This is a genomic window from Spirosoma gilvum, assembly GCF_054776815.1.
In genome coordinates this window covers 1-230,686 of sequence record NZ_BAAHBH010000006.1, presented here as the reverse complement: position 1 = coordinate 230,686, position 230,686 = coordinate 1, and the positions used below count along the sequence as shown (strand labels likewise).

General features: G+C 47.7%; 187 protein-coding genes (1 of these 187 cut by a window edge). 118 read left to right on the top strand and 69 right to left on the bottom strand.

Annotation, left to right across the window (positions count from 1 at the left end; translation table 11 throughout):
* The 7 genes from rfbH to ACYVFD_RS17400 all read left to right on the top strand — a co-directional run.
* Positions 1-1,000: the 3' portion of a lipopolysaccharide biosynthesis protein RfbH gene (rfbH, locus tag ACYVFD_RS17430; RefSeq protein WP_461091597.1), read on the top strand. It extends 323 nt beyond the left edge of the window; only the last 1,000 of its 1,323 coding nucleotides appear in the window; its start codon lies beyond the left edge, outside the window; the stop codon is at positions 998-1,000.
* 328 nt (positions 1,001-1,328) lie between these two features.
* Positions 1,329-2,684, top strand: a complete 1,356-nt coding sequence (locus ACYVFD_RS17425) for a protoporphyrinogen/coproporphyrinogen oxidase (protein ID WP_461091596.1) — start codon at positions 1,329-1,331, stop codon at positions 2,682-2,684.
* Positions 2,685-2,795: 111 nt separating this feature from the next.
* Entirely contained in the window at positions 2,796-3,698 is a 903-nt protein-coding gene (locus tag ACYVFD_RS17420; RefSeq protein ID WP_461091595.1) for a glycosyltransferase family 2 protein, read from the top strand.
* Between the two features lie 93 nt (positions 3,699-3,791).
* Positions 3,792-5,261 carry a lipopolysaccharide biosynthesis protein gene (locus ACYVFD_RS17415; RefSeq protein WP_461091594.1) on the top strand — a complete coding sequence of 490 codons (1,470 nt, stop codon included), beginning with the start codon at positions 3,792-3,794 and terminating at the stop codon, positions 5,259-5,261.
* A 72-nt stretch (positions 5,262-5,333) separates the two neighbouring features.
* The gene (locus ACYVFD_RS17410; RefSeq protein WP_461091593.1) at positions 5,334-6,323 is read left to right on the top strand and encodes a glycosyltransferase family 2 protein; all 990 of its coding nucleotides are present in this window, start codon (positions 5,334-5,336) and stop codon (positions 6,321-6,323) included.
* Positions 6,324-6,548: 225 nt separating this feature from the next.
* Positions 6,549-7,823 carry a hypothetical protein gene (locus ACYVFD_RS17405; protein ID WP_461091592.1) on the top strand — a complete coding sequence of 425 codons (1,275 nt, stop codon included), beginning with the start codon at positions 6,549-6,551 and terminating at the stop codon, positions 7,821-7,823.
* Between the two features lie 54 nt (positions 7,824-7,877).
* Entirely contained in the window at positions 7,878-8,687 is an 810-nt protein-coding gene (locus tag ACYVFD_RS17400) for a glycosyltransferase (protein WP_461091591.1), read from the top strand.
* A gap of 234 nt (positions 8,688-8,921) precedes the next feature.
* On the opposite strand, the gene ACYVFD_RS17395 is transcribed toward ACYVFD_RS17400, so the two are convergent.
* The 3 genes from ACYVFD_RS17395 to ACYVFD_RS17385 all read right to left on the bottom strand — a co-directional run bounded on the left by ACYVFD_RS17395 (position 8,922) and on the right by ACYVFD_RS17385 (position 10,121).
* Positions 8,922-9,269: a hypothetical protein gene (locus ACYVFD_RS17395; RefSeq protein WP_461091590.1), complete on the bottom strand. Its 348-nt coding sequence runs from the start codon at positions 9,267-9,269 to the stop codon at positions 8,922-8,924.
* Positions 9,270-9,425: 156 nt separating this feature from the next.
* Positions 9,426-9,560 carry a hypothetical protein gene (locus ACYVFD_RS17390; RefSeq protein ID WP_461091589.1) on the bottom strand — a complete coding sequence of 45 codons (135 nt, stop codon included), beginning with the start codon at positions 9,558-9,560 and terminating at the stop codon, positions 9,426-9,428.
* Between the two features lie 51 nt (positions 9,561-9,611).
* Complete coding sequence (locus ACYVFD_RS17385; RefSeq protein WP_461091587.1) at positions 9,612-10,121, bottom strand: COG3415 family protein; 510 nt, start codon at positions 10,119-10,121, stop codon at positions 9,612-9,614.
* Positions 10,122-10,521: 400 nt separating this feature from the next.
* Between ACYVFD_RS17385 and ACYVFD_RS17380 the strand changes: the two genes are divergently transcribed.
* The 5 genes from ACYVFD_RS17380 (at position 10,522) to ACYVFD_RS17360 (ending at position 15,239) form a co-directional block, all read left to right on the top strand.
* Positions 10,522-11,646, top strand: coding sequence for a glycosyltransferase family 4 protein (locus ACYVFD_RS17380; RefSeq protein WP_461091585.1), 1,125 nt, complete (start codon positions 10,522-10,524; stop codon positions 11,644-11,646).
* 57 nt (positions 11,647-11,703) lie between these two features.
* Positions 11,704-12,249 carry an LbetaH domain-containing protein gene (locus tag ACYVFD_RS17375; RefSeq protein WP_461091583.1) on the top strand — a complete coding sequence of 182 codons (546 nt, stop codon included), beginning with the start codon at positions 11,704-11,706 and terminating at the stop codon, positions 12,247-12,249.
* Positions 12,242-12,805, top strand: a complete 564-nt coding sequence (locus tag ACYVFD_RS17370; protein WP_461091581.1) for an LbetaH domain-containing protein — start codon at positions 12,242-12,244, stop codon at positions 12,803-12,805. Before ACYVFD_RS17375 ends, ACYVFD_RS17370 begins: the two co-directional genes overlap by 8 nt.
* A gap of 25 nt (positions 12,806-12,830) precedes the next feature.
* The gene (locus ACYVFD_RS17365; protein WP_461091579.1) at positions 12,831-13,658 is read left to right on the top strand and encodes a glycosyltransferase family 2 protein; all 828 of its coding nucleotides are present in this window, start codon (positions 12,831-12,833) and stop codon (positions 13,656-13,658) included.
* 288 nt (positions 13,659-13,946) lie between these two features.
* Positions 13,947-15,239, top strand: a complete 1,293-nt coding sequence (locus ACYVFD_RS17360) for a WcaI family glycosyltransferase (RefSeq protein ID WP_461091577.1) — start codon at positions 13,947-13,949, stop codon at positions 15,237-15,239.
* Positions 15,240-15,433: 194 nt separating this feature from the next.
* Here the strand turns inward: ACYVFD_RS17360 and ACYVFD_RS17355 are convergent, their stop codons facing one another.
* Positions 15,434-16,195, bottom strand: a complete 762-nt coding sequence (locus tag ACYVFD_RS17355; protein ID WP_461091574.1) for a tyrosine-protein phosphatase — start codon at positions 16,193-16,195, stop codon at positions 15,434-15,436.
* A gap of 740 nt (positions 16,196-16,935) precedes the next feature.
* Here ACYVFD_RS17355 and ACYVFD_RS17350 point away from each other — a divergent pair.
* The 20 genes from ACYVFD_RS17350 to ACYVFD_RS17255 all read left to right on the top strand — a co-directional run bounded on the left by ACYVFD_RS17350 (position 16,936) and on the right by ACYVFD_RS17255 (position 52,048).
* A complete protein-coding gene (locus ACYVFD_RS17350) occupies positions 16,936-18,000 on the top strand; it encodes a hypothetical protein (RefSeq protein ID WP_461091572.1) in 1,065 nt (354 codons plus the stop codon).
* A 128-nt stretch (positions 18,001-18,128) separates the two neighbouring features.
* Entirely contained in the window at positions 18,129-18,971 is an 843-nt protein-coding gene (locus tag ACYVFD_RS17345; protein ID WP_461091570.1) for a YjbH domain-containing protein, read from the top strand.
* A 15-nt stretch (positions 18,972-18,986) separates the two neighbouring features.
* Positions 18,987-20,150: a YjbH domain-containing protein gene (locus ACYVFD_RS17340; protein WP_461091568.1), complete on the top strand. Its 1,164-nt coding sequence runs from the start codon at positions 18,987-18,989 to the stop codon at positions 20,148-20,150.
* 152 nt (positions 20,151-20,302) lie between these two features.
* The gene (locus tag ACYVFD_RS17335; protein ID WP_461091566.1) at positions 20,303-21,451 is read left to right on the top strand and encodes a putative Ig domain-containing protein; all 1,149 of its coding nucleotides are present in this window, start codon (positions 20,303-20,305) and stop codon (positions 21,449-21,451) included.
* Between the two features lie 71 nt (positions 21,452-21,522).
* Positions 21,523-22,581: a T9SS type A sorting domain-containing protein gene (locus ACYVFD_RS17330; RefSeq protein ID WP_461091564.1), complete on the top strand. Its 1,059-nt coding sequence runs from the start codon at positions 21,523-21,525 to the stop codon at positions 22,579-22,581.
* Positions 22,582-22,610: 29 nt separating this feature from the next.
* Positions 22,611-22,754, top strand: a complete 144-nt coding sequence (locus ACYVFD_RS17325; RefSeq protein ID WP_461091562.1) for a hypothetical protein — start codon at positions 22,611-22,613, stop codon at positions 22,752-22,754.
* Between the two features lie 476 nt (positions 22,755-23,230).
* On the top strand, positions 23,231-23,638 hold the full coding sequence (locus ACYVFD_RS17320; RefSeq protein ID WP_461091560.1) for a hypothetical protein: 408 nt from the start codon (positions 23,231-23,233) through the stop codon (positions 23,636-23,638).
* Between the two features lie 125 nt (positions 23,639-23,763).
* Complete coding sequence (locus ACYVFD_RS17315) at positions 23,764-26,358, top strand: DUF5686 and carboxypeptidase-like regulatory domain-containing protein (protein WP_461091558.1); 2,595 nt, start codon at positions 23,764-23,766, stop codon at positions 26,356-26,358.
* A 102-nt stretch (positions 26,359-26,460) separates the two neighbouring features.
* Entirely contained in the window at positions 26,461-28,398 is a 1,938-nt protein-coding gene (locus tag ACYVFD_RS17310; RefSeq protein WP_461091556.1) for a tetratricopeptide repeat-containing sensor histidine kinase, read from the top strand.
* Positions 28,399-28,431: 33 nt separating this feature from the next.
* A complete protein-coding gene (locus ACYVFD_RS17305; RefSeq protein ID WP_461091554.1) occupies positions 28,432-30,360 on the top strand; it encodes a tetratricopeptide repeat-containing sensor histidine kinase in 1,929 nt (642 codons plus the stop codon).
* Between the two features lie 4 nt (positions 30,361-30,364).
* Positions 30,365-32,317, top strand: a complete 1,953-nt coding sequence (locus tag ACYVFD_RS17300; protein WP_461091552.1) for a tetratricopeptide repeat-containing sensor histidine kinase — start codon at positions 30,365-30,367, stop codon at positions 32,315-32,317.
* A gap of 32 nt (positions 32,318-32,349) precedes the next feature.
* Entirely contained in the window at positions 32,350-34,278 is a 1,929-nt protein-coding gene (locus ACYVFD_RS17295; protein WP_461091551.1) for a tetratricopeptide repeat-containing sensor histidine kinase, read from the top strand.
* Positions 34,279-34,391: 113 nt separating this feature from the next.
* Complete coding sequence (locus ACYVFD_RS17290; protein ID WP_461091550.1) at positions 34,392-34,868, top strand: DUF6252 domain-containing protein; 477 nt, start codon at positions 34,392-34,394, stop codon at positions 34,866-34,868.
* 4 nt (positions 34,869-34,872) lie between these two features.
* Positions 34,873-35,499, top strand: coding sequence for a response regulator (locus tag ACYVFD_RS17285; RefSeq protein WP_461091547.1), 627 nt, complete (start codon positions 34,873-34,875; stop codon positions 35,497-35,499).
* Between the two features lie 139 nt (positions 35,500-35,638).
* A complete protein-coding gene (locus ACYVFD_RS17280; RefSeq protein WP_461091545.1) occupies positions 35,639-37,816 on the top strand; it encodes a prolyl oligopeptidase family serine peptidase in 2,178 nt (725 codons plus the stop codon).
* A gap of 272 nt (positions 37,817-38,088) precedes the next feature.
* Positions 38,089-39,783 (top strand): hypothetical protein, encoded by a 1,695-nt coding sequence (locus tag ACYVFD_RS17275; RefSeq protein WP_461091544.1) that lies wholly within the window; start codon positions 38,089-38,091, stop codon positions 39,781-39,783.
* A gap of 91 nt (positions 39,784-39,874) precedes the next feature.
* Positions 39,875-46,639 (top strand): hypothetical protein, encoded by a 6,765-nt coding sequence (locus ACYVFD_RS17270; protein WP_461091541.1) that lies wholly within the window; start codon positions 39,875-39,877, stop codon positions 46,637-46,639.
* On the top strand, positions 46,636-48,756 hold the full coding sequence (locus ACYVFD_RS17265) for a fibronectin type III domain-containing protein (protein ID WP_461091539.1): 2,121 nt from the start codon (positions 46,636-46,638) through the stop codon (positions 48,754-48,756). Before ACYVFD_RS17270 ends, ACYVFD_RS17265 begins: the two co-directional genes overlap by 4 nt.
* Positions 48,757-48,758: 2 nt before the next feature.
* The gene (locus tag ACYVFD_RS17260; RefSeq protein ID WP_461091537.1) at positions 48,759-51,611 is read left to right on the top strand and encodes a fibronectin type III domain-containing protein; all 2,853 of its coding nucleotides are present in this window, start codon (positions 48,759-48,761) and stop codon (positions 51,609-51,611) included.
* Entirely contained in the window at positions 51,608-52,048 is a 441-nt protein-coding gene (locus tag ACYVFD_RS17255; RefSeq protein ID WP_461091535.1) for a hypothetical protein, read from the top strand. The genes ACYVFD_RS17260 and ACYVFD_RS17255 overlap by 4 nt, the downstream gene beginning before the upstream one ends.
* A gap of 28 nt (positions 52,049-52,076) precedes the next feature.
* Here ACYVFD_RS17255 and ACYVFD_RS17250 read toward each other — a convergent pair whose 3' ends face one another.
* The 7 genes from ACYVFD_RS17250 to ACYVFD_RS17220 form a co-directional block, all read right to left on the bottom strand.
* Positions 52,077-52,703: a hypothetical protein gene (locus ACYVFD_RS17250; protein WP_461091533.1), complete on the bottom strand. Its 627-nt coding sequence runs from the start codon at positions 52,701-52,703 to the stop codon at positions 52,077-52,079.
* Entirely contained in the window at positions 52,690-53,328 is a 639-nt protein-coding gene (locus tag ACYVFD_RS17245) for a DUF998 domain-containing protein (RefSeq protein ID WP_461091531.1), read from the bottom strand. The genes ACYVFD_RS17250 and ACYVFD_RS17245 overlap by 14 nt, the downstream gene beginning before the upstream one ends.
* Before the next feature lie 12 nt (positions 53,329-53,340).
* A complete protein-coding gene (locus tag ACYVFD_RS17240) occupies positions 53,341-55,569 on the bottom strand; it encodes a hypothetical protein (RefSeq protein ID WP_461091529.1) in 2,229 nt (742 codons plus the stop codon).
* 203 nt (positions 55,570-55,772) lie between these two features.
* On the bottom strand, positions 55,773-56,201 hold the full coding sequence (locus ACYVFD_RS17235) for a hypothetical protein (RefSeq protein WP_461091527.1): 429 nt from the start codon (positions 56,199-56,201) through the stop codon (positions 55,773-55,775).
* A gap of 12 nt (positions 56,202-56,213) precedes the next feature.
* Positions 56,214-57,203 (bottom strand): 2-hydroxyacid dehydrogenase, encoded by a 990-nt coding sequence (locus ACYVFD_RS17230; protein WP_461091526.1) that lies wholly within the window; start codon positions 57,201-57,203, stop codon positions 56,214-56,216.
* 118 nt (positions 57,204-57,321) lie between these two features.
* Positions 57,322-58,134 carry a universal stress protein gene (locus tag ACYVFD_RS17225; protein WP_461091524.1) on the bottom strand — a complete coding sequence of 271 codons (813 nt, stop codon included), beginning with the start codon at positions 58,132-58,134 and terminating at the stop codon, positions 57,322-57,324.
* A gap of 229 nt (positions 58,135-58,363) precedes the next feature.
* Positions 58,364-60,727, bottom strand: a complete 2,364-nt coding sequence (locus ACYVFD_RS17220) for a phosphoketolase family protein (RefSeq protein WP_461091522.1) — start codon at positions 60,725-60,727, stop codon at positions 58,364-58,366.
* 222 nt (positions 60,728-60,949) lie between these two features.
* On the opposite strand from ACYVFD_RS17220, the gene ACYVFD_RS17215 reads away from it, so the two are divergent.
* The gene (locus ACYVFD_RS17215) at positions 60,950-63,466 is read left to right on the top strand and encodes a cation-translocating P-type ATPase (protein WP_461091520.1); all 2,517 of its coding nucleotides are present in this window, start codon (positions 60,950-60,952) and stop codon (positions 63,464-63,466) included.
* Here ACYVFD_RS17215 and ACYVFD_RS17210 read toward each other — a convergent pair.
* A complete protein-coding gene (locus ACYVFD_RS17210) occupies positions 63,455-63,871 on the bottom strand; it encodes a thioredoxin domain-containing protein (RefSeq protein ID WP_461091518.1) in 417 nt (138 codons plus the stop codon). The two genes, ACYVFD_RS17215 and ACYVFD_RS17210, sit on opposite strands and share 12 nt — an antisense overlap.
* A 207-nt stretch (positions 63,872-64,078) precedes the next feature.
* Here ACYVFD_RS17210 and ACYVFD_RS17205 point away from each other — a divergent pair, with 207 nt between their 5' ends.
* The 5 genes from ACYVFD_RS17205 (at position 64,079) to ACYVFD_RS17185 (ending at position 68,718) form a co-directional block, all read left to right on the top strand.
* Positions 64,079-65,683 (top strand): sensor histidine kinase, encoded by a 1,605-nt coding sequence (locus ACYVFD_RS17205; RefSeq protein WP_461091516.1) that lies wholly within the window; start codon positions 64,079-64,081, stop codon positions 65,681-65,683.
* Complete coding sequence (locus ACYVFD_RS17200) at positions 65,661-66,707, top strand: response regulator (protein WP_461091514.1); 1,047 nt, start codon at positions 65,661-65,663, stop codon at positions 66,705-66,707. The genes ACYVFD_RS17205 and ACYVFD_RS17200 overlap by 23 nt, the downstream gene beginning before the upstream one ends.
* 92 nt (positions 66,708-66,799) lie before the next feature.
* Positions 66,800-67,483 (top strand): hypothetical protein, encoded by a 684-nt coding sequence (locus ACYVFD_RS17195; RefSeq protein ID WP_461091512.1) that lies wholly within the window; start codon positions 66,800-66,802, stop codon positions 67,481-67,483.
* 137 nt (positions 67,484-67,620) lie between these two features.
* Positions 67,621-68,325 (top strand): hypothetical protein, encoded by a 705-nt coding sequence (locus ACYVFD_RS17190; RefSeq protein WP_461091510.1) that lies wholly within the window; start codon positions 67,621-67,623, stop codon positions 68,323-68,325.
* A gap of 12 nt (positions 68,326-68,337) precedes the next feature.
* A complete protein-coding gene (locus ACYVFD_RS17185; protein WP_461091508.1) occupies positions 68,338-68,718 on the top strand; it encodes a spore germination protein GerW family protein in 381 nt (126 codons plus the stop codon).
* Between the two features lie 86 nt (positions 68,719-68,804).
* Here the strand turns inward: ACYVFD_RS17185 and ACYVFD_RS17180 are convergent, their stop codons facing one another.
* The gene (locus ACYVFD_RS17180) at positions 68,805-69,998 is read right to left on the bottom strand and encodes an acetate/propionate family kinase (RefSeq protein ID WP_461091506.1); all 1,194 of its coding nucleotides are present in this window, start codon (positions 69,996-69,998) and stop codon (positions 68,805-68,807) included.
* Between the two features lie 200 nt (positions 69,999-70,198).
* Here ACYVFD_RS17180 and glgP point away from each other — a divergent pair, with 200 nt between their 5' ends.
* Together glgP and ACYVFD_RS17170 are read left to right on the top strand one after the other, a co-directional pair.
* Complete coding sequence (glgP, locus tag ACYVFD_RS17175) at positions 70,199-71,875, top strand: alpha-glucan family phosphorylase (RefSeq protein ID WP_461091504.1); 1,677 nt, start codon at positions 70,199-70,201, stop codon at positions 71,873-71,875.
* Positions 71,876-72,121: 246 nt separating this feature from the next.
* A complete protein-coding gene (locus tag ACYVFD_RS17170; RefSeq protein ID WP_461091502.1) occupies positions 72,122-72,685 on the top strand; it encodes a hypothetical protein in 564 nt (187 codons plus the stop codon).
* An 18-nt stretch (positions 72,686-72,703) separates the two neighbouring features.
* Here ACYVFD_RS17170 and ACYVFD_RS17165 read toward each other — a convergent pair whose 3' ends face one another.
* Entirely contained in the window at positions 72,704-75,439 is a 2,736-nt protein-coding gene (locus tag ACYVFD_RS17165) for a family 78 glycoside hydrolase catalytic domain (RefSeq protein WP_461091501.1), read from the bottom strand.
* Positions 75,440-76,075: 636 nt separating this feature from the next.
* On the opposite strand from ACYVFD_RS17165, the gene ACYVFD_RS17160 reads away from it, so the two are divergent.
* Positions 76,076-76,786 (top strand): YciE/YciF ferroxidase family protein, encoded by a 711-nt coding sequence (locus ACYVFD_RS17160; RefSeq protein WP_461091500.1) that lies wholly within the window; start codon positions 76,076-76,078, stop codon positions 76,784-76,786.
* Between the two features lie 80 nt (positions 76,787-76,866).
* On the opposite strand, the gene ACYVFD_RS17155 is transcribed toward ACYVFD_RS17160, so the two are convergent.
* Positions 76,867-77,550: a DUF1963 domain-containing protein gene (locus ACYVFD_RS17155; protein ID WP_461091499.1), complete on the bottom strand. Its 684-nt coding sequence runs from the start codon at positions 77,548-77,550 to the stop codon at positions 76,867-76,869.
* 9 nt (positions 77,551-77,559) lie between these two features.
* Positions 77,560-78,579: an ankyrin repeat domain-containing protein gene (locus ACYVFD_RS17150; protein WP_461091498.1), complete on the bottom strand. Its 1,020-nt coding sequence runs from the start codon at positions 78,577-78,579 to the stop codon at positions 77,560-77,562.
* A 367-nt stretch (positions 78,580-78,946) separates the two neighbouring features.
* Between ACYVFD_RS17150 and ACYVFD_RS17145 the strand changes: the two genes are divergently transcribed.
* From ACYVFD_RS17145 to ACYVFD_RS17120, 6 genes are all read left to right on the top strand, one after another.
* Entirely contained in the window at positions 78,947-80,545 is a 1,599-nt protein-coding gene (locus ACYVFD_RS17145) for a glycoside hydrolase family 32 protein (RefSeq protein WP_461091497.1), read from the top strand.
* Positions 80,546-80,705: 160 nt separating this feature from the next.
* A complete protein-coding gene (locus tag ACYVFD_RS17140; RefSeq protein ID WP_461091496.1) occupies positions 80,706-81,131 on the top strand; it encodes a LytTR family transcriptional regulator DNA-binding domain-containing protein in 426 nt (141 codons plus the stop codon).
* Between the two features lie 149 nt (positions 81,132-81,280).
* On the top strand, positions 81,281-81,616 hold the full coding sequence (locus tag ACYVFD_RS17135) for a hypothetical protein (RefSeq protein WP_461091495.1): 336 nt from the start codon (positions 81,281-81,283) through the stop codon (positions 81,614-81,616).
* Positions 81,617-81,838: 222 nt separating this feature from the next.
* Positions 81,839-86,329 carry a CusA/CzcA family heavy metal efflux RND transporter gene (locus ACYVFD_RS17130; protein ID WP_461091494.1) on the top strand — a complete coding sequence of 1,497 codons (4,491 nt, stop codon included), beginning with the start codon at positions 81,839-81,841 and terminating at the stop codon, positions 86,327-86,329.
* 65 nt (positions 86,330-86,394) lie between these two features.
* The gene (locus tag ACYVFD_RS17125; protein ID WP_461091493.1) at positions 86,395-87,615 is read left to right on the top strand and encodes an efflux RND transporter periplasmic adaptor subunit; all 1,221 of its coding nucleotides are present in this window, start codon (positions 86,395-86,397) and stop codon (positions 87,613-87,615) included.
* A gap of 1 nt (position 87,616) precedes the next feature.
* Positions 87,617-88,318 carry a VIT1/CCC1 transporter family protein gene (locus ACYVFD_RS17120; protein ID WP_461091492.1) on the top strand — a complete coding sequence of 234 codons (702 nt, stop codon included), beginning with the start codon at positions 87,617-87,619 and terminating at the stop codon, positions 88,316-88,318.
* Between the two features lie 46 nt (positions 88,319-88,364).
* On the opposite strand, the gene ACYVFD_RS17115 is transcribed toward ACYVFD_RS17120, so the two are convergent.
* The 3 genes from ACYVFD_RS17115 to ACYVFD_RS17105 form a co-directional block, all read right to left on the bottom strand.
* On the bottom strand, positions 88,365-89,627 hold the full coding sequence (locus tag ACYVFD_RS17115; RefSeq protein ID WP_461091491.1) for a nucleotide sugar dehydrogenase: 1,263 nt from the start codon (positions 89,625-89,627) through the stop codon (positions 88,365-88,367).
* A gap of 42 nt (positions 89,628-89,669) precedes the next feature.
* Positions 89,670-90,428, bottom strand: a complete 759-nt coding sequence (locus ACYVFD_RS17110; protein WP_461091490.1) for a hypothetical protein — start codon at positions 90,426-90,428, stop codon at positions 89,670-89,672.
* Positions 90,429-90,576: 148 nt separating this feature from the next.
* Positions 90,577-91,353 carry a M48 family metallopeptidase gene (locus ACYVFD_RS17105; RefSeq protein ID WP_461091489.1) on the bottom strand — a complete coding sequence of 259 codons (777 nt, stop codon included), beginning with the start codon at positions 91,351-91,353 and terminating at the stop codon, positions 90,577-90,579.
* A gap of 185 nt (positions 91,354-91,538) precedes the next feature.
* Here ACYVFD_RS17105 and ACYVFD_RS17100 point away from each other — a divergent pair, with 185 nt between their 5' ends.
* Positions 91,539-91,940, top strand: a complete 402-nt coding sequence (locus tag ACYVFD_RS17100; RefSeq protein ID WP_461091487.1) for a Dabb family protein — start codon at positions 91,539-91,541, stop codon at positions 91,938-91,940.
* Between the two features lie 84 nt (positions 91,941-92,024).
* Here ACYVFD_RS17100 and ACYVFD_RS17095 read toward each other — a convergent pair whose 3' ends face one another.
* On the bottom strand, positions 92,025-93,473 hold the full coding sequence (locus tag ACYVFD_RS17095; protein ID WP_461091486.1) for an MFS transporter: 1,449 nt from the start codon (positions 93,471-93,473) through the stop codon (positions 92,025-92,027).
* Between the two features lie 163 nt (positions 93,474-93,636).
* Between ACYVFD_RS17095 and ACYVFD_RS17090 the strand changes: the two genes are divergently transcribed.
* Positions 93,637-94,776, top strand: a complete 1,140-nt coding sequence (locus tag ACYVFD_RS17090) for an acetamidase/formamidase family protein (protein WP_461091485.1) — start codon at positions 93,637-93,639, stop codon at positions 94,774-94,776.
* A gap of 55 nt (positions 94,777-94,831) precedes the next feature.
* A complete protein-coding gene (locus ACYVFD_RS17085) occupies positions 94,832-95,170 on the top strand; it encodes a YrdB family protein (RefSeq protein WP_461091484.1) in 339 nt (112 codons plus the stop codon).
* Positions 95,171-95,222: 52 nt separating this feature from the next.
* Here the strand turns inward: ACYVFD_RS17085 and ACYVFD_RS17080 are convergent, their stop codons facing one another.
* Both ACYVFD_RS17080 and ACYVFD_RS17075 read right to left on the bottom strand, forming a co-directional pair.
* Positions 95,223-95,606 (bottom strand): hypothetical protein, encoded by a 384-nt coding sequence (locus ACYVFD_RS17080; RefSeq protein WP_461091483.1) that lies wholly within the window; start codon positions 95,604-95,606, stop codon positions 95,223-95,225.
* Between the two features lie 166 nt (positions 95,607-95,772).
* Entirely contained in the window at positions 95,773-97,437 is a 1,665-nt protein-coding gene (locus ACYVFD_RS17075; protein WP_461091482.1) for an ArnT family glycosyltransferase, read from the bottom strand.
* Between the two features lie 219 nt (positions 97,438-97,656).
* On the opposite strand from ACYVFD_RS17075, the gene pgi reads away from it, so the two are divergent.
* The 5 genes from pgi (at position 97,657) to ACYVFD_RS17050 (ending at position 102,203) form a co-directional block, all read left to right on the top strand.
* Entirely contained in the window at positions 97,657-99,315 is a 1,659-nt protein-coding gene (gene pgi / locus ACYVFD_RS17070) for a glucose-6-phosphate isomerase (protein WP_461091946.1), read from the top strand.
* Between the two features lie 153 nt (positions 99,316-99,468).
* Positions 99,469-100,419, top strand: coding sequence for a porin family protein (locus ACYVFD_RS17065; RefSeq protein WP_461091481.1), 951 nt, complete (start codon positions 99,469-99,471; stop codon positions 100,417-100,419).
* Positions 100,420-100,511: 92 nt separating this feature from the next.
* Positions 100,512-101,078 (top strand): precorrin-2 dehydrogenase/sirohydrochlorin ferrochelatase family protein, encoded by a 567-nt coding sequence (locus tag ACYVFD_RS17060; RefSeq protein WP_461091480.1) that lies wholly within the window; start codon positions 100,512-100,514, stop codon positions 101,076-101,078.
* Between the two features lie 15 nt (positions 101,079-101,093).
* On the top strand, positions 101,094-101,642 hold the full coding sequence (locus ACYVFD_RS17055) for an NADPH-dependent FMN reductase (protein WP_461091479.1): 549 nt from the start codon (positions 101,094-101,096) through the stop codon (positions 101,640-101,642).
* A gap of 15 nt (positions 101,643-101,657) precedes the next feature.
* The gene (locus tag ACYVFD_RS17050) at positions 101,658-102,203 is read left to right on the top strand and encodes an HD domain-containing protein (protein ID WP_461091478.1); all 546 of its coding nucleotides are present in this window, start codon (positions 101,658-101,660) and stop codon (positions 102,201-102,203) included.
* Positions 102,204-102,221: 18 nt separating this feature from the next.
* On the opposite strand, the gene ACYVFD_RS17045 is transcribed toward ACYVFD_RS17050, so the two are convergent.
* From ACYVFD_RS17045 to dtd, 5 genes are all read right to left on the bottom strand, one after another.
* Positions 102,222-102,554, bottom strand: a complete 333-nt coding sequence (locus tag ACYVFD_RS17045; RefSeq protein WP_461091477.1) for an MGMT family protein — start codon at positions 102,552-102,554, stop codon at positions 102,222-102,224.
* 87 nt (positions 102,555-102,641) lie between these two features.
* Positions 102,642-103,211 (bottom strand): DUF3109 family protein, encoded by a 570-nt coding sequence (locus ACYVFD_RS17040; RefSeq protein WP_461091476.1) that lies wholly within the window; start codon positions 103,209-103,211, stop codon positions 102,642-102,644.
* An 84-nt stretch (positions 103,212-103,295) separates the two neighbouring features.
* The gene (locus tag ACYVFD_RS17035; RefSeq protein ID WP_461091475.1) at positions 103,296-105,668 is read right to left on the bottom strand and encodes a lytic transglycosylase domain-containing protein; all 2,373 of its coding nucleotides are present in this window, start codon (positions 105,666-105,668) and stop codon (positions 103,296-103,298) included.
* 39 nt (positions 105,669-105,707) lie between these two features.
* The gene (locus ACYVFD_RS17030; RefSeq protein ID WP_461091474.1) at positions 105,708-106,349 is read right to left on the bottom strand and encodes an O-methyltransferase; all 642 of its coding nucleotides are present in this window, start codon (positions 106,347-106,349) and stop codon (positions 105,708-105,710) included.
* 94 nt (positions 106,350-106,443) lie between these two features.
* Positions 106,444-106,896, bottom strand: coding sequence for a D-aminoacyl-tRNA deacylase (gene dtd, locus ACYVFD_RS17025; RefSeq protein ID WP_461091473.1), 453 nt, complete (start codon positions 106,894-106,896; stop codon positions 106,444-106,446).
* A 1,010-nt stretch (positions 106,897-107,906) separates the two neighbouring features.
* Here dtd and ACYVFD_RS17020 point away from each other — a divergent pair.
* The 4 genes from ACYVFD_RS17020 to ACYVFD_RS17005 all read left to right on the top strand — a co-directional run bounded on the left by ACYVFD_RS17020 (position 107,907) and on the right by ACYVFD_RS17005 (position 112,097).
* Positions 107,907-108,674: a collagen-like triple helix repeat-containing protein gene (locus tag ACYVFD_RS17020; protein WP_461091472.1), complete on the top strand. Its 768-nt coding sequence runs from the start codon at positions 107,907-107,909 to the stop codon at positions 108,672-108,674.
* Positions 108,675-108,862: 188 nt separating this feature from the next.
* Positions 108,863-109,639, top strand: a complete 777-nt coding sequence (locus ACYVFD_RS17015) for a hypothetical protein (protein WP_461091471.1) — start codon at positions 108,863-108,865, stop codon at positions 109,637-109,639.
* 217 nt (positions 109,640-109,856) lie between these two features.
* The gene (locus ACYVFD_RS17010) at positions 109,857-111,239 is read left to right on the top strand and encodes a glycoside hydrolase family 88/105 protein (protein WP_461091470.1); all 1,383 of its coding nucleotides are present in this window, start codon (positions 109,857-109,859) and stop codon (positions 111,237-111,239) included.
* 66 nt (positions 111,240-111,305) lie between these two features.
* Entirely contained in the window at positions 111,306-112,097 is a 792-nt protein-coding gene (locus ACYVFD_RS17005) for a rhamnogalacturonan acetylesterase (RefSeq protein ID WP_461091469.1), read from the top strand.
* 213 nt (positions 112,098-112,310) lie between these two features.
* Here ACYVFD_RS17005 and ACYVFD_RS17000 read toward each other — a convergent pair whose 3' ends face one another.
* The 6 genes from ACYVFD_RS17000 to ACYVFD_RS16975 form a co-directional block, all read right to left on the bottom strand.
* Positions 112,311-112,742, bottom strand: coding sequence for a nuclear transport factor 2 family protein (locus tag ACYVFD_RS17000; protein WP_461091468.1), 432 nt, complete (start codon positions 112,740-112,742; stop codon positions 112,311-112,313).
* A 178-nt stretch (positions 112,743-112,920) separates the two neighbouring features.
* Positions 112,921-115,338 (bottom strand): TonB-dependent receptor, encoded by a 2,418-nt coding sequence (locus ACYVFD_RS16995; protein ID WP_461091467.1) that lies wholly within the window; start codon positions 115,336-115,338, stop codon positions 112,921-112,923.
* Positions 115,339-115,498: 160 nt separating this feature from the next.
* Entirely contained in the window at positions 115,499-118,366 is a 2,868-nt protein-coding gene (locus ACYVFD_RS16990; RefSeq protein WP_461091466.1) for a glycosyl hydrolase, read from the bottom strand.
* Positions 118,367-118,486: 120 nt separating this feature from the next.
* Positions 118,487-119,071, bottom strand: a complete 585-nt coding sequence (locus ACYVFD_RS16985; protein WP_461091465.1) for a LutC/YkgG family protein — start codon at positions 119,069-119,071, stop codon at positions 118,487-118,489.
* On the bottom strand, positions 119,068-120,444 hold the full coding sequence (locus tag ACYVFD_RS16980) for a lactate utilization protein B (protein WP_461091464.1): 1,377 nt from the start codon (positions 120,442-120,444) through the stop codon (positions 119,068-119,070). Before ACYVFD_RS16980 ends, ACYVFD_RS16985 begins: the two co-directional genes overlap by 4 nt.
* Before the next feature lie 107 nt (positions 120,445-120,551).
* Positions 120,552-121,286, bottom strand: a complete 735-nt coding sequence (locus tag ACYVFD_RS16975) for a (Fe-S)-binding protein (protein WP_461091463.1) — start codon at positions 121,284-121,286, stop codon at positions 120,552-120,554.
* Between the two features lie 515 nt (positions 121,287-121,801).
* Here ACYVFD_RS16975 and ACYVFD_RS16970 point away from each other — a divergent pair.
* A complete protein-coding gene (locus tag ACYVFD_RS16970; RefSeq protein WP_461091461.1) occupies positions 121,802-122,899 on the top strand; it encodes a GntR family transcriptional regulator in 1,098 nt (365 codons plus the stop codon).
* 59 nt (positions 122,900-122,958) lie between these two features.
* Here ACYVFD_RS16970 and ACYVFD_RS16965 read toward each other — a convergent pair whose 3' ends face one another.
* Entirely contained in the window at positions 122,959-123,888 is a 930-nt protein-coding gene (locus tag ACYVFD_RS16965; RefSeq protein ID WP_461091460.1) for an alpha/beta fold hydrolase, read from the bottom strand.
* Between the two features lie 107 nt (positions 123,889-123,995).
* On the opposite strand from ACYVFD_RS16965, the gene ACYVFD_RS16960 reads away from it, so the two are divergent.
* Positions 123,996-124,400 carry a nuclear transport factor 2 family protein gene (locus tag ACYVFD_RS16960; RefSeq protein WP_461091459.1) on the top strand — a complete coding sequence of 135 codons (405 nt, stop codon included), beginning with the start codon at positions 123,996-123,998 and terminating at the stop codon, positions 124,398-124,400.
* A gap of 121 nt (positions 124,401-124,521) precedes the next feature.
* Here ACYVFD_RS16960 and ACYVFD_RS16955 read toward each other — a convergent pair whose 3' ends face one another.
* From ACYVFD_RS16955 to ACYVFD_RS16940, 4 genes are all read right to left on the bottom strand, one after another.
* Positions 124,522-125,304 carry an NIPSNAP family protein gene (locus ACYVFD_RS16955; RefSeq protein ID WP_461091458.1) on the bottom strand — a complete coding sequence of 261 codons (783 nt, stop codon included), beginning with the start codon at positions 125,302-125,304 and terminating at the stop codon, positions 124,522-124,524.
* 79 nt (positions 125,305-125,383) lie between these two features.
* Complete coding sequence (locus tag ACYVFD_RS16950; RefSeq protein WP_461091457.1) at positions 125,384-125,704, bottom strand: 2Fe-2S iron-sulfur cluster-binding protein; 321 nt, start codon at positions 125,702-125,704, stop codon at positions 125,384-125,386.
* Positions 125,705-125,727: 23 nt separating this feature from the next.
* Positions 125,728-126,732 (bottom strand): NAD(P)/FAD-dependent oxidoreductase, encoded by a 1,005-nt coding sequence (locus ACYVFD_RS16945; protein ID WP_461091456.1) that lies wholly within the window; start codon positions 126,730-126,732, stop codon positions 125,728-125,730.
* Positions 126,733-126,963: 231 nt separating this feature from the next.
* Entirely contained in the window at positions 126,964-128,238 is a 1,275-nt protein-coding gene (locus tag ACYVFD_RS16940) for a M20/M25/M40 family metallo-hydrolase (RefSeq protein ID WP_461091455.1), read from the bottom strand.
* Positions 128,239-128,602: 364 nt separating this feature from the next.
* Between ACYVFD_RS16940 and ACYVFD_RS16935 the strand changes: the two genes are divergently transcribed.
* The 11 genes from ACYVFD_RS16935 to ACYVFD_RS16885 all read left to right on the top strand — a co-directional run bounded on the left by ACYVFD_RS16935 (position 128,603) and on the right by ACYVFD_RS16885 (position 137,616).
* The gene (locus ACYVFD_RS16935; protein WP_461091453.1) at positions 128,603-130,144 is read left to right on the top strand and encodes a S10 family peptidase; all 1,542 of its coding nucleotides are present in this window, start codon (positions 128,603-128,605) and stop codon (positions 130,142-130,144) included.
* A 35-nt stretch (positions 130,145-130,179) separates the two neighbouring features.
* Positions 130,180-130,383 (top strand): hypothetical protein, encoded by a 204-nt coding sequence (locus ACYVFD_RS16930; RefSeq protein WP_461091452.1) that lies wholly within the window; start codon positions 130,180-130,182, stop codon positions 130,381-130,383.
* A 31-nt stretch (positions 130,384-130,414) separates the two neighbouring features.
* On the top strand, positions 130,415-131,557 hold the full coding sequence (locus tag ACYVFD_RS16925; protein ID WP_461091451.1) for an amidohydrolase: 1,143 nt from the start codon (positions 130,415-130,417) through the stop codon (positions 131,555-131,557).
* 186 nt (positions 131,558-131,743) lie between these two features.
* On the top strand, positions 131,744-131,932 hold the full coding sequence (locus ACYVFD_RS16920; protein WP_461091450.1) for a hypothetical protein: 189 nt from the start codon (positions 131,744-131,746) through the stop codon (positions 131,930-131,932).
* Between the two features lie 15 nt (positions 131,933-131,947).
* Entirely contained in the window at positions 131,948-132,502 is a 555-nt protein-coding gene (locus ACYVFD_RS16915) for an RNA polymerase sigma factor (RefSeq protein ID WP_461091449.1), read from the top strand.
* Positions 132,503-132,601: 99 nt separating this feature from the next.
* Positions 132,602-133,708 carry a serine hydrolase domain-containing protein gene (locus ACYVFD_RS16910; protein WP_461091448.1) on the top strand — a complete coding sequence of 369 codons (1,107 nt, stop codon included), beginning with the start codon at positions 132,602-132,604 and terminating at the stop codon, positions 133,706-133,708.
* Between the two features lie 106 nt (positions 133,709-133,814).
* The gene (locus tag ACYVFD_RS16905; protein ID WP_461091447.1) at positions 133,815-134,009 is read left to right on the top strand and encodes a hypothetical protein; all 195 of its coding nucleotides are present in this window, start codon (positions 133,815-133,817) and stop codon (positions 134,007-134,009) included.
* Positions 134,010-134,052: 43 nt separating this feature from the next.
* A complete protein-coding gene (locus tag ACYVFD_RS16900; RefSeq protein ID WP_461091446.1) occupies positions 134,053-134,679 on the top strand; it encodes a pyridoxamine 5'-phosphate oxidase family protein in 627 nt (208 codons plus the stop codon).
* Positions 134,680-134,753: 74 nt separating this feature from the next.
* Positions 134,754-135,665: a helix-turn-helix domain-containing protein gene (locus tag ACYVFD_RS16895; RefSeq protein WP_461091445.1), complete on the top strand. Its 912-nt coding sequence runs from the start codon at positions 134,754-134,756 to the stop codon at positions 135,663-135,665.
* A 189-nt stretch (positions 135,666-135,854) separates the two neighbouring features.
* Positions 135,855-136,742 (top strand): SDR family oxidoreductase, encoded by an 888-nt coding sequence (locus tag ACYVFD_RS16890; protein ID WP_461091444.1) that lies wholly within the window; start codon positions 135,855-135,857, stop codon positions 136,740-136,742.
* 88 nt (positions 136,743-136,830) lie between these two features.
* Positions 136,831-137,616: a helix-turn-helix domain-containing protein gene (locus tag ACYVFD_RS16885; RefSeq protein WP_461091442.1), complete on the top strand. Its 786-nt coding sequence runs from the start codon at positions 136,831-136,833 to the stop codon at positions 137,614-137,616.
* 153 nt (positions 137,617-137,769) lie between these two features.
* Here ACYVFD_RS16885 and ACYVFD_RS16880 read toward each other — a convergent pair whose 3' ends face one another.
* Both ACYVFD_RS16880 and ACYVFD_RS16875 read right to left on the bottom strand, forming a co-directional pair.
* Positions 137,770-138,171: a DUF1801 domain-containing protein gene (locus ACYVFD_RS16880; protein ID WP_461091441.1), complete on the bottom strand. Its 402-nt coding sequence runs from the start codon at positions 138,169-138,171 to the stop codon at positions 137,770-137,772.
* A 9-nt stretch (positions 138,172-138,180) separates the two neighbouring features.
* Entirely contained in the window at positions 138,181-140,634 is a 2,454-nt protein-coding gene (locus ACYVFD_RS16875; protein WP_461091440.1) for a TonB-dependent receptor, read from the bottom strand.
* A gap of 255 nt (positions 140,635-140,889) precedes the next feature.
* Between ACYVFD_RS16875 and ACYVFD_RS16870 the strand changes: the two genes are divergently transcribed.
* From ACYVFD_RS16870 to ACYVFD_RS16850, 5 genes are all read left to right on the top strand, one after another.
* Positions 140,890-141,348 carry a 5-fold beta-flower protein gene (locus ACYVFD_RS16870; RefSeq protein WP_461091439.1) on the top strand — a complete coding sequence of 153 codons (459 nt, stop codon included), beginning with the start codon at positions 140,890-140,892 and terminating at the stop codon, positions 141,346-141,348.
* A gap of 229 nt (positions 141,349-141,577) precedes the next feature.
* Positions 141,578-143,461, top strand: a complete 1,884-nt coding sequence (locus ACYVFD_RS16865; RefSeq protein WP_461091438.1) for a CocE/NonD family hydrolase — start codon at positions 141,578-141,580, stop codon at positions 143,459-143,461.
* 137 nt (positions 143,462-143,598) lie between these two features.
* Positions 143,599-144,654, top strand: coding sequence for a purine nucleoside permease (locus ACYVFD_RS16860; protein ID WP_461091436.1), 1,056 nt, complete (start codon positions 143,599-143,601; stop codon positions 144,652-144,654).
* 116 nt (positions 144,655-144,770) lie between these two features.
* Positions 144,771-145,517 carry a subclass B1 metallo-beta-lactamase gene (gene bla / locus ACYVFD_RS16855; RefSeq protein ID WP_461091435.1) on the top strand — a complete coding sequence of 249 codons (747 nt, stop codon included), beginning with the start codon at positions 144,771-144,773 and terminating at the stop codon, positions 145,515-145,517.
* Complete coding sequence (locus ACYVFD_RS16850) at positions 145,517-146,446, top strand: nucleoside hydrolase (RefSeq protein WP_461091434.1); 930 nt, start codon at positions 145,517-145,519, stop codon at positions 146,444-146,446. Before bla ends, ACYVFD_RS16850 begins: the two co-directional genes overlap by 1 nt.
* A 265-nt stretch (positions 146,447-146,711) precedes the next feature.
* Here the strand turns inward: ACYVFD_RS16850 and ACYVFD_RS16845 are convergent, their stop codons facing one another.
* Together ACYVFD_RS16845 and ACYVFD_RS16840 are read right to left on the bottom strand one after the other, a co-directional pair.
* Entirely contained in the window at positions 146,712-147,089 is a 378-nt protein-coding gene (locus ACYVFD_RS16845; RefSeq protein ID WP_461091433.1) for a VOC family protein, read from the bottom strand.
* 31 nt (positions 147,090-147,120) lie between these two features.
* Entirely contained in the window at positions 147,121-148,104 is a 984-nt protein-coding gene (locus ACYVFD_RS16840) for a GlxA family transcriptional regulator (RefSeq protein ID WP_461091432.1), read from the bottom strand.
* A 119-nt stretch (positions 148,105-148,223) separates the two neighbouring features.
* On the opposite strand from ACYVFD_RS16840, the gene ACYVFD_RS16835 reads away from it, so the two are divergent.
* A complete protein-coding gene (locus tag ACYVFD_RS16835; protein ID WP_461091431.1) occupies positions 148,224-148,808 on the top strand; it encodes a dihydrofolate reductase family protein in 585 nt (194 codons plus the stop codon).
* Positions 148,809-148,890: 82 nt separating this feature from the next.
* Positions 148,891-149,298 carry a VOC family protein gene (locus ACYVFD_RS16830; RefSeq protein WP_461091430.1) on the top strand — a complete coding sequence of 136 codons (408 nt, stop codon included), beginning with the start codon at positions 148,891-148,893 and terminating at the stop codon, positions 149,296-149,298.
* Positions 149,299-149,567: 269 nt separating this feature from the next.
* Here ACYVFD_RS16830 and ACYVFD_RS16825 read toward each other — a convergent pair whose 3' ends face one another.
* From ACYVFD_RS16825 to ACYVFD_RS16815, 3 genes are all read right to left on the bottom strand, one after another.
* Entirely contained in the window at positions 149,568-151,703 is a 2,136-nt protein-coding gene (locus ACYVFD_RS16825) for a S9 family peptidase (RefSeq protein WP_461091429.1), read from the bottom strand.
* 254 nt (positions 151,704-151,957) lie between these two features.
* Complete coding sequence (locus ACYVFD_RS16820) at positions 151,958-156,886, bottom strand: SdrD B-like domain-containing protein (RefSeq protein WP_461091428.1); 4,929 nt, start codon at positions 156,884-156,886, stop codon at positions 151,958-151,960.
* Between the two features lie 633 nt (positions 156,887-157,519).
* The gene (locus ACYVFD_RS16815; protein ID WP_461091427.1) at positions 157,520-159,439 is read right to left on the bottom strand and encodes a M14 family metallopeptidase; all 1,920 of its coding nucleotides are present in this window, start codon (positions 159,437-159,439) and stop codon (positions 157,520-157,522) included.
* 247 nt (positions 159,440-159,686) lie between these two features.
* On the opposite strand from ACYVFD_RS16815, the gene ACYVFD_RS16810 reads away from it, so the two are divergent.
* The 3 genes from ACYVFD_RS16810 to ACYVFD_RS16800 all read left to right on the top strand — a co-directional run bounded on the left by ACYVFD_RS16810 (position 159,687) and on the right by ACYVFD_RS16800 (position 162,953).
* On the top strand, positions 159,687-160,604 hold the full coding sequence (locus tag ACYVFD_RS16810; protein ID WP_461091426.1) for a hypothetical protein: 918 nt from the start codon (positions 159,687-159,689) through the stop codon (positions 160,602-160,604).
* A gap of 95 nt (positions 160,605-160,699) precedes the next feature.
* Positions 160,700-161,911: a parallel beta-helix domain-containing protein gene (locus ACYVFD_RS16805; protein WP_461091425.1), complete on the top strand. Its 1,212-nt coding sequence runs from the start codon at positions 160,700-160,702 to the stop codon at positions 161,909-161,911.
* A 4-nt stretch (positions 161,912-161,915) separates the two neighbouring features.
* Complete coding sequence (locus tag ACYVFD_RS16800; protein ID WP_461091424.1) at positions 161,916-162,953, top strand: SO2930 family diheme c-type cytochrome; 1,038 nt, start codon at positions 161,916-161,918, stop codon at positions 162,951-162,953.
* Positions 162,954-163,103: 150 nt separating this feature from the next.
* Here ACYVFD_RS16800 and ACYVFD_RS16795 read toward each other — a convergent pair whose 3' ends face one another.
* A complete protein-coding gene (locus ACYVFD_RS16795; RefSeq protein WP_461091423.1) occupies positions 163,104-164,237 on the bottom strand; it encodes an acyltransferase family protein in 1,134 nt (377 codons plus the stop codon).
* A gap of 312 nt (positions 164,238-164,549) precedes the next feature.
* Between ACYVFD_RS16795 and ACYVFD_RS16790 the strand changes: the two genes are divergently transcribed.
* The 5 genes from ACYVFD_RS16790 to ACYVFD_RS16770 all read left to right on the top strand — a co-directional run bounded on the left by ACYVFD_RS16790 (position 164,550) and on the right by ACYVFD_RS16770 (position 170,160).
* Entirely contained in the window at positions 164,550-166,373 is a 1,824-nt protein-coding gene (locus tag ACYVFD_RS16790; RefSeq protein WP_461091422.1) for an alpha-amylase family glycosyl hydrolase, read from the top strand.
* Positions 166,374-166,576: 203 nt separating this feature from the next.
* Positions 166,577-168,130 carry a serine hydrolase domain-containing protein gene (locus ACYVFD_RS16785; protein ID WP_461091421.1) on the top strand — a complete coding sequence of 518 codons (1,554 nt, stop codon included), beginning with the start codon at positions 166,577-166,579 and terminating at the stop codon, positions 168,128-168,130.
* A 108-nt stretch (positions 168,131-168,238) separates the two neighbouring features.
* A complete protein-coding gene (locus ACYVFD_RS16780) occupies positions 168,239-168,751 on the top strand; it encodes a GNAT family N-acetyltransferase (RefSeq protein WP_461091420.1) in 513 nt (170 codons plus the stop codon).
* 176 nt (positions 168,752-168,927) lie between these two features.
* A complete protein-coding gene (locus ACYVFD_RS16775; protein WP_461091419.1) occupies positions 168,928-169,308 on the top strand; it encodes a response regulator in 381 nt (126 codons plus the stop codon).
* Positions 169,309-169,398: 90 nt separating this feature from the next.
* Positions 169,399-170,160 (top strand): MBL fold metallo-hydrolase, encoded by a 762-nt coding sequence (locus tag ACYVFD_RS16770; RefSeq protein WP_461091417.1) that lies wholly within the window; start codon positions 169,399-169,401, stop codon positions 170,158-170,160.
* 14 nt (positions 170,161-170,174) lie between these two features.
* On the opposite strand, the gene ACYVFD_RS16765 is transcribed toward ACYVFD_RS16770, so the two are convergent.
* Positions 170,175-171,437 (bottom strand): hypothetical protein, encoded by a 1,263-nt coding sequence (locus tag ACYVFD_RS16765; RefSeq protein WP_461091416.1) that lies wholly within the window; start codon positions 171,435-171,437, stop codon positions 170,175-170,177.
* Between the two features lie 260 nt (positions 171,438-171,697).
* Here ACYVFD_RS16765 and ACYVFD_RS16760 point away from each other — a divergent pair, with 260 nt between their 5' ends.
* The 14 genes from ACYVFD_RS16760 to ACYVFD_RS16695 all read left to right on the top strand — a co-directional run bounded on the left by ACYVFD_RS16760 (position 171,698) and on the right by ACYVFD_RS16695 (position 183,013).
* On the top strand, positions 171,698-172,741 hold the full coding sequence (locus ACYVFD_RS16760) for an oxygenase MpaB family protein (protein ID WP_461091415.1): 1,044 nt from the start codon (positions 171,698-171,700) through the stop codon (positions 172,739-172,741).
* Positions 172,742-172,821: 80 nt separating this feature from the next.
* Positions 172,822-174,204 carry a tRNA uridine-5-carboxymethylaminomethyl(34) synthesis GTPase MnmE gene (gene mnmE, locus ACYVFD_RS16755; RefSeq protein ID WP_461091414.1) on the top strand — a complete coding sequence of 461 codons (1,383 nt, stop codon included), beginning with the start codon at positions 172,822-172,824 and terminating at the stop codon, positions 174,202-174,204.
* A 194-nt stretch (positions 174,205-174,398) separates the two neighbouring features.
* The gene (locus ACYVFD_RS16750; RefSeq protein ID WP_461091413.1) at positions 174,399-175,520 is read left to right on the top strand and encodes a phage integrase SAM-like domain-containing protein; all 1,122 of its coding nucleotides are present in this window, start codon (positions 174,399-174,401) and stop codon (positions 175,518-175,520) included.
* 337 nt (positions 175,521-175,857) lie between these two features.
* The gene (locus tag ACYVFD_RS16745) at positions 175,858-176,199 is read left to right on the top strand and encodes a helix-turn-helix domain-containing protein (protein WP_461091412.1); all 342 of its coding nucleotides are present in this window, start codon (positions 175,858-175,860) and stop codon (positions 176,197-176,199) included.
* A gap of 12 nt (positions 176,200-176,211) precedes the next feature.
* Positions 176,212-177,546: an AAA family ATPase gene (locus ACYVFD_RS16740; RefSeq protein ID WP_461091411.1), complete on the top strand. Its 1,335-nt coding sequence runs from the start codon at positions 176,212-176,214 to the stop codon at positions 177,544-177,546.
* A gap of 137 nt (positions 177,547-177,683) precedes the next feature.
* A complete protein-coding gene (locus ACYVFD_RS16735; protein WP_461091410.1) occupies positions 177,684-178,997 on the top strand; it encodes a DUF6371 domain-containing protein in 1,314 nt (437 codons plus the stop codon).
* Between the two features lie 53 nt (positions 178,998-179,050).
* Positions 179,051-179,728 carry a hypothetical protein gene (locus tag ACYVFD_RS16730; protein ID WP_461091409.1) on the top strand — a complete coding sequence of 226 codons (678 nt, stop codon included), beginning with the start codon at positions 179,051-179,053 and terminating at the stop codon, positions 179,726-179,728.
* Positions 179,729-179,824: 96 nt separating this feature from the next.
* Positions 179,825-180,019: a hypothetical protein gene (locus ACYVFD_RS16725; RefSeq protein ID WP_461091408.1), complete on the top strand. Its 195-nt coding sequence runs from the start codon at positions 179,825-179,827 to the stop codon at positions 180,017-180,019.
* A 274-nt stretch (positions 180,020-180,293) separates the two neighbouring features.
* Complete coding sequence (locus ACYVFD_RS16720; protein WP_461091407.1) at positions 180,294-180,533, top strand: hypothetical protein; 240 nt, start codon at positions 180,294-180,296, stop codon at positions 180,531-180,533.
* Between the two features lie 300 nt (positions 180,534-180,833).
* A complete protein-coding gene (locus ACYVFD_RS16715; RefSeq protein WP_461091406.1) occupies positions 180,834-181,145 on the top strand; it encodes a type II toxin-antitoxin system HigB family toxin in 312 nt (103 codons plus the stop codon).
* Positions 181,129-181,488 carry a helix-turn-helix domain-containing protein gene (locus ACYVFD_RS16710; protein WP_461091405.1) on the top strand — a complete coding sequence of 120 codons (360 nt, stop codon included), beginning with the start codon at positions 181,129-181,131 and terminating at the stop codon, positions 181,486-181,488. Before ACYVFD_RS16715 ends, ACYVFD_RS16710 begins: the two co-directional genes overlap by 17 nt.
* Before the next feature lie 131 nt (positions 181,489-181,619).
* Positions 181,620-182,078 (top strand): hypothetical protein, encoded by a 459-nt coding sequence (locus ACYVFD_RS16705; protein WP_461091404.1) that lies wholly within the window; start codon positions 181,620-181,622, stop codon positions 182,076-182,078.
* A 2-nt stretch (positions 182,079-182,080) separates the two neighbouring features.
* Entirely contained in the window at positions 182,081-182,449 is a 369-nt protein-coding gene (locus ACYVFD_RS16700) for a hypothetical protein (protein WP_461091402.1), read from the top strand.
* Positions 182,450-182,572: 123 nt separating this feature from the next.
* Entirely contained in the window at positions 182,573-183,013 is a 441-nt protein-coding gene (locus ACYVFD_RS16695; protein ID WP_461091400.1) for a ParA family protein, read from the top strand.
* A 34-nt stretch (positions 183,014-183,047) separates the two neighbouring features.
* Here ACYVFD_RS16695 and ACYVFD_RS16690 read toward each other — a convergent pair whose 3' ends face one another.
* The 6 genes from ACYVFD_RS16690 to ACYVFD_RS16665 form a co-directional block, all read right to left on the bottom strand.
* Positions 183,048-184,982, bottom strand: a complete 1,935-nt coding sequence (locus tag ACYVFD_RS16690; protein WP_461091399.1) for a hypothetical protein — start codon at positions 184,980-184,982, stop codon at positions 183,048-183,050.
* 379 nt (positions 184,983-185,361) lie between these two features.
* Positions 185,362-185,490 carry a hypothetical protein gene (locus tag ACYVFD_RS16685; RefSeq protein WP_461091397.1) on the bottom strand — a complete coding sequence of 43 codons (129 nt, stop codon included), beginning with the start codon at positions 185,488-185,490 and terminating at the stop codon, positions 185,362-185,364.
* A 78-nt stretch (positions 185,491-185,568) separates the two neighbouring features.
* The gene (locus ACYVFD_RS16680) at positions 185,569-185,829 is read right to left on the bottom strand and encodes a hypothetical protein (protein WP_461091395.1); all 261 of its coding nucleotides are present in this window, start codon (positions 185,827-185,829) and stop codon (positions 185,569-185,571) included.
* A 1,512-nt stretch (positions 185,830-187,341) separates the two neighbouring features.
* Positions 187,342-187,911, bottom strand: coding sequence for a methyltransferase family protein (locus ACYVFD_RS16675; protein WP_461091393.1), 570 nt, complete (start codon positions 187,909-187,911; stop codon positions 187,342-187,344).
* A gap of 188 nt (positions 187,912-188,099) precedes the next feature.
* Positions 188,100-188,396, bottom strand: a complete 297-nt coding sequence (locus ACYVFD_RS16670) for a hypothetical protein (protein WP_461091391.1) — start codon at positions 188,394-188,396, stop codon at positions 188,100-188,102.
* A 145-nt stretch (positions 188,397-188,541) separates the two neighbouring features.
* Entirely contained in the window at positions 188,542-188,973 is a 432-nt protein-coding gene (locus ACYVFD_RS16665) for a hypothetical protein (RefSeq protein ID WP_461091389.1), read from the bottom strand.
* A gap of 540 nt (positions 188,974-189,513) precedes the next feature.
* Between ACYVFD_RS16665 and ACYVFD_RS16660 the strand changes: the two genes are divergently transcribed.
* The 3 genes from ACYVFD_RS16660 (at position 189,514) to ACYVFD_RS16650 (ending at position 193,023) form a co-directional block, all read left to right on the top strand.
* On the top strand, positions 189,514-191,886 hold the full coding sequence (locus tag ACYVFD_RS16660) for an ABC transporter permease (protein ID WP_461091387.1): 2,373 nt from the start codon (positions 189,514-189,516) through the stop codon (positions 191,884-191,886).
* A gap of 237 nt (positions 191,887-192,123) precedes the next feature.
* Positions 192,124-192,552, top strand: coding sequence for an antitoxin Xre/MbcA/ParS toxin-binding domain-containing protein (locus ACYVFD_RS16655; RefSeq protein WP_461091385.1), 429 nt, complete (start codon positions 192,124-192,126; stop codon positions 192,550-192,552).
* A gap of 3 nt (positions 192,553-192,555) precedes the next feature.
* Positions 192,556-193,023 (top strand): RES family NAD+ phosphorylase, encoded by a 468-nt coding sequence (locus ACYVFD_RS16650; RefSeq protein ID WP_461091384.1) that lies wholly within the window; start codon positions 192,556-192,558, stop codon positions 193,021-193,023.
* Positions 193,024-193,534: 511 nt separating this feature from the next.
* Here the strand turns inward: ACYVFD_RS16650 and ACYVFD_RS16645 are convergent.
* The 3 genes from ACYVFD_RS16645 to ACYVFD_RS16635 all read right to left on the bottom strand — a co-directional run bounded on the left by ACYVFD_RS16645 (position 193,535) and on the right by ACYVFD_RS16635 (position 205,922).
* The gene (locus ACYVFD_RS16645) at positions 193,535-196,669 is read right to left on the bottom strand and encodes an RICIN domain-containing protein (protein ID WP_461091382.1); all 3,135 of its coding nucleotides are present in this window, start codon (positions 196,667-196,669) and stop codon (positions 193,535-193,537) included.
* 105 nt (positions 196,670-196,774) lie between these two features.
* Positions 196,775-201,316, bottom strand: coding sequence for a beta strand repeat-containing protein (locus tag ACYVFD_RS16640; RefSeq protein WP_461091381.1), 4,542 nt, complete (start codon positions 201,314-201,316; stop codon positions 196,775-196,777).
* A 463-nt stretch (positions 201,317-201,779) separates the two neighbouring features.
* On the bottom strand, positions 201,780-205,922 hold the full coding sequence (locus ACYVFD_RS16635; protein ID WP_461091380.1) for a hybrid sensor histidine kinase/response regulator transcription factor: 4,143 nt from the start codon (positions 205,920-205,922) through the stop codon (positions 201,780-201,782).
* Between the two features lie 130 nt (positions 205,923-206,052).
* Here ACYVFD_RS16635 and ACYVFD_RS16630 point away from each other — a divergent pair, with 130 nt between their 5' ends.
* Together ACYVFD_RS16630 and ACYVFD_RS16625 are read left to right on the top strand one after the other, a co-directional pair.
* Positions 206,053-206,235 carry a hypothetical protein gene (locus ACYVFD_RS16630; protein WP_461091379.1) on the top strand — a complete coding sequence of 61 codons (183 nt, stop codon included), beginning with the start codon at positions 206,053-206,055 and terminating at the stop codon, positions 206,233-206,235.
* A gap of 243 nt (positions 206,236-206,478) precedes the next feature.
* A complete protein-coding gene (locus tag ACYVFD_RS16625) occupies positions 206,479-206,733 on the top strand; it encodes a GlsB/YeaQ/YmgE family stress response membrane protein (RefSeq protein ID WP_461091378.1) in 255 nt (84 codons plus the stop codon).
* A gap of 614 nt (positions 206,734-207,347) precedes the next feature.
* Here ACYVFD_RS16625 and ACYVFD_RS16620 read toward each other — a convergent pair.
* The gene (locus ACYVFD_RS16620; protein WP_461091377.1) at positions 207,348-208,142 is read right to left on the bottom strand and encodes a slipin family protein; all 795 of its coding nucleotides are present in this window, start codon (positions 208,140-208,142) and stop codon (positions 207,348-207,350) included.
* A 764-nt stretch (positions 208,143-208,906) separates the two neighbouring features.
* Here ACYVFD_RS16620 and ACYVFD_RS16615 point away from each other — a divergent pair.
* From ACYVFD_RS16615 to ACYVFD_RS16600, 4 genes are all read left to right on the top strand, one after another.
* On the top strand, positions 208,907-209,467 hold the full coding sequence (locus ACYVFD_RS16615; protein ID WP_461091376.1) for a cupin domain-containing protein: 561 nt from the start codon (positions 208,907-208,909) through the stop codon (positions 209,465-209,467).
* Between the two features lie 290 nt (positions 209,468-209,757).
* On the top strand, positions 209,758-210,216 hold the full coding sequence (locus tag ACYVFD_RS16610) for a methyltransferase family protein (protein ID WP_461091375.1): 459 nt from the start codon (positions 209,758-209,760) through the stop codon (positions 210,214-210,216).
* 479 nt (positions 210,217-210,695) lie between these two features.
* The gene (locus tag ACYVFD_RS16605) at positions 210,696-211,673 is read left to right on the top strand and encodes a GlxA family transcriptional regulator (RefSeq protein ID WP_461091374.1); all 978 of its coding nucleotides are present in this window, start codon (positions 210,696-210,698) and stop codon (positions 211,671-211,673) included.
* Positions 211,670-212,536 (top strand): DJ-1/PfpI family protein, encoded by an 867-nt coding sequence (locus tag ACYVFD_RS16600; protein ID WP_461091373.1) that lies wholly within the window; start codon positions 211,670-211,672, stop codon positions 212,534-212,536. The genes ACYVFD_RS16605 and ACYVFD_RS16600 overlap by 4 nt, the downstream gene beginning before the upstream one ends.
* 83 nt (positions 212,537-212,619) lie before the next feature.
* Here ACYVFD_RS16600 and ACYVFD_RS16595 read toward each other — a convergent pair whose 3' ends face one another.
* Positions 212,620-213,438: an alpha/beta hydrolase gene (locus ACYVFD_RS16595; protein ID WP_461091372.1), complete on the bottom strand. Its 819-nt coding sequence runs from the start codon at positions 213,436-213,438 to the stop codon at positions 212,620-212,622.
* Positions 213,439-213,853: 415 nt separating this feature from the next.
* Here ACYVFD_RS16595 and ACYVFD_RS16590 point away from each other — a divergent pair, with 415 nt between their 5' ends.
* The gene (locus ACYVFD_RS16590) at positions 213,854-215,773 is read left to right on the top strand and encodes a sensor histidine kinase (RefSeq protein ID WP_461091370.1); all 1,920 of its coding nucleotides are present in this window, start codon (positions 213,854-213,856) and stop codon (positions 215,771-215,773) included.
* Between the two features lie 193 nt (positions 215,774-215,966).
* The gene (locus ACYVFD_RS16585; protein WP_461091369.1) at positions 215,967-216,524 is read left to right on the top strand and encodes a hypothetical protein; all 558 of its coding nucleotides are present in this window, start codon (positions 215,967-215,969) and stop codon (positions 216,522-216,524) included.
* Between the two features lie 216 nt (positions 216,525-216,740).
* On the opposite strand, the gene ACYVFD_RS16580 is transcribed toward ACYVFD_RS16585, so the two are convergent.
* On the bottom strand, positions 216,741-217,166 hold the full coding sequence (locus ACYVFD_RS16580; RefSeq protein WP_461091368.1) for a response regulator: 426 nt from the start codon (positions 217,164-217,166) through the stop codon (positions 216,741-216,743).
* 586 nt (positions 217,167-217,752) lie between these two features.
* Between ACYVFD_RS16580 and ACYVFD_RS16575 the strand changes: the two genes are divergently transcribed.
* The 3 genes from ACYVFD_RS16575 (at position 217,753) to ACYVFD_RS16565 (ending at position 220,218) form a co-directional block, all read left to right on the top strand.
* Positions 217,753-218,178, top strand: a complete 426-nt coding sequence (locus ACYVFD_RS16575) for a response regulator (protein WP_461091367.1) — start codon at positions 217,753-217,755, stop codon at positions 218,176-218,178.
* 438 nt (positions 218,179-218,616) lie between these two features.
* Positions 218,617-219,171, top strand: coding sequence for a response regulator (locus ACYVFD_RS16570; protein ID WP_461091366.1), 555 nt, complete (start codon positions 218,617-218,619; stop codon positions 219,169-219,171).
* A gap of 468 nt (positions 219,172-219,639) precedes the next feature.
* A complete protein-coding gene (locus ACYVFD_RS16565) occupies positions 219,640-220,218 on the top strand; it encodes a hypothetical protein (RefSeq protein ID WP_461091365.1) in 579 nt (192 codons plus the stop codon).
* A gap of 292 nt (positions 220,219-220,510) precedes the next feature.
* Here the strand turns inward: ACYVFD_RS16565 and ACYVFD_RS16560 are convergent, their stop codons facing one another.
* From ACYVFD_RS16560 to ACYVFD_RS16520, 9 genes are all read right to left on the bottom strand, one after another.
* Entirely contained in the window at positions 220,511-221,014 is a 504-nt protein-coding gene (locus ACYVFD_RS16560; protein ID WP_461091364.1) for a hypothetical protein, read from the bottom strand.
* Between the two features lie 272 nt (positions 221,015-221,286).
* Positions 221,287-221,751: a hypothetical protein gene (locus tag ACYVFD_RS16555; protein WP_461091363.1), complete on the bottom strand. Its 465-nt coding sequence runs from the start codon at positions 221,749-221,751 to the stop codon at positions 221,287-221,289.
* Positions 221,752-223,034: 1,283 nt separating this feature from the next.
* Positions 223,035-223,676 carry a hypothetical protein gene (locus tag ACYVFD_RS16550; RefSeq protein ID WP_461091362.1) on the bottom strand — a complete coding sequence of 214 codons (642 nt, stop codon included), beginning with the start codon at positions 223,674-223,676 and terminating at the stop codon, positions 223,035-223,037.
* A 368-nt stretch (positions 223,677-224,044) separates the two neighbouring features.
* Positions 224,045-224,995: a hypothetical protein gene (locus ACYVFD_RS16545; RefSeq protein ID WP_461091361.1), complete on the bottom strand. Its 951-nt coding sequence runs from the start codon at positions 224,993-224,995 to the stop codon at positions 224,045-224,047.
* Positions 224,996-225,440: 445 nt separating this feature from the next.
* On the bottom strand, positions 225,441-225,797 hold the full coding sequence (locus ACYVFD_RS16540; RefSeq protein WP_461091360.1) for a hypothetical protein: 357 nt from the start codon (positions 225,795-225,797) through the stop codon (positions 225,441-225,443).
* The gene (locus tag ACYVFD_RS16535) at positions 225,794-226,183 is read right to left on the bottom strand and encodes a hypothetical protein (protein WP_461091359.1); all 390 of its coding nucleotides are present in this window, start codon (positions 226,181-226,183) and stop codon (positions 225,794-225,796) included. Before ACYVFD_RS16535 ends, ACYVFD_RS16540 begins: the two co-directional genes overlap by 4 nt.
* A gap of 217 nt (positions 226,184-226,400) precedes the next feature.
* On the bottom strand, positions 226,401-226,793 hold the full coding sequence (locus ACYVFD_RS16530) for a hypothetical protein (protein ID WP_461091358.1): 393 nt from the start codon (positions 226,791-226,793) through the stop codon (positions 226,401-226,403).
* Positions 226,783-227,331: a hypothetical protein gene (locus ACYVFD_RS16525; protein WP_461091357.1), complete on the bottom strand. Its 549-nt coding sequence runs from the start codon at positions 227,329-227,331 to the stop codon at positions 226,783-226,785. The genes ACYVFD_RS16530 and ACYVFD_RS16525 overlap by 11 nt, the downstream gene beginning before the upstream one ends.
* Before the next feature lie 220 nt (positions 227,332-227,551).
* Positions 227,552-227,680: a hypothetical protein gene (locus ACYVFD_RS16520; protein WP_461091356.1), complete on the bottom strand. Its 129-nt coding sequence runs from the start codon at positions 227,678-227,680 to the stop codon at positions 227,552-227,554.
* A 125-nt stretch (positions 227,681-227,805) separates the two neighbouring features.
* On the opposite strand from ACYVFD_RS16520, the gene ACYVFD_RS16515 reads away from it, so the two are divergent.
* The 3 genes from ACYVFD_RS16515 to ACYVFD_RS16505 all read left to right on the top strand — a co-directional run bounded on the left by ACYVFD_RS16515 (position 227,806) and on the right by ACYVFD_RS16505 (position 230,591).
* Entirely contained in the window at positions 227,806-228,222 is a 417-nt protein-coding gene (locus ACYVFD_RS16515) for a GIY-YIG nuclease family protein (protein ID WP_461091355.1), read from the top strand.
* A gap of 308 nt (positions 228,223-228,530) precedes the next feature.
* Positions 228,531-229,463 (top strand): DUF4238 domain-containing protein, encoded by a 933-nt coding sequence (locus tag ACYVFD_RS16510; protein ID WP_461091354.1) that lies wholly within the window; start codon positions 228,531-228,533, stop codon positions 229,461-229,463.
* 90 nt (positions 229,464-229,553) lie between these two features.
* Positions 229,554-230,591, top strand: coding sequence for a hypothetical protein (locus tag ACYVFD_RS16505; protein ID WP_461091352.1), 1,038 nt, complete (start codon positions 229,554-229,556; stop codon positions 230,589-230,591).
* Positions 230,592-230,598: 7 nt separating this feature from the next.
* Here ACYVFD_RS16505 and ACYVFD_RS16500 read toward each other — a convergent pair.
* On the bottom strand, positions 230,599-230,686 hold an 88-nt coding region (locus tag ACYVFD_RS16500), incomplete at its 5' end, for an integrase core domain-containing protein (protein ID WP_461091945.1).

The window sequence follows — 230,686 nt, the reverse complement described above, 5'->3', positions numbered from 1 at the left end:
TCGCCAGATTAAACCAGGTGATGAAGTAATAACCGTAGCAGCAGGTTTTCCAACTACCGTAAACCCACTCATTCAATACGGTGCCATACCGGTGTTTATTGACGTAGACATTCCAACCTACAATATAAAAGCAGAACGAATAGAACAGGCAATTTCCCCAAAAACAAAAGCAATCATGATTGCGCATACATTGGGAAATCCGTTCGACTTAGGTACTGTTATAGAAATTGCCAAAAAGTATAATTTATGGCTAATCGAAGACGATTGCGACTCTCTAGGAGCTACCTATAATGGCCGTAAAACAGGAACGTTTGGCGACTTAGCAACTGTATCTTTCTACCCAGCCCATCATATCACTATGGGTGAAGGAGGGGCAGTACTGGTGAACAATATCAAACTGAAAATGATAACCGAAAGCTTCCGCGACTGGGGGCGAGATTGTTACTGTGAAACGGGTAAAGACAATACCTGCCGCAAACGCTTTGATTGGCAACTAGGCGACCTTCCATTTGGCTACGATCATAAATATACTTATTCTCATATCGGTTTTAACCTGAAGGTAACGGATATGCAGGCTGCAATTGGCCTAAGCCAACTACAAAAAGCTGATCAATTTATAGCAAAACGTCGGGAAAATCATGCTTTGCTATATAAAGCCTTAAAACCTTTTGAGGATCATTTTATTCTTCATGAAGCTACCCCAAATAGTGATCCTAGCTGGTTTGGGTTTATGATAACTATTCGGGGGAATAGCCCACTAAATCGAAGTGAGTTTGTACAATATCTGGAAGAAAATAAAATTGGCACACGTCTACTTTTTGCGGGGAATCTTATTCGACAACCTGCCTATAAAGATGTTAATTACCGCTTAGTTGGCGATCTAACTAATACAGATATTATAATGAATCGGTCGTTCTGGCTAGGTGTTTGGCCTGGGTTGAACAAAAATATATATGATTACATTAGTGAAACTATTTCAGCATATATAAAAAAAATTTAAAAATAAAAAAGCTAATTATGAAAAAGAAAAAATGTTAAAAATATTTTTTCAAAACGTATGTTTTATTAAGATGTATATTCAAGACAAATTTTGAGTAAAAATAAATTTGCAGTTAATAAAAGCTGAGTCAAAGTGGAAAATTTGAAAGGAATATAGAAGACATTACGAAAAGAAAAAATAATCCAAATCAAGTTGATGCAAAAAACTGATAAGAATAAAAGTTTAAAAAATGCTAAAACAATATAAAATAGAAATATTGTACTAATAAAATCAGAATGAACAAAAACAAAATTGAAAGCCGATATTGTTTTTAATAAAACTTAATACAATGGATACAATTATACTAGGTGCAGGTCTCGCTGGGTTAAGTGCGGCAAATTTTTTAAATTTCAATAACATAATTTTTGAAAAGAAAAATTATGCTGGAGGGCATATCAATTCTGAAGTAATTGACGGTTTTACTTGGGACGAAGGACCGCATGTTTCATTTACAAAAAATGAAATTGTGAAAGAAGTTTTTGAGTTTAATGCCGATAACAAAATTTTAGAATATGAAGTAAAACCTGGAAATTATTTTGAAGGTAATTGGATTCCTCATCCAGCACAGACAAATTTGTTTGCCGTACCTAATCCATTGAAAGATGCTTGCTTGAAAGACTTACTAGACTCAAGAGTGCAACTATCTAAAGATATTATACCTCAAAATTATGGAGAATGGCTTAATTTATCATTTGGTAAAACTTTTTCAAAAGCTTTTCCTTACGCTTATACAAAAAAATATTGGACAACTGAACCTGAAAATTTGACTACAAATTGGATTGGCGAAAGAGTACACTTTCCAAATATAGAACAAGTAAAAGAAGGGTATTTAGGCCCATTAAAACATGGAACTCACTATATCCAAAGAGTAAGGTACCCAGAATCAGGGGGTTATATTTCATTTGCAAAAAAGATGATTGAAAGCGCCAATATTAAATTAAACCATGATATTTCATTTATTGACTTTGATAAAAATATAATAAATTTCACTAATGGCTATAAAACAAAATATAAAAGGATAATTAGCACAATACCGCTACCATTATTAATAGAAAAAAGTAATGCACCAACTAAAGTTAAAAACAGCTCTAAAAAACTATCATGCACTTCAGTTTTATTGGTGAATGTAGTTGCTAGTCATCCAACTCAAAGGTTTGAAAATTGGATATATGTTTATGATGAAAAAAAATATAGTACAAGAATTAATTGCACAGAATTACTTTCTAAAAATAATGCTCCTGAAGGCAAAACTGGAATTCAAGTAGAGGTGTATTTTTCAAAATATAAGCCACTTGTAGATAATATTAAAAATATAGCAGATAAAGTTTGCGATGAGTTAATAGAAATGAAATTGATTAAAGATAAAGATGCTATTGAAACGATTAACACAAAATGGGTTGACTGGGCAAATATAATTTTTGATAGAGAAAGAGAAGAAGCTCAAAATGAAGTACTAAATTGGCTAGAAAAAACTGGTTTAAAAAGAGAGCCAGATGATCTAGAACCAATGACCAATTGGGGGGATAAATTGAATACTAAATTAGAATTAGGAAATCTTATTTTAGCAGGAAGATATGCTCAATGGAAATATTATTGGACCGATGATTGCGTATTGAGAGGATTATATATATCAAAATGCATTTAATCAACTTAAAAAGCTAAGTGCTCAATTAAAAATTAAAACGTAAATATCATATTAGCAAACAATTAAATAATAAATATTATTTAATTAAATCTAACAAAAAAAATTTAAGAAATGGAATTTACAATTGCAATACCTGTATTAAATGGAGGTAAAACTCTTATGAAAACAATTGAAAGTGCACTAAATCAAGATTATAATTTACCCTATGAAATATTGGTAAGTAATAATGGATCAAAAGATAATACAGCTGATATACTTAATACATATGCTAATGAAATTAATATAATCAGTAGGATTGATACAGTTCCTATGTATGAAAATCATAATATATGTTTATATAATGCTAAAGGTAAATATATACTTTTCTGCCACTCAGACGACATTTTAATGAATAATGCTTTAACAATACTTCAACAAATAATACATAAAAGGGGTAATCCTAGAAAATATGTAATTTGGGGTAGGAGTATGTTTAGAGATTTTTATGAAAATTGGAGGTATGGTAATATACAATTAAATAACATTCTTGCCGGTCAATCAGCAGTAAATCCGTTTATAAAAGGTGGATTAGCACCATCTGGAGTTTGTTACAGTAAGGATGCATTTATTGAAATTGGCGGCTTTTGTAAAGCAAATCTTAAGTTAACTCCGTTTGATATGAGTACAATGTTAAAAATGGCTATAAATAGTTTTGAATTTGAGATGATTGATAGAATAATATTTATAAGGAAATATGCTTCAACAGCAATTAACATAGGTCCTAATGAATTAAAGGATAGTGTTTCAGATGCATTATGCTGTTTAAAAGATGAATTAGATGGAGTAAGTTATAATTACTTAGCGCAATGCATAGTAAATTCAAAAATATATGCTCCTGAAGTTCTACATTTCTTATTAAAAGATCGACTTATAAATAAAAAAGAAACGAGAAAATTAGTCATAAAATCATTAATAAAAAATCCGTCTTCAATTTTCCATATATATTTTTATAAGACAGTTATGCTCCTTGTCTAAATTACAATGTAAAAAAGACAATAATAGATATAGAATTTCATTTATAAATTAAAATAATAAATATTTATTTTAATTTATAATAATAAATAAAAAATGATACTACAGGAAGAAATAAAAAAGGGCGCAATTATTACTTTAATCACAAAATATACAGGAATAGTAATTGGATTAATTATAAACTCAATACTTGCTAGACTATTATCTCCTAATGAATTTGGTATTGTTGGAATAATTACTGTTTTTGTTACATTTTTCAATATCTTGAGTGATGTAGGATTTGGGCCAGGGATAGTTCAAAGTCAAAACATAGAAAAAAAGCAAATATCAAATATATTTAAAATTAGTGTGTTATTAAGTATAATATTAGCAATATTATTTATAGTATTATCATACATTGTTGCATATTACTATCAAAACTCAGACTATAAAAAAATAGGGTCATTGCTATCAATAAGCATATTATTTAATACATTAAGCATAGTTCCTAAAAGCTTAATTATTAAAGCGAAATCATTTAAAATACTTGGCATAATTGATATTTGCACTACAACAATAAGCGGTATAGTAGCCATTGTATTAGTAATTTTTGGTCAAAGCTACTATTCCATTATATGGCGTTCCATTTTAATAAGCATTTTTGCTTTTTTTTGGTATTTTAATTTATCAAGGCTAACAATTACAAGAGGGTTTTCAATTAAATCAATAAGTAAAATTATATCATACTCATTTTTTCAGTTTTCCTTTAATTTCGTAAACTATTTCTCGAGAAATTTAGATAATATATTAATTGGGAAATATATGGGTAACCATAATTTAGCGATTTATAATCAGTCATATCAATTAATGATGTATCCAATAGCACATTTAACTCATGCAATAACACCTGTGCTACATCCTATTTTAGCAACATATTCAGATAAAAAGCAGGTTATATATAATGAATATATTAAGATATTAAATTTATTAGCTCTATTAGGCGTACCAATATCAATATTGCTTTATTTTATATCGGATGAAATTATCCTAATTGTTCTTGGAGAACAATGGAAGGAATCAGTTAAAATATTTAAAATATTAAGTATGTCTATATGGATTCAAATGTTACTTTCAAGTAGTGGTGCAATTTTTCAAGCTACAGGAAAAACGAAATTATTATTTATTTCAGGATTATTTTCGGCCTTTATAATGATTACTTCGATTTTAATGGGCATTTTTTATTTTAAATCATTAGAGATTTTATCATATTTAATAGTAATTGGGTTTTCAATAAATTTCTTCCAAGGGTTCTACATTTTAATAAAAATAATCTTAAAACAATCATTTTTAACTTTTATTAAAGTAATTGTGATTAAGCAAATACCCATTAGTATTATTTTAATAGTAAGTCTATTCTTAATTTCTAAAGTAAATATATTTTATATTAGCTATAGTGCATATATATATAATCTTTTAATAAAACTAAGTACTGTTTTAGTTGTAGTTATCCTTTTTAATAAATCTAAATTAAAAAATGCAACTAAATTTATAAACGATAATGTAATAAAAAGTAAGATTTTTAATTAAAAGTAAATTAGAAATATGATACTTAAATTAGCTAGTAGTTAATCACTTTTCTAAAAATAAATATTATTTATTATGCAACCATTTTTATCAATTGTAATTCCAATCTATAATTCTCAAAATAGCATTGTTGATACTATTAATTCATGCTTAAATCAAACTTATAAACATTTCGAAATAATTATTATTGACGATGGGTCAACTGATCAAACATTAAACATTTTAGCAAAATATAGTAATAATAATATAAAAGTAATAACTAGAGAAGGTTTACCTAAAGGTGGAAACAGCTGTAGAAATATTGGTCTTAATATATCTAAAGGCGAATACATTATATTTTTAGATTCAGACGATTTATTAGAAAAAAATTGTATAAAACAACGAATTAAAGTTATGCAAGAAGATAGTTCATTAGACTTTGCAATATTTAAAGTAAAAGAGTTCCATATATTTCCAGAAGACCTCAATAATTTAGCTATAAATATATCATCTAACGACCATCTAAAAGATTTTGTAAAAATAAAATATCCCTACCCTTGGCATACCTGCAGTCCAATATGGAAAAAGTCATTTTTAGTAAATTTAGGTGGGTTTAACTTAAATTATTCAAGATTACAAGATCCTGAGTTACATACAAGAGCTTTATTAGTTGATGGGGTGAAATATAGGACTTGTTTTGATTATCCTGTCGACTCGTATTATCGAATACCAAAATTCCAAAGTAATATAAAACTACAAAAAGTCTCAAGGTCATTTTTAATCTCTTTAGAAATGTTTCTAACTGATTTTATCCCTAAAATTAAAACATATGATTATAAATATAATAGAAATATTAGTTCCGCTTTAAATGAAACTATTTGGAATATTTTTAAAAATATATCAGTTAGCTTCAATCTTTTACCACTTTTTGTTAATATATTAAAAATTGCTAAAGCCAATAAAATAATAAAAGTTCAAGAAATGCTTTATTTAAGTTCAATATATATCTTAAAGACAATTGGTAGATCTGTGTATAAAATTATTATGATTATTCCAAATAATCATAATAATTACAAGCCTCTCTAAACAAGGTAGTTATATAAAAAAAATTTAGTACAATATCTTATACTATTTATTTAAACATTCAAGGTCAATAAGATTAATCCTGTTAACATGTAATATTATAACATAATATTGTGAGTTTATAATTTTGCATAAATAAAAATGACTTCAAATTTGCAAATGTAAGTCTTTTGCTAATTATCTATTATTTTAAATAAAATTTTAACATAAAGAATTTAGAAAAATAAAATGGAAACTTTAATCCTATTCTCTATATTAATATTTTTTTTTACAAATCTCTTTTTAAAGAAGAAGTTTTATGTTTTGGAACTTCCATCAATTCATTTTCTAGGAATTAATTTGATTTCTCTTATTTCATGCTACTATTTAATATATATAAAAAACATATCAAATTATAATATATCAACTGTCAATTTTTTTTATGGTATATTATTAGTTACTTCAATAATTTCAACTTTTGGAATAACTAAGCAAGCGGAGAATAACAAGCTGGAAATACCTAATATATTATATAAATTTATTAATTATTTTATTATAACAAATTTCATATTATTTATATTTTTCATAGTTAATATTGATATTTCCATACTTGAGAGAAACAATCAATATTTAACATTATCGGATGTAAAAAAACTTGGAATTCAAAGTAATATTTTAATCTTATTCCATAGAAGTTTGACAATAAATGGTATTGCTTGTATGTTTTTTTACGTTCTATTAAATAGTACTAATAGATATCATATTGTAAAATATATATCATTAAGCATAGGCTTTTTTTGCTTACTTTTCCAACTGAGTAATAATTCAAGATCGGCAGGTCTAATTTGTGCTGGTTATTTACTAGGTACTGTTGTTACTCATAAATCTGGTTGGTTAAAAGTATTTAAAATATCTATTATGGCAATTTTAATTATATATAGTTATTCAGCAGTGTTAGCGGGTAGGAATAAGATACATCAAGGCTTTTCAGAAATTTTTTCAAACTTACATGATTCCAATTTAAATGAATTATTAAAAGAAGGTTTTATTCTTGAAAATCTTTTTGGCGGAGCTTGGATATTTTATATTGGACAAAACATGGGCGGTAATTATCCAGATACATATAAAATACTTTCATTCTCCCCAACACCTTCTTCAATTGACAATTTTGATAAATATCTAAAGTTTCAGCATAGGATTAATGTTTTTGTTCCATATAGTTCAAATCTAGAAGTTTATATGTTCGGTATACAATATATAGTTATATATTTTTTAATTATCTATATAACATTGAGATTTTTAAACCTTATGGTGTCTAGAAACAGAAATATAGGATATATTTTATGCATGCCAGCATATTTATTTTTTATAGCTAATCAACAATATCCTTTAAGGAATTATTTTAGATTTTTTTTACTTTCAGGAGTAATGTGTTTTTTATATTTAACTTTATTTAAAAAAAAACAAAAACTTATTAGGCTTAATAAAGCTAATTCCTCAATTAAGCCTACTATAAAACAATAAATAGTTTTGTATTTAATTTCAAATGTTTCAAAAATAACCTAACACTTTATTAAAATGTCATTCCCTCTCATAAGCATAATAATGTCTGTATACAATGCCGATGCCTTTTTAGAAGAATGTTTGCAAAGTATTGCTAATCAAACTTATGAAAATTGGGAACTAGTTATAATTAATGATGGGTCGACTGATAGTAGTGATGATATTATTAAAAGATATATGCTGAAGTTTAATTCTCGAATAAATTATTTAAAATTAAATAAGAATCAAGGATTACCAAATTGCCTGAATAAAGGTGTTGAGCTTTCTAAAGGCGAGTTTATTGTGCGAATTGATGCTGATGATATAATGATAGATACAAGACTAGAAATTCAAGTAAAATTTATGTTAGAAAATCCAGAAGTTGGCTTACTAGGAACTGCTGCGATTATTATTGATGAAAAAGGTAATAATATATCTGCCCTGTCTTTTCCAGAAACTAATGATGAAATAAAAAAAGTATTATTAACCGTAAATCCTTTTTTACATCCAACTGTTATAATAAGAAGAAATTTATTAAGTAACGATATTAATTATAGAGATAAATACCCTAAGGCTGAAGACTATGATTTATGGTTAAGATTATCTAGGTATACTCAATTTCAAAATTTGCCAATACCTTTAATAAAATATAGAGTACATAATGGCCAAATATCACAAAAAAATATAAAATTAACAATAAATGATGCTTTAAGATTGAAAATTGATTTATTAAAAGAGAATAAAGAACTTTTTTTTAACTTTAATTTTTTAATTAAATTATTATTTTATTACTTCTTGCCAAAATCTCTTTTATCATTTTGGCTTATGTATAAAAAAAATAAGTAAAATATATATTAAGTTTAACTTGTTTTTTAATGGCAATCGCGGTTACTTAAGGCCAAAGTTAGATATATTTAAAAACATTAAACTCATTTAGAATTGCAATATATTAATAACGTAATTGACAATTTTTCTACTCTATATATTTAGTGAAAAATTGGTCAAATAAAAATCTGACTTAGTGCTTGTTAATATGTTAAAACGTGCTGTACGACTTAAGTTTATAGCCTTAAAACGACACTAAGTTGTCGACTCAGTTCTTTGAAAGACGGTTAAACGCTGAATACTTTCTGAAGAAAGCATGGGAGCAGCCAGCTCTTTGATCACCTGCTGTCGAGCTAATACGTCCCATTGTTGGCCATCCTTACTCAGCCGCAACTGAACCCAATGATGCCGGTAGGCTACTCCCACACTATACACTTTGCCATAGTGGGTGAGCTGACCATTGACCGTTACCCTTCGGGTGTAGAGCTTACCCTGTAGAAACCCATACACCCGCTCTATACGAAAATCGGTAGGGGTATAGATCCGTCGGCTAATTTCCTGGTCGGGATAAACTTCCAGCCGGTTTTTACCCCAGCTGGACAACCGAATACTGCTGCCATTGAATGAGTATTACCAAATCTAATCGGTCTTGCAACTGAGTTAGGGTGGTAACCTGCTCAATTTCAGCCCAACGTGCGGTGATGTCCTGCATTTTCTCGACCCGGCCATTTTGTTGGGGACAAGCCGCTTAATTCCAGATCATGTCACATCGATGCCAATCAACCACAAGGCTAGTATGGGGGTAAATTGGAGGGTAGGCGAGCCGAAAGGCAGGCCATTGTCCACCCGCATAGCCCCCGGTTTACCCCAGCGAGCAAATACGACCAGTAACACCTTTTGTAAATGGATTAAAGGGACCTGACCAATACGACCGTAGGGAAAAACTCAAGCTGCTAATCCAGCTCCGCTATGCTCGTCGGTGATTGTGAGGTAACACCCTACACTACCATCAGGTAGGGTTAAGTTCTCTTTGGCGTCCACCTGCCAGATGTTGTGTACCGCTTTAGCCGTACCAATCCGAGTTTGTTGGAGTTGGTTAGGGGGCTTGGTTAACTGATGGGTCACAGACCAACGTTGTAGGGTTCGGATCGAGGGAGTCCGTTGCTGACCATAGCGTTGGGTAAGCTTGAGGTGGATCAAGGGGGCTCCCCAGCGTGGGTGATGTTTTTTCAACCACAGGCTAGCGCGTAGCATGAGTGCTTCTGAGGTAGGCTGTTTAGGCCCACAATAGGCGTAGGCTACCCCAAGATGTTGGTGTTGGTGGTAATTGGCCGACAACTTACGAACTGTCCCCACTGGCAAATTGAGCTGTTGAGCAATCTGGACTAGGGTAGCCCCTTGTTGTTTAAGGGCAATAAGTTGGTCTCGTAGACCCATTTCAGTAGCACGTCCCATCTTAACCGTCATGTCAAAGAACAAAAGTAGCTAACTTGATGTCGTTAACAGTTTATAACCTTAAGTCGTACAGCAAATACGACAACATTAACTATTTCCATTGTTTGTAAATATCATAGAGATCTACTGTTTACTAAATGCATCTTATTTAAGCAATTTATCGAGTTATGGTAGGGAAAGCCTTCTAGATCTATACTATTATGGATGAACTATATGAAGAAGTACTTCAAGATTTGCATGCCCAGTACCATTTAGAACTAAAATTTACTTGCCTTATAATATTTTTCATTCGATGAATTTTGAGCATTTTTTTACCTTTTATTACTGATTTATTTTATCTTTCATTTTTTACATAAAAAATGAAAGATAAAAAAGCTCTTCTTTTAACTGTATACCTTTTTTGAATTTAACATTAATTAATATGAGGTTGAGAGTTTTGATTATTGGTCCTATTGCTCCACCAACTAGTGGATGTTCGCTCGCTAACAAAGTGATTTACAACAATCTAAAATTAGACAACAATATTAAAGTAAATATTATTAACACTAATATAAATGGCGATTTAAGTAAAAAGGTCGGAGAGTTTTCTTTAAAAAAGATAATATCATTCCTGTCTATATATACACAAATTTTTAAAATATTGACCTCTGATGTTGTTTATACTACTCCAGGGCAATCTTTTTGGGGAATTTTAAAGTATATTCCTTTTTATTTTTTATCCTTTTTTTTAAAAAAACCTTATATAATACACATTCATGGTAATTATTTAGGACACCAAATGAGTTTATTGAAAAGTTTTAAAAAATTAATTTTTAGTTACTTTATTAAAAGAGCATCTGCTGGTATAGTCTTATCTAATTCATTAAAAGCCAATTTTAATGAATTACTTGACTATAATAAAATTTTTGCAATTGAAAATTTTGCAGAAGATATTTATACATCATCTGGCATTTCATATAAAAATAAAAAAAATCTTAATATACTCTATCTAAGCACCTTAATGCTTGAGAAAGGCATAATAGACTTATTAGACTCATTAATTTTATTAAAAGAATCTAATCTTGAATTCAGTGTTAACATAGCAGGTAGTTTAGAGGATTCAATAAAAGATATTTTTTTTCAAAAATTTGAAGTCTTAGGAGAGTTTGCTAAATATCATGGAGTTGTTGAAGGGGCTAAGAAACAAATGTTATTGCAACAAGCTAATGTCTTTATCTTACCAACATATTATAGAATGGAGGGCCAGCCAATTTCTTTAATTGAAGCTATGTTATCTGGCAATATTATTGTTACAACTAACTTTTCTGGAATTCCAGATATAGTTACAGAAAAAAATGGTTTTTTTGTTAAAGCTAGGGATATTGAAAATATATCTTCAGTATTGCAAAAAATCAACAAAAACCTTCCTTTTTATATAGATACTATAGGAGATTATAATATAAAATATGCAAAGTCAAATTTCTCAGAGTATAATTTTATTAAAAAAATTAAAGATATGCTAAATTGTACACTTTTGAAGAGATAATTATTTAATTGCTTTTGGTCTTTATAACTAAATTCAACTTGCTTGTTATAAAATTTTATGTCAACAAATTATATCAAATATATAGATAATATCCCTTTAAAAGACAAAATACACAGGTTTTTTTGGGGGTTAGTGTACTTTTTTCTATTCAGACCATTCTCATTACCTTTTTTTAATTTATGGCGAGTTACTCTACTTAAATTATTTGGGGCAAAGATTGGTAAAGGTTCGATTATATATGCAAGTGCTTATATTCCAGCTCCTTGGAATTTAGTTGTTGGAGATATTACTTGCATTGGACCTCATGTTCAACTTCATATCGGCAAAACTATAATTGGTTCAAAAGTCACAATTTCTCAAAGAACTTATTTATGTAGCGCTTCTCACACTACTACCTCTTTAAATACTCCCTTTATTTCTGGAACAATTATAATAAAAGATTATGTTTGGGTTGCTGCTGAAGCTTTTATTATGATGGATTTGACTATTGGTGAAGGGGCTATTGTTGGCGCTAGAGCTGCTGTCTTTAAAAATGTCCCAGATTGGGCAATTGTCGGAGGTAATCCAGCAAAATTTTTAAAAAAAAGAATTATATATGAATAATTATGCTCCTATTTTTGATCCTGTTCAGACAACTCCATTTCCATTAAAAGTGAAGTTAAAAAGTCATTTTTGGAAATTGATTAATGTAACACTATTTAGATTATTTCCTGCAAGATTTAAGCTTTACAGGATTAGCCTTTTAAGGCTTTTTGGAGCAAACTTGAGTAAAGATGTTACAATAGACAGTACTGCCAGAATTGATCACCCTTGGAATTTGACTATGAAAAGTTTGGCGAGTCTTGGCGAGAACTCTTGGATTTACTGCCTTGCACCAATTACTATAGGGGAGAAAAGTTGTATAGGTAAAGATGCTTATTTACTGACGGGTAGCCATGACGTGGATGATATTAATTTTAGCTATGTGTTAAAACCAATTGTAATCAATGAAGGATGTTGGGTTGCAACAGGGGCTTATATACTTCCTGGTGTAATTTTAGGGAAATACACCGTAGTTGCAGCGAAATCTGTTGTTACAAAGAACACCGAAGATTTTTCAATTGTAGGAGGTAACCCTGCAAAATTTCTTAAAAGAAGAATATTTAAAGAAAAAGTTTAGGGCTTTTCTGTAATACTAACACTAAATGATATCGATTCTTATACTTACAAAGAACGAAGAGCAAGATTTACCTGGGTGCCTAGCATCAGTTTCTTGGTGTGATGATATTCATGTATATGACTCATATAGCGAAGATCGAACTGTTGAAATAGCTTTAAGCGCTGGTGCTAGAATTACTCAACGAAAGTTTGACAATTGGTCTTCTCATCAAAATTGGGGATTAGCCAATATTCCTTTTAAGTATTCTTGGGTATTTTATATTGATGCAGATGAACGTGTTTCTATCGATTTGCAAAAAGTATTGCTTTCTTTTCAACCTGAACATAACCCAGCCGTAGCGTATGAGGTTCAACGACGTGATTTTGCTTGGGAGGGCACCTGGTTGAAACATGCTCAAATGTCTCCTTATTATCTCCGTCTCTTTCGTCCAGAGAAAATGCGGTACGAACGGCTGGTAAACCCTGTTTCAATACCTGATGGACCAACATCTAAATTAAATGGCTTTCTCGACCATTATCCATTTAGTAAGGGAATACGTTTCTGGATACAACGTCATCTAAGTTATGCAGATATGGAGGCTTTGACTCATTTAGCTAATATAGGTAATTCAACTTCATTCTCTATACGAAAAGCTTTTTTTGGAAAAGATTTTACAGAGCGTCGTTTTCACCAGAAGGGTCTGTTCTATCAGATTCCGGGCCGACCGATAATAAAATGGCTTTATTTAATTATTTGGCGCAAAGCGTTTCTTGACGGTTCTGTAGGAGTTACCTATGCAACTTTGCAATCAATTTATGAGTACTTTATTATACTAAGGACATCCGAATTACTTAAAAATAAAAATTCTTCGTAAGCTAGTTGTAAAAATGAAACCCCAATGGTAAAGGTAGTAAGCTAATATTCTCTACGAGAGAATACTTTACAAATCTATTTTATTTTTGTTTAATTCTTTATAAAGAGGTTTAACTAATATGCTCTCGAATACATTGTATTCATTAACACTTTTCGAGTAGCCGATTTATTAAAGATAATAATTCTCTTTTTCATTATGCAAGTTCCAAAGAAACGCTTTTTCTATAATTTTTTCACTTATAAAACTTCTCTTCAAGAAAGAATTTAACCACATAAGAGTGGTCTTTTTATGCGAATTTTGATTTACGATATTAATTATGCTCCTGAATTAACAGGTGTTGGTAAATATACTGGTGAAATGGGGGCTTGGTTGGCCCGTCAGGGGCATACTGTCCATGTAATTACAGCTATGCCGTATTATCCTGAATGGGAAATTCATAATACCTATAAAAGTAAAGGCTGGTTTACCGAAACGATTGAAGGAGTTACGGTCCATCGTTGTCCCTTTTATGTTCCGAAAAAAGTCACCACTGCTAAGCGTATTCTACATGAACTGTCCTTTGTGCTTAGCAGTCTCCCCTACTGGCTCCTTATACTTTTTGGTAAGCGGTATGATGCGGTTATTTGTATATCCCCTCCCTTTCAGATTGGTATGCTTCCAGCGTTGTACTCACTACTTAAACGGGTACCGCTCTGGTATCACCTACAGGATTTGCAGGTAGATATGGCCAAAGAGCTCGGTATGATTAAAAACCAATCGTTTTTAAATGTATTGTTTTCGATTGAAAAGTTCATTTTGAAACGATCTTCGATCGTTTCAACCATTAGCGAAGGCATGGTTCGAAAGGTCGCTGGTAAAAATGTACTTCAGAATCCTTGTCTGTTATTCCCAAATTGGGTCGATGAGCAGTTGATTCGCCCGCTGTCACGTGAGCAGTCGTTACGAAATGAATTTGGATTGCTACCGGACGATAAAGTTGTGCTTTACTCGGGTAGTGTTGGCGAAAAGCAGGGGCTTGACTTGATTATTGAAGCCGCCCGATCGTTTCAATCGCAGCCGAATGTAAAATTCCTCATTTGCGGCTCAGGCGGTGGTAAAGTCCGACTAGAAAACCTGGCGCATGAATACGGCCTTACTAACGTCAGCTTTCATCCGCTTCAACCGTACGATAAGCTGTCAGCATTGCTGGCAACAGCAGATATCCACCTGGTTCTTCAGAAAAAGTCCGCTTCTGATCTGGTTCTCCCTTCCAAACTGACCAGTATTCTGGCCGCTGGTGGTTGTGCGCTGGTTTCAGCTGTACCGGGTACAACCCTCTATGATGTCATCAAATCCCATCAAATGGGTATTCTCATCGAGCCAGAATCCCTGGAAGCATTACGAGCTGGAATCGATCAGGCATTACGTACTGATCTGTCAACCTACCGAGCCAACGCCCGTCAATATGCTCAACAATATCTAAGCAAAGAGGCCATTCTGCGAACGTTTGAAAAAGAACTGTTGGCAATTCGGTCAAACAAATCCACCCAGGTCGCTACTCAAGCAGAGCCGTCTATCGAACCCGCTTCCGAACGAAGTTAGCATTGACAGTTAGGTTTCTTTACCCTGAAGCTGTTCAAACTTTTCAAATTTCATTAATTTGTCAAGCTGGAACGCCAGCATGACAGAAACGAGGAAAACAGAACTCCCTTTCTTTAAAATCTCAAATTCCAATCAAAAGCCTCATTTCTTCCCTTCTCCTACAACGGAGAGGGGGCAGGGGGTGAGGTAAACCATTACAACCCCGCATTCCGCAACGGTTGCGCCTTCACTAGTTCATACATCGATGAAGAAAATAAAGCCTCCAACGCGGGTAGGTCTTCGGGTCGGTGCATATCACTTCCTATAAAATCAACCCAATTGTTTTTTAGGATCAACTTTGCCTGGTTTCGGACATGCGATCCATAGCGCCCCGTCAGCGACATCCAGTTGACTTGCAGGAGGCACCCCTGATCCCGAAGTCGGCCCAATCCGTCCAGATCGTTTATATAATACGGATAGCGTTCAGGATGAGCTAATACCGGTACATAGCCAGCGGTTTGAATACGGAAAATCATCTCATCCAGTAAAATCGGACGAGCCAGCCAGCCAGTTTCAACCAACAAGTAACGCTCAGCGCCAAAGGTTAACAGAGGCCCAGCATCAAGCCGTTGAAGAAAAAAGTCGTCGAGCATGTATTCGGCGGCTACCTCAATCTGAATCGATAGTCGCTCCTCATCAACCCGCTCCTGTAAAGCCTTCTTACCGGCTTCTATAACGGTTGCATCATTCGGATATCGTTCGTGACTGATGTGCGGTGTCGTGATAACTTTTTGAATTCCCCAGTCGGCCAGTTGCCGAATGCAGGTCATAGCCAGATCCATGGTTTTAACCCCATCATCAATACCCGGTATCAGATGCGAATGGACATCTGTCTGCCAGAAACAGGGCACTGACTGATCTGACGATGATGTACTACTTAACTTATCCTTAAGCCAGGTCCAAACCCGATTTGTCATAATCTTGATAAATTGACTTGTGCTGGCTAAGCTCTGGCTTGGCCACTTAAACGCACGAACAGGGCAAACCTTAGTTTGGTCAAGGCATTTAGTACACTGTCATTTAAATTTTCTGTCATTCCGACGAAGGAGGAATCTTCGGGTGAGGAAGAAAAACTAGACTTATCCGAAGATTTCTCCTTCGTTGGAGTGACAGAAAACTTTTATTACACTGTATTTAGCCTGTTCAAAAAGCGAAAGTAATAGCTTCTGAGTTGAAATATGTCATTTGCTTATGTAACCAGCCGAATCTTTCTATAATTATACAAAAACAAATAAGTTGCTTAGTTAGCATTTGAGCTAGTAAGAAGCTTTCGCCGAATAATAAATACATACAGCTTTATCAATCGCAGGTTTGTTCATAAATCATTAGTTACCAATATATTGCTCCCAAATAACAAACCAACAGGCAGGTAACAGGGAAATGAGGTAAATAAATAGCGAAAAGTTCTATCAGCATATGTCTACCTTTGATAAGTTAATTCTAGTGTAAACGATACTGAATGAGTGATACAAGATTTTTCTGATACTGCTTTTTTGCCAACTTGTTGAACTCATTTGTTATCCGATTGTAGTAATCTAATTCTTTACGCCAACGTTGTAAACCGATTAGCATTCACGGGCAGCAGCTTATGTGGAGGTCATGCAGGGAAGGCAATTAGGCACACCATACGTAAACCATCATAATCATCCAATTGCTCATGAAAACATCTACCAAAAAGACTGTCTGGGCGTTTTACGCACTTTGTCTGGTTTTCTTTGCGTACGCCTGTCGGAACCAGGATGCCGCGCCCCTAACGCCCAAGTACACCATGGAGTCGTTGCGCGATCTGCAACTCCCTGGTTTACGGCAATCAACCCCAGCCCCCGTTACGGTGACCCCCTCTACGATGACACCTTCGGCCCCGGCCGCTCAGGTGAAAAGTGATCTGGGTAGCAATCCATCGTCGCAGGCTGTAACAGATGCGGCTAATGCCATGAACCAGGCGCTTAGTACAGCGGGCATATCTCCTTCTACATTGATTGCCAGCTTTACCCCTTCTGTTATTTCGACGCTAAATGCAGGCGGCAAACTGCCCGATCTGTTGCAGGCCCGAATCAATTCGCTGGTTGGTAATGCAGCGTTACAACCTTATTTGCTGACGTTTACCTATCCAACGGTAAATGGTATCGAAATTACCCCAACTACGCTTTCAATTCCAGGGCCAGGAACGGTAACCATTCCAACGCCATTACTAGTAACCGCTATTAATTATGGGGGTAGTGATCCTTGCTTCAAACAAGCCAATGATCTGTACGATACCAAAATATTTGGGCTTGACAATGATCGTCAATCGCAGGCAGCTACCGTCAACGCAAGCTACAACCAGGCAAAGTCAAGCGCTGAGAGCGATGTACAGGGCTGTGTAAGTGGCAAATTAGCCCAATATCAGTCGCTTATTTCGACAGCTTATTCTAACTTAGGTACTGATCTGGCTCATTTAGATGCCGCATCGGCTACCTTAGGTGGTACTAAGTATGATTTGCTGAAAGCATTCCTGTATACATTGTATGCGCAGCAAATTCAATCCTACTATCAATTGCAACCAGCTGAGTTGAACACCTGCGCCATCACATCGATCGCTAAAATCGCGGCTGCTCAGTTTGCCCGTGATACTGATCTGGCAGCAATTATTACCAATTTCAACGAAACGATTCGCACGGCTTACCGGATTGTGCTTAGTCTGTACGATAGCTGCCACAACCAGGGTACAGTGGCTCCGTAAGTAAACGTTAATTTTAGAATACATTGAACTCCTCAATTGTTGTTCACCTCCTATGTGGACGGCAATTGAGGAGATGTCAAAAGCAAACTCGATACTGTTCCGATTAGCTGTTTACCTATAAAATGAGTTTGCGCTGGACAATAAATTTACTGACAGTCTGCCTATTCATTTCTTCCAGTGGTCTGGCTCAGGTAAATATATCCGGCAAGCCTGGCTTACTGAATATACCAACAGCCAGGATACTAGCCGATGGAACGTTTCAGATTGGGTATCACTACAACCCATCGCATTACAATCCGAGAGTTAATGATCCGAACTTATCGGTCAGTACGAATAACGAGGTAAATAGTAGATCCAGTAATATTTATTATTTGACCTTAGCTCTGTTACCAAGACTTGAGATTAATCTGAATATTTTTCAAGTAAATGGTGAGTTACCATTAAGGGCAAGGGGGATAGGCGACCGTCAGCTAGACATTAAGTATGCGGTTTTAACTGAAAGTAAGCGTCGTCCGTCTGTAGCCCTGATTCTGTCAACGCCTTTTGGGGTTGATAATTCACTCGTAACCTATGCTGTGGCGGCCACCAAAAATTATACGCTCAGCGAATCGATTTCAGCGGAAGTAACAGCAGGTTTTGGAAGTCCCTACTATTTTGATCGAAGCGCTAATAAGGGGAATGATTTTGATATTTTCTCGAATTATAAACTTCACAATAAAAACGAACGACCTAGCCCGTATTTATCAGGCCCATTTGGCGGGATAGCTATTCGATACCACCAAAAGCTGGGCGGGATGATTGAATGGGATTCACAGCACTTGAATCTGGGTGCTTATGCAAAACTATTTGATCGCTGGACGCTCCAGGCTGGTGTCATTAATTTCGATCAGATTACGTTTGGCACCTCATACGCAACCTCGTTAAAGGGCTTACCCAAACGGCTGCGTAAGCGGACCGAACCAGTCAACTAACATGAAAACAGACAAATGGCATTGCCTGTTTTCAGCCAGTATGTACGCATGAAGAGTTCCTATCGAGCAGCCTTAGTTGGTAGTTGGTTATTGGCTTGCTGGTTTGCTCAAGTAGGTTATTGCCAGCAGAATTCCAACCGAACGCTGCTGAATTTTGAAAACATAACCGTTGACAGTACCTCCAATCGGGTTTACTATGAGCAGCGTCTCTACCGAAACCCAATGATCGGTCTACTGGAACTGAGTCAGTCGCTGGCACGGCCTGCAGCAACCGAGTTCGTTCCACTTTTCCAGGGCGTACCGATTGCAGGGTATCAACTGGGCGATAACTGGCAAACCCATTTGTTTTCGCCAGACGAGCGAAAAGCAGCGGCTAAAATCGTTCCCGTAGGTCAGTGGCATTATAAGTTTGACTTTCGGCTACAACCAGAAATAGTAGCAAATTTCGGATTTAAAGAAGATCCGTTCCAGGCTAAAACCAGTCTGTTACTACAGAGCCAGTTGTATTTAACCCGTGGGCTGGCTTTAAATTTTGGGATGTTGTTCCCGATTACGAACAACTACGATACACAACCGATGAATATTCGGCCGGCCCCGATCTACTTAAATCAATTTCTGGCGTTAGGCCGTCAGGATTTTCTAAGTGCATCGGCAGGCTTTTTTTATAGCAATCAGTACGGTGTAAACCTACAATATCGACGGGCTAACCTGACTAAACCCTGGTCGTTCGGACTGGAAGTAAGTGTAACCGGCGATTATTATTACCCGGAGCGGGGCATCTATTATGAATCGATGGATAAGCCGATGATTCTGGCCGATGTGGCTTATCGGATCAGTAAACGGGATGTAACGCTGAAACTTTCGGGTGGGCAGTTTCTCTACCAGGATCAGGGGGTACGACTGGATTTCATACGGCAATTTTATTCGGTAGATATAGGAATTTATGCAACCAAAACGACGAAAGGATCAACAGCCGGTTTCAACTTCGCCGTCCCGATTCCCCCCGGTCGAATTGCCCAGTCAAGGAAAGCCCGGCTACGGACGACGGAAGAGTACCGATTTGAATACTCATACAATGGACAGGGTAGCAACGTGGGACTTCGCTATCGACTCGGTTACCAACTTGATGCGTTGCTACGGCAATACCATACCGATTACCTACGTCGCCAGCAACCCTAAAAGTCCAAATAGATTTTCGCCGGATAATAAATATAAACCACAAAAACAGTTATAAAGGCCCTGTAAACCATATTAATTAAGTTATACGTGTACATAATTTCCTATACCTTTGGTATTAGTCCACTACCCAACTAGATAACCCCTCCACTATTATGCATTTACAATTACCAACTCGCGCCCTACCCGCCCTGGCCCGGTACCTTTGTGTACTGATCGGTCTAAGTGTTGCGGTTCATGTTTCAGCCGCCCCTGTGGTTACCCGAGCGGGCAGTTTCTCCAATCCCTGTGGATTGACTCCACCTACGCTCAGCCCGGCGTCTCAAACGGTTACCGTGGGGAGTGGGCCTGTTAGCGTTACGGCTACCGGGTGCTCTGGTGGCATTATTCAGTACTTTGGTAGTGGTGGTGTTTACACTGTTGCTCCTGGATCGGCGATCACGCTTCCTACCAGCGCTACGGGAACATTTGTGATACCTGCGTTGTGCTCGAAAAGTGGCTGTACCAGTGATATTGCCGAAGCCGTGGTAGTCGTTGTACCAGCGGGTGGTGATCCGAATGTCAACTCGCGTCCTGCGGTCGTTAATCCAATTGGTACGCTGAATGGTACAGTCAATGCCAATTTCACCTTTCAGGTTCCTTCAACCACCTTTAGTGATCCTCAGAACGATCAGCTAACGCTGACAGCTAACGGCTTGCCTCCTGGGCTGACGTTTAACGGACTTGTTATTAACGGCGCTCCTACAGTAGCAGGAAACTATGAGGTCACTATAACCGCAACGGATCCGGGTGGGTTAAGTACGAACACAATCTTCTCGTTCATTGTTGAAGGCGGCCCAGGTGTTCCACCGGATCTGTCTCCAACGATCACCCTCCCAAATTCTAACTTTGGGGCCTCCCCCGATAATTCACGGAATTTCATTGTAGATATCTTTGAAGTTTCGGGTCACCCAACCTCTAGTGGGAACGTCGCTATCACGGTTACAGTACCAGCCGGTTTTACCATCTCGTTTGATAATTCTATTACGAGTATCGCCGTAAGTGGTGGTAGTACTCAAACAGTAAATAATCCAAACTGGACGGTTAGCAGTAACATCAATAATCAGCAACTTTCGCTGCTGATGAACGGCGGACAACTTATTCCAGCCAGTGGAAAATCAACTGTCGGGTTTACCATTACCCGGACCACGGCAAATGCGGGCAGCGTTTCCAATATCAACATCAACGTGAATGATGATATTAATACGACCTACGATGGAAATAACGCCAACAATATATTCTCCCGAATTATACAAGGCCTATAAACTTTCTAGGGTCTCGATGGTTTACTCCTTCGAGACCCTGATGTTTTACATATAATCAGATGCAACTGAATATGATCAAGCGACTTTTACTTTTACTAACGCTGGGTTTATGCGGCAGCTATGCTTCTAATGCCCAGGATCCTAACGCCACCGGCGTTACCATCACCCCCAACCCCCTGCAGGTGGGCCAGTTCAGCAGTGTCACCGTCAGCTTCGGCAACGGTAGCTCCACCGACATCCCTCAGAGCGCTACCGCTACCTATACCATCAACCTGCCACCTAACGTGGGTGTGACAGCTGCGTCGGTAGCCGTTGTCTCTCCCGTAGCTGGTACCACCGCTAACCTGTCGCTCACCCAGGGAGCCTACAGCAGTGGCAGCGGCACCATCGTCACCGTCAAAAGTGATCTGGGTGTAGTGCCAGGTAATGCCATTTACAACCTGCTGCTCACCATCCGGGGCGTATCGGTTACGGGCGGTCTGCCCCCCAGCATCACGGCCAATGCTGTAGCCACCGGGCTGTCGACCAACAACAGTGGTAATGATAATGCCAACACGGCTGTAGCCGTTACCCAGGGTACAGTTCAGCCGGTAGGTCTGGTCTCCTTCACGGCTAAAGCCCAGGAAGATCAAACCGTGGCGCTGGCCTGGACCACCTCCTGGGAAGCCAACAACAAAGGCTTTCTCATCGAGCGCAGCAAAGACCTCAAACACTTCGAAACTGTGGGCGAGGTAACCGAGATCGGCTCCAGCAGCGAATCGCTGAAGAACTATCATCTCACCGACTACACTCCCTTCCGGGGCACCAGCTACTACCGCTTGACCCAGATGGATCTGGACGGTAAGTCGACGGTGCTCAAGGTGGAATCGGTGGTGTTGCGGGAAGGAGCCTATGGCGTGTTCCCCAATCCGGTGGTAGCCAGCCAGCAGTTCCGGGTGAGCCTGGATGAGCCCGAGACGGCGGTGTTGAACCTGTATGGGGCGGATGGCAATTCGGTCTCGGTTCAGAAGAGTGAGGTACAGGGCAGCAATCTGCTGCTGAAGGCCAATGGCCAGCTCACTACGGGGGTGTATGTGCTGACGGTGGAAGAGCGGGGCCAGCTTCGCAAACATCGAATCGTCATCCAGTAGATATCCAACCACATTTAACTCATTGCTCCATGAACTCAAAGGCTAACAATATACATCAACCGTCGCCCAAGAAGGCCTATAAATCACCCAAGCTGCAAGTGCTGGGGAATGTCAAGAAGCTCACCCTGAAGATCGGTTCCAACACCGATGGGTTTGGCGGTACTTTCGTCTAGAAAGAAGTAGGGCCTTTTACAAGGCATTAAATAAGGGCCTGATTCGGTTTAGCAGCGAGTCAGGCCTTTCCTATTTATAAGAAAGCGATCTACCATGCTGAGCTAAACGCTCTCCTAAATCTTCCCCGTTATAATATAGCGATTCCTATTCTTTTTACAGATCTCCCTGGACTATTGTCTAACTTCTTGGCTATATCTACCGGAAATTCGCTTTATACCACCCCTGTCCGCTTTGCAAAGATCGTTATACGGACAGAGTCTCAAGGCCTAACTGGATAATTTCTGCTAATAAAAGCGTACCACTGCAAAGCTTGTGGCCATTATTATTATCTATTCAATTCGATCTCATAAAAAGTCCACACTCTTCCAATTTATTTCTTAATTGCGATTTAGAATGTTGTTTGGGCCAAACTAGTACTTGGCCCATATATACAGCTAATCTCTATTTTGAAGAGTACAAGTAAGCATTAAGTTGTATGCGTTGGTTATACGGTCTGTTCTTAATTGGTGTGGGTCTGATATTATACCTAAGCTGGGAGCCTAACCCGGCCCTCCGTTCAGTTTGGTTCATTCCTAACTGGGTAGCTAAGTGGACAGATACGCACGCTCATGAAAGCTCACGAACTGGCGTGCCATTTATTCTTCTTAGTTTGCTAGTTGGATTGTCCCCTTTACTTACTGCTAAACCAGTTTACAACTGGTTGCTGGCTTTATTGCTTCTTCTCGCTGTGCTAGTTGTTGCCGAAATGGGTCAGCTATTCATATCCACCCGGCATTTTGATTGGTATGATATCGGCTGGGGAGCCATGGGCTCATTAGTAGGGCTACTAAGCGCAGCATTTATACAACTCATTCTTATCAAGCTGAATTGGCAAAAAAAGTAAGCTGTTCCCTTCAGTTCATTCGGCCATTTTAACAATTGGCTGGTCGAATCTTCCTGTTCATGTTTTAACTGCTTTTCTATGCAGGCTCATTGCTGGAGTTTTGCCGGTACAGAGCAGCAAACAACATGAAAACGAATGCATTACATTTCCTTTTACGCTTAACCCAGCTTCAGCGCAACCAGTCCTCATCGACGCAGTCCCGGTATGTTCACCTAACCAGTAGACTCCTGTTCTGGATGCTCCTGACAGGAAGTTTACCGGCTATGGCTCAGCAAACTCCTTCTACTAGTCTGTCAGGACACATAACGGATCAGAGTACAGGACAGGGGATTCCCTTTGCGTCGGTTGCGGTAAAAGGTAAAGCCATAGGTGCACAAGCCGACGCCGAAGGTACTTTCCATTTGTCGCTTCGCCAACCAGCCGATTCACTTATGGTGTCAGCGCTGGGATACCAGACCAGGACCGTAGTTGTCTCAGCCGGAGCGATACAGATTGGTTTGTCCCCTTCGGCAGCCCAGTTGGCCGAAGTGGTGGTGCATGCGGGCGAAAATCCAGCCTTTCGTATCCTTCGGGCGATCCATGCCTATCGGAAGCAGAACGATTTCAGTCAGTTGAGTGGCTATGAGTATGAAGCCTACAGCCAGCTCGCCATCCGCATGAATCAGCTCGATGAACGGTTCCGTAACCGGAAGCCCATACGCGCCATTTTACAGGCCCTGGAGCAGAAACAAGGAGGAAAACAACTACGGGAATTACCCGTATTCTTATCCGAAACGGTTTCGCATATCTACGCCCGTCAGCATCCGCAGCACCTCAAAGAGACGATTCAAAAGACCAACATCAGCAGTGTAGGCATTACGGACGATAGCTACGTTTCCCAGTTTACAGGAGCTGGCTTCAATACGCTCAATTTTTATAAAAATCAGGTAAGCCTGTTCAAGAAAGAATTTCTTTCTCCACTGGCCACGGGTGGGCGCACGGCCTACACGTATTTCCTGGCCGATACAACCCAGATGGGCGACCATACCTGCTATGGTATTGATTTCGACCCGAAGAACGAACGCGATCTGGTGTTTCGGGGTCGGATGTGGATCGATACGGCCAGTTACGCGTTGGTTCAAATCGAAGCGCATATCGGTTCAGTAGCCAATATTAACTTCATCAACCAGATCGATATTGATCAGCTATACGCAACGGTTTCAGACTCCGGTAAGATTTGGTTACCCGAAACGACGCATCTGACGGTTCAGGTGGGTGAGCTAGTCCCTCATACATTCGGTGCTACAGTCGATTACCTCACTACCGTTCGTCGGCCGATGGTCGGGCAACCCAAGTCCGTTGATTTCTTTACGGTTGATGTGGAGCTGGCGAACGATCGCTCGCAGTTTCCGGCCGACTACTGGCCAGCCCAGCGCGAGCCATCGACAGCATCAGCATCGTTCGACCAGACACGGGCTATGCTCGATACTGTCCGTAATTTACCCATCGTTAAAACCTATATGAAGGTCGGGCAATTTCTGCTGAACGGTGGGTACCTGCCTCTCTTTCGCGGTGTCGACCTGGGGTCTGTCTACTCCGTATGGGCGTATAATCCGGTTGAAGGCAATCGGCTGCGGGTGGGTCTGCAAACCAATAATCTTTTCAGTCGCCAGTGGCAATTAGCCGCGTATGGGGCATACGGTACTCGCGATAAGGTCTGGAAAACCGGTCTGGAAGTTAATTTTATTCCATCCCGACAACCGCTAACGCTGATCTCACTGAAACATAGCTACGAACTGGAGCGGTTGGGTTACCGGCAGGAAGATATTGCCGACAACTCCTTCTTCCGCATAACCAGTCGATTTGGCGCATACCGGCAGGCCTATTACCAGCGTGAAACGGCCCTCACAGCCCAACGTGATCTGGGCTCCGACTTTACCCAAACTGTAGGGGTCAGGCTCCGTACCATGAATATGCTATTTCCGTTTGCCATCGCGCAGCCGGGCGAATCCTCATTCCCAACGACTGCTAACCCAGTCATTCAAAGCCGGGAGTTTTTTGTAGAGACCCGCTATGCGCCTGGTCGATTGCCCGCCCGTCGGGTAACGGGTCGTCGGATTCGTCGTCGGCCAACCGAAACGGCTCCAATTGTGACGCTACGGTACACGCTCGGCACTTCAGCTGTTCCGGGGCATCGGATTGGCACTTATCACAAATGGCAATTGCAATGGGATCATGCCCTGCGCTGGGGTCTTTGGGGCAAAACGCAGTATTCGGTCCGGGCGGGTTATAGCCCTTCCCTCCTGCCCTATCCTTTGCTGGAGATGCACCTGGGCAACCAGACACCTTTTTACAACCGCAATGCCTTCAACCTGATGAACTACGCCGAGTTTACCAGTGATCAGTATGTTTCGCTGGCGGTCGAGCACAAATTCGATGGGTTACTGACAAACCGTCTTCCGTTGGTCCGGCGGTGGGGCTGGCGTTCGTTTGTAACGGGTAAGGTGCTGTGGGGGCATCTGAGCAACGAGAATCGGGCGCTGATGGCAACTCATGATGTCAACGGCAAACCGATTTCGCCCATTCGTTCGCTTGGCCAGGCTCCCTATGCGGAAGTAGGTTACGGGGTCGAAAACGTATTCAAATCCCTACGAATCGAAGCCCTGCATCGCCTAACCTATCGGGACCATCCGGGCGTTACACCCTTTGCCGTGAAAGTATCGATGCAGATCAGTCTTTAACCAATAGAACCGCCCGGGCGGTTCTATTTACCTTTTGCTAAAGACATTATAATTTGGGCAATATTTCATTGATATTTATGGGATTATCGATAACTCGTTATCATGACATCCTGCTTCTATCGAATTGCCTTTATCCTTACAGTAACTCTACTGGCAAAGCCATTTGCGATGGCTCAGGTGCCTAATTCGCTCGATTCGGTTCGGGTTTACCTCAAAACCCATACAACCCAGGACACCAATTATGTTATTGCCCTGAATGTAGTAGGTCGTGAGCTTCACTCGGGTGCAAATCCGGACTATGCCGCTGCCGACTCGATTCTGCAAGTTTCCGAACAGCTGGCCAGCAAGCTACACTATGGTCTGGGTTTGGCGAAAGCCTTCACCAATCGGGGGTCCATCTATTACCTGACCGACCGACCTCAATTAGCCCTTACTTATTTCCAGAAAGCCTTAACAACAGCCGAAAGCTACAAGCTTACCCCTCGCTTCCGCCTTGGAGCCGTAACCAATGTAGAGGCTGCCTACGAAAAGCTCGGTCAGTACAGTAAAGCTGTCGATATGGGGCTTCAGGCGCTTCGGGTACAGGAGCAGTCTGCTATTCAGCCGCGTATTCCCACGATTTATGGCGGTATTGGCAATGCCCTGCGAGCCATGAAAAAGTATAGGGAAGCGCTCAGCTACTACCAGCAGGCATTAACCCTAAATCAGGCACAAAAAAATACCCGTGGTATGGCCATCATTGAAAACAATATGGGCATCTGCTATGATAAACTTAAACGATACGATCAGTCAGTACCCGTCTACAAAAAAGCCCTACAGCACGCACGAGAGGTAAAATTCGACCTTCTTCAGGCCGATATTTTGGTCAATATTGGGCTGGTGCTGAATGTAACAGGCCACTCGCAGGAAGCTATTCCTTACGTTGAGCAATCATTGGCCATCTGTCGAAGCCAGAATCATAAAGGAGGCATGGCTACGGCTTACTTCAACCTGGGCCGTATTTATGAAGACCTGAAACAGTATCAGCCTGCCGAAGCTAACATGAAAAAAGCAATGGCGCTGGCTACCGAACGGGGGGATAAAGAACAGATTGCTAACTACACGCAGGCCCTGGCCGATTTATACGGCGGGCAGAAAAATTTCCAGCAAGCTTACGTGTACCAGCTTGAAAAAAATAAACAGATCGACTCGGCCACGGCTGTTCGGACCAGTGCCGAAGTACAACGATTGGTAGCTAGCTACGAGACCGAGAAAAAAGAAGCACAAATCAAACTCCTTCGCCAACAGGCTCAACTCCGGGAGGAAGAGCTAGCCCGCCAGCGATTTCAGCGAAATACACTGTTGTCTGGTGGCCTCCTCCTGCTGTTGTTGGGGGCATCGGTGAGTGCCTGGTTGCTCAATCGCTCCAAACTCAAGCGGCTGGAAGAAGCCCAGGCCTTACGAAAACAGATTGCCCATGACCTGCACGATGAAGTGGGCAGCACGCTGTCCAGCATTTCTTTATTGAGTGGGCATACGAATGAGCTACTGAACCAGAATCGCCCGGAGTCGGCCCAGAAGATGGTACAGAAAATTTATACCGACGCCCGTCAGATCCTCGAATCCATCGATGAGATCATCTGGACCATCAACCCCGGAAACGATTCCTTACAGCGCATTGCCCTGCGGCTTCAGGAGTACGCCCAGCCCCTGATGGAATCCAAACACATCACGTTCAGCTTCGTCGTCGATCCGACACTGGATCAGATCCCGGTACCTATGGAGGTTCGCCGGAATCTGTATCTGATTGGGAAAGAAGCCATCAACAACCTGATTAAGTACTCAGAAGCAACAAAGGCAACCGTCAAGTTTGAGCAGAAAGAAAATCAGCTACAAGTACTGATCGAGGATAACGGGCGTGGATTTGAACCAGGTCAGACGAGTAGTCGAAACGGGCAGGCAACTATGCAGCAGCGGGCACAGGCCATGGGCGGCTCGCTGAATATTCAATCCATTCCTGCACAGGGAACCCGACTTGTGTTAACCGCATCGCTTGCCTGACAGGAGCGCATTCACGACCTATCGACATTCGCCATGAAGCCCTTCCTCCTTTCTGCTATCGTCAGTTGCCTCTGCTTGCTGAATAGCTTTACCACGACCGCACAAATTCCCAATTCGCTGGATTCACTGGAAGTGTTCCTGAAAACCTATACCGCCCGCGACTCGGTTTATGCACGCGCCCTCAACCGGACAACTCGCAAGCTGATCTACGAAAAAGCGGCTTACGAACGAGCCGACTCATTGAGTCAGCGATCAGAGGTACTGTGTCGCCAGATTGGCTGGTGGACGGGTATGATTGCGGTTTATAACTTACGGGCGACACGCTATTTATTGACAAATCAGCCAGCCAACGCCCTGACCAATTTTCAGAAGGCCGTCGACGTGGCCCAAACCCATAACGCCCCAAAGCAGGATGTCTACGACATGATGGCCAATGTTTCGATAGCCTATGGTAAACTGGAACAGTGGCCAAAAGTGATGGAGAACTCGCTGAAAGCCATTCGATTTCAGGAGCAATATGGGCTTATTCCCCGGTCGAATGCCTGGTCGAGTGTGGGCGATGCGCTAAAAAATATGGGGAAGTTCCGGGAAGCTCTCCCCTATTTCCAGCGGGCGCTGGTGATTGCCAAAGCGAGTGACAACCCTAGGAATGAAGCCGTTGCCGAAAACGAATTAGGCAATAGCTATGATGATCTGGCCAAACCAGCTCTGGCCCTCAACCACTATCAGATAGCCCTAAAGCTGGCGGAGAAAATAGGATTTGAGCTCCTGCAAACGGATGTTCTAACCAACATTGCCCGCATGATGAATCAGTCGAAACGCCCGGCCGATGGCCTGCCGCTTGCCCTAAAGGCGCTCCGAATTTCGAAAGAGCAACAAAATAAAGAGTCTATCGTTTCGGCTTCCATGACTCTCGGTCGGCTGTATGAATCGCTTAAGGATACGAAAAAGGCAGAAGCGTACTACAAAGAAGCGCTGACGACAGCCGAAAGCGACAACAAACACGCCGATGCCCAGGAGGTCCGTCAGGCCCTCACTGACTTTTACGCGAAACAGCAGAACTACCAACAGGCGTATGCATTTCAGGTGGAGAAAAATCGCCTGATCGATTCGGCCGCAGATGTGCGTGTCGAAGTGGCTGTTCACCGATTGCTGGCTCAGTACCAGACCGAGAAGAAAGAAGCCCAGATTAAACTACTCCGTCAGCAGGCTCAACTGCATGATAAAGAAGCGGAACGGATACGTCTGCAAAACAATGCCCTGATCCTTGGCAGTTTACTCATCTTATTACTGGCCGGAACAGCCTCGGCCTGGTTGTTGAACCGCTCCAAACTTCGCCGGCTGGAAGACGCCCAGAGACTCCGTAAACAGATTGCTCACGACCTGCACGATGAAGTGGGCAGCACGCTGTCCAGTATTTCCATGCTCAGTGGTCATACCGATACGCTGCTGAGCCAGAATCGCCCCGAGTCAGCCCAGAAAATGGTCCAGAAAATTTATACCGACGCCCGCCAGATCCTCGAAGCCATCGATGAGATTATCTGGACCATCAACCCCGGTAATGATACGTTACATCGGATTGCTCTACGCCTGCAGGAATACGCCCAGCCCCTGATGGAATCCAAACAAATCCGGTTCTTGTTTCAGATTGATCCAGCATTGGAGGGCTTACCGATTTCTATGGAGGTCCGCCGAAGTCTGTATCTGATTGGAAAAGAAGCCATCAACAACCTGGTCAAGTATTCGCAGGCAACTGAAGCTACCGTTCGCTTCGAATACAAAACCAACCAATTGCAGGTTCTGATCGAAGACAATGGCCAGGGTTTTGACACGACTCAGACCGGCAGTCGAACCGGACAAAACAGTATGCGGCAACGGGTGCAGGCCATGGGCGGAACGCTGGCCGTATATTCAGCCCCTAAAAAAGGGACTAGCCTGGTAGTAACAACCTCACTCAGCTAAACGAATGCCTTCTTCAAGCCCTCTTAAGCGTTTGTTCTTTTTTCTAACAGCGATTTTGATCCTGCTATTGGCTGGTAATGGCTCCGCTCTGGCGCAAATCCCCAAATCACTGGATTCACTGGAAACCTACCTTCAAACCCATACACAAACCGATACAAACTATGTGATCGCCTTAAATGAATTGGGTAATCTGACGACCCGCAAAAAAGCCGATTATAACCGAGCTGATTCCATTCTGCGCGTTGCTGAAAAACTAGCCATCCGGCTAAACTTCGGACGAGGTATTTACCGGGCGAATACCAATATGGGCTCCAATTATTACCTGTCGAACCGGCCACAACAAACCCTTGAATCGCTTCGAAAAGCGCTCTCCATCGCCGAGACCTATAAGCTTGATACTCGTACAATAGCCCGAGCCATGACCAATCTGGGAACGGCCTATCGGAATGCTCGTCAATACGAAAAGTCGATTGACGTTTATCTGCGTTCGCTACGCATACAGGAGCAGTACAACCTACAACCTAGAAACGAAGACACCTACAATGGGATTGGCTTAGCGCTGAAAGATATGAAGCGAATCCGCGATGCCATCGGCTATTTCCGACAGGCCCTTGTACTAAACCAAAGCCAGGAAAACGCGTATGGTGTGGCCATCTGCGAGCAAAACATTGGCAAATGCTATGATGATCTGGAACAGGAAACAAAAGCACTGACCTTTTATAAATCAGCCCGTAAGCACGCTCAGCAGGCAGGGTCCGAATTATTACAGGCTGACATTTTAGTCAACACAGGACTAGCTCTACGCAAACTAAAACGGTTTGATGAGGCCAAACAGGCCATTGAACAGGCACTGGCGATTTCCAGAAAGCAGGAAAATCAATCGGCTATGGCTACGGATTATTTCAATCTGGGGCAAGTGTATGAAGAGCTGAAAGACTATAAGCTGGCCGAGCGATACATGAAACAGGCACTTTCCCTAGCCAATGAACTGGACGACAAAACGAAGATTGCCATCTATACGCAAGGCTTAGCCGATTTATACGGCGGACAGAAAGATTTTCAGCAGGCTTACGTCTACCAGCTCGAACGCAATCAGAAGATCGATTCCACCACCACTATTCGAACCAGTGCCGAAGTACAACGATTGGTGGCTAGCTACGAGACCGAGAAAAAAGAAGCACAAATCAAACTCCTTCGCCAACAGGCTCAACTTCGGGAGGAAGAGCTAGCCCGCCAGCGATTTCAGCGAAATACACTGTTGTCTGGTGGCCTCCTCCTGCTGTTGTTGGGGGCATCGGTGAGTGCCTGGTTGCTCAATCGCTCCAAACTCAAGCGGCTGGAAGAAGCCCAGGCCTTACGAAAACAGATTGCCCACGACCTGCACGATGAAGTGGGCAGCACGCTGTCCAGTATTTCCATGCTCAGTGGGCATACGGATACGTTGCTGAGCCAGAACCGCCCCGAGTCGGCCCAGAAAATGGTGCAGAAAATTTATACCGACGCCCGTCAGATTCTCGAATCCATCGACGAAATCATCTGGACCATCAACCCCGGTAATGACTCGTTGCAGCGGATTGCATTGCGCTTGAAGGAATACGCCCATCCCCTAATGGAATCCAAACAGATTCAGTTCACCTTTGTCGTAGACCCTTCGCTGGATCAACTCCCGGTATCCATGGAAGTCCGCCGGAATCTATATTTAATTGGTAAAGAGGCCATTAATAACTTAGTAAAGTATTCACAGGCGAGTCAGGCTAAGGTCCGTTTTGAGCTGAAAGACAAGCAACTACAGGTTGTTGTTGAGGACAATGGTCTAGGGTTTGTGCAGGATGAAAGCAGTAGCCGTAATGGACAGACCAGCATGAAACAACGCGCTGAAGCCATAGGCGGATCGCTGAACGTACAATCCGTTCCTGAACAGGGGACTCGCTTAGTGGTAACTACGTCAATTACCTGATCAATAGCCAATCTAAACCCATACCAAACACCATGAAACATCCTTCCTATTTCCTGCTGATTGCGTTTCAGTTGACAATGCTGTGTCGTGGTGTTTTAAACGCTCAGATTCCTAAATCACTGGATTCGCTGGAAATCTATGTGAAGGCCCACCCTCCTGTTGATACCAATTATATCCAGGCAGCCTGTAGTCTGGCATTCGAATTAGATACCAAGAAAGCAGCTTACCTACGTGCCGATTCGTTGTTGCAGATTGCCGAAAAGGTATCCTTCCAACTCGACTACGGGCGGGGTTTAAATCGTACTTATAACATCATGGGCACTACCTGCTACCTAACTGACCGACCAAAGGAAGCACTAGGGTTTTTCCAGAAAGCATTAAAAATAGCGGAACAGTACAAACTCTCTCCCCGGGCAATAGCGCAATGTTTATCGAATATAGCCATAGCCTATAATAAATTAGGGCAGCCCGATAAGGTGGTAGAAACTGAACTTCAATCCCTGCAACTTCAGAAACAATATCACCAGAAACCACTCCCATCCAGCTATGAAAATATCGGCAACGCGCTTAAGCGGATGCTCAAACCGAGCGAAGCCATTGGGTATTACCAACAAGCCCTGGCGATAAAGAAAACCGATAATAACCTGTTCGGAATGGCCGTCACCGAGCACAATATTGGTCGCTGTTACGATGATTTGAATCAGGAGAAGAAGGCTATAAGCCATTACAAAACAGCGCTTAGCTTTATCCCTGGCACCGACTATGAACTGCTTCGATCAGACATTCTGGGCAATATTGGCTTAGCGCTACGGAAAGACAAACGCTTTCAGGAAGCCAAGCCTTATCTGGAAAAGTCATTGGCGATGGCCATTGAGCAGGGGAATAAAGAAGCAATTGCTCCAGGCTACTTCATGATGGGCCGGTTCTATGAAGAGTTGAAAGATTATAAGCAGGCTGAATACTACATGAAAAAAGCCCTGAGGCTGGCCAACGAACGAGAGGATAAAGAAGGTATTGCAAATTATACCCAGGGGCTGGCCGACCTATACGGTGGCATGAAAGATTTCCAGCAGGCTTACGTCTTCCAGCTCGAACGAAACCAGCGAATGGACTCCTCAACTACGGTCCGCACCAGTACCGAAGTACAACGCATGGTGGCCAAGTACGAGACTGAAAAAAAAGAAGCCCGTATAAAACTGCTTCAGCAGCAAGCCAGGTTTAATCAGCAGGAGGCCGAGCGTACTCGATTCCGTACCAATGCCTTGCTCATTGGAGCAGCTCTGTTGTTATTGCTCAGTGGAGCTGTCAGTGCCTGGCTACTCAACCGGGCCAAACTGCGCCGGCTGGAAGATGCCCACAAACTCCGCAAACAGATTGCCCATGACCTGCATGACGAGGTGGGCAGTACCCTGTCCAGCATCTCCATGCTCAGCGGCCATACCGATACGTTGCTGAGCCAGAACCAACCTGAGTCGGCTCAGAAAATGGTGCAGAAAATCTACGGCGACGCCCGCCAGATTCTGGAAGCCATCGATGAAATCATCTGGACCATCAACCCCGGCAATGACTCCTTACACCGGATCGCGTTGCGCCTACAGGAATACGCCCAGCCCCTGATGGAATCCAAAGGAATCATTTTTCACTTCTCGGTCGACTCCTCACTGGACGATTATCCCGTATCGATGGATGTACGTCGGAACCTGTATCTGATTGGTAAAGAAGCGATTAATAATCTGGTTAAATACTCACAGGCAACCCAGGCGACCTTACGATTTGAGCTTCAGAACGATCAGCTTAGGGTACTGATTGAAGATAATGGACGAGGATTTGACGCGGCTAAAGCCAGTCAGCGAACGGGACAAAGTAGTATGAAACAGCGGGCTCTGGCTATGGGTGGCACATTAGCCGTACACTCAACACCAGGGCAGGGCACCCGTTTACAACTGATTATGAACCCGTGAGAATCATACATTTATCCGATTTCCCAGCATAAACAGACGAACTACTTTTGTTGAGTAAGTAACGGCGGCTAAGGAACCTGTCCGGATTACTTGTCAATGCACAAGCTTATCGTATGAAAACGCACAAATTAGTCTGGATGCTTGCCCTGGTTGTCAGTTCACTAGCTTGTAGTAAGAAGGAAGATGATAGTGTTACACCAGCCAGCAAAGGCGTGGTAACTGCCTCCGTAGACGGCCAATCGTTTACCTCTGAACAAGCCACATCGACGTATAACAAAACGACTAAAGACCTAACACTGGTTGGTTATAATAGTGTGCACATGATGGGTTTTACGCTCGAAAAACTAACCGGCCCCGGTACGATTACACTGGTTGATATTAGCAAAACGGGCAGTACGGGAAGTTATGTAGATGTGAAAACCAATACGACCTATTCCAATAAAGAAGGACGAACCGGTACGGTTACTGTAACAAAATTTGATGGGGCCACAATCGAAGGTACCTTTTCTATGAGGACCTACAATCTCCAGCAAAAAAAAGAAGTTGTACTTACCAATGGTACCTTTAAAGTACCTGTAGAGCCTATTTAACTATATGATTCGAGTTTCTATTTTCGATGATAACGATTCACTGCGGGAAACCCTCGCTTTAATATTCGACGCTACCGACGACCTGATCGTAACGGGCCAATACCCCAATGCGCTTCAGGCCCCGGAGGTCGTCAAGAGCACCCAACCCGACGTCATTCTGATGGACATCGATATGCCGGGCCGCACGGGAATAGAAGCCGTAAAACTGATCCGTGAGCAAACCACCCGACCTAAAATTCTGATGCTCACCGTCTTTGAAGATGTCGAACGGATTTTTGCGGCCATCTCCGCCGGAGCCGTTGGATACCTGCTTAAGAAAACCCCTGCCGACAAAATCATGGACGCCATTCGCGACACCATGAGTGGTGGGGCTGCTATGACACCGTCGATCGCCCTTAAAGTTTTGGAAGCCTTTCAGCAACCCAAAGCAACCGAATTTCTGCTTACCGATAAGGAGAAAGAGGTACTTCAGCGACTGGTAGAGGGCGACAGCTATAAACTCATTGCCCATCATTGCAACATCAGCATGGGTACCGTTCGCACGCATATTGTGAACATTTACGAAAAGCTCCACGTCAACTCCAAATCCGAAGCCGTAGCCAAAGCCCTGAAAACGGGGCTTTTTAAATAAACACCAGCGTAGAACTAGCTGCTGTCGACCCTATGAATTGCCGTTCACTCAAAATGGCGGGTACTATGGTAGTAGTTGCAGCTAACCAGACTATGTTTATTACATACATAACTAACTGGCCTCTAACCAATTATTCACTATGAAGACCTTTTTATACACGATAGCAGCCCTGTTTATCAGTCTGACCATACAGGCGCAGGTATCCATTAATACGAGTCTACCAGCTACGCCCAAAAGACCCGTCACAGACACGTATTTTGGTAAAAAAATCATTGATAACTATCGCTGGCTCGAAGATATGAACAGTCCCGACGTCAAGAACTGGTTTAAGGCCCAGGGCGATTATACCAACGACATGCTAGCTCAGATTCCCGGTCGAGACAAGCTCATCCAGACCTTTGTGGATTACGATAAACGACTTCCCATCCGATACGGTGAAATCAGGAAACGAGGAAACATCTATTTCTATCGTAAAACCCTTCCTAACGAAAACGTCGGTAAGCTATACTGCCGCGAAGGAAAAACCGGGCCCGAAAATTTGCTCTTCGATCCAGCCGCATCGAATCTGGGCAAAACCTACGCCATGAGTGCCTTTACCCCTAGCCCAGACGGAAAGCTTCTGGTCATTGGCCTGCAGGAAGGCGGTGCCGAACTATCGACCTTACGAACCATGGACGTAGCCACCAAAACCTTCCGCCCCGAAAGCATCACCGCTGTTTTTGGCGGTGGCATCGACTGGTTGCCCGACAACAGTGGCTTTCTGTATACTCCTCAAAATTCGAACGATCCCAAAGACCCTAAAGGCAACCTCGATACCAAAGCCCGATTACATAAACTAGGCACTAGCCCCGGCAGCGACCCTGAATTATGGTCACGTGCTAAAAACCCTGATATGGGCATTCGGCCCGACCAATACCCGATTATGTATTTTTCGGGCGATTATACACAGGTGTACGGTATCCTGTCGTCGGTTGATCGGCGGCTTGATGCCTGGATGGCAGCTCCAGCCGATCTTATGCAATCGACTATTGCCTGGAAACGTGTAGCTACCCCCTCCGACAGCATCAACGATTTTTATAAGATTGGCAATCGACTGTATCTGCTGAGTGTCAAAAATGCACCTAATGGGCAAATTCTGGAAACGGATGCGAGCAATCCAAACCCGGCGAAGGCGACCGTACTACTGCCTGAAAGCCAACGGAATATTACCCGGATCATAGCGACAAAAGATTTTCTGTTCGTCACGTTGAGTGATGGCATCAATGAGAAAATCCGGCAGTATAATCCCAGCACGAAACAATGGGCCGATGTACCCATCCCCGGCACAGGCACTACTGGTATTGAACCCTACGATGCTCCAGGTAGCAATGAGGTTTTAGCCTACATAACATCCTGGAATAACCCTGGCACTGCCTACGACTTTGACCCATTCACCCGGAAAATAGCGGTCAGTACCTTCGATGTGCAGCCCAGCTACCCTGGCGTATCTGATCTGGTGGTTGAAGAACTCGAAATTCCAGGGCATGATGGGGTGATGATACCGCTCTCGCTGGTCTATAGGAAAGGACTTAAGCGCGATGGTAGCGCGGTGTGTTTTATGACCGGCTATGGTGCCTACGGTATATCGGCCACGCCTTATTTTAGCAGGCGGAACCTGGCCCTGCTGAATCAGGGAGTCATTCTCGCCGAAACCCATCCACGTGGGGGTTCCGAAAAGGGGCAGAAATGGTATCGGGCAGGTTTTCAGACAACCAAGCCCAACACCTGGAAGGATTTCATTTCGAGTGGCGAATACCTCGTTAAGCATAAGTACACAAGTCCGCAACATCTCATTGGTGAAGGCACGTCGGCAGGGGGCATTCTGATTGGCCGGGCCATCACCGAGCGACCTGATCTGTTTGCCGCTGCCATCAGCAACGTAAGCTGCTCCAATGCACTCCGTATGGAAGAATCACCCAATGGCCCCGTCAATGCACCCGAGTTCGGCACCGTTAAAGACTCCATTCAATGCATGGCGCTCTACGAAATGGATGCCTTCAACCATGTGAAAGAAGGGACCAGATATCCGGCGGTGATGTGCATTGGCGGTATGAACGATCCACGCGTGATTGCCTGGCAGCCGGGTAAGTTTGCCGCTGCGCTACAAAACGCCAGTACATCCGGCAAACCCGTTGTGCTGCAAGTCAATTATGACAACGGCCATTTCACAGAAGACAAAGCTGTAACCTTCCGCAATTTCGCCAACATGTATGCGTTCGCACTCTGGCAAGCGGGTCACCCCGATTTTCAACCGGCCAAGGCATTAGTGAAGAAGTAACGAATTCACAAAGCGTATTAATTTTCTATCCATCCAGCAGCCCGGTCTTCAGATCGGGCTGCTTGTTTATCCCCTCAGCCCATTCAGATATGCGTAAAAATACGCATTAAATGGTTCAGCAAAGCGCAAGATAAAAAGCCAACTGTCTATTTATCAGCAGAATACAAAGAGAACTATTCATAGCGTATTATCCCTATCATACATTTATCCGATTGATTGACGCAGCAGGCGAAAGTAGTTTTGACACAAGTTCTTGACCACCTCGTCAGCTCATGCGTCCAACTTTACTTCTTCTCCTTTTTGGGTTCTGGCTGAGTAGGGCCGCATTGGCACAAACCAGTGAGCCTACGAAGAAATCCCTACCTATAAAAGTATCGGGGGGATTGAATGCCTACGCGGGATTGTATACGGCCAGTGGCATTGCCGCCCGCAACCAAACTTCCCCTTTCGGATTGAGTGGCTCGGTAACCGTTGCGTTGCCCGGTGGTATCTCGCTGCCGTTCTCGGCTGTACTGGGCAACCAGGGGAGTAGTTTCCGGCAGCCCTTCAATCAGTTTGGCGTATCGCCTACGTATAAATGGGCGACCGTTCATGCGGGTTACCGAAATGTAAGTTTCTCACCGTTTACGCTGGCTGGTCATACGTTTCTGGGCGGTGGTGTCGAACTGAATCCGGGCAAGCTGCGGCTGGGAGCCGTCTATGGACGGTTCAACAAAGCCATTTCGACCAACCTGGCCGAACCCGACATTATTCCGGCCTACCAGCGTACCGGTTATGCGTTAAAGGTTGGCTACGGTAAGCCCGGCAATTACGTCGATCTGATCATGCTGCGGGCTAAAGACGATTCCGCTTCTATCCTATCCCCTCCCCAATCGGTCTCTCAAACCGTTACCCCCGCCGAAAATCTGGTCGTTGGCCTGACCACCCGCCTGCTGATTCTGAAACACATCACGGTCGAGCTCGATGGAGCCGTTAGTGCCTACACCCGCGATGTTCGGAGCACTCTGGTCTCAGCCGAAGGGAGTAATGCGGTTACCCGCTTTTTCGGAAAACTCTTTACCCCCCGTCTGTCGACCCAACTGACTCAGGCTACCCAGGCTGCGATCGGCTATCAGGGCAAAACGGCGGGCATCAAGTTACAATACAAGCGCATCGATCCTAACTTCCAGACGATGGGGGCGTATTATTTCCAGAGCGACATCGAGAGTTATGCCATCGCCCCCAGCCTGTCGCTGCTGGAAGGGAAACTCCGGTTGTCGGGCAGTTACGGGGTCCAGTACGACAATCTGGCCAGCAACAAGGCTGCCCGTACTGGTCGCAGCATTGGCTCGCTGATCGTTTCGTACAACCCCGCAACGGCTTTCGGTGTCGATGTACAGCTTTCCAATTATGGCATCAGCCAGCAGGCTGGGCTTCGTCCGGTAATCGATACCCTCCGACTGGCGCAGAACAACCTGTCGGCAACGGTCAATACACGGTACACCCTGCAAACCGAAGATGTCGCGCAGGTCTTTACCTTGACGACCACCTACCAGAAACTGAGCGATCTGAACGCCAACACAGCCAACCAGACCGAAAACAACAACATTAACCTGAACTTGGGCTATTTCTACCAGCAAACCACCACCGGCTGGGGCTTCAACGGGATGCTTTCCTACACGCAAACGCAGTTACCCATAGCCGTCGGCGATACCAATCGCACCGTTCGCTTCTTCGGCCCTACGCTGGGCGCTACCCAGTCGTTTCTGGAGAAAAAGCTGACGACTTCCTTCAACGCCAGCTATCTGGTCAATCAGCAGTCGGGTATAACAGGTAAGGTGCTAACCGCTTCGCTAAACGGCAGCTACCAGATCGCCAAACGACAGTCTGTCAGCATATCACTCAATTACCTGAACTCAAACACAGGCATTCAGGAACAAACTTTCAATGAACTCAGAGGCAACCTTGGCTATGGAATCTCATTTTAATTCTTGTTTTAACACCGAGAAAACAGAGAACGCACAGAGGACACAGAGCATCTTCGTGTCCTCTGTGAAAGCCTCTATTCTCTCGGTGTTTATGTTCCTTTTTGTTCACCTCGCCTATGCCCAAACCTTCCCGTTGCAGGTTCAGGTGAGTGTGATGCCGCCCTACAGTGCTTACCTTCAGGATTATCCCGGAGCAGGTCAGCAGGTGCGGGTGTTTATCATCAATACCAGCCGAAGTACGTACCAGATTCGGCTGACGGGTCAGCTTACCGGCGACAACGGGATTGAGATCAAGACTTCTCCCAACTACCGCCCTCCCCGCCCGGTAACGATTCCTCCCGGCCAGACCTTACTCACCCGAAATGACCTCGAAGGGTTGTTCGATCTGAATCAGGTAGAGGTAACGGGTATCGACAAAAACCTGCTGGCGCGTGGCCTTCCCCTCCCCGACGGCACCTACCAACTCTGTATTCGTGCCTATAACGAAACCGCTACCAGTACAGCCGCAACAGCGTTTGGGCAAGCGTTATCACCCGAGTTCCCATTAGGCTGTTCCGCTCCGATTGTCGTTCGTTCGGTGGAGCCCCCTATCCTGATTTCGCCCCTGTGCGATAGTAACATCCCAGCAACCATACCACAAACCATCGTCTTCACCTGGACGCCACCGGTAGGCGTATCGCCCGCTTCGGTTGAATATACCCTTCGCGTTGTTGAACTGCCTCAGGAGAACGTTGACCCAAACGTCTTCATCGATGCCATTATCTTACCCAAATCGGGAGTGGAAGTGCGAAACCTACGCACCAGTACCTTTCTCTACGGCCCTACGCAGCCACCGTTAGTCGTAGGAAAACGATATGCCTGGCGAGTGCAGGCCATCGACCGCTCCGGCAAGCTGCATTTCCAGAACGAGGGCAAATCGCCCGTTTGCGCCTTTACGTATGGAGGTGATCCTGTACCGAAGCTACCAATTCTGCCTATAGCTTCAACGGACTCGACAAAAGACAAGAAATACGTAGTTAAATCGGGGGAGCTTCCGATCAACTGCTCCTGCAAGATTGAGCTGGGCGACAAAACGGTCGATAACAGCGGTGTTTTGAAAAGCCGGTCGGCCACCATCGCTAATTTTCAGTTGAGTTTTCTGGATAACGTGAAAGAATCGGAGGGTGGATTGCTCAATGGTGACGGGATGATTCCGCTACCGCTCGTTAACAGTCAGTACGCCCGATTACGGGTGCATTTATACAATGTTCAGTGCAATGCTGCCGGACAGGTGATCGGTGGTGTAGTACGGGCGCGCTACAGCGATAAAGCGGACCCATCCCTGAAACCCAACTGGGACAAACCCGATTACACACCACCAACGCTGACGAGCGATCAGATTGGCAACATCAGCAAGACTTTGTCCGACAACAAAGACATGCTGGTATCGTCGCTGAAAAATTCGGCCAACAGTGTCGGCTTTGATGTTCCGTTCGGTATTGACAAATCCTTTGGTCCTATCACGACCAACATTGCCATTACCGACGTCACCTTTACCCCCGAGCAGGCTTATTACCAGGCCAATACCTGGATCGTCCTGAATAGCAAGCCAGGCGGTTTCAGCGGCATACCACTCAGTGGCTACAACCTGTGCATGAGTGCCGATAAACCGTTTTGTGGTGAAGGTATGCTCTATCTGGGCCAGGATATGGAACTGTCGAAATTCCTGTCGCTCAAGGGCGGCCCTGTGTTACCAATGATGAAAGCCGAAGACCTGGCGGCCAAATACACCTACGTGTACTTCGATGTGGAAGGCTTCAAGAAAATGGGGATTCGCGCTGGCCTGAAACCACCGGGTCTTCATCGGGCTGCCGACGGTGCTGACCTGGAGATGCTGGCGTCGTCAGATATAAATACCCCCGATTTTGACGACTGGAATGCTGAGCTAACGTTCGACGATTTTTATGTGGGGAGCCTGAAAGACTATGTGTTTTCGATGACCGACGCCGATGGCAAAGTCAACAAAGGCTTCTATGACCATAGCGATACAAAAAATCCCGATGGTTTTGTCGATGGCTATACCGACATGGGCAACCTGTGGCAGGGTATCTACTTCCCGCTGGTCCAGCTCAAACTGAGTGGTCCCTTCGCTAAGCTCAATAAAAAAGGCCAACCCTTAACGGGCGGAGTCAAAAGCCTTATCTATGACTCACAAAACAGTTTCAGTGGGAAGATCTTTTTACAGAACGTATTAACCCTTGGCGACGGTCAATTGAAAAGCTGGGGTATTTCCATCGACGAAATTTCGGGGACCTTCAAGAAGAGCGAATTTCAGGAAGCCAGCATGCGCGGAGGTATTGGGCTGCCGCTTTTCAAAAAAGACGACGGCACCGCTTCCACCCTATCATACACGGCGGCTATTGTGAATAACCCCAATAGCACAGACATTACGTTCAACGTGCAGCCGACCGATAACATGTACGTCGATGTGTGGCGAGCTGATTTGCAGCTCAACAGCGACTCCCACATTAATCTGGCGTATGTAACAGGCAGCTTTTCGGCCTCCGCCATTTTCAACGGCAAGCTAAGCCTTGACCTGAGTATCGCGAAAGTTACTGCCGCCGAGTTCACTGGTTTAGGGGTCATGACGGAAGCCCCGTATTTCGCCATGAAGAACATTTCCTTCAATTCACCACAGCGGTACATCGGTGCCCCCGGCGATGATGGCTTCCCGCTTACACTGACTCAATTCGCGGTTCAGGAAGCCCCTGGCGCCAAGGTGTCGGCGCCTGCCATTGCCAAAGACCTGGCCTTTACGGGGAATGTAAACCTGACTGAATCGGCCAATTTTTCAGCCTCGGCCACGGCACGGGTACGCTTTACGGTAGGCCCCTCCTGGGAGAACTGGGGCTACAACGACTACTTTATCGACTCGCTCTCGGCATCAGGTACCATCGGCCCGGCCAGCGTATCGGCTACGATTGGCTTCATGCACGACGATCCCACCTGGGGTAATGGATTCTTCGGCCACGCCCTGCTTGATGTGGGTCTGGCGGGGTCAGTAGGTGTACAGGCCCGCTTCGGCCGAACGGTTGGCGATAAAGGGTTTAAATACTACTACGTCAGTGGTGTGGTGCCAATGGGGCCAACGGGCATTCCGCTCGGAACAACAGGATTAGCCATGAAAGCCTTCCGGGGTGGCCTGTACCGGGGTATCGACCAGAAGATTGCTGGCACCAACGTTTCGTACAGCCCCAGTAGTAAAGTCGAACTAGGTATTCAGATCGGGGTCATCATCGGAACCGTGGGTACGAACATGCTGAACATGGATGGTACCTTAACCTTCCAGTTTGGCGCTGATCCGAAGGTGACGATCGATGCGGCTGCCTATGTGCTACACAATGGTTCACCACCTAATTATGAAAGTCCATTGGCGTCGGGCCACGCTCTGCTGAAGGTCGATATTGACAACGGCATTATTTCGGGTACGGCCAGTCTGACCGCTAAACAGGGCTTAAGTGAAGGCATATCAGTGGCTGCTACGGCGGAAGCTAACATCTATTTCGAACCCAAAAACTTCAACTTTTATCTGGCTTTTGGCAACCCGAACGGGCAACGGATCGACCTGAGCTTAATGCTGAATAATAAAGAGCTTATCGGGCTGGATTCGTATTTCCTGATGGGAACCTACATTCCACAGGACGTATTCGGGACACTCCCTCCCCCCATGTCTACTGACATCGTTTCACCGGAGCTGATTAGTCGGCTCAACTACAAACCGAACCCGTTCAAAGGAGGAGGCAAAGGCGTAGCGTTTGGTGCAGGATTTCACATTGGTAAGCCGAACGACCAGGTTGAAGTTGATTTTGGTCCCTTTTATTTCTCGTTTTACCTCGGCGCAGGGTACGACTTTGTCCTACAGGAAGTACAGGCCTGTAAAGGCTACAATCCGCCGGGCTTTAACGGCTGGTATGCGGTCGGGCAGGTGTATGCAGGCTTAGGGTTCAGCCTGGGTCTGAGTGTAGACCTATGGTTCTTTAGTGGGAAAGTCGAAGTAGCCGGGGGCGATGCGGCCGCCCTACTCCAAGGGGGCATGGTCAATCCGGTTTGGCTACAGGGTAGTGTGGCCATTCGGTATCGGGCCTTACGGGGTCTCGTAAAAGGAACGTGCAGTGCGCATGTCGAATACAATACGGATAAGATCTGTATTCCTGATCCACCTCCTGTAAACCCATTTGCCCAACCGCTTATATCCAGCCTGCAACCCAATGGCGAGAAAGAGCTGAACATAATCTCTCCCTTCTACGCGGAGTTCAACTACCCCATTGAAACCAATATCGATGTGGATTCAGTCGATATAAACGGGAATTACCGAGCCACCATCACCTTCCGGGTGGCCTACATTCCGGGTCAGCAATTTGTTGCCCAGCCGGTTGGCAGTATATCCCCCAAATATGCCGCCTGTGTTGGCGATAACAGTGGCCGACTACGGTACGGAAAGAATGAAGATGGTGAAACCAACACAACAGCAACCTTCTATCGAAACGCGGCTATGGCGCCTGAAATCGACCATACCCTGACCCTGGGACTGGTCGCTACCCGTCGGCAGGCTGATGGCAAATTCCATCCGTTCTATTACAAAGGACAGCTTATCGACACCACGGCGGTTGCCAAATTCCACACGGGCAAATGCAATCCGACCATGACTCGCGAAGGCAACGATAAAACCGTCGCGTATTCGTATCCGTTCGAAGGGCAGCGATACTTCATGAAAGGTGAAGTGAACACAGGCTTTGTAGAATTCTTAGCCAAATCGTGTTGCATTGAAGGACTGACCAGCAACGAAGACTTCTCCCTGAAAGTCCGCATCAGTCCAGGCTTCGATGGCGTGTTCGACGACAAAAAAGCCCTGTTTGCCGACCCAACCTACGATGGACTACATGTAAAATACACTATGCCAGCCGGCCTGGTCAACAGCCAGCTCTATAAATTCGAACTGGTCAGAATCCCAACCCAGGCTTACATCGACAAACAGGAAGCGGTACTGGCCGAACTGAAGAAAAAAGCCAAACAGCAGGCCTCCGCAGGCAACTTATATACATCTGTCAGCCAAGTGGCCCATTCCGGCCCGAAACTATCCGCGCCAGGCTCCGGCCTTAGCAGCCAGCAGGCACCCTTGCCCGCAGGCATGAACAACAAGGGCAACAATCCGTCGGGCAGTACACCAGGTGCCGGAAAACAATATACGGCCTCCGCTGGCGCAGTAGGCAGCTATGCCCCTGGCACCGGGGCTGGTTCATTGGCTACGAGCGTGAACAACAAGGCCGATCAAATAGCGACTCAATATGGGAATAAACTATCTCTGGTCGATGACGGCGGCTTAGTGCTGTACGACCCTGACAAGTCGAAAAAGAGCGACAAGCTGGTAAAAACCAGTAAAGCTCAACAGGACTACGAGATTGGTAAACAACTGGAACAGGTACTCTACAGCTACTATTTCCAGACGAGCCGATTCAATACGCTGGCTGAGAAAATCCAGGCCAGTGGATTCAACATTGCCGATCAAAAAAACACAACGAAGGTACTGGGCCTATCACTCCCCGATGCTGTGTTTACAACCCCCATGAGCAATTCGCTGGAGAATTTTGAACAGTATGAGTTACAGGTAGCCGATCTTGGCTACACCAAATACCTGCCTCCGCTGGTGAATTTCCGGGCCAATACGACGATCAATCCCTGGTTTGACACCTACATGAAACCGACGATCCGACTCATGTACCCGGCCAGCTACGCCCTCGACCGGGCCAAGAAACAGCAGCAAAAACAATCGTCGGGTGGCGGCTTGATCAGCAGTGCAGTTGAGCAGGTGTCTGGCCCGGTTTCAGGGGCTCTTTCCGACATGTTTGGCGACAATATCGACGCCAGTGTTGACGCCGATGTTGAACTGCTGGAACGGCAAATGGCCTGGGTGACTGCGCAATTCGATCTACCCGAAAAGCCCATTCAATCATGGGAGGTTGATGGGGCGCTGTATGCGTCGGAAGGATATTACAAAACCGATCAAATAACCGGGGAGGAGGTCAAAGTAGCCTCGGGTACGGCGGCATCCATTCATAAAAATGGAAAACAACGGTATGGTGTCTGCCTGTCGGCGCTGCCCTTTCAGGATATGTATCTCCAACGGTTGGTGCCCTTCGTGGACCAGTACCTGAACATTAATCGGGAAGACTTCCAGGTGAAGGGCTTTCTGCTGGATGTTGCCATACTCGGTACGGCGTTAGTGGTAGCCGATGAATATAACCTGAGCCAGCTCTGGAAAGACAACTTCGCCAAAAATTGCAAACCTGCACTGGCGAAGCTGGATACCAAGCTCCCCATCATAGAACTTGACCAGGCTATCGACAAGATCATCGGCGACGCGCAGAACTACGCCAATGTGTCCACGCCGTTTACGAATACGAGCTATCAGCAGATGTCAGGCGATCAGGGCTATAGCAATGCGGTCAATGGCACGACGCCCCCCCCGCAGAAAAACACGTTTGCAACCCACAGTTTTTATGTGACGGCTACTATAAAAAGTTATTTCGCCTACCTGGCTGCCTATGATGCCATCAGCAATGTCTTTTGGAACGATGCAACCACCAAAGCCCTGAAAGAGGTGAAAGAGGGAAAATACAAGGCACTCGCATCGCAGCATGGCTCGCTTGGGCAGTTCGATGTATGGGCCTTCTCACCCCTTAAAATGGCAGAACTGAGCATTGGAAATTCAGCCGGGATTAGTGATATCCTGTACGACGCCGAACACAAGTGCCCGTCGAAAGTGGCTTATAAGAATATGAGTAAAACCAAACGGTCTGGAATCATCTACATCAAATGATACGTATTGCTTTTCTTCTCCTGCTTACCCTTACGCCCGCGCTGGCGCAACGGAAAAACCGTACCGCACCCGCTTCACCAGGACCTACATCGTCGACCCTGGCCAATCTGGCTATTCCTGATACGACCCGCTACCGCACCATGGTACTGGCAAAAGGCTATGGCGACTCGGTGTTTGTGCGCTGGGCACCGGACAACGCTACCCTCTGGCGAGCGGCCAATGTACGGGGTGGTGGCTACCTACTCACCCGTCGGAGCATCAATACCGAGGGGAAACTGGTGCTGGATTATCAGAAGGCCATTCGTCCCTGGACCATCGACCAGTGGAAACAGCGGTGCGGTCCCCGCGATACGCTGGCAGGCGCCTGCGTACAACTCCTGTATGGCAAACGGGATCTGAGAAACTCCACGGGCGAAATAACCCTGAATAAAGCCCTTCGTCAGCATGAACAGAATCAGTATGAACTAGCCCTGGTCCTGCTGGAAGCCGACGTCAATGCCCGCCATGCCCAAGGGTTGGGGCTAGGTTTTATGGATAAGGATGTGAAGAAAGGGACAACCTATATATATGCGCTCCTGCCTTTAGTGACTGATCAGAAAATGCCCGTTGACCTGGGAAAAACGATGGTCCGTAATGAGGCTCCTGAACCGAGAACACCGTTTATCGAACTTCGGGGCGAATCGGGTGATCGGCAGGTGCGAGTTACCTGGGATCGAAAAATTACCGACATGGCCTATACTGCCTTTCTGGTCGAACGGAGTACGGATGGTGGACGCACATTCCGCCGACTTACCCGACGCCCCTGGATTCAGCCCCCAACGAAAGAGTTGAATCTGGTATATGCCTATACCGACTCAACGGCCCGCAACTATCAGCCTTACCAGTACCGCGTTATTGGCATCACGCCCTTCGGTGAACAGAGCCTGCCATCGCCCGTACTGACGGTACGCAGTGTCGATCAGACCCCACCCTCCCGCGTTGAGAAGATCGACGTTTCCCATCTGGGAGGAAGTCGCGTACGGATAAACTGGACGCATCTGAAACCGCCGGGCGACCTGAGAGGCTACCAGATCAGCAAGGCCGCCAGTATAGATGGTCCCTTTGTATCACTGACCCGGAAACCACTGGCCGCTAATAAACGAACATTTACCGACAGTACCGCGATTCCGTATCAACCCGCTTTTTATCAGGTCATTGCCGTTGATACATCGGGGAATGAGAATCCGTCGTTGCCCATCTACTGCACCTTCAACGATACCAAAGGCCCCGCTAAACCGAAGAATCTTCAGGGCTATATCGATACAACAGGCTTCGTTCGAATCGTATGGGACCCAAATCCTGAAACGGACTTGCTGGGCTACGCGGTCGTTATGGCTAATGATCCCGCACATATCTTCACGGCCCGAACTAGTGGGTATCTGGCACTCAGCCTGTTCAACGACCAGACCGAACTCAATACGCTAAGCAGGCGGCTGTGTTACAGGGTTATTGCTTACGATAAAAATCACAACCCCAGCCAACCGTCCGACATACTGATTCTGACCCGGCCCGATCGGGTACGACCAGAACCCCCTATTTTTACGCGTTACGTTGCCAGCGATACAGCCATGAACCTGGTCTGGGCACGCAGCAGCAGCACCGATGTCCGCGAGCAGTTATTGTTGCGACGTGGAGCACCTACCGAGCGCTGGCACGAAGTGGCCAGATTATCACCTGCTCACACTACCTATGCCGATAAGCTTGTAAAGTCGAATACCGCCTATACATATGCCCTTATGTCGGTCGATTCCGCAGGGTTACGCTCCGATGTATCTCCGGTGCTGGATCTAAAAACATTGACCTTATCCGCTCAGCCAGTCACCAACCTGACCACCCGGTTATCGGCTGATGGCAAACAGGTGATACTTAGCTGGAAATACCCGAATGACCTATGCCGGTTTGTTATCTATCGGGCCAGTATGCCATCCCCTCTTCGTACCTACAACGCCGTCAATCGCGAGCAAACCTTTACGGACAAGGCGATTCAGAAAGGTAAATATGAATACGCGGTCAAAGTAATCTATCAGGATGGTCGTGAATCGGGTCTCTCCAATCGCGTCAAAATTGACATCAACTAGCTATGAACTCATTGATACGCTTTGGGCTGCTGGGACTGGCCATGCTGGCTTCTATACCGCTGCTCGCCCAATCCAATGCCCCAACCAATCTGAAGGCAACCGCCACGACCTATAATCAGGTCGACCTGGCCTGGGACGACAAATCGACCAACGAAACCAAGTTCGAGATCGAACGTATAGGCCTTACCGGTAGTTTCATTAAAATCGGGGAGGCTTCAGCCAATACGCCGTCGTATCAGGATAAAACCGTTACGAGTTTGAATACATACAGCTATCGGGTCCGGGCTGTATTCGTCACGGGTGCTTCGCCTACGTATTCGAACACCCTGACGGTCAGCACACCCCAGGAGCCACCCGGAACACCAACGGGCTTTTCGGTTACCTTGCAGAATGGCAGTGTGCTGGTAAAATGGGACAACGGCTCTGGTGGTACAGCAACGAGCTACCGGGTCGAGCGGTCGGTACAGGGAGGGGCTTATAGTCTCTACCAGACGGTTCAGTACAGCCGAACCCCTAGCCTGACCGACAATGGCGTACAGGGCGGTCAGCAGTATTGCTATCGGGTACAGGCCACCAACGGGGGCGGCTCATCTGGTTATGCTGGCCCCGCCTGCCAAACGATTCCACTGGCGCCAACCAATATCAAAAATTTGATCGCCACCACCCTGAGCAGCAGTTCGATCAAACTGAACTGGACGCCCTACGGCAAAGAATCGGGCATTACCATCGAACGACGTAAAGGCCAATCCGGCAATTTCGACAAGATTAAAGACTGGCTGGCCGACAGTGGTGAGTTTACCGATACGGGGCTGGAATCCAATACCGAATACTGCTACCGCATCGGTGAAAGTGGACACGACTATTCGGCCATCGTATGCAAAACAACCTCTCAAAGCATCCCAACGGCCCCGGCGCGGATGCAGGCGCAAGCCATTGCTTACAACCGAATCGATCTGCAATGGGCCGATTTGAGCAATAATGAAAGCCGATTTGAGATTGAACGAGCTACGGGTGGCTCAACGGCTTCGTACACTAAACTGGCTGACGTAGGCCCGAACACGCAGACGTACAGTGACCAGAGCGTTCAGGCCAATACCCAGTACTGTTACCGGGTGCGAGCGGTCAATGATGTCGGTGCCAGTGGCTATACCGATCCACCGGCCTGTGCAACAACTCCCGCTCCGCCCGCAGGCATTCCACAAAATCTAAAGGCTGTAGCGACCTCAACTACCCAGATCAGTCTGTCGTGGGATGCGGTAGCGGGAGCCAGCGGCTATCAACTCGAACGGAGCCCGAATGGTGCGGATGGCTGGCAGCAGATCGGCCCCTCTCCTGCTACGGCCACTACGTTTGTGGATAATGGCCGAACACCCAACACGCGTTACTACTACCGGGTTCGGGCGCTGAACAGTGCGGGTACACCGGGCGATTACTCAACCGTTGTAAATGCCATTACGCCGGATGTCCCCCCGGCCGACCCCGCCCGGCTCGCCATCACCTCATTTACCTACAACCAGGTGAGTCTACAGTGGGCCGACTTATCCGGTAATGAATCAGGCTTCCAGATTGACCGAAGTCCGGACGGTAACACCTGGACTAAAATTGGCGATGCAGGTCAAAATGCCACCACGTATACAGATCAGAGTGTAGCGCCACAAACACGCTATTTCTATCGGGTTCGGGCCGTGAACGGGGCTGGTTCGTCGGGGCCATCCAACTCGGTCGATGTCACAACGCCCGTCGGCCCGCCCAGTGCGGCTCAGGATTTGAAAGCTACAGCTACCTCCACCACCCAGATCAGCCTGAACTGGAGTACCATACCTAATGCCGTTACTATCGTGATCGAGCGTAGCCCAGATGGTGCTGGCAACTGGAATTCGCTGACAACGGTAGCCGGAACGACAAACACCTACACCGACAACGGCCTGACACCCAATACCCGCTACTACTACCGAATCCGGGCTACCAACGCCAGCGGAACCGGGCCCAATAGTAATGTAGCCGATGCCATTACACCTGATGTGCCGCCCAAGGAACCCGCAGGATTAATCGCCAAAGTGATTTCGACCAGCCAGATCAACCTATCCTGGACTGACCAATCGACGAACGAAAGCGGCTTTGAACTCGAACGGGCTACTGGTACGAGCAATTCATTCCAGAAAATAGCCGACCTACCAGCCAACACCACAAGCTATGAAGACAAGGCATTGGCCGACAACACTCAGTACTGTTATCGGGTTCGGGCTAAAAATGCGGCCGGTCCGTCGGCCTATACAGACCCGGCCTGCGCAACCACTCCGTTAGCGCCACCGGCTACGCCCGCCAATCTGACTGCCGAAGTGGTCGATTACGATCAGGTCAAACTGAACTGGCCCGCCGTGAGTGCTTCGGCCGTGAATGTCCGCATTGAGCGGTCCACGAGTCCGTCGGGGCCTTTTCAGGAAATAAAGACCGTTCCAGCTTCCCAGACTACGTACACAGACGCTGGTTTGCAGGAATTCACCACTTATTATTATCGGATCCAGGCCAGCAACACCGCCGGCAGTTCAGGCTTTTCGAACGTCGCGCAAGCACAGATCAAGGAAATTCTGATTGCGGTGGAAGATGAGTGGCTTTCGCAAACACAGGTGTTCGTCGCCGATCGTACACTGCATATCCAAACCGACTGGTACCAGTCCAGCCAGGCTCAGCTTCAACTCCATAGCCTGAATGGGCGCGTTCATCTGACCGACACCCGACGGGTGGTGCCGGGTGCTGCCTGGACTTATTCACTGAGCCAATTACCAACGGGTGTATACGTCGTTGCCATCCAGGTGGAAGGGCGGCTCTTCACGAAACGAATTCTACTGCCATGAAAAAACTACTAGGTCTCTTTATAGTGCTTATTGGCCTGGCAGGTTGTCAGCCCAAACCCGTCACGCCCATTAGCAGTCTGATTAACAAAGTCTGGAAAGCCAATACCGTAAAAGAAACCGAAGTACTGGTCTTTACGCTGGGCGCTACGTCGAATATCAAGCCAGGCTATACCAACTTCCGGCTCGATCTGAGCCAGCCGGACAAAGTAACCCTGAAAGATGTTGACGGTCGGGTCACAACCGGTACATGGAGCGTATCGACCGATAACAAACGACTCCTGCTGGACAACCTAACGCCCAAACCGACCAACACCAATGGGTTGATTGAATACTATATTCTAAGTGAGCCCGATGGTTCATCTTTATCGCTCGAACGGACCGCCGAAAGCCGCAAAACAGGCAATACCGTCAACCAGTATGCATTAATACCCGAGTAAAACGAATCCGTATCACACCAAAAAGAACTTATCGGACAAACTTACCAACGATAAATCCGAAGGTTAACGATACGTTTTGTAGATCAGAAGGGTTTATAATCGACTGATCGGTATACGAATAAAATGTGTAGGTCAGTCCCGTTCGAAACCTCATCCACCGGGTCAGGTTCAGTTCGCCGTATACTTGCGGAGAAACCACTAGCCCGCTCAACCTGATAGACGGGCTACCGGGATGCAATAGGTTAAAATCCTGGTTATTCCCTGTTAATGAAAAATACCCAAGATTCAGGAGACCTCCCCCATGAATGATAGCCCGGTTGTCCTGCGAAACACCTACTAGCAATCCGGCCTGATTCATATATACGAACAGGGGGGCATTTCCCCGCTCGGTAGCCAGTGTAGACGCAAACGTAGCGCCATAGCCGCCCAGCAGAAAATGATGCTGCATAACAGAACCCATTTCAAGGCCCTGAAACGAAAACGGTTTTCCAAAGAAGTTCTGGTGCTGATGGGTTGCGCCAATATACAGATTGACCGGCTTATCGATAGCAGGCATTGCACCACCCAGATAATGGTACGATGCCTGCTGGGCCAGCGCGGTCTGCCAGCTAAGCAGCATAAGTACCCATACGCTCCGAAAGCTAAGCCCGTTCATACAAATTTGTCAGCTTCAGGGATAAACAGAACGTCCAGATCTGCAAAACGCCAATATTCAGCCGCTCCACTAACCCAAAATAGGCTAGTTTATGCGCATAGAAAAAGGCCGTCAAACCACCAAAGATCAGAATCAGGAACCCCGTCAGAATAGAATACTGCGCAAAGCGATTCCAGGTGGGTTCAGCACGTAATCCAAAGCCAAGAAGGAAGGGAGTAGCCATGGTGAAAGGCACGATCAGGGCCGTAATCACCAGATGCATAACGCCCCGAAACGTAGGAGCAGAGTCGGGCAAATCTTCCGGGAAAAATCCGTACAGGTTCGAGATGAGGTGGAGCAGTACAAAGGTGATGCTTCCCCATAACACGAGCTTACCATGTTTACGACCCTCGGTAAAGGCGACAGCCAACGCAAAAAGGATAGCCAGAAGTCCGTAGCCAGTAGTTAAGCCTAGTAATAGTCCTCTGTTTGGCGCTCCACTGGCCGTCAAATCGCTAATAGGTTGCTGCAACTGGCTGTACGAGGACCATAAAATCCCCCCTAGCACGATATGCAATACATAGAGAACGACAGCAGCCATACCTGACACCAGCAATAGCGATCGCTGTGGTAAGTCGATAGTCATATTCAGAAACAATCACAACCCACTGATAATACGGGCATACACGTTATTGGCTGGGTTACCATCATAGGCTTTGCTGGCGTCGTCGGTCACGTTCACAGTAATGCTTGACACGCTACCCGAATTGGCAGTCGTTCGCACAATCTGAAACCCTACCACCGACTGACCAGCGCCAGTAATTCGTTCACCGGACTTCATCGTCAAGGTGAGTTGCTGCCCCGCTATCTCATTGGAAACCTGCCAGCGTGGATTATCGACAGATACCGGCTCTCCTTCTGCCCCACTCACCTCGATACTGGTTTGGTCGCTATCGAACGAAATCGTATAGCCCGTTGGTACTGTAATCGTGATCGTTGCCTGCCCAACCGCCGTTGGCAAACCGGTCACTTCATAAATATTGACCACAAAATTGCGTACCCGGTCGGCACCTACAGCCCCAAAGTTTGATTGAGGAAGCACCAGGGTTGGACTTAAATCCGTTCCAGCCAGCGCGACACTCGCTGTATTCGTACAGCCTCCCTTAGCTGTTACCGTTACGGAATAGGTTCCCGATGCATTCACGACGGCCTGTCCTGTACCAGTGTCCTGACTTAGAATACCGGGTCCGCTAAACGCATATAAATAGCCACCACTGGCCGTAAGGGTAGCGCTGGTCTGGCTGGTCGTTAGTGGACCATTTTGGGTCAGCGTAGCATTCGGAGCGGCATAGATAGTTACCATCAGCATAGTCCTTGCACTTTCGCAGCCATTAAGCGTTTTGGAAACAAAGTACATCAGCAATGTCGGCTGACTGGTGTTGGGAATTGGAGCTGTAGGCGACCCTGTACCACCGGAAGGGTTTGTGTACCAGAGCAAATTGGGGCCAGTTGCCTGCAAGGGCTCAGCCGTACTATACTGGCATAAATAAAGTGGCTCTGCAACGGGGGCAATAGGCGTACTGTTGATCGTGATGGGATAGGTACTGGTACGAATCTCCGGGTTGGTGCTAACGATAACCAACGAGTACGAATGAGCCCCTGTCCTTATTCCAGCTGGAATAGTACCCGATATAGCTGTTGCCGATGTACTCGTAATGCTGCCTATTGTGGTTGTACTATTAAAGTTGTCAATCAGGTTCAGGTTGAATGTATTGTCCGACGGAAACGATCCGCTGGCCGTAAACGAAACCGAAATGGTAGTCGGCGAGCAAACGGTGGTTGCACTTACACCCGTCAGCTTCAGCATGGGTGTACTGGCCGGAAAAGCAACCTCGGCGGTGTATGCCGAATTGGCACCGTTTCGAAAATAGGCGTTCTGCACATCGTATAAAGGCATCCATTTATAAACGACAGTAGCGTTATACGTCGCTTTGATGAGAAAATTGCTATACCGCATCAACCATGGATAGCCGGTCGAACCAGGCTGGAATGGGTTTGGTGAAAACGTATATGACCCATCCATTTGAGACATAGTGGTCGTCACCGGCGCAGATGCCACCGAATACGAAAACCAATTAACGGGAAACACGTCCAGCTTCACATTGCCCAATGGCTGCCCCAGGTAATCGACCGTTTTAATACCGATAGAACCCGGAAAAGGATCAAGAATCCAGCTATTCCCGACAATAGGGTCACCAGCGGTGGAGTTCAGCAGGTTGGTGGTATATTCGTCCCAGACAATGTTGCCGTAGGGGAAATTCATGATGGAGTTAACCGGCTCAAACGTCTCCCCACTGACAGGATTATTAGACCCTTCCACCCGCATTCCATAAATATCGACCCCACCCCGCGCATGGCCAAACTCGTGGGTTAGCCCATCGGTTGCACCCGACCCAAACGGCCCGCTGTCGAAATTCGAGCTCCAGTCCCATTTGTGGTAAATAACCTGATTATTTCCTAACCAGCCTCCTCCCTGGGAATTACTGGTAAACTTTCCATCGATCACTACAGCATAGGTAAAATGCGGGTGCGGTCGAAAAACTTCCGTCGGAGCATAGCCATCGAACACATAGATCGAGTCGACCCGGAAGTCATAGATGCCATTGAAGTTCGGAGAGCTATTAAAATTGGCGTTCACCGTCGCCATCTGGTCCTTTACAATCTGCTCGATCGACTTCGAGAGCATGTTCTGATAATAGTCGGCAGTTTGTTTTTCAACGGCTACGACAACACTAAAGGTCCAGGTTGGCTTGGCGAATACCGATTGAATACACAGCAGGGCGAAGCTGACGGTGAATAAGAGCAGGGGGTGCAGACGACAGTTCATGTTGCAGGAAGGTTGATTTATTTCGGATTTGAACTATCCAAAATTAGCCTTCCTCATTCGCTCCTTCCCTGACCCTAATCAGCATTACACCTGAAATACATCATGTGTTTATCTGTGTCGAACCTAAACTACAACTAGCTGATCGTCAGGCCACCAGCAACGTGTCACCGCGTTTTTTAAATGTATCTTTTCCTGACAATACACTACCGGCACGACCATACTTCTTCGATATGATCCGGCCCTCCCCGGTAACCAAATCGTAACGTTGTGGCGGTAATTTCGGAGAGCTGGTTGGTTGATGTACCATAGGCATTCCAGGGCCGGCTGGGCAACAAAATTTGTGTGTCAGTACTGGACCAGTTACCCAATACCAAGGGTGAGGTATCCTGACCGACGCACCTTGACCGATCGACCGTGAGCTGACCATCCTGGCCAAACTGGATACGGTAACAGTCGGGCGCGAGTCCGCCAATGGATGAGCCGTGGTAGGTTTGATCAACGGTTACCCAGCCGGTTTTACACCCTGTCAGTAAAGCAGAGGAGGGTGGTATTCGGTGGTCATCACATGACCAGGGCAGGAACGCCAGCAGACTCAGACAGATAGTTTTCGAAAGCCGATATACCGATTTCATACGACATGATGGTTAGCATACTGATACACGGGGAACATGGATAATTCTCTGGTTTTCATAAAAGGAAAACTGATGAAGCAACTGTTGAGCCGTCTGCTGAAGAGCCTCTCCGGTCAGAAATCCCTGGTGCGCCGTTAACAGGACTTTCGGATGATGACGAAGGCGATTCAGCAACGCATCTTCAACATGCCTGTCCGAATAATCGTAATGAAAATAAGGCCGCTCCCGCTCGTAAACATCAGCCCCATAACCAGCCAATTGCTCAGTATCCAGCGCCTTCAGAACGGCTGCCGTGTCGACGATACGCCCACGTGCCGTATTCACTAAAATAGCCGTCGGTTTAAGGGCCGCCAGCGTATAGTCATTAATCAGGTACTCGGTCAGTGGGGTGAGTGTGCAATGCAGCGAGACAATATCAGCCTGCTGTAACAGATCGGACAGCCACACATACTGAATGCCCGTTTCCACAAGAGCAGGGTCCCGATGAAGGTCATAGGCAATTACTTTACACCCGAACCCCTGCATAATTCGGGCAAAGGCCCGGCCAATTCGCCCAACGCCAATGATCCCGACGGTTTTGCCATGCAATTCAGTGCCCACCAGCCCATCAATAGCGAAATTACCCAGTTGAATCCGTTCGTGCGCTTCGGGCAGGTGACGGACAAGCCCGAGCACCAGGGCGGCTGCCTGTTCGGCTACCGCATAGGGAGAAAGACCAGGAATCGTCAGCAAGGTCATGCCCAGTTCGTCCATAGCCTGCTGATCGACATTGTCCAAACCCGCACATCGCATCCCAACGACCGACACACCCAGCTTTTTCAGCAGCAGCAAAACCGGTCGACTCAGGTCATCGTTGACAAACGCGCAAACGGCCTGATGACCTTTTGCTAACGCTACGGTTTCCAGCGTCAGCGGTTTGTCGATGAATGTAATCTGATGACCTGTCCCCGACTCAAACCAGGGTATTTCAAAGGAAAACGCACTGAAAAAAGCAATGTTCATAACCGAGCAACCGATTATAGATTAATCAGTAAAGTTCTTTCCCCGGCCAGGGCCACCCTATGATTTTCGTCAGTCGCTTTACTGATTTTCGTCTGTCGGTACGGTCCGATCGACCCGCTTATACAGCAGCCAATACCGGAACTGCACTCTGACGTGCCACATGCTGCGTATTACTTTCCATCAAAAATGTCTGGAAACAGGTATGTGGCTTAGGCAGCATCATGATCAGGTCGGCTTTATGATCGATACGGAAGTCTTCCAGCACAATACTCAGATCGTTGCCTGGCAAAAAGCTAAAGGTATGCGGCTGATCGGCCAGTAGTTTTCGGATACCTTCGGCAGCTTTCTGGACGTATTCGTCGGGTTCATCGTCCATACAGACAATATCCAGCGTGGCCCCGAAAAGTTGAGCAAATCGCCTGGCATTGGCCAGTGCCAGCGCATCGACCGGCTCCGACAGATCAACCGCCAGAACGATCGTCTGCACAGCCTGATAGCGTGCTCCCGGCGGAACCAGCAGCATCGGCACCTGTGTTTGCGGGATGAGTTTGGTAGCCAGGCTCCCCTCTTTCCGCGCCCGTTCGGGATTTTCGCCCGCCAATCCCATCACCAGCAAATCGGGTTTTAACCGCGTCAATTCAGCATTTATGGCCATTTCAGGATCACCCGGAAACGCCGTAATCGACACATCAATAGCGCCTTTGGTAGCACTGATCATCCGAGTACGCATATGGCTAAGCTGGCTAATGGCCCGAAAACGCTCCTGATCGGTTGTCGAAGCGACAGAACCATGCAGTTGAGCCAGCGTAACGGGTGTATAGGCATGAACAATAGCCAAGTGTGTACGGAGCTGATGAGCCAGTTGACAGGCATAATCAGCCGCCCAAAATTCATGATTCGAAAAATCAGTAGCTAACAGGATAGTTTTCATAAAAACGATTCAGTACAGTATAAACCAAGTTTACTAGCATTAATCCACGGTCTGTGTCCTCACAGACCGTTCGTCCGAAGGCAAACCAGGCTGGCGCACAGACGGTCTGTGAGGACACAGACCATGGAAGAGGTCATCTCCGAAGTTGCTTCCTTCGCCAGCATGACAAAAAATAATCTAATGCACTTTCACTGAGCTACTTATAGCAAAAAAATTAAATGATTAATGGTCAGCTTCTTACTTCAGGCATATCCAGCCCCTCCCGACAGATATAGGCTTTATGCTGCTCCAGCTTGTCGTAACACCAATCCGCTACCTTCTGAACACCAGGCCGTTTGCTGGTATGTTCCAGCGCAGCCAGTACCAGTTGATACCGACTCATGTTGTTTAGCACCAGCATATCGAAGGGGGTTGTCGTGCGTCCCTCCTCCATATAGCCACGTACATGAAACCGGGTCGGATTGGTCCGATGATGCAACAGTTCATGGATGAGTGTGGGATATCCGTGAAAGGCAAAAACAACCGGCCTGCTTTCCGTAAATAGCTGAACGAAAGCGGCTTCAGGGAATCCGTGCGGATGCCGTTCTGGTGCCTGAATCGTCAATAAATCAACCACATTAACCACCCGAACCCGCAATTCGGGCAAGTGTTCGGCTAAAATAGCGGCTGCCGCTACCGTTTCATTCGTCGGCACGTCGCCCGCACAGGCCAGCACGACATCGGGTTGGTGCCCGTTGGCATTGCCAGCCCACTCCCAGTCCGACATACCCCGGCTGCAATGGGCGCGGCCTTCGTCGATGGTCAGCCATTGCGCCTGCTTTGCCTTAGAGGCCACAATCAGATTGATATAGTCACGGCTTCGGAGGCAATGGTCGGCTACCGACAGAAGACAGTTGGCGTCCGGTGGCAGATACACTCGTGCCACGTCGCTTTTCTTTTCGACGACCGAGTTGATAAAACCCGGTGCCTGGTGGGTATAGCCGTTATGATCCTGCCGCCAGACGTGTGAGGTCAGCAGGTAGTTGAGCGACGCCAACGGTTTACGCCAGGGGGTTTCCTTGCTTACCTTCAGCCATTTTGCATACTGGTTCAGCATTGAATCGACCAGGGGGATAAACGCTTCGTAGCATCCGAATAGTCCGTGCCGTCCCGTGAGCAGGTACCCTTCCAGCCAGCCTTCGCAGGTATGTTCGCTCAGAATTTCCATGACCCGGCCATCGGGCGATAGAAACTCGTCTGTTTCGACCATGGGGCCCATCCAGGCTCGCTGCGTCGCCTGAAAAAGGGGTGCCATTCGGTTCGAGGTGGTTTCGTCGGGGCATACAATCCGAAAGTTTCGGGCTGGTTCATTCAGGCAGAAAACATCGCGCAGATACAGTGCCAGCGTATTTGTTCCTTCTGCCATTGCGGCTCCTGGCGACGGCACCGACACGGCATACGACGCATAATCGGGCAGTTGCAGCGGAACTAATTGTTGACCTCCGTTGGCGTGAGGATTCATACCAATACGCCGGTCACCCGTTGGGCATATAGCGACAACATTCGTAAACGGACGACCCATTGTATCGAACAGATCCTGCGGGCGATAGCTTCGAAGCCAACCTTCCAGAACAGGCAGTTGGGCAGGCTGTCCAGCCGGATCGGCAACCGGTAACTGGTGAGCGTGTGATGTATTTTCAATGGGTTTACCGTCAACGGTCAGTGGGCAGGTCCAGCCTTTGGGCGTTTGCAAAATGATCATCGGCCAGGCAGGTACACCCGTCATCAGTCCCATACGTGCCCGTTGCTGTATCGTCTGTATTTCTTCGTAAGCCCAGTTCGTAGCCTGCCACATAGCCGCATGAACCTGCATAGGATCACTACCCCCGACAAACCGAACCTGATAACCGTAGCCTGTAAACAAATTGGTCAACTCAGTCTGGCTCATTCGCCCGTAGATCGTCGGCCCCGACAGTTTATAGCCGTTTACGTGCAGAATAGGCAGTACGGCTCCCGAGGTTGCGGGGTTCAGGTATTTGTTCGAATGCCAGGCGGCTGCCAGTGGTCCGGTTTCGGCTTCGCCATCTCCTACCACACAAGCTACCAGCAGATCAGGATTATCCAGTGCTGCCCCAAATGCGTGCGACAGGCAATATCCCAGTTCGCCCCCTTCCTGAATTTGCCCCGGTGTACCCGGCACCAGATGGCTCGGCAATCCGTACGGCCAGGAAAACTGACGAATCAGCTCACTCATTCCGTCCAGACCAACCGTAAACTCAGGATAAAACTCACCCATTGTGCCTTCCAGATACAGATTTGCCAGAATGGCCGGAGCCCCATGACCGGGCCCAACCACCATGAGTACCTGCGCATCGGTATCCTGAACCAACCGATTCAGGTGCGCGTAGACGAGGTTCAACCCAGGTTGTGTTCCCCAGTGCCCTAACAAACGCGGTTTAATGTCGGACGCTTTCAGCGGACGTTCCAGCAGAAAGTTATCACGCAGGTAGAGCTGAGCGGCACCAAGGTAATTGGTAGCCTGCCAGTAACGATGTACGTTCGCTAATCGCTGCGGACTAGGCTCGACAGTTGGGAGTGAAATTGTCTGGTTCATTGGTATTGGGAAAAAGCAAACACGGACATAGTACCATCAGCAAAGTTGTTGATTGGCCGTCGGTAGTAGTCTGATGGGCATTAGGCATCCTAATGACTTTCATCAGTCTGGCCAGTGCGTCGATCGGGAGTGAGGAGAATCAGTCACTTACCCATCAAATGTCAGTTGATTCAACTACTGACGGAATCAACTTTGATAAACTCAATTTTCAGTCGGTGTACCATGCCCTCCTCAACACTCGAACCCATTGCTAACCTGACCGGATTAACGACCGCCGAAGCCGAAGCATCACGAACTCGTAACGGGGCCAATGCATTACCTGCGCAGGAAAATCGCTGGCAACTTCTGATCGACATTGTCACGGAGCCTATGTTTGGCTTACTGGCTGGGGCCTGTGCCATCTACATTTTTCTGGGCGAATGGCACGAAGGCATTGTGCTTGGTATCGCTATGCTGCTGGTGGCGGGGTTATCGGTGTTTGAATCCATCCGCAGCGATACCGCCCTGAAAGCCCTTCGTCAGCTAACCCAACCCACTGTTCAGGCGATGCGCAATGGCCAGCTTGTCGATCTCCCCACCGAAGAGTTAGTCGTAGATGACATTGTGCTATTGACCGAAGGGCAAACTGTTCCGGCCGATGGGCGTCTGCTGCAGGCCAACGACTGTTCAGTCGATGAATCCATGCTCACTGGCGAATCGATACCGATTGCCAAGATCGAAGCCGGCACCTCGCTATTTAGCGGTACCGTACTCACGTCGGGCCGGGTGTTTCTGTGGATTACAGCGGTCGGGCAACATACCGAAATGGGGCAACTGGGTCATTCGCTCCAATCCATAGTCCTCGAAAAAACACCCTTACAGCAACAAATACACCAGTTTGTCAATCGGATGGCCGTTGTAGGAGTGGTAGCCTTTTTACTGGTTTGTATCATCAACTTCGCCCGTTCCGGCGACTGGGTCACCTCATTGCTCTTTGGCCTGACCATGGCAATGACCATCCTGCCCGAAGAAATTCCTGTAGCCTTCAGCAGTTTCATGGCGCTGGGGGCCGCTCGAATGGCGCGGCTGGGGGTGCTGACCAAACAGCCGCAAACAGTCGAAAGTTTAGGCTCGGCATCGGTCATCTGCGTCGACAAGACGGGGACAATTACCCAGGAAGGGATGACCCTTACTGGCATCTATGCCGCCGGAGAAACCATAACGCTTTCTCCTGATGCGGATATGCACCTGACAACGACGGGCTGGGAAGTACTGGCGTATGCCCGATGGGCCAGTGAACCCGAACCATTCGACCCTATGGAAAAAGCTATCCTGACGGCTTATCTGGACTATCGTTCGCCCGACGATCCAGTTCAGCGGCCAATGGTGCATGAATATCCACTTTCGGGTACGCCACCCATGATGACGCATGTGTATGATCCAGCAACAGGCCGGGAGCAGATAGCCGGGAAAGGAGCCGTTGAACGTATTGTCCGAATTTGTCGGCTAGATCAGGCAGAAGCGGCTACGATTCTGGAAAAAGCCAGTGTTTTATCGAGACAAGGATATCGGGTGCTGGGAATTGCGGGTAGCGACTGGGCAACAACAACTTATCCAGCCAGACAGGACGACTTTTCGTGGTCGTTTAAAGGGTTAATTGCTTTCGAAAATCCGCCCAAGCCTAATGCAGGCTGGGTCATTGAGCAATTCAAACAGGCAGGTATAGCGGTCAAGCTGATTACGGGCGATTCGCCCGAAACGGCGCTTGCCATCGCCCGACAGGTTGGCCTGGCGAACGGGCAGACATGGCTGACCGGACAACAGGTGATGGCCTTGTCGGATGATGACCTTCGCGAAACGGTCAATACCGTCAGCGTATTTGCCCGTATGCTACCCCAGGCAAAGCTTCGAGTCGTAGAAGCGTTAAAGGCCAATAAGGAAGTAGTGGCCATGACTGGCGATGGGGTCAATGACGGCCCGGCGCTAAAAGCCGCTCATATTGGGGTAGCCATGGGTCGGCGCGGAACCGAACTTGCCAAACAGGCGGCTTCACTCATTCTGGCAAACGATGATCTGAGCAGCATGGTCGACGCGATTGCGCTGGGTCGCCGGATTTATCAGAATCTCAAAAACGCCATTTCCTATATCGTCGCCATTCATATTCCCATCATCCTGACAGTTACCCTGCCACTGATCGCCAACTGGACATATATCAACCTGCTGAACCCCATTCACGTTATCCTGCTGGAACTCATCATGGGTCCCACCTGCTCCATTGCCTTCGAACAGGAACCTGCCGAAGATGGGTTGATGAAACGTCCTCCCCGGCCATCAACGGCCAGCTTCCTGACATCTGGAGAAATGAGCCTGAGTATCCTTCAGGGGGTAGCCATTGCGTTTATGACCCTTGGCGTTTATTATCAGGCCATGCACGTGGGCTATCCGGCAGAAACCGTTCGTACGCTGACTTTTACCAATCTGGTCTTAAGCAATATCTGGTTAACACTGGTTCGCCGGTCGAACCGAGAGTCATTTCTGACGGCGTTCCAACGACCAAACCCTGTTTTATGGACGGTTATTGGGCTTACACTGACTATGCTGATCAGCACATTACTGATTCCCGAACTTCGTTCATTGATGCAGTTTGCCCCATTGACGCTCAACCAATGGGGATTATGTGTTCTATGTTCAGCGGCAGCAACAGTATGGGCAGAAGGATACCGCTGGTGGCGGCAACGGCCTGAGCGCTCAGGCCTGTAGCAAATTCCTGGGCAGCAGATTCAGCAAATTGGTATCGGGCAGTCCTTCCTGCCGCCAAAGTTCGGTTCCCTGTAACAGCAGAACAAAAGCGGGCAATCGTTGCAGGCCGAAACTACGAACGATGGCTGGATGAGCGGCTGCTTCTATTTTCAAAACCCTGATTTTACCATCAAGCTGATATTGCAATTCATTAACCATCTCTCTCACCGATGAAAAGGGAGTATCATCGGCAGAAATAAACGTCAGTAAGACTGGTAATGTCGCATTGGGCACTAACCGTTTCGTGCGGCCTGTATTCATAAACTTATCTCGTTTCCCAAATCGGCATAGTCGATTAAAGTTGGTGTGAAGATCAGGACCAATGCGCGGCAAAAAAATGATTCCGATCAGGTAATCAACTAACATTTATAAGACGAAGAAGCGATTCATAAGTTACAGACCCAATTGAGAAGATTTATTATATACCAAACAAAGGCTCCAATACGTAATCATTCCGCGATAATGGGCCTACTTCAATTTTATTGGTCAATAAGTTGCATCAACAAAACTTCATTTGCGTTATTTGTTCTACCATAACGCTTCCTTAACCAGAAACTGCTCTGGGAATTCAATATGTTCAATGGAGTCGATGCTGATGCCCTGCTGAATGTCCTGTTCGAACAGGAGAATGACTTTCTGGGTGTGTATGATTTCCGGCAGAATCACTACGTCCGTATCAATCAGGCAGGGATACAGATGCTGGGGTACCCTTCCGAGCAAGCCCTGGTGGCCCAGTCGCAGCTTTCCTTTCGAAGTCATCCCCTCTCGGACCAGGAGCAGGTCGATGCCAACGCCCGGCTCAGGCAGGAACGGCATTATGAAGAGGAAACCGAGATTCAGCGCTATACAGGTGAAACGTTCTGGGGCCGAATTACCCTCAAACTTTTTTCGGACGAACAAACGGTATTGGTTCGGATTGCCAACCTGGATCGACTGCACCGTACGGAGCGAGAGCTGGACCAAAGCGTCAGACGCTACGAGGCTGTTTTTACCAATGCTACTATTGGGATCATCGTTTCCAACGAAAAAGGAAAAATTGTGTCGACCAACCGCATGGCCGATCATCTGTTTGGCTATGCGCACGACGAGTTGTTTGGCCTGTCGATTGAGCAGCTCGTGCCCCGAAGCGTAAGTCAGTATCACGAGAAACTTCGGCACTCGTTCAATGCCAATCCGCAGGCCAGGCCCATGGGGCACAACCGGGACCTGTATGCCCAGCGGAAAGATGGTTCGCTATTCCCGGTTGAAATCAGCCTGGGTTACTTCCGGCTCGACAATATGATGTATGCAGTAGCCTACATCGTAGACATCACGTTTAAGAAGGAAGCTGAGCGGCAGTTGCTGGAACAGAAGGCCTATGTGGAACGACTCAATACTGAACTCGAACAGAAAGTGGCCGACCGGACCCAGGCACTGATGGACACGCTGGAACAACTGGAACAGTCGAAAGATGAACTGGCACAGGCCCTAAAGACCGAGCGTGAGCTGGGCGAACTGAAATCCCGCTTCGTGTCGATGGCTTCCCACGAATTTCGTACGCCACTCACGGCAGTCCTGAATTCAACCACCCTGATTGAAAAATACCCGAACACCGACCAGCAGGAAAAACGCCAGAAACATCTGCATCGCATCCAGGCATCGGTCAAACACCTGAACGATATCCTGGAAGAGTTTTTATCCGTTGGCAGACTTGAAGAAGGAAAAATTACAGCCCATCCGGCTCTGGTCAACCTTCCTCTGCTTGTCGACGAGGTTGTCCATGACATGAGTAGCCTGCTCAAAACGGGCCAAACCGTTGAAACGGCCATTCAATGCCCTCCCTCCATCTGGCTGGACCCATCGCTGCTGCGTAAAATAATCGTTAACCTCCTCTCAAACGCCATTAAATATTCGGGCGAAGGGTCTTTAATACAGATAATCAGCCATTGTACGGAACAACTCATAACGATAACCGTGATCGATCAGGGCATTGGCATTGCTACCGACGATCAACAGCATCTGTTCGAACAGTTTTTCCGGGCTAAAAACGCAACGAATGTGTCAGGAACAGGCCTTGGCCTACACATTGTTGCCCGGTATGTCGAACTGATGCAGGGCACCATCAGTCTGCACAGTGAATTGAATAAAGGCACTACCATAACCTTCAGCTTACCGTATGAAAACCATTCTCTTGATTGAAGATAACGATGACATTCGCGAAACAACGGCCGAAATCCTTGAACTGGCCAGTTATAAGGTGCTCACTGCTGCGAATGGCAAAATTGGCGTTCAGATAGCCCTGGAAACCAAACCCGATCTGGTCATCTGCGACATCATGATGCCCGTACTCGATGGGTATGGTGTTTTACAGGTTTTCAATAAAAATCCGCAGCTCTCGGGGGTGCCCTTCATTTTTCTGACCGCCAAAACCGAACGGAATGACTTTCGGAAAGGTATGGATCTGGGGGCCGACGATTATCTGACCAAGCCATTCGAAGAAAGTGAGCTGCTCAGTGCCATTGAAGGACGACTAAACCGATTCACGCATCTACGGCCCGATTATGACCTGAAGCAGGATGGGCTCAATCAATTTCTGGACGACGCGAAAAACGTTGGCAATCTGAACAGCCTATCGGTCGACCGGAAACCACACAGTATTCGCAAAAAGCAGTATGTGTATTCGGAAGGCGACGACCCAACCCGGTTGTTCTTTGTCAAATCAGGTAAAGTCAAGACTGTTCGAAACAACACCGACGGCAAGGAATTTATCACGGGTATTTATGCAGCGGGGGAGTTTTTCGGCTATTTTGCCCTCCTGGAAAACCGCGAGTATACCGACTCGGCCATTACGCTGGAAGATTCTGATCTGCTCTATATTCCGAAAGAAGACTTTCTTCAACTTGTGTCGAGCAGCCCTGCCGTCAGTCAGCAGTTTATCAAATTACTGGCCGGACGAGTTGGCGAACGCGAAAAGCAGCTACTCGGCATGGCCTATAGCTCCCTTCGCCGTCGGGTGGCCGACACCGTGCTTCGACTCCACGATCAACAACCTGACGCGCTCATCCAATTCTCTCGCGACGATCTGGCGGCACTGACCGGAACCGCTACCGAATCGCTCATTCGAACCCTCAGCGAATTCAAGCAGGATGGGCTAATTGAAATTAATTCATCAGGCAGTATTCGGGTGGTGCAGCCCGAAAAACTACGCCGGGCCAATTGGTAGGTTGATGGAAATCAGGCTGTAGCCTAAGCGTTCTCATTAGTTGGGCAGAAATTGCCGGGTACTTTTATATCCGTCCAATCGCATTTCTGGCTATGAAGGCTTCTGTTACATTCCTATTCCTAATCGCACTGACGTTTCTGTTGCGTTTTACAACGACGCAGGCTCAGTCGGTGAAGGGTGGAGCCGGATTTATTTATCTGGGTTCCAGTCAATGGCCAGGAGCCAGCGCTGCCATTCATCAGCTTAATCAGGGAGTCAGCCCGAACACGTCGAATCAATACCTGCTCGTTGGTGGCGATCTTTATTGGCGATCCAATCGCTGGCTGGTTGGAGCAGGCATATCGGCGCTAGCCAATAAACATTTTGAACCGTCGACGGGCGGGGCTATGGTGGAATCATCGGCTTCCAATGCGCACATTTGGATGGGCTGGATCGCCTGGCAAAATCACCGTACCAAACTGTATCCAAGCCTGGGCCCCGGCATCAATTCGTTTAACATAAACGTCCAGCCCACTGCCGGGAGCCTCCGAACGTATACACATGATGGGTTTTCGACGGATTTAGCCTTAACGCTCGACTGGCTGATGTCCGGAAAGACCCCCGACAAAACCTTACAGGCCGGTCCTATGCTTAGCCTGAAAATCGGGTACCGGCTAACAACAGCCTCTGCCGAATGGCATAGCGACCTGAGCGACCCTATTATTACTACCCGCTACTCCCCTTCCTGTTTTTATTTGACGTTGGGCTTCGGCGGAGGAGGATTTCGAGTCCATTGATTCCCTGACAATGGGAAATCAACATTGCCTATCGCAGAACCCATCTGAGCAACTTCATCCCATCGCGTGACGCACCTCAGGGAAAACGGAATTGGAGCGATTTACTTTTGACTCCATAAACGTACTGAGTATCAACCATGAAACGACTTTTCCTCTTTTTACTGCTCGTTCTAGCGCTCTTGCTGCTCGTCGAAAGCTCTACCGCGCTGGCCCAGTCGGCCAAACAATATGGCGGTGCCGGTTTTTTCAGAATCGGTTATGCAAATCTCCATCAGATTGGGCGTACCCTGACCCAGATCAGCCCGTCATTGCCATCTACTTCTGGAAACGACTTTGTCTATGTAGGTGGCGAAGGATACGCCCGACTCGACAAGCTCATTCTGGGCGCGGGTGGTTACGGCATGGCCCGACGCAGCTTTGGCAGTTCAACCTATTATGCCGAGCCCTTTTGCGGAGGAGGCTACCTTTATGTGGGTCGTATTGTGGTAGACAAACCCAGCTTCTGGCTTTATCCATTAGCAGGTATCGGTGGTACCGTCGTCGGCATGACACAGCGCCAGCTGCAGGGAACTACGACAACTGAATCATCGGTTATGCTACCAAACATCAATGTGCAACTGGGCGTGGGTGCCGACTGGAAAGTAGCTACGTTTGGCGACTATGACACCTATGGGGGTGTATTGCTGGGGTTACGGGCTGGTTACCAGATGAGCCCTTACTCAACCGGCTGGCAAACCACCGGCGATCTGTTGGGTACCGACCGGCCACGCTATGCTACCAACGGTTTCTTTGTTACGCTTACGGTTGGCATTGGTGCCTTCCATCATACTTCCGACCAATAAACTGATCAGATCATGAGCTTACCACCCCAACAATCATTGTTCCAGCCTGTACTGGATCGCTTGCTAACAGGAGCCACCGTACAGAAAGTATTTGGAGAACCAATTGTAGCCAACGACAAAACCATCATCCCCGTTGCCAGTGTGATCGTTGGCTTTGGGGGCGGATACGGTGCAGGGCAGACAACTCCCAAGACACCCCTAACCGACGGATCTGATCGCCAGGAAGGTCAAGGTGGAGGATTAGGAGGAGGATTGACCGTACGGCCCAAAGGCTTTATTGAAGTTACACCAACATCGAGCCGCTATGTGCCGCTATGGAACACGCGTACCTTGGTGCTGGGCTTTGCGCTTGGGCTTATTGCCAGTGGATTGCTCAGACGACGCAAGGATTAATTAAATGAACAATGCATAATGTAAAATGCATAATGTAAAATGCATAATGGATATTCCCTGCTTATGCATATTACATTATGCATTGTTCATTTACTTGATAGCAGTACCTGTCGAGTATGGCGGGCTATCATCAACTCTTCATCGGTAGGTATCACCCGAACCACGGGCCAATGTCCGTCGGGCGAGATAATAGTTTCGTTGGCCTGGTTTCGATCGGGATCGAGAACAACCCCTAAAAAGCCTAGCCGATTACAGATTCGGGCACGAATAGTTGGCGCATTCTCGCCAATACCTCCTGTAAACACAAGCGTATCGAGCCCATTCAGCACGGTAACCAGCGCTCCCAATTGTTTACAGGCCAGGTAACAGAACAACTCAATCGCTTCGGCTGCCGCCGGTTGGGAAGATTCCTGCTGAAGTAACGTCTGCATATCGGCACTGACGCCCGACACGCCACGCAAACCCGATTCATCGTTCAGCAAACGACTTAATTCCGAACCATTTATCCCCAGATGTTTAACCAGATACAGCAGTACACCGGGGTCCAGATCGCCGGTACGGGTTCCCATCATCAGGCCACCAGTGGGTGTAAACCCCATCGTTGTATCCAGGCTTTTTCCATTAAGAACAGCTGCCATACTGGCTCCATTTCCCAAATGAGCCACCAACACGCGCCCGTTTGCCACTTGCGCTCCAGCTTCCTGATTTAACCGAGTCAGTACATACTCGTACGATAGGCCATGAAATCCATACCGCACTAGTCCTTCCTCGGCCAGCTGACGAGGCAAAGGCAATCGGCGAGCCACGGCAGGTATGGTGTGATGAAAAGCCGTATCGAAGCACACTACTTGCGGCAACTGGGGATACCTTTCGGCCACCGCTTCGATCAGGCTGATTTCAGCAGGTAGATGATCGGGAGCCAGCGGTACCAGCAAACGTAGATCGGCCAGAAGTTGGGGGGTCACCTGTTGCGGTGCCCAATAGTGTTCTCCTCCATGCACGATGCGGTGCCCAACGGCTTCGATTTTCAGGTTTCCCTGCTGATGGAGCCAGTTGAATAACGTGTTCAGCGCAGCAGCGTGATCGGGCAAGGCTAACGGACTAGTTTGGGTATGCAGCAAGCCAGTTCGTTCAAATAGGCCCTGATTCTGCCCAATGCGCGTCAGTTTTCCGGATGCAATTCGGTGCTCATCCAGATTATAAACAGCAAACTTTATACTCGATGAACCACTGTTCAGCACCAGTAGTTGAGACGATATTTTCTGATAGTCAGTATGCATTAATGGCTTCGGTGTAGGCTACGTTCGTTCAGTAAAACTCTACATCGAAAGCGCTGGCCCCTATGACCACACTCAACGCAATAGCTGTTTGTAGTCAATCGTCTGATAAGAATCAGCTTTCCGGCTGTTTGGCTTCAGCCCGCTGCACAGGATGATTACCGACCTTCGGGCTAGAAATGGCGACTCATCAACCTGACTTTATGGATTCTATCCCCTCGACGCCCGCTGAGCGTACACCCTTCGTGGCTTACTTTTCAATGGAATATGCCTTTGCCCAATACCTGAAAACGTATTCGGGTGGTCTGGGCTTTCTGGCCGGTTCGCATATGCGTAGTGCCTATGCACTTCACCAACCGATGGCGGCCGTAGGCATTCTGTGGAAATACGGCTATTACGATCAGGTCCGAAAGGCCGATCAGACGATGGATGTACTGTTCATGGAAAAGCACTACAGCTTTCTTCAGCCGACCAATCTGCGGTTTCAGATCCGGATCAATCAGGCTTCGGTCTGGGTAACGGCTTATTATCTGCCGCCAACCGTATTCGGCACCGTACCAACGTATTTTCTTTCCACCGATCTGCCCGAAAACGATTATCTGGCCCAAACGATCTGCCATCGACTCTACGACCCGAATCCCGAAACCCGTATTGCATCGAGTATTTTGCTCGGTATTGGGGGCGCTAAGCTTCTGGAACAGCTTCAGATCGTACCCGACATGTACCACATGAACGAAAGTCACCCGTTGCCCCTGGCGTTTTATCTCCTCCGGCAATTAGGCACTCCTGAAGCCGTTCGGGAACGATTGGTATTTACGACGCACACGCCCGAAGAAGCCGGAAACCCACGCAGTGATAATCGATTGCTAGACCGAATGGGATTTTTTGACGGACTCCCACTGGAAGATGTCCAGCGGACTACGGGCATTTATGATGAGCAGTTCAACTGGGCGTTAGGCTCCCTCCGACTGGCTGGACGTGCGAATGCCGTATCCAAACGACATCAGGAAGTGAGTCAGCAAATGTGGCAGGCTAATCCAGGCATTTGCCCAATCATTTCCATCACCAATGCCCAAAATCATCAGTTCTGGGGCGATCCGGTACTGGATACGGCCGCCAATGCCAACGATGATACCACCCTGGTTTCCCGAAAACGGTCGAACAAATTGGCCCTGTTCGATCTGATTGCGAATCAAACCGGCGACCTGTTCGATCCGAACGTATTTACCATCGTCTGGGCCCGCCGGTTTGCGGGCTATAAACGAGCCGACCTTCTCCTGACAGACCCTGCCCGCTTCGAACGTTTGCTGAATAACCCGAAATACCCCATACAGATCATTTGGGCCGGTAAGCCATATCCATTCGATTACGCCAGTATCAGCACATTTGATCGGTTGGTGCATCTATCAAAGCAATACCCCAACTGTTCGGTGCTGGTAGGCTATGAAATGCATTTGTCGAAACTGCTCAAACAGGGAGCTGATGTTTGGCTCAATACACCCCGTCTAACCCGTGAAGCATCGGGAACCAGCGGCATGACAGCCGCCATGAACGGAGCCATCAACTGTTCAACCAACGACGGCTGGATTCCTGAATTTGCCCAAAACGGGATAAACAGCTTTGTCCTGCCCGAAGCCAAGCTGGTATGGCCTCCTCATCAACAGGACGACTTCGACGCTGAAAATCTGTATACGCTACTGGAAACGGTTATTTTACCGATGTACTACGAACAACCAGACCAGTGGCTTCTGCTCATGAAAAACAGCCTGCACGACATACTGCCCTATTTCGACGCCGACCGAATGGCAACTGAGTACTACGAGAAGCTCTATTCACTTCCGCAGACTATCCGCTCAGCCACCGAAAACCAACTCGCCTGAACTACTTGCTCAATGTGTAAGTACTCAAGCGTAAATAGTTTAGGGAATGCTACAAGGGGTTTTCTGTCATCCCGACGCCGGAGCGGGGATCTTCGGAGATTACTTTTATGCCGTCTCCGAAGATCCCCGCTCCGGCGTCGGGATGACAGAAAACAACCTAATGTATATCGTAATAGAGTAGCTCAAAACAGTATTGCTGGCCTACGGTTTTACATGATAATCAACTTGGTTTGAAGACCATCATTCATGCATAAGCCGATCTTATTTCCGATGTCGAAAACTTATTCGCGTCTGTTCTATGTACTGTTATCCCTGATAATCAGCCATTCTTTACTTGCTCAACAATCATCTGATATTCGTCAGGTACGCTGGGGCTTCTCACCCAAACAGGTAAAAGAAGCGGAGAAAGAAAAACTGACATCATCAAAAGCTGATAAACTGGTGTATGCCCGAGTACCTCTCATCAACCGAAAAATGGGTCTGGAATATGCGTTCAATGGCGATTCGCTGCTGTCAGCCTCCTACTATTACTACACGACCGCTGGGATCACCGAAGCCGACGTGACAGCCGCATCGAATGAGTTGGAAGGTTTGCTCCGCGAAAAATATGGCCCCGGAAAAACCAAACGGGTAGACGAACTTCAGACCGTCAACTGGCTGACGCCCCGAACCCAGATCACGCTTACGCTGGGCAAGGTGGATAGGGGCTGGTCGATGGAACTCATGTATCTATGCCGGGTCTGCTCGGGCGATCCAGTACCCAAATCCAGCCAGGTATGGAAACCGCTTAAAGAAATACAGGATTTGTAGGCTATAGGCCGTCCTATCTTACTGCACAGTAAACGTATACCGGCCACTGCCAACATTCACAACCTGATAACCGGGCTCATCAGTAAGCAATTTAAGATCAGCGCGATTCTGAATTGGCCGATTGCTTTCTGTAATTTTTTGGTCCTTTTCAGCCGGAATGTAAACTTTAGCCGTACTGCCAACAGGTACCGTGACTGTCATGGTAAAGGACGTCCCTTTTCGCCAGTCAACTCCGGCTTTCCCATACGGTGTTTCGGTAAGGTATTTGGCACTCGTCAGGTCGGCAACGGGCATGGGCTTGACGATAAGCTGCCGGTAACCAGTTTGGGTATCATCAGATCGAAGGCCAGCCAGCCGGGTGTAGAACCAGCTTATTCCACCGCCAAACATCGGGTGATTGTGTGATCCGGTCGTATCCCACTCTTCCCGGGTGGTAGTACTTCCCAGCGCGATCCAGTGCCCAAAACTAGGTTCAGTCGTTTTGTTCATAGCTTCATAGGCAAGGGCTTGTAACCCATTGTCAGCCAGCACCTCAAAGAAGTACCTCGTGCCAAAAATACCCGTATCCAGATGCCCACCCGCTTCGGCAATGTCATTCTTCAATGCCTGAATCACTCTCGGGTATTGGTCTGGCCTTACACCCATTTTCAGCGCAAAGATGTTGGCTCCGTACTTACCAAAAGTGCCATTTTGCTGATCGTAAAAAGTTGTCAGGAAGGTTTCTCTGGTTTTATCAGCTAGCGCTTTGTAGGTTGCTGCTTCGGCGGTTTTACCTAAAACAGCCGCCGTTTTGGCCGTAATATCCGAACAGAGCCAGAAATAAAAGGTGTGGACCAGTTCGTTCGGCGGCATCGTCTTGAGCCCAGCCCATTCACCTAAATTCCACCATTGAAGCGGTTTGCCGTCCTTGCCTGTCCGCTGCGAATGCATGATCCCTTCAGCATTTACCCAGGTTTGCATATACCGGATATAGCCTAACATGCCTTCGTAGCTTCGTTCAAGCATGTCTTTGTCGCCGTATTGCTGGTAAAACTCCCAGGGAATGATTTGCACAGCCGCTCCCCAGGCTACCCCTCCCCCACAACCCGGCTGCCAGGGAGCCCCATTCGGTACGTAACCCGTCGCCGGAATCTGAGCGCTCACAATATCCCGCATCCATTTGGTATAGAACGCCCTGACATCGAAGTTGTGCATCACCGTCTGGCAGGCTACCTGTGCATCGCCCGTATAGGCCGAACGCTCCCGGTGCGGACAGTCGGAAGCAATACCTCCGTGCATATTGTCCAGTTGCGACCGTTTCCAGATTGTATTGATCTGATTGAAAAGTTGATTCGACGTCTCAAAAACAGCCGACTCGGTCACGGCGGTATTGACCGCTTCGGCCTGTATGTTCTCCGCTTTCAGTTCGCCCGGCCAGTTGCTAATCTCTACCCCGCTAAACACAAACCAGTTGAAGCGGGGAGCATAGGATTCACCTTTCTTTCCGCTAAAGGTGTACGTATTTTCGCCCGAATACTGGTTGGCATTAAAGGTCATTTTGATCGTATGCCCCGCCGGACCGGTTACATTTTTCAGCCGCACCCAGCCCGAAATCTCTTCGGGAAACATGACTTTGTAGTTGCCATTGGCCAGTTTTTCAACGCTCACGGGCTGATACACGTTGGTGATTTTATCCACCGGAGCCGTATGCGCCACCAACTCGCCATAGGGAGCTTTTCGATTAACTACCGACTCCCATTTGGAATCATCATACGAAGGCATACACCAGTCGGGTTGTTCCTGTCGGGCATCGTAGATTTCACCGTCGTAGACCAGATCGGAGATAATAGCCGATTTAGCCGCTTTCCAGCTTTTATCCGATACAATGACCGCTTCGGTGCCATCGTCGTACGTCAGGTGGAGTTGGGCAATGAATCGAGGAGAGCCATACGACGCCGTCCAGAATTTGGGATCATTGTAAAATCCATTCCCCAGAATAGCACCGATCATGTTCTTGCCCGCACGGAGTCGGGCAGTAATGTCATATGCCAGATACATGACCTGATACGCCCGAAATTCATCGGGTAGCGAAATCAGAGCTTCGGGTAGTTGAGGCCGCTTGCCATAGTTAGTCTGGTTGGGTACCAGATAATCGTCAGAAGCTTTTTGTCCATTGACGTAAAATTCAAAATATCCCAGCCCCGTTGTGTACACAACTGCCCGCTTAATCTTCTTCGTGGTCGTAAATGCTTTTCGTAACAGAGGAGCGGGTGGTGGCAGAATTTTCGTCCGTTCGGCGGGTCCACCTTTGGGCTTCGGAATCGCTTCTTCGCCCTGCCAGGGAGCACCAATCCACTCCGCTTTCCAATCGCTTTTGGCTAATAAGCCCATGTGCCAGCTAGCCACCTTACTCCAGGACGAGGGTTTATTGTCTTTGTCCCAGACACGTACCTGCCAGTAGCAACTTTGCCGCGACTGGAGCGCCTTCCCTGCATACCAAACCCGGCTGGAGGCATCGCTGGTTAGCTTGCCACTGTCCCACAGGTCAGGGTGTTGTAAACCAGCTGGACTTGTCGCCACTTTTATCTGATAGGCTGTCTGGCCTTGCCCTCGCTGATTGACTGAAGCCGTATTGATCCAGGAAAGCCGAGGCTGTGTCTCATCCACAACGGACGGGTTAACCAGGTATTCGCAGGTGAGATCCTGGACAGAAAGCTGCCCGAAAACCAGATACCCTGGCAACATAAACAGGGTAAAAAACAGGTATTTTATCATAATGATCGTAATCTGAAAGCTCGCCATATAGAGGACTTACGAAAGCCCACAATCTATAAAGACTAAGCTGGTCATACTCTCATCACTCAGTTGCTTAACTAATTACAGTACCTGGCTGATTATTCCGCTCACGCATATAAACCATACCAATCGTCCACTCCTGTTTTGAATTGACCTGGCGGGACTCATTCGTGTCCCCACCAGGCTTGTTGGCGTGCCTGAAAAAACCGACGCTTTGCCGGGCGTACGGATTTAGTGATGAGTTTTTTAAATAGCCGTTTCATTGATTTGTTGTTTATCGGTTCGATTTACCAGAGCAAGTCCTTGAGTGCCCGATCTGGTAATGCAAAATTGAGCTTCGTCGTTGGCTAGACCATGCCGAACCCGGGCAGAATGGCAAAAGGAGGAAGTGAACTAGCGGTAAACCCGTTTCAACCGTAAAACGGTAATGATTTGATAACAGCCATAATCCAAACCAACGGCAAGCGGCTGGTGTGGATATAATCTACTTATTCTGTAGAAAAACAGAAACACTAGTTTTTCTCTAAAAAAGATAACACTCAGACTGTCAGCAGTTGGCCTGAAATTGGCATAAATAGAGGAAAAACAATCGCTAATCACAAAACCATTAGAATCATGGCAACATTTGGAGAAAGCATCGCTAACTTTTTTGGAGGAACGGACACCGACACGCAGGAAGGACTTAAAAGTCTGTTTATTACGGAACTAAAAGACATTTATTATGCCGAGAAGCAAGCTGTCAATGCTCTGGGCGAGCAGGCAGATGCTTCATCAACCGATGAAGTACGGAATGCTTTTCTACAACACCAACAGGAAACCCGCAATCAGGTGGCCCGACTGGAGCAGGTGTTCAGCAGCATAGGCATTGATGCTGACGAAGGCACCTGCGATGCTATTGATGGCCTAGTCGACGATGCCCAGCGCGTTGTTTCCAATACGGATTCAGGTTCATTGACCCGCGATGCCGGATTGATCATTGCCGGTCAGAAGATCGAGCACCACGAAATTGCATCGTATGGCTCGGCCGTAACCTTTGCCCAGGTGCTGGGCTATCATGAAGCGGCTCGTCTGCTCCAGCAAACGTTGGATGAAGAGAAGAATGCCGATAAGAAATTAACCACTTTAGCTGAATCGTTTGTCAACAACCGGGCGGCAGGGGAATCGAACGGGGATTCGTCGGATATGAACTCCTCTATGAATTATTCGGACCGGGACAATACCAGCGACAGCATCGTCAACCCGGATGGCACCCGGTATGCCGATTCGAACCGTGGCATGACTGGTCTATCCAATGAGTCCACGTCGGGTAGCGTTATCGGGTATTAATTTTTGTTTCAGGTTTCGCAGGTAGTGGTAGAGGTTGGCCGATGCGCGAGTAATTCACGCGATGGCCAACCTCTACCGTTTTAAAGACACTGCCACGAAAACGACCAGTCGTCGCTATTTTCCAGGCTTCGGCCAAAATACGCGACTCCATGATCGCCCCATTGCCAATGAGCTTTTTCTACGCTGTCGATCTGAAAGGCAAACTGCGGATTCAACGGCGTACTGACTTCCCAGAAAATTTCGCTTTGGACTAGTGTAGGCCATCCGCCAATCTTAATACCTTCTGCATTGGGAAACCGCTCTGGGTACTCATCTTCATCCAGTCGTGCCGGAATCGGAACTGGGCAGTCGTCCAGCATTGGATAGTCGGCATCAATGACTTCGGGCATCATTTGAAACGGTTTGATACCTGACGAGTCGGCAAGTTGCGGAAGCGGCACCAACTCAGTAAGCGTTTTATAGGTTCTCAGGCACCAGGAGGTGCCATTTTTATCGGCTGGATCAGGAATGTCGTTCGCGTCGATAAACAAGGTTATAAACGCCAGGTCCTGTACCAGCTCTGGCTTAAACGGGAACACCTGTAGGTTAATCTGGCAAAGTGCCCGCATGGGTTTCCCATTTGATACAGGCCATTGCTCATTAGCCCCAGCCAGCAACACCTTCCCAAACCACGATGCCTCCGGTTGATCGACAGGTCGAAACCCACCTACTTTCATCCGAATCGCCTTACGGCCCACAGCCTCCCGAAACGCTTTCTGATTCATTGTCAACGTCTATTTTTTCGTTCTTGCCCGATCGATCACGATCTGTAATGTCTGCTGCATAGCTGTAAACGACTCGTTTTGTGTGCCCATCTGCGTATGGAGCGCGGCCTGATGCGCGACAAACTTGGTAAAGACAAACTGTTGAGGTCCTTCCCGGAAAGGGTCTGCTCCTTTCTCCAGTAGAATCTGGCAAATCTCCCAAAACTCCTGCCGGGCAGCCGCCTGAAGCGCCGTATGCCCCGCCAGCCAGCTACGGGCCTGTGGTGGATACAAACTGTTTAGATCGGCTCCGTAGGTTAGAAGCAATTTTACTTTCTCAGTCGCATTCCCCGTATAGGAAGTCATGGTCGAAAAGAGCATTGGGGCATACTCGTTTTCGGGGTCACGGGCATTGGGGTTCGCACCTTTTTTCAGCAACCACTCCAGCAGGGTTGGGGTGCATCCCCGGCTTATCCGTACATGGGCAGGGGTGTGAAGTGCATCGGTCGTTTCCAGCGTAGCGCCTTTGTCCATCAGGGTCGAAAGAATAGCAATCGAAACGGAGTCGTCCGTATGCGCAGCGGCAGTCATAGCAGCAAAATCCAATAGCGTAACATGATCCGTTCCGGGTTCATTCAGGTTAGTGATCGGCGACTGTAACTGACTGCGTACCTGTTCTACATCGTGGGCTGCAATTGCTTTGGCCAGTTCCTGACGGGGCTTGTCCGTAAAATAGTACGTACCGTTGAATCGTTTTTGAGCTATATCGACCTCTTTACCTGCCGAAAATAACCGCAAACCCAATTGGGGCAATGCACTGATCATTGGCAGGCACAGGATGACAAAAATGGTAATGCGTACCCAGTTGAAAGGCAGGAAATTGGCGAGCAGCAACACAACCAGGATGATCAGTCCGAAGAACGAATACGCTTCGCCCAGTCCTTGCCCGGCCGGGTCAGAACCGAACGACTTCTTACTAATCAGCACATAGGCTAGCAGGAGTATGCCTACGCCAAGTATTGTCCAGTTGAGGTTCGTAATTAGTTTCATGGAGAAGGCGGCTAATTTCCAGTCCGTTAAGATTGAGGCTGTTTAAACGTTTATTATTCGATCAATAAGTGTGTGAATTTGTCATTCCGACCGGAGGGAGGAATCTCAACGTCCCAATAAGGCAACCTTGAGATTCCTCCCTCCGGTCGGAATGACAAATTCACACCTAATTTTTCTGTAAAAGGAAAAGTTTAACGATTGCATTTACAGTACAAGAGTACGCAGTGGAAATCTCCTCGAAAAGCAGGATTGAATAAGGAGTGAGCCTGAGTGTGCTACAGGCAGCTCTCAATCAATAATTAACAGGAACGGTTGGATAAAAGTAGTGCCGCTTATCTTTGCTTATCTCAAACCCCGAACCGTTGACATGACTATCCTGAACGAATTATCTGTACTCCATTATCCAGTCTTCTCAGACGCCTATAACTTCCGCAAGCTTTCCATCCGGTTTTGTATAGTCATTGCGCTCGCACTTTTTGGGCATCAACTCTTCAGTCAGAACCAGTCATCTAAAGCGCCAGAGCTCTATCGGCCTCAATACCACTTCTCACCCAAAGCTCACTGGATGAACGACCCCAACGGGATGGTATACCTCAACGGCACCTATCACCTGTTTTTTCAATACTACCCCAACGACACCAAATGGGGGCCGATGCACTGGGGTCATGCTACCAGCAAAGACATGGTACATTGGCAGGAGAAACCAATTGCCCTCTACCCCGACAAGCTCGGCTATATCTTCTCGGGCAGTGCCGTAGTCGACATCCATAATACCAGTGGATTTGGGAAAAACGGCAAAACTCCGCTGGTTGCCATCTTCACCCACCACAACCCCGATCTGGAAAAGAAAAAGTCAGACAAATTTCAATACCAGAGTATCGCCTATAGTCTTGATGAGGGCAAAACCTGGACGAAATATGCCGGTAATCCGGTCTTACAAAATCCGGGAATTGTCGACTTCAGAGATCCTAAAGTGCGTTGGTACGAGCCGCAGAAGAAATGGATTATGACCCTGGCAACCAAAGATCGGGTTACGTTTTTCTCATCGCCCGACCTCAAAAAATGGTCAAAGGAAAGCGAGTTTGGCAGCAATGTGGGCGCGCACGGGGGTGTTTGGGAATGTCCGGACCTACTCTCACTCGAGCATAAGGGCAAAAAAGTCTGGGTATTGCTGGTGAGCATCAATCCGGGTGGCCCCAACGGCGGATCAGCCACTCAGTATTTTGTGGGCGATTTCGATGGAAAGACATTCAAACCCTATTCGACACAAACGAAATGGATGGATTACGGTACCGACAATTACGCGGGCGTTACGTTCTCCAATACAGCCAATCGCACCATTCTGATGGGTTGGATGAGCAACTGGCAGTATGCCCAGGTGGTGCCCACGTCGGCCTGGCGTAGTGCGACAACGGTTCCGCGTTCGCTTCAATTGAAGGAAGTTAACAAGGAGCTCTACCTTACCTCAACACCCATAAGCGAACTGAATGTCCTGAACGGCCAAAGTTTTACTGAAAAGAATGTCTCCGTTAAAGGCGAATATGACCTGACCAGCAAGGCAAAGAACGCTTCCGGGCTATTCCGACTGAACCTGACGGCTCAGCCTGCGAACGATTTTTCGATTGTGCTGGCAAATGAGCAGGGCAACGAGTTAAGTATTGGCTACGACAAATCAGCAAAGTCGTACTACATCGACCGGAGCCGATCAGGAAAAATTGACTTCGAAAAAGGCTTTGGCAAACGACATACGGCCCCTCGGCTGTCGACGGAGGCTACCTTGTCGCTCACGCTATTGGTCGATGTTGCTTCGGTGGAGCTATTTGCCGATGGTGGCCTGACCGTGATGACCGATATAATTTTTCCCGATAAGCCAATGAACAAACTGACGATAAAATCGGTCAGTGGCCTATCGATTCCGGCCCTAACCTATACCCGACTTGCCCCTTCGGTAGGTACCGGCTTATAACCTGAGTTTATAGATAAAAGCTGATTGGATAAGACAAATTTGAGAAAAGAGATTTTCATCCGTTACATCCTGACTTTTTCTCGTCTTTATATCGATCCATGAAAGGTTGGACTCTTCATCAGCCAGGCCTTTCAGCATTTTCGATATTTACAGACATTGTATGCAGGTGCTTGACAAGGACACACTTCCCACTACTAGCAGAAATAGACATTTTCCCATTACACCGAGAGCGGTGGTCAATCGGTCGAACCAGATTCGCCTGCCCGGCCTACCGCGACCTATAGCCCATAGTTCCATCATTCGCCTGATGGGGTTCGGGAACTACAGTTGGGTTTATTTGACCGAACAAGCAAAACCAATCCTGATCGCCCAGACACTCAAACGGTTTGAAGATCAGCTTACCGATTTTGTCCGGATTCATAAATCCGAGATGATCAATCCACAGTTCGTCCACAAAATCAAACACCCGGACAACATAACACTTGAGGTGAGTTTGATCGATGGATATACAACTCGTATTTCCCGTAGACGGATTCGTCAGGTGCTTGAGAAGTTAGTACCTACTACTATCCTGCGGAATTCATAAGAAGCCTGGATTACTTCTAAATTAGCCCCCTTTCTTGGGGGCATTAAACTTTCTGACCAACTTTACGTTAAACCCCATAAACGGGTTAGGCAGGATTTATGAGGTCGGTGGTTGCTCTTATACTGGCATTGCTGATAACGGGAAGCAGTTTGCTTCCTAGTTTTGGCGTTGATCAGTTTAGCCGATTTGTCGATCTGGCCCAGCATTACCGCGAACATCGGCAACTGCAGCCCGGTTTGAGTTTCCTCGACTTTATGGAAATGCACTACGGGGCCAATTCTGAGCATCAAAAACACCCCAATCACAGCCACCATAATCTTCCGGCGGTTGGCCACACGATTCCGGTCTGCTCCCCAACCCCCTTTCTGTTGTTTGTTATTGCTTCCTTAGCTGTTCTTTTACTGGCCCGGTCGGCTTGTTTTCGGTACGCCAACCTCTATTCGTTTTTGAGCGTTTCGTCGCTAATTAATCCACCTCGACGCTAGGCTTGCGTATCTGTAGGCCGTAGTATGTCCAAACGGGTTACTTCCGGTAGTTCTCTCTCCATTTTGTGGTTCTTCTTACGCTTTTGATCAATCGGTAAAATTGATTCAGGCGGATGTATTCTTGCACGTATTTCCGGGCGAGTCGTTCCCATTGACCAATCCATCTGCGATTGACAACGGCTCCCCAACTGATTATAGCTGGCTTACGATCCTTGAGTAGCAATGCTGAATGCGATTATTCATTTCTCGATCCATAATAAGTTAATTATTGGCCTCTTCACCCTGGCCCTGATCGTCTGGGGAGGCTGGTCGGCAACCCAATTGCCTATCGATGCCGTACCCGACATTACTAACAACCAGGTTCAGATCATCACCAGCAGCCCATCGCTGGCGGCCGAAGATATTGAACGGCTGGTCACGTTTCCGGTCGAAGTCGGGCTATCCAACATTCCGGGCCTGATCGAAATCCGGTCGTTTTCCCGCTTCGGCCTGTCCATCGTTACGGTTGTTTTTACCGATGCTACGGATGTGTACTGGGCCCGTCAGCAAATTGCGGAACGACTGGTAGCGGTAACCACCCAGATTCCCCCGGGTGTTGGTACACCCACGTTAGCACCTGTTACGACAGGGCTGGGTGAAATTTTCCAGTACACCGTCGTCCCGAAAAAAGGCTACGAAAACCGTTATTCGCTCAGCGATCTGCGAACAATCCAGGACTGGATTATCCGCCGTGGACTACTCGGAACGCCGGGAGTAGCCGATGTCAGTGGTTTCGGGGGACTGATGAAACAGTACGAAATCGCCATCGACCCAGACCGTCTCCGTAGTTACGGCATCACGATTAATGATCTGTTTACAGCCCTTCAGCAGAACAATCAGAACACCGGCGGGGCCTATATCGACCAGAAACCCAACGCGTATTTTATCCGGGCCAATGGACTAATCGGGTCGACTGACGACATTGGCAACATCATGGTCAAACTAAATAGTCAGGGGTTGCCCGTTCGGGTGCGTGATATAGCCCAGATTGGTACAGGTTCGGCCGTACGGTACGGGGCTGTCACGCGCAATGGGCAGGGTGAAACGGTTGGGGCTATTGTGATGATGATTAAAGGGGGGAATTCGTCGGAAGTGATCAAAGAGGTGAAAGCCAAAATCGCTGAGATTCAAAAAACCTTACCGGAGGGTGTACAGATCATTCCGTTTCTGGACCGGACCAAGATGGTAAACAGCGCCATCAGTACCGTCGAACGAAACTTACTGGAAGGAGCCATCATCGTTATTATTGTGCTGGTTCTACTCCTGGGCAACTGGCGGGCAGGTGTGGTGGTCGCTTCCGTTATTCCACTAGCCCTGCTGTTTGCCATTTCGATGATGAACCTGTTTAATGTGTCGGGCAACCTGATGAGCCTGGGGGCTATCGACTTCGGCTTGATTGTGGATGGTGCCGTCATTATCGTAGAAGCGACCTTGCACCATTTGGCTAAAAGGAGTGCGGAGCGAGGAGCGAGGAGCGAGGAGTTGCTGAGACAAGAAACGACAGCCCCCTCATTACCTCCTCACTCCTCGCTCCTCACTCCTCGCTCCCAAAAGGAGATGGACGATGAAGTGTTTGGCTCGGCCAGTCGGATACGGTCGTCGGCTGCCTTTGGCGAAATTATTATCCTGATCGTGTACCTACCGATTCTGGCCCTTTCGGGTATCGAAGGCAAGATGTTCCGTCCGATGGCCTTAACGGTCGCCTTTGCCATTCTGGGCGCTTTCATCCTCTCGCTAACCTATGTGCCGATGATTTCGGCTCTGCTGCTCAGCAAGAATGTGGAGCACAAAGAATCGTTCTCCGATAAGCTTATGAAACGGCTGCATCGCTTTTATGAGCCGGTACTGCTGTGGGCGCTTCGGCATCGAATACTCGTTCTGGGGAGTGCTATAGCCATGCTGACGGTTGCGGCTTTTCTGTTTACACGCATGGGTGGTGAATTTATCCCACAACTTGATGAGGGCGATTTTGCGGTCGATACCCGTACACTTACCGGTAGTTCGCTATCTGAAACGGTCGATGCTACCCTGAAAGCCGAACGGATTCTGCTAAAACAGTTTCCTGAGGTGGAACAGGTGGTCGCTAAAATCGGCTCCGGCGAAATTCCCACTGACCCAATGGCCATTGAAGCCGCCGATCAGATGATTATTCTAAAGCCCAAAGACCAATGGACCTCGGCCACCACCCGTGACGAGCTGGCCAATAAAATGGCAGAAGCGCTCTCGGTGATTCCTGGCGTTACGTTTGGCTTTCAGCAACCTGTACAGATGCGTTTCAACGAATTGATGACAGGGGCTCGTCAGGATGTTGGGGTAAAAATTTACGGCGACGATTTAGCTCAACTCGAACGGCTGGCCGGGCAGGTAGGACGTATTATTCGAACCATCAATGGCGCTAAAGACCTGTACGTGGAGCAGGTAGCCGGACTGGCTCAAATCCAGATTCAGCTCGACCGATCCAAACTGGCCCGGTTTGGCCTGAACGTAGTTGATGTGAACCGAACCATCAACACCGCCTTTGCCGGGCAATCGGCCGGGCAGGTATTTGAAGGCGAAAAACGGTTTGATCTGGTAGTCAGGCTGGCCGCCGACAAACGTCAGCGTATCGAAGATGTTCAAAATTTATACGTAGCAACGCCCCCCGGCCCGAACGGAATGACTCAGCAGATTCCCCTTTCACAAGTAGCGCAGGTAAGCATGCAACAGGCTCCTAACCAGATTCAGCGCGATAATACCCACCGCCGGATTACACTGGGTTTCAACGTTCGTGGGCGGGATGTCGAAAGTATCGTGACCGAGCTACAGCAAAAGGTAGGCCGGCAAATCAAGCTTCCACCAGGTTACTCAGTTACGTACGGCGGTCAGTTTGAGAACCTGGTCGATGCCAAGCGTCGACTGGGCATTGCGGTTCCCGTGGCGCTGGGACTCATTTTTGCGTTGCTGTTCTTTACCTTCAACTCGATTCGACAAAGTCTGCTGATTTTTATGGCTATTCCACTGGCCGCTATCGGTGGTGTATTCGCCTTACTGATACGGGATATGCCGTTTAGTATTTCGGCCGGTGTCGGGTTTATCGCGTTATTCGGAGTATCAGTCTTAAACGGCATTGTACTCATTGCAGAATTTAACCGGCTTCGTCACGATGAAGGGCTAACGGATTTGACGGAAATTATCCGGCGGGGTGCCGAAGTTCGGTTACGTCCGGTAGTAATGACAGCCCTAGTGGCGTCCTTTGGCTTTATTCCCATGGCGCTCTCCAACTCAGCAGGAGCCGAAGTACAAAAGCCACTGGCCACCGTTGTTATTGGTGGGTTATTGACAGCCACCCTGCTGACACTCCTGATTATCCCAATCCTGTATTCGTTTTCGGAGAAGAAATCAATTGAACGCGAGAAGAAAGCTGTCGAAAAAGGTGCGAAATCGATTCCGGCAACGAGCATCCTACTGTTCTTGCTGGCAAGTGGCCTTTGCGTTTCCCAAACGGCACGGGCACAGGTTCCACAACTGATAACATTGGAGCAGGCCATTCAGCAGGCTACTACTCGCAACGCGCAGGTTCAGATCGCTGAGTTGAGTATCAATCAGCAGCAGGCCCTTCGACGAACGGCTTACGATCCGGGTCGCCTATCGGCTATGTTGATACTGGGGCAATACAATAGTCGACGGTTTGATAACAACCTGACCCTGACACAGACCATTCCGAACCCAACGCTGATGCAACGGATGGCAAAGCTAAACGACCAGACCGTTTCGGGCAGGCAGGCAACAGCTCAGGTAACGCGCAACGATGTAGTGTTTCAGGTAAAACAAACGTACTATGACCTGCTCTATCTGGCTCAGCGAAACCGGCTCTTTCAGCAGCAGGACACGTTGTTGACCGCTTTCGTTAAGGCCGCAACGGTTCGGTTACGAGTAGGCGAAACCAATACGCTGGAAAAAGCAACGGCCGAAAGTCAACTGGCTGACCAACGAGTGAAACTAGCTCAAAATCAGGCGGCTCAAATTGATGCACAAACTCGTTTTCAAACCCTGTTGCTTCGGCAGGAGCCGGTAAGCTTACCCAATCAACCATTACCTAAGCTTACCCTTACATTGCCAACTGATAGCTCATTATTGGCGCAGAACCCATTGATCCGCCAATTGCAGCAACAAATCCAGATCGCCGAGCAGAGTCGATTGGTTGAACAGGCCCGATTAAAGCCCGATTTTCTGGTTGGTTTTTTCTCCCAGACCTTAACGGGCAACCAGCTTATCGATGGGCAGGAGTTGTATTTTGGGCCGGGGTATCGGTTTCAGGGGGGGCAGGTCGGCCTCACCTTCCCCTTGCTTAGCGGAGCCGGTCGGGCGCGGGTCGAAGCAGCTCGGGTTGGAGAACAACTGGCGCAAAAGGAACTACAGATGCAGCAGACAGCTCTCCAACAGCAGGTAACGAAGGCCGTAGCTCAGTACAACCAATACCGCAATGCCCTGGTCTATTACGAACAAACAGGCTTGGCTCAGGCCCAGCTCATTCAGAATCAGGCGCAACGGGCCTTCAGTGGGGGTGACATTGGCTATGTTGAATATTCGCTGGCTCTCCAGCAAGCTTTGAACATCCGGTTAAGTCACCTTGATATACTTTATCAATACGACCAATCGGTGTTGTACCTGGGCTATCTGGCCGGTATGCCCTAGCGCTGTTTACCTCAGTATCTGGATTTCCTTTTTACCATCACATGGCCATTTCACGATCTCTTTGCATGAATACGCAACGCAATATTTTATCCTATACATTATTACTTCCTGTGTTCCTGACGGGAACACTTCTGGTATTTAGTTGCCAATCCAGCTCAGAAAGCACTACTGACAATCAGTCTCCCCCAGCCGATTCGACACAGTCGGAAGCAACGGGCCCGGTTCAGGTGACCCTAACGCAGGCGCAATACAACATGGCCGAAATTCAGTTGGGCCAACCTGAATCCCGGTCCATGCAGACGAACCTGAAAGTAACAGGTATACTGGAAGTGCCCGCTCAAAATGAAGTATCGGTATCGGTACCGGTCGGTGGATACATCCGAAAAATACAGCTTGAACCCGGTATGCGGATTCGCAAAGGGCAACCGCTGGTCGTACTCGAGAACCCCGAATACGTTCAGCTTCAGCAGGATTATCTGGACACAAAAGCCAAACTTGACTACGCCGATGTAGAATATGCCCGACAACTGGAACTCAGTCGTGAGAATGTAGCCGCGCTGAAAGTGTTCCAGCAAACCAAAGCCAACCGGCAAAGCTTACAGGCTCAGTTGGCAGGCTTGGGGCAGCGGTTAAGTATGCTACACATCAACCCGGCTACTCTGACACCCGAGCAACTCACCCGAACGATTACAATTCCTTCGCCCGTTTCGGGATTTGTGACCGATGTACCCGTCAATAACGGTCGTTTTGTCAACCCTGCCGATATTATTGTGCAATTGACCGACATCAGCCACATGCACCTACAGTTGAGTATTTTCGAGAAAGACCTGAGCCAGATCCACATTGGGCAGCCTGTCCGCTTTGCACTGGGTGGCGATACAAGCCGTCAGGTCAGTTCGTTTCCGCATAAAGGCTCTATTTTCCTGATTGGCAAATCCATTGCCACCAACCGAACCGTTCCTGTGCTGGTTCACCCGAAGGGGCAGTCCAGCGATTTTATCCCCGGCAGTTATGCAACCGCACAGGTGGCTGTCAGCGCGCAACAACTCACGACTTTACCCGAATCGGCCGTGGTTAATTTTGCGGGCAAATCGTATGTCTACGCACTTGAGAAACGGTTAAAAGCTGGTTATGTATTCCAGCAAACAGAAGTAAAAACGGGGATTCGCGAAGGGGGGTATGTAGCCGTGACGCTTCCTGCTGAGATTGACCCACAAAAAAGCCCCTTGGTTTTGAAGGGGGCGTATAATTTGCTGGCAAAGCTTAACAATAGCGAAGAAGAATAGCATGGCCGACTTACATCTCCATCATCAGGAAGAGCACCTGCAAAGCTCTGATTTCATTTCCGATATAGTGATTGGCATGTCGGATGGTCTTACCGTTCCCTTTGCCCTGGCGGCTGGACTAAGTGGAGCCGTGGCGAATTCGTCGCTGGTCGTAACGGCAGGCATTGCCGAAATCGTAGCGGGTTCCATTGCCATGGGCTTAGGCGGGTATCTGGCCGGCCGTACCGAAGCCGACCACTATGCCTCCGAACGTCGGCGGGAAGAGCGCGAAGTGGAAACCGTTCCAGAACGCGAAAAAGAAGAAGTGCGCGAGGTGTTTGCCGAAATGGGGCTCAGTCCTGCTCTTCAGGCCGTCATTGCCGACGAGCTGGCGAAGGACAAAACCAAGTGGATTGACTTTATGATGAAATATGAACTAGGCCTCGACCAACCCGATCCAAACCGGGCTACCAAAAGCGCCTTGACCATTGGCTCAGCTTACATAGCCGGTGGACTGATTCCATTAGCCCCTTATTTTTTCATCAATCCGCCTGCTTTGGCCCTGATCTATTCCTGCGTATCGACCCTGATCTGCCTGTTTATTTTCGGCTATTTCAAGGGCAGTGCAACGGGGCAACCACCGATTGCCGGAGCGTTTAAAGTGACGTTGATCGGAGCCTTAGCGGCAGCCGCTGCGTTTGGCGTCGCCCATTTTTTCAGCTAACAAGGTCAGCATAAACGAACCGGTTTTATTCAGGGATACTGGCCTACTATAGTCGCATATCGGTTAATGATTTATCCAGTACGGATTTAACATCGAAGACAATGGAGGTTTCGTCTTTTTTCAGACGTTGGATGTCCAGCGTCAGAAATTGCCGATGGGCAACTGCGAGGATGATGGCATCGTAGGTTTGCCCGATAGTTGCGATCAGATCAATGCTATACTCCTGGGCCACCTTTTGCGGAGAAGCCCACGGATCATATACGTCGACCGGCACGCCAAAGTCGGTCAGTTCGCGGTATACATCCACCACTTTTGTATTACGAGTATCGGGGCAATTTTCTTTAAATGTAATCCCCAGAATAAGGGCTCTGCTCCTGTGAATCAAGACGCCATTACCAATCAATTTCTTGAGAATCTTTTTGGCGATAAACAAGCCCATGCCATCATTCACGAGCCGCCCGGAAGCAATCACCTGAGGGTAATATCCCAGACTCTGCGCTTTGTGTACCAGATAATACGGATCAACGCCGATGCAGTGTCCTCCCACTAAGCCTGGCCTAAACGGCAGAAAATTCCATTTGGTACGGGCAGCTTCCAATACCTCATTCGTATCGATGCCCATTCGGTCGAAAATGAGCGCCAACTCATTGACAAACGAAATGTTTATATCACGCTGGGCGTTTTCGATCGCTTTAGCGGCTTCGGCGACTTTTATGGAAGGCGCTTTATAGGTTCCGGCGTCTATAATTGAACCGTATAGCTGGTCGACAAAAGTGGCAGCCTCTGGTGTCGAACCCGATGTTAGTTTCCGAATCTTCGTGAGTGTTCGCTCGCTATCACCAGGACTGATTCGTTCGGGCGAATAGCCACAAAAAAAATCCTGATTGTAAACCAGTTGGCTGGTTCGTTCCAAAACGGGTACGCAATCGTCTTCAGTACAGCCCGGATACACGGTCGATTCGTAAATAACGGTGTCGCCCTTCTTCAACAGCTTACCGACAGCGGTCGACGCACTCAGTAAATAGCTTAGATCCGGCTTTTTAAACTCATCGATGGGTGTAGGAACCGTGATGACGAAAACCTTACAGCTCGACAGATCAGCTATTTCGATACTGAAGGTTAGATTTTCAGCGCAGTCTATTTCCTCTTTCTTCAGAGCAAACGTTACGTCATTGCCTTGCTGCAACTGCTGAATACGCTCCCGATCGATATCATAGCCAATGACCGCATAGTTCCGGGCAAAGGCAACAGCCAATGGTAGCCCAACATAGCCTAATCCAATGATCCCGATTTTGTCTGATGTATGCATAATTCGTACGCCAGCCCATTATACAAATTGGGCAGTTTTTTTTCAAACTTTCCATATCCGACCGGCGACCAGATTGATCAGTGCATTGATCACAAAACCGATTTCGAAGGCCACAGCAATTGAAAACTCTCTGAGCAAAAACGCCTGTAGAAACAGAAAAGTGGTGAATCCCAACAAGCCCATTACCAGTCCACGCAAGGTCAGAATAGTGGCCTGACTACCTTGCAACGTATGTGAAAAAATAGCTAGAATGGATGTTAGAATGGGGAAAGGCGTTAAAATACCGCTCCAGGTTGGGCCGAGTAGATTGGCTAAACCAGTAATGACCAGCACAAATAACGTAGCCACCAGCATCCGAATCGGAATGTCGAACGGTAACCGACGGGCCTGAACGGGCTTTGCGGGCGGCTGGGGAAAAGTCCAGAGCGATAAAAATACGGAGCCTATAACCAGACCATACCCAATCCACAAATTCAGATTCAAATACTTGAACAACAAGGCAGTAGCCGTATAAATCAGGTACGAAAGCAACAACGTAGGCAACCAGGTAAGGCTTCGGGATAAGGCTGAATAGCTATAACAAAAAGCGATCAGCGCCATAATTCCCGTCATCGCCCCCTGAATGGAACGAACGCCAAAATCCTTGCCTTGCTCTAGTATAAAAAACAGCAGAATTGGCCCGGCGACCCAGGGCATACTCCCAATTAGTCCTCCCCATTGATTGCCCCATTTTCGGGCTGCCAGCGTAATCAACGCGATTACCGAAGGCATCAGGGTTACTTTCAACAGGAAGACATTCATTGGCAAGCATAGTATAAATGAGCCTGCAAATTAGTCTGAAATGATATATAGAACGAGTTCGACCCCGATACGGCCGAATGTTTATAGCAAGAATAGCTTCTATAGACATTCGACTCCATCGGGGTCGTACCTTTCGATCAACTTACAACTACTTACGCGCCAGACCATCGCGACGGGCGCGATCACGGACACGCTGAGCCCGTGCTTTACTGTCGGGGTGGCTTGATAGGATGGTTGCGACTTTTCCACCCTGCCCTCCCCCGCTCAACTTCGCCAGTTTCTCAAACGAGGTAGCCAACGCCAGCACACTATACCCGTTTCGTTTCAGAAAACTGTAGCTATAATCATCTGCTTCCGTTTCCTGCTTACGGCTAAACGATGCGCCTGCGACGTAATCGGCCACATCGCCCAGTTGCGAACGAAAAATCTTACCGATCATACCCGAATTCGATGAGCCCACATCGCGTATGGCCGACCGTTGCAGCGATTTTTTCATAGCGTCGCGTACATCATGATTGGCTACGTGGCCTATTTCATGGCCCATCACAGCCAATAACTCCGTGTCGGTCATTATATCCATCAGGCCCTGAAACACCCGAACACTGCCATCGGCAGTCGCAAACGCATTAACGTCCTTCACTTTGTACACTTTATAATTGAGCGGTATACCGCTGATTGTATGGTGTCGACTCACAATTCGGTTAAGTCGTACTGTATACGGATCGCTAGGCCCAGCCACTGGGTTTTGTGCATCCATTTGTACTATGGCCTGGCGCGAGTATTCAGCAACCTGAGCATCCGACAAGGTAGCAGACCCAGCGGCTGCCATTAGCGCTTTTACCAGGTTCGAATCCAGTCGGATTTGCGCTTGCGTGACCAACGGAAGGCTAACGAGCCAAAAAATCATTCCTGTTATTCGTTTCATCGTTGAGTGAATTAAGTGTTAAACAACTCTATCAGACGTAGAGCTTATTAAGAGACTAGTTAAAGGACCGAAAGGTTTAGTGAGGCATTCGACCCTGAATTCAGATGCAGATTTGCTGAACCCCAAATCGTTCGTCATTTTTGCGGAAGAATCAACCTGTACCAATCTCATTTACCAGAATACCGATGAGCCAACAATCGCGAAGAAATTTTGTCAGGAATAGTGTTGCCGCCGGGCTGGGGGCCAGTCTACCCGCTGTAGCTCCCGAAGCAGGACAACTGTTCGTACATCATGTACTGTTTTACCTAAAAAATGCCGGTAGTGCGGCCGATAAAGCTAAACTATTGGAAGGTCTGAATAAACTGGCCAAATGCCCGACCATCAAGCTGGTTCACATTGGCACACCCGCAGCCACGAACCGCGACGTTATCGAACGAAAGTATACCTATTCGTGGCTCTGTTTTTTCGATAGTCCCGCCGACGAAGAAGCGTATCAGAAGCACCCCATCCACGACGATTTCCGGAAAAACTATGCTCACCTCTGGGAAAAAGTTGTGATCTACGATTCAATTGGCCCAAAACGGTAATGTAATTAGGTGATATAGTAACGCGGACATCCTGTCCGCATGGGCTTTACTAAAAATATTCCCCATGCGGACAGGATGTCCGCGTTACGCTTCTGACACCGCAACGGGGGCCGATAGCTTTGCAGCTCGGCCACGGCTAAATGAAATAATAGCCCCCGTCAGCACCAGACCCGCCATAATTCGGTAGGCATAATGCATACCAAGCAATTGAGCGTCGACGGTTTCATAGGTTACCTGATGCGCCAGCGCATATCGGTTGCGTGTGCTATACCAGACCGCTGCGGCCAGGGCGATACCGACCACAAATCCTAAATTCCGCATAAAGGCAATCATACTACTGGCAATGCCCCGCTGATTCAGTGGAGCCGCGTTGAGAGCGCTACTACTGTTTGGCGATTGAAACAGGCCAAATCCCATACTGACCAAGGCACTCCGCCAAACCACATCCTTCCAGTCCCAGCTCGTATCCAGAAACGAAAAAGCAAAATACCCACAAGCCGTTATTAACAGCCCAAAACTGGATAACCACCGGGTACTAACACGACTTGAGAGATACCCACCCAATGGCGCTACCAGACTGAGCGTCAGGGGGCCAGCCAGCAATACCAGACCAGCTCGTTCGGGGTTCAGACCAAGCAGTTGCTGCAAAAAGAACGGAATAACAAACAGGTTGCCACCCGATGCAACAAACCCACAAAAAGCGGCCAGGATCGCCGACGTAAACGGCCAGATTCGGAATAGGCTCAACCGAAGCATGGGCTCACTTACCCGCATTTCCCAAACCAGGAACAGCCCCAGCAGCACAACACCGATGGAGAGCAAGGCAATGACCAGTGGGTAGTCCCAGCCGTAACGGGGTTCTGGTCCGAAATCCAGCCCGGTAAGCAACGAAATGACGCCTAGCAGAAATAAGCCTGCTCCGAGCAGATCGAAACGTTGGCCGGTCACTTTTGGGGTTTCAGGTAGGATGGTCCAGGCACGCCAGATCGCGATCAGTCCAATGGGCACATTCACAAAAAAAATACTTGTCCAGCCAAACTTCCCCAGCAACAAACCACCAATCACCGGCCCGGCACTGGAACCCGCTGCCACAACAGACCCCATAAAGCCCAGTGCCTGCCCTCGTTCGTTTGGCGCAAATGCATCGCCGATAATAGCGGGGCCAATGGCATAAATCATGGCGGCTCCCAGTCCCTGCACCACCCGAAATGCAACCAACGACCACAAGCTCCAGGCTAGTCCACACAATAATGATCCCAGCACAAACACACAGAAGCCGGTGATGTAGAGTTGTCGTCGCCCGACCCAGTCCGACAGTTTTCCCATAATCAGCAGGGTACTGGTGGTCGTCAGCAGGTAGCATAGCACGATCCACTCAACACTGTCTCCAGCCGCCAGATCCCGGCGAATCGTCGGTAAGGCAATGTTGACAATGCTGCTATCGAGCGTCGACATGAACGTACCGAACATGACCGTACCCAGAATAATCCATTTATTGGGCGATGATTTGACGGAAGCACTAGATGAGGACACGGGCGATTCAGGTTACTTCGGGAACGTAACCGGTTAGTTAGGTGGGTTGTTTTGAGCAATTTCGACTTAAATCGACAACAAAATGGCTTGAGGTCAATCAACTGAAGGCTGTTTTTTTATCTTAGTACACTCATTTTCTGAGACAAACGAACAGAACAACCTGATGAAAACAACCCGGCGTTCCTTCCTCCAGACAACCCGTAACGGCTTTGCCGCTCTGTCAGCCAGCCAGCTAACGGCCCTGGCTTCTCCCCTACTGCCACCTGAAGTAGCATCAACCGAACAGGCCAATAGTTTACGATTAAAACCAGACCATGTTGTTCGGTCATTGCCCGAAAATATGGTCTGGGGTTATTTTGGGTCCGATGTGCCGCCCGTGGCAAAGGTAGCTGATGGCGATGTTGTTGAAATTCAGACGGTCAATCCATCGGGCGTTAGCCGGACGAATCCCGAAGAGTTTTACACCAAAAATAACCTACCCATCGACCAGCACGCCCAAGAGGTGATTGCCATTCTGAAACATGTAAAACCCGAACCTTCGGGTATCCGTGGGCATATGCTGACGGGCCCCGTGTATATTGAAGGCGCTCAGCCGGGCGATAGTCTCGAAATCCGCATCCTTGATCTGACATTTCCGGCCCCCTTTGGTGTCAACAGTGTCTGGCCGGGTGGTGGCGGCATTCCCGACGAGGTGAAAACCCGCGAAACCTTCGTATATAAGTACGATATGAAGCGGAAAACGGCTACGTTTAAGGAAGGCATCGAGATTCCGTTGAAACCCTTTATGGGCGTTATGGCGTTATCGCCACCTGCCGACATGGGCCATCAGAGTTCGATTCCACCCAATTTTTACGGCGGCAACCTCGACATTAAACACCTCATCAAAGGAACCACGCTGTTCCTGCCCGTATTAGTTCCCGGCGGATTGTTCACGACGGGCGATGGGCACGGAGCCCAAGGCAACGGTGAAGTCAGCGGGGTTGCCATCGAAACGGCTATTAACCTGACGGTGAAGTTTATTGTCCATAAAGGCAAAACGCTGAAAAATCCCCGTGCCGAAACACCTACCCATTTTATTGCTGTCGGGCTGGATAAAGACCTGAACAAAGCGATGAAAAACGCGCTTTCGGAAGCCTGCGCCTTCATTCGCGACGAACTGGGCTTCACCTTTAACGAAGCCTTATCCATTGCCAGCACCGCCGTCGATTTCGAAGTCAGTCAGGTAGTTGATCAGACGCTGGGCGTTCATGCCATGATTCCCAAATCGATCTTCACCAAAAAGAAGTTCACGTTTTGGGCGTAGTTCTTTTGTCCTTCCGACGAAGGAGGAATGACAAAATCCAAACTAATTTTACTCCATGCAACTATTGAAAGGCTTACACCAAACTATTTATTTTTTGCTGGAACTCTGTATGCTAGGGGCTTACGGGTATGCAGGTTTTCATCTGACTCAGCATCCATATGGAAAATACCTGTTAGCGATAGGCTTTCCACTGGCAGCGGCAACGTTATGGGGTATTTTTGCAGCTCCACGCTCGACCCACCAGCTTGGCTTCCCATATCACACCGTATTCGTACTGATTATGTTTGGGCTGGCCTTCTTTCTATTGTACCGAACAGGCTATACCCGTTTGGCGATGACCCTAGCCGGATTAGCCTTGGTTAGCGAGTTGGCAGCCCTATTGCTAAAGGATTGACCGAGGCTGAAACAAACGGACGTATAGCCAGCAGCATGTTACTGATTTTGCGCTACTTCGCCTTCACCTGTACAACATAGGTGCGGATGGGTTGCCCTGCCCCTGACTGATTCAGCGGTTTGGTGGAGAATACAACATTGGCGGTACCCACCGTAACGCCTTTAATCTGGAAGACCGTAGGGCCATCGTTCGGCCGTTTTAAGGTATCTACTGCCGGGGCCAGTTGCTGCCGGGACACTTCGACAATTTCCTGATTATCGGACATACCAATTAATTCGGAATTGCCATCGCCCCGGCTGGGCATGGAAATTTCTTTGATCTGCCCTACTTCGATCGTCAGCTTCTTTTTCGAACCTGTGTTTGGATGACTACAGGCCCAGAAGCCAATAGGGACCAGCAGGAGTAAATACCGAGAATATGCATGTAAAGTAGCCATGCATCCTATAACGAACTGGCCACCTCAACGGTTTTATTCAATTCGTTTAAACACCAAATTGCCAACGGTGATGGCCAGGGTTTTAGATTCAACACAGAGACACAGAGTACACTGAGAAAAAAAATATTCTTCTCAGTGTACTCTGTGTCTCTGTGTTGAATAATACCTACTTCGCTTGCCGACGATAGAAGACGAAGCCATTTTCCTGGCCAGTTTTCTTCACATCGGGCAGTGAGTCGAGGAGGGTGGGTTGCTCCGATGCATGACGGATGAACAACACATCTTTATCGATCTTACCCCGCAACAACCAGTCTTCATTATAGGCATTTGGATTAGTGACCGGCGGTTTCATTGTATAAAAAAATGGTCCGTAGCTATGGTAGCCGTACGTTTTTACGTACACATTCTGCCCCTGTGCCCGTTCAAAAAAGCGCATGGCAGCCGCCTGCGAAATACCTTCAATTCGGCCAATAAATGCCCAAAGAGTCAGGGTTATAAAAACGGCTACTCCGCCAAACAGGACGACGGATGCCTGCGCTGGTTCATGCTGGTTATACCATCGAACTACCAGAACCAGCACAATCAAAAGCCATATGCCAGGAATCAACGTCCAGTAAGGCCAGTCAATTTTAGCGTCCAGATTACCCTGCGAGAAGGCATCCTGATCGGCAAACTGCCGAACAATATCCATCCGATGAGCGATCAGCGGCAAACCCCCAATGGCCACCACGAAAATACCTCCCACAATGATCAGCCCGGCCCGTAGCCAGTTGCTAAACTGAATTTTCCGATCTTCCAGTTGCGACAACGTCAGCGCGGCAAAGTAGGTCAGCGGAAAATAGCAGAGCGACGAATAATGGACGATTTTCGACTGCACAATGCTGAATAGAATCAGTACAACCCAAAACAAAATGAGCATCCACTGCCGGAAATCGCGCTGGTAATTTCGCTCGATGAACAGCGGTCCAAACGCCCGAATGGCAAAGATGGAAGCCGGAAAACAGCCTACCAGTAGAATGATAAAGTGATACCCAGGAAACCCTACGTGTCCGGCATCGGGAGTACTGAGTAGTCGGATACTATAGGCTAGAAACTCCTGTACTAAGGTAGGGCCATGGAGGTAAATATCGAGTCCATACCAAAGCAGTGAGCCGACCGAAGCCGCTACCGAAAAGCCTATGAACTGAAGGGGCGTAATAAACCACCGGAATCGGTTCAGTGCCCAATATGTGACCAATACCAGGAAAATAATCAGGTAGGCCACCGGCCCTTTAGTCAGAATAGCCAGCCCCAGCACAAAACCACCCGTCAGGATATAGGTCCACTCCGGTTTGGGTACGGTCATGGCTCCGCCTAGTCGTTCGCGTTTCCAGGAGGCAAAAACCAGATTGACTAAGGCAATGAAAATAAACAGATTAAAAAATGGGTCGATGATTCCTGAGCGGAAATACAGATGGGGCGTTACCGAACCCAGATAAGCCAGCGACCACAGCAACCCAAACCGGTGTCCGTGTAGCTTCTGACCGAGGTTATAGAGGTACACCAGCGTGATGATCCCACAGATCGCATTCGGTAGCCGGGCCGAAAATTCATGGATGCCAAACAGGTTCATCATCATCGACTGAAGCCAGAAAAACAGCGGAGGTTTCTCGTAAAACGGCTTAAAATCAATATGAACGTGCAGATAATCACCCAGGGCAATCATCTCGCGGGCGCACTCAGCAAAATTAATTTCGTCCCAGTCAAACAACCGTACCCCGCCCAGAAACGGGATAAACAACAAAGCTCCTACTACAGTCAGGACGAGCGAATAAAAAAGTTTTTGATTCATTCAGCAACGTATTCAGCGAAATGTAAGCAGCACAAATGCTACAAAAGAATGGCAAAAATAGCCGAAAAAAGATTGCCGGGATTCACGATATTCGCGCCGTCGAAATGAGTTTCAAGTTTTACGTATCAAGTTTCAGGTTGACTGACGCACGAATTAGTAACGCATTAGCAACCTGAAATCTGAAACTTGCAACATGAAACTTCAAACATGAAACCTCATATGCTTGCCAATCATCGATTTACCGAGCTAGCCGCTTATGCCCAGCTACAGGCACATTACGACCGGTTGAAAGACCGTCATTTACGGGATTTGTTTGCCGAAGATCCGCAGCGATTTGCGACGTTTTCGCGCCAGTTTGAGGACATCCTGCTGGATTTTTCGAAAAACCGGATTACCACTGAAACCCTGGATCTGCTCATTCAACTGGCCAATCAGGCTGAGCTGAAAGATGCCATTGGTAAGCTATTTTCGGGCGATAAGATCAACCGGACCGAAGACCGGGCTGTACTGCACGTAGCCCTTCGCAATCGGTCCAATACGCCGATTCTGGTCGATGGCAAGGATGTGATGCCCGATGTAAACGAGGTGTTAGCCCACATGAAATCGTTTACGGAGCGAATTCGTTCGGGCGAATGGAAAGGCTATACGGGCGAAGCCATCACCGACGTCGTGAACATCGGCATCGGCGGCTCCGATCTGGGGCCAGTGATGGTTACGGAAGCCCTGAAACCTTATGCCGACGATAAAAAATTACGGGTTCATTTCGTTTCGAACGTCGATGGGGTTCATATCTATGAAACGTTGCAAACGGTTCGGCCCGAAACCACGCTGTTTCTGATTGCCTCCAAAACGTTTACCACGCAGGAAACCATGACCAACGCCCAAACGGCACGTCAGTGGTTTCTGGATGCGGCAAAAGACGAAGCAGCTATTGCCAAACATTTTGCGGCTCTGTCGACCAATCAGAAAGACGTCGAAAAATTTGGCATCGATCCTAACAACATGTTTGGTTTCTGGGATTGGGTAGGTGGCCGGTATTCGCTCTGGTCGGCTATCGGGCTATCCATTGCGCTTTATATCGGCTTCGACAAGTTTGAGGAATTACTGGAGGGGGCTCACGCGATGGATAATCACTTCCACAGTACGCCCCTTGACCAGAACCTACCCGTCATTCTGGGCCTGGTGGGTATTTGGTACAACAACTTCTTCGGTGCACAAACAGAAGCCATCCTTCCATACGATCAGTACATGCACCGCTTTGCCGCGTATTTCCAGCAGGGTGATATGGAAAGTAATGGTAAATCGGTTGACCGAGATGGCAATCCAGTCGACTATCAGACCGGGCCGATCATCTGGGGCGAACCCGGCACCAATGGTCAGCACGCTTTTTATCAGTTGATTCACCAGGGTACCAAGCTGATTCCCTGCGATTTTCTGGCTCCAGCCATCAGTCAGCGACCCATTGGCGAACATCACAAAATTTTAATGGCCAATTTTTTCGCTCAGACGGAAGCGCTCATGAACGGCAAAACGGAAGCCGAAGCCGCCGACGAACTGCGGAAGTCAGGCAAAAGTGACGACGAGATCAAAGCGCTAACGCCATTCAAGGTATTCTCGGGCAATCGGCCAACTAATTCGATCCTGTTTAAAAAGCTGACGCCCCGTACGCTGGGTAGCCTGATCGCTATGTACGAGCATAAAATCTTTACGCAGGGCGTTATTTGGGACATTTTTAGCTTCGACCAGTGGGGTGTTGAACTTGGCAAACAACTCGCCAACCGTATCCTGCCCGAACTTCTGAACGAAGCTCCGGTCAGTTCGCACGACAGTTCGACCAATGGCCTGATGAATGCGTTCAAAGCCATGCGCACGGAATAAATACTAACGTCGGTTACTGGCTGATTCTGATGCCTGTAGCAGATTAAAATTCAATCAGAACCGGCGTGAGCCAAAACATTGCTCATAATACGTCTGTTAATGGGGTGTAATTTCGATTACACCCTTTTTTATGCAACTCAACGATAGAACATTATGAAAAAGCAATTCTCACTCCTGGCAATCTGCCTGTGTGGTATAGGACTGGCTAATGCCCAGACGACCACAAACACCTACTCGACTACGACGAGTACCAGCACAACGTCTCCTGCGTATACAACACCGACGACAACAACCGACACCACGAATTCGATGAACAACTCGAATTCGATGAACAACTCGAACTCGATGAACAACAATTCGATGTCGACCAACAGTATGTCGTCGGATAGCTCGTCGGTGAATCAGATGAACAATGCGAATACAACGCCCAATAGCACGTATTCGACCAACAGCATGTCGCCTGCCGACAACACGCAGACGACAACCGTGACCACCACGGAAACAACCAGAACACGCGACTACAAGGCGAAGGATTACAAAAATTTTGTGTTTGGTATTTACGCGGGCCTGAACTCCACCAAGTTCAAAGGTGAAAGTACAAATACGGGTGGTGACCTATCAGGCCGCATAGGCTATCAAGCTGGTTTCTTTGTGCGTGGCGGTGGCCGTCTGTTCGGACAATTGGGTGGTGAATACTTTGCGTCCAGCTCCAACTACTTTACAAGAGGAGATGGACAGAGCGCACAAAACATTCAGGATCAGATCAATATTCAGTACATCCAGATTCCGGTTTACATCGGTTATAAACTTCTTGAATCGGATCGGGGTATTTCAGCTATCCGGTTACAGGCAGGTCTGGAGTATGCCAACCGGATCAGTTCCAGCAGTGGTCGGTTCAATCTGACCAATGCCGAAATCAAAAGCGGTACGTTCAATGCACTGGGCCAGATCGGTTTTGACATCGGCCCATTGCTGATCGATCTGACCTACCACCACGGTCTGAGCAATTCGATCACGAACCCAACCACTGGCAACACTACGACAACGGGTTTCAACGGTTCGCAACGACGGGTTCTGAGCGCCAGCGTCGGCTTTAAGTTTTAAAAAAAGTTGCTAGTCAGTAGTCGTCAGTCGATAGTAGTTTGTTTACGGAGTAGATTTGGCTTCGTAAACCACTATCGACTGACGACTTTTTTATGAATACCCTATTTCCTATATTCGTTAAGGCCGAAAACCTCCACATCCTGATCGTCGGTGGTGGTTATGTTGGTCTGGAGAAGCTGACTGCACTACTCAGCAACTCACCCGATGCCCGCATTACACTCGTTGCCCCCACTATTCGGGAAGAGATCCAGACGCTGGCCAGCCAATACCCCAAGCTACAGCTTATTCAGGAGTCTTATCACTCTATTTACCTGTCAGATAAAGACCTGGTTATTGTTGGTACCAACGACAAAGCCGTTAATCATCAGGTTCAGGCCGATTGCAAGCAACAGCGCATTCTGGTCAACGTGGCCGACACGCCGGATTTATGTGATTTTTACCTGAGTTCGGTCGTTAAGAAAGGGGACCTGAAAATTGCGATTTCGACCAACGGCAAATCGCCAACCTTCGCCAAACGCTTCCGGGAAGTCCTGGAAGACATTCTGCCCGACAGCTTGCAGGAAACGCTCGACAATCTGACAGCCATTCGGAATCAGCTCAAAGGCGACTTTGTCCAGAAAATGGAGAAACTAAACGAGATCACCAGGGTGTTGCGTTGATAAGCCAACAACACCATGAACATTCTCGCCATTTCGGGCAGTCTACGGGCTGCTTCCACCAACACATCGCTCCTTCGCGCAGCCGCAGGCTTAGCTCCGGCTGGCGTAACCATTAGCCTTTACGATGGGCTGGACGATTTACCCCATTTCAGTCCCGAACGTGATGTTGATCCCACACCCGAATCAGTGAGTAAGCTACGGGCTCAACTTCGGCAGGCCGATGCGGTTATGATCTGTACACCCGAATACATTCATGGGATGCCGGGCGTGTTGAAAAATATGCTCGATTGGCTAGCCTCGTCGGGCGAATTTGTTTATAAACCGGTGAGTGTGATTAGTGCAGGACCATCGGCTTCGGGTGGATCGCGGGCACATGCGGCCCTGTTTCATACGATGGAGGTTCTAACCGCCAGCTTACCCGAGGACGCTTCGCTGATTGTATCTTCCGTTAAAATGCGGATGAATGCGGCTGGCGAAATCACCGACCCGGTACTGGCGCAGGAACTTCGAACTGTCATTGATGCGCTGGTCAATGCTGTACAACATACTCCTGCCACTGTTTAGGCCCACCCTACCAAGATGGATACTCAGACAAGCTACCAAAACGCGATTAGGTTTGCGGCTCTCAAACATGCGGAGCAAAATCAGACCATTCCGGGAACGCCCCTTCCCTACGTAGTGCACCTAAGCAATGTGGCGATGGAGATCCTGCTGGCAGCTCAACACTCGGCCAACTTCGACGTCACTTTTGCGGTTCAGGTTGCCCTCTTGCACGATGTACTGGAAGATACACCTACAACAGTTGACGAACTAGCACACGAATTTGGCTCCGATATAGCTGAAGCCGTAAATGCCCTGACCAAAGCCGATGATCTGCCTAAATCCGAAAAAATGATTGATAGCCTGACTCGTATCAACGCGTTACGGCCTGAAGTGGGAGCGGTAAAACTAGCCGACCGAATCACGAACCTGCAAAAACCACCCCATCATTGGAGCAACGCCAAAAAGCAGGAATATCTTCAGGAAGCCACGATCATTCTGGAAACGCTAAAAGGAGCAAATACCTATCTGGAAAATCGGCTGGCTACTAAACTGGTGGGTTACCGGCAATATCTGGATGAGTAAGCAATCAGGCCAATGAATTTACAGAGCCAACTCGACAGTCGGGTCCCAGTATACCGTTTTGAAGTCGACTACTTTGTCATTCTTAACCCGAACGCCTTCGTCTTCCAGTAGTTGTTCCATTATGGTCGGCCCACCGAAGAAATGCTTGCCGGTTAATACACCCAAGCTGTTTACAACCCGATGGGCGGGCACATCCGGGCGATTATGGCACCCATTCATGGCCCAGCCAACCATGCGAGCGCCTGCCCGTAAGCTTAGGTAACGGGCAATGGAGCCATACGTCGTAACGCGGCCTTTCGGCACCAACCGTACCACGTCGTACACCTCTTCAAAATAATCGCGCTGCTCCATAGACTTGTAACACAGAGAATCACGGAGGGAAAAGAGACTCACAGAGTTGTAGTCATTCTCTGCGAATCTCTGCGTTATAATCAAATGTTAAACAGTTTTTTCCTCGACTGCCCTCACTAATCGATTGTACCAATCGTCGCCATAAGCCCGGATGAGTGCTTCACGGACGAATTTATAGATCGGCACATTCAGTTGCTCACCAAAACTACAGGCAGGATTACAGATAGGCCAACGGTCGTAGTTGAGTGCATGAAAGGAATCGTATTTGGTAACCCGAATAGGGTAGAGATGGCAGGAGATCGGTTTTTTCCAATCGACTTTACCGTCGTTATACGCTTCCTCGATGCCACATTTCAGAATACCCCGCTCATCCCAGATTGCATACACGCACTCCCGTCCACCTACGGTAGTTGTCACATGGCCACCATGTCCATCGGGTTCATAACCTCCTTGTTGTTCGATTACCCGGATACCTTCGGGGGATAGGTATGGCTTGACATCGTTATAAATCCGGTCGAGGATGGCCGGTTCGTCATTTTCCAACGGAGCACCCATGTCACCTTCAACGCAACAGGCTCCTTTGCATTTATCTAAGTTACAGACAAAAAACTTTTCAGCTACATCGTCGCTGATACACGTATGGTCAAGCAGAATCATAATCGGTGAACGAGTGAAAGAGCGAAAGAGTGAAAGAGTGAAAACTAGTGCAGCAATCATTCGCTCTTTCGCTCTTTCACTCATTTATTTAAGAATCTTTATCTTTTGCCCTTCGCGCACCGTCACATCCGACAGGTTGTTCCAGGACTGGATCTGTTCAATGGTTACACCATAATTTTTTGAGATCCTAAACATCGTCTCACCTTTGGTCACGGTATGGTACGTGACGGTTGGCTGAGCGGCTTCGGCTGCTGATGATTTAGCTGGAGTTGACGCTTGCACTGCCCGGCTACCAGGAGTTGCTTTCACCGTCAGTTGCTGCCCTACTTCCAGCACATTGTCCCGTGTCAGATTATTCATCGACAGTAGTTCATCGACAGTCAATCCATATTGTTTGGAAATACTGTAATACGTCTGACCAGGTTCGACTGTATGCATAGCCGAACGATTCGTTGAACCGGTCGTAGTCGGACGATTAGTGACTGAGGTTGTTGGCGAAACGGGTTTCGGCTCGACAGCTGTTCCGGTCGAAGCATCCGGGCGGGCATCTGTTTTGGCAACCGTCGAAGCGGCTGGCCGAGGAGGAGCTTTGGTCGGTGGAACCGGAGTCACTGCAGTCAGCGAACCATCGGCCTGCTGTTCGCGTGCGCCCTCGTACTTGCTGGTTTCAGGACGGCCCATATCCATATCCGAAGCCGGTTTTGACTGCGGTGTAGACGTTGGTTTCTGAGTCGATGCAACTGGCTCATCCGCTGGTTTAGCCCGCTCTGGCGTTGTGGCTACAGGAACGGTTTTAGTTGGCTGCGAACTATCGGGGGTCCGTACAATCACGACCCGTTGCGACCCATCCGAAGCACTACCCGACGGAGTACTGCTGGCCGGAACCGACCGGCTAGTAGTAGGCGGTGTTGCTGGGCGAACCGGTTCCGTACGTTGGGGAGCCGCCGGTTCCGACGTACCATCGTTGGGCGTAACGCCACCACCTACCAGCTTTGGCTGATACAGTTTACGTTCGGAGGAATTACGCGGTACGCTCTCCATACCACTTACAGTTCGGTTGCTGCCCGCAATTGGGGTTGTGACCACTGCCTCACCCCGACGAGGGGGCGTTGGTGTAGGATCGTAAACGGGTGGCGTTGGCCCGTTGATCACTTCAACCGGTTTGTTACTGGGTCTACGTTCGCGCAGCCACATCACCCGACCCGTTACGAGTTTCTGTACCCGATCCAACCGGTTGTAGCGCATCAGTTTCTTCAATCGTAACCCGTACCGCTGCGAGATACTGCGGGCCGTTTCGCCTTCCCGAACCGTGTGGAAAGGCACCAGCGCTTTCTTGCGTTTTTTGGCCAGATAATATACGTCGTTGACAATAACCGGGTCACGGTCGGTCATGTCGTTGTAGCGCAGGAAACTCGACAGGCTAATTTTTGCTTTTCGTGCCAGCGACCCAGCATCATCACCCGCCTGCGCCTGAATACCCGGCAAGCCATTGATCTCGTACAATACCGGTTCGTTTTTGCTGCTCAATCCGGTCGTGACCCGACGAAGCACCGGGAAACCCACGTCATTCTGAACAAAATCGGGTGTTTTCTTGCCACTAACCGTCACAATTTTCTGCCGCACATCGTTGATCTGAGTATTCACGACCGGAATAGCCATCACGTAGGGCTTATCGGTTGGAATGGCATCGCCCAATACCCAACGGTTATACTTACGTAATTCAAATTCATCAACGCCCAGCTCTTCAGCAATGCCTTTCATGGTTTTGCCTCCACCATTTGGGTATTCGATCAGGGCGAAGCGATTGCTGGTCTGGTGCGTTTGCAATGCATTTTCAATCGCAATCTTATGGGCAAAGAACCGCAGAATATAGCGATCCGTGCGACCATCCAGGGCTACTTCGCGTGCATAGGACCAATCAGGTGGAATCAGTTTGGCAATACCACCCGCACCGAGGTAATACGAATAAAGCGAGGCTACCCAGTTGTTAAACTGCCCGTTACTCCGTTTCAGGTATTTAGCGGCACCATGCGTAGAGGCTGTAATGCTTTTACGTTCATCGATCTCATCATCAACCCGCAGGCCATGATCAAGAGCCGTTTCACGTTTGAACTGCCAGTAACCTACGGCCGTTGACGACGACACCGCATCGGGCGTGAGGGAGCTTTCCTGAACAGCGAGGAATTTGAAATCGGTCGGCACATCTTCATCAATCAGGATAGCCTCAATCATGGGGAAGTAAAGCACTACCCGATCCAGTTTGGCTGTCCAATATTGCCGATTTGATAAGAGGGCGTTGACATCCTGCTGAACCAGCCGTCGGGCGTCGGGATCAAGCCGGACCGAAATATCGGCGAAGGTCAGTTGCTCAGGTACGACAGGTACACTTACCTGCGCCGATGCCAGAAAGCCTGTCAGCAAAAAAAGAAGGGTTAGGAAATGCATTCGTTTTTTCATACTTGGTACCGCTCCGGCGGTTCATTTTGTCAAACGTAATTATCGTTTTCGGATCATCATCATCCCGTCTCGTACGGGCAACAGCACATTTTCTACCCGAGGGTCGTCCTGAATTTTCTGATTAAAGGCCAGCACGGCCGCCGTATCGAGATCCGATGGTTTCACCGTCTCAACAACCTTGCCACTCCATAAGACATTATCGACCAATAAGAAGCCACCTGGCCTTAGTTTATCAAAAATCAGGTCGAAATAGGTGGAATTAGCTCGTTTATCGGCGTCGATGAATACCAAATCAAACGTTTCGTTGAGGGTTGGCAGTATATCGGCGGCCAATCCAACGCGAAAATCGATTTTATGATGATAGGGTGACTGCTGCCAGTACGACCGGGCAAAATCCTCCAGTTCTTCGTTTTGATCGATGGTGATGAGCTTGCCATCGTCGGCCAACCCCTCGGCCAGGCATAAAGCAGAGTAACCCGTATAGGTACCCAGTTCGAGAATCCGGCGGGGCCGAATCATCCAGGAAATCATAGACAGAAAGCGGCCCTGCAAATGCCCCGAGAGCATCCGGGGGGCCATGATGTGCGCACGGGTATTGCGGTTCAGCCGATGGAGCAGCTCGCTTTCGGGCGAGGTAAGGGCTTCAGCATACGCAGTTATGTTGGCGGGCAAAAAATCCATTCGGCAATTTACCTGTGCGATCAATTGGTCGACAGGTAAGGGCTGGTTTTAGTAAAATTAGTAGATGGCTGGAATAAATTGATAAGTCGGGAAGTTAAATCCGATTTTTCGAGTCAATGACAATGGTAACAGGGCCATCGTTGAGTAAGGAAATTTTCATATCGGCCCCAAACTCTCCGGTCTGAATTGGCCTCCCTAAATCCGTTGTGAGCTGAGCAATCATTGCTTCATAGAGTGGTATAGCGACTTCCGGTCGGGCGGCATCAATAAAACTGGGCCGATTGCCTTTTTTAGTACTGGCATGTAGCGTAAACTGGCTAATAAGCAGAATATTTCCATCGACGGCAGCCAAATCCAGATTCATTTTTCCTTCACTGTCGTTGAAAATTCGCATACCAACAATTTTTCGGCTCAGCCATTCTACATCGTCACGCGTATCGGTATGTGTAATACCTAATAAAACCAGAAAACCGGTTCCAATCTCACCTTTTACCTGGCGGTCAATTGAGACAGAAGCATGCGTAACTCGCTGAATTACAACAATCATATTGGCATCAAATTGGTTATAAAAAACCGTTGCATCAAAACTGATACTTTCTATTTAAAAGAATTACAATTTTCTTTACTTTATGAATTAGTTTTATCACATAAGTTGAAAATTATCCCAAAAAAGGGTGTAAAATTGCGATTGGCAAAAGTTTTGTACAAAAACTAATTAAAACAATTGATTTACATCTGTCCAGATCAGGCATTTGTAACTTTATTTATGGAACTATTTTTCAACAAAATACTAAAAAATTACTCTGTTAAATTAAACTCTGTTACTCAATCGTTATCATACCCTACATGAATGAAGAAAAACCCATTAACACATCCAACTAATTCAAGACAATATGGACAAGCGATTACTTTTAGTGTTAATTCTATCAGCCGCTTTGCTCGCTCCTATCGGATATATTACGTTATTAATCAACTGGTTTAAGAACTATACTAGCGGAGTCTATTCGTACAATTCAACAGAAGTACTTTTTGAGACGGTAGCCGTTCTGATCTACACCTTTTTGGGCATTCGTTTTTTTAACCGGCATGTAAATTCAGCACACTAAGCTCTTTCTTAGTGTGTTTGCGCTCTGGATTCTATGGGCATAGAATCCAGAGACATATCTTCACAGAGCACAGATTTTCTTTACCATACGGTCATTTCATATTCTCTCATTTAGGCCGTACGTTGAGTAGCGAACACAAATCAAACCTACTATAGCTGATTTGTTACAGAACGTTGGGCAATCAGCCGAGCGTGGATTTTAAGCTGTGACACGGTTAATACAAACAGCTGATTATCAACTATGGAATCAGCCGTGCCACAGTTCAGCAGGCAGTCTCATTCAGTCTGGTCTGCTCTACCTCCTTTTCGTTTATTCCTGACCTGGCTACCCGGTGTTACCAAAAACGGGAAATCTCCCCTTACAGCAGGTCATTCTTTAGGCGACCTTTGCCAGTGTAGTGAGTCACTCCTACGCCTAGTTCAATTCTATTCACACTTAATTTTCTAAAATTATGAAAACGCGTTTTTCACTCCTGGAGAACTCCAGTATGACCTTCATTTGCCTGCTTTTCTTTCTCATTAGTTCCTGCAAAGGGCCAGAAGGGCCTCAGGGCCCTCAGGGACCTTCCGGTTCAACCGGCGCTACAGGAGCAACCGGATCAGCCGGCGCAACGGGTGCAACGGGTCCGGCAGGAGCAACCGGACCACAAGGTCCGATGGGCAATGCCAACGTCGTGTATACGGCCTGGAAGCCGGTCGATATCAGTGGTAATTACTATCGCTATCCAGATAATATGGGGGTTGATTTAGGAAACGATCAGAAAACAGCCAATGCGTTATTGACGGCCGATGCGATCGACAAATCCCTTGTCTACATCTATTTCAAATTCGGCCAGTCGGGTTACGACAATACGTCTGGAGAATACAAACTGTTTGAACGGATTCAGGCTGGCTATGCCAATGGCAATGTCAAAATTCCGGGTCGCAGCACCAATAATTACGATGATTACATTTCGTATTACGTAAACCATGACTATCTGGGTGTCAACTACCTACGCTTCAATGTTCATGGCTATACCTCTATGTATAATCAGCAGGGGCAGCAGGTAGCCGTTTCAGACCTGATTGGGAAGAATGCCCAGGCGTTTCGGGATATGTTCAAAGACCTGCCTCAATATCGCATGGTGATTGCCAACGGAAGCACCCCCGCCGGACGAATGGCGGCTATCGATTTCAAAAATTACGCTGCCGTTAAACAAGCTTTTAACCTCCCCGACTGATTCGGTTCTGTGTGTATCACAGCCCTACAAACCCAGTGCTACGTAGGGCAACTCTTCTTCCATTTTAGGTCAGACTACATCTAGTACTACACGCATCAATCGTCGGTCTTCCAGGCTTTCGATCGGAATCCAGCGTGCCAACTAGTTTCGTTTATCAGGCTTCTATTCACATCTAATAAAGCAAATTCATGAAATCGCATAGCTCACACCTCGTTCATATTCCTACTGGATTGATTGTTTTCTTTTTCCTGCTGGCTGTTTCCTGCAAAGGACCGGAAGGGCCACAGGGTCCTCAGGGGCCCGTTGGGCCTTCTGGAACTGTCGGCGCAACGGGAGCCACTGGGGCTACTGGGCCAACAGGAGCCAGTGGTGTAACCGGAGCAGCCGGAGCACAGGGAGCAACCGGCAATGCCAATGTTATGTACACGGCCTGGAAATCGCCCGATTTTAGCACGTATTATTATCGATTTCCCGACAACCTACAGGCCATTATTGGCAATGACGGCAATCAGACCAATGCGCTACTCACAGCGGATGTTATCGACAAATCGATGGTTTACGTCTATTTTAAAACAGGTGCACTTCAGTACGACAATACGACTGCCGACTATAAACTGGTGGAGCGCATCCAGCCATCGAACGGCTATGGTTATGTAAAAATCCCCGGACGCACCACCAGCAACAGTCAGGATTATGTTCAGTACTGGCTCAACAGCGACAACATAGGCGTCAATAACCTGCACATGTATATGTACTTCTTTACCTCTCTATACGATCAGCAGGGAAAACAGACACCCATAGCCGACTTTGTTGGCAAAAATGCCCAATTCTATCGGGACATGGTCAAAACGGCACCCCAATACCGAATTGTTATCGTCAAAGGAACAGTTGCGGGAGGCCGAACGGCCGCTATTGATTTTAAAGACTATACAGACGTTAAGCAGGCATTTAACCTGCCCGATTAAATGCCTTTCACCCCTAACCGATTGGCCTGTTTTCGTTACTCGATGGTAGCGGGCAGTAATCGGTTAGGGGTTTTATTGGATGATACAACAACATACAGGAAGGTGCATAACAGGCAATAAACAGGTTTTTATGAATCTTTGGAGTATTCATCGCATCAATTCACCTATTTAGTAAGGTAGATCCCATTGATTGCCAACCTAATTCCAAATCTGTTTTATGCCTGTTCCCTCCGTAATCACATTCGTTAATACCCGTATTTTGGGGCTTTTTATAATAGGAATAACCGCAGCTACTCCCCTTTATGCACAGCAGCCCAAAGCCAATGATTCAACCACTCCGCTTCACCTGCTGAAGCCCGATTATCCGGTTCCGTACGGTCAACCGAAAATTGAGGAGGTGGCCAGTGTGCTTAACCGGATCTATACCTATCTGGATGCCAATACACCTACGCAGCTTATCGATAAGGAAACGAAAAAAGATATTACTTCGGGAGGAGCCTTCAACCCGAATGCAATTTTCAAACCCGGCGACTTCCGGCTTATCAGCTACGAGTGGGGTGTTACGTACATGGGCATGCTACTCGCCAGCCAGGCTACCGGTGATGCCCGCTATGCGGATTACACCAACAAACGGCTTCAGTTCATTGCCGATCAGGTGCCGTATTTCCGCGCACAGGTAACGGCCGATCCACACGCCAATACGCCCATGCGCTCAGTAATGGCCCCTCATGCGCTGGACGATGCCGGAGCCATGTGTGCCGCCATGATCAAAGCCAGCCGAGCCGGTGGAATAAAAGCCGATCTACGGCCGATGATCGACAATTACATCAATTATATCCAGACTAAAGAATTTCGGCTGACCGATGGCACGCTGGCTCGCAATCGGCCGCAACCAAATACACTTTGGCTCGATGATCTGTTTATGAGCGTACCGGCCCTGGCTCAAATGGGCAAACTAACCGGCGACCGAAAATATTACGATGAGGCTACTAAGCAGGTTCTTCTGTTTTCGAAACGGATGTTCAATACCCAAAAGGGGCTCTACATGCATGGCTGGGTCGAAGGCATGAGTGTTCATCCGGAGTTCCACTGGGGTCGTGCTAATGGCTGGGGAATTTTAACGGCGGTCGAATTGCTGGATGTCCTACCCGAAGATCACCCCAATCGTCCGGCGATTCTGGACCTGCTGAAAGCTCACGCGAAGGGCCTGGCGGCACAACAGTCGGGTTCAGGTTTCTGGCACCAGCTTCTCGACCGCAACGATTCGTATCTGGAAACCTCAGCCACGGCCATATATGTGTACTGCTTTGCCCACGCCATCAATCGGGGCTGGCTCGACCCGCTGGCATACGCACCTGCGACTTTACTGGGCTGGAATGCAGTAGCGACCAAAGTAAACGCAGCAGGGCAGGTTGAAGGGGTTTGTGTTGGTACGGGCATGGGGTTTGATCCTGCCTTTTATTACCACCGACCTATTAACCCCTATGCTGCTCACGGCTACGGCCCTGCGTTGCTAGCAGGTGCCGAAGTGATCAATCTGATCAAAAGCCATACGTTCGAAATCAACGACAGTTCGCTGCAATTGCTGAAAAAGAAATAGATCGTTTTCACTTTTCCAATCCCAAAATGGCTTGAGAATCGTTTGGGATTGTTATACAACTTGACGATGAAATTCATTCAACAACTTTTGGGTTGGAGCCTACTGGTAGGTTGTCTTGCCGCTATTCAACCTCAACGGCCAACCCTCTACATCATCGGTGATTCGACGGTTAGGAATGGTTCGGGCAACGGCTCTAATGGCCAATGGGGTTGGGGAAGTCTCATCCACAACTATTTCGACACGACACGAATTCACATCGAAAACCAGGCCATTGGCGGACGAAGCAGCCGTACCTTCCTGACCGAAGGGCGCTGGGACAAGATCATGGCTACGCTGAAACCGGGCGACTTCGTGATGATGCAGTTTGGCCACAACGACGCCGGAGCCGTCAACGATACTTCCCGCGCCCGTGGAACTCTCAGAGGCATTGGCAACGAAACCGAGGAGATTGACAATATGCTGACCAAAAAGCATGAAATCGTGCATACCTATGGCTGGTACATGCGCAAGTACATTGCCGATACCAAAGCGAAAGGAGCTACCCCCATTGTGTGTTCGCTGGTGCCACGGAATGTCTGGAAAGATGGAAAAATAGAACGGGGCTCGGCTAGTTATGGCAAATGGGCAGCCGAATGCGCGCAATCGGAAGGAGCTTTCTTTATCGACCTCAATGAGATCGTGGCCCGGAAATACGAAGCTGGATTTGACGAAGCGAAGCTTAAAGCCGAATTTTTCCCGGCCGATCATACCCACACGAATCTGGCAGGCGCCAAACTCAACGCCATTTCGGTGATCGAAGGACTTCGTCAATTACGTGATTGTAAACTCAATCAGTTTGTGAAGATGTCTACTAAATAAAGTATCCGCTATCGGCAGGAATACCTCATGAATGGGTCCTGACAATAACGGATACTATCTGAGCTACCGGCTAATACTCTTTTGAGAATCAGGCAGGTGAGTTCAGGAGAGTTAGTCGAAAAATACTGACTTATTTTGAGGAATACGTTTTATCATAGGTTTTGCAGGATAGGCCCACCAGACTTCTGGTGGGCTTATTTTTATGCCTGCGGGCTAAATTTTCACCGCCTGACGGGCTAGCAATTTCCAGCTACCTTTCTGTTTGACCCATACCAGCAAAACTGATAGTTTCACTTGTCCTGGTTTGCCTTTGTCGAGTGTTTCGGCCGACAGTTTATGACGAACCAGAGCCGTGTTGTCTACTACGGTTACGACCTGGTCGGTCAATTCGATGCTGACAAAATCCGACGCACCACTGGTCAGGGCTTCGATAAAAGCGGCTTTATCTTCAATTTTTCCACCCGAATGACCGTAGCTCAACTGATCGGCAGCCAACGCATCCAGCTTGGCTTTATCGGGCGAGATCATCAACACCCGTAGTTGCTCAACAGCCTGACTAACAGCATCCTGGTCTTTAGCAGGCGAAAAACTGGTCAGCATCAACGTAGTACAAAGAGTTACGAAGGCAAGCGCAATTGATTTCATTTACATGCAGAGATTTATTAACAAAAATTGATTGAACAGTAACAGCGAACGGTGGTGTTGCTGTTCAGTCAAAAAACTTTCTTATATCTTTTTTACCGTAAGTAACTTTCAAATTTACTAGAAGGCAATTTGATGCGACTCACGTTAAAACGTTAGAGCAATTGGGCCACAAAACTAGTTAAAAATCAGCCTCATTCGACTCTTTCATTTTCTTTTTCGCCTGACGCAACCGATAGTTGAACGTCAGATTAAATTGCCGCAGTCTCCCCTGCGAACTGGCTTCTGTGTAAAAATTGGCTCCTTCGGTAATAGAGCGATATTTACGCGAGTTAAAGACATCGATTATGTTGAACACCAATGTGCCGTTGTTGTTTAAAATATCCTTGCTAATCGAAAGATCAAGTGTGGCAATGGCCCGCCGACTTCCTTGAGGTGTTTTTTGAGGAGCCTCGTAATTGGCCCGCAATTGGGCATCCGTATTTTTCCAGAACGTAAACCGCGAGGACGTTCGGGCAAACCAGCTATAAGTGTCGCTCTGATAGCTGGCATCCAGGTTACCGCCGTTGGTAATGGCCCGGAAGAAATTAAGGCTACCGTCGAGTTTCCACCATTTATAGAGTGCATATGAGCCCGCAAACTCAGCGCCGTAGGAATGTTCGGTAGCCAGGTTTTCAGGCCGGGTGGTCGAATTCCCCTGCGCATCGACCCGACGGATACGAATAATTTTGCCGGTCGTATATCGGTAATAAACCGACGAGCTAAACGAGCCTTTCTCGACGTATTTGATATGACCAAGTTCAAACGCATCGGTGAATTCAGGGTTCAGATCAGGGTTGCCGCTGAAAAAATTCCGACTATCGCTGAAGGTCATAAACGGGCTGAGATCATTGTACTGAGGGCGACGGACCCGACGACTGTAACTAGCTTGTAGTGCATGCTGATGGGGCAGATCGTAGGTTGCATGCAGGCTCGGAAACAAATTAGCATAGCTACGGGGGTTCACATCGTTGGTTTGTTTGAGCGTAGTGGTTACGGCGGTCCACTCTGCCCGCAAACCTGCCTGATAGGAGAATTTTCGGATCTTATTACCTACAATTCCGTATAGGGCATTAATCTTTTCCTGATACAGAAAATCGTTGGTCAGGTTCGGCAGGGCAAACCAGCTTCCGTCCGAATTCTGCTGCGTCACGGTATAATCGTTCGTCATATTCCGCGTACTGCTCCGAAGCCCACCCTCCAGCTTTCCATCCTTTCGAAACGGACGTACATAATCGATCTGAACCAGAAACTGCTTTTCGGTTTCGTCATTGACCGCTCGCTGCAAAATATTCGGAATGCCCGACGGAGCGCCACCGGGCAGGAACGTTTGCTGGGTAAAATACTGATCTGATTTCTCCCAATTGTCCAGATACCGGACATCAGCCGTCAGTTCGTGCCCTTCTCGTGCAAAGGTCTTTTTATAGCTGACCGTATATTCGGAGTTTGGCTCGGTTTCGGTTTCGTCCTGCGTTCGATTGGTGATGCCTTTCGGGTTAGCCAGATTGGTCACGTAATCCAGATAATGGATGTCCGAAAATCGCTTCCCTTTACTAAGACGCCAGGTATAGGCGGCTGTCAGGATGCTTTTAGGATTGAAATAATAGTCAATACCAGCCCGAGCGTTGTTGTTCTGCCCTTTCAACTGACTGGTCGAATTTTGCTGGGAAATAAACGTTGAATCGTTGCGGTACACCTCCTGATAAATCGAATTACGGCCGGGCGTATTTCGGTACGAAGCCGTATAGTTGATAAAGAAATTCAGGTTTTTGCGTCGATAGTTAACATTAGCGGCTGCACCAAAATTGGCCGGATAACCGGTGATGACGTCGAAGGAGCCGTTGAATCCTTCTTTCCGCTCCTTTTTCAATACGATGTTAATGATACCGCCCATGCCTTCGGCTTCGTACCGGGCCGATGGATTGGTAATCACTTCCACCCGTTCGATCATGCTGCCCTGCAATTGCTGCAAACCGGCTCCACCCTTGATACTGACCAGGCCCGACGGTTTTCCATCGATCAGAATCCGAACGCTATTGCTGCCCCGCAGACTGACATTTCCCTCGCCATCAACCGACACCGATGGGATATTTTTCAGAATATCCGATGCCGTTCCACCCGCGTTTGCCAGATCTTTACCAACATTGAAGATTCGTTTGTCGAGCGATAATTCCATCTGGCTTTTCTCCCCAACAACGACGACTTCTTCCAGCTTTTTCGCGCTCGATTTCAGCACCGATACGCCAAGCTGGATATCCTGTTCGGCTACATGAAGGTCAGCAATAACTTTTTCCTGATACGAAACAGCACTGGCTTTTAAACTGTAATGACCTGGTTTAGCCTGTAAAGCAAATTTTCCGCCCTCATCGGCAACCACCCCCGAAATAGGTGTCGAGCCAGATGTCTGATACAACGCAACCGATGGAAAGGGGACGGGTTTATTGGTTTCATCGACAAAGGTACCCCGAATCCAAACCTGGCGCTCCGTTTTTGGGGCCTGAGCGAAGGCAAGTGAAGAATAAAAGAGAAAGAGAAAAAGACGTAGAGTAGATAAAGGCATAGTTGAGATTTGACACCTTCGCCTACCGAGCCGTCAAAAAGGTCAATAAACGAGGGTATGACAACGAGGATGAATCTGTAAATAATACACAAAGAGACGACAATGGACTATCTACCAATTCTCAACTCAATCTTTCTAACGCCCCCTCCCAACCAATCCACTACTTACTCACAGGTGTCAGGGTCACAGGCCCCAGCAGACCGGAGGGCTTGGGCTGCCATCGTTCGGCGGTAAACAAACCCGCTTCATCGCGGTCTTCGCGGAGCCGGGGCGACATATTGATGTTATAAAAAATCTTCCAGGGCTGTTTGTGCTGATCCATGTCGATGATGCGGTTCGCCATACTATTTGAGACCGTCACCACCAGCGAATTGGCGTCCCGCAGGAGTGAACCCGGAACGAAAACCTGATAGGTAGGCCCAATCAGCGTACCTAAATTCTGCCCATTCAATTGTACACTTGCACTCTCGGCCACCTTACCCAAATCCAGCAACCAGCCGTTGCCCGTACCCGCTGGCTTTGCAAAAGATAGGGTATACGTAGCCGAACCTGAAAATTGCTTAACGCCCTCGTCGTTCAGTTCAGTCCACGATCCCAGTTTGTCCACCTCAACAGGAGCCGGAAGTTTAGGGCCTCCCGATACAAATTGAAGCTTCCATTTACCCGTCAACGGCATCGAATTCCCAGTGGGCTTATAGTAGGCATAGGTTTCGCCCGACATCGTTGTTTCCGACGTTTCAAGCAGGCAGGACTCACCGGGAGTCAGTTGCAGATAGACCTCGCTTGTACCGGTAGCCGATGTCCGAAACTGAGCCATACCCAGTTGCTCCGTCATCGGGTTATAGAGAGCAACCGATTTGGCGATTGTATGCAACGGTACCCAACCGTCCACAGTTTTATCACCCATGTTGGCAATGAAATAATACTGCCCTTTGCGGTTTCCAGTGGTGTAACTTCGACGAATAAACCGCAAACCCTGATCGGCCATTGTTTCCCGTTTCAGTCCGGCACTGGTTAGCAGTCTCTCAACATCCTCACCAACCCACACAGTCCCTTTTCCCACTGTAGCCCGCTGTACACCAGTCGTTGCCGTTGGGGCAAATTTTACGTCTGTCAGCAATTTCTGAAATACTTCCTGACGGCTGTCGAGATTCTCCAGACCAGGCACACCAATGGGTAGCTGACCGCCAAATACAATGGTTGCTCCACGTTCGGCCAGAGCCAGCAATTGCTTAAGGGTAGGCAACGGTAGATACTGCGCGGCTGGTACCATAATAGCCCGATAGGCATTTCCACCCGTCAGAAGTTGATTTCCCATATTGGTTACAGTCAGTAATTGTTTATCAGAGATATAGTCGAAACCGTAGCCTTTTTCCCAAAGCGTTTTGGCCTGTTCCTCAATCGGTAAGCCGTTAAATCCTTTGTCGAGTCCGTCAAAATGTTGAAGCAGTTCTTTGCCCGGTAGTGTGTATGCATCGTAAATGGGCAGGTAAAGCAGGACATCATTGCTGGGCTTACCCATCTGAAGGAACGACTGACAACGGGCTACGTATTGATTGAGTTTACTGAAGTCCGTCCAGAACGAGTTGTTGGGATTGAAATGAACGGCGGCATAAAACAACCAACCCGGCCAGGCAGCACTTTGCGGTGAATAATTGGTGCCGTGATAAAACGTGTGATTTACACCACCTAGCAGAAACAAATCTATGTCGCGTTTAATATCGCTCAGTTTCGACAGGAAATGCTCGTTATCCCAGGTTGCCGACTCCGAAGAGGTTAATTTCTTACCCGTTACGTGCGCAGCCGAAGAGGCAAATTTGATTCGCAGAATCTCCTTTCCTTCAATTTCGGGAATGTCAGTTACAGCATACAAGTCCAGGATGTTGGCCGGTGAGCCGTGGGCCTGATTACGGATCAGGGTTCCCCGGCTATGCGCCCAATCGTGCCAGGTCTGGGTATAATTTTCGAGGAGTAATTCCGAAATGGTTTCACGGTAATCGCTCAGGACACGTCGGGCTTTATCAGTCGGGTTTTTCACCGAACGAGTTGCTCCGAATAAGTCAGGCAGGTGATTACGCAGGTCGTAGCCTCGCCGTTTCTGAAATTCGGCAAACAGGTTCGGCGTCCAGTTGCCTTCGCCCTGTGCATCATCGACCTCGTATGAATCGTTGAAAAACGCCCGGATGCCCTTCACATTTCGGCCTTTAAAGGCTTCGTCGAACCGCTTGAGGTAGTGTTCAGTGGCTGCTTTTGAAAAATGGTCGATCACATCACCCTCGCCACCGGGGCCAGCTCGTTCCACCATCTTACCATGCCAGCCTTCAAATACAGCATAGAGCGTCCAGTCGCCTGCAGGGGCCGTCCAGTTCAACCGCCCCTGTGCATCCACTTTTTCGGTTAACTGAATCGGTTGATGATCGGGTGCATACGCCACCAGCGCCTGTAAAGGCAGCGGTTTTTCAAAGCGTACCTGATCGAAGGCATGCAGTTGCAAATCTGGATTTTTCGCAATCGGGTCGACCAGTTTATCCAGCGTAATGGGCTGTCCGATCGTACGAACAATTGGTTTCTGAACAAACCGAATGGGCTCTTTCAGATTTTCTCCCCCTTTCAGGGCGTAGGTCTGATAAGTCACGTACTTGCAGGCATCCGTCGATGAGACCCACGGCCCACCAAACGGCCAGCCCGATGCCTGCGCCAGATCGACACCCATCCCCAACCGATTGGCCTCGCTCAAGGTATGGGTTAATCGGTCCATCCAGGTGGGCGACAAGAAGTTAATGAATTGGCTCTCCGCTCCTTTTACACCATAAATCGGGGTAATCTCAACTCCACCCAGGCCCGCTTTCTGATACTGTTCGAGTAAGTGAGTCAGGTCTTTAGGATTTACCGCACTTCCCATCCACCACCAGCGCGTCCAGGGTTTGGTTTGCTGCGTAATAGCAGGCCATTTGGGTTGTGCCACCAGACAAGTGGCTTCAGATAGCAGTAATAAGAGTAAAAAGTAGCGAAAAAGGCAGGATTTCATTGAAATAAGGGTTAAGAGTCGCCCTCACCCCCTGCCCCCTCTCCCAAAACAGGAGAGGAGAAGCTACCTAATTTCCCCTCTCCCAAAACAGGAGAGGGGGCAGGGAGTGAGGGAAACCAATCAGGGCAACAGATACACCGTCAGCGAGCGGGCACCATGGGCACCGATCACCAGACTCTGTTCAATATCGGCCGTTTTCGAAGGGCCGCAGATAAACGTACCGAAGCCCGTGGTATCCACTTTCAGCCGCTTATAAGCATCGTGCATGTTGGGTACCATCGTCGATTGCCGGATGACAATCACTAAATATTGCGTGATCATGGGAGCCACGCGTTGCGGCAGTTGCTGCTCATCAACCCAGATGGCGGCATTTTCGGCTACGGCAATTGGCCCTTCTATGATCGCTACATTCAAATCGGCCAGTTCGTGCGGGTCCGATACGGCCATCGTCCGGTCGGCCAGATCAGCCAGTTCCGGGATCGTCGTAGCAACGCTTTTCAGGTCTGGGTACTGACTCTGTAAATCAGCTCTGATAGCAGCATAATCGGGTACGACCATGGCTCTGCCTCCCACAAACGTCAGCACATCGATGAACTGCTGCGTCAGATCGGGGAATGTCGACGTAAACGTAAACTGCTCAGGCAATGGGCGTAACGCAGGTTGATTAGCCTTGATATTCGCCAGAATTTTTTCGCGCGCGGTCATGCTTTCTTGTTATTGATATACCAGTCACGGAAGCTCTCGGCGGGTGGTTCGGGCATCTCACGCTGATTGTACCAGGGATTAAATCGATTTTCGGCCAGTGCGGGGGTAAATCGCAGCACACCACGCCCAATTTTACCCGCCATCCGGTATAGTCGGGGCGACTCCAACACGGTAGCCATGGCTTTCATGGCGGCTGTTTTCCCGCTCGGCCCGTACCCGTCTTTCATGAGCACCTGCCGCCATTTGTAGAGCTGGTCGTGAATATCAATCTTTACCGGACACACGTTGGAACACGACCCGCAGAGTGTGGACGCAAAGGGCAGGTCGGCGTTTAGTTTCATGTCCAGGTTCGGAGCCAGAATGGAACCGATAGGCCCGGCAATGGCGCTGTGGTAGCTATGCCCGCCCGACCGTCGGTAAACCGGACAGGTATTCAGACAGGCCGCGCACCGGATGCACTTGAGGGAATTCCGGAAATCGGGCCGGCCCAGTTGACGACTACGCCCATTATCGACGATCACAATGTGCATCTCTTGACCCGGCCGGGGACGGTGAAAATGACTCGAAAAAGTAGTGATCGGTTGCCCGGTGGCTGAACGCGCCAGCAAGCGCAGGAAAACGCCCAGATGCTCCGCTTGGGGAATGATCTTCTCGAAACCCATCGCAGCAATATGAACGTCGGCCAGATGCGCGCCCATGTCGGCATTCCCTTCGTTGGTACAGACCACAAATCCACCCGTTTCGGCAATGGCAAAGTTGACCCCCGTGAGCGCTACTTTACGCGTCAGGAATGTGTCGCGTAGGTGCTGGCGAGCTGCTTCGGTCAGGTATTGCGGGTCAGTAGCGCCTTTTTCCGTACCCAGATGTTCATGGAATGTTTCGCCCACATCACTCTTTTTCAAGTGAATAGCGGGAAGTACAATATGGGACGGCGGTTCTTTACGCATCTGCACAATTCGCTCACCCAAATCACTGTCGATCACCTCAATACCATGTCGGGTCAGGTAGTCGTTCAGATGGCACTCTTCGGTCAGCATCGACTTCGACTTCACCATCCGCGTAACGCCCGCATCCTGAATCAGCTTATGTATGATCGCATTATGCTCGTCGGCATTTTCGGCCCAGTGAACCGTGATGCCGTTGCGTTTGGCATTTTCCTCAAACTGCGACAACAGATCGTGCATATTCGACAGCACATGATTTTTGATCTGCGAAGCGGCTTCACGCAACTGCTCCCACTCTGGAATCTGAGCCGCAGCCCGGTCACGTTTGGTTCGTACAAACCAAAGCGTTTCATCGTGCCAGTCGACCCGAGGTTCATCTTTATTGAACTCAACAGCAGCACTGGCGTGATCTAAATTTAGTTGGTTCATTTCTTTGAGGTTTACAGTTTACCGTCTTCTGTTTTCAGTTGGCTGACGCAAAGTAACTATCAGGCGTCAGCCAACTGAAAACAGAAGACGGTAAACAGAGGACTACATTAAACCGTTGCCGTTAGAATCTCTGCAATATGTTTAACCTGAACGGCTGAGTTAGCCCGCTTCAGAATACCTTCCAGGTGCATCAGACAGGATACATCGACGCCGGTAATGTAATTGACACCATGCCGGAGGTGGTCGGCGACACGGTCTTTGCCCATCTTGGCCGACACGGCCTCTTCCGTTACGCAGAACGTTCCGCCAAATCCGCAGCATTCATCGCGTCGGTCCAGTTGCACCAGGTCCAGTCCATCAACCAGACTGAGTAGTTGCGCCGGTTTAGAAAACGGAGGAGCCACCAGTTCCGACATTTGCGCTAGATGCAAACCGCGCTGCCCGTGACAACTCTGGTGAAGACCAACCTTATACGGAAACGTTGCTTTCAGGGAAGACACCTTTACTATATCTGTCAGGAACTCCGTCAGTTCATAAATACGGGTACGGATGGCCGACGCTTCTGATTCGTTCGATGCATGCAGGTGGTCCTTGATATGTAACGTACAGCTTCCCGAGGGCGAAACGATATAGTCATAGCCCGAAAAATTCCGTACGAAATTCTCATTGCAACCACCCGTCAGATGCTCATAGCCCGAATTGGCCATTGGCTGGCCACAACAGGTTTGCTGCAGAGGATAATCGACTTCACAACCAACGTTTTGCAGCAGCTTCAGTGTGGCAATGGCTACGTTTGGGTAAAACTGATCGATGTAGCAGGGGATAAATAAGCCAACTTTCATAGACTATCTAAACTGGGGTATCAGTCTATCGTTTGAGAACACAGCAGACTGACTGTATTTGTGTAAAAATACCGGACGTTTCGGTTTTGGCCTTCCTGTACTCTCCTTTTATACATCTTTTTTAATGAAGAAACCAAAGCAGCCTGTTACGAACCTTTTATCCGGCACAAGTTAACGACTACTGCTGAATGTGTGTTAACTTGCCCTTCTTCGTATGAGGTGTTAACAAGCCAGCACAATCGCCTGTCCTTAGTTAAATCCAAATCTATTTGCGTTGATTAACCGCTCTGTTGCTCCACCAATAGCTCTTTCAATTAAACCAAACCCATTTTTTTACAACTAAATATGAAAGATATACTTTTTTGGCAACGTTCCCGACAACGTTTGCATAAAAAAAATCAGGTATTTTCTTCTTTATGTCTATTCTTTTTAAGAAGCTTATCTATGCCTTTCGTGTCTACCTATGGGTTACGAAGTGCCTTATATCATAGAAAAATCCATAAACTCCACTTGTTATGGTAGCGAAGTACTCTCCTTCAACCCAGGCTAGACGGCAAGCCTACGACAGTTTTGTCGATGTGTATCATAACGCATCGGTGCCGCTCTACAAACTACAATTTAACCCCAAAGACAAAACCCCCAAGTACAAGCAGATTGTACAGTCGGTCATTACCGACATCGAACGGGGCGTTTTGAAGAACAACGAGCAGCTACCATCGATCAGCGAATTAAGTGTAGAATACTATCTGGCACGCGATACGGTCGAAAAAGCCTATCGTGAACTCCGTGAACAGGGATACATTACGTCGGTACAGGGAAAGGGGTACTACGTACAGTCACAGGCCACGCCCAAGCTTAAGATACTGCTCATTTTCAATAAGCTAAGCTCCTACAAGAAGATCATTTATTACGCATTCCTGAAAGCCCTGGGCGATAAAGCCACGGTCGATCTGCAGATACACCACTACAGCGCCTATCATTTCAAGGAAATCATTGAGAAGAACCTGGGCAAATACAACTATTATGTCGTGATGCCGCATTTTACACAGGATCTGGATAAGGCGAATTATATGGAAACGCTGGAGTCCATTCCGGCCAGTGAACTGATTTTACTCGATAAGGATGTGCAGGAACTGGCCGAAACCCGGCTGAGCGTTTACCAGAATTTCGACAAGGACATTTGTGAGTCGCTTGAAAAAGCACAGGATCTGCTGATGAAATACAACCGTCTGGTACTCATCCTCCCCAGCGATGGCAACTACCCAACCGAGATTGCGCATGGCTTCCGCTCATTCTGCGTCAATTATGACAAAGAGTTCGGCATTAAAGAGAATGCCATGCAGGAGAGCCTACAGGAAGGTACAGCCTATGTGGTGATCGAAGAAACGGACCTATCGGAACTGGTAAAAAAAGTACGGCAAACCAACTACGAACTGGGCCATGAGATTGGTATTATATCGTTCAACGAAACCACACTCAAGGAGTTGCTGAACATCACCGTGATCACGACCGACTTCGAAGCCATGGGCTATACGGCGGCTTCACTCCTACTCGACCATAAGCGCATTAAGGTCAAAAACCCCTTCTACATGATCCGACGCGGGTCGCTGTAACAAAGAGCGAAAGAGTGAATGAGTGAAAGAGCGAAGCTATCCGGTAGGTTTTCGCTCTTTCACTCTTTCACTCTTTCACTCTTTATCAAAAAGTCACGCAGGACGGTATTGTATTCATCAGCGGCATTCAGGTAGGGGAAATGGCCTTTCTGATGAAAGGTATGCACCTGAGCAGTGGTGTAATACTGCTTTAACTGAGTCCGCAGCTCGGGTAAAATGAGCGGGTCATTATCCGACTCCAGAATCAGCAACGGAATGGCTGTTTGCTTGCCGTCGATGGGCTGAAACTTATCAATCACGCAGTGATAGCGGGCCAGAAACTGAGCTTTCGACATGTGACCGTACGAATTTTCGAGCAGTTGCGCCTTCGCCAGCGGATTATTTTCGGAAGCCGGAATGACCTGGCTTAACAGATTACCCCGTAGAGCATTCATGACCGCCCATTCGGGCAACCAGTTGGCTATGGCCACCTTGGTATGGTTCGCTTCTTCATAGATGTCATTCTTCGGAAAGGTATTACCCAAAACAGCTTTTTCGATCCGTTGTGGATACATTGCCAGCAAATACTGCGTCAGATACCCACCTAGTGAGCTTCCTACCACAATCACGGAGTCGATCTTTTCCTGATCAAGTATAGCTACCACTCCTTTGCCCAGATCCGATAGGGTATTGACCGGGGGATAGGTAAGGCTAACTACTCGATAAGTAGGGCTGAATGCGTTCATCTGCTGCCACCAGAAATCGTAGCCGCCCGTCATGCCATGCAAAAAGAGAATGGTCTTCGGGCCGTTTCCGAGTACCAGATACGTCCAGTCGTACCCCTGTGTGTGAATCGTTTTAGTGGGTTGTTTTCGAAAATCAGCCAGGCCGTTGATAGGCCTTTTATCCGAACCATCGTAGAGTTCAACAGCATCTTTCTTCGAAACAGGAATCAGGTAGGCAATAAGGAGCAGGGCGACCGGGAGCAGCCAGAGTAGACGTTTCTTCATGAGATTTTAGGTTACGTGTAAAAATAAACATGCAACCTAAAACTCCACAGCTTTTCACACATTCAGATGGTTTCTGGATGCGTAATTTTGCGCTTCTTTAAACGACTATGGCAGCAAACATTGATATTCTGGCAATAGCTAAACAACATTTAAACGACATCGCAAACGGCAAGGCGGGTCTGGAGCTGGCGGGCTATTATTCGCAAACGATTCAGCAGATCGAATACCCAAATCGATTGAATGTAAACGGCGGAATTAGTGACTATCAAACGCTAATAGAACGTTCAGAAAAGGGTAAGCACATTGTGATTAGCCAGTCGTACGATATTCAGAACGAATATGTAAGTGGCCATACGGTCATTCTGGAGGTAATCTGGACAGGTGTGTTTGCGATCCCAATTGGGCAGACACCTGCGGGCGGGGAGCTTAAAGCCCACTTCGCTCTGTTTATCGAATTTGAAGAGGGCAAGATTGTCAGGCAGCGGAACTACGATTGCTTTGATGCATTTTAATTTTACCTCACTCCTAGCCTGATACAACTAAGCCAAACCCCTTAGCCAATGATAGAGTGATTGAATGATTGAATAGCTGACGCTTTCTATTCAATCATTCAATCACTCTATCATTCAATCATTAAATTTCCGAATAGGCTGTTGGATGGAGCAGGTATATATCAGCCCGAAGAAAGTTGTGTGCATACTCAGGTTTAGCATTCAGGGATTTCCAGCCGGGGTCGGCGCTAAACGCTTTCCAGTGGGCATCACGCTCAGCTTTGTTCTCAAACGACGTCATGTACATCAGGCTGGGCAATTTACCTCCCGCCTTTACCTGTCCGCAGAATACCGTATTGAATCCCAGCCGTTTGAAGATGTCCAGTTCGCCATTGTTAAACTGAGCAATTTTAGCTTCGTGTAGTTTTTCAGTAGCGGCTTCGTATCGACGCAACTCATAAACACGGTCTGATGGTCCGGCAGTTAAGGTTGGGGCAACCAAACTCGGCATACCAGCAAACGCTTCCATCAAAACCGATTCAAAACCTTTGTAGACCGGGTTATTGTATTCGGCGTTGATATAATCCTGAGCGTCGGCTGCGTATTGTTTGTCTTTGGTGAGCCTTTCAGAAAGGCCCATAAACTGGTCGACGGATTTGTATGGAATAAGTACGTAGATCAGCGAATCGGCATCGGGTTTAAACACGCCCACCTTGCCAATACCTGCCCGATGTAATGCCGGTAGATAGGCCTGTTTGAGGTACGTTTCCAGCCGGTCTTTCTGCGGACTATCTTTCAGATGATAGATTTTCAACTGATAAAATTCGCGTTTGGGTGCAAAACCAAACGTAGATTCCACCTGAACGAAAAGAGCAACCAGTAGCCCTACGAAAAAAGCGGCTCTGGCATGGCAATAACTAAGCATACAACAAATAAAAAAATAGGTTTATGCCTGGTAAAGCAGCAAGTCGGCCAAAACTCATATAAAAAGTTTCATTTATAAGCTACTGGTCCTCTCCCCGGATTGCAAAAATAGCCCCTTCCAACGCTTCATTGACCCGAATCTGGCAGGCCAGCCGGCTATCTGGTTCCGCATTGGGTAACGTATCGAGCATATCCAGTTCGGCATCCTGCGCCGACGGCAATGCATCCAATCCCTCAAGTACCTGCACATGGCAGGTGGCACACAGAGCCATACCGCCACAGGTCGCCAGAATATTGTAGTCCGACGCTTTCAGCACTTCCATCAAACTGAGATTGATCCCTTCTGGAATTTCCAGCGTCTGCCGCGTTCCATCGCGGTCTTCTATTGTGAACTGAATCATGGTATTTGGTGGTCATTGACTAGTTAAAAAGTAGGTACGCCGTTTACGGTCGTGTACTTGAAACTAAGTTTTTGATTCGGGTATACATACTGGAACGCACTCTGACACATGAGCGCGGCTTCGTGGAAACCACAAAGAATCAGTTTGAGCTTACCCGGATAGGTGTTGATGTCGCCGATGGCGTAGATGCGCTCAGCGTTAGTTGAATAATCAACGGTGTTGACACTGATAGCCGATTTGTCGATCTGTAGTCCCCAGTCGGCAATGGGGCCAAGTTTTGGGGTCAGACCAAACAGCGGAATCAGGTGATCCGCAGCCAGGATCGTTACCGACTTATCTTTGCCTGTAACGCTCACCTCTTTCAGATGCCCATTGCCATGTATACTCGTAATGTTCGATTGCAGCATGAGTTTGATACGCCCCTGCCGAGCCAGCTCGACGACTTTCTCAGCCGAATCGGGCGCTCCCCGGAATGAATCGCTGCGGTGAATAAGCGTAACCTCTTGCGCAATATCGGCCAGGAAAACAGTCCAGTCGAGGGCAGAGTCGCCCCCACCAGCCAGCACTACCCGACGGTCGCGGAACAACTCCGGGTTTTTCACCATGTAGGCAACGCCTTTACCTTCAAACTGCTCCAGATTCGTAATCTCAGGTTTACGTGGTTCAAAGCAACCCAGGCCACCCGCAATCACCACAACCTGACAGTGGACAGCCGTTCCTTCGTTAGTCGTAATTACGTACGAACCATCGTCCTGTTTTTCCAGCGATTCCACCCGTTCGCCCAGCGTAAAGCCGGGTTTGAAGGGTGCAATCTGGTCCATCAGGTTATCGACCAGCGTTTGTGCCTTTACTTCCGGGTAACCTGGAATATCGTAGATCGGTTTCTGCGGATAAATTTCCGAAAGCTGTCCACCCACCTGTGGCAAGGCGTCGATCAGGTGGCAGCGCATTTTCAATAAGCCTGCTTCAAAAACGGCGAACAGGCCAACGGGCCCAGCCCCAATGATGCAAATATCTGTCGTTATCATATCACTATATCAGCAAAATAGAACCAGTCTGGTGTAAGGCGGGAGGAAACCCGCTCTAATGGGTTGAAAATAGCGGGTTTCCTCCCGCCTTACACCAGACTGACATCGGGACAAATGTAGGGGTACTGTCCCTGTCCTTTTCATGATAAATAGTGATGGCGATAACAAAACGGAATACAAAACCCCGTGTCTGTACGGGCAAAGACATGGGGTTCAATAGGCATCTTAAATTTACCGGGTCATCCGATAGATCATGACTGCTGCCCGTTGAATCAGTAGCGGTAGCTCCTTGATATTCATCGTTTCCTCGATGCTGTGAGCCCCTTTGCCCGATGCACCCAACCCATCCAGGCAAGGCATGTATTGCGCCACAAAGGAAATATCCCCCGCTCCCCGTGCACCCGGATCGAAAGCCTCAACCGGCCCGATGCCCATATCCCGGCTAATCTTATCGACCTGCTTACGGAGTTCATCATTGGCGGCTGTCGGCTCCATACCCGGAATGCCATCGGTAAAAGAGATCGTCGCTTTCGTCAAGGGCAGGCTTTTGTCGACAATCTCCCGCATTTTCGCCCGAGCTTTTTCTTTCTGTGCTTCGGTCAGAAAGCGTAAGTCGCCTTTCACCAGTGCCGTTCCTGCCACAATGTTCGTTTTGCCATCGACAACCGCTTTGGCTGTTTTTTCGTCGTACTTTACTTCGGCTCCACCTACAATCAGGCCGGGGTTGAAGGTCAGGTATTGCTCCTGTCCCAACGTCCGTCGAAACTCGGTCAGGATACGGGCAGCTTCATAGATAGCGCCATAGCCTAAATCGCTGAAAATACGCGACGAATGGCCCGAACGCGCTTTCACATTCAGTGTCCAGCCGCTGGCTCCCCGACGTCCGGTGGTTACGTAGCGCAAGCCCTGTGCACTTTCGAAACCGAGGGCTACATCACACTTTCGGGCTCGTTCAATAAAATCTCGACGACTTTCGGGACCGCCCGAACTCTCTTCATCGCCCGTGAAATAGATCGTAATGGATGTATCATCGAGCAGTTTCTGTTCGTGCAAGGCTTTCAAAGCGGCAATCACCACCACATCGCCACCTTTCATGTCGTTCACACCCTGACCGGCTATGGTCGAATCGTTGACGCGGGTGTAGGGCTCCATGGGTAAGCTCTTTTCAAAGACCGTATCCAGGTGGCCAATCAGGAAAAGCTTTTTGCCTTTTTTCCCCTGCCGGGTAGCCACCAGATGCCCAGCCCGGTTCAGAGAGTCGGGTAAACTCACCCATTCGGTTTTAAAACCCAGCTTGTCGAATTCGTCGGACATCAGCTTACCAACCTGCCGAACGCCTTCTTTATTGAGTGTACCGCTATTGATGTTGACCACTTTTTCTAGAAACGCTTCCGTTTCGGTCATATTCTTTTTCACGCTGGCAATGATGCTCTGCTCGGGCTTGGAGAGCGATTGGGCCGAAGCCCCGAAACTGGCTAATAGGCAGCACAGGAAGAGTTTTTTCATGGTAGTCTGATTGGCGAAAAGTCCAAAATACAGAAAAATTGAGGCTACTGATCAAACCGGCTTTTTTACTTCATTCTTTTCAAGAATATCAAAATTTTCTATTGCTTTCCACAACGCTTCCAATTGACTGTGTTTGTGCTGTCGGTTACTTTTAACCGACATTGCGAGGTTTCTCAAAACCTACTATATCGTTCGGTTTTGAGAAACCTAACCGTGTCAGATGTTAAGCATCTGACACCACATTAGTCGATTTTAAAAGCAAGGCACATAAGCGTACCCGCAAATTTTAAGGCCATTCTAGCTATATTCGATCAAAAATAACATTCTGCCCAAATTCACTTCATTCGTTATCAATTCCGTACTCATGAAACACATTTTCCTGCTGTTGCTGATTAGTGGTGCCAGCTTGATGAACGCATACGCCCAAAAGCCAGCAACGCCTGAAACGCCTAAACCTAAAGACGATAAACCTGCCTCCCGAACCCTGAACATCGACTCGCAGGTGGTGACCAACGGACAGATAACCATCAAAGGGCAGCGGGTGCCGTACAAAACAACAGCGGGTACTATTCCCGTCTGGGACGAAGAAGGCAAACCAGTTGCGGGGGTATTTTTTACTTACTTCGAACGCTCTGACGTCACCGACCGGGCCAGCCGACCACTGGTGATTTCGTTCAACGGCGGGCCCGGTACAGCTTCGGTCTGGATGATGATAGGCTACACGGGTCCCCGCATCCTGAAAGTAGATGATGAAGGCTACCCGGTCCAGCCCTATGGCATCAAAGACAACCCCAACTCCATTCTGGACGTGGCCGATATTGTGTACGTGGACCCGGTCAACACTGGTTTTTCACGTCCGGTCAACAAAGATGTTCCGGCGGCTAAACTATTCTTTGGTGTCAACGCCGACATCAAATACCTGGCCGACTGGATCAACACCTTCGTGAGCCGATACAATCGCTGGGCTTCGCCTAAATACCTGATTGGTGAAAGCTACGGAACTACGCGTGTTTCGGGACTGGCGCTGGAGTTACAGAATTCCCACTGGATGTATTTGAATGGCGTCATTTTGGTTTCGCCGACGAGCCTGGGCATCGAGCGGGATGGCCCAGCGCAGGGCGTGTTGAAACTACCTTATTTTGCCGCCACAGCCTGGTTCCATAAAGCTTTACCCGCCGATTTGCAAAAGAAAGACCTTACCGACCTGCTACCCGAAGTCGAAACGTTTACTATTCAGGAGTACCTGCCCGCTCTGGCGTTGGGCGGTTCGATCAGTGATCAGAAACGAAAGGAAATCGCGGCTAAAGTGGCCCGCTACTCGGGTTTGTCAGAGACGGCAGTGATGCAGCAGAATCTGGATGTTCCGACGAATTTCTTCTGGAAGGAGCTATTGCGGGGCCGGGGCCAAACCGTCGGGCGACTGGATTCGCGCTACCTGGGTCTCGACAGCAAGGATGCGGGTGTCAGTCCTGAGTACAATTCGGAACTAACGTCCTGGCTGCACTCCTTTACGCCCGCCATCAATATGTTTATGCGTGAAGAGCTGAACTACAAAACCGATCTGAAATATTACATGTTCGGTCCTACGTTTCCCTGGGACAACACTAACAACCACACCGGCGAAAACCTGCGTCAGGCTATGAATCAGAATCCGTATCTGCATCTGCTGGTGCAATCGGGCTATTATGACGGTGCCTGCGATTATTTCAATGCCAAATACAGCATGTGGCAAATCGACGCGAGTGGTAAGCTCAAAGACCGAATGGACTGGGAAGGCTACCGGAGCGGCCATATGATGTACCTCCGCAAAGAAGATCTGGCTAGCAGCAACGAAAACCTGCGAAAATTCATCCAGAAAAGCATTCCAAAAAACAGCGCTCCGGCTAAATATTCAGGCCGCCGGTAATGGATTGGTTTAAATCCCCTCAACATACATGCACAATGGCGAAGTTGAAGAAAGTAGTGGTCAGTATCCTTATGACGATCGTCTGGCTGGTCATGTTTGGCATGGTCATTCCCATGAAAAGCACGAGAGGACAGGTCGTGACCGTACTCATCTGTCTGCTTATTAATACCGTATTGGGTGTTTATTACAGCCTGATCGATAATCGACCTGCCAGCTTTCGAGAGTGGCTGAAACAGTAATTTATCGCGATTGGGTGAAAGCCATTGATCTATGCCTTCAGAGCCTACTAACCTATTTACCCAGTTCCGACGCGAGCTGCATCAGTTTCCTGAAGTATCTGGTCAGGAAATGCAGACGCAACGGCGAATCAAAACATTTGTCAGTCAGTTTCGCCCTGATGCCTTACATGAAGTAGGTGGCACGGGGCTTCTTCTGCAATACGGGATAGACACAACCGGCCCCGTCACGCTTATCCGGGCGGATACCGATGCATTGCCCATTCAGGAGGTGAATACGTTTGCGCATCGGTCCCAGATTACGGGCGTTTCGCACAAATGCGGGCACGATGGCCATACAGCTATCCTGGCACGACTGGCATCGTTAGTATCCGAAAAACCGGTTACCAGCGGTACAGTTTATCTGCTCTTTCAACCGGCTGAAGAAACAGGACAGGGGGCTCAGGCAGTGATCAACGATCCTGTTTTTGCGACCATCCAGCCGGACCAAGTCTTCGCCCTGCACAATCTGCCGGGTTATGAACAGGGCGTTATCGTCTGCAAACCGGGTCCATTCACAGCGTCGGTTCTGAGTATGATCATAACGTTCACTGGCAAAGTTTCCCACTCGGCTGAACCCGAAAAAGGCACCAATCCAGCTTATATGATGGCTGAGTTTATGCTCAAAGCCAAAGCCCTGCAAATCCCCGACCCAGCCTCCGACGATTTCACGCTCATCACGCCCGTTCATACCATCATGGGCGAAAAATCATATGGCATTTCGGCGGGTTACGGCGAAGTGCATCTGACCCTTCGCACACGAACGGCCGGTAGAATGGATTGGTTGACCAACCAGTTAGAAACGCTTTTATCCGAGCTTACGGCCAGTAGTGGCATCGATACCCAAACAGCCTATACCGAAGCGTTTTTTGCCAATGAAAACGACCCGGAAGCTTTTGAGCAAATCAAGGCGAGTGCGCAAAAATTAGGCTATCCATTCCTCGAAAAGCAGGAGCCGTTTAAGTGGGGTGAAGATTTCGGGCTATTTACACAGCGCTTCAAAGGTGCCATGTTTGGCATCGGAGCGGGTACAGCCTCCCCTGCTCTTCACAATGATGACTACGATTTCAACGACGAACTGATCGAACCAGCCGCCCAACTCTTTTTAAACCTGATCGAGACCAGACACATGAGCTAAAAAATATTGACATGTAAAAGGTGATTTATGCCAAATCCGGGAATTAACCTACGTAAACCAAATCGATTACGTATGAAATCCCGACTCAAGTATGTCCTGATTGGCGCAGCCGCCCTAATGACGTTATGTTGTATCTATATGCTTTTCGGCCGAGGGTAATTGATGCTCACTCAACTTATTACGACGATGAACATCTGGAATATTCAGGAATATGAAGGTGACGGAATTAGCTGCCCCATCACACCCATCCACTTACCCTGGTACAAAAAAGTTGGGCTGTTCTTTTTCCGATTCGGCATTTGTCCGATGTGTGTAACAACCAGCGTTGGCTATAGCCTTTATCGAATGATTCGACCCATTTTCAAGCGCCATTAGCTCTAACCGATGACCATGCAAACCAGCCTGACGGACAGCCAGTTACTTGACCTGCTCCGGGCGGGCGACAATCAAAGCGTTGACTTACTCTACCGGCGATATTACCCGTCGGTAGAGTATTTTGTTATTCAGAACAGTGGCGATAAAGATCAGGCCCATGACTTGTTTCAGGAAACGTTGGTCGTCTTACTAACCGCTATTCGTGATCCATCATTTCAGCTTACCTCATCTCTAAAAACCTATGTTTTTTCTATCAGCCGAAACTTATGGCTGAAGCAACTCAAAAAATCAGCTCGATGGACAGGCTTGGAAACGGTTGGTGAAGACCGCAATGTGACGGCTCCGGTAGATGCCGAAGTGCCACCCACTGCGTATCAAACCGTTATGGGCATTATGGTTAAACTGACCCTGCGCTGTATGAAGCTTTTATCGTCTATTTTTTTCGGACAGAAAGACATGACCCAGATCATGAAAGACGATGGCTATAGCAGTCTGCACTCAGCGCAAAACCAGAAATATAAATGCCTGGAGCAAGCCCGAAAAATCGGGAAAACGTTACATAATGACTAATGGAAAATGTACAATGAATAATGATGTGAACTGGACCTTTCATTATACCTTATACATTTTCCATTATTCATTAACTTTATCACAACTTCCTCATATTCTATGCACTATACATCGTCACGCAAGAGCCCCCTTGGCTGGTTATTCGCTTTACTTTTTCTGACTCAGGCCAGTTGGGCGCAAACGGCTGGTTCGGTTTCGGTCGATAGTGTCGATGCGATTGTGCAGCGTCATATGCGGACCAAACACATTCCCGGCGTGTCGATTGCGGTGGTTCGACAAGGTACAGTTGTATTGAGTAAAGGATACGGGCTGGCCAATGTAGAACTGAATGTACCAGCCACTCCCCAAAGCGTTTATGCCATTGCTTCTGTCAGTAAGCAATTTATTGCGTCTGGTATTCTGATGCTGGCGCAGGAAGGCAAACTAACTCTCAACGACGATATTCATAAATACTACCCCCAGGCTCCACAAACCTGGCAGGGCATCACCTTGCGTCATCTGCTGTCGCATACGTCTGGGATCATTCGGGAAGCGCCCGCCTTTGATCCAGCTAAGATTCAACCCGATTCAGTAGTCGTTCAATCGGCTTTTCCGTTGCCGCTACAGTTCCCGATTGGCACCAAATGGCAGTACTGCAACGTCGGTTATTTTGCGCTGGCCGACATTATTCGGAAAGTATCGGGGCAACCCTGGCCAACATTTCTGGAGGAACGGATTTTCAAGCCTGCTGGTATGACCGCTACCCGTACCACAACCTTAAGCGAAGTGGTTCCGAACCGGGTCGATGGCTATGAATGGGAAAAAGATCATCTGCACCGGGCTATTCCGTATCGCGCTTTACGGCCAAGCGGTGCTTTCTTATCGACCGTTCAGGATTTAGCCAGATGGGATGCGGCTCTGGGTACGGCAAAATTCTTGACCGAGGCCAGCCAGAAAGAGATGCAGAAGCCGTTTGTCCTCAAAGATGGCACTCCGTACCCGTATGGCTTAGGTTGGCGAGTCGATGTCCTGATGGGTACACCCTGGATTCATCATGGCGGGTCATTGCCTGGCTTCCGAACCGAATACGCTCGATTCCCACAAGCGGGCTTTTCGGTCATTGTTTTGACAAACAGCGAACAGGCTCAGCCCGAAATGCTTGCCAAAGAAATTGCCACGCTTTACCTCCGCTCCGCTTCCGGGAAAATGGTAATCGGGAAGGAATAGAACGCAGATTTCAGGTAGAAAACTGTCCATGCCAATGCGTTGATTCTCCATTCTTTTCGGCCTTCTGACCACCTACTTTTGTCTCATTACCAAATCGACAAATAGTATGAACCCCTTTAACGAGTTCTTTAATGATGGTCGCCCGTTTGCGTTGGATGCATGTGGTGATACCATGTGGGACGAGGTATTAAATCAGCCTGAGCCTGCACAGAAGCAACACACTACCTTACCGCCAATTACGCTGGAAACGGCCAGTACTAACGATTCGCCGGTTGACGAAACCGATCGTCAGGTTCGATAAACGTAAGACCTTTACTCAGTCACGCGTTTAAACTTCATTATCTATGGCCAAAAATTATGCATCGCTTGCGTTTACCGAGAGCGTGCGAAAACTTCAGGAGAAATACGGTAGCCGGGATGCCTACGCTCGTTTTGAGAAAGCGGTCTACGTCGATGGCCTGACCCGACCGGAAATAAGCTTTATCAGTCAACGGGATAGCTTTTATTTGGCTACTATCGGCGAAAACGGCTATCCGTACGTCCAGCACCGGGGTGGGCCTAAAGGCTTCCTCCATGTACTTGACTCGTACACGCTGGGATTGGTGGATTTTAAGGGAAATAAACAATATATCTCCGTCGGGAATATCCTCACTCATCCGCAGGTGTCACTTTTTTTGATGGACTACCCCAGACAGACCCGCCTAAAAATCTATGCAGAAGCCTCCGTTGTCGAATTAGCCGACCGACCGGATTTGTTCGCCCAGCTAGACCCAGCCCAGTATAAACATACACCCGAACGTATGCTCCTGTTCCGGGTCAATGCCTACGACTGGAATTGTCCGCAACATATTACGCCCCGATATACCGAAGAGGAAATGCTGGATGTTTTTGCCGCCCAACAGACTTACATTGCTCAATTGGAGCAGAAAATCAACACGTTACAAAATACGTTGAACGATCAAAAACAATAAGTTTTTTGCTATTCCGACCGGATTTACAATCCCCGCCGTTGAACAATCTATAAAGTCCTAATTGTTACCATCGCATGTATATCTATGATCGCCACACGATGGTCAACCCGCAGAACGGGAATCTGGCTTTCAGCATTTTCCAATTCGATAATCCCACGCTTTTTGCCTCGGTTCAACGCTTCAACTACTTCAGTCTGATCCTGTGGAAAGGTGGAACGGCTGACCTCACGGCCGATTTTACCCACTATTCGATTTCTGGAAATAGCCTACTGGCGTTTTCGCCGTTCCAGCCCTTCCGGCTTCAGACAACCGAAGCGGCTAGTGGCTGGGTGATTCATTTTCACCCGGAGTTTTTCTGCATTTTCAGGCATCATGCTGAGATTTCGGCCAATGGTTTTCTATTCAACAATAGCTATCAGCCTCCATTCGTGTCATTGACGCAGGAGCAGATAACCCATTTTGAAGGGCTAACCCAGCAAATGGCAGACGAGATTCAGAAAGTTGAATTGGCGCAGCACGAGTTATTGATTTCATACCTTAAGATCATCCTCATTCAGGCAGTCAGGCTGAAACTGGTCCAATACCCAACGCATAAGGAGTCAATATCCATAGCCGAACAACAAGAGCCGTTTGTCCTTCAGAAGCTCAAAGACGCCATCGAACTGCATTACCGCCATAAACATGCCCCCAGCGATTATGCCGATCTGCTGAACATAAGCCCTAAAGCACTGGCTAAAATCACCCGGCATTACTTTCACAAAACCCTTACCGATTTGATCAGTGACCGAATCGTGATTGAAGCCAAGCGGGAATTATACCTGACCCCAAAAACGATCAAGGAAGTCGCGCATGAACTGGGTTTCGAGGATGAGTTTTATTTCAGCCGTTTTTTCAAACGGCACACAACCGTTTCTCCACAGACGTACCGGGAAACGGTTGGTTTTAACCGGGCAGCCAGTTCATCAGTCTTAGAATCCACAGACTAACGGCTGGAGACATGAGCGTTTCAACAAACCAACTTTGAGCGTTTCAACAAAGTTACCCCTTCGTTATTAGCCGAATTTTGTCCTCGTTAACTAACATATGGCTTTGATGTAAAGTCGTGCCACGGTTTGTTTTTATCCACCATAGAACCGTGGCACGACTCTATGCCAAAGCCTTAACAAACAAAGACAATGGCAAAAATTTGGTTTATTACAGGAAGTTCTCGCGGGCTCGGACGGAGCCTGACCGAAGCTGTTCTCGCTCATGGTGACACCGTAGTTGCAACTGCCCGCCAGCCTGAGCAGTTGGCCGACCTGCTCGACAAATACCCCCATCAACTGTATCCGATCCAGTTGGATGTAACGGATAAACAACAGATCAAAACGGCTGTCGAGCAGGCAATTACTCATTTCGGACGCATCGACGTACTGGTCAATAATGCAGGGTTTGGGATCACAGGGGCCGCCGAAGCGTTTACCGATGAACAGGTGCGCAGTCAATTGGAAACAAACCTATATGCGCCTATCGAACTGACACGGGCGGTGCTTCCCTACATGCGAAAACAGCGTTCCGGCCGGATTCTACAGATCAGTTCGATAGGTGGTCGTATCGGCAATCCCGGTTTGTCGATCTATCAGGCCGCTAAATTTGGGTTAAGTGGTTTTACCGAAGCGTTGGCCAAAGAAGTAGCTCCGCTGGGCATCCGTGTCACCTCGGTTGAGCCGGGTGGGTTCCGTACCGACTGGGCAAGTGCTTCCATGAGCTACGCGCCTGAAGTAGACGGTTATGAATCGACCGTGGGCTGGGTGATCAATCACCTGAAAGGCGATAATTTCGTCCCCGTAGGCGATCCAGCTAAAGCGGCAAAGGTCCTGATTGACCTGGTCGATCAGCCTGAGCCCCCTATGCACCTGGTGTTGGGCAGTGAAGCCGTTGGTTTCCTGAAAAAAGCCGATGCCGCTCGTCAGGCGGAGCTGGAAAAATGGCTACCCGTCAGTCTTTCCACCGACCACGACGATGCCGTCAATTTTATGGAAACAGAGACCGGAAAACGATTTGCAGCGATGCAGACAAATTGAATGATAGAATGACTGAATGATTGAATGGTTTTGTAACAGTACTTATTCAATCATTCAGTCATTCTATCATTCAAAATTAAAACTCTCTATGAAACTCACCCCCATTGCCTACTCGTGTTATTACAGCCGAAGCCGGGAGGGCGAACAGTTCGTTCCAGAACATGTTTTCAGCTACCAGATAGCCGGAACGCTTCTTACCAATGACGGGACGAAAGAGTACACATTCCGGGAAGGCGATTTCCGATTGAGCAAACGAAATCACCTTGTCAAATTCACCAAACTGCCGCCCGAAAACGGTGAGTTCAAATCCCTGTCGATTTACCTTACGCAGGATTTGCTCCGTGCGGTAAGCCTGGAATATAGCATCTCGGCATCATCTCATCAGGAAGGCGACGCTATTCTGGAACTGAAGCCCGACCCGCTTTACAAAAGCTACATGGATTCGCTGTATCCGTACCAGCACCTGACACAGCCCGGCCATGAAAGCCTGCTCACGCTCAAACTGAAAGAAGCGGTTCTACTGCTGATCAAGGTAAATCCAGAGGTCAAAAACAGCCTGTTTGATTTTTCGGAACCGGGCAAAATTGATCTGGAAGCGTTTATGAACAGAAACTTCCATTTCAACGTAGAATTGAAACGATTTGCCTATTTGACCGGTCGAAGCCTGGCTACTTTCAAACGGGATTTTGAAAAGATTTTCCATAGCTCGCCGAGCCGCTGGCTACAGCACCGACGTTTGCAGGAAGCACATTATCTGATCAAAGAAAAGGGGAAATCGCCCACGGATGTGTATCTGGATGTAGGCTTCGAAGACCTGTCACACTTTTCGTTTGCCTTCAAAAAAGTGTACGGCATTGCTCCGTCAAAAATCTGATGCCTGAGCAATAAATGAGACGCGCTGGTTCACAGGAAGCAACTCCGGCAAAATCTCCGACTAAGCCGATTTGACGAATCGTTGACGATCCTATCCAATGCCAACCAGATGTTTTCAGAAGCCTGACAGCCCAATTTGTTATGGCTGATTTAGTTACATTGGCCGTTGCCCAGAACGACGAATCAGTTCGTTCAGCGTGTCTATATCTACATCGCTAAGGCGTTTTACATACACGCAGCCTTTTCCGGTTGTATGCTTGCCTAGTTTTTGTAGCAGTTCATCTTTCCCTTCAAAAGAACCCAGATACAGAGTGAGGGCGTTGGCTCGGGGCGAAAACCCGACAAGGGGCGCATCACCCTCGCGGCCACTTTCGTACTTGTAATGATAGGACCCAAAGCCAACGATACTCGGCCCCCATAGTTTGGGTTCAAATCCAATCTGGGCCTGCATAATCTCTACTAACCGAATGCTATCGGTTCGCTTCGGCTCATCAGCTACGGAGTTGATAAAGTCCGTGACGCTTTGGGTAGTTTCGGTCGTCTTATTTTTAGCCATGATTCAACATTAAAATTCCTTTTCGCCGAATTCGTTTGTGGGGAGTTTGGCTTGTTTATTACGCTGACGCAGGGAGTAGCTCACATTAATGAGCAGTATGTCGCGTTCCTGAAGATAATTGGTGGTTGTATAAAAGTCCTGCCCACGCGTGGTTATGCGTTGCTGATTGGTCGGGAGCCAACCCATGCCAATATTCTGCCACTGCAACATGACCGACAGGCGGTTTTGCTGAAAACTTTTCTTGATAGACAGGTTCGGGATCAGAAACCGCGAATCTTCGCCCTGGGCCGTTATCCGTTGCGACAGGTAATTAACATTAGCCTGAATCACCCAGGTTGGCGTAGGCTGAATGGTGGTGTTGGCATTAAGGGAATAGGCCCACGCCTGATTGTTGAATACCACCGAATTCTGGAAAAGTTGCCCGGCTATCATTGATCGGTAAACTGTTCCGCCAACATACAATTTCCAGTGTTTGGTAAGGGTCAGATCCGAAACCAGCTCGATACCCAGCCGCTGCGCCCGGCCTGCATTCGTATAAATCCGGTTCAGAATGGTGTCGGCAAATACATTATTGACCCGATTTACGATGTTTTGAATATTTTGATGATACAGCGTTGCCTGTAACGTACTTCGGCCAATGGTGCGGGTCGCTCCCAATTCGCTCAGATCAACAAATTCGGGAAGCAGGGCCGGATCGCCCTGTTCGAGGGTTTCGGAATGTTCGCGTTCGGGTAGTGGGTTCAGGGCCAGATTGCTCGTTCGCTGTACCCGACGGCTATAACCTAAGCGCAACTGCCAGTCATCTTTCGGGCGATACACCACATTGAGCGACGGGAATAAATTATTAAGCGTCAACGGGTAATCTTGTCCCTGCGGCCGAATTTCGACTTGCCGTTGGGCCGACTCAAAACGCAAACCTGCCGTATATTCCCAGATTTTCGTTTTGCGGCTATACTGCCCATACAGACTATGTATCTGGTTGCTGATGCGTGCCTGACCAGTGAACGCATCGATAACCCGCAGTGGTGTTCCTCCTCCATCCTGCTGAACAAATCGGTAGGCGCCATCGTCCTGCTGGGTTCGGTATTGATAACCCGCTTCGAGTCGCCCTCCGGCCAACGGCCAGCCTGCATCCAGATTAGCACGAGCGTTGCCGATCGGTCGGTCGGTCGTCGTCAACGTATATTGGACGGTATCACGGGTATCGGTCTTAAACAGGTTCAGGTTTCGGGTGAAGCCGTCCAGATAGTCATATTCGTATAACATACTGGCACTGATCGTCGCTTTGTTGGCGAACGTATGCGTGTAGTCGAGATTAGCGGTAAAAAACTGACCTCGCTTCCGCACCAGATTCGCATTGAAATAGTCAAGCTGACTGATTAGCAGGCCCGTTTGCCGGTTGATGGTGCGGTTGTTATAGAACAGATCGGCTGTGCGATCTTCAGTCCGGCGGCCATAATACAGCCCACCACTCCAGACATCCGTTTTGTTAGGAGTAAAATTGACAGCGAGCCGATTGGTAAAGGTGTACCGCTCGAAACTCCGTTCACCCACACTGGGGAAACTCGTAAATCGGTTACCGACCGTCGTATTGGCATCGCCCTCGCGTCGGCCCGACAGGTCATTGCGGAGGTATGCCGTACTGAATGTCCAGTCCCAACGAGTGGAGCGATAGCTTAGTGTAGCATCGGTACCGTACCGAACGGGACTATGCGCGTTGCCAAATGTGTTCAGACTGGGAAGACCAATCTGGCTATTTACCAGTACCGATAGCCCCAACTCGGCACCTGATTTGGTGGTAATGGCAATAATTCCCGCTTTGCCATCGGGATCATAACGAGCCGATGGTGTGGTGATAACTTCGATCGATTCGATGGTATTGGCGGGAATCTGGTTGAGCAAGGTTCCCAGATTGGCCTGTACGGGTTTGCCATTCAGCAACACCAGAAAACCGTTGGCTCCGCGTTGGGTCACTTCCCCTTCGGCATTGATACTGATTCCTGGCAGATTACGCAGCAAATCGGTGGCCGTCCCTCCTACGGCCGAGCCGAATTGAGCCGCCCGATAGGTTTGCCGGTCCGCTTTTACGGTTAGATCTGCTCGTTGGCCCTTTACGACCACTTCGTTCAACTGGTTTTTGGAAGGTTCAATCAGTATTGTTCCTACGTTAAGCACCTCACCACGTTTGAGTGTTACAGCTACCGTCTGTGATTTATAGCCAATAAAAAACGTCTTGAGCTGATACGAACCTGGCATTATTTGAGCCACTCGAAATACCCCCAACGAATCAGCTATTACACCTGTTACGGCTACTGAATCGGCTGGCCGGTACAAGGCAACACTGACATACGGAACAGGTTTAGAATTGACTCCATCCACAACCACCCCAGTTAATTGGGCCTGTCCCGAAGCCAATTGTGCAACAAGAAAAAAGAAGAGAAAAAAAGTGAAATGTTGTTTCATAAAGCCAGCCCTATCCGTAGCCTTCAATTCCTATAACCTTCCTTAAGTTCAGAAAATCCGTTATGAATTTGTAAATTCGATTACACGGTTTCAGACCGAATACAATCCCCTATAAGTCATCCAAAGGACTGACCAGCATCAGTCTACGCCTTCTTTCGATTGATTTCCTTTGTCATGACGTTCAAACCGGTGAGGATCAAAACCAGATAAATTGATACCTAATCGATAACCAGTTTAACATACCGTATATCAATCATGAAAACGATCAAACTTCTCGCAATCCTGCTGGGCTTATCCGCTATATCTCACATAGGTCTGGCCCAGGGTCAAAATTACAAACATATTGCCCAAACGGGAGAGATTACCAATGAACAAGGTCAGAAAATTGGCCTGGTAACTAAAGACCGCATTATCCTGGATAACAAAGGTACGAAATTGGCCTTTGTCGACGGGCAGGGGAATCTGGTCGATGCGAAGACAGGCAAAAAGACGGGACGGGTTGGCAAAGACGGCAAAAGCTACCTTGACGAAAACGGCGAACTGTTATTTACGATAAAAGATAAATCAGACAAAACCTGTGATATTCTGGATGCTAAAGGCAAAATTGTCGGCAACGTTCACGAGAGTATGAAAGGAAATGCCTGCGCCATCCACTGCTTTCAGGCTAAGATGGCCAGCAAACCCGACCATAGCAAAATGAAGCATTCACGATAACCCAGCTCTACTTTACGTTTTAAGCCATCAGGCTAGCATCAGTCTTACTGCTAGTCGGATGGCTTTTTTAATGCCAGTTGTGTCAGACAACATATAATTCTGCAGACTTCAACAACGTAGCACGTAGTCTCCATAAGTAATAAACCAATATCAGGCTGTTTTTACGTACCCCACAGCTACCGGATGCGATTTAACGCTAATTTGTGCCGAAAATGAATTCGTCAACACGGTGAAAATACAACTCGCTTTCCTGGTGCTGATTCCGGTCTTTGCCATTGCGCAATCGAATCCGCCAACGTCTCCCTACCCATTTACGCTCGCTCAGGATTCGGCCTACGTGCGTGAAAATTATATCAAGTCTGAGTTCATGGTTCCCATGCGCGACGGCACGAAACTGTTTACGCAGGTCTACGCCCCTAAAGACCCATCCGTAAAGCATCCGATTATCATGCAGCGGACGCCTTACAGTTGTCAGCCGTACGGAACCGATAAATTCCGTCGTCGGTTAGGCCCTAACGCCTTTATGCTACGCGATAACTACATCGTTGTTTATCAGGACGTTCGGGGCCGATGGGCGTCGGAAGGTACGTTTGTCGAAATGACTCCGCATGTAGATGTGAAGAAGTCGAAGACGGATCATGACGAAGCATCGGATACCTACGACACCATCGACTGGCTACTGAAAAACATTCCGAACCATAACGGCAGCGTGGGTCAATGGGGCATTAGCTATCCGGGATTTTTCACCTCGGCAGGTTCTGTATCGGGCCATCCGGCGTTGAAAGCTTCGTCGCCACAGGCACCGATGGCCGATCTCTGGCGGGATGATGCCTTTCATAATGGAGCGTTTCAGATAGCGGCCAACTTTAGCTTCTACCCGTATTTTCAGGAGCATAAACAACCGACGAAACAAAACCCTCCCCTACTGTTTGAGATCGACGACCCGGACGGCTACCATTTCTACCTAAACATGGGCCCAACGGCCAATTCGGAAAGCAATTATTTCAAAGGCCGAAACAAGTACTACTACGAGAATTTCCAGCATCCTGATTACGATGATCACTGGAAAAAACGAAATATTCTGCCCCATCTGAAAGGCATCAAACATGCCGTAATGGTGGTCGGTGGCTGGTACGATGAGCAGGATTTGTACGGCACCTTTAACACCTACAAGGCGATCAAAAAACAAAACCCCGGTATTCAGAATATCTTCGTGGTGGGCCCCTGGGTGCATGGTGGCTGGTCGGGGCCATCTGGACAAACGCTCAATGATCTGGATTTTGGCTCGGCTACGTCGCCTTATTACCAACAGAACATCGAAGCGAAGTTCTTTAAGCATTATCTGTTCAACGAAACCACGTCATTAGATCTACCCGAAGCGACCGTATTCGAAACCGGTACCAACCGCTGGCGGACCTTCGATACCTATCCGCCGAAGCAAGCCCAACAAAAACAGGTGTATTTACAGGCCGGGGGTAAACTTGGCTTTTCACCGTCATCCACTGGGGCTACTTTTTCCGAGTTCCTGTCCGATCCAGCCCATCCGGTGCCGTTTACCAGCAAAATAAACGATGGTTTTTCAGCCGACTATATGGTCGATGATCAGCGTTTTGCTTCCTCCCGGCCCGACGTGCTCACCTTCCAGACCGAACCACTCACCGAAGATCTGACGCTAGCGGGCCCCATTCTGGCACAACTGACCGTATCGACCACCGGAACTGATGCCGACTGGATGGTGAAGGTTATTGATGTGTATCCACCCGACGCACCCCAGCAAAATCCGCAGAAGAAAGACGTTGTCTATGGCGATTATCAGCAGCTTATTCGCAGCGAAATGTTGCGGGGGAAATACCGCAACAACATCAGCAAACCCGAGCCTTTTGTGCCCAACCAACCATCGCTGGTATCCATTGAGTTACAGGATGTACTCCATACGTTCAAAAAAGGGCATCGGCTCATGGTACAGGTGCAAAGTAGCTGTTTCCCCCTGGCCGATCGGAATCCGCAGACATTCGTGAACATCTTTACGGCAAAGGAATCGGACTATCAGAAAGCCACGCATCGGGTATATCATGAAAATAGCTATCTAAAAATCGGGGTCTTGAATCCCTGAAGTAATGACTATTCCACTTTTTGTCATTTCGACCGTAGGGAGAAATCTCAAGCTGGCTTCATCCATAAATTGAGATTTCTCCCTACGGTCGAAATAACAAAGAGTGTTCTGAAATGTCAGAATGTAATCGTTTACCCATGAAATACCTTATTCTGTCTTTATTGTTAATCGGTAGTATACCGATACTAGCACAGCCCACCAAGCGTATTCCAGTTCGTGTGGTTGTGGTTACCATGTTCGAAATTGGTTCGGATACGGGCGATCGACCGGGCGAATTTCAATACTGGGTCGAGCGGTTGCCTCTTTCTCAAACCATTCCGTTTCCACAGGGCTACCGCGACCTACGCTACAACCCCGATAAACAGGTGCTGGGCATTTGTACCGGCATGGGTACCGCGCGTTCGGCCGCATCCATCATGGCGCTGGGCATGGACTCTCGGTTCGATCTGTCGAAAGCGTACTGGTTAGTAGCCGGTATTTCGGGTATTGACCCAACCGATGGGTCGGCGGGCTCGGCGGTTTGGGCCGAATGGCTGGTCGATGGTGATCTGGCTCATGAAATCGACCCGCGCGAAATTCCCAGCGACTGGTCGACGGGTTATTTGCCGTTGCGACGAGCCAAACCCTACGAAGAACCTGTCCAGGAAAATGACTTTCAGGTAGCTTATCACCTAAATCCAGACCTGGCCAAATGGGCGTACGGACTGACTAAAGACGTAAAGCTCGACGATAGCGAAACTCTCCAGAAAATGCGAGCGGTATACCGCGATTTTCCCGAAGCGCAAAAACCACCTCGGGTCATGATGGGCGACCACATTGCGGCCATGACGTTCTGGCACGGCAAATACCTGAACGATTGGGCAAACCAATGGGTTAGCTACTGGACCGGAGGCAAAGGTAATTTTGTCACCTCCGCTATGGAAGATACGGGTACAGGTCAGTCGTTACAATGGCTGACCAAAGCAGGACGGGCCGACATCAACCGGTATATGGTCCTCCGAACGGCCAGCAATTACACCATGCAACCATCGGGTGTAACGGCCGCTCAGAACTTAACCAACGGTGGCAAAGCCGTAGGTGAACGCTATACGGCTTACATCCCCGCCTTGGAAGCCGCCTACCGAACGGGCGTTCTGGTGGTCGATAAGCTAATCGGCAACTGGAACACCTATCAGACAAGCACACCTCGTTGATCCATTTAATTTGATTTGAGGGTCGCTTATACAAAAGCTTTTCCCAATCCAAAAGCTCCACCCCTCTCCTGAAATCAGGAGAGGGGCAGGGGGTGAGGTAAAACCATCACAAGCCTATGCGCCTACTAACCGCACTATTTATTGCCCTACTTCCTAATTTCTCCTTCGCTCAATCGGTACAGAAACCTAAACTCAAGGTTGTTCCCCTCAACGATAAGGTGTACGTCCATATAACCTATGGCCTTTATCAGAACGAAGCTGTACCCTCCAACGGTCTGATTATTAAGACCAATGACGGTGTAGTTCTAGTCGATACGGGTTGGGACACTGACTCTATCGCTGATAATACCCAGCAACTACTTCAATGGGTAAAGGATAACGTACACCAACCGGTCCGGCTTTGCATTGCTACACACGCACACGGCGACCGCGTGGGCGGTACAGGTGCCCTTCGTAGAGCGGGGGTTCGAGTCATCAGTACGCCACTGACCGCGAAAAATTCGATTAAAGAAGGTTACTCATCACCCGAAGGCATTTTACCTTCCGACACGACATTTACCATCGGTGGCGAACCCATTCGCTGCTTTTTTCCGGGCGAAGGCCATACGAGCGACAACATTGTGGTTTATCTACCCAACCAGCAGATTTTGCATGGCGGCTGTTTAGTGAAAAGTGTCGCTGCTTTTGGCATGGGATTTCTTGGCGATGCCAATCTGGCCGAATGGGGCAACTCGATTCGGAATGTGATGGCCAAATTCGGAAACGCCCGCATCGTCGTACCCGGTCATGATGACTGGAGCGATACCAAAGCGCTGGAACATACCCTCAATCTGCTCGCCAAACACTTAGCCAAGAAGAAGTAATGCCGACACGTCTTCTGATGGACCATGACGGTGCCATCGACGATTTATTATCGCAGTTGCTGGTCCTGACCATGCCCGATGTCGAACTGATCGGTGTTACGGTAACACCTGCCGATTGTTTCATTGAACCCGCTCTCGAATCGGCGTATAAGTTGCTTCAGATCATGGGCAAGGAGTCGGTCCCGCTTGGTCGGGGAGATTATTACGGTATCAATGCCTTTCCGAACGAATGGCGAGCCCGGCCGGAAATTATCAATGCGCTACCGATGCTGATCAATCTGCCCAAATCACCTGATCCGTATGGTTACCTGAGCGCTCCTGACCTGATCATTGACCGACTTACCTCGGCCGATAGCCCTGTGTCCATTCTGATGACGGGCCCTTGCTCCAATCTGGTTCTGGCACTCGAAAAAGCACCGGAGCTAAAAACGAAAATTCATTCGATTGTCTGGATGGCGGGCGCTTTCCGTACAACAGGCAACGTACAAACGTTTCAGCACGACGGCAGCGCCGAATGGAATGTGTTCTGGGACCCGATCAGTTCGCAGAAGCTGGTTTCTTATGAGTTACCCCTCACGCTGATTCCGCTCGACGTTACGAATCATGTACCGGTTACAAAGCAGTTCCTCTCCCGGCTGGCTACCCAGATCGATCATAAGCTCTCGAACCTGACCGGGCAATTGTGGGCGCTAACCCTCGACACTATTCCGAGTTATCATTACACCTATTTCATGTGGGATATTCTGGCGACAAGTTATCTGGCCATTCCTGAATACTTTACGACCGAGACGGTAAAAGCCAACGTGAGCATCCGCCCACCCAACGCCGGGCAAACCTACCTCGACGATAACGGGTATCTCCTGACGATTGCGACCGACGTAAAAACGGCCGAATTCTACGAGTATATTCTGACCCAGTTTAAACAGTGATTTAGTACCTGTTTAAGCTTTCCTTGAAAAGTATTTTTTTGTCATTCTGACCGGGACGCGTAGTCGAAGGAGGAATCTTCGGATGAGGGAGCAAACACTATACTTATCCGAAGATTCCTCCTTCGACTACGCGTCCCGGTCAGAATGACAAAAATGCGTCTTATATTTCTACAAAACGAAAAGCTTAAACAGTGATTCAATAAAAAAACAGCCGCTAAACGGTTTTCGAAAACGTTTAGCGGCTGTTTGAAAATGGGGAAACTAGTTACCCGACGTCTTCCCAAAGCTCGATGCTATTCCCTTCAGGGTCAAGGATATGAACGAACTTCCCATAGTCGTACACAGCTATTTCATCCAGTATCGTTACGCCTTCACTTTTTAACTGCTCAACTAGCTCTTCGAGATTTTCGACCCGGTAATTGATCATAAAGTCCTTTTTGGAGGGCTCAAAGTAAGTAGTGTTTTTATCAAACGCACCCCAAACAGTTGACCCCTCTTTAGTTGGGTCATCAGCATCGCGCCATTTGAACATCGTACCGTAGTCTTCCATAGGTAATCCCAGATGCTGGGCATACCAGTTTTTCATGTTCTGCGGGTCATCGCATTTAAAAAAGATGCCGCCTATTCCGGTTACTTTTTTCATGTATTTGTTGTAAAAATGTGTCGTTATAAAATTAGTTTAATGAAAGTGTTTCCTTATTGTATTTATTCCGATAATCAAGTGGCGATAAACCAGTGATTTTTTTGAATGTTGTTCTGAACGATTTTGTATCCGTATAGCCTACATCAAACATGACTTCAGCCACATTTTTTCGATTTGTTTCGAAGTGTTTTTTTGCAGCTTCGATTTTTACGCGTTGTATATATTCAATTACGGTATTACAGGTCGCTTTTTTGAATCGGCGTTCCAAACTTCTTCGGCTTACCGATACTAAATCAGCTAGTTGATCAATCGTTATTTTTTCCTGAAAATTTGTCTCAATATATTCCTGGGCTTTTTTTACCGATTCATCTTCGTGCGCTTTCTGACCCTGAAAAATGGTGAAGGGCGATTGGCTATCTCGCTCTATCTCAATGGCGAACACTTTTGCCGACAGTACAGCCACCTCGCGACCTACGTATTTTTCAATCAGATAGAGAATCAGATTCAGGTAGGAAAAGGCACCTCCACTCGAATAAATGCCCTGTTCGTCGGTAATAATGCGTTCCGTGACCAGATTTACATCGGGGAAGAGTTGCCGAAATTCGTTGGTTGCCAACCAATGTGTAGCACATTGCCGGCCTTTTAGTAACCCTGTCGATGCCAATAAAAAAGCGCCCAGACAAAGACTCGCCACTTCGGCCCCCCGCTGGTATTGTTTGACAATCCAGGGGATAAATTCACGGTTTATGTCAATAGCTTTTTGTATATCGCCATCCAGCGCTGGAATGATAATTAAATCGGTTTTTTTAACCTCATCAATTAGTCGATCCGCATGAGCGGTAAATGAGCCACCACTCAATTGAATTTCATGCGACAAGCCTACTAATTGTACCTGAAACAACGGCCTGGCCCCTTTTGCTTTTGCAAATTGATTTACCTGCGTCAGAAGCTGTCGAGAGCCCTCAAGACTACCTAATATAGCCCCGTGTGGAACGAGTATGGAGATGTGTTTCATGAGTCAAAAATAGGCAAATTTATTGTCGTAATCAACCCTTTTTTTGCCGCAATTTCACCCTAAAAAATCGTCACAGCCACCCTATCTTTGCCTTGTAAACAACTACCAATTTCACCATAATGAGAAAGTTAATTTTATTCATGCACGTATCGCTCGATGGCTTTGTCTGTGGACCTAACAATGAGCAGGACTGGATGACGATGGACGACCACGAGATGGGTGAATTCATGGCGTCTGACTTCCAGAAAACGGTCGATACCATGCTCGTGGGCCGGGTACTTTACGAAGGTTTCGCCAGTTTCTGGCCGACCGTACCTACCATGCCCAATACCCCTCCCGAATTGGTCGATTTCGCTTACTGGATGATCAATACGCCCAAAATCGTGTTCTCCAAAACGTTGCAGACTGTCGACTGGACAAACTCTCGTTTGGCTCAGCACGATCTGGCCGAAGAGGTGGCGCTGATCAAGCAACAACCGGGTGGCGATATCATCGTATTTGGCGGTGCTTCACTGGTAGCGGCCCTTGCCGAGCAGAACCTGATTGATGAATACCGGATTAAGCTGGAGCCAATTATTCTGGGAGCAGGCAAGCCCTTGTTTGCCCATGTCAACGACCGGATCAAGCTGAAACTTACCCGATCCAAAGCGTTCAGTTCAGGCGTTGTGGGGCTTTACTATGAGGTAAACCGATCAGTTGTTTAAACACGGAGGCACAGAGAACACAGAGGTAAATGGATCGTCTACCTCTGTGCCTCCGTGTTTAAACAGATTCCAACAACATACGATGACACAAATTAACCCTTATCTGAACTTCAACGGCAACTGCCGCGAAGCGATGACCTTCTATAAAGAGTGCTTCGGTTGTGAACTTAATCTGCAAACCATCGGCGAATCGCCCATAGCCGATCAGGCAGCCGACGAGGCAAAAGATCATATTCTGCATGCCGGTCTGACCAAAAAAGGGGCTCTGCTATTGATGGGGTCCGATATGCTGGGCACTAGCCTGATCGTCGGCAATTCCGTTACACTGTCGATCAATTGCAGTAGCGAAGACGATATTAGGTGTTTCTTTTCGAAACTGGCCGTCGGTGGACAAATCAAAGATCCACTGACGGATATGTTCTGGGGCGCCTTATTCGGCTCACTAACCGACAAATTTGGCCTGAACTGGATATTGAACTACAATAAATAGAACACGGATTGTTATGATGATTAAGATCTTGAACCTGAGGCTGTTTAAACTTTTAAGTTTCGGTATAACTGGATCGTTTTTTTGTCATTCCGACCGGAGGGAGGAATCTCAAGCTTGACTAATAAGCGACTTTGAGATTCCTCCCTCCGGTCGGAATGACAAAAAAAGAGTCTTACATTTTCCACAAAAGAAAAAGTTTAAACAGGTTCCTTAATAAATCATAATTATCATAACAATCTGCGTTCTATCTGTTTTATCTATTGTCCGCGTTATTGCCTGACTTTCATGAGCTTTCGTTTGAAATAGTCGGCGGTGGCGTTGCCCATTTTGAGGGCGTTGGTATGTTTCATCCAGTGATGGGTGTCATCGGGAATGATAAGTGTCTCCATCGAAACACCCTGTTTTTCCAGCCGCCGAACGAGGTCGGTGCTTTGGCTGACCCGGACGTTCCGATCGTCGTCGCCATGAATAATGAGCACCGGCGAGGTCCAGTTGCTTATCGATGAGATGGGTGACGATTGGTAGACAAGTTTACTGGCTGGCTCCAGATCGGGAATTCGTTCAAACCGCATCGCGCTGGGTGCTTCTCCCCCACCGGCACCCCGTTGCGAGCTCCAGTCGTGTACGCCATGAATATCGACACCAGCGGCAAAGAGCTTAGAATCGCGGGCAAGTGCCAGCGCCGTCAGGTACCCACCGTACGAACCGCCGTAAATGCCAATACGGGCAGCATCGACCTGCGGTTGTTCGGCCAGCCACTGAGCCCCCGCTTTCACATCCTGATATTCCGATGCGCCCAGGGCTCCCCCATTGGCAGGCTGATGAAATTCGTATCCATACCCAATGCCTAGCCGATAATTTACCGACAATACCACAAACCCCTGACTGGCCAGATACTGGTTGATCGCGTACGAGTTGGCATAATAATCGGAATAGTTCCAGCCAAGCAGCATCTGGCGCGGAGGGCCACCATGTACGTAGATGATCGCGGCTTTCTTGCCCGATCCACCTGCAGGTTCAAACAGTTGCCCATGTACCATCATCCCATCCGGCGCTTTATACACCACCTGTTTAGGCGTTACTAACTGATTCTGTGGAAATGTGCCCGGAATCAGATTCTGCCCCAGCAGTTTAGGCGCTCCTTTCGTGAACGTCATCACGGCCGGAAGCGGAGGACGTTGAGCGGTCGCACTAAACATCGCAATTGTCGAGCCATCGCCTGTAACTACCGGCATCCATTCGAGTCCTGCGCCGGGCGTCAGTACTTCCATAGCAGCCTTATCGACTGGTACGCGAATGGCATGACGCCGGTCAATATCTAACTTGTCGGGGCCAATATTACCGCTGAACAACAACCATTTACCATCATGACTAAGTATAATGTGCTCGGCCATAAACGCACCGGCTGTCAGCAGTAAAGGCGTTCCACCCGTCGAGGGGACTGAATACAGATGCGGCCAGCCATCTTGGTATGATAGAAAAACAATTCGGTCGCCAGCGGCCCAATGCAGGTTATAACCACCATGCGTTGAGGGCACCGACCCGGCCAATGTTTTGGGTGCCTGCCAGAGTTGCGACGCGAGTCCGGTAGCTACGTCAGCCGTCCAGATCGACCAGGGGCGATGCCGACGGGCCATGATAGAATCGGGTGCACCACCTGTACCGGGCGTACGAACAAAAACAATCCGTTTGCCATCGGGCGACCAGCGGGGTGAATCGTCACGAGAAAACGAGGGAGCCATCCAACTGATTGGTGTTTTTTCATCGGTAAATACACCGATAAAGGCATGATCACGACGGTCGCAGACGAACGCCAGTTTCGACCCATCGGGCGACCACTCAAGGGAACTGTTGGTGCCCCGCGCATTGAACATGGCTTTCGCTGCACTCGACCCATCGATGGGTGCTGACCAGATTTGTCCGCCTTTCACAAAGGCGATTCGATCACTCTTGGGCGAAAGCGTTGGTTCATCACCTTCGGCAATGGCTTTGGGATCTCCACCCGCAAACGGTACGGTCCAGATCTGTACCTTAGGGGCAATGGGCGACGCATTGGTGTTCACTGGCAATTCATCATCCCAGTTGGAGCCATGATCGCCCCCACGTACGTATACAACCCATTTCCCATCGTCCGATATGGACAGACTGGTAATTTCCTGCCCATCATCGTCGGTATAATTGGTCAGTTTACGCGGGTTAAAATCGGGTCCTTCGGCAACGTAAACATTACGTTTGCCCTGTTCATCAAATACCCAGGCAATGCGGGAGCCCTGCGCCGAGCTGGTCAGGCCACTCGGAAACGGATAACTTTTAATGGCTTCCAGCGTAACTGATTGTGCGCTGGTCAATAGGGTTTTGAAAAGGAGAAAGCCTGTTAGCAGGCTGAAAAAGTAGTACTTTTTCATGAGGTAGCGAGAAAGAGGAAAAGAATGCGTTGGATGAGTGAGTTCTGGACACTCAAATAACCATTTTATTTTCTAATCTCCTCGATTACACGAATAAAATTCTAATTATCAGCCCTATTATCCCATTTTACTACACTGAATGACTGGCTTATCATTAACGCAAAATACCTTAGATCACTCTACAAGACATCCTTTCAAAGGAGATGGGCGAAGTAATCTAAGGTATCTTCTCGGTTAACGTCAATATATGGGCATTAATGTCCTCTCACAGGACCCTTTGTCTGCCGAATAACCACTGGCACACATACACTGGCCGGGCAGCCACAGACCGTCGGCACCAACAACACCGTCACGTCGGTATAACATCCATTGCTGTTATACACCCGAATGGTATATGATTGACTGACAGTCGGATTTGCCAGATTACCGGCAATAATCCCGTTCGTCGGAATCACTTGTGCTGCCCCCGACAACGACGCTGCGGCATTGAAACTGGAACCCAGCGAGTACTGATATGTATACCCTGCATTAAATTCACTTAAGACTAGCTGTCCGTTGGTCTCGGATACGTTTCCTACACAGGTCGCCGGTACAGCGACAGCCTTAAACGTTGGCAGTGTATCTTCTTCGATAATGAACGGGCAACAACTGAAGTCAGAACATTGACCATTGCCACCATCAACTACCAATGAATACGTACCGGCTGCGGTCACACTCAACACATTGGTTGTAACGCCAACTATCTCAACGCCATCGCGATACCATTTATAACTGGTATGCCCAGGTGCCACAGAAAGCTCGAATTGATAACCACTACCCTGGCAAACCTTAACGGGTATCGACGTACAAACTTTGGCTGTATCGCCGGGAATAGTGGCCACATTGTAGAGAATACCCGCACTGTCGGCTTTGGCCTGAAAGGTCAGCGACAGACTTTGACCCGGTGTAAGCATAGCTACTGTCCACGTACTGATCGGATAACCAGAGGTGAGCGTAGTTCCTGCCGGAGCCGAAGCGGAGTTAGCCACATAGCTCAGACCCGTCGTGGTAGAATCCCGAACCGTAACGTTCGTTGCCGTTGTCGAGCCAACATTGGTTAGCACCAGCGTATAAGTAAGAATATCCCCCTGTTTAGCCTTCGACTTATCGACCACTTTATCCAGGGTCAGTAACGTTGGTAAAGCATAATAACCAGCATCCAGAGTGGGGTTGAACTCACCGGGGGCCAGGGTCACTGACTCAGTCTTACCGGTGATCAGGTCGGCGTTGGAATCCACCGTGCGGCCGGTGCCACTGTAAGGCGTAGTGGCCGTATAGCCAGTTGGGGCCGTGAAGCCCACCACGTAAGAGGTGCTACTACCGGGCGTTAGGCCGGTGAAGGAGTAGAAGCCACTGGCATTGGTTACCGTCGTCGCTGAGGCCACCCCATTGACATAAAGGATAGCTGTTACCCCAGCAATTACGGGCTCACCTGAGTCCTGAATGCCATCCTTGTCTGAATCGAGCCACACAAAGTCGCCTAAGCCAGCTGATGGAATATAGAAGCCCGCGTCTAGTGTTGGATTGAACTCACCGGGCGCTAAGGTCACTGATTCAGTCTTACCGGTGATCAGGTCCGCATTGGAGTCGATGGTCCGGTCGGTGCCACTGTAAGGCGTAGTGGCCGTGTAACCCGTTGGGGTGGTGAAGCCCACCAAATAGCTTGTACTGTTGCTAGGTGTCAGGCCGGTGAAGGAGTAAAAGCCACTGGCATCAGTGACGGTAGTAGCCGAAGCTACTCCGTTTACATACAGCACGGCAGTCACCCCAGCGATACCGGGTTCACCACTGTCCTGAATACCATCTTTATCCGAGTCGAGCCACACAAAGTCGCCTAAGCCAGCTGATGGAATATAGAAGCCTGCGTCCAGATTAGGATTATTTTCGCCCGGTGCCAGCGTCACCGAGCGGGTTTGGCCCGTGCTGACATCCGCATCACTATCAGTGGCATCATTGCCGCCCTGTTGAGCTAGTGTAGCCGTGTAGCCGGTTGGAGCGGTGAAGCCTACCACGTAGGAAGTGCTGCTACCTGGGGTTAAGCCCGTAAAGCTGTAGAAGCCCGTAGCATCAGTTACCGTCGTCGCTGAGGCCACTCCGTTTACATATAGCACGGCAGTCACCCCAGCGATACCAGGCTCACCACTGTCCTGAATGCCATCTTTGTCCGAGTCGAGCCACACGAAGTCGCCCAGGCTAGCAGCATTGGAGGAACAGTTCTGAGAAAGTTGCTGCGTAATCGTACAGCCGTTCAGGCTAACGGTAATGGTAACTGGCTGGCCCGATGGAATGCCACTGAGGATTGACCCCGTGATCGTTCCAGCCGAGGCACTGACCGAAGCGCCTGCCGTAACGGTGAAGCTGACATCATAGGTGGCTAACCCATTACAGCTAACACTGGTTTGTAAGGTGGGCAGCGGATTGACAGTTACGGTCGCTACCGTAGTACTTTCGCATCCGTTGGCATTGGCCACGGTGACGCTGTAAGCGGTGGTACTGGTTGGGCTGACCACCAGCAAACCCGTAGAATTGGTCGTGCCATCCGTGAATCTGTAACTGGTGCCACCCGTAGCCGTTAAGGTAGTGGAAGTCCCTGCACAGATAGTGGCTGAGGTAGCCGACAGAGAGACCGTTGGTAAGGCGTTGACCGTTACCGACACCGTAGCGGTAGTCGAACAGGTAGGGCTGGTGCTCACCGTCACTGTAAAGGTTCGTATACCCGTGGTCAGGGCCGAGCTGGTGGCGGTAGCCGTATTGGCATTGGTCAGGGTGACCCCTGCCGGGGCGCTCCAGGCATACGTATAGCTGCTCGCCGGACTCACCTGAGCTGTCAGACTTACCGAGGAACCCGCGCATACACTCAGGCTGCTGGCCAGCGCCGTCAGCGAGGGAGGTGTACAGGGTACATAGCCCGCATCGTAGGAAAAGTTATTCTGACCGGCAGCTCCCAGGCTGAAGACCACCTTACCAACCGCGTTGGGATCGGTGTCGATGTTGTCGGCGTTGGAGCCGGTAGCCGAATTGGGTTTGCTGCTAAGATAAGCGTTACCGGTAGTAACACTGGTAGGGAAGCTAAGCGTATAGGAGCTGCCTGCGGTCAGGCCGGTTAGGCTATAAACAAAGCCCGTGGCGGCTGAACCGCTGGTATTGGAGAAATAGTATTCACCGTTGGCATTCGTCGTGACGCTGACGGGAGTTGCCAGGCCAGGTCCGCTAAGGGTGACCACCACACCAGCCAGGGGTGTTTCGTTAGCGTCCTGAATGCCGTCGTTATCGGTATCGAGCCAGACCCGGTTGCCAATCTCAATGGGGGCAATATCGCAAAGGATGTCGATATCACCTAACCCTCCTCCTTTGCCAAAGTTTGTTATGTCGGTGTTACCAATAAGCTGATACGCCCTCGTTTTATTGCCAGTCGATGTACTAAGCCATCTAATTCCCAGGGAGTTGAAGGCAAGGGGATCTAAAGCCACATTGGTGACCTCGTTTTTTCCGGGATAGACAGTTGCACTACCCAGGGCCGTTTCATGGTGGGTGGCATCAAAACCGGTGTAATAATCACCATAGAAGAACTCACCGGTGCCATTGACCCCATCCGTAGAGAGGAAGCCAATCGCAGCCGCGTTACCGGTTGGATTGCCAGGATCAGATTCGCCTAATTCGGCCACAAAAGAAGCCCCCTGTTTACCAAAGTAAATGATATCGCCAGCGGATCCACCTGAAATAAGCGTGCGGTTGGCCGAAATAGCTTCGTAATTATTCCACCCGATCTGATGGCTAAAGCGATCCATGATATTGACAACCATCGACCCATTATCTGTAAATTCAATGTCCGACAGTAATGGCTGTGGAGAAGAGATAAAGTTGGAAAACCCGCTATTGATTTCGGCGGCTGTCCAGGTATTATTCCACCGTTGCCACAGACCCGATATAGCAGTTCCGGATGTAAAGTTTTGGTAATACGGCTCCCGATTATAGTTGAGCGGAATGGTAGCGACCGTGGTGAACGTGGTTGGACTGGCCGGGTCAAACGATACGACATAGCCAATCAGGCTGGCGGGTTGCCGAACAGTGCTTTGGGCCGACGCATCGCAGACCAGTCCTAAATACCCCTTGCCATTATATAATTTTAAGCCAAAAGGACGTAGTACGCCATTGGTACAGGATGGTACGTTGAGGATACTGGCAATCGGATATTGCTTTACTAACGAACCGGATAATGTATTTGGATTGGATGTTGTCGGGGTAAGTGTTTTAATGTCTACTGCGATCAACGCTTTTTGATTAAGGTTGACCATCCATAGTGTGTTTCCATCTTCCGATACATCAATATCCCCATAGCCTACCGTACCTACCTTCCCATACGCATCTAAATCAACCGATGGGTTGGTAGTGGCCGCAGGCAATTGAGTATCACCGGCTGACCCCGACGAGATGGTTCCGGTAATGTTTGTTCGGGTAACGCTTCCCAAACTGATAGCGGCTCCGCCGTTGGCTGGAGTTACGCCTTCGAGGTCGAATCCACCTAATAAAGTTGGTGTAGCCGTGCTGTAATCCATTACGTAGACACCATCCATGCCTCTTGGCCCTAAGCCGACGTGACGTTTCAGGAAGGCGCTGGTAAAGATTCGTTTTCTAGTTCGTTGATAAGCTACCCCCCAAACACTTCCCAGCGTTTGTACATTGAAATCCTCCGAGGGCCCAACCGACGAGCCGCTGCTGGTATAGGGAAAAGAGACAAAAGCAGGATTTGTATTCGTTGTACCATTGCCATTTTCATAACAGGGGATAGCTAAATCAGGGTTGCTTTGGCAATAATTGGTTGGATAGTTAGCCCCGAAATTAACTCCACTAGTACCACCCGTAGTAAACTGAACAGAGGTTGCATTGCTGATACCTCTGAAGCTTTCATAGTCCGTAGTGACCAGATTGGTAAACTCCACCCGATATGCGTTGGTATTTCCTACGGTGAGGGTGTATGTACCCAATGAGGACGCTACTGTACTACTTGTTGTAGTAGCCACGGCAATTCCGGCGGCATTGTAGGCTGTAATAGTGACTCCTCCAATGCCAGGTTCGCCATAAGCATAGGTGCCGGAGGCTGGAATACTAGCATAAACCCCATCACTGTTAAAGTCGCGAAACACGGTTCCAGTAATGGTCTGTCCAAAGATTGGCGATGAAATAGCTATTAATGTTATTGTAAGAAGGAATAGCCAACTTCTTTTTTTCGATGCACCGGTAGGCATATACTCGCTGTTTTATAGACGATTTTATACAACGGTTACATACTTGACAATAAATGTGCCTTATCTCTACTTGGAAGACGAAAAAATATATTTATTTGTATTTTAAGCGTTAAAACACGTAAAAATGAACTCAATCGGCTATTCTAAAGCGTCAACCCTGCGCCTTCATCAAACAACGTGCCAATAACAGATAAAATATAACCATATAAGTACATCAATAATAAATATAAGCAACAAAAAATTGTATACTTAAATATGAATATAATATGAAAGTATATTTTTTATGGAAAACCCCAATATAGCTTAACCGCTGTTGCAGGACTTTACTATAAAACGAAACGGTTTATTAGCTCTCGTAAACCTAAATACTGTCCCTTGTAAGCTTGTACTCATTTCTCATACCGACACCAGACCAGGATTGATTACACTTCTATAAGTACATTTTTAGAAGAAAGCCTGTCGCCTAACGATAATCCCCCGAAAGGTTATGATCTTTCGGGGGATTGAGAAGCAAACTTCTGTAACACACAACTACTTGCCAAGCGTAATTTCCTTTTCCTTATATCCACCCCGCGTGGAGAGTAGCTTTACTTTGGCCTTCACAGGTCCTGGCTGATTCAGTTTAACCCGGAAAACCGCTTCTTTTTTCTCGCCAGGTTTTATGTAGCCTGCGTAAACCGTTTTGTCGAATAAGGTCGGTTGGGTAATGATCACCTTGGCCTCTTTGAAACCTTTCAGCAGCGCCTTGTCAAAATCCAGCGAAATCCGATCTTCCTGCACCATTTTTACCCGCTTGGCCTGTTCGAGTGCCACCGGCAATTTGCCGGAGTTGGTCCAGGTAGCTCTCACTTCATACTCGTTATCGGCCAATGGTTTTACGGTTACGTCGGTCAGCTCAATTTGCGGGAGTTCTTTCGCCATGGCCAGGTTAAACAGCGATTCTTTCGAAATCCAGTTTTCCAACTGCCAGGCCGGGCCGTTCTGGGCGAAGAATTTGGGATGAAATCCGCCAATTTCGACGGCCCCCAGCTGCGGATGCGTGAATTTGGTCCACAGTTTAAAGCCCTGCTTTTTATTGGCTTCGTCGTCCCACATCAGGCCATCGTATTCGTCATAATCACCGTCGCCGTCGTAGTCTTTTATGGCTCCTCCATTCCAGAGTTCATCGCCATACCAAACGGCTCCGTACTGAAAATACCCAAAATCAGGACCATGTCCGAAAAGTGGTTCGGGTTTGGATGGATCACCCGTCAGGCGGTTCACTTTGTTGCGGGTATTGTACACCTCATACACATCGCCCGCCCACGGATAATGCGTAAACGAAAGACCCAGACTATCCATATGCTTGTAAATGGCCAGATCGGGCGGAAACATGCTTTCGGCGCTGGACGAGGTGGACGGCGGACGCAGGTGCATCGGTACGCGCGTATCCATCGAGTTCACCACCGTAATGTTCGGATGCCCCATCAACCAGACAAACGTAGCCCGCGTTTCGGGTTCGCTCAGAGGAAACTCGCTGGCCCCTCCCTGCGTATATCCCCGGCCGGTGAAATCTCCTCCCTGATCGGGTCGCCAGTTTTCGGGATAGTTGCGGTGATTGTCCAAACCGCCAATACCGTCTTCGTTGTATTTACCATCGCCGTCATTGTCAATGCCTTCGGTATATACCAGATAATCGCCCTGACCGGCCTGTACCCGCTTCATCAATCGACCGGCTTTGTCTTTTGGATCAATAACGTAGTCGGCTTTTTCCAGCTCTTCTTTTGTTACGGCCTTTTTGCGGATCTGGTAGATGATTCCATCGCCATCGAGGTCGTCTTCCGAATCTTCATCCAGTAGGCCATCCCGATCATCGTCGCGGGGGCGCATCGAACTGCGGTTCCGTTGAGCCGTGTAGAGGTACATAGTGGCTCCATCGGGATTGTTTTCCGGACGCAGGTAGATCGACTTGGTATCCAGCAGTTTAGTAATAGCGGGATCTTTTCCGTAATTGTCGAGCAGGTGTTTGGTCAGCCAGAGCACCGCTTCGCTACTGGTCACTTCGCCACTATGCCGACCTCCTTCAAAATAAGCAGCGGGTTTGTCGGTATGCTTTCCCGCTTTCTTGTTGGTCAGTGTCATCTGTAAAATCGGCCGCCCTTCATAGCTTCTGGCGACTTCGTACAGATCAACCAGATTCGGGTATTGTTCGGCCCATTTCCGGCACCAGCTATACATCACATCGGGTGTGTGGTATGTGTCGAAGGTGAGCGTTAGACCGGGCTCATACTGTACTTCCTTGAACCGATGTTTTTTGAAATAACTGATGCCATGTCGTTCGCCTTTTACGGTGTACACTTTACGGGCGGTATCCTGCTCAGGCCATTTTTCTTCGGTACCATAATAGGATTTCTGGGCGTATGTGGTTCCGCAAACGATTAGACAGAGTAGTAACGTACTGACTTGTTTCATAGAAGAGAGGTTGTGATGAAGCAATATATTGATGATTTTGCGAATGGCGAAAACGAACGAATATTCTATCCATGAATTACCAATCCTCCCAATTAATTTGGTAGCTAAAGTCTATTTTTTAATTATTTCATCCTATATGGCTATAGCTATCTATCCCTTTACCGCTTGCTAAACCCAGATCGGTCCGCTTCCTTTTTGTGGGCTAAATAACGTATTTGCAATCCGATACCTACACTGCCTAAATCCAATGAAGTACCTCCTACCAGTTGCCTTCTCTCTCTTTACCTTACTAAGCTGTTCTGATAAATCCGGTAAAAGCAATTCGACAAACCCATCCGACTCGGCCCGAACCTCTACCGGCCCGTCCCTCTACGAAGATTCAGAAACTGCTTCGTTCCAACTCCTGAAAGAAGACAGTAAATGGGGCTGGCAGTATCGGACGGACGAGACCACCTATAAAGTAGTCAATGTGGCCCTGCAAGGTAAAGATACACAGCACTACATGGCGAAATACCGAACCGTAACCAACGGAGCGACTAGTCTGGAAGGGCAAAAAAGAACCATTCAAATCGAATTAAGATCTCTGGACAATCCGAAGAAAATAGTATTAAAGAAACAGCACGATTGTGATGAAATAATCTTCGATTGGAAATACTACAAAACCATCAAATATGGTTGCTGTGGAAGTTTAGATCAGCTAAAACTCTATGATTATCAAGGGAAACTGCTTATTGAAGGGGTATTACCCATTACAACTGCATCCGTCCCAAATCGTGACTTTAGGTTTTACATATCATTTCAAGCGAATGAAGATCAGGATTCAACAACTATTGGAACTTTACAATTGAGCTACAATAGTTCAGAAATTTACCGAATCCAAATAAAATCCGCTAACCACACGCCTTCTGAAAACTGTGGCCCATATACACTCCCTATTTTAAGACTAAAAACGGGCAGTACCAAAGATGATTATAATGAACAGGATAAAACATATAGTTTGTGGTCATTAGAACATCAGAAGGCTTTGGCCCCCGATCAACTTAACGGCCTGACGATACGCGCCAATTTCGATTGCGACCCGACTATCGGCATCATCGACATTCCCATCATTAACGGTCAGCCGTTTGGCAAAGCCGGTAAAAATCAGGTGTATCAGGTAAAATAGAACCGTAGCGACGGACCGACAGATTTTTATGATCTTTATGATTCAATATGATCTGCGTAAATCATAAAGATCCGTGTACTATACCTCTAAATCCTATGAAACCCTATCTCCTATCCCTACTAATTTGCCTGAGTGCTCAATTTGCGTGGGCACAACCAGCGGTACAGAAACGCTATCAGACCCAATTGATCATGGCCGATAATGGTAGTACCATCGATCTAGATGCGGGTACGTTCACCTTTACGGGCAGCTTGTCGTTGCAGGATAAAAAACGGATTGTGATCCGTGGAAAAGGTATCGACAAAACTATTCTCAGCTTTAAAGGTCAGACTGACGGTGCCGAAGGCTTACGGGTTTCCAATGCCGAAGACATCGTGATCGAAAACCTGACAGTCCAGGACTCCAAAGGCGACGGCATCAAAACCATGAACGTGAAAGGCATCACGTTCCGCAACGTAAAGGTCGAATGGACAGGTACCCCCAAGGCCGAAAACGGTGGTTACGGCCTGTATCCAGTGCAGTGCGACAATGTGGTCATTGACGGATGCACAGCCATTGGCGCTTCCGACGCGGGAATTTATGTCGGACAGTCGCGCGGTATTGTGGTCAAGAACAGCAAAGCCTATCACAACGTAGCCGGTATCGAGATCGAAAACTCGCGCAATGCCGATGTGTTCGACAACGAAGCCTACGAAAACACGGGCGGCATTCTGGTCTTCGACTTACCTGATCTGGTTCAGAAACAAGGGGGTATGATACGAGTCTTTAACAATTACGTTCACGATAATAACTTCCCGAATTTCGCTCCTGCCGGGAATATCGTTGCCAGCGTATCGGACGGTACGGGCCTGATGATTCTGGCAGCGAACAACGTAGAAGTCTTCAATAACCGGTTTATCCGCAACCAGACCCTTGGCACGGGTGTAATCAGCTATTTGCTGACCGAACGTCCGATCACCGACAAAGCCTATTATCCCTTCGCAACGGCCATATCGATTCACGACAATGTGTACGAACGGAATCCCGGTCCCGTCAGTCAGCGCGGTCGGTACAACAAAATTTTCGATAAGGTATTAAAGCCAGGGCAGGATGTTCCACACATCATCTACGATGGTATTGCCGACCCCAGTACGCTGGATAAGGAAGGAAAACTGCTGGCTGATAAGCGTATCTGCATTCGAAATAACAAGAATCAGAGCTTCGTCAATCTGGATGCCGCCCGTGGTTTCCAGAACGTTTCGTTTACCACAACTCCCTTCGATTGCCAGTTGGAGCCGGTAAAGACGACCGTAAGCACCAATCGTTAAGCTCATGCGGATCTATTTCGTTTGGTGTCTATTTTTAGCGTTTGGCTGGCTGCTATTGGGCAGTTGGCAAACCGTAGCTATCCCCGAAAAGCTGTCTGATTACAGCTTTTTCAGGGGCAAACTAGCCGATCAGCAACCAGCCGATGGCGTAGTCCCGTATGCGCTCAACACACCCCTTTTCTCGGATTATGCTGAAAAGCTGCGCTTTGTCAAACTACCTGCTGGTCGGTCGGTGGCCTATAACGACACGGCGGTGCTGGATTTTCCGGTGGGCACAACATTAATCAAAACGTTTTACTATCCAGCCGATTTTCGGAACCCGGCCAAAGGACGTCGACTGATCGAAACGCGATTGCTGATCCATAACCCGGAAGGTTGGAAAGCACTCGATTATGTCTGGAACGATGAGCAAACGGATGCCCTGCTCGAAGTGGCCGGTGATACTAAAACAGTAAGCTACATCGACGCCGAGGGCAAAGCGCAGCAGCATCCTTTCACCATTCCGAACCTGAACCAGTGCAAAGGCTGCCACAACCGGGCCGAAGTGATGACGCCCATCGGGCCATCGGTCCGGCAACTGAACGGCGATCTGGTCTATGGGACGTCCCGTCGCGAAAATCAGCTAGTTCACTGGCAGCGGATGGGGCTGTTAACGGGGATGCCAGCGCTAGAAAAATGCCCGAAAACACCCGTCTGGAATAAGCCCGAAACGGGTGCACTCAACGACCGGGCGCGTGCCTGGCTCGACATAAACTGTGCGCACTGTCACAATCCTAAAGGTCCTGCCATGACCTCAGGATTGAACCTGAGCATTTCGGAGAAAGACCCAACTGCCTTAGGCATTTTGAAAACACCCGTTGCCGCCGGACGCGGTTCGGGCGGGCATGCTTACGACATTGTTCCTGGTAAACCCGACGAATCGATCCTGATCTACCGGATGGCCTCGACCGATCCTGGCGAAATGATGCCTGAACTTGGCCGCAAAACCGTCCATCGCGAAAGCCTGACGTTACTGCGGGAATGGATAAAGTCGTTGAACTAATTTTCAGCTCTACCTAATAGTTTATAAATGAACCTGTTTTAACGTGAACTATACGATTCAATCATTAAACCTGTTTAAACTTTCCTTGAAAAGCCATTTTTGTCATTCCGAGGAACGACAAAAAGAGTCTTACTTGTTCTAGAAAACGACTTATTTCCGTACCTGTAAAAGGCGCTTTGTCAAAAACCGGCGTACTGGTTCATCATATAGTTTCAAGCATACATAAGCTAATACTATGGATCCGATAACAAGCGCTAATGCACCGGGCAACGATTGTTCGAATGTGAGCTTTTCGTTTTTAACCCAGGCATAATACAAATAGATAAAAGGATAGTGGACCATATACAGCGGGTACGAAATATCGCCTAAAAATTTGCATAGCCGGGTTGTCGTTTCGTCTGTTGTTTTTCCAGAAGCCCCCAGATAAACAAGTAATGGAAAGATAACAACGACACAGATTGTGTCATATACACCATTCATCCATAAATTTTCACTACCCCCGATTCGGGGTATTGCCGATACAATAACAATAGCCAGGCTACCTATCCAGAAAGCACCCCGCACATGGATTGGTTTGAATACGCGAGCTAGTAGTAGTCCTGCCGAGAATGAAAATAACAGACGCCAGGAACCACCAATTATATTTTCTTCTGTTAACGAAAATCCAACACATATATCGCCGTAGGGCCCCCAAATGGCAAAGGCTGCCAATCCGCAACCGGCCACTAACACGAATATGGAAAGCGCCTGGGTCGAAAGTTTATGGAGAAAGAATGCATAAAGGATATTACCAATATATTCAAAAAACAACGACCAGCTCGGTCCATTCAGCGGATACATTTCGCCCACGCCCCGAATTTCAATATTGGGAGTTACCGGAATTAGACAAGCATTTATACAGGTAGCGACCAACAGCCTGGTTATCGCTACTTTTGAAACGTCCCAAACCGAGCAGCCCTGAAAGTAGAACATAACAGCTCCGATCACAGCCCCCATCACGACCATCGGATGCAAACGAATAAATCTACGTTTGAGAAAGTCACTTATTGTCATCGTTTTCCATCGATCATCATACGCGTAGCTGACAACAAAGCCGGACAGGATAAAAAAGAAGTCAACAGCCAAATAGCCGTGATTGATTTGCTGGTCGATATGACTGGTTGCAAAGGCTTCAAATACGTGAAAACAGACAACTGTTACTGCCGCTACACCCCGTAATCCATCAAGTATGTTGTAATGCGGTTTGGTGTCTGCAAAGGCAGCAGAGGTTTTGTTTTGGGACATGCTATACAATTAATTAGAACGTAGTTGGGCCTGCTAGAAAGCGCAACTGTCGTTCCATGGTTGCCAGGAGTGGCATTTATTAATTTTTGATAAACTACTGCGAAGAGGGCTCTAGTTAACCAAGAAGGTGTTTAAACTTTTAAAATTTCATTAAAACTGGGTAGCTTTTTTGTCATGCTTCCTGCGACAGCATGACAAAAACACGCATTTTTGAACTTTTAAAGCTCAAACAGGTTCAAGCTTATTTGCGGCTCAATAATAAGCAATCAAGCAAAATAAGTTTAGTTATTTTGGGCTATCTCTCCGAAACCTATGCCCAAAAAACCATCCCCCTCACTCTCCCGACGAGATTTCACGGCTGGCCTGATTGCTACAGGAATTCTCAGTCAAGCCCCTGTTGAAGCAGCCGACAGCTTACTAAGCGTAGCCGCCACTCGCTCCGACAAACTGGTTATCTATCAGATCTTTACAAGACTGTTTGGCAATCAAAAAACCACCAATAAGCCTTGGGGTAGTCGCGACGAGAACGGAGTCGGTAAGTTCAACGACATTACGACCAAAGCGTTACAGGAGCTAAAAAAATTAGGCATTTCGCACGTTTGGTACACGGGTGTAATTGAACATGCCGTCATGACTGACTACTCAGCCGATGGCATTCAGCGCGATAATCCGCTGGTGGTGAAAGGTCGGGCTGGGTCGCCCTATGCCATTAAAGATTATTATGATGTCAATCCCGATCTGGCGGTGAACGTCAACAACCGAATGGGTGAGTTCGAAGCCTTACTCAAACGCTCACATGTGGCTGGCCTGAAGGTCATTATCGATTTCGTACCGAACCACGTAGCGCGTCAGTACCATTCGGATGCCAAGCCAGCAGGTGTTCAGGATTTGGGCCAGGGCGATGATACGTCGAAAGCATTTTTACCCAATAATAATTTTTACTACCTACCCAACGAGCCCTTCCAGATACCCGACGGCGTCCATATTCCTGATGGCCTCTCAATAGGTACTTACACTGAAAATCCGGCCAAAGCGACGGGCAACGATGCTTTTAAAGCTAAACCCAGTATCGACGACTGGTACGAAACTGTAAAGCTCAACTACGGTGTCGATTACGCCAACAACCGCCAGACCCACTTCGATCCTGTTCCATCGACCTGGGTTAAAATGCGCGACATTCTGTTGTTCTGGGCGCAAAAAGGAGTCGATGGATTCCGGTGCGATATGGCCGAGATGGTGCCGGTCGAGTTCTGGGGATGGGCCATTCCGCAAGTAAAAGCCGCTCGGCCTGGGCTCATCTTCATTGCCGAAATTTATAATCCGAAGCAGTATAAAGCCTATATCCAGACCGGCAAATTCGATTACCTCTACGACAAAGTGGGCCTATACGACGCCCTTCGCCGATTGATGGAGGGCAAAGGCACCGCAGAAGACATCACGAACGTCTGGAAAACCGAGTCGGGCGACATATCCAAACACATGCTGCGTTTTTTGGAAAATCACGACGAACAACGCATTGTTTCCCGATTCTTTGCAAGCGATCCGTGGGTGGCGGTTCCGGCGATGACGCTTTCTGCAACCCTGCATACTGGTCCAGCCATGGTCTATTTCGGTCAGGAACTGGGCGTAAATCCAACTCAGGCCGAAGGATTCCAGGGCGACGATGGCCGGACTACTATTTTCGACTACTGGGGTATACCGGAATATCAGGCCTGGGTCAACAAAGGCGCTTTCGACGGGGGAAAATTAACGCCCAGCCAACGAAAGCTCCGGCAGTTTTATCAGCAACTCATTCGCCTGGTCAACACCAGCGACGCCATCCGTACTGGTGGCTTTTACGACTTGCAGACCAGCAATAACAATGGACAAAGTGCGGGCTATGATGGTCAACGGCTCTACAGCTACCTACGCTATTCAGCGAAACAAAAGCTACTGATTATCTGCAACTTCGATAAACAGAAAACCGCCGACACATCGATACAGATTCCGGCCGAAGCTTGGAAAGCTATGCACTTATCAGGCTTGCAAACACACGTATTCCAGGATATTTTCCGAACGAAAACCCGGATCACAGCGAAAAGTAATGTCCCCGTCACACTACCGCCATTGGGTGTATTCGTATTGGAAATCAAGTAATGTTCTGAATTAACGGCAATGGGCGCTAAGGTTGCTAGCCAGTACGACCCCGATGGGGTCGAATGTCTATAGAAATCATTGGTACTATAAACATTCGACCCCATCGGGGTCGTACTTTGTTTTGTTAAAGCACTTTCGGGCGATTGCGTGCTTTGCGATAAACTTTGCGTTCTTTGCGGTTAAACGATTTTCAGCAAACTGAAATGAAAAAACTGCTCCTTTGCCTGCTCACCGCTACATCTGCTCTCGCTCAATCGGCCGCAAACCGTACGGCTGCCCATGTCACGACCTATCAACCGCCCGTTTTCACTGAAATCGACCGACAGAAAAAGCTGGAAGCGGCTTTCCCCATCGTTGAAAAACTGTTTAAAGATGCGGCCGAAAAACGGCACTTTCCGGGTCTGGCATTCGGCATTGTACTGGATGGCAAGCTGGTGTACTCTGGCGGATTCGGTTATACCGATGTGGCAAAGAAAATTCCGGCTACCCCTAAATCCTTATTCCGCATTGCCTCGATGACCAAAAGCCTGACAGGTATGGCTATCCTGAAACTCCGCGACGAAGGTAAACTCCAGCTCGATGACCCCGCCGAACGCTACATTCCTGAACTAAAGTCGCATAAATACCTCACGGCTGATGCCCCAAAAATTACGGTCCGTAACTTACTGACTCACTCAGCCGGTTTCCCCGAAGACAATCCCTGGGGCGACCGCCAACTGGCCGATTCGGATGCGGATCTGCTTAAGCTCATTAAAGATGGTATTTCCAATGCCAACGTCCCGAGTTTTGCCTATGAATACAGCAATCTGGGCTTTGCTATGCTGGGTCATATTATTACGGCCGTATCGGGAAAACCCTACCAGCAGTACATCACCGACAACATCCTGAAGCCGCTGGGAATGAACGACACCCAATGGGAATACACCCGCGTTCCGGCCGAAAAACTAGCGCTTGGCTACCGTTGGCAGGACGATAAATGGCTGGAAGAACCGCTCCTGCACGATGGTTCGTATGGGGCAATGGGTGGGCTGATTACCTCCATCGACGATTTCAGCAAATACGTCGCTCTGCACGAAGCAGCCTGGCCGCCCAAAAATGATGTCGATACCGGCCCCATCAAACGCAGCTCAATTCGCGAAATGCAGCAACCATGGACATTTTCGGGACTTTTCACTCAGGCTCGGAATGCCGCTGGGCAGGTATGCCCCACAGCTAGCGGATACGGCTACGGACTTGGCTGGAGTAAGAATTGCACGGGACAAGTTGGCGTAGGGCATAGCGGTGGACTTCCTGGTTTTGGTAGTCAGTGGCGTATCCTGCCCGATTATGGCATTGGGGTCATTTCTTACGCCAATCTGACGTATGCGGGCATGGGTTCGGTCAACACCGCTGTACTGGATACACTCGTGGCTATTGGTAAATTACATCCCCGACAACTACCCGTGTCAACCATTCTGACACAACGCAAAGCCGAACTCGTTAAACTGCTCCCCGACTGGACCGGTGCTGAGCAAAGCGGTATCTTTGCCGAAAACTTCTTCCCCGACAAATCGGTCGCCATTCGCCGGAAAGTTGTGCAGGATTTGTACGCAAAAGCCGGAAAAATCCTGCGCGTCGGAGAACTGATCCCCGAAAACCAGCTACGTGGCCATTTTGTGATGGAGGGAGAAAAAGCGAATATTGATGTATTTTTCACCCTCACCCCCGAAAATCCTGCCCTCATTCAGCAACTGGATTTCCGGGAAGTAGCCAAATAAAGCCATTCATTGTCATTAGTTATGCGCCATTCTGTTGTCATTTATTGTCATTCCAATAATCCTGACAATGCTAAATGGCGCGTAGCCAATGACTACTAATGACCAAAAATGACCTTAATAATACCCGCCACCGAGCAGGATATTCCTGCGTTAGATAAATTAGTGAACAGTGCCTACCGGGGCGAAAGCTCCAAAAAAGGATGGACCACAGAGGCCGACTTACTCGGTGGTATCCGCACCGATGAGCAAGGATTAAAAGCCATGTTGCAGAACCCGAAGGCCACCATTTTAACGTATTTGGAAGATGGTCAATTAATGGGCTGTGTTTATCTGGAAACGAAAGAGGATGAACTCTACCTCGGCATGCTGACGGTATCGCCCGAAGCCCAGGCCAACGGCATTGGTCGGAAATTACTGGAAGCGGCCGAGCAATATGCCAGGGCTCAACAGTGTCAGGCTGTTACGATGACTGTGATTACCGTCCGGCAGGAATTAATTGCCTGGTACGAACGACGTGGTTACCAATCAACCGGCGAAACGAAACCATTTCCCAATGATCCGAGCTTTGGTTTACCCAAACAGCCATTGGAATTTATGGTTATGAAGAAAGCGATGGACTAAACCGTTTTCGATTCACAGTTTTCGGTAATTTATGCGTTACCAATTCAGGCGGCAGCTCACCGAAAACAATAAACCGAAGCTGAAAACTGAAAACAGTTAGCTTTTCCCGTTTTGCGTTTGCCGAATTAACTCTATAATTTCACCGCAATAATTAGAACCACGATCTCTTTTAGCTTATGTCAGCTTCCAAACGCGTACTGATTGCCGAAGATAGCTCCGTTATCCAGAATCTGGCCCGCAAAATCCTTGAGTTCCAGAACTACGACATTACCGCTGTCAAAAATGGCGAACAGGTTTTGCAAATTCTGGAAAAAGAAGATTTCAGCATCCTCCTGTTAGACATCAACATGCCGCTGATGGATGGTATGGAGTGTGTTCGGCGCGTTCGGGCGTTATCCGATACAGCCAAAGCCAACGTGCCCATTGTGGCGATCACGGGGAATGCCAAAAATTACACAGAAGAAGAATTCAAAACAGCGGGTTTCAACGACGTACTCGTAAAACCCCTCAACTTCGACCGCCTGGTAGAAGTGGTTAATCAACTCACGGATAAATAACGTATGTAGTAGTGAGGAACGAGGAGTGAGAAGGCTGACGCTACTGTTGCGCCAGCACTCCTCACTCCTCGCTCCTCGCTCCTCACTACTATGATTATTACTTTGCTTGGTACGGGAACGTCGTCAGGTGTGCCGTTGATTGGCTGCCAGTGCGATGTATGCCGTTCTGTCGACTTCCGGGATAAACGACTCCGTACCTCCGTCCATGTTGCTGTGAACGGACGCAGTTTCGTCATCGACACCGGCCCCGACTTCCGCCAGCAGGTACTTCGGCTCAATCTTCAACAGCTCGATGCGGTCCTGTTCACCCATGAACACAAAGACCACACCGCCGGCCTCGACGAAATTCGAGCTTATAATTTTCGGTCAGGGCAGGATATGCCCATCTATGGCCGCCCTACAGTTCTGGCTCAACTCCAGCGCGAATTCGCTTACATTTTTGCCGAACACAAATACCCCGGAACGCCCCACGTTCGGCTGCATCCTATTGACAATCAACCTTTCGACTTACTAGGCACCCAGATCATACCGATCGAAGTGATGCACCATAAGCTCCCCGTTTATGGCTTCCGCATTGACGATTTCACGTACCTGACCGATCTGAATTACATATCCGATGAGGAGTTGGAAAAGGTGTACGGCACGCGGATTCTGGTGGTTGACGCTCTTCAACGCCAGGCACATATTTCGCATTTCACGCTCGATCAGGCCATAGCGCTTGCCCGGCGCGTCAACGCCGACCGAACGTACTTTGTACACATCAGCCACAAACTGGGTATGCACAGTGAAGTCGAAAAAGAATTACCCGCCAACATACGGCTGGGATACGACGGCCTGCAGATTAAATTATAAAGCTGATTTAGCGTTTACTTAGATTTCACGGCTTCCAGAACTTTAGCTTTCATCATAGGTGTCGCCGTCATATTCTTCAAAACGAATGTTCGGGCATCAATCGGTAATCGGGCAATCTCCGTCGTCGACACACAATCGTTCGTTTCTTTTAAAACGACTGACAGTTTGTTGAAGTCGATATGGACACTTGTTCGCGTACCGGCTTCATTACCACCTGTATCACCAATAAACCGGAATGTACGAACTAATTCCCCTCCTTCGCTAATCTGGTCCGGGTCATGATTGGTATCGATATACTGAGCGGTCTGGGAGATCTGGCTACTGATTTTTTCAATAGCAAACCCTTCGGGAGCCGTCCAGAGCTGAAAATCTTTCTGCCCCCTGGCCTGTGTTTTATCGCCACACGGTGAATTGCCACACCATTCAGTAGCATCCATAGACACTGTTGCCCAGATTCGTTTGGCATCATGCTGGATCTGGATCGACGCATAACAACTCGGTCCGTGCCCGGCAAAATCCCCATCGCCTTTTATTTTGGGAGGTACGAAATCAATATCGTTCAGATTAGCAATATTCACCGATTTGGAGGCACAAATTTTAGGTCTGGGCTGAATAACGGGGATACTGGATACTTCCCTGTCGCCAAACTGAACCACGATCTCATTGCTGTTTGCAGTAAAAGGCACCCCATTACTACCGACGTTCAACACCCAATGGTAGTGAGACGGCTGGCTCAGATTGCCCGTAACCTCCTGCCTTCCTGTTTTATTGACCAGAAAAACTTTTACATCTTTTTGACGATCCAGATCATACCCGAACAATTCGACCATATTCGGCTTAAGTTCCATAACCACCCCCGACGGGACAACATCGCAAAGAACCGGCTCCAACATAGGAGGATTGCCTCCCAGCAACTTCGCTTTAATCCGTTGTAGATCCTGCTTCAGACGGTTTCGCAGAAAATCAGCATCACAACGAAACTCCGTACCGATCTTAGCTGGAAGCCGATCCACCGTATTGATCACATCGCCTTTGATGGTCTGTAAAATATCATCTTTCGAATCACCTACCAGTTGGGTTACCTGCGCAGCAATATCATTGGCTTCCTGCCGCCAATCGTCAGACTGTGAGCTTAGTCGATCAATTGAGTTATCCAACGCCTGAATCAGCGAATTCGTAACCTCTTTAATCGTACTACTGAGTTTACACTGAATAACCATTGGTACGAATAATGTAACCAGAACGGTTCTTCGTAGAATAGCCAGGAGCGATTTCATAAAAACAGATGGATATGGTTAAACGAATAAGGGCAAATGGCACACGTCAGGCTTTACCTTCACGCCCGGATATCCCGCGAATGAAGCTTACTGTCAAGCCCTTAGCTGAAAGATACGAATCGACACCCTTTCAGGCTTAACTATTTTGAGCGAGCGGAATAAGGCGCATATCACCTATAAAATACGTACAGTCAGCAGCGAACGGGTTATAAACCAATCGGCCCCTCACAACGTTACCTGCTTAGAACACAGCTAGTACGATGCAAACGTTAGTCAAACCCACCCGATCCTTTCCTAATACTGCGCTAAACCAATACCGTCAACAGGGTGACGCGCCAGCCGATGCAGTGATAGCCGCTGTTGTTGCAACCAACGGCCCGGCTGGGTTACGGTCGCTCATGAGTTGGTTGACCGATACAACTGACTTTATAACAGCCAGTCAGCATCCGGCGGTGCAGGATTTTTTTGCCTCAAACAACCAGCTACCTGCCTGGGCCGATTCCACAACGATGAGTCGTGGCATGCGTTTTTTTCAAAAAAATGCCCAACAGATCGGGCTGATACTCGGTTTTTTTTCGCTTCCGTATTCCTATCTCGGCGCCAACGGGGCTCAGGTACTTTGGCTCACCGAACGTATTAAAAATGATACCGTTCGTCGTTTGCGTGAAACCGGAGAATGGGTATTTGCCGTCAACAATGAGAAAGAATGGTCTTCAGGAAAAGCCATTGCCCGAACGGTAAAGATTCGCCTGATTCATGCCGGTGCCCGGTGGTTTTCGTTACACTCAGGCCGGTGGAATATGGACTGGGGATATCCTGTCAATCAGGAAGATATGGCCGGAACCAACCTCGCTTTTTCGTACATTGTTCTTCTTGGGCTGCGCAAAATCGGCATTCAGGCCAGCGAGCAGGACGAGGAGGCTTACCTACATCATAGCAATGTAATCAGCTATCTCAACGGCGTTACGGGAGAACTGCTTCCAAAAAACCTTCGGGAAGCGTTTATCCTTCATCAGGCCATCCTCCGCCGACAGTTTGCTCCTTCCGAAGCAGGTGTGGGCCTGACCCGAGCCCTGTTGAATGCCATGACAGATGTGCTTACCTCGCCTATCAACTTACCAAACAGTCCAATCCAGTTTAGTTCGGCTAAGCAACCGCGTTCGGAAACGATAAGGAACCTCGTAGCCGGTGAAATACGTTTCTTTTTGGGCGATAAATATGCTGATTGGCTTGACGTTCCACAGGTACCCATCGAAAAACGAATGGTTGATCTGCTAAATCGCTTTTCTATTTTTCCTCTGTGAATCCCTGTTTATCTCCATGTATAGCTGCGAAACAGCTAGTAGACAGAGACATACGAAGGTCAACAGAGATTTTCCGAATTATGAGTATTTTCCAATTAGAACCTATTGCAGCCTTAGCCACAGCACCCGGCATCGGAGCCATTGCCGTAATCCGCGTATCGGGCGAAGGTGCCATTGCCATTACTAATCGCATTTTCCGGGGCAAAGACCTTACCCAACAAATAAGTCATACAGCTCATTTTGGCACGCTTCGAAATCCCGACGACACTATTATTGATGAGGTATTGGTTACGGTTTTTCAAACGCCTAAGTCATTTACCAAAGAAGACGTCGTTGAGATTTCATGCCATGGGTCTGAGTTTATCATCCAACAAATTCTTCGTCGGCTCACGCAGGAAGGTGTCCGCCTGGCCCGGCCGGGTGAGTTTACGCAGCGAGCCTTTCTGAATGGCCAGTTCGACCTGGTGCAGGCTGAAGCCGTTGCCGACCTGATTGCGTCTGATTCAGATGCCAGCCATCGGGCAGCGCTGACTCAACTTCGGGGTGGTTTTTCGAAACAACTAAAAGTCCTCCGGCAGCAACTGATTGATTTCGTGGCCTTGGTGGAACTGGAACTGGATTTTGGGGAAGAAGATGTAGAATTTGCCCACCGGGATCGGCTTCGTCAGTTGATGGTCGATATTCGTCGGGTACTTCATCCGCTGATTGACTCGTTCTCAACAGGCAATGCTATCAAAAATGGGGTACCTACCGTGATTGTCGGCAAACCCAATGCAGGCAAATCAACCCTTCTGAATGCGTTACTCAATGAAGAAAAAGCCATCGTTTCCGATATTCCCGGCACTACCCGGGATGTGATCGAAGATGAGCTGTTCATCAATGGTATCCGCTTCCGACTCATCGACACCGCCGGACTACGGCAAGCCACTGATCAGATCGAAGCCATTGGTATTGAACGTACCCAGCAAAAAATGCGGGATGCCGCTCTGGTACTTTATCTGTTCGATGGCATCAACACAACTGCCGATGAGCTAGTCCACACGCTAACCGAACTGCAAGCGGCTGATAAACCCTATTTGCTGGTGGGTAACAAAGCAGACCTCATGACCGATGCGCAACGGGAAAGTATAAACCAGAACCTTGCTACGGAAAGCATAGTATGGATTTCGGCAAAAGATCAGCGCATCGATGAGCTAAAAGCCTCCCTCTCGGCCCGTGCCCGCACCGATGCCGCCATGCAAACCGGTAGTGCCGTTGTAACCAACGCCCGCCATTACGAGCATCTGACCGCCACCGACGATGCCCTTGCCCGTGCCATCACTGGTCTCGATAACCAGGTCACACCCGATTGGCTGGCCATGGACTTACGAGTAGCCTTAAGACATTTAGGTGAATTAACTGGCGAAATAACGACTGATGATTTGTTAGACTCCATTTTCAGTAAGTTCTGTATCGGAAAGTAACGCCAATTGCTAGCAAAAGAAAACAAGTGCAATAAATAGCTAAAAAACGGCAAACATATTACTAAAAATCAGCTATTTAGACAATTATCTTTCTCTAGCTCTTAGTTAGTTTAGTTGCCGTTTCTTTCTTTTACTATCCATATTTTTGTTGCTAATTTGTTACTCAGAAACGCAAATCCTCTACGAGTAACAAGATGGCTGCAAAAAAATCTTCACAGAAAGAATTGGTTCGGCTTCGAGAAAAGGCTCTATCCGATGGTAGTATAAGCCTCTATCTGGATATCTATGTCAATGGCAGGCGCAAGTATGAGTTCTTAAAACTCTACCTGATAAATGCAGCCAATAAAGCGGATAAGGAGAAGAACCGGGAAACGCTTCAGTTAGCCCAGTCTATAAAAGCCAAGCGTCAGATCGAAATCCAGAACCATGAATATGGATTTACCAGCGCCTTTAAGCTGGATACAAACTTTCTGGAATACTTCCGCAAAACGGCTGAGGCTCGAAAAGACAGTCCAGGTAACTACGGTAATTGGGATAGCTGTTTGAAGCATCTGACTATCTATGCTGGGCAATCCATTACGTTTAGAGACATCGATGCAAAATTTGTTGATGGATTTCGGATCTATCTTGAAAAGCAAGCCCGCACCAAGAGTAATGAACCGCTCTCCCAGAACACGCAGTATAGTTATTTCAGTAAGCTTAAATCCTGTTTATCTGCTGCCTTCGACGAGCGTATTACACCCACAAACCTGGCTAAGGGAGCCGTGAGCCCCAAAGCTGGTAATCCGACGCGCAACTACCTGACCTTAGATGAACTCCGAGCCCTTACCAAAGCTGAATGCAAGTACCATGTCCTTAAAAACGCATTTTTATTTAGTTGTCTGACTGGCCTCCGCTGGAGCGATATTCAGCAGCTTACCTGGGCCGATGTACAGGATTTCAATGGCTTTACCAGACTAGTCTTTACCCAGAAGAAAACAGGTGGTATTGAGTACTTGGATATAAACCCCCAGGCGTTGGTCTATATGGGCCAACGAGGGCAGCCTGATGAGCGGGTATTCATCGGACTTCGCTACAGCGTGTGGCACAATATGGAACTTCAGAAGTGGTGTATGCGGGCTGGTATATCAAAAACGATTACGTTCCACTGCGGCCGTCACACCTTCGCGGTACTAATGCTTGATCTAGGTACCGAAATTTTCACCGTCAGCAAGCTATTAGGTCATAAGGAATTGAAAACAACCCAGATCTATGCGAAAATTCTGGATAAGAAAAAGCAGGAAGCTGTCAGTCGAATTCCAGACATAGGTATTTAAACACCTTATCTTAAGATTTTTGCGGTGTAAATAATTTTAAAAAATATTTTCGCCAACGTTTTCTAGAGAAAAACCACTCAGTTTAATACGCTTAATCTGTTATCTATTTACCAGCCCCAACTCCCTCATAACAAGTGATTTACAACACTATTAATTACCAACTTTTTTACCAGCTTTTTTACCAAAAAAATTACCAATTTTCTTACATAACTTATTAATAATCAGTATTTTATTTGTTTTTTATTTCCCTTTTTCTTCTAAAATTTGCTCATGGTTATCAAATTGATAGCCGGGTTTGCGCAAGCCCATCTTTTCAAACATTCATATTTTTTGAAAAATGGGACTCAATTCAAGAAGTGGGGAAGACGTTGCCCTTAAATTGCCAATTCACCAACTGACCGATACGCAGCGGTTGGTCATAGTTGCTTGCTTTAAAACGACATTGACACTTGAAGAGGCCGCTGCTTACGCTGGTCTAAGTGTATCGCATATCTACAAATTGACTTCATCTGGTAAAATCCCTCACTTCAAACCTAGTGGGAAGGTCATCTATTTTGATAGGGCCGAGTTAGATGCCTGGATGAAACGAAACCGGGTTAAAACGACTGAGGAAATCGAACACGAGGCCGCTACCTACATAGCTGTCGGTAACGTTAAGCAAGAACATTCAAAAAAATAATCGGGGTATGCTATGGCCGAACAAAGCAATACCCCAATCGATACAGGATGGGGTAAAGATACACATTCTCAACTGATTGTACCAACTGTCAGTACTTTACCTGGTGACAGAGAACGGCCGTTTGTTCAGGCTCACCCTGAAATGATTCGGGCTGTCACTAAAGAAATGGAAGCGTCCGTAACCCCAGCCAGCGAATTGCCCAGCAGCCAAACCGGTAATGGCTCCCAAAAACCCTCATTATCGCCACCCGATGAGCTACTGACCTTTCTACTAGATAAGGAAAACTCGCTACGAGAAGCAGCTGCCAATGAAGTTATTTTCAGCCCAGCCCTGATTAACCGCTCGGGGACTGGAATCATTGGTCGAGGGACGATTAACGTCATACAGGGCGCTTATGGATCCCATAAGTCACGGCTGGCCGAACTCTTTGCTTCGCTCATGCTCGCTACCAGTTCACGCAATCAACCCCAGTTTCTGGACTTTGAGCGAGTAATGCTGGAGCGGTTCTGTGTCTGCTATATTGATACAGAACGTAACCTGAAGGAAGAATTTCCGTATGCTGTACAGAGCATTAAACGTAAAGCCGGTTTTAGCCTCGATTCCCCCCTTTCAGAGTTTCGTTTCACGTCTATAAAGGATATTGATCGTAAGAACCGGTTAAAAGCCATTGAGACGTACCTGGGCCACGTTCGTCAACAAACTACTCTACACTTATTCGTCCTGTTAGACGTGGTTACCGACTGCGTAAGTAGTTTTAATGATGATGAACAGGCCATGAAGCTATTCGACTTTATCGGTAACCTGTGCGATCGTCACGATGCTACGTTCCTGCTGGTCATCCATCAAAACCCTGGAACCGAAAAAGCCAGAGGGCATACAGGCACCGAAGCCGCTAATAAAGCCAGTACGATGCTCCAGATCGGGTTTGAAAAAACTGAGCGAGGAGATGATACCGAAATCATTAAAGTCCGGTTTCTTAAGCTACGCCGTGGCAAACGGCCCGACCCGATTTATCTTCAGTTCGACAAAGACGCCAATGGTTTGGTTATAGCCGACTCTACCCTTCTGGGTAATTACCTAAGCCAACGAAGACATAAGGCAGACGTTGAGGATTTAGCCGAACGGTTGAGCATACTACTATCAGATGGGCCGCTTCCCAAACATGAGGTTATTCAAAAGTTAACGGTCGAATATTCGGCCAAAGATACCACCATCCGTAACCGGATCAGAGCGATCCAGGAAAGCCTACCTCTGATGTTTAATAACGCGGGGCAATCCGTTCGATTAGGGGACCTTATCGAGGGCCGGGACCACTTTTATCGCTTAGTCCCTGAACCGTCCGAATAGCTTTCGAAAGGTGTCAAGGTGTCAACCCCCCTATATAGGTTTTGACACCTTGACACCTTCAAAAATGGTGTCAAAAGGTGTTTGACACCTTTCAACAATACTTCTACGAATCACTAATATTTCTTAGCCCAACAGGTATGCAACCCCCTTCAATTGATGAGTTAGAAATCGAGTTTGGTACCGCGATCCTGTCGGATCTGACGGGGCAATCGTTAACCCGAAATCGACAACCAGTTCGGCTCTTCGATCAAACCAAACATAGCAGTGAATATTTTTTTCGAGCCGATGAACAGGGTAAACCCTACATCCAGAATTTTCAGGAAGGAAAGCGCTATTACCCCATTACAGCGTATTGTCAAACTTATGGAGTCGACTATACAGCCGCTGTTAGCGAGCTAGGCCAACGCTACTTATATATTGCTGACATAAGCTCAGTCAAACCACGTAGCCGTGTGGACCGCCCGAGCGTCTTGCCTACCCCACCGGTTGATTATCTGTCGAGAGCGCTTTACCAGAAGTGTCAAAGTCGGTTCGAACGAAACGGGTTCTATGTCTACCTGGCTAAATTATTCGATCCATCAATGGCCCATGCACTCTTTGCCATCTACCAGCTAGGCACTTCCAGGCGATGGCTATTTGAAGGAAGTCTGGCTACCTGTTTCCCTCAAGTTGATCTTGAGGGAAATCTTCGGCAGGTAAAAGTTGTTCCCTTTCATCCCCTTACCGGCCGAAGGGCTAAGGCACACCAACCAGCCTACCGTCTGAACACGCGCCTAAATCAGTATGAGCCGGATGAGTCCGAAAAAGTATGGTTTGCGGGGCGAAGTTTTGCGGGCTCCGATACCGCCAATTTACAACAGTGCTATTTCGGCGAACATTTACTAGGTGAACAGCCCGAAAAACCTGTTGCCTTGGTCGAAGGCGAATCAACGGCCGTTGTGTGTTCTGCGATCTGGCCCGATTATATCTGGTTGGCGACAGGCGGCAGTAATGGCGGAAAATGGAATGACCCTAATCGATTCGACGTATTACGTGGTCGAAAAGTTGTCTTATGGCCCGATTCAGGAAAATACGAGGACTGGAGCCAAAAAGCAAAGGACCTTTCGGCCATTACAGCCTCCTTATCGATTAGTCGCTACGTGGAAGAAAACATCCCTGCGGGAACTAGCAATGTCGACCTTAGGGACTTACTCACCTGGCCACGGTATACCCCTCAATCGGGAAAACCAATCTTTGGGGAAGTACTCGCTGTTGAATCATCCGACAGTTACCCCATGGAGTGGGATGATGGATCCCAACCCGCTCAGAAACCTTGTTGTGAACTTCTCAAATTTCCTCAGGCTCCCCTGGCCTGGGATTCTACTCAGCAGCTACGCCGAATACGCTGGTGTGTCATTCCTTCCCACCTATCAGATGAAGTGTATGACGACTGGTTAGTCAATAAGGCCTGACCCTAACATGGTTTAAATCATCTTTTCCCCCAGTAAGCAACCCGCATACTCTTATGAGTCTTATTCACCTACCTCAAATCAGAGAGCTTTACCAGGAAGCCCAGCTTCGGAAGCATCTTGTCGACTCGTACTCCTATACGCCCAAAGCCGAAATGGACACCCTTCTTGACGATGCGATGATGGTTAGTATCTTTCGGATGCACAGTCAGGCCAGGAACTTACTTGACCAGCTCACCAAACTCCATCAGGTCTGCTCAGACTTCGCCAGTGGCAAACTGCAAAACTATTTAACGCAACATCTTGCCGATACGGGCGACAAGGAATCCTTCGATCCCTTTTTCGAATTAGACTATCTGTTTAACGGTGAAACCATTTATGATTTGCCTTCAACTATTGAAAGCTACGAAGAACTATATGCTATGTCGTTGAATTTCGCCAACATTCGACAGGCTGCCGATCGGGCCTTTGAGTTGGCGTTTGAAGGAAAGCTCAACTGGCATTTACCCATTCAGGAAGGGAACCAGACCCGATATGTACCCGAAAACGAATTACCGCAGGATCTGGTCAATAACTTCCGCTACGAACAGCAAATCGCCAACATCCAGATTGAGTACTGTTTAGACCGGTATAACCAGTTCTACAGTAATTGCCTTCGAATTATCCAGCTCCATCGGACTGATGGCACTATTCAGGAATGCGCCCGTGAAATCTTAACGCTAATCAGCGATTAACGCATTCTAGTAAACAATGGATTTAAATTAAATCCTATACATAGCTCTAAATCATCGTTACGGGATTTTCCCTATTCGCTTATACCAATACGGATTATGCACAAAACACCTGCCCAGCTTCAGCGTGAACAGCGAGACAAGACGATTTATACCAAATATGTCAAGCTAATTCAAAAGGGAGCTATGAAAACGGCTGTAATGATTCATTTGAGCAAGAAGCTAAAGGTTTCACCAAAGACCATCTACAACGCCATTCAACGGACCCAACAGAAAACCAGCCGATCATTTTAAAACCCCCATTTTCGGGTGAATTAAACGATTAGGAAGCCCCCCTACCAATCTGTATAAGATCCCTCTCCTTTACTTCATAATCACGGCGTGACATTATGTTACGCCGTTGATACTTAGTTCGTAGCACCTTTAACTACTTCATAATCAACGGAACCGGAAATAACGGTTTCGATAATGGGCTTTTATTCCCCTTAGTTTGAAAATAAAAAGTGAAATCAGCTTCCCAGAATCTATTTAGAAGTATAGAGCCTATTAGTTCTGTATATCTAAATAAATGTCAAACAAGTCACAAGTCGACTTTTACTATTGCGCTGGCAAGGCCGCGTTGAATAGTAAACTGAATCACCAGCTGGTTCAGCAAAAGCGCTTCTGGGCGCTGATCCCTCACACCCTCTTTCAGGGTAAGTTAACAACAACCTGGGTTCCAGCCGGACAGGATCCACCGTCGAAGGATGCTATCTACGTAGGTAGTGGACGCATTGCCGAAACCTGGGTTAGTTGTAGTTTCTGGTAAGCCAAATCAGACCAGCATCCTGGATAATCGATCCAGCCAGGTAGTTTTTATTAACTAGTAAAATTATTACCTGGCTGTATAACTACCTGATTATCAGAACTACCAGAAAGAATGATAATTGAATGAATTAGTGCTCTTAAAGAAATATTGGCCCATTGGAACTATCCAGGCGGCTATATATGTTCCCAATATGGGAGCACTCGACAGCTCCTTGGCATGTTTCCTCCAAGTGAATCCTAAAACTGAAATTTGAGCAAATGAAAACCATCCACTTATTTCCCCACAAACCTCGCAATAGCCATGCGCCTGATTACCCGGAAATATATTATCAGTTCCTATACCCAACATTCAATAGCGAAAACAAGTCTACAGGCCTTTGTAGCTGAGGTTGAGAATGCTGACTGGAGTAAGCCCAGCGATGTGATCGAATCGTTTCCCAGTGCGGATGTGATTACTGGCAAGCGTTTTGTATTCAACATCAAGGGGAATACCTATCGCCTGATTGCTGATATAGAATTTAAGAAAAAACTCTTTTTTGTCGTCTGGTTTGGGACCCATGCCGAGTATGACAAAATCGACGCGTCCACAATAGCACATGCTAAAAATTATTAAGTCAGAAGCCGAATACGATGAAGCGATTCAGCGAATCCATGAGCTCATGCAACTGGATTTAGTGGATGATTCGCCTGAATCGGATGAGTTGGACCTTTTGGCGCTGATCGTAGAAGATTACGAACGCAGGCATTACCCCATTGCTCCGCCTACCCCCCTGGAAGCCATTGCGTTCCGGCTGGAGCAACTGGGCAAGCCAAACAGCGAACTCAGCAAGATCCTGGGAGGTCGCAACCGTCAATCAGAAATCCTTTCCGGAAAGCGAAAGCTGAGCCTGGAAATGATCCGAAAACTACATTCCATGCTGGGTATTCCAGCCGAAAGCCTGATAGCTGCCTATTAGGCTTTTTATTTTAATCATTTCTATAAATATATAATTATATAATTATTGATTACTTTCTTAAAACCTATATGAAATAAACCTTCCTGAATTTGTATAGCTTTGGGTAAAGAGGAATTACTATCCAAGCAGCTATGGAAGAACTAGAATTTATCATTTCATCGAGAACAATCCATTTAGGTGATACAGGTGATCGCGATTTCCTGGCCTTTATCCAAAAGAAAATTGAAGGCATAGAGATCTATGAGATGAAGATTCAACCTGGTGTGATCTACGCCAGTGCCAAGCAATGGAAAGTTGTTGGCAATGTTAATTCACTAGTCAGTATTCTGGCAGCGGCTTTGTCGTTTTATTTGGCTCTCAAACCAGACGCTCCTAAAGAGAAGGATCCTAAACCCCAAATCATTGTGAAGATTGATAATGCGGGGCAAAACAACGTTTACCGAATCGGGACAGATATTAAGAATGAGGAGGAGCTAATCAGCCATCTCAGAGACAGTATAAATTTACTTAAAACACAACTTGAACTACAGCAGACTAAATCAAAACTTGACTCTATTCGTCATTCACCCCATTGGCAACGAATCCACTAATCATGAGTAAACAACAATTAAATGCCGATTTAGAGAAACTTTATAGGTATGTAAGACCAATCGGTGAATTAACATACGGGAAATCTAGCAAAACAAAATATGTGCTCAACGACCTGACCAGGAAGATTAATGAAGCAATTACTTTCTTTCGTGGTGTAGCCCTTCCAGATCAACTTTTAGAAACTCGTGAAATAGCCTTAAGTGAAATGGAGGCTGCTTACGCGGCAATTCAAGAAGAATACAGCCTTCAAAAACCCGATTCGAAAGGTCACGAGTTTGTCACTAGCTCGATTGACAGTCAATCCACAATAATCAGAAATGCGTTGAAACGATTTGATGCCAAAGCATCAGCATGTCTGGATAACTCCTAGTCTACAGTCTGTTTGGGCATAATATTGATGTTTCGCTTGTATATAATTATATAATTGATAGTTTATAGTTTATATAATTCCTCATTTATATAGGTAAGCCCAGGCCTTGACTAATTTGGGGCCATGAAGGTAATCACCATCGCTCATCAAAAAGGAGGAGTCGGTAAAACGACGCTGGCCATTAACCTGGCTTATGCTTTCGCTGAAGAGGCTAAAGTTGGTATCATCGATGCAGACTTACAGGGATCAGTTTCGGACCTTCACGACTTCCTGACTGGAGTTGACATCGTGGATCTGGATAGGTTTCTATCTGGCAAACTCACGGAGTATGACCTAATCGTAATTGACACCCCACCCTATCTATCGAACCGGTTAGAAGAACTGTTTTCTATTTCGGATTACGTACTTGTACCAACGAAAGCCGGGATATTAGATGCCAATGGCCATTCGAGCCAAAGGAGGAGGTTGAACCAAAATTCACAAACAGCTAATGGTAGTTTGAAAAGGCATTCAGGGATCTGGGTGCCTTTTTTATTTCTATTGATTCCTATCTGCTATTTTTAAAACTTACTATCACACCTCAACGATAACTAATTATTTACTTTATCGCTATGATACTATTACTGCTTTTAAATAGGTCTGATAAACGAGCAAAACTGAAGCCGACAAAGAAATAACCTGGTGATTGATTTGCAGGGGATAGCATATGAAGATTTATTCCGTATCCTAAAAATATTTTATTTCTAAATAAGCCAAGTTGTAAGCCAGTGCCAATCTCAACATCTTTTTCTGTGCTGAAGTCCAGATAAGAAACATTTAACCCAATAGATGGCTCCAAGAAATTTGATAACCTATTTCTTCTCCTTAGTATAAACTCATCATGATTCACCTGATTATTTTTTGAGTTACTAGTCTTAGAATTTCGCTCTTTACGAGTAATGTTTAGTCCTCTATCTTCCCGGTTAAAAGTCCACATCAGCACAGCACCACCTGCCCCTTTAAAGTTAGATGGAGACACTGTTGATGGTCCACTATTGATACTAGGTTCATTTGTACGTTTAATTAAAGAAAACATATCGGCTATTTCTACTAGCCATCCAGTTTCTCTTAAATAGTACTTACCAACTGGCAACCTTGGTGAATTGGCAAGACTGTCTCTTTTAGAATCAAGAATCCATGTTAAATAGATATTCATTACTTCTCCACTCTTAGCACCGCTTTTACCGAGATCAATGGTTGCATAAATTAGCTTTTTATAAATCGTTCGTCCGGCTACCGTAGATAAACTGTCAGCAACAGTTTGAAAGTAACTGTCAATAAAATCAAAATAGAGCGCTTTTTTCTTTGTATTTTCACTGAGCGTAGAATCAAAAACCACTTTGGGTGAATAACTTCTTATATTATTTTCAAGAAATTTCAGCAAAATGCGCTCTAAAGTCGTACCATTAAAATTGGATAAATCAGTAAGTAATTTAGTTGAACTTGTAATTAAATTGCTGTTATAAAGCAATATAGAGTCAATCTTAGGATCATCTTCCCTATAACTTATATTTATTTGTGATAATCTTTTTTGGTTATTAATCAAATTAGACTTTAATGATTTGTAGCTAATTAAATCTTTGTTTAATAATAAGAAAAAGGCTTTAGTTGCGTCTTCGCCCGCGTTTTCAAACGAGCCTAAATAATCTAAAACTAAACCTGTACGATCAATATTATATTCCAAAGCACCACCGAATAACTTATTATACCGCTTTCTAGAATTACTATACTCAGTATTATAGGAATTTATCATACCAGAAATGGTTGATCTGAGAGACTGGACATTTCTGGCCAACAAAATAGATCTATCTAGTGTTTCGATTAAATTATATCGAGACTCGTAATTACTATTTATCAATTGATTTGTAGCCAATTTTCTCAGCTCGATAGCATCATTTTTTATATCTTCAAGGTTAGGGTTAGCGTTTCCAAGCTGATTTATAATCGTTTTGTATTTTGAGTCTATGGTTTTCCTTAAATTAAAGTCATCTAAGGTAAACGATAGGTACCCGTTAATAATTTCATACATTTTATCAGCCTCTTTTACCGAGGAAAGCATATTAAGTAACTTCTTAGCTATTTCAGAAGGCGCTTCTGATTTTACGCCAATTGGAATCCTTTGAACGCCTATTTCCGAATAGGGATTAACTTCAATTTTCCTGGTTCCATTTGCGCCAGAAATTTCTGCTTCAAGTGAAACGACGCCTTCAAACTCTTTATTCTGACTTAATCCAGTTTTCGAGAAATCAATTCTAATTTCACCATCTATATCGATCAGGTGAATTTTTTGGTTAGGTACACGTTCTCTGGATTCCCAATTCCATAACGTATCCATCTTATCACGATTCAAAAACTTTTTGTATTGAATTGTAATATATTGCCGAGGATCTATTTGATTAGGCACATCATGTTGATCCGTTATGCTTTGAGCGTATGCTATAATACTGAAGGTGGTAGACAATAAAATTATAAGGACTTTAATGACGCGCTGCATAATATAGTTTATTTATTTTCAGTTTTATTTACTTATTAGTATTCAGCTTTGCCTTTTTGATCGAATTCATAAAGTAGCAGCTAGTCTTTAACAAATGTTGTATTAATTAAAGATGGAGGCAACGGGATTTTTCCCGTTTTTACCTATCAGTTAATATCTTGTCGTGATCTTGCACTGGTTATTCCGAAGTAGTTTTCGAACCTCTCTTTGTAACTCCAACTAACAGGGGACTCTAGGGAGGCTTTATCTTTATGGAGAAGCTTGGGTTTTACGTTATACAACCCATGGGATTCAGATCCTGCTTACCAGGAGCCTGGCTAAGTTGCTAGTGAGCTGGCCAACGCCAATACTGCCTCGCCGTTTTTGGGTATAAAGACATCTAAAACACAAGTTTCGCCACTTTCTGTTTTCTTAACATTTCGGATGCTTGCGCAATCATGTCGCCTGCCATCGAACGCCCAACCAGAATAACCGGTCCTGGTTGGGCGTTATTTTTGTACGTAGTCATTGAGAGTAACTGTCGTAATGGGCGTTTTCCGTCGCTATGAACAGGGAAAGGCTATAATCAAACCACTAAACGCCGAATTTAAAGCAGCTCCTTGATTTCATAGATGAGGTAGTAGAGCTCATTTTTTAGTTTTACGTAGCCTTCCGTTTTTAGTCCAAAGAATTCAGCTAGCGCAATTTTACCATCTAGTTCGTAAATGGCGCTCATCACATCGTATTGATGATAATGCAGGTTTTTGTTTACTAGTATATCGGCTAGGGTCAGTCGATGCCACTCCATCATATAGGCCTGACAATCGAGTGTTGTTTGTCTTTCGGGTTCCTGCGTGAGTAGTTCCATAGCCCAATAAAGATACAGCCTAATGACCGGTAATGGAAGTGAAACAGACTTGGATTTAGAAGCGTCTATTCAGAATGGACGGAACCTCCCGTAAGGGAATGGAAGTGGTATAGACTTGGAGTTGGAGAGATAGTAAAACTCACTACTCCTTGAAGTCTGTATTATTTAGGTCAGGGAAGAAAACGCCAAAAATGTAATGTTTTGTAACGGTCAGACCCCGAAAATGTAAAGTTTTGTCAAGTCCATGGCTGGTAAAACACACATAAATAGCTCCTCAAAAACATCGGATTTTATCGGAAATTATCGGATTTTTCCAGGTAAATAACCAACATAGGGGGTTAAGGATATGCTGTTTCAGCACACCCTTAAGAATCAACTGGAACTTGGATCTAGGTAGGGAAAGCTGGTAAAAAGGTAGGGAATGGTAGGGTATAGTAGGGTTTTTAACCTTTTGGCAGAAAACTCATTTAGCTATTTCCATTACATCCGATGTAAACCGAAAATGTAAACTATTGTAAACTGATAAATAGGTAAGCGAGTTGGGGAGGGTGAAAAATGTAGTGTCTTCCCCAAGTTTAGAAAAAAACCATTTAGCTATCTACAGACATCGAATGTAAAAGAATTGGCAGATGGTCGTAAAATTCCCTACCATCTTTTTGGCCATCTATAGGCATCGAATGTAAACCCGTCGAAATGTAAGCTTTGAGGAGGTCATGCTAGTGATCAAACGGGAGGGCTGACTAGCCAAAAAAGTAAACTATTGTAAATGATTGTAAACTTATAAATAGGTGGGTAGTAGGGTTGATTGAAGAAAATATAGGGTATTGTAGGGTATTGTAGGGTATTGTAGGGTTGTAGTAGCCATTTTGTATTGGCTAATTGATCGCTGGGAAAAGCCCGAAAAGTAAAGTTTATGGTATGTAAGGAAACGTTTCCCCCTCCCTTTTATTATGAAAAGTCTCCAGGAGGGGGAAAGCTGAAAAATGTAACGTTTTGTAACGTTTTTCAGCTCAAAAAGGAATGGTAAGGATGGGTAAGGGATCCGGATCATAAAACCTAGTCCTCATCGGTGCTGATCGATTCAATTCAACCGGCGAAGCCCTCCAAAAACATAAAGTTTTCTAAGGTTTTCTAAAGTCGTTCGGGATGTTAATGGGCAGGAGGGGTTCCTGAAAATGTACGGGAATGTCCAGTTTTTAGCTGGCCGTGACACGACTTATCGGCAAACACAGGTCGGATTTCTTGAAAAAGGTCGGATAAAGTCGGATTTTCAGCATCGATCGGGCATAAACGGGAGCGTTTGCCGTTTCTGACAAAATCCGTCACTTGACTTTATAAACACAATTCAATGTCTCATTTTGAGGAGCCTTTACTGAGATGGTATGTTTTGCGCATAGTTATTATTGGTCTACCCAAAATTTAGCCAATCCGCTCAAAAAAATCTTCTCGTTAGCGTTCTCCAACCGGGGAATTCAGTTGTGGCAATCCCTGTACGTCTCGCCGATTCCAAGCTCAGTAGAGGAACGGAATTAGACGCCAAGTATGCTGACTATAGGCTGAGTAGCCCGGAAGTACTTGCCGTAAGAACTGTTCTTCCCGGCTTATTTTCACCACATAGATTCCACACAAGATCAGTAAGCCCGTCAAGCTTGACGGGCTGGGTTGATACAGGGTCGTACCGAAGGAGGCCGAGAGAAAACCCGTATACATCGGATTACGAACGTACCGATAGGGACCGCTAGTCACTAAGGTCTGGTTTTCGACTTGCTGAATGGCACCACTCCAGTTATCAGCCAGCACCTGGCGGGCCCAGGCCCCCAACATCATGCCCATCAGCATCAACCCCATTCCTACTTGGTGAACCCAGTGAGGCATAACGGAAAAAGGTTTAGTGAACGCCATGGGTAGTGGATTGAGCAACAGGATGAAGGATAGTACGACGAGTGCTACATGGATTAGCCGATACCAACTCGTCTTAGATTGCTGCTGCACTTGAACTCGACGGCGTGTTGTATACCCCCAGATGGCCCAGCCAATCCAAAAAATGCCCCAGGTAATTAGAGCAAAGTAAGTGGTGAACATAGTGACAGATTCATTGCGTACAGCTTAGGTAACTGAGGTAGCGGTCAATTTGTGTTGTAAGCCAACTGTATTAATTCCGTTCGGTGGCGTGATGCGTGAAGCGGTAGGCTATACTAAAAAGCCCAAATCATAGATACGACCTCGTCTCAGGGAGGAGCATTTAGTAAGACTAAGAAAGGCTATCATATTCAACCTTTACCTCTCTGTTTAGTTGAGCGTCCCGTTTTCTTACGGGTTGCGCTTGACTCGGGTAATGGCTTAATCAACTCGCTGCTGGGCCCCCGATTGGAGCTAACAACAAATGAAGCTAGAAAAGCGAGAAACGTGATGAAGGCGATGATGCCGCAGTAGACAGCAATCCAACTAAAAAGATTGGCCCCGGTAAGCTCGCGCTCGCTTAACAAACTCCCCAGTATTCCCGAAATAGCGGCTCCACCCAGAGAATACAGCACTAGTTTGAGAAATAACTTAGCACTCGTTGTCATGAGAAATCATTTTTTCGCCTTGTCGATTTAGTGGCGATTATGAATAACCCGGCCCAATCTATAAAACGAATCTATAGTAATTCTGAAGATGGCTGAACGCACTCTTGTGACGGCCTATCCATACGTTCAGTTGTCACTAGATCGTCTACTCCCCTGATGTTATGTGGATGTTGCTTCGATTTTTTTCCTGCTGCTGGGCTAAAAGCTCCCTGAGTTTGAGCAATAAAACCCAATCCGCTAAGTGAGAGGCTTGATTACTGACCAGATTAATCAGGTGCATTACCTGCTGACTGGTCAACAATTGGCTGACTTGGGTTGTCCGTTGTTGACGCAATTCATCCAGACACATCCGCTCAATATGCTGACGCTCATAGAGTAGATTGACGGAAAGACTATCCCCATCCTTAAGGGTATCTGCTGCCCGAAAGACCTTGATGCGAATGATAGAGGTGTCAGGCTGAAGTAACCCTAAGCGGATTAACTCATCATAGAACTGGTTCCAACTGGTGAATTGCGCGGGCAATTCTCGGTGATAGGTAAGTGTCTGACCAGTTGAAGGAGGCTCTGTTTTCTTCATTCAATAAGATGCTGCATAGCGTATTCGCACCATGCGTGGTTATCGATTAATTGTACAAGTTTGGAAGAGCTACGGTGTAAGCCCTCTAAAATGATACCAAAACAGCTTCCTAGTCGGAATTTCCGGCTGATTATCATTACCATAGACAGCAGTAGGTATGTTGGGTTTAATTCGGTAACTATGCCTGTCGAATTTTTCTTATCGAAAAAGACATCCATAGGTGGGATTCGCAGACTTCAACAATTAGACTGTTGAATTTTCATATGGTCATTAAACCGTTTCGTACTTTAAGGAGAATAGTACGAAACGGTACGCTGTACCTCATTAAACGCCCGAATTATTGATACGCAAATCTCTTTTAGTCTCAGGAGGGAGGGTATTTTGAGACGATATAACTCGGATAGTATCGCCAAACGCGGCACGGCCGTTTGGTACCGCTCCGCGACCCGGCGCCTCTCGTACTAAAAATCCGCCATTTCAGTTATAATTTGTTGGTTTAGTGCTTCTTAGGGCATTGACCATGCGATAAGAACATACGGTATGCTTAAAAACTATTTACGTACTGCCCTCCGCAATCTCTGGAAGCATAAACTCTTTTCGGCTATCAATATTCTGGGCTTAGCCGTAGGTATGACCGTTTCGGTCCTAGCCCTAATCGAGCTTAAATCGGCTTATGATTATGATCTATTTCATCCCTTCCCCCAGAGAACCTACCGAATTCTGACGTATAAAACATTCAAGACCGGTGCCAGACAACTCTCAGGCTTTGCACCCTTCCGCTTAGCCGATGAACTGGGCCGCTACCAATTTATCCAGCAAACGGCGACGGCCTATACCCTATCTTCCGAATTCTATTCAGATCAAGGACCAGCCTTCACTCTACGCTCTTGCTTTGTGAACCCGGGTTTCTTCAATGTGTTTGGCTATAAGATCCTCGCCGGCCATTTAGATCCGGCTCCCTTCAGCATGGTCATTACCCCGGAAACCGCTACCAAATTCTTCGGGAAGCAAAATCCCATTGGCTTGTTTGTCACGGGGCGGGACAGCGTCGCCTATAAAATCACTGGCATTATTCAGAAAGAAACGAAAACCCATCTCAAGTTTGATGCCCTTATCTCCATAGCTACCCTATCCCTCGTTGATCCAACGGCCAACGATCCAGCGGGCTCAAAAGGGGTGGAACAAAGCAGCGTGTATATTCTGCTCAAACCTGGCTTTGATCCCACTCTAGCCCGCAACGCGTTACACGTCCTGGCCCAAAAACCAATCCCTTCCTTCACCACCGATGAGTCGATCAAAACCGTTGAGTATGACTTGCAGCCCCTGGATGAGATCACCCCGGCCTCCGATCAAATCGTTGGTTTCTCAGGGACGGTCTCAGCCACTAAGCTCCTGGGCCAACTCAGTGTCGGACTCGTAGCGCTGTTTCTGGCAGCCTTTAATTATGTTAATCTGACCTTGGCTCGCTCGATTTCCAGGGCCAAAGAGGTGGGCGTTCGTAAGGTGACGGGGGCTTCGAAAGGGCAGTTGTTTGGCCAATTTGTCGTCGAATCAACGATCCTGGCGATTATCGCGGTGTTGCTCAGTGGGTTACTGCTTCAATTACTACGACCAGTTCCTCAAATCAACGCTATTTTAGGGCGCACCGTTTGGGACCTAAAGCTTTACGGGCTGTTAACGGGTTTTACGTTAGTCACCGGGCTACTTTCCGGACTGGCACCAGCCCGCGTCTTGGCATCGACGAATCCCATCCTAGCCATGAAAGGACGCGGAGCCATCCAAGTGTGGAGGGGCTTAAAACTGCAAAAAGCGCTGGTGGTCACGCAACTGACGGTTTCCCTGACCGGTATTATCTTTATGATCGTCATGCTGCGCCAGCAGCAGTATGATGTGGCCAGTGACTTTGGGTTTACTTACGAGAATATCTTAAATATCAAGCTGGGAAGCGTGAATAGCCAACTCGCCAAAGCCGAATTGGTACGCCAGCCGGGCGTTGAACGGGTTAGTGCGGTGTCGCATTGGCTGGGAGCCCGACGGGGGCGTACCAATCAAATAGCCACCCTTGGCGTTAAGCCAACGATTACCTCCGCTGAAATCGTCTCGGCTGATGCCGACCTATTGCCCCTGGCAGGCTTGACCTTACTGGCTGGCACCAATATTCACTCAAGCGGTAGTCAGCCCGCCGTGGCCGATGCCCTCTTAAATGAAATGGCTACCCAGAGCCTTCACTTTACGAGTCCAGCCAACGCCATTGGCCAACTGATCCAACTGGAAGATTCCTCCCTGGTGCGGATTTGCGGCATCGTCAAAAACTTTCGCAACGAACGAATGACGCACGACATCAAGCCGATTTTACTTTATGATCACCCAACGGGCTATAAGCTTCTCCAAGTCAAAGTGGCCGCTGGTGTGGACCACCGCCAAGTCAGGCAAGCACTGGCAACTCGCTGGAAAAGTCTCAATCCTGCTGACCCCTATGAAGCCGAGTGGTACGCTGATCAGCTCTACACTGCCAACTCGCATGGCGATGACATTGCCTTTTTGAGTACGATAATCGTACTGGTGCTGTCGATTGGCTGTTTGGGCTTACTGGGGATGGTGACCTATAGCACGGTAAGCCGAACGAAAGAAGTGGGTATCCGCAAAGTGATGGGCGCTCAAGTACTCCAACTCATTTATCTGCTTTCCCGAGAATTCGCCCTCTTATTAGGGGTTGCTGTCCTGATCTCTTTCCCGATTAGCTATCTCATCAGTCGTGCCTTTTTAGATACGTTAGTTTATCGCATTTCTCTGGGGGCAGGCATTTTTATAGAGGGCTTGGTGGGCGTGGCGTTACTTGGCGGCTTGACGATCGGTCTGCAGACCTGGCGAGCCGCCTTGGCCGATCCGGTGAAGAGCTTGCAAAGCGAATAAAGACTCTGTTGATTGGGTTTGAAGAAAGCACTGAGTTTGCCTCAGTGCTTTTTCTTATATCTTTAAACGCCCATTTTGTGGCACAGATTAGTCAACTTGCGTCGTCATAGAAAAGATACATATCAGTATGGATAATCCACTTACCAGATTAAGCTAAACGCCTTCATTGTCTAAATCAGAATAAGGAACTTGATGAAGTGAACTTTTGTAGTTAACTTAGTCTAAAAATTCATTGCCATGGCCCTTGCATTGCCGATCATAGCTCCCAGTCCATCCCTGCAGCCCCGGCTCTTGACCGAGCAGGAAATCATCACCCGCAGTCGACAAGGCGTGCTGCGCGCAGAAGCCGACCGCGTGGCTGCTTTGATTGGCTTAACCGATAAGGAGTTGGCGGCTGCCCTGGGCTTATCCGCTTCTTACCTGCATCGGCTCAAGGTGGATCAGCGTATCAGTCAGGATGCCTCCGAGCGGCTGTTGTTGCTGGAGAACCTGCTTCTACACGCTTTGGATACCTTCGAGCAACGTAGTAAAACCGTCCTTGGCTGGCTACGCTCCCCCTTACGGGAGTTGGACTACCAAACGCCCTTACAAGCTTTGGACACCGTTACAGGCTATACGTTAGTCGACCGGGTGCTGGGCCGCATTGACCATGGCATCTTCGGATAAGGTATGGCTATTGTTTATCGCGTAGTGCGCCAGAAGTATGCCGACCGTCCCCTGGATGTTACCGGTACGTGGCTCAATGGAGGCCGTTGGAATCCACCGGGTGTTGGCATCCTCTACACGGCCGAGCATCCCGCTTTAGCTTTAGTAGAGATCCTGGTGCACATGCCCCAAGTGCCCTACGATGAGTTACCTACCTACCGGTTGTTGAGTCTGGAGTTACCCCAGGATAGCCAGCGGGTAGTGGACGCGGTTGACCTACCGTCTTACTGGCAGGAAAACACCTACAACCGGAGTCAGCATATTCTAGCCGATTGGCTTGCTAAGCCGGATGTGTTAGCCCTAGGTGTACCCTCCTCCGTGATGCCATCGGGCATTAACTACTTACTCCATCCAGCCCATAGTGACTATGGCTCAATACAGGTAATTGACGAGAAGCCTCTGGTGATTGATCCCCGCTTGTGGTCGAAGTAACCAAGGCAACAGCAATCCCCTTCGTCTCAAGAGGGAGCCATTTTTGAGACAAAGAATCAAAGGTCTATAGCTTTCATCCTTTAACCCCTGTTTGGTTGGCCGCTTATGGATGTGACCCTGTCGCCAATAGCCTGCTGATCCTAAAAGATAATCACAACCTATAATGGGTAGTTTTAAGGATGGTCTGAAAAATACGTCTTTAGAAAGTTTTGTTCAGATCGTTAATAACACTTGGGCTTTCAGGAGCCTGAAAAAGTAAGGCATAATCTCTATGACTCATGCCTTCAATCACAACCAGATCTGCTTATGTACCGGCAGCCTTTATATGAGTTCGCACCGTGCTGCCCAATAAAAGGCCACTGGTTCTACTGACAAGAAAGGTGGGAGAAAAGCCAGAAAGATCTCCATAAATTGGGGATAGATAAGCTGATTTACACGGCAATAACCTGACAAAAAATTGCGTCAGGTTATTGCCGTGTAAATCAGCAAGGAATCCGTTTTAAGCCAAAGCCTATTCCTGAATCAGTAATCGTAATGTAGTTGAAGACTGGCCAGCAGGTGTTACCTGAATCAGGTATAAACCACTGGAAAGCTGGCTGGTATTGAATCGATAGGGTTCCGTAGGGGCAATATCCAAGTGGATTTGTTGGAGCGAGCGGCCCAGCAGATCGTTCACTTGTAGATTGACCGGTTGACCACCTACAGGACTGAGGTCAATCAATACAAAGTCGTGGGCTGGGTTAGGAGATAAGCTGAACGTCTTTTCGGGTTCGACAGCACTAACGCGAGCACTGGCCGGACACGCTGTTTCGATAAGGCTCCATTGCTGGTTCTGTCCCAAACCAGCTGTCTGTTGGATGATCGACGCTCCTTCGGCCGTGCTGACACTCTGCACGGTCAGAACTTTACTGGAATTCCGGTTAATAAAGGTATAGAAGCCATCGATGTTCCGTTGGGCGGACCATTGCTGATGAGAGCCCCCCCAATACGTCCACTGTTCTGTCAATGCATTATCGGCCGTCGATGAGTTAGTTACCTCAATCCCTTTTTGCGTGTGCTGCACCGAAATGCTGTAGTAAGCACCCCCGACAGACGTAAAGCGCCACTTCTGCCAGGGCTGATCGGTGTTCGTGTTCTGTTTCAGTGTGGCCCCATCACTCGGCGCCCCCCCAGGAACGTTTAGGGTGAGCCCACTGCTCCGTGATTGGATGCGGTAACACTTGGCCGGGTCAATGCTGGCGGCCGAGGTAATTGAGCTCGGTGGAGAGGTAGTCGTCGAAGAAGGCGGGCTAGTGGTACAGGAACGCTCTTCGATACTCCACTGCTGGTTCGTACCTCCGCTGGGTGTATTCTGAATGATCATGCCTCCTTCGATCGTATTGCTATTCTGCACTTCAAGCGCCTTGCCCGAATTCCGGTTTGTAATCTGGAAATAGCCGCTGGTAGTTCGCTGGAGAGCAAAGTGCTGGTTGTAGCTCCAGCTTCCGTTGAAGGTCCATTGCTGAATGCCAGCGCCATTATCCTGCGATCCATAGACCACATCCATGGCTTTGTTGCTATGCAAGGCTCCGATTTTGTAGAGGCCACTACCTACCGATTCAAAGCGCCAGCCTTGAGCAAGCTGGTTGGCATCGGTCCGCTGTCGGATGGGCGCCCCATCGTCCAGCGAACTGCCTTCTACCCCCAGCACTTTCCCACTGAGCCGGGACACCACCCGGTAGCACTTGCTGGGATCAACGACCGAAACAGAACCAGGGGGCGTGGTTTGATCCGTGTTCAGCGAGATCGTAAATAGCTGGCTGGCGCTTCGTTGCCCTTTCGTATCGATCACGGTAAGTTGGGCGGTATACGTACTGATGGTACCTGACCCATGCTGGCCTGTTTGTATGGAAAACGTTTTCACCTGATTAGCGCCGTACAAAACGGTACCATCACTAAAGCTCCACTCATAGGCAAGCACGTCGCCGTCGGGATCGTAGGATTGGTTGCCGGTGAAGGTCACGCTCAGGGGTGCAGAACCAGACAGGGAACTCGTTGTCGCCACCGCTATCGGCGGACGGTTGCCGGGTGCAGTGACTTCTACGCCCCCCGACCAGGTACGGTCTTTGCGTGCATAGACCCGGAAAAAGTACTGCACCCCTGGTGTCAGATCGGTCACGGTTACCGATGTGCCACTACCCTGATAGAGGACCTTACCCCCTAAAAAGTCTGACCCATTACCGGTAAAACTAGGATTCGCTGTGTAATATAAGTCCTGAGGTATGCCGTTAGACTGGGAAGCCGCCTTGCCCAGCACCAGTACGTCGTCGAAGGGGAGGGTCGGATTGGTCCAGTTGAGCCGTACACTGGTGCTGCTCAGGGAGGTAGCCGTCAGGCCCGTCACGATCAGCTTAGGCGAGTTGCAGTCCGGGTAAATCTTGACGGAATCCTGCGCTGAAAGACCAGCGATATCCGTCACTTTCAGCGTGAGTACGTAGTAGTAGTCTTCGCCATTGATGCAGCCCGCGGGTTGTACCGTAAGGGTAGGAGTAGCCTCCAAAGCGGTTGTCTGCAATTGGTCTTGACCGTTTTGGCGTAGCTTCATCTGCCAAAAATACGTCAGGTTACCCGGTGATTCGTCTGTAACGGCAGCGGTTGCGGTGTAGGTGGTGGCTTTATCAAGAACGTACTTAGAGAGATTAGCCGGCGTTGTGATCCTGGCCGTTGGGGCCGTATTGCCCAGCGACACATAAAATGTTTGGGCATTACTGATTGCCCCTTTGCTATCCGATACAACGAATTTAACCAGATAGCTTAGCACGGGATTGCCTCCTCTACCCTGGGTTTGGGTAAACACTTTCACCGGGTTGGCCTGGGTAGACGTAGTGCCATCGCCAAAGTCCCATTGGTAGGTAATTGGATCGCCATCGGGATCATAAGATTGACTGCCCGTAAACGTTACGCTCAGGGGCGCTGTACCCGTTAACGACGTAGCCGTAGCCACCGCTACCGGCGACTGATTGGTAGCCGTAGTAGTACAGCTACGTTCTTCGATGCTCCACTGCTGTTGCTGCCCAGTTCCCAGCGTCATCTGGCTGATCTGGGCCCCCTCAGCTACACTGGAATTACGTACGGTAATGGCTTTGCCGGAGTTGTGGTTGACAAAACTGAAGTAGCCTTCCGAATTACGGACCAACCGCCATTGTTGTTGAGCCCCTCCCCAATAGGTCCATTGCTCGATCAGCGCATCATCGACCGTCGAGGAGTTAGTGACCTGCATACCTTTCTGGGTGGATAAAACCGTGATACTATAATAGTCACCGTCGGCAGGTGTAAATCGCCAGCCCTGCGTAAGCTGATTGGTGTTGGTTTGCTGGCGAAGCTGGTTGCCATCGCCCTGACCATTGCCATCCATCCCAATCACTTTGCCGCTGAGCCTAGACACCAGCCGATAGCACTTACTGGCTTCTACTACTGAAACGGAACCTGGTGCCGACAGATGAATGGCTGGCGAAGTGAGCGCAGGCGCTATAGGGGATAAGTTAGCGTTGGTTGAGCCTATTGGCCTCGGCAGCCCGAACACGGCGAGTTGACTTACCCAAAAACAAAGGAGGCTACTAAACAGAATGTGGCCAGCGGCATACCACTTTGGTATGAAGGTAAACATTGAGCGCATATGGGTTAGATGAGTAGAATAGAATTTTAAAAGACAAAAATAACGAGTGGGGCCACTGATTTTGGACCACTAAAACAGTGGCCTCACTCTCATCGCTTAGAGCCCGGAAATAATACGGGCATAGACGTTGTTGAGCCGGTTCACATCATAACTGCCCCCACTGTCATCGGCCACATTCACCGTGATGTTGGACACACTACCCGAATTGGCACTCGTCCTAATAATGGTGAAACCCAGACTCAGTGTCCCATTGGCCACCACCGACTCGCCCCCGTTCAGACTCAGGCTTAGCTGCTGACCCGCTACACTCTGGCTCACCTGCCACTGGCTGTTCTGCACCGCTACCGGGTTAGTCGTGCCCCCCGACACATTGATGCTACTTAAGGTATTGTCAAAGCTCACACTATAGCCCGCCGGAACCGTCAGGGTAATCACGATACTCCCACGCGCCGTTGAGCCATTGACCTCCTGCAACTGCATCAGCAAGTCTTTACTGCTGCCAGCGGGAAAGTTGGCATCGGGCAAGCTCAGGGTCGCCGACAGGTCGGGACCTGCCAGGGCCGTCACGCTCACCAAAGCTGACTGGCTACAGGCTCCCGTCGTTGCCACCACCATAAAGGTTTGCACACCCGCCGTGGTCAAACTCACCGAGACGGCTGAGCCGGTGGCCGGACTCGTCAACAGGGTCGTAGCCGGTACGCTCCACTGGTAGGTGGTGGCTCCGCTAGCCGTCAGGCTCACCACCACCCCCACATTGGCCTGGGGCAAGGAGGAACCAGCCCCTATACTTAGCGCCGTATTACTAAAAATGGAGGTGGTGGCCAGAGCCGTACACCCATTGCTTCCTGTTACGGTCACTGAGTAGGTATTCGCTGTGGTGAGACTACGGATGGCATTGGTCGAGTTGTCCTCCCACTGGTAGGTTGCTCCCCCGGTGGCGGTGACGGAGATGCTGGTGGTGCTACAGGTCAGGGTGGTGCTGGCGGGGGTGAGAATCGTAGCCAGCGGGAGTGGATTGATGGTAACAGGTGTCACCGCACTTCCCGACTGACCGTTGTCGCTCACCAGCAGGGTAAAGCTCTGGAGCCCACTACCGCTGGCCGTCAGGCTCTGACTGTAAGCAGTACTGGTCGTACTACTCGTTAAGGAAATGCTGCCGTTAGTGAGGGTATAGTTGTAGCTGCCCGTCACGTTGCCCACTGTGGCAGTAAACGTGACGGGACTGCCCACGCAGACGGTAGTAGCCGTAGCGGCAAAACCTGTTAGGGTGGCATTGGGCAGGTACTGAATAGTGAACACCGTTGATGCCTGGTTGCCATTGCCAGCCGCATCCTGTGCTACGCTCGCGCTTACACTGACCGAAACAAGGCCCGCTGTTGTGGGTGTCAGGGTGGCGGTGTACGAGGTGCCGGAACCAGCGAAACCGCTCAGCGTCCCGTTGTTGATATTTATATCACCTGCCACCAAACCCGTCACCGATTCAGAAAACGTCACGCTCAGCGGAATCGGGCTGGTGTTGGTCGGATTCGGGGCCGAGCTGCTGATCGTTATAGTCGGTTGGGACGTATCAATGGTGAAGGTGGTCGTGATACTGGTGGGTCCCGTGTTGCCCAGATCATCCGTCGCTCTGGCCCGAACCGTATGCGTTCCGTCCGTTAACGGAGTGCCAGACGTATAGGTCCAGTTCCCCGATCCAGCCGTTAACGCTGTACCACTCACTGAACCATCCACCAACACCGTGACTATGCTGGAAGGCTCGGCTGTTCCGCCATAGGTCGGCGTGTTGTCGTTTAAGATGGTTCCATCCAGAGGGGCCGTAACAACTGGCGCGATGGGTGGGGTGGTATCAACCGTGAAGGAGATGGTGGTACTGTTAGGGCTGTCAAGGCCATCTAGTGTCGCTCGGGCATACACGCTATGCGCGTTATCAGACAGCGGACTAACGGGCGTGAAGGTCCAGTTGCCACCCGCGTTAGTCGTTATTTGGCCCACATTGTTGCCATCAACGAATAGTGTCACCGAGCTTCCAGGAGTAGCCGTGCCCGAGTAGGTCGGGGAGTTGTCGCTCAGCCGACTCCCATTGGCGGGTGTAATGAGTTGTGGGGCAAGGGGAGCCGCAATGGTCGTGAACGATTGCACATCGCCATAGCTGGTACCCACTGCGTTGATGGCATAGGCCCGTACCGAGTAGATGGTATTATTGGTCAGACCCGTAACCGACTGGCTAAAGCTGCCCAGCCCGGAGCCGATGGTGACTTTGGTATCGGTGGTGGTCGGTATACCGGTACCGACAACGTACACTACCCCGCGTTCGGTTACCGAAGCTCCCCCATCGGCGGTTATTGTACCACCCAGTACGGCACTGGTCCCCGACACGTTAGTGGACGGAGCGGTAATCACAGTGGCAGTGGATAAGCTAACGGTGACGCTGGCCGTTGCTGTCTGGCTACACGTGCCCCCGTTACTAACTACTACTGTAAAGGTCTGTACTCCTGTTTGATTGAGCGTGGCTGAGACTACACTCGTCGTAGATGGGCTACTCAGATCGACTCCGGCCGGGGCCGTCCAGCTGTAGCTGCTGCCGCCACTGGTGCTCAGACTAACCACACTACCCAGGGCAGCGATGGTAGAGCTGGGTGTAGCCTGGGCCACAAAGGCATCGCTACCCTGGCCACTGGCGCAGAAGGCATCAAAAGCCGCATCACTGCCCCCACCGGGCAAACGACTGTTGCCAGCGAAGTTCTTAACATTAATACCGCACAAGGCTGACAAGGAAGCTGGCCAACACCCACTCAACTGGTTACCACGCAGATCAAGCCATTGCAGATTAGTCAAGCCCCCCAGACTCGAAGGAATACTGCCACTCAAACGGTTACTATTTAAAAGCAGCCATTGCAAGTTAGTCAAGGCACCCAGACTCGAAGGAATAGTACCACTCAACTGGTTGCTACTTAAATACAGCAATTCCAGATTGGTTAGCGAACCTAAACCCGAAGGAATGGAGCCGATCAACTGGTTACCAATTAGATTGAGAAAGTTCAGGTTGGTCAAGGTACTCAGACTGGCTGGAATAGTGCCGCTCAACTGGTTAAGTTGCAGAATAAGATCGGTGACCCGTCCCCCTTCACAGGTCACACCGTACCAAGGACCACCACCGTTACCCGTGCAGGGGTCACAGCTTTGTAGCCAGCCTGTTGAGTTCCCCCAACCCGGCCCATTGGTGGCGTTGTAGAGATCGACCAAGGGCTGGTAGTCGGGGTGAGCGCCTACGTTCACCGTCGTGCTGGCAAAGCTCGTACTACCGTTATCGTTCACCAGCAAACTGAAGCTCTGGAGCCCGCTACCGCTGGCCGTCAGGCTCTGGCTGAAAGCGGTACTAGGGGTGCTATCCGTCAAGGAACTGCTGCCGTTGGTGAGGGTATAGTTGTAGCTGCTCGTCACGTTGCCCACGGTAGCGGTAAACGTGACGGGACTGCCCACGCAGACGGTAGTAGCCGTGGCCGCAAAGCCAGTAATAATGGGAGCGGTAGAAGCACCCTGTTCATAACGGTCGATGGTGCCGTCGGCACGGCCTATGAGCATATCTAATAACCCATCACCATCAATGTCAGTCACGCACGGCTTGGCATTCGTACCCACATCGATACCATTGAAGCTGCTCGTTATTTGTGTCAAAGAAGAAGTATTCTCTGCACTTTGCTCGAAGCGATACATCTTGCCACCCCCTTCGCCGATCAGCACATCAATCAGCCCGTTGCCATCCAGATCTATGCAGAACGGGAATGTGTTGTTGGTCAGGCTTAGAAAATTAGATTCGACACGGGAAAAGCCTATAGTATTTACCCCGTCCTGTTCGAAATACCCCACAAAATTATCGCCTTTGCCCGTCAGGAACTCCAGCGCACCGTCCCTGTTAAAATCTGTCATACCCACTACGGCATAGGTTGTTGTTGCTACGTCCCCAAAACTGGTCGTTACCTGACTGAAGGTTGTTGCATTCACCGCCGTCTGTTCATACTCATATACAAGGCCGTCTGGCCGACCTAGCAGCACGCTGAATTTACCGTCGCCATTAGCGTCCACGATGCAGACTGATACGCGCCCGCCCATGTTGATCGTCCCAGAAGCCTCACTCAGACTACCTAAGTTAGTAAACGTAGTGGCGTTCGCAGCGGTCTGTTCATAGCGGATCACTGTGCCATCGGACCGACCCACCAGTAGATCAAGCCGACCATCATTATCTAAGTCGCCTATAGCCGGTGCTGCTTGGGTGCTACCACTCACGCCCCCAAAATTGTTGGCTACCAGGCTATACGTAAGATTATTGCTGGCTCGCGTCACGGTGAAGGCAGAGGGTGACAACCCATAGCCATTGGCATTGGTGACGTTGACAGGTTGCTTAGAAGCTCCTCGCGGCACAATGGCCGTAATCTGGGTATTGGAATTAACGGTGAATGAAGCTGATTTCTCACCGAACCGCACACTAGTAGTGCCCGTGAAACCGGTACCATTGATGATAATAGAAGTCCCCATCTCCCCACTCGAAGGAGAGAGACTGCTAATAACAGGGGATTGGGCCTGAGTAGCCTGCATTCCCAATACAAAAAGTAAAAGACAAAGGACGTAGTGATTCTTCATAGAAAAAATGGACGTTAGTTATATGGCAGACGGCATGATGAATGAGCCCGAAACAAGGCTGCCCAAACTGACCAGCAAAGCATCTACTGAGCACATCGGCAGATTATGGCCGTTACAGACGATCGGAACAGTAAACAACCGCCCAGTCAACAGGAGGGCTAAGCACCCCACTCGCACCCGTAAATATCTTAGTGGGTATAAGTAAACCGGATGGCAACAGTTTGCCAGAAGCCTAGGAAGACCGCTCGAGCGGGTAATAGCAACAAAGAGAGATGCAGGTGATAAGGGTTCATAAGCGTAGAGAAAATTAGATAGTTATTTAGCCGTGAGCGTTGGGGTCAAAAGTGACGGAAAACCACCACCCGCTGTTAGCGCATATCCAGCATTCTTTTCCTCATTTCCAGCATGGACAAAAAAAATGGCCCTAAAAAGGCCATTTAGCGTATTTCAGTACGTACTACGATCACGAATCCGAGCGGCTGGCGGGTGTTGCGCCGTACTCCGAGGGTGGTGCCCCATACTGCTCCTGAAACACCTTGGTAAAGTAAGGCAGGCTTTCGAAACCCACCTGGTAGGCCACCTCCGAAACACTGACCGAGCGCGTCGCCAGCCAGTAGGCAGCTCGCTCCAGCCGGTAACGTCGGAGATATTCCACCGTCGTCAGGGTTGTCAGTGCCCGGAGCTTACGCAGCAGCTGCGAAGGGCTCAGGTTCATAGCTGCGCTGAACTCATCCACCCCAAACTGACTATTGCTATAATGAGCTTCGAGCACCTGCCGGGCTTTTTGCAGGAAGATGTCCTCTCGAGAAAGAGCCGGAACAGCAACCTCTATTGGCAGTACGGTTGGCGCCGACACCGATTGATGTCTGAAGTAGGACCGGAGCCGCTCCTGCTTATCAAGCAAATTACGCACCCGGGTCTGTAGCTCCTGCCGGTTGAAGGGTTTGGTCAGGTATTCGTCAGCCCCCAATTCAAAGCCCTCGATCCGGTCTTCAACCGTGGCTTTGGCCGTAAGCATGATGACCGGTATATGGCTGGTCGCTTCCTGGGTTTTCAAGGCCCGGCAAAAGCCAAACCCATCCAGCCGGGGCATCATCAGGTCACAGATAACTACGTTAGGTAACAGGGCAGTGGCTTTCTCGAATCCATCCTGCCCATCCTCAGCGTCAACAATCTGGTAGTCGGTTTCGAAGATGCTGCGCACGTAAGCCCGGATATCCGCATTATCGTCGACAATTAACAGTACGTCTTCTCCGGTTGCCTGCGTGACAACTGCTTTACCAACAATGCGTGTTTCATTGGCGGCTTCTGGCGCTGGTCCAATGGCCCGGCCTTCTGTCCGTACGTCTAAAGGTAGGTTGTTCGTGAACGGCTCAGGCTCAGTGGGGGACACGGGTATCAAAGGAAGCGTAACCTGAAAGCTAGTACCGACCACCTCTGTACTGGCCACGGTAATAGTGCCCCCTAGCACGTTGACCAGCTCATTGACGAGTGCCAGCCCAATACCCGTTCCTTCGTAAGGGCGATTCGTGTTTCCATCAACCTGATAAAAGCGTTCGAAGATATGAGCCAGATGATTGGGAGCAATGCCAATACCCGTATCCTGCACCTTAATAACGACTCGGTCAGGGTCCTCCTGATACTGAGCCGTCATCTGCACCGACTGATGGGTGGGTGTAAACTTAAAGGCGTTCGAGAGCAGGTTGTTGATAATCTTTTCGAGCTTGTCGCGATCGAACGACGCCCAGTATACGGATTTATCCTGCGAGAAAGCAAACTGGATAGCCAAGCTCTTAGCCAGCGACTCGAACGAACTGGTCACTGTTCGCAGAAACGCGGCCAGGTCTCCATTCGTCGGCTCGGGGGTCAATTGGTTGGCTTCCAGCTTGCTCAGATCGAGGAGTTGATTGATCAGGCTCAGTAGGCGGCTGGCATTTCGCTCCATCATACTCAGTACGGATTCTGACGGAAAGCGCTGTTTCAGATCGGCCAGTGGCCCCAGAATCAAGGTCAGTGGCGTGCGAAACTCATGGGAAATATTGGCAAAAAACTGCGTCTTCATAGCGTCCAGCTCGGCCAGTCGCAGCGACTGAGCCTGCTCAAAGACTACCTTCTGTTGCAAGATGGCCCGCTGCCACTGAAACCGGTATAGCTGCCATCCCACTACGGCTACCACCAGCAGATAGAATAGATACGCCCACCAGGTCCGGTAGAAAGGTGGATGCACGCATATGTGCAACGTAACGGGCTTACTCCAGACATCTCCATTGGCTGAACCCATCATCTGCAGGGTGTAGGTTCCGTCGGGTAGCTGGGCGTAGTTGGCAAAGCGGTTGGTGCCCGCATTGACCCAGTCCTGGTCAATTCCTTCCATCTTGTAGCGGTAGCGGTTACCAGCCGGATTGGCAAAATCCATCACCCCAAACTCCAGCGTGACCAGGTTCTGGTCGTAGGCCAGGTCGAGCTGTTGGGTTTGTTCGATGGGTGCGTCCAGAAGTCCATCTTCTTCGCCCACCGCCACCGGTTTGTTGTTAATCCGCAGACTGATAATATGCGCTACGGGCCGGGTGGTGTTCGATTGCCGGAAATCCGCCGGTCTGAAAACGGTCAGCCCATTCACTCCCCCAAAGAGTAATCTTCCTGCCGAGCCGATCACAAAGGAGTTGGTATTGAACTCGTCGTCCTGAAGGCCGTCTGTTTTCGTGAACGGTCTGAACATGCGGTTTTTAGGGTTAAACTGCGCGATCCCCCGGTTGGTGCTCAGCCAGAGGTTGCCCAGACTATCGGGCAAAAGACCATAGACCACCTTGTTGGGTAAACCCTCGCGCTCGCCAACGTGATCAAACTGCGCAGAGTTGTCGGTCAGGGTTTGGCGGTTTAGCCGGTTTAGGCCGCCACCTTTGGTGCCAACCCAGAGGAAGCGGTTGGGTTCATTGGGATCGTCTGCAAGGGTAGACACATAATTATCACTGAGGCTATTTCGATCGTTTACATCATTCCGATAGATGGCACATGCGGGCTTGCCGTTGGGGTTTTTCACCCGGATCAGGCCCTGTTGCGTGCCAATCCAGATGTTATCGGCACGGTCCTGAAACAACGCATAGGTTTCAACATCGCTCCCCTGTTTATGTAGCAGATAATCGTAAGTCAGCACTCGAAACGTACCGGTTCGCGGCTCAAACCGAAGTAATTTGCCGTTGATGGTGCCAATCCAGATGTTCCCGGCACGATCTTCGAGCGTGCGGTTGCTGGCAAATCCCAGCTCACCGTTTGGTGGTAGGGGGTAGGTCTGGAGTAGCTGCCAGTCTTCCGAGAACTTCAGCAATTGATGCTTCTGCAGTCGGGCATTACTCAATGTGAGCCAGAACACACCCTGGCGATCCTGGATTAAGTTGCGAAGACTCAAGGCATCGATCAGTGGGGGCAGGAATCGCCGAAGTTGCCCGGTAGTCGGGTCAAGTTCACGTATATGATCCACGTAGCGCACGTAAATACGCCCTCGCCGATCCTGCAACAGGTTGGAAAGCGATACGGAGGGCAGGCTCGACTCGAATCGTTTCACCTGTGGGTTGAACCAACGGACACCATACCCGGCCGTACCCAGCCATAGTAGCCCCGTTTTGTCGCGCAGCAGGGTGGTTACCCCATACAGGTCGGAAGACATACGGGCATAGGCATTTTGGGCCGACAGACGATCCTGCCGCTCTAATTCATCCGGCGACAACAGCCACAGGTAGTTCGCGTTGCCGATGGCCACCGTGTTGGCGTCGAGCCAGCTAAGTGTAAGAAAGCCTGGGTTTTCCGGAGGGAGCGAAATGAGTTTAGTCTGCCCCCTATGCCAGCAGACAATCCGATTCTGGTTTGTGGTGATCCAGTAACCCCTTGGGGCAACCACCAGCATACTGGCCAGATCGAGGGGCAGAATTGGGTGCTCGGCTAGCTGCGTTACTCGGTTCGGCTGGCGATGGTTCAGCGCAAACAGGCCGTAAAAGGTACTAAACCAGGCGGTGCCATCGGGGGCAAAACTCAGGGCCATTGGGCGTGCTCTGGGCCGGTCTCTTAGCACGGGTAGGTGCTGAACCTGCACCTGGGCGGTTAGATCGGGGGAGTTAGCACGTTTTGGCTCAAAATTGGGCAGTAAGGTGATTCGGAACGCCTGATTTTTGTGCGCACATACCCAGATGGCCCCGTCGGGGGCCTCGGTTAGGCTCGTTATTTCCGGGTTGTTGATCGAAGCCTCTGCACCATCCGAAAGCGTGATGTGATAAAACCGCTCCGTTCGGCCATCGAACAGGTTGAGCCCTTGTTTCTCGGTGCCGATCCAAAGCCGCTGCTGCCGGTCAATGAGCAGAGCCGTACAGACATTGTCGCTTAGGCTGAAGGGATTGTAAGGGTCATGCGTAAAAATCCAGACGTTATGTCCGTCGTAGCGGTTGAGGCCGTCTTTGGTGGCAATCCATACAAAGCCGTTATGATCTTGTTTAATGTCAAAGACCATACCCTGCGAGAGGCCCTGGGATATGGTTAGTTCCTGCCAACCTTTATTGGCGCGGTTGGCAGGCTGTGCTAGTAACGCAAAAGGAAGGAGAAGGCAAAATAGCAACATATACCCCTACATGTATCAGGGCTTAAAGATACATAAGCAGGCGATAAAAATCTGAGTAGTTCATTCATAGCTTATTGTCACCAAAGGGGTATTTCATTTTACCAGCGTTTTTTTGAGATGAATTCTCCAAATGGCTACCTTGAATTGTACCCTATCCAATCTAGCCGCTTACGATCCGAAAGGAGGCAACATGGGTCATATAACCGCCCACGCAGGTTATCATCGCCTTGCCAATCCTAAAATCCGGTTGTCAATCAACTCGTTAAGCTGTTTCAGTAGGCTGCTGTCGGGTATCCAGCCAACGATTCGTTAATCAAACCCATTAGTGGGGGATTTATGCCGCATAATTGGGAATAGTTGCCTCATGTTTGCGGACTTGATAAGTGTCCACATTTTGAAAACACCCTGTCTATCAATCAATTAGCTACCATTGAGCCCTATGGCACATTGTTGGTTAATTGATGAGTAGGCAAAAGCCATAAGGGGACAGGGATCTTCTCCAGAAGTAGCCCTACCCATGAATCATTTAAACATCATTTAACGCTAGATAGACACTATGCAACTCTTAATCACACTGTTGGTCGGTGCCGTTGCCGGTTGGCTGGCCGACCTGGTCTTTAAGCGCTTTTCGCTCTCGCTACTGGTCGAGATCATTCTGGGTATCGTAGGGGCCTTCGTGGGAGGCTGGCTCTTTGGGACTGCCCTGGGAGCCGATACCGGTATTCTAGGTCGTATTCTAACCGCCTTTGTGGGGGCCTGTATTGTATTGGGTATTGCCGCCTTGATCAAGGGATCGCGACGGACGATTTAAGACACATTAGGGAATAAAATCGTAAGGAGGGTCGGCTATGAGATAGCCGACCCTCCTTAGTATAGAACCACTGAACGAATCCTGCCTGTTGATGAACGGTAGTCCGGCTTAAGGGGGAGCGGTCTATAAGAATTTCCTAATAATGGCTGTGTACCATTTTTGCTTTTGTCCAGTGGTACTCCGCAGGCGGTGTGTGGCATTTCGACTGACCACCGCGGCTCAATCAGTAGAACTTCCTCCTGTTCCGAAGGGAGCACCGCCAGTAGAATTTTTGAAAAACATCCTGAAAAGAGCGGAGGAACTAAGTAGCGTTTGGAGGCCCCAATTTTAAACAGATTATTTAGAGATTTCTAGGGTGGTCTGTCTGGCAAACCTAACGGGCGGCCCCGCCGTTTTGCTGTTAAGACCCAGTTTAACGCTTCGGGCTATGAAAGCTACCTGCTTCATTTTTACATTTCGACTTTCTCATGCCATCGAGAAGCCAGTCTTGGTTCATTCAGACCAACTTCGAACCCATACGGTCGCTACGAAAAAAGAAGCGACTTCGTCACACCGATAGCCTCAACGGATTGGCCACTACCTGGGAGTAAACCCGCTCCACCAGTCTAGTCCCACTAGGTGATTGACCCATCCCCAGGAACAGCTTTGTCAGCGATAGGCTGACGCTCCACCCATTGGGTCAAACTTTTGGCCGCATTGCTAAAGTCGGACGGCACCAGCACGATGGTTGTCGTATTATTGTCAATACCGATTTCGGATAACATCTGCATCCGCCGTAACTCAAGTGCAATCGGGCTTCTTTCCATTTCCTTTGCCCCCTGGGTCAATTTGATGGAGGCTTCCAACTCGGCTTCGGCTTTCACCATCCGGGCCCGTTTTTCCCGGATGGCTTCCGCTTCCCGAGCCATGGCCCGTTGCATAGCGGCTGGAATCTCTACATCTTTCATCTCCACCATCTCAATTTTAATGCCCCAGGGTTCAGTCGTGGCGTCAACGATGCTTTGCAGCGTTCGGTTAATTTGCTCCCGCTCCCGCAATACTTCGTCTAACGAGTGCTGACCAATGATATTCCGCAAGGCCGTGACCGAGAATTGATAAACGGCCTTATTGTAATCGGCCACTTCAATAATTGCCTCTTTAGGATCGGTGATTCGAAACCAGAGCACGGCATTGACTTTAATCGTTACGCTATCTTTGGTAATGGTTTCCTGCTGCTCCAGGTCAACCGTTTTGGTACGGATATCGACGCGTTGTTGACGCTCCACCCATGGGATTAGCCAATACAGACCAGGGCCTTTGACGGCCTGGAAACGCCCCAGTCTGAAGACCACCGCCCGCTGATATTCCTGAGCGATACGAAAACCAGTGAGTAAGAGGACGAAGCCGAATGCAAGCAGGGGAAGTACCATTTTAGTAAGGGGAACAAGTGGTCCGTTTAATCCAGCGATTTCAAATGGGGTTGTTTATCGCCTTTCAATACCCGAGTCAGTTGCAAATGAATGTGCGATAAAGAGTAACACAAGGTACTGATAAACAGATTTATTAGTTATCCATGGCAGCTGGAACCTAGTCCTGTTTTGAGTGAGTGGTCTTTTTTCGAGTAAACTAATCACTGGAGGCTACCGCGCTAACTTAACGACCACAAACGTTTCCCGTTTTCGATTCTCGTTAGCGCTGATGGGTTAAACTAGGCCGTACGATCACGGTTACTGTAGTGTCCCGGTTAACTAGTAAGTCGACTTGACGCCAAACTCAGGCCCTCATCAGGACGAGCTCCCAGCAATCAACTTCTCCCTGGGCGTCGAGGTTTATTTCATCGGAAAAGCTGGAAAGTCGGAGAGCCACATCCTTCTCATGCCCACAATGCCACCTAAAAGGACAAGCGCAAAACCTATTTTTATGGTGTATATCGTCAAGCGAAGAAAATTCTCTTTACCTAATCTCAGTGGCTGGTGCACTAGTCAATTCATTGGCCGAAAGGGTTTAGCGGCCAATCCAGGGTCTAAAAGCGCTCAAGGGCAGGGACGACTAACGAGACGACAGGATGGTTACTACAGGCTTGCTCTTCCGCTTACTAAAAGTTTCAACAAGCCCATTAGACTCCTTGGTAACTTACCTGGGTAAGCCACTAAACCAGGACCGGCTGGTTCAGCCAGGCTCCCAATTCTCTGCTATGAAGCGTCGAACCTTTCTCCAGGCAACGTTACTCACCCCTCCCTTCGTGGCCTCCACGACCCTGCAGGCCGCCGCTGATCGAGCACCCAACGGGTTCATCGTCAAAGCCGGTGAGGGGCGATTTCACGGGCATATCAAACTCAAAGGCGTCAATGAAAACATCCTGGATTTGAAAGTGTCCGGTAAAGATACCAATGGGGATCTGGCCGTCTTTGAGCAAAACTCCCTCTCCCCCAGACGAGGCACGCCCCTACACATCCATCCCCACCAGGATGAGCTGTTTCATGTTCTGGATGGTGAATACCTGTTTGTAGTTGGTCAGGATAAATTCCAGCTTAAGGCGGGCGATCATATTTTTCTACCTCGCAACGTACCCCATGCCTGGACCCAGCTCAGCGAGCGAGGCCACATGACGTTGATTTTTCAACCGGCGGGTAAGATGGAGGAATTCTTTGTCAGGATGGCGGGGTTGGCCAAAGAGCCCTCTCAGGAAGAAATCGCTCAACTCTTTGCCGAACATGACATGCAGGTAGTGGGCCCTCCGCTGAAGGTTGATTGAGGCAGGATGTAGGTTGCCGCGGAGCTATTTTCAAGGGGCAAATCGAGTTTTGCAACCGCCCCTCCGATTCTGTTATAAGAAGAAAGCAAGCCAATCAACCAGTGCAGGAGTTTTAGTACCTACGATGTATTCAAGAATAGCCAACAGAAATAGGCCACCTGAAGGGATTCATACGCTCCGCCTTTGTTGGCTGGAAAAACAAGGGACCGCCAAAGCCGTTCGATCTTCATGTCCATTTATGCAAAAAACGTCTCTTCACTTTCAGCATATGACCTTAAACCCTTCTGGATATGAACATGTCTATGCCCCGTATTCCACCACCCGTTTTTATGGTACTAGCCGTTCTAGTGATGATACTCCTTAACTATTACGCTCCAATTGGACGGTGGTTAGATTATCCCTGGAGGTACCTTGGCCTTGCTTTGATTATTCTGGGATTCAGCTTAGGGCTGGGAAGTGGCCTATTCTTCAGAAAATTAGGAACGAATCCAAAACCTGGCGCTAAAGCAACTTTACTAGTAACAAAGGGACCTTTTAAATATACAAGAAACCCCATGTATCTTGGTCTTATGACCCTTACAATTGGCGTTGCCATTCTGCTTGGCACCTTCTCACCCCTGGTTTTAATTCCCGTTCTGTTTATCATACTCCACACACAATTTGTGCTTCGAGAAGAAAAATTAATGGAAGACTGGTTCGGCGAATCGTATTTAAGCTATAAGCGCAAGACTCCTCGATGGCTATTATGATACTGGCTACCCATTGCACTGGCGATTATGGCGGTCAATGGCTATAGTCTCCTCTTTTAGTTGGCTAGTCCGCTAATGAGCGTTTATAGCTTTAATCAGCAGCGGTACCAACTTGTGACGTTGAACGGTTTTATAATCTCTGCTCTGATAGCCAACGCACGAAATTTCAGGCTAAGTATTCTTCAAGAATACACCCCAATTGCAGATAGTCAAATCTCTCCTCGTCTCATTAAGGAGCGTTATTTTGAGACTGGTTGTAGATAACAGAAGTGTAGAAACCAGCCAGAAATTCATAGTTTTAGGAAGATTGGCCCCGCAATTACCATCCGCTATCAGTCAACGCCTTGCTCAATCGAGTGGTTTTCGCTTTGGTAGTCAAATCTCGAGCAAAGCAGCTTTGGTTTGGCCCAAAATGTCCGATGTTTGGCTCGAATCAACGGTGAGTATCCCCTACTTTTACGGCCTCACTCAACTAGACTATGGCCCTCACTCAACAGGTCATCTTTGTTGTACCGCCTTTTGTCCACGTGTTGGATCTGACCGGACCCGTTCAGGTCTTTTACGAAGCTATTGAGTATGGGGCTCCCTATCAATTACGGTACTGCTCGTTCCAACATCAGCTTATCAGCTCAGCAGGCCTGGCTTTGGGGCCGGTCCTACCTTTTACCCAGGTGATCCCTCAACCCGGCGATCTGATCGTTATCCCCGGTATGGAGATGGCCTATATCCGGTCCCAAGAATTTAAAGCAGAGTACGATTTTCTAAACTGGCTCCGTGAGCAGCACCGGCAGGGCGTTATCATATGTTCGGTCTGTACGGGCGCATTTTTAGTAGCTCAGACGGGCCTGCTGGATGGCCGAAAATGCACCACTCATTGGAAGCGCGTGGAAGAACTGCAAACAACCTACCCAAGGGTCATTACCCTGCACGATCAATTATTCGTCCAGGAGGGTGGTCTCTATTCCAGTGCCGGGATAACAGCCGGTATTGACCTGGCGCTGGCGATTCTGGAAGAGCAGCAAGGGCCCCTGTTTGCGGCCAAGATAGCCCGCGAGTTGGTCGTGTATCTACGTCGCGGCCCACACCATTCCCAGAAAAGCATTTACCTCGATTACCGCAATCACATAAATGTGGCCATTCATCACTTGCAGGACTGGCTGATTGCTAATCTGAAAACCAGGGTTACCTTGGAAGCACTAGCCGAGGTGGCCGGAATGAGTAGTCGCAACCTAACCCGGACGTTTCGAAAAGAGACGGGGATCTCCATTCATGACTATACGACGCAGCTCCGGCTAGAACGAGCCCGTACCCTACGACACAATCCGGGAATGACGATGGAGGCCATTGCCGAGCAGTGTGGCTTTCAAGATGCCCGCCAGTTGCGCCGAATCTGGCAGAAAGACCAAGTTAAGAATAGCACCAAAACCGTTATATCAACTCGATTCATACTCCGATGAGCACCCTACTTCACTATTGTTTCTACCTGTTGGTTGCCGGTTGCCTGGTTATGACCAAAAGTCCCCTTTGGGCCCAGAAAGTGGTTGACAAACAAGCTCTGATGGCGTACTATTGCCAACCCTGCGGTAGTAGCTGTGATCTAGAGCGTCACGAAAAGCCTGGTATTTGTCCGCATTGTGGTATGCCCCTTGTCCAGCGTAGGGTCGCCCTAGTGGACTCTCTGTCGCAAAACGCAAAGCCAGATAAACAACGCAATGTGGCCATTTTTATTCACAATGGGGTTGAGATTCTTGATTTTGCCGGTCCCAGTGAAGTCTTTGCCTCCACGGAGGGGTTCAATGTGTATACCGTCTCACTCACCAAAGAACCCATCCTTAGTCAGGGATTTATCAAGATAACCCCAACCTATAGTCTGACCGATTGCCCTACACCTGACATTGTGGTTTTACCGGGCGGTAAGACCGGACCCTTCCTCGAGAATAAGCCCTTGATTGAGTGGATAAAACACTCGGCTACCCAAGCCGAGGTCATGCTGTCGGTTTGTACGGGTGCCGGGCTACTGGCCAAAGCAGGCCTGCTGGATGGGAAGCAGGCGACTACCTTTCATTCCTACATTGCACCGCTGCAACGAGCAACGCCCAAGGCCGAGATTCTGGCCAATACTCGGTTTGTCGACAACGGCCAAATCATTACCACGGCGGGTGTTTCGGCGGGCATTGATGGTGCCTTGCACGTTGTGGCCAAATTAAAAGGGCAGGCGATCGCTAACCAAACCGCTCGCTACATGGAGTATGATAAGTGGAAGCCCGAGGAAGGCCTCATCGTGAAGCCATCGGGTAAGGTTGCGGCAGAGAACAAATAAAATAGCCTGAAACTATTTAGGCTTATTTTAGGCAGCATTATTTGAGATTAGATAATCGAATGATCAATTATCCTAACGAATTACTAATCGGCCAGTAGCTTTTTGAGTAGTTGCATCGTTTGTGGATGGTTCAGAATACTGGCATGGGTCGCATCGGAGATCACTAAATGCTGATCTTTAGATCTCATAACGGCATGAAGCTTATAAGCCGTACTATGCGAGTTGTCGGTGCTGACGACAATAACTGGGCTAAACGCATTTTGGACATCCTGATCGGTGAGGAACGTGAAGCCATTCACAGAGGGAAAAGGATAATACAACAGATCCGTAAAACGATCACTAAAATCACCACCCGCTGAGGCAGGATCAATCAGCAAGGTGAACTTGGGTCGATTCGTCGAGGCTAGATGAGCCCCGATCCGGCCGCCTAAGGAATACCCACAGATCACAATCTTGTTTTCTGGGTATCGCCTCTTCAATGAATCATACACGGTTTGGGTGTCAGTATAGAAATTAGCTAAACTGATGGAGCCTTTACTTTTGCCGTGTTGCCGATAGTCAGTGATCAGGACATCGTACCCGCATTGCAGGAAATTAGGCGCCATGGCTCCCCAATTGGCTAACGTTCCCCCATTGCCCTTCCAGAAACAAACTATTCCTTTGGGTTGAGGGGCCTTGAAAAGTAAGGCGTTTAACAAGCCGCCTTGCGGAGTTTGAATCCAGAGTTCTTGAAGCGGTTGAGCAAATTGGTAGCGAAAGGTAAGGGGTAATTGAGTGGATCGGTACCGATTGGTCTGTTGATCTTTACCCAAGTAGAGGAGTAGATAACTGCCTAGATAGAGCAGTAAACCAATGGATAGTCCAATCCAAGCCCACTTCCTCCAGTTTCGAATCTTCGTCATTGCGCTCTGCGTCCACGGGGATCAAAGCTAAGTGGTTGAAAGGTAAGGGCTAAATTAATAAATGTTAAACGTTACATTGAGTGTCGGAAAACAGTCTGCCTCCATTTAAGCAATCGCTTCACCGACGCTTGTTTGTATTATAAATGAGGGTTTTATGAGATTAGAAAAAAGCCTCCAGTCAAATGTAGTAAATTCAATGTTGGAGAGAAGCCATTCATAGTTAGGTTAGTAAAGTACCTAACGGCATCATGACGGCATGAGACGACAACCATGAAATGGTCCCTATCAACCATTCCATCACATTTCAAACAAATTTATTGAACAAACGGATGCCTGGTGAGGTTAGCTAAAGACGACTTCAGACCCATATGACCCTCCTCCCTGACAGGCGCTCATTCTTTTTTGCGGATTGCGAATGAACAACAAGGACCACTGGCTTCTTCAGCGTTTACCCCAAGCCATTCTACAACTAGATCCAGACGGCTATATCACCTACGCCAATCCAGCGGCCACTACATTGACCCAATTCACCCTGTCCGAGTTAGTCAATCTACCGATTTCTCAACTCTACAATCCGACGGGTGACACCATTAAGGCGCATTACGAACTGGGTGTGACCCAAAAGAATGGCCTATTTCACACGGAGGGGTGGCGGACCCGGAAAGATCGAACCACCTGCTGGTGCGAAATCAGCTATACCGCGCTGTATGATGAAACCAATACCTTCCTGGGCTATGGCTGTACGCTGGTCGATCGATCAACCCAAAAACAACAGGAACAGACGTTGCGTCAACTCGAAGAGCGGTACCGATTGATGGTGGAAGGGGTGAAAGACTACGCCATCTTTATGCTCGATACCCGAGGCTATATTCTAACCTGGAATGAAGGCGCCCAGCGCATTAAAGGCTACGCCCCTACGGAGATCATTGGCAAACACTTCTCCTCCTTTTATACAGCCCAAGATCTGGCCGATGACAAACCGGCCCGGGAGCTGAGGATTGCCATCCAGACGGGCAAGTATGAAGAAGAAGGCTGGCGCATCAAAAAAAATGGATCCGTCTTTTGGGCCAATGTGGTCATTACGGCCCTGTTTAATGAACAAAACGGCCACATTGGGTTTTCCAAAGTGACCCGCGATTTGACCCAGCGCCGACAAATTCAGGAGGCCCTACGCCAGAGTGAAGAACAGTATCGCTCCCTGGTGGAACAGGTGACTGATTACGGCATCTTTATGATGGATGAAAAAGGGCGAGTGGTTAACTGGAATGAAGGGGCCAAGCGCATTAGTGGGTATACCCAGGCCGAAATCATTGGCAAATATTTCTCCATCTTTTACCCTCCCGAAGATATCCTCAATGGCAAACCAGCTCGCGAATTACGAGTGGCCCTGGAAACAGGTACCTATGAAGAAGAAGGTTGGCGGGTTCGTAAAGATGGCAGCCTTTTCTGGGCCAGCATTGTCATTACCGCCCTGTATAATCCGGCTGGCATCCACATTGGCTTTTCCAAGGTCACCCGGGATCTGACCGAACGCAAACAAGCCGAAGAGGCCATCCGGGAAAGTTATGATCGCTACCGTTCGCTGTCCATTGAATTGCAACGCTCCAACGAAGATCTTCAGCGGTTTGCTCATGTAGCCAGCCACGATCTGAAAGAGCCGGTTCGTAAAGTAAAGTTGTTTAGCCATCAGTTGGCGGAGGAATATGGCTCCAGTCTGCCCGGGAAAGGCCAATTATTTTTAGCCAAAATAGAGCAATCCGCCGACCGGATGTTTTCGATGATCCAGGGTATACTGAGTTACTCCTCGCTGAATGGTCTGTCCCAGCCCTTCGAGCGAATCGATTTGAATCGCTTACTGGATCAGATTGAAGAGGATTTAGAATTGATGATCCTCGATAAGCAGGCCCGCATTGATCGGCCGAAGCTGGCCTGGCTGGAAGGAGTTCCCATCCTGCTGTATCAACTGTTTTATAATCTGATCCATAATGCCCTTAAATTCGCCAAGGAGACAGAGCCCCCCTTGATTACGATTAGCTCGAGCCTGGAGGCCGATACGAATCTACTCACCATTCAGGTAAGCGATAACGGGATCGGCTTTGATTCGCACTATGCCGAGCGGGTATTCAAGCCGTTTACCCGGCTGCATGCCAAGGGTGTGTATGAAGGCACCGGCTTAGGGCTAGCCCTTTGCAAACGGGTAGTGGAACACCACGGGGGCACCATCACGGTCGATAGTGCATTTGATCGGGGTAGTACCTTTGTCATTGGGCTTCCCCAAGTACAGCCCTTGTCCCCGACTGGTAACGACTTATCGGCTATGAATGCCGGTAGTTAAGATTGACGACTAGTAGGACTAAACCAGCCTTTAATGAGATTCGTCTACTTACTTCAACACAATATACGTTGCTTGGCAGGCCTAAGCGTGTTGGGAGGACAGCCTGACATTTAGATAAAAATTAGTGAGTTGACGGTTGTTTATATACTGAGAAGTTGGCTTAGCCGTTTCTAGGCAAATAGCAAAATCTCATATGAAAACTAAACTATACGTTAGCCTCATCATCTTCGTCGCTAGCTCGCTACTTCAACAGGCTTTCGCTCAAAAACAAGCCTCGATACAAACCCCTACTCCCTTTCAGACTGGTAGCTGGCAACTGGGGGTTAAGGAGGGATATACGCAAGGAAATTTGCTTAAAAACCGAAATAGCCTTCAAGTTCATGGCAGCTACTTTTTGGTTAAGCAGCTGGCAGTTGGCCTAGCTGCCAGTTGGTCTAGAGAATGGGTGGGCGATTTTGGCTATACTGATCTTTCAGTAGGCCCTTATGCTCGTTATCAGTTTACCAAGACCCGCCTGTCTCCCTTCCTGGAAGCGTCCTATCAGTTTGGGAAACGAAGGGCTGATGAAGTTGCTGGGATGAGCTATGCCAGCTTAGCCATCCAGTCCACCCAACTCACTCCAGGAATTAGCATTGGTTTATTGAAGCCGCTCCGGCTTGACCTTAGTTATCGATTCGAGTGGGTGGATTTATCGACCAATATTCAGGCTTTTGGGCTACCTCAGGTAGGCCTTACCTATCTATTGAGGTAGTGGTAAGCGCGACCCTAATCCGGACTATTTAGTGCTTGTCATGCTTTGGTTTGTGTTCACGTTGCCGTATATACCGATCCCCATCCTGGATTATGCTATCATTCCTCTCATTTGAAAGCAGCTTCATGAACTCTCTCGTCTCAAGCCGGAGCGTTTCAAGAGATAGAGCAAAAGCTAGTAAGCTTACGCTCTCTATTTTAGCCCTCGTCTAACTAACTACGGGTTTCTTGGCGTATGAGCTGTTTTTAACCAGTAGTCATAGGTGGCCTTGAACATCCTATCTAACTCCGCCATACTACTGGGCTTACTCATAAAGGAATTGGCGCCTAAGCCATAAGCCCGTCGAACGATTGGTTCGGTGCGGTTCCCACTTAAAATTAGAATGGGAATCGTTTGCAGGGTTGCGTGAGCACGAATCGTTTCCAGCGTCTGATACCCATCCAAGCGGGGCATATCTAAATCCAGTAAGATTAAAGTGGGGAGGTTCTTTTCTGTGCTAGCCAATAGATTGGCAAGGAGTGCTTCACCATCCTCAAAAAAGGTGACCTCACAGTCTGAATAGGTTTCTAGCGCTTTTCGGATCAAGAAGCGATCATCTTCGTCATCTTCTACCGCATAGATACAGAACTTCGTATCGTCCATGGGGAGCTTAGCTAGTAGGCTATAAACATGAGCTAGCGACTATACTACATTTAAGTTGTCATTTATGTTTCGTATGCAAACATGAGGGGATAAGGCTATGTAGTCGGGGCTGTTGTATAATCTGCTAAATGGTCGCCAAAGTACGAAAACTCAGGTCAAATACTGCTACAGGAAACACCCCAATTATTGGTACACAACTCTCTCTTCGTCTCGTGAGGAGCGTTAATGTGAGACAGTGGTTTGTGGGAGAGTTCTACATACCAAGGGCAGAAACAGAAAAACCCAGACTGCTTTGGATTATCATGGCGTCCAACGCCTGAAAGAAGGGGCTTAGGATCAGTAGCCTCACGGCTACCAACATGGGGCAGTGGCTTCTTGCCAGATGCTATATTTAGGTAATCTGTTTACTAACCTTTTATCCTATGTTCATTAAAATAGACGTCCCTATTTGTTCCACTTGGGAAATGTCCCTACCTTCGATTGACCCGTTCCAGAGCAGGACCTTTCATCAATCGGGCTGCTAGCCCAACCGATGAGTTGGATTTATTTTGAGTTGTTCCTACCATTTCCTTTACTTGTCCCCTCCATGAACAACAAGTATCCCCTGTCGTATATCTTGGTCGATGATGATGAGGATGATCGCCTACTGATTAAGTTAGCCTTTCAGAACGCCCAAAAACAATTACCCATCTATGAGTTTACCAACGGGCAGCAACTACTGGACTTTCTGACCTATAACAGTGCTATCCGCGAGGATGATGATGTGCATTGGTTGGTGGTGATGGATATTAATATGCCCATTTTGGATGGGCTATCGGCGGTCCAACAGATTCGTCAACGCCCCAATTGGCAGAATATTCCCGTGCTAATTATGTCAACGGCCGATGACCCCCAAACCATCGAACGGGCTAAAGCGAGTGGAGCGACTGACTACATTGTAAAGCCGACGTCGATTAACCAGTATACGGCGATTTTCGATCAGTTCTTTGTGCCTTGGCTTACTGACCAGTAAGCGATTAGTTAATTTCTAGTCCGATAGTCCCCTCGTCTGGAGGCTGTAAACCTGCATCCGTACAAGGCTGGGCCGTTTTTATTCTTATCCAGTACCTAGCCAATCCCTTCAGCCCAAAGGCTTCGTTATCCCTATCCATGGATTGATACCGTCTTGACTAAGACGAACCCGATTGCTTTCCAGAAGCCCCTCCTGTCCAGCCTACCATTGTTTATTGGCTCAAATTACTTTCGTCTCCCTTGAGCCGCAGGGCAGCAGTGGCTCAGGGGAAGTCCCTTACCGCACCCAAACGGTTTGGGTGACCATTCCTACAATATTCACCCATCTGTTTGCGCCATACCCATCGATCTGTATACATTTATAGGCTAATTCTACCTAAGTAGAATTGGCTATGGCCTATAGTGCCTAGCCTTGAAAACGTATCCAATTGTCTTGCGAATGATGACTAACTCTACCCCATCCAAGCTCGATCCGTTTGCTCGATTGCTGGCCGATTACCGGGCCCGGATCTATGAATCCTACTTTTCTTTCTCGCAAAAGGACGACTCCCGTTGCCTATCAACTACGGAGGGACTTAACAATGAACGGTCGTCAACGCTTTTAGTGGTGGAGGACAATGCTGATCAATGGTTAATGACCCAACTGGCCTTGCAGCAACACTTTCCATCAGCCCAGCTAAAGTGGGTGTCAGAGCCAGAGGCCGTTATGGCTCATCTGGAGGCTTCCCCCACCGAGTTGCCCTGTATGATCCTGGTAGATTTATATTTACCGACTCTCGAGCAGGGTTTGCAGGTTTTACGAACCTTGAAAGCCCATCCCCGCTATCAATCTCTTCCGACGATTATGCTGAGCTGGTCCAATCAGCGGGGTGATATTTTAGCCGCTTATGCGTATTCAGCGGATGGCTTTCTAGTCAAGCCGACTCGATACGCCGATTGGCCACAAGCCCTCCGCTTATTAGACCCTTTTTGGAACCGCCGACATTGGGTTTAGGTTGAACCATGCTTCAGTCTACACGCAAAGCTTTTATCGTCTCACTGAGGAGGGTTTGAAGAGACGGCTAATCACAAGTAATTAGCCTGACATTTTGTGCTTTAGCTAACATATAACAGATTATACAACAGATTTGATGCTCTGTTCGATGAGAGAAGGTATTTACGTTCAGTTACTAGAAGAAGGTACTCAGGTTTATAGATTCGTTCCAGCTCTTTCAATCGGCGACCGAGTTTATCAACTTCAAGGTCATGACTTATACGATTCTGAGGATGAAGTATGGGAGTTCACACCAGGTACTTTAGTAAAGGCCGAGCCGAAAAACCTTACAGAGGGAACTGTCTTGGTAGCCGTTGAAAAGTTGCCAACTGAGGGTTAACTAACATAATGGCACTTATATAACAAAACAGTAGAAGGTAATTGCGACCGAAGCAGACTTTGAGGATCATTTAATAAACAGCTTAATTTATGAAAACACTACTTTTTACTTTGCTGTGTATTGCGCCAGTGTCGGTTATTGCTCAACAAAAAGCCTACGATATAGCTTTTAGTTATGGAGGGTACAACAGTCCAATCCTCTACCATAATCAGTTTTATGATACCAGAAATATCAAAGCCTATTTCTCGGCTGATTTTGATTATCACCTCACGAATCGGTGGACTATTTCTTCTGGCTTCATGAGTGGTAAATTTGGCTACTATGATGGTTTTTCTGTTAAGCTGGCCAATGGTACATATACGGATAAACCCAACTCGAAAGGTTTTGATTTACATGGGTATGCAATGGCTAAATACGCTGTAGTAGCAAAACCTCGACTTAGCTTACAAATGGGAGTTGGCGTAGGATTTTATAGTCAACGCTTAGAATATCCCTATGAAGGCAACACCTACGAGGCTGCATATGCTGCTGATTTCGAGGTTCCAATTAGTATTGAGGGATATTATTTCTTATCAGGGAAAATAGGACTTGGTCTTAAGGCTGGTTGTTTTGTCCAGCCTGAGATACGCGGGGTACATATTGGTCCTCAAATTCGCCTAAGATTGTAACCTACCGATGAGAACATTTTAAGACTTGCCTATTAGTCAGCTATTTACTATATTCCTAGTATATTTTCATAACACAAGGAGAGTCGCTGTTGCAATAGTCAGTATAACCTCGAACGGGCTGGTTGAACAGCCAATTTTTAGCTAGTTATTATGCCATAATTGGTCGGTAATATATGCTTATTTAACTGGTTCTATACTTTTGTAACAGCCACGAGAGTTATAATACAAACCTTAAAAAAATGCCAGTTATTACGATGTATGTCATGACTGGCATTTTTGATATTTTTCTCTTTTAGAAAACGATCGCTTTATCAATTATTTTCTTTGCTACCAAAACGTATCTTACAGTATGACCATTTGAGTCTTTGTCCTCGGTATCAATCGAAAGCTCACTGCCATTACCCGTTCCAATCTTGGTAGTACCATCTTTATAAAAACTATAGGTAAGACCTGAAACCTTTTGAAGAGTGATATCTAAACCTCCAATATTTCCGCCTATACTTTTTCCTTTCCGCTCCCCTTTGTATTCACTTTTTTGATTTTGGTTTAGTACGAGGTAAACATTGGGCTCTCCCCTTTGTCTATCAATACTAATACCAACACGATTTGATACTGTTATCGAATCTGACAGAAGATAGGGTAGATAACCGTCAAAAACTTTATTACCGTCTTGATACTGAGTCAGGCGAGTCACCTCGTAAGTACCCTCTAAAAGAGCGTTTTCAGGTTGTTTATCAGGATCGTTACATGCTGATAAACCTAAAACAGATAGAGTAAGGAGTGTTAGTCTTTTCATAACATTGGCTAGTAAGCGACAGCGAAAACTATATTAGTACATCATATGTGTAAATATAGATATAGAAGGTTGGAATGAATACTATATTTGAAAATTTCATCCATAAGTACAAAAACTAACCTTTGTTAAGGGATACACAATATTGTACTTTCTAAAGGCTCGTTTTATAACTGTTGTTATGTTAATAGATTATTTCCTAATGAAGTGGACCTATACGCGGATTGGGTTATTGAATAAGTACTATTTATCTGATTAAATGAGCATAGTATAAATTACTCGATAACATTAAAAAATGTGAGTGTATCTCCCTTAAGGCTGACTCTTTTAAAGCTAGTAATGACTCCTGTATCAATTGGAAAATATCGATCTCGTATTATCGTTTGTGCATTTTCGTAATCTTTAGTTACCCAAGTTTTTAACTTATTGCCTGCATACTTGGGATAAAAGGCAGAAGAGTTTATATCACTAAAAGTGTCATACTCGGTTGATAATCGAATTGTCTTAGCAATCGTCCGAGCATCGTTTTCAGATATTTTCAACTTGAATATATGAGAGTAATCACCGAATGCATTTGTAGTCTCATTTTGCACTATAGTGAAATCATCTTTGACTTCTATTTTCATATTCGATAATTCCTCAGTAGCATCTGACTCTGAAAAAAAAGCGTCAGCTAAAGAAAAGTATAGTACAGAAAGCATAAGAGCTAAAGCCAGCACAGATAATACAGACTTCTTCATTGTTATATAAGTGCGGTGACTGTTGCAAAAGTCCCGAACGGGTCAAATGGGTGCTAAACATAAGCTATTTACGACCCATTTAGTAGATAAAAATGCTGGTTCAAACCGTCGGTTTACAGTAATTCGACTTTTGCAACAGCCACTGCGCTTATGTTAACTCGTTAACAATCTACAATGTAGTAAATACCTCTCAACGTCTTTCAAGAAGGCTTCGCTATCAAAGCGTTTAGCCTTCCTGATTGCGAAGGTAGCTTTGAGGTTATTATAATAGCCTGTAGCAATGTATCGTAGACGTTCATTGTTATCCATTCCCCTATATGTATTGAAGTCTAGTCTATACTCAAATTCAAGACTAGGCTCTTTCCGTAACAGCCTTGGTTTCCTAATCGGGTTAAGAAACTCGTATTCCGCACTAACGCAGACAAAACTGCCATAAATAGTTTGTACAGACTCCCCATAGTTTTTTGCCTTGAAGTGCTCATTTAGCTTGTCTTCGAACCCAGTCAACAAGCCAATCGGCGCAGGTACACCTGTTGAAATTTCACATGTCAACAGCAGCTTCATCTGTTGTATAATCTGTTATATATTAGGCAAAGTACGAAGACTTAGGCTAATTACTGTTTTAGAAAACGCCCATTTCAAGCGATTGTCGCCAAACTGCTATTGATTGCGTCAATTTCAACTACGCACAATCTCAAATTGTCATCTCACTTATCAAAATCAAAATCTCACATTTTAGCTGAGTTTGAGAGACTGATTTTTCTCCCAAATGACGAATTATCCATCCAGCGGCCGCCGTGGTGCAACCTGGTCCGTTTCGGCAATATAATATCCTTCTTGCTGACTGATTGCCAAGTGACGGTTTTTGTACGTAATGGCAAGCGCACCCATAAACTCTTAGTGCGGTAAGAGTTTATGCTATTCATCAATAGTTGGCTGGTCTAAAATAGGAAACGAACGCTCGTGATCATAATGACCTAAAACCTTAACAATACTTAACAATTGGCCATAGCCAAACGTAGATTTGAACAGGTTTACTTCCGCGCATTGTGTTGATTAAAACCGCTTTAGCTGTGAATATAACTAATGTTCGCATTTTCGGATAAAAAGCTGAAAACGTAACGAAAACTAACGTTTTTGAGAGTATTGAAAGGCCCTCAAATGTTATCCTCGGAACAAGGTTTGTACACAGTTGAAAAACAAAATCGATTTAAAGCCTACACTTTCGATTTTTGGGCCTAGCGCCTAATGGATTTGCACTCCCCTGCTTTTTTAAAGGTTGCTCAATAACAAGCCTGATTTGCGGCTAGAATGGCTTGTTTTATTTTCTGGGCATGAAGATCCTGCTGCTGATAGATTTTCTTTAAAATGCCATCTGAATTTAGACACTTTTCCCAAAATCGGTTGAAGCGTTGCATCGGCCGGGTAGGCTTACCTAAGTAGGTGTATTTACTGCGAGGTTTGTTATACCAGGCTTCAGCGAACCTGCGGTAAACATGAATGTTGAGGATATGCTGGCTTTGGGCTTTAAATGTTCGACTTTCCATCTGGCAATCGTAGTACTTACCAGGCATCTCCTGCCGACATACAAACCTGGCTCCATTGAAAAACAGCGTTCGACAACGCCGGCCGCTTTTAGGGCATATGAAATACCACTGCCCTCCGCCTTTGCCCAGATTGCTCTCAAGGCGAATCATATCGACTACTAATTGAATCGGCTCGCCGTGGATGGCGCCAGCCAAAAGCATGGCCCCCTGAGCCGGATCCTTCTTAGCAACAGGAAACCATAAATCAACGTATCCTATGCGTTCGTTAAACCCATTGCGAAAGCCCAGCTGATTATAGATTGGCTTAGGGCCCATGAAACCATGTTTCTTCAGGTAGGCCAAATCGATTTTTTGGTAGTTCTCAACAGTCCAGACCATACTACAAGGTTTCCAACCTCAACGCGTCTAAATCCTTAAGGAAAACTAGCAAAATGTTATGCTTTTACCTAGTTCTACCCCTACTTTTTGGTTGATTTCTGACGGTTTTAGCCTGAAAAATGAGCGTAAAATGAAGTTGTTGAACCGTTTTTTATGTATGCAGTAAGGGATAGTCTCGATCCGTTTAGCGGAACCGGTATTTCCGGTTCCGGTCAAAAAAGCCGTTTTGAGCCACTCGGTCGGCGTTACATATTGTCATTACCCAGATTCCTCATTTATGTATAAAATGCACGGTTTCCAGACTTTTCATAAGACTAAAAAGTGGAAATAATTTGACGAAAAGATTGCTATAGCTCTTAAGTCAGTGTTCACTTTGCAATAAACCGATGCCCCTTGTCCCATGCCTCTTTAGCTTGGACTGGATTATTCTTTACAAATGTCCAGGAATCCAGTAACCATAATAGTTTATCCGTAATCACGGTCAACGCTACAATTGCCTCTAGCCTTTCTTCATCGGTTATAAACTGATCGCTTTCCGATACACAACCCTCAATTATACCCCCTTCTTTATCCGAGAAAGTAAATGAATTGTAAAAATGTTTTTCACTCAAATGGATATAGCCCGACGTAGATTTATAAAGTGGTTCGATTCTTGGCTCAATTTGTTTGAATAATTGGACCAAATAGGCATCAGTCAATTTTTGTTTAGGGTTATCCTTATCACGCATATCTTTTATAGCTGTGCCCCCCATAACCTCTAAAGCAAAATCATGCACATCAACGCTGACCCTTTGAGCAGCATAAAATCTAAGTAAATTATCTACCTGCAAGCGTACCAAGGGAGCTGCACAGATAAAGTTTGACGGGATCATTTTTAAAAACCCATCAATCAATGACATAGATCTCTTGTAAACGGCAGCAGCAAATAAATCAAAGGGATACAATGACCGATTATAGGCATTCATCATTTTATAAGCCCGGTCGATATGGAGTTTCTTTAACTGTTCCAGACCATCCATCTTTTGTTGCATAACTTCAGCTACTGACACCTCATGTATGCTACGAACTAAAAAAATAGCTTCTTGAGCTTCTACATAATACTGAGTTGCCAGTTCAAACCAAAGATTTCGGTTTGGTATCTGAATGTGCGAAACGGTATATATGGACTCCAGATCATCGGGCCGCTGTTGGTAGGCAACTAAGCTTTTTTGTGCCTGCTGCTTTATTCCCTCGATTATCGATTCACGCAACTGTCCGTCCATCGGCTCAAGAGTTGATTTTACACCCTCAGCCCATTCTAGTCTCATTTCAAATTCCATAATGCCTGTTTATTAAAACTGATTTTTAGTTTGGTATAAACAAAGGTTAGAGCTGACTGCGCAAGCTTTTTGCGTAGTTGCGATTATTTTAAAGAAATACTTGCTGGAATGTTTTTTTATATGACTGGAGCAGTTGAACCTCGGGCTCTTGGCCTATTCCATTATCAAAAGCTTACCTCAACAGGGTAGCCTAAGCGAACCTGTTGAGGTAAACTAATTTAAGCAGATTAATGGATTTAATCTGTTTCATGCTACAGTACTCCAAAAGCTATAATGTATTCATGAACCGCTAATGGTGTCAAGGTGTCAAACACTCTATAAGGTGTTTGACACCTTGACACCATTAGCGGTTCATGAATACATTATAGAATATAGCTCAAACAGCAATAATATACGACCATAAAATGGGGCATGAAATTTATATCGAAAGTTTGCAATACGTAGTCTATTCATAGCCCTCAACATTACTATTGGTGATCAAGTCGAATGCGGCATACGAAAACACTTTCTTCAATATCCCATTGATATTATGATAGCAATGACCTCGATACCTAACAATGCCTAGCCGGTCGTGTTGGCTTTTAAGGTACTCACGCATATAGTAGTACTGGGTTTCGACATCTTCACTCCAGATGATATGCGGGGAGGTAATATTGATTTCACCCTTACTACCGTCGACGTACCATAACTCAATATGCATTACCTGCATATACCCCGTTCGGCCGAAGGAATCCCAGTCGAGGGTTTGCTGTTTCCGCTTTTCGCGTTTTGACAGCCTGGTTGCGGTTAAGGTCTTATTCATTGGTCCCAGTCGCAGCTAACGGTGATTACTTTCCAGATATGAACCACATCGAACATAGATATATGCCAGTCTGGTTTTAGCCTCCCTAGTTTTGGGTCGTGACGTTCCAGAAAGAGGGTATTTCCAATGATCGAATCAAACCAGCCTACTTTGGCCTGCCTAGGAGTTCGGTAGTTTTTGCGAAACGTGATAACAATCAATTCGTGAGGCTTCAGATTGGCAATGAACTTGATTGGCTTGCAAATCAATTCATCGTTTTTTCGGAAATAGGGCCTCATCGAATCATCGTTCACATTGCACATAATACAATCAAAGGCTTTACGAGTTGGTACATCATCAGGTAGGGGGTAGCGCGGATATTCATACAGATGAGCAAAGTGATTCATCAATGCCTGCCCTCGTACTAATTGGTAGAGGGCTGAGTCGTAATCCTCGTTTGAATGCCTTTCGATCAACTTGCTTAAATAGATCTCATATTCTCGCAATCCCTTAAGGGCCTCCAGTTTTTCTGAGGTGCCCAAGTGATTCCTCCTATTTACGTAGTGTAAGGCATTGGAAGCCCAGTTGCGAAAGGAGATCAGGGTATCAGTGAAAAGGTGCTCGTTAGTCACGGCTCACCTCCTTTTTTCGTTCGAGTAAGATGGCATTACCAGCCTCCCGAAGATCGGCGGCCAGTGAAGTGGCTATATCATCGATCAGGAAGGAAAGACTTTCGACTTCATTTAACTCCCGAACGAAATCATCTTTCAGGCACTCCTTTAGCCTTGCCTCGTTGTAACTGTCAGAATTGGCCATTCCGGCTATCCAGGCCGTTAAACGCTTTATTCTACTGGTTCTGGCTTCTATTAAGGCACTTAAAATGTGTTCAGCGGCCGAAAGCGATAAATGTTTACCTCGATGCTCTTCCTCGGCTACGGTGGCAACCTGTAATTTCAATTGCCATACATTGGCATTAGTCAGGTTTTCACCGGCTGAGGTGGTTATATTATTGACCATATAATACCCCCTCCTGATGGGCCTCTTCTAGCCGGTAGTCAGCCTGATCAGCGTACTGTTTCAGTTTGGATAGAAAAGAAGCCAGCTCCAGGGCTATCCATAGTTTGGCTTCATCACGCGTGCTGGCCAGTGTGGTATGTGGCGTAGAAAGCCACTCGAACAGGAGCTCATTGATAGCCTCAATGGGCGTTACTCCTTTACCTCGACGTAGGAAGTCGTCGACTAGCTCCAGCAATCGAGTTTGAGCCTCATAGACTGATTTATTTACCTGAACCTGCTCAGGTCCTACAGTAGTTAGTTTAGGAGCTTCTGAATCGATTGGATTCAGCGAAGGATGCTCATCGGCGTTAATGGGGCTAAACTCGGGTCGTATCGGCAAGGGCGTTGAGCCGTTTTGCTGAAGAGCTGATTGGCCTTGCCGACTATCAGGAATTGTGGGTGACTGAGGGCCAATTTTGGCCGCTGATGGATTTTGGGGCTGATTGGTTGCAGTAGGGGTTGTATTTCCCCCACCCACGACATAATTTTGTCCGGTCATCTGAATTGCAAGATTTGGTTGATCAAATGGCCCGTATCGATCTGCCGCCAAGCTATCTCGATACGGGTTTATTGTTTTAATTCAATTAGATATCTACCGTTTTGGTCTGGCAGCTATGTAAACAAGCAATATGTGACCGCTTTCGTCTCTAATTGTCAAACGAAGTTAATGATAAATCACTACAAAAATACAATATTGTAGTGAAATGTAGTTAAAGATACTATTTTTGATCTTGCATTCTAGTCTTTCTCTTTTGGGCTTCCAAGTCGATTGCAGCTTCTTGATTTTCATATAAATACTCAACGGCTCTATGTAGGACTTTGACTGCACTTTCATCAAAAGTTTTCATTAGGACAGATATTTTTTGATCCACTTCTGAATCGAAGCGGATAGAACGAGGCAACTTGGATGTCGACATACTACATTTTGAGCTTTTAGTATAAAACTACAATACATTTTAATACAGAGCAACTTATGAGTGTTTATCTACTACACGCAGCTGGGAGATATAAAATAGGCATATCCACTAATATTGATAAGCGCATTGCGGCAATACAGAATGGTTGCCCTTACCCGGTTACTTTAATTGCAAAGAGCCGGCCTGAATCACTTGTATTAGAATCTGCCAGAAGTATTGAGAGTAAAATTCATTCGGATTTGGCTGAGTTCAGGGTAGTGGGTGAGTGGTTCTCACTCAGTCACAGTTCAGTAGTTGAGCTGATCAGTAAGTATAATTTGAATCAGGTGGAAGGAATTCCTTCATCAGCATCTTCACCGTTTACCCAACTAAAAAGTCGAAGAAACTCGCTAAAGAACACCATTAAAAACAAAGGAAATAAAAACTGTTCAGGATTGGCATGCTCGCTCCTTAGCACTATTACAAAAATGTGAGTCATTGTATAAATTGAACCAACAAACAGGGTTTAAGGACAACGATAGCCTACAAAGTTTATATATAGCTTTAGAGGAGGCTAGGTTTTTGCCTACATGCTTTTGGTGGCAGAGAAGAAAGCTCTGGTCATTGACCTTATCTTTTTACTATCCGCTCATTCTTGGTTAAGCGCTCTTCCCAGCAAGACAAAGCAATCTGTGTATTGCTTTTCTTTAGGCTCTAAAAGCCAGGTAGAGGCACATTCAGCTCGAGCATTTTCTATTTTTACTTTGAAGGACATCTAACATTCCTGTTATTTACTTAAGCTATGAAAGATTTTGATTCGGACTTTCTGCCAAAGAAGCCATCTAAAAAGCATCACTACCTACCCATCTTCTATTTAAATGGATTCACCGATGAGAAGGGGTTGTTTTACGTTTATGATAAACTGGAAAAAAAGTTTCACGTAAGGCAACGTCCTGATAATTGGTTTTGTGTTAATCATCTGAATAGCTACCGGCCAGATGGTAAGTTTCTGTTTACCCTCGAAGAGCCATACCATACTGAAATGGATTCTCAATCAGCTCCCTTTTTGAGGAAAATTAAAGACGGTGATGGTACCCAACAGATTGATATGCAAGATAAGATTCAGATTATCCTATTCTTCAGCATGCTCTTTTGGTGGTCACCTTATTCAGATGAGTTATTCAGAAAATTGGTCGAAACTGAAGGTTTATCGAGTCGGCACTTTAACTATATAACGGACGATTCAGGTAATCCCCTACCTGATTCAGTCATAACCAAAATTCAACATGAGATTCTGAGTAATGTCGACAATCTTCGTTATTTCAAACAGACTGTACCCCTTTCTCCGTCAGCCCTCCAGGAAGGCATTGAATTACTTGAAAAGTGGAATCTGTTTTACTTACCGAACAGCTTCGAGGACACACTCATCGGTGACAGCCCATTCATAACCAATAATCCTGAGTTGCGTTTGGACCGAATATTCAACGAACTAATTGTACCCATTAGTAAGAACCGCATACTCATTCTAGCTGATAAAGTACCTGAATTTTACGATGGACATCTACATACGCTTATTAATACAAGCATTTTACATCAGTCAAACCGTTACGTAGCTTGCGCAAATGAAGCCTTTCTGCGTCATATGGTAGAAGGATATGAGGGACTGAAACCGGAATTTCTAAACGTAGACTTAAACAAGGTCACGTATGATATCATGCATAGACTTAATCAATGATAAGCCTTCACTATAGCATTGTATTTTACAACGACAATCAATCAAGTACTAGGATGACGGTGTATTTTATTTTTTATAAGATTTAATAAGATGGAATCTCATATATTATTGGGCTTTCATGATGTTTTTCCTGAAGAGGAAATGAAAGACTATCAATACTATGCCCGAGGGCTCGATAGAGATAGACTAATAGAATTAGCCGCTGTTTTAGTAAGTTTTTCGTCTGTAGAGTCTTCTTGGCATGACTGGGATAATTTGATACTTGATAGATGGTTTTCTGACACTGAGGTAGAAATAAAAGAATATATACACAAAAAAATTTTAGAATGTAATTATAATTTAATAAGTAAATTTCCAGATCATAACCTTAAATTAAGGTTAATTAATCAGCTTAATACCTTAAAATTCTTAGAAATACTCTATTCAATGGATGCAACCATTAAACACCCATTGAATACTAACAGCTTGAATTTAGAATTATTTAAGCTGTTACTGGTATGTAATACCAAAATCACGGAAAGTGTTTTAATAAAGAGCCTAGATGACACTTCGGATATATCAACCATTAAAGAAATTATAGAGAGTGATCAAGAGCTATTTTTGAAAGAAATAAAGGTAGATAGTCCAGAGAATATTGAGGATCAGTTAATGAAATACTACATTATTCATGGAATCACTCAATATGAAATAATGAGTTTTGACCGAATAAAGGCAATGTTTGTTTCCTCAACTCAGATAGTTAAAGCCCTGTACTTAAATGATTTCATGCAAAAAGATAAACCTGAACTAATCAATGACTTACTATTAAGGTATGAATGTAGTTCGTTTCAGGAATATATGTCTTTATTTTTACCCGTACTATTTTCAATCCTTGATAGTAAGAGGACTCACGAGTTAAGTCAGAATCCCAAACCTATTGTATTAAAACCACATGAACTTAATAGTAAAGTATTGAAATTCATAAACATGAATATTATTAATAATAATATTTCAATTGAAGATAATGATTTTAGACATTTAAGATCTTCGCCTATATTAAAGAAGAAAAACAATGAATACATAATAATCTCTGAGCTTTTTTATATTCAAAAAATATTGTCCTTACCCCGTTTTATGAGCCAGTTTTAACTGGAGTTTAAGCCGCCTGTCGGTATTCAACCGGCGTCATGAACTTCAAGGCTTGATGAGGTCGCTCCGTGTTGTATTCCACCAACCACTCATCC

What these genes read in the sequence shown, in the direction of transcription:
- ACYVFD_RS17425 (WP_461091596.1), top strand. Translation starts at nt 1,329, where the DNA reads ATGGATACAATTATACTAGGTGCAGGTCTCGCTGGGTTAAGTGCGGCA.
- ACYVFD_RS17420 (WP_461091595.1), top strand. Translation starts at nt 2,796, where the DNA reads ATGGAATTTACAATTGCAATACCTGTATTAAATGGAGGTAAAACTCTT.
- ACYVFD_RS17415 (WP_461091594.1), top strand. Translation starts at nt 3,792, where the DNA reads ATGATACTACAGGAAGAAATAAAAAAGGGCGCAATTATTACTTTAATC.
- ACYVFD_RS17410 (WP_461091593.1), top strand. Translation starts at nt 5,334, where the DNA reads ATGCAACCATTTTTATCAATTGTAATTCCAATCTATAATTCTCAAAAT.
- ACYVFD_RS17405 (WP_461091592.1), top strand. Translation starts at nt 6,549, where the DNA reads ATGGAAACTTTAATCCTATTCTCTATATTAATATTTTTTTTTACAAAT.
- ACYVFD_RS17400 (WP_461091591.1), top strand. Translation starts at nt 7,878, where the DNA reads ATGTCATTCCCTCTCATAAGCATAATAATGTCTGTATACAATGCCGAT.
- ACYVFD_RS17385 (WP_461091587.1), bottom strand. Translation starts at nt 10,121, where the DNA reads ATGGGACGTGCTACTGAAATGGGTCTACGAGACCAACTTATTGCCCTT.
- ACYVFD_RS17375 (WP_461091583.1), top strand. Translation starts at nt 11,704, where the DNA reads ATGTCAACAAATTATATCAAATATATAGATAATATCCCTTTAAAAGAC.
- ACYVFD_RS17370 (WP_461091581.1), top strand. Translation starts at nt 12,242, where the DNA reads ATGAATAATTATGCTCCTATTTTTGATCCTGTTCAGACAACTCCATTT.
- ACYVFD_RS17365 (WP_461091579.1), top strand. Translation starts at nt 12,831, where the DNA reads ATGATATCGATTCTTATACTTACAAAGAACGAAGAGCAAGATTTACCT.
- ACYVFD_RS17360 (WP_461091577.1), top strand. Translation starts at nt 13,947, where the DNA reads ATGCGAATTTTGATTTACGATATTAATTATGCTCCTGAATTAACAGGT.
- ACYVFD_RS17355 (WP_461091574.1), bottom strand. Translation starts at nt 16,195, where the DNA reads ATGACAAATCGGGTTTGGACCTGGCTTAAGGATAAGTTAAGTAGTACA.
- ACYVFD_RS17350 (WP_461091572.1), top strand. Translation starts at nt 16,936, where the DNA reads ATGAAAACATCTACCAAAAAGACTGTCTGGGCGTTTTACGCACTTTGT.
- ACYVFD_RS17340 (WP_461091568.1), top strand. Translation starts at nt 18,987, where the DNA reads ATGGCATTGCCTGTTTTCAGCCAGTATGTACGCATGAAGAGTTCCTAT.
- ACYVFD_RS17335 (WP_461091566.1), top strand. Translation starts at nt 20,303, where the DNA reads ATGCATTTACAATTACCAACTCGCGCCCTACCCGCCCTGGCCCGGTAC.
- ACYVFD_RS17330 (WP_461091564.1), top strand. Translation starts at nt 21,523, where the DNA reads ATGATCAAGCGACTTTTACTTTTACTAACGCTGGGTTTATGCGGCAGC.
- ACYVFD_RS17325 (WP_461091562.1), top strand. Translation starts at nt 22,611, where the DNA reads ATGAACTCAAAGGCTAACAATATACATCAACCGTCGCCCAAGAAGGCC.
- ACYVFD_RS17320 (WP_461091560.1), top strand. Translation starts at nt 23,231, where the DNA reads ATGCGTTGGTTATACGGTCTGTTCTTAATTGGTGTGGGTCTGATATTA.
- ACYVFD_RS17315 (WP_461091558.1), top strand. Translation starts at nt 23,764, where the DNA reads ATGAAAACGAATGCATTACATTTCCTTTTACGCTTAACCCAGCTTCAG.
- ACYVFD_RS17310 (WP_461091556.1), top strand. Translation starts at nt 26,461, where the DNA reads ATGACATCCTGCTTCTATCGAATTGCCTTTATCCTTACAGTAACTCTA.
- ACYVFD_RS17305 (WP_461091554.1), top strand. Translation starts at nt 28,432, where the DNA reads ATGAAGCCCTTCCTCCTTTCTGCTATCGTCAGTTGCCTCTGCTTGCTG.
- ACYVFD_RS17300 (WP_461091552.1), top strand. Translation starts at nt 30,365, where the DNA reads ATGCCTTCTTCAAGCCCTCTTAAGCGTTTGTTCTTTTTTCTAACAGCG.
- ACYVFD_RS17295 (WP_461091551.1), top strand. Translation starts at nt 32,350, where the DNA reads ATGAAACATCCTTCCTATTTCCTGCTGATTGCGTTTCAGTTGACAATG.
- ACYVFD_RS17290 (WP_461091550.1), top strand. Translation starts at nt 34,392, where the DNA reads ATGAAAACGCACAAATTAGTCTGGATGCTTGCCCTGGTTGTCAGTTCA.
- ACYVFD_RS17285 (WP_461091547.1), top strand. Translation starts at nt 34,873, where the DNA reads ATGATTCGAGTTTCTATTTTCGATGATAACGATTCACTGCGGGAAACC.
- ACYVFD_RS17280 (WP_461091545.1), top strand. Translation starts at nt 35,639, where the DNA reads ATGAAGACCTTTTTATACACGATAGCAGCCCTGTTTATCAGTCTGACC.
- ACYVFD_RS17275 (WP_461091544.1), top strand. Translation starts at nt 38,089, where the DNA reads ATGCGTCCAACTTTACTTCTTCTCCTTTTTGGGTTCTGGCTGAGTAGG.
- ACYVFD_RS17270 (WP_461091541.1), top strand. Translation starts at nt 39,875, where the DNA reads ATGTTCCTTTTTGTTCACCTCGCCTATGCCCAAACCTTCCCGTTGCAG.
- ACYVFD_RS17265 (WP_461091539.1), top strand. Translation starts at nt 46,636, where the DNA reads ATGATACGTATTGCTTTTCTTCTCCTGCTTACCCTTACGCCCGCGCTG.
- ACYVFD_RS17260 (WP_461091537.1), top strand. Translation starts at nt 48,759, where the DNA reads ATGAACTCATTGATACGCTTTGGGCTGCTGGGACTGGCCATGCTGGCT.
- ACYVFD_RS17255 (WP_461091535.1), top strand. Translation starts at nt 51,608, where the DNA reads ATGAAAAAACTACTAGGTCTCTTTATAGTGCTTATTGGCCTGGCAGGT.
- ACYVFD_RS17250 (WP_461091533.1), bottom strand. Translation starts at nt 52,703, where the DNA reads ATGAACGGGCTTAGCTTTCGGAGCGTATGGGTACTTATGCTGCTTAGC.
- ACYVFD_RS17245 (WP_461091531.1), bottom strand. Translation starts at nt 53,328, where the DNA reads ATGACTATCGACTTACCACAGCGATCGCTATTGCTGGTGTCAGGTATG.
- ACYVFD_RS17240 (WP_461091529.1), bottom strand. Translation starts at nt 55,569, where the DNA reads ATGAACTGTCGTCTGCACCCCCTGCTCTTATTCACCGTCAGCTTCGCC.
- ACYVFD_RS17235 (WP_461091527.1), bottom strand. Translation starts at nt 56,201, where the DNA reads ATGAAATCGGTATATCGGCTTTCGAAAACTATCTGTCTGAGTCTGCTG.
- ACYVFD_RS17230 (WP_461091526.1), bottom strand. Translation starts at nt 57,203, where the DNA reads ATGAACATTGCTTTTTTCAGTGCGTTTTCCTTTGAAATACCCTGGTTT.
- ACYVFD_RS17225 (WP_461091524.1), bottom strand. Translation starts at nt 58,134, where the DNA reads ATGAAAACTATCCTGTTAGCTACTGATTTTTCGAATCATGAATTTTGG.
- ACYVFD_RS17220 (WP_461091522.1), bottom strand. Translation starts at nt 60,727, where the DNA reads ATGAACCAGACAATTTCACTCCCAACTGTCGAGCCTAGTCCGCAGCGA.
- ACYVFD_RS17215 (WP_461091520.1), top strand. Translation starts at nt 60,950, where the DNA reads ATGCCCTCCTCAACACTCGAACCCATTGCTAACCTGACCGGATTAACG.
- ACYVFD_RS17210 (WP_461091518.1), bottom strand. Translation starts at nt 63,871, where the DNA reads ATGTTAGTTGATTACCTGATCGGAATCATTTTTTTGCCGCGCATTGGT.
- ACYVFD_RS17205 (WP_461091516.1), top strand. Translation starts at nt 64,079, where the DNA reads ATGTTCAATGGAGTCGATGCTGATGCCCTGCTGAATGTCCTGTTCGAA.
- ACYVFD_RS17200 (WP_461091514.1), top strand. Translation starts at nt 65,661, where the DNA reads ATGAAAACCATTCTCTTGATTGAAGATAACGATGACATTCGCGAAACA.
- ACYVFD_RS17195 (WP_461091512.1), top strand. Translation starts at nt 66,800, where the DNA reads ATGAAGGCTTCTGTTACATTCCTATTCCTAATCGCACTGACGTTTCTG.
- ACYVFD_RS17190 (WP_461091510.1), top strand. Translation starts at nt 67,621, where the DNA reads ATGAAACGACTTTTCCTCTTTTTACTGCTCGTTCTAGCGCTCTTGCTG.
- ACYVFD_RS17185 (WP_461091508.1), top strand. Translation starts at nt 68,338, where the DNA reads ATGAGCTTACCACCCCAACAATCATTGTTCCAGCCTGTACTGGATCGC.
- ACYVFD_RS17180 (WP_461091506.1), bottom strand. Translation starts at nt 69,998, where the DNA reads ATGCATACTGACTATCAGAAAATATCGTCTCAACTACTGGTGCTGAAC.
- glgP (WP_461091504.1), top strand. Translation starts at nt 70,199, where the DNA reads ATGGATTCTATCCCCTCGACGCCCGCTGAGCGTACACCCTTCGTGGCT.
- ACYVFD_RS17170 (WP_461091502.1), top strand. Translation starts at nt 72,122, where the DNA reads ATGCATAAGCCGATCTTATTTCCGATGTCGAAAACTTATTCGCGTCTG.
- ACYVFD_RS17165 (WP_461091501.1), bottom strand. Translation starts at nt 75,439, where the DNA reads ATGATAAAATACCTGTTTTTTACCCTGTTTATGTTGCCAGGGTATCTG.
- ACYVFD_RS17160 (WP_461091500.1), top strand. Translation starts at nt 76,076, where the DNA reads ATGGCAACATTTGGAGAAAGCATCGCTAACTTTTTTGGAGGAACGGAC.
- ACYVFD_RS17155 (WP_461091499.1), bottom strand. Translation starts at nt 77,550, where the DNA reads ATGAATCAGAAAGCGTTTCGGGAGGCTGTGGGCCGTAAGGCGATTCGG.
- ACYVFD_RS17150 (WP_461091498.1), bottom strand. Translation starts at nt 78,579, where the DNA reads ATGAAACTAATTACGAACCTCAACTGGACAATACTTGGCGTAGGCATA.
- ACYVFD_RS17145 (WP_461091497.1), top strand. Translation starts at nt 78,947, where the DNA reads ATGACTATCCTGAACGAATTATCTGTACTCCATTATCCAGTCTTCTCA.
- ACYVFD_RS17140 (WP_461091496.1), top strand. Translation starts at nt 80,706, where the DNA reads ATGCAGGTGCTTGACAAGGACACACTTCCCACTACTAGCAGAAATAGA.
- ACYVFD_RS17130 (WP_461091494.1), top strand. Translation starts at nt 81,839, where the DNA reads ATGCTGAATGCGATTATTCATTTCTCGATCCATAATAAGTTAATTATT.
- ACYVFD_RS17125 (WP_461091493.1), top strand. Translation starts at nt 86,395, where the DNA reads ATGAATACGCAACGCAATATTTTATCCTATACATTATTACTTCCTGTG.
- ACYVFD_RS17120 (WP_461091492.1), top strand. Translation starts at nt 87,617, where the DNA reads ATGGCCGACTTACATCTCCATCATCAGGAAGAGCACCTGCAAAGCTCT.
- ACYVFD_RS17115 (WP_461091491.1), bottom strand. Translation starts at nt 89,627, where the DNA reads ATGCATACATCAGACAAAATCGGGATCATTGGATTAGGCTATGTTGGG.
- ACYVFD_RS17110 (WP_461091490.1), bottom strand. Translation starts at nt 90,428, where the DNA reads ATGAATGTCTTCCTGTTGAAAGTAACCCTGATGCCTTCGGTAATCGCG.
- ACYVFD_RS17105 (WP_461091489.1), bottom strand. Translation starts at nt 91,353, where the DNA reads ATGAAACGAATAACAGGAATGATTTTTTGGCTCGTTAGCCTTCCGTTG.
- ACYVFD_RS17100 (WP_461091487.1), top strand. Translation starts at nt 91,539, where the DNA reads ATGAGCCAACAATCGCGAAGAAATTTTGTCAGGAATAGTGTTGCCGCC.
- ACYVFD_RS17090 (WP_461091485.1), top strand. Translation starts at nt 93,637, where the DNA reads ATGAAAACAACCCGGCGTTCCTTCCTCCAGACAACCCGTAACGGCTTT.
- ACYVFD_RS17085 (WP_461091484.1), top strand. Translation starts at nt 94,832, where the DNA reads ATGCAACTATTGAAAGGCTTACACCAAACTATTTATTTTTTGCTGGAA.
- ACYVFD_RS17080 (WP_461091483.1), bottom strand. Translation starts at nt 95,606, where the DNA reads ATGGCTACTTTACATGCATATTCTCGGTATTTACTCCTGCTGGTCCCT.
- ACYVFD_RS17075 (WP_461091482.1), bottom strand. Translation starts at nt 97,437, where the DNA reads ATGAATCAAAAACTTTTTTATTCGCTCGTCCTGACTGTAGTAGGAGCT.
- pgi (WP_461091946.1), top strand. Translation starts at nt 97,657, where the DNA reads ATGCTTGCCAATCATCGATTTACCGAGCTAGCCGCTTATGCCCAGCTA.
- ACYVFD_RS17065 (WP_461091481.1), top strand. Translation starts at nt 99,469, where the DNA reads ATGAAAAAGCAATTCTCACTCCTGGCAATCTGCCTGTGTGGTATAGGA.
- ACYVFD_RS17060 (WP_461091480.1), top strand. Translation starts at nt 100,512, where the DNA reads ATGAATACCCTATTTCCTATATTCGTTAAGGCCGAAAACCTCCACATC.
- ACYVFD_RS17055 (WP_461091479.1), top strand. Translation starts at nt 101,094, where the DNA reads ATGAACATTCTCGCCATTTCGGGCAGTCTACGGGCTGCTTCCACCAAC.
- ACYVFD_RS17050 (WP_461091478.1), top strand. Translation starts at nt 101,658, where the DNA reads ATGGATACTCAGACAAGCTACCAAAACGCGATTAGGTTTGCGGCTCTC.
- ACYVFD_RS17045 (WP_461091477.1), bottom strand. Translation starts at nt 102,554, where the DNA reads ATGGAGCAGCGCGATTATTTTGAAGAGGTGTACGACGTGGTACGGTTG.
- ACYVFD_RS17040 (WP_461091476.1), bottom strand. Translation starts at nt 103,211, where the DNA reads ATGATTCTGCTTGACCATACGTGTATCAGCGACGATGTAGCTGAAAAG.
- ACYVFD_RS17035 (WP_461091475.1), bottom strand. Translation starts at nt 105,668, where the DNA reads ATGAAAAAACGAATGCATTTCCTAACCCTTCTTTTTTTGCTGACAGGC.
- ACYVFD_RS17030 (WP_461091474.1), bottom strand. Translation starts at nt 106,349, where the DNA reads ATGGATTTTTTGCCCGCCAACATAACTGCGTATGCTGAAGCCCTTACC.
- dtd (WP_461091473.1), bottom strand. Translation starts at nt 106,896, where the DNA reads ATGATTGTTGTAATTCAGCGAGTTACGCATGCTTCTGTCTCAATTGAC.
- ACYVFD_RS17020 (WP_461091472.1), top strand. Translation starts at nt 107,907, where the DNA reads ATGAAAACGCGTTTTTCACTCCTGGAGAACTCCAGTATGACCTTCATT.
- ACYVFD_RS17015 (WP_461091471.1), top strand. Translation starts at nt 108,863, where the DNA reads ATGAAATCGCATAGCTCACACCTCGTTCATATTCCTACTGGATTGATT.
- ACYVFD_RS17010 (WP_461091470.1), top strand. Translation starts at nt 109,857, where the DNA reads ATGCCTGTTCCCTCCGTAATCACATTCGTTAATACCCGTATTTTGGGG.
- ACYVFD_RS17005 (WP_461091469.1), top strand. Translation starts at nt 111,306, where the DNA reads ATGAAATTCATTCAACAACTTTTGGGTTGGAGCCTACTGGTAGGTTGT.
- ACYVFD_RS17000 (WP_461091468.1), bottom strand. Translation starts at nt 112,742, where the DNA reads ATGAAATCAATTGCGCTTGCCTTCGTAACTCTTTGTACTACGTTGATG.
- ACYVFD_RS16995 (WP_461091467.1), bottom strand. Translation starts at nt 115,338, where the DNA reads ATGCCTTTATCTACTCTACGTCTTTTTCTCTTTCTCTTTTATTCTTCA.
- ACYVFD_RS16990 (WP_461091466.1), bottom strand. Translation starts at nt 118,366, where the DNA reads ATGAAATCCTGCCTTTTTCGCTACTTTTTACTCTTATTACTGCTATCT.
- ACYVFD_RS16985 (WP_461091465.1), bottom strand. Translation starts at nt 119,071, where the DNA reads ATGACCGCGCGCGAAAAAATTCTGGCGAATATCAAGGCTAATCAACCT.
- ACYVFD_RS16980 (WP_461091464.1), bottom strand. Translation starts at nt 120,444, where the DNA reads ATGAACCAACTAAATTTAGATCACGCCAGTGCTGCTGTTGAGTTCAAT.
- ACYVFD_RS16975 (WP_461091463.1), bottom strand. Translation starts at nt 121,286, where the DNA reads ATGAAAGTTGGCTTATTTATCCCCTGCTACATCGATCAGTTTTACCCA.
- ACYVFD_RS16970 (WP_461091461.1), top strand. Translation starts at nt 121,802, where the DNA reads ATGGTAGCGAAGTACTCTCCTTCAACCCAGGCTAGACGGCAAGCCTAC.
- ACYVFD_RS16965 (WP_461091460.1), bottom strand. Translation starts at nt 123,888, where the DNA reads ATGAAGAAACGTCTACTCTGGCTGCTCCCGGTCGCCCTGCTCCTTATT.
- ACYVFD_RS16960 (WP_461091459.1), top strand. Translation starts at nt 123,996, where the DNA reads ATGGCAGCAAACATTGATATTCTGGCAATAGCTAAACAACATTTAAAC.
- ACYVFD_RS16955 (WP_461091458.1), bottom strand. Translation starts at nt 125,304, where the DNA reads ATGCTTAGTTATTGCCATGCCAGAGCCGCTTTTTTCGTAGGGCTACTG.
- ACYVFD_RS16950 (WP_461091457.1), bottom strand. Translation starts at nt 125,704, where the DNA reads ATGATTCAGTTCACAATAGAAGACCGCGATGGAACGCGGCAGACGCTG.
- ACYVFD_RS16945 (WP_461091456.1), bottom strand. Translation starts at nt 126,732, where the DNA reads ATGATAACGACAGATATTTGCATCATTGGGGCTGGGCCCGTTGGCCTG.
- ACYVFD_RS16940 (WP_461091455.1), bottom strand. Translation starts at nt 128,238, where the DNA reads ATGAAAAAACTCTTCCTGTGCTGCCTATTAGCCAGTTTCGGGGCTTCG.
- ACYVFD_RS16935 (WP_461091453.1), top strand. Translation starts at nt 128,603, where the DNA reads ATGAAACACATTTTCCTGCTGTTGCTGATTAGTGGTGCCAGCTTGATG.
- ACYVFD_RS16930 (WP_461091452.1), top strand. Translation starts at nt 130,180, where the DNA reads ATGGCGAAGTTGAAGAAAGTAGTGGTCAGTATCCTTATGACGATCGTC.
- ACYVFD_RS16925 (WP_461091451.1), top strand. Translation starts at nt 130,415, where the DNA reads ATGCCTTCAGAGCCTACTAACCTATTTACCCAGTTCCGACGCGAGCTG.
- ACYVFD_RS16920 (WP_461091450.1), top strand. Translation starts at nt 131,744, where the DNA reads ATGAACATCTGGAATATTCAGGAATATGAAGGTGACGGAATTAGCTGC.
- ACYVFD_RS16915 (WP_461091449.1), top strand. Translation starts at nt 131,948, where the DNA reads ATGCAAACCAGCCTGACGGACAGCCAGTTACTTGACCTGCTCCGGGCG.
- ACYVFD_RS16910 (WP_461091448.1), top strand. Translation starts at nt 132,602, where the DNA reads ATGCACTATACATCGTCACGCAAGAGCCCCCTTGGCTGGTTATTCGCT.
- ACYVFD_RS16905 (WP_461091447.1), top strand. Translation starts at nt 133,815, where the DNA reads ATGAACCCCTTTAACGAGTTCTTTAATGATGGTCGCCCGTTTGCGTTG.
- ACYVFD_RS16900 (WP_461091446.1), top strand. Translation starts at nt 134,053, where the DNA reads ATGGCCAAAAATTATGCATCGCTTGCGTTTACCGAGAGCGTGCGAAAA.
- ACYVFD_RS16895 (WP_461091445.1), top strand. Translation starts at nt 134,754, where the DNA reads ATGTATATCTATGATCGCCACACGATGGTCAACCCGCAGAACGGGAAT.
- ACYVFD_RS16890 (WP_461091444.1), top strand. Translation starts at nt 135,855, where the DNA reads ATGGCAAAAATTTGGTTTATTACAGGAAGTTCTCGCGGGCTCGGACGG.
- ACYVFD_RS16885 (WP_461091442.1), top strand. Translation starts at nt 136,831, where the DNA reads ATGAAACTCACCCCCATTGCCTACTCGTGTTATTACAGCCGAAGCCGG.
- ACYVFD_RS16880 (WP_461091441.1), bottom strand. Translation starts at nt 138,171, where the DNA reads ATGGCTAAAAATAAGACGACCGAAACTACCCAAAGCGTCACGGACTTT.
- ACYVFD_RS16875 (WP_461091440.1), bottom strand. Translation starts at nt 140,634, where the DNA reads ATGAAACAACATTTCACTTTTTTTCTCTTCTTTTTTCTTGTTGCACAA.
- ACYVFD_RS16870 (WP_461091439.1), top strand. Translation starts at nt 140,890, where the DNA reads ATGAAAACGATCAAACTTCTCGCAATCCTGCTGGGCTTATCCGCTATA.
- ACYVFD_RS16860 (WP_461091436.1), top strand. Translation starts at nt 143,599, where the DNA reads ATGAAATACCTTATTCTGTCTTTATTGTTAATCGGTAGTATACCGATA.
- bla (WP_461091435.1), top strand. Translation starts at nt 144,771, where the DNA reads ATGCGCCTACTAACCGCACTATTTATTGCCCTACTTCCTAATTTCTCC.
- ACYVFD_RS16850 (WP_461091434.1), top strand. Translation starts at nt 145,517, where the DNA reads ATGCCGACACGTCTTCTGATGGACCATGACGGTGCCATCGACGATTTA.
- ACYVFD_RS16845 (WP_461091433.1), bottom strand. Translation starts at nt 147,089, where the DNA reads ATGAAAAAAGTAACCGGAATAGGCGGCATCTTTTTTAAATGCGATGAC.
- ACYVFD_RS16840 (WP_461091432.1), bottom strand. Translation starts at nt 148,104, where the DNA reads ATGAAACACATCTCCATACTCGTTCCACACGGGGCTATATTAGGTAGT.
- ACYVFD_RS16835 (WP_461091431.1), top strand. Translation starts at nt 148,224, where the DNA reads ATGAGAAAGTTAATTTTATTCATGCACGTATCGCTCGATGGCTTTGTC.
- ACYVFD_RS16830 (WP_461091430.1), top strand. Translation starts at nt 148,891, where the DNA reads ATGACACAAATTAACCCTTATCTGAACTTCAACGGCAACTGCCGCGAA.
- ACYVFD_RS16825 (WP_461091429.1), bottom strand. Translation starts at nt 151,703, where the DNA reads ATGAAAAAGTACTACTTTTTCAGCCTGCTAACAGGCTTTCTCCTTTTC.
- ACYVFD_RS16815 (WP_461091427.1), bottom strand. Translation starts at nt 159,439, where the DNA reads ATGAAACAAGTCAGTACGTTACTACTCTGTCTAATCGTTTGCGGAACC.
- ACYVFD_RS16810 (WP_461091426.1), top strand. Translation starts at nt 159,687, where the DNA reads ATGAAGTACCTCCTACCAGTTGCCTTCTCTCTCTTTACCTTACTAAGC.
- ACYVFD_RS16805 (WP_461091425.1), top strand. Translation starts at nt 160,700, where the DNA reads ATGAAACCCTATCTCCTATCCCTACTAATTTGCCTGAGTGCTCAATTT.
- ACYVFD_RS16800 (WP_461091424.1), top strand. Translation starts at nt 161,916, where the DNA reads ATGCGGATCTATTTCGTTTGGTGTCTATTTTTAGCGTTTGGCTGGCTG.
- ACYVFD_RS16795 (WP_461091423.1), bottom strand. Translation starts at nt 164,237, where the DNA reads ATGTCCCAAAACAAAACCTCTGCTGCCTTTGCAGACACCAAACCGCAT.
- ACYVFD_RS16790 (WP_461091422.1), top strand. Translation starts at nt 164,550, where the DNA reads ATGCCCAAAAAACCATCCCCCTCACTCTCCCGACGAGATTTCACGGCT.
- ACYVFD_RS16785 (WP_461091421.1), top strand. Translation starts at nt 166,577, where the DNA reads ATGAAAAAACTGCTCCTTTGCCTGCTCACCGCTACATCTGCTCTCGCT.
- ACYVFD_RS16780 (WP_461091420.1), top strand. Translation starts at nt 168,239, where the DNA reads ATGACCTTAATAATACCCGCCACCGAGCAGGATATTCCTGCGTTAGAT.
- ACYVFD_RS16775 (WP_461091419.1), top strand. Translation starts at nt 168,928, where the DNA reads ATGTCAGCTTCCAAACGCGTACTGATTGCCGAAGATAGCTCCGTTATC.
- ACYVFD_RS16770 (WP_461091417.1), top strand. Translation starts at nt 169,399, where the DNA reads ATGATTATTACTTTGCTTGGTACGGGAACGTCGTCAGGTGTGCCGTTG.
- ACYVFD_RS16765 (WP_461091416.1), bottom strand. Translation starts at nt 171,437, where the DNA reads ATGAAATCGCTCCTGGCTATTCTACGAAGAACCGTTCTGGTTACATTA.
- ACYVFD_RS16760 (WP_461091415.1), top strand. Translation starts at nt 171,698, where the DNA reads ATGCAAACGTTAGTCAAACCCACCCGATCCTTTCCTAATACTGCGCTA.
- mnmE (WP_461091414.1), top strand. Translation starts at nt 172,822, where the DNA reads ATGAGTATTTTCCAATTAGAACCTATTGCAGCCTTAGCCACAGCACCC.
- ACYVFD_RS16750 (WP_461091413.1), top strand. Translation starts at nt 174,399, where the DNA reads ATGGCTGCAAAAAAATCTTCACAGAAAGAATTGGTTCGGCTTCGAGAA.
- ACYVFD_RS16745 (WP_461091412.1), top strand. Translation starts at nt 175,858, where the DNA reads ATGGGACTCAATTCAAGAAGTGGGGAAGACGTTGCCCTTAAATTGCCA.
- ACYVFD_RS16740 (WP_461091411.1), top strand. Translation starts at nt 176,212, where the DNA reads ATGGCCGAACAAAGCAATACCCCAATCGATACAGGATGGGGTAAAGAT.
- ACYVFD_RS16735 (WP_461091410.1), top strand. Translation starts at nt 177,684, where the DNA reads ATGCAACCCCCTTCAATTGATGAGTTAGAAATCGAGTTTGGTACCGCG.
- ACYVFD_RS16730 (WP_461091409.1), top strand. Translation starts at nt 179,051, where the DNA reads ATGAGTCTTATTCACCTACCTCAAATCAGAGAGCTTTACCAGGAAGCC.
- ACYVFD_RS16725 (WP_461091408.1), top strand. Translation starts at nt 179,825, where the DNA reads ATGCACAAAACACCTGCCCAGCTTCAGCGTGAACAGCGAGACAAGACG.
- ACYVFD_RS16720 (WP_461091407.1), top strand. Translation starts at nt 180,294, where the DNA reads ATGTCAAACAAGTCACAAGTCGACTTTTACTATTGCGCTGGCAAGGCC.
- ACYVFD_RS16715 (WP_461091406.1), top strand. Translation starts at nt 180,834, where the DNA reads ATGCGCCTGATTACCCGGAAATATATTATCAGTTCCTATACCCAACAT.
- ACYVFD_RS16710 (WP_461091405.1), top strand. Translation starts at nt 181,129, where the DNA reads ATGCTAAAAATTATTAAGTCAGAAGCCGAATACGATGAAGCGATTCAG.
- ACYVFD_RS16705 (WP_461091404.1), top strand. Translation starts at nt 181,620, where the DNA reads ATGGAAGAACTAGAATTTATCATTTCATCGAGAACAATCCATTTAGGT.
- ACYVFD_RS16700 (WP_461091402.1), top strand. Translation starts at nt 182,081, where the DNA reads ATGAGTAAACAACAATTAAATGCCGATTTAGAGAAACTTTATAGGTAT.
- ACYVFD_RS16695 (WP_461091400.1), top strand. Translation starts at nt 182,573, where the DNA reads ATGAAGGTAATCACCATCGCTCATCAAAAAGGAGGAGTCGGTAAAACG.
- ACYVFD_RS16690 (WP_461091399.1), bottom strand. Translation starts at nt 184,982, where the DNA reads ATGCAGCGCGTCATTAAAGTCCTTATAATTTTATTGTCTACCACCTTC.
- ACYVFD_RS16685 (WP_461091397.1), bottom strand. Translation starts at nt 185,490, where the DNA reads ATGACTACGTACAAAAATAACGCCCAACCAGGACCGGTTATTCTGGTT.
- ACYVFD_RS16680 (WP_461091395.1), bottom strand. Translation starts at nt 185,829, where the DNA reads ATGGAACTACTCACGCAGGAACCCGAAAGACAAACAACACTCGATTGT.
- ACYVFD_RS16675 (WP_461091393.1), bottom strand. Translation starts at nt 187,911, where the DNA reads ATGTTCACCACTTACTTTGCTCTAATTACCTGGGGCATTTTTTGGATT.
- ACYVFD_RS16670 (WP_461091391.1), bottom strand. Translation starts at nt 188,396, where the DNA reads ATGACAACGAGTGCTAAGTTATTTCTCAAACTAGTGCTGTATTCTCTG.
- ACYVFD_RS16665 (WP_461091389.1), bottom strand. Translation starts at nt 188,973, where the DNA reads ATGAAGAAAACAGAGCCTCCTTCAACTGGTCAGACACTTACCTATCAC.
- ACYVFD_RS16660 (WP_461091387.1), top strand. Translation starts at nt 189,514, where the DNA reads ATGCTTAAAAACTATTTACGTACTGCCCTCCGCAATCTCTGGAAGCAT.
- ACYVFD_RS16655 (WP_461091385.1), top strand. Translation starts at nt 192,124, where the DNA reads ATGGCCCTTGCATTGCCGATCATAGCTCCCAGTCCATCCCTGCAGCCC.
- ACYVFD_RS16650 (WP_461091384.1), top strand. Translation starts at nt 192,556, where the DNA reads ATGGCTATTGTTTATCGCGTAGTGCGCCAGAAGTATGCCGACCGTCCC.
- ACYVFD_RS16645 (WP_461091382.1), bottom strand. Translation starts at nt 196,669, where the DNA reads ATGTTTACCTTCATACCAAAGTGGTATGCCGCTGGCCACATTCTGTTT.
- ACYVFD_RS16640 (WP_461091381.1), bottom strand. Translation starts at nt 201,316, where the DNA reads ATGAAGAATCACTACGTCCTTTGTCTTTTACTTTTTGTATTGGGAATG.
- ACYVFD_RS16635 (WP_461091380.1), bottom strand. Translation starts at nt 205,922, where the DNA reads ATGTTGCTATTTTGCCTTCTCCTTCCTTTTGCGTTACTAGCACAGCCT.
- ACYVFD_RS16630 (WP_461091379.1), top strand. Translation starts at nt 206,053, where the DNA reads ATGGCTACCTTGAATTGTACCCTATCCAATCTAGCCGCTTACGATCCG.
- ACYVFD_RS16625 (WP_461091378.1), top strand. Translation starts at nt 206,479, where the DNA reads ATGCAACTCTTAATCACACTGTTGGTCGGTGCCGTTGCCGGTTGGCTG.
- ACYVFD_RS16620 (WP_461091377.1), bottom strand. Translation starts at nt 208,142, where the DNA reads ATGGTACTTCCCCTGCTTGCATTCGGCTTCGTCCTCTTACTCACTGGT.
- ACYVFD_RS16615 (WP_461091376.1), top strand. Translation starts at nt 208,907, where the DNA reads ATGAAGCGTCGAACCTTTCTCCAGGCAACGTTACTCACCCCTCCCTTC.
- ACYVFD_RS16610 (WP_461091375.1), top strand. Translation starts at nt 209,758, where the DNA reads ATGAACATGTCTATGCCCCGTATTCCACCACCCGTTTTTATGGTACTA.
- ACYVFD_RS16605 (WP_461091374.1), top strand. Translation starts at nt 210,696, where the DNA reads ATGGCCCTCACTCAACAGGTCATCTTTGTTGTACCGCCTTTTGTCCAC.
- ACYVFD_RS16600 (WP_461091373.1), top strand. Translation starts at nt 211,670, where the DNA reads ATGAGCACCCTACTTCACTATTGTTTCTACCTGTTGGTTGCCGGTTGC.
- ACYVFD_RS16595 (WP_461091372.1), bottom strand. Translation starts at nt 213,438, where the DNA reads ATGACGAAGATTCGAAACTGGAGGAAGTGGGCTTGGATTGGACTATCC.
- ACYVFD_RS16590 (WP_461091370.1), top strand. Translation starts at nt 213,854, where the DNA reads ATGAACAACAAGGACCACTGGCTTCTTCAGCGTTTACCCCAAGCCATT.
- ACYVFD_RS16585 (WP_461091369.1), top strand. Translation starts at nt 215,967, where the DNA reads ATGAAAACTAAACTATACGTTAGCCTCATCATCTTCGTCGCTAGCTCG.
- ACYVFD_RS16580 (WP_461091368.1), bottom strand. Translation starts at nt 217,166, where the DNA reads ATGGACGATACGAAGTTCTGTATCTATGCGGTAGAAGATGACGAAGAT.
- ACYVFD_RS16575 (WP_461091367.1), top strand. Translation starts at nt 217,753, where the DNA reads ATGAACAACAAGTATCCCCTGTCGTATATCTTGGTCGATGATGATGAG.
- ACYVFD_RS16570 (WP_461091366.1), top strand. Translation starts at nt 218,617, where the DNA reads ATGATGACTAACTCTACCCCATCCAAGCTCGATCCGTTTGCTCGATTG.
- ACYVFD_RS16565 (WP_461091365.1), top strand. Translation starts at nt 219,640, where the DNA reads ATGAAAACACTACTTTTTACTTTGCTGTGTATTGCGCCAGTGTCGGTT.
- ACYVFD_RS16560 (WP_461091364.1), bottom strand. Translation starts at nt 221,014, where the DNA reads ATGAAAAGACTAACACTCCTTACTCTATCTGTTTTAGGTTTATCAGCA.
- ACYVFD_RS16555 (WP_461091363.1), bottom strand. Translation starts at nt 221,751, where the DNA reads ATGAAGAAGTCTGTATTATCTGTGCTGGCTTTAGCTCTTATGCTTTCT.
- ACYVFD_RS16550 (WP_461091362.1), bottom strand. Translation starts at nt 223,676, where the DNA reads ATGGTCTGGACTGTTGAGAACTACCAAAAAATCGATTTGGCCTACCTG.
- ACYVFD_RS16545 (WP_461091361.1), bottom strand. Translation starts at nt 224,995, where the DNA reads ATGGAATTTGAAATGAGACTAGAATGGGCTGAGGGTGTAAAATCAACT.
- ACYVFD_RS16540 (WP_461091360.1), bottom strand. Translation starts at nt 225,797, where the DNA reads ATGAATAAGACCTTAACCGCAACCAGGCTGTCAAAACGCGAAAAGCGG.
- ACYVFD_RS16535 (WP_461091359.1), bottom strand. Translation starts at nt 226,183, where the DNA reads ATGAATCACTTTGCTCATCTGTATGAATATCCGCGCTACCCCCTACCT.
- ACYVFD_RS16530 (WP_461091358.1), bottom strand. Translation starts at nt 226,793, where the DNA reads ATGGTCAATAATATAACCACCTCAGCCGGTGAAAACCTGACTAATGCC.
- ACYVFD_RS16525 (WP_461091357.1), bottom strand. Translation starts at nt 227,331, where the DNA reads ATGACCGGACAAAATTATGTCGTGGGTGGGGGAAATACAACCCCTACT.
- ACYVFD_RS16520 (WP_461091356.1), bottom strand. Translation starts at nt 227,680, where the DNA reads ATGAAAACTTTTGATGAAAGTGCAGTCAAAGTCCTACATAGAGCCGTT.
- ACYVFD_RS16515 (WP_461091355.1), top strand. Translation starts at nt 227,806, where the DNA reads ATGAGTGTTTATCTACTACACGCAGCTGGGAGATATAAAATAGGCATA.
- ACYVFD_RS16510 (WP_461091354.1), top strand. Translation starts at nt 228,531, where the DNA reads ATGAAAGATTTTGATTCGGACTTTCTGCCAAAGAAGCCATCTAAAAAG.
- ACYVFD_RS16505 (WP_461091352.1), top strand. Translation starts at nt 229,554, where the DNA reads ATGGAATCTCATATATTATTGGGCTTTCATGATGTTTTTCCTGAAGAG.